A 167,820-nucleotide genomic window follows, 5' to 3' on the forward strand; every position below is an offset into this window, starting at 1 on the left:
TCGCGGCCCCTGTGGTGGTGGGTCTCGGGGAGGGGTGTCGTCGCGGGGGGGGGGTGGGGGTGGGGGGGGGGGGGGGGGGCCCCCCCGCCCCCCCCCCCTCCCCGGCTCCGTTCGGCCGCACTAGCCGAACTGCTTCTCCAGGTCCTTGAGCTTGCGCTCCAGGGAGTCGAGTCGCGGCAGTGCCATGGTGTCGTCCTCGGCGGTGAGGTCGACGGTCACCGGCTCAACTCCTTTGCGAGCGGGCTGCAGGGAGGGACGCGAGCGGACGGGCAGCGGCTCCGGCGCGGATATGGCAGGCTCCGCGGAGACCTGCGAGGAGCCGCGCTCCACCTGCACCTCCAGCTGCCGGCCGCCGCCCCGGCCGAAGTGGCCGCGGTGACCGCGGCTGATCGCCTTCAGCTGGGCCCGCTCCACACGCTGCTGGTCGCGGCGCCGCTGCCGGGCCTCGTCCTTCTTGCGCTTGTCGTCGCGCACCTCGTCGACCGCCTCGTCGAGGCTGCGCACGCCCTCCAGGAGCATCAGCGACCAGGCGCTGTACGTCTCCCGGGGGGCCCGCAGCCAGCGCACGATACGGATCTGCGGCAGCGGGCGCGGCACCAGGCCCTGCTCCCGCAGGGCGGCGCGGCGGGTCTGCTTCAGAGCGCGGTCGAAGAGCACCGCCGCCGAAAGGGACATGCCCGCGAAGAAGTGGGGAGCCCCCGCGTGGCCGATGCCCCGGGGCGCGTGCACCCAGTTGAACCAGGCCGCGGCGAAGGCGAACGTCCAGACCAGTATCCGGGAGCCGAGGGCGGCGTCACCGTGGCTGGCCTCGCGCACCGCGAGCACGGAGCAGAACATCGCGGCGCCGTCCAGGCCGAACGGGACGAGGTACTGCCAGCCGCCGCTGAGGCCGAGGTTCTGCTCGCCGAAGCCGACCAGGCCGTGGAAGGAGAGCGCGGCGGCGACGGCCGCGCAGCAGAAGAGGAGGACGTAGGAGACGGTGCCGTAGAGGGCCTCCTTGCGTCTGCGGCGTTCCTCGCTGCGCTCCCAGGAATCGTCCGCGCTCGTGTCCTTGACCGAGGAGCGCTTGCCGCGCGCGAGAACCGCTATCGCCGCCAGCATGCCCAGGAGAAGCACGGCGCCCGGAAGCAGCCAGTTCAGCGATATGTCGGTCAGTTTCATCTGGGGGTCCCTTGCATTGGGATAGGGCGTAACGCCCGCCATAGTGGCCCAATCCCAACGGCCCTCAGGGGGTTTCGGGGCAAGAGGCCGCCAAGGAAGTGCAAGGGAATGTTCAGGGCGGCGTTCTGCTCGAACTGCCGCGTGAGGGGCGGGAGTTGAGTTCGAACAAGACTACCCGTACGGGTGGTTCTCCGGGAACTTGCTGCGAGTTTCCGCGATGATCCTACGGGAGGAGCCGGCTATTCCTGAGTGTGTCTCAACTGGCCGTGGCCAGCAGCTTGGTGACCCGGTCGGCGTCGCAGGTGCGCGGGCAGGTGGCGCAGGTGTCCTGCGGGCGCAGCGTGTAGAACATGCAGCAGCTCGCGCGGTCCCGGGTGCGCAGCGGCTCGCCGCCGGGGCCGGTCAGCTCCCGGAAGGCCGCCGTGCCCACGTACGGCTTCGTCGCGCCCGGCAGGAGCAGCTCCAGCTCGCGCATCGCGCGCCGTTCCTCCATCTCGCCGAACAGCTGGGCGATGTACCAGAGCCCCTCGACGATCTCGTCGGTCGCCATGCCCCACAAGGCCCGGCCGCGACGCCGCATCCGGGGTCCGAAACCGGTCAGGACCGGCTCCAGGTGCTCGGCGACCGCCGACCGTACCTCGGCGCGCAGTGCCTCCTCGTCCGGGACGACCCGGGCACCGGGCAGCGTGGCGGCCTCGTCGTCGGGCAGACAGGCGAAGCCGGCCGGGCGGACCGCCATGCGGCCGATGGGGTGGCCGGGGGCGGTGCGGTCGTACGAGACGTGCGTCACGGGGTAGCGGGGCACGCGGCGGTTCAGGAACCAGGGGACGGTGATCAGCAGGCAGGCGGGCCAGGCGTACCGGTGCAGGCCGAAGCTGGCGACCACGTCGGGCCGGGCCCGCTGGTCGTAGTCCCGTCGTATCTGGTCCTCGTCCCAGGACAGGAAGGCGTCGAGGGCGGGGCCGGCGGCCGCGAGGTCGGTGGCCGCGGCCCAGCCGCCGCCCTGCGGGGTCGCGTCCTCGGGGTCCAGTTCGGTGACGGCGAGCCCCGGGAGGACCTCGGCCAGGCGGGCGTAGGCGCCGGAGACGGCCGAACGAGGCACGGGCATGCGATCACCGATCCATTCAGAGGTAAGCCTAACCTAACCCAAGATCGCTGGGATTTGAACTGGCGCTCGAGGCGCTTAAGGTGCTTGACGGACGAGTAACAACCCGCCGTAATGACCCCAAGTACCGACACGTCCGGAGGAGGACCCGTGAAGCAGGGCGCGCAGGGCTCCGCCGGGACGGAGGAGCCCTGGTCGGCTGTGCCGGACGGGCAGGCGCGGGTGCCGCGGCAGGCCGGGGCGGTGAGCGCCGAGGGGGCGGTGCGGGGTGAGGGGGCGGTGCGGGGTGAGCACACGCACGGTGAGCCGCCTCTCCCGCGGCCCAGGCCCGTCGTCCAGCGGTCCTCCGTGCGCGGGCAGATCGTGGACGCGCTGCGGGCCGCGCTGGTGGCGGGGGATCTGCGGCCCGGTGAGGTGTACTCGGCGCCGGTGCTGGGCGAGCGGTTCGGGGTGTCGGCGACGCCGGTGCGGGAGGCGATGCAGCAGCTGGCCATCGAGGGTGCCGTCGAGGTCGTGCCGAACCGTGGGTTCCGGGTGGTCGAGCGGGGGGCGCGGGAGCTGGCGGAACTGGCCGAGGTCCGGTCGCTGATCGAGGTCCCGGTGATGCTGCGGCTGGCCCGTACGGTTCCCGCCGAACGCTGGGCCGAGCTGCGGCCTCTCGCCGAGGCGACGGTCCGCGCGGCGTCCTCCGGCTGCCGCGCGACCTATGCGGAGTCCGACCGGGTGTTCCACCGGGCGGTGCTGGACCTCTCCGGCAACGGGCAGCTGGTCCAGATCGCGGAGGACCTGCACCGGCGGGCGCAGTGGCCGCTGGTCGGGGGCCGGCCGGGCGGTCGGGGGCGGGCCGACCTGGTGGCGGACGCGCATGAACACACGGCGCTGCTGGACGCGTTGATCGCCCGGGATCTGGATGTGGTGCGGGTGCTGGTGGGGGAGCACTTCACGGGTGCGGGCTGAGGGTGTGTGTCGCGCCTACGCGGTGGTGGTGGGTCGGGGCCGCGCCGGGGGGTGTCCGTCCTCGGAACGGCGCGATGGGGTTGCGTACCGACTAACCGTCCGTTGACGCGCCAACCGCTGCGGGCGGACACCCCCCGACACGTCCCCTTCTCGCCGTACGCGGGTGCGGGCGCGTCCCGGCTGAGCTGCGGGTATGCGTGCCGCTGGGGGCGGCACCCCGCTACGCCGGGCCGCGGACCCACCCGGCTTTCGCGTCACGCCGTCGCCGCTCCCGCCGCCGGGGGCAACGGGGCCAACTGCCGGGCCAGCCAGGTCGGTACGCCCCCGAGGAGCCGGAACAGCCGCCGGGCCTCCTCCCGTAGCCGGGACGCCTCCGGCTCGGTCTCCGTGTCGGCCAGGGACACCAGCGCGGGGGCCGTACCGACGAGATACCCCAGCTCCTCCCGGATCCGCAGGGACTCGGTGAAACCGTGGCGGGCCTCCGCCAACTCCCCTTCCCGCAGGGCGAGTCCGGCCAGATGGCGCCATGTGAACGACAGCAACAGCGGGTTGGCATGCGCCGTCGCCCCCGCGTGCGCACGGCGATACGCGGCCCGGGCCGCCTGCGGGGAGCTCGTCAGGTTCTCCGCCGCAAGACCGCGACGGAAGTCCAGCAGGGCCCGCTGCGGAGCCCCCGGAGGGATGAGCGCCGCCGCCCGCCCCAGCGCGGCCCGCGCCTCGTCGGCCCGGTCCCGCACCGCGAGCAGCGTCGAGGCGTAGGCCAAGTAACCGCGTTCACAAGCGGCCGCGCCCCGCTCGTCGTCGCTGTGGGCCAGCGCCTCGGCCGTGCGCAGCGCGTCCTCGGCCTCCTCCCAGCCCTGCTCGGTGTACAGACACCGTTCCACCAGCAACGACGCCCGCTGGAGCGCAGCCGGGGGCGTATCCGGCAGCAGCAGGGCGGCCGCGTCGGACCAGCACCCGCGTGAGCGCAGCCGCCATACCGCGGTCTGGAGGGGATCGTCACCAGCGGTCGTTCCGTTACCAGACATGGCGGTATGCGCCACGTTGCCCTCCCCGAGCACGCCATCGAGCTGTTGAGTGGTGGCGGCATCTCAGCACGAATCGCGGGGTCGGGCCAAGGGGGTGGGTGAAGGATTTCACAAAGTCGTGGGACTCAGGGGCGTCCCGTGTTTGCGACGGGACACCCCGTGTCTCAGCTCATGCGCAGGGCCAGGAAGAAATCCAGCTTGTCCTCGAGCCGCGACAGATCACGGCCCGTCAACTGCTCGATCCGTCCGACCCGGTAGCGCAGCGTGTTGACGTGCAGGTGGAGGCGGCCGGCGCAGCGGGTCCAGGAGCCGTCGCAGTCCAGGAACGCCTCCAGGGTGGGGATCAGCTCGGCCCGGTGGCGGCGGTCGTAGTCCCGGAGGGGGTCCAGGAGGCGGGCCGTGAAGGCGCGGCGGACGTCGTCCGGGACGAACGGCAGCAGGAGGACGTGCGACGCCAGTTCCTGGTGGCCCGCCGCGCAGACCCGGCCCGGGCGGGCCGCCGCCACCCGGCGGGCGTGGCGGGCCTCCTCCAGGGCGCCCCGCAGCCCCTCCGCCGAGTGCACGGCCGCGCTGACGCCGAGGGTGAGGTGCCCGTCGCCGTCGAGACCCGCCGTGAGGGGGTCCCGTACGGACTCCAGGAGCGCGTCCGCGAGGACGCCGGTCTCGGAGCCGTCGTGCTCCGCCGTGACGGCGGGGAGGGGGACCAGGGCGATGGCCTCGTCGCCGGTGTGGGCGACGGCGATGCGGTCGGAGTGCTCCGGGCCCGCCGACAGGGGGTCGACGAGGATCTCCTCCAGCAGGGCCTGGGCCACCGGGCCGCCCTCGATCTCGTCCCCGTCCCAGTCGACGCGGGCCACGACCACCTGCCAGTGCGGCGCGGCTCCGAGGCCCGGCAGCAGCACCGGCGCGGCCACCCGCAGGCGGGCGGCGATCTCGGCCGGGGCCGCGCCGGTCTGGACCAGTTCCAGCACCTCCTGGGCGAGACGGCGGCGGACCGTGCGGGCCGCGTCGCGGCGGTCCCGCTCGACCGCGATCAGCTGGGTGACGCCGTGCAGCAGGTCGAGACGCTCCTCGGCCCAGTCCCCGGCGTCCGCCTCGACGGCCAGCAGCCAGTCGGACAGCAGGCTCTCGCGGACGTCCCGGGCGGTCCCCGGGGAGCGGCCCGCCGAACGGATCGGGAACAGGGAGTAGGTGGTGCCGCCCAGCAGGACGCGGTGCGGGGCACGGCGGCCCGTACGGGTGGCGGTCAGGTGTTCCGCCGCCAGGCGCCCGCAGGTCTCGGCGGGCAGGGCGGCGGGGCCCGCCGCCTTCGAGCCCGCGATCAGCCGGCCGGTGGGGGCGAGGACCCAGGCCCGCAGGTCCAGATCCGAGCCGAGCAGGTCCAGGACCACGTCCGGGCCGCCGCCCGCCGGGCCCGAGGTCATCATCCGGCGGTGGCGGTCGACCACCGCCGCGAGGTCGCCGGCGCGCTCGCCGGAGACCTGCCGTACGACGTGCTCGGTGATCGTCGCGAACGCCACCGACTCGTGCACCGCGAAGAGGGGGAGCCGGTGCCGGGCACAGGCCGTGACCAGGTCGTCCGGGACGTCTCCGAGCTCGGCCTCGCCCGCGGCGAGGGCCGTCACGCCCTGCTGCGCCAGGATCCGGACGAACGGCTCCGAGTCCTCGGCGTCCCGGCGCCAGGCCAGGCCCGTGAGCACCAGCTCGCCGCCCGAGAGATAGCGGCTGGGGTCGCGGAGGTCGGTGGTCATCACGCCGCGCACCGTGCGGTCCAGTTCCTCCTCGCCGCCGAGCAGCTTGAGGCCCAGCGCGTCGGTGTCCAGCAGTGCGCGCAGCCGCATTCTCGTCGCCGCCGTTCTTTGTCTCGAAATCAATGGTGGATCTTGGTGGGGTGCAGGGTGAACGCCTGTTCGTCGGCCTGGTGAGCGATACTCCCCGGCCCCGAACCGTGTCCCGGCTGTGTCCCAGGTCACGCGGCTGTGTCGCGCGTTTCCACAGGAGAACGAGGAGGTTTCTGATGGCCTCCGTTCATACGAATCTACAAGATGCCCGTCCTGGCCAGCCAACTCCTTCATGGTTTCCGTGACTGACCCCGTCGGAGTACCGGGCTGTGTACTGAGGCCACTACGCGTTAACAGCACATGAACGAGCCGGGACCGCCGCACACGTATTGGCTCAATCTGAACGCCCCACGAGAAGACGGAGAAGAGAGCCGGTCATGGACTTCCTTCGCCCCGCCAGCTGGGAGGAGGCGCTCGCCGCGAAAGCCGAGCACCCCACAGCTGTGCCGATTGCGGGTGGCACCGACGTGATGGTCGAGATCAACTTCGACCACCGCCGGCCCGAGTACCTCATGGACCTGAACCGCGTCGGCGATCTCTCCGAGTGGGAGGTCGGCGAGGAGAGCGTACGTCTGGGTGCCTCCGTGCCGTACACGAGGATCATGGAGAATCTGCGCGCCGAACTGCCGGGTCTTGCCCTCGCCTCGCACACGGTCGCCTCCCCGCAGATCCGCAACCGCGGCGGTGTCGGCGGCAACCTCGGCACCGCCTCCCCGGCCGGCGACGCCCACCCCGCCCTGCTCGCCGCGGGCGCCGAGGTGGAGGTCGAGTCGGTGCGCGGGTCGCGCCGGATCCCGATCGACGAGTTCTACAAGGGCGTGAAGCGCAACGCGCTGGCGGCCGATGAGCTGATCCGGGCCGTGCACGTGAAGAAGGCCGACGGGCCGCAGCAGTTCTCCAAGGTGGGGACCAGGAACGCCATGGTCATCGCCGTGTGCGCGTTCGGGCTCGCGCTGCATCCCGGGACGCGGACCGTGCGGACCGGGATCGGCTCGGCCGCCCCGACCCCCATTCGGGCCAAGGCCGCCGAGGAATTTCTGAACGCGGCTCTGGAAGAGGGCGGTTTCTGGGACAACGGGAAGATCGTCACCCCGTCGGTCGCCAAGCAGTTCGCCGACCTGTGCTCTGCCGCCTGCAACCCGATCGACGACGTCCGGGGCACCGCGAGCTACCGCCGCCACGCCGTCGGCGTCATGGCACGCCGCACGCTGACCTGGACCTGGGAGTCCTACCGCGGCACCCGCCGCCTCACCGAGGGAGCTGCGTGATGCGCGTCAACTTCACGGTCAACGGCCGTCCGCAGGAAGCCGACGACGTGTGGGAGGGCGAGTCCCTGCTGTACGTGCTGCGGGAGCGCATGGGCCTTCCCGGGTCCAAGAACGCCTGTGAGCAGGGCGAATGCGGGTCCTGCACGGTCCGGCTCGACGGGGTGCCGGTGTGCTCGTGCCTGGTGGCCGCCGGGCAGGCGGAGGGCCGCGAGGTCGTCACCGTCGAGGGGCTCGCGGACTTCGCCAAGCAGCGTGCCGAGCACGGCGGCTGCGCCACCGGCGCCTGCGGTACGTCGCTGCAGAACGCTCAGGAGTGGCAGGCCAAGGGCACCGACTCGCAGACCGGCGAGGGCACCGAACTCTCCCCGATCCAGCAGGCGTTCATCGACGCCGGCGCCGTCCAGTGCGGCTTCTGCACGCCCGGTCTGCTGGTCGCCGCCGACGAGATGCTGGAGCGGAACCCCAACCCGAGCGACGCGGACATCCGCGAGGCGCTGTCGGGCAACCTCTGCCGCTGCACCGGCTACGAGAAGATCATGGACGCGGTCCGCCTGGCGGCCGCCCGGCAGGGAGAGGCGGTCTGAGCATGCCCACCAATGGCGCACCCACGAAGATCACCCAGGGCTCCCGGACCAAGGGCGGCATCGGCGAGTCCACGCTCCGCCCGGACGGCACCCTCAAGGTCACCGGCGAGTTCGCGTACTCGTCCGACATGTGGCACGAGGACATGCTGTGGGGGCAGATCCTCCGGTCGACCGTCGCGCACGCCGAGATCGTGTCCATCGACACGAGCGAGGCGCTGGCCATGGCGGGTGTCTACGCCGTCATGACGTACGACGACCTGCCCACCGAAGTGAAGAACTACGGGCTGGAGATCCAGGACACCCCGGTCCTCGCCCACGGCAAGGTCCGCCATCACGGCGAGCCGGTCGCGATCGTCGCCGCCGATCATCCGGAGACGGCCCGGCGCGCCGCCGCGAAGATCAAGGTCGACTACCGCGAACTGCCCGTCATCACCGACGAGGCCTCCGCGACCGCGCCGGACGCGATCCTCGTCCACGAGGGCCGCGACGACCACCACGCCGGGCACGTCCCGCACCCGAACATCGTCCACCGCCAGCCGATCATCCGCGGTGACGTCGAAGCCGCACGGCAGCGGGCCGATGTCATCGTCGAGGGCGAGTACACCTTCGGCATGCAGGACCAGGCCTTCCTCGGCCCCGAGTCCGGCCTCGCCGTCCCCGAGGAGGACGGCGGCGTCCACCTCTACATCGCCACCCAGTGGCTGCACAGCGACCTGCGCCAGATCGCGCCCGTGCTCGGCCTGCCCGAGGACAAGGTGCGGATGACGCTGTCCGGCGTCGGCGGCGCGTTCGGCGGCCGCGAGGACCTGTCGATGCAGATCCACGCCTGCCTGCTGGCGCTGCGCACAGGCAAGCCCGTCAAGATCGTCTACAACCGGTTCGAGTCCTTCTTCGGGCACGTCCACCGCCACCCGGCGAAGCTCTATTACGAGCACGGGGCCACGCGCGACGGCAAGCTGACCCACATGAAGTGCCGGATCGTCCTGGACGGCGGCGCCTACGCCTCCGCCTCCCCGGCGGTCGTCGGCAACGCCTCCTCCCTTTCCGTCGGCCCGTACGTGATCGAGGACGTGGACATCGAGGCCATCGCCCTCTACACCAACAACCCGCCCTGCGGCGCCATGCGCGGCTTCGGCGCGGTCCAGGCGTGCTTCGCCTACGAGGCGCAGATGGACAAGGTGGCGCACAGGCTCGGCATGGACCCGGTGGAGTTCCGGCAGCTCAACGCCATGGAACAGGGCACGCTCCTGCCGACCGGCCAGCCGGTCGACTCCCCGGCTCCCGTCGCCGAACTCCTGCGCCGCGTCAAGGCCATGCCGATGCCGCCGGAGCGCCAGTGGGAGTCCAGCGAGGGCGCCGACGTACGGCAGCTGCCGGGCGGCCTGTCCAACACCACGCACGGCGAAGGCGTCGTACGAGGCGTCGGCTACGCGGTCGGCATCAAGAACGTGGGCTTCTCCGAGGGGTTCGACGACTACTCGACCGCGAAGGTGCGGATGGAGGTCGTGGCCGGCGAGCCCGTCGTCACCGTCCACACGGCCATGGCCGAGGTGGGCCAGGGCGGTGTCACCGTCCACGCGCAGATCGCCCGGACCGAGCTGGGCGTCGCGCAGGTGACCATCAACCCGGCCGACACCCGGGTGGGCAGCGCCGGTTCGACCTCCGCCTCCCGGCAGACCTACGTCACCGGCGGCGCCGTGAAGAACGCCTGCGAGATCGTCCGCGAGAAGGTCCTGGAGATCGGGCGCCGCAAGTTCGGCTCCTACCACCCGGCCTGGGCCACGGCCGAGCTGCTGCTGGAGGGCGGCAAGGTCGTCACGGACGGCGGTGAGGTCCTCGGCGCCCTGGCCGATGTCCTGGAGGGCGAGACCGTCGAGGTCGAGGAGGAGTGGCGGCACCGGCCGACCGAGGCCTTCGACCTGCGCACCGGGCAGGGCAACGGACACGTCCAGTACTCCTTCGCCGCGCACCGCGCCGTCGTCGAGGTCGACACCGAGCTCGGGCTGGTGAAGGTCATCGAGCTGGGCTGCGCCCAGGACGTCGGCAAGGCGCTCAACCCGCTGTCCGTGCTCGGCCAGATCCAGGGCGGCACGACACAGGGCCTGGGCGTGGCGGTCATGGAGGAGATCGTCGTCGACCCGAAGACGGCGAAGGTGCGGAACCCCTCCTTCACCGACTACCTGATCCCGACCATCCTCGACACGCCGACCATCCCGGTCGACGTCCTCGAACTCGCCGACGAGCACGCCCCGTACGGGCTGCGCGGCATCGGCGAAGCACCCACCCTGTCGTCGACGCCGGCGGTCCTCGCGGCCATCCGGAACGCGACCGGGCTCGAGCTGAATCGGACTCCGGTACGGCCCGAGCACCTCACGGGTACGTCACTCTCCGAGGCCTGAACAGGAGAGTCCCGTCCGGGGGACCGTGTTCCCGTGTCCCCCGGACCCCTTTCGTTCGTCTCGGGCCGTCCCCCGGGTCGTGCATCCCAACCCCCTTTGAAACTTGGGAGTAGGCCCACATGACCCAGCAGTCAGTAGAGCCGAGGACCACAGCCGAGGACGCGGGCGAAGGCACCCGCGTCCCGGCCGGACGGTCCTGGCTCGACCGGTACTTCCACATATCCGGCAGAGGATCGACGGTCGCGCGTGAGGTGCGCGGAGGCGTCACCACCTTCATGGCGATGGCGTACATCCTCCTGCTCAACCCCCTGATCCTGTCCGGCAAGGACGTGGCGGGGGACACCCTCGCGCAGAAGGGCGTGATCACTGCGACCGCGTTCGCGGCGGCCCTCACCACGCTGCTGATGGGGTTCGTCGGCAAGGTGCCGCTCGCCCTCGCCGCGGGCCTGTCCGTCTCCGGAGTCCTCGCCTCCCAGGTCGCGCCCGAGATGACCTGGCCGCAGGCGATGGGCATGTGCGTGATGTACGGCGTGATCATCATGCTGCTGGTCGTCACCGGCCTGCGTGAGATGATCATGAACGCGATCCCGCTCGCGCTCAAGCACGGCATCACCATGGGCATCGGCCTGTTCATCGCCCTCATCGGCTTCTACAAGTCCGGCTTCGTGCACCAGGGCAAGGCGACCCCCGTCACGCTCGGCCCGGCGGGCGACCTGGCCGGCTGGCCGGTCCTGCTCTTCGCGGGCACCCTGCTGCTGATCTTCATGCTCCAGGCCCGGAACATCCCGGGCGCCATCCTCATCGGCATCACCGGCGGCACGATCGTCGCCGCGATCCTGAACGCCGCCGGCGTCGTCGACCCCAAGCAGTGGGCGGCCGGGGCACCCGAACTGCACGGCAGCGCGGTGTCCATGCCCGACTTCTCGCTCTTCGGGAACGTGGAGTTCGGCGGCTGGGGCGAGGTCGGCGCGATGACCGTCGGCATGATCGTCTTCACGCTGGTGCTGGCCGGGTTCTTCGACGCGATGGCGACCATCATCGGCGTCGGCACCGAGGCCAAGCTCGCCGACGACAAGGGCCGGATGCCGGGCCTGTCCAAGGCGCTGTTCATCGACGGGGCCGGCGGCGCGATCGGAGGCGTGTCCGGCGGCTCGGGCCAGACGGTGTTCATCGAGTCGGCGACGGGTGTCGGGGAGGGCGCGCGCACGGGCCTCGCCTCGGTCGTCACCGGTGCGTTCTTCGCCGCCTGTCTGTTCTTCACGCCGCTCACGGCGATCGTGCCGCAGGAGGTCGCGTCCGCCGCCCTCGTCGTCATCGGCGCGATGATGCTGATGAACGCCCGGCACGTGGACTGGGCCGACCGGGCCACCGCCATCCCGGTGTTCCTGACGGTCGTCCTGATGCCGTTCACGTACACCATCACCACCGGTGTCGCCGCGGGCGTCATCTCCTACGTCGCCATCAAGACCGCCCAGGGCAAGGTGCGCGAGATCGGCGCCTTCATGTGGATCCTGACGGCGGTGTTCCTCGTGTACTTCGCCCTCAACCCGATCGAGAGCTGGCTCGGCGTCCACTGACGCCCGGCGTGCCGGCCCCGCAGCCTTAAGGAGACCGAGACAGATGCTGGACATCGCCGAGGAGCTGAACCGGTGGGTCGGGCAGGGCCGTGACTTCGCCGTGGCCACCGTGGTGGCCGTCGGCGGCAGCGCGCCCCGGCAGCCCGGCGCCGCGCTCGCGGTGGACGCCGAGGGCACGGCGATCGGCTCGGTCTCCGGCGGCTGTGTGGAGGGCGCGGTCTACGAGCTGTGCCAACAGGCGCTGCGGGACGGCGAGTCCGTCCTGGAACGCTTCGGCTACAGCGACGACGACGCCTTCGCCGTGGGTCTGACCTGCGGCGGCGTCATCGACATCCTGGTCACCCCGGTACGGGCCGCCGATCCGGTCCGGCCGGTGGTCGCGGCCGCGCTCACCGCCGCCGCTCAAGGGGAGGCCGCGGCGGTGGCGCGGATCGTGTCGGGCCCGCCCGAACTGACGGGCCGGGCCCTGCTGGTCCGCCCCGACGGGTCCCGCGACGGCGGCTTCGGCGCCCATCCGGAACTGGACCGCACGATCGCCGCCGAGGCGGGCGCCTTCCTGGACGCCGGCCGTACCGGCACCCTGGAGATCGGAGAGCAGGGCTCACGCTGCGGAGCACCGCTCACGGTCCTGGTCGAGTCCTCGGTCCCGGCGCCCCGCATGATCGTCTTCGGCGCGATCGACTTCGCGTCGGCCCTGGTCCGCATGGGCAAGTTCCTCGGCTACCACGTCACGGTGTGCGACGCACGGCCCGTCTTCGCGACGAGGACGCGTTTCCCCGACGCCGACGAGATCGTCGTCGAGTGGCCCCACCGCTACCTGGAGGGCACGGACGTCGACGCCCGTACGGTCCTGTGCGTGCTGACCCACGACGCCAAGTTCGACGTGCCCCTGCTGCGACTGGCGCTGCGGCTGCCGGTGGCGTACGTCGGTGCCATGGGCTCCCGGCGCACCCACCTGGACCGCAACGCCCGCCTGCGGGAAGTCGGCGTCACCGAGCTGGAGTTGAGCCGCCTGCACTCGCCGATCGGCCTGGACCTCGGGGCCCGTACGCCCGAGGAGACGGCCCTGTCCATCGCCTCGGAGATCGTCGCCGGCCGGCGCGGAGGCAGCGGGGTGTCGCTGACCGGGGCCCACACCCCGATCCACCACGAGCCGGAGCCCGGTGCGGTGGGGCGGATCGGGACGGTGGCCTGAGGCCCCGGAACTAGCCTGCCGCGGCCTCCAGGAGCGAGAACGGTTCGGCCTCCGGCAGTGGGGTGACCGCGACCAGGGACAGCCCGGCGGCGTGGCACAGCTCCTCGAAGTCCTCGCGGGTGCGTTCCCTGCCGCCCACGTTCACCAGCATGTTGAGGTCGCTGAGATATGTGCCCCCGTCACCGTCGGTCCCGACGGCCTCGGGCAGCACGGGTTCCAGGATCAGCACGCGTCCGCCGGGCGGCAGCGCCGCGCGGCAGTGGCGCAGGACGGTGACCGCCTGCTCGTCCGGCCAGTCATGCAGGATGCTCTTCATCAGACAGAGGTCCGAGCCCTCGGGAACCGAGCGGAAGAAATCCCCGGCGGCCAGGGAGCAGCGGTCCGTGAGCCCGTGGCGGCGCAGGGTCTCCGGCGCCTGCGCCAGCCCCTCGGCCGTGTCGTACACGACACCGTCGAGGCCCGGGAACGCCGTGAGCACGGCGGCCAGGAGCGTGCCGTCCCCGCCGCCGACGTCCGTGACCGAACCGAACCGGCCGAAGTCGAAGGCGCCCGGCAGCGCGGCGGCGGTCTCCGCGGTGGCCTGGCTCATCGCCGCGTTGAACATCGAGGACAGCTCTGGCCGCTGGGCGAGGTGGCTGAAGAAGTCCGTGCCGAAGACCGTGTCGAACGCGACATCGCCGGTGCGGACGCTGTCGTCCAGGTGCTCCCAGGCGCGGATGATCTCCGGCTCGGTGAACATCTGTACGAAGGAGGTCAGCGAGCCGGGGCGGTTCGAGTCGAGGAGGGCACCCGCGGGGGTCACCGCGAAGGTGCCGGGGGCGTGTTCCGCCAGCAGTCCGAGGCCGGCCAGGGCGCGCAGCAGCCGGGTCATGGGCTGGGGCGCGGTTCCGGCGTCGGCGGCCACATCGGCGGCCGGGCGCGGGGTGCCGCCGATCAGCTCGACGATCCTCAGCCGGACGGCCGCGCGGACGGTCTGGGCCGCCATGCTGCCGAAGACGAGCCGTACGAGCCGGTCGCGGTCGTTCATGTCGGGCGCGAGAACGTGCGTGTTCGCCACGGGTCTTTCCTCCTGCGTGAGTTGAGGTCCGGTCAGCCGGCGGATGTCGCGCGGCCGGCCAGGGCGGTGGGCGTGCAGCCGGCGAAGGCCAGTACGTCGCGGTGGAGATGGGGCTGGTCGGCATAGCCGCACGCCAGGGCGACGTCGGCGGTGTCGGCACCGGCGCCGAGTGCCCGGGCGGCGTGGTCGAAGCGGACCAGCATGGCGGCGCGCTTCGGGGTGAGGCCGATCTGGTCGCCGAACCGGGACCACAGCCGCTTGCGGCTCCAGCCGCAGGAGGCCGCGAGGTCACCGACCCGCACCCGGCCCCGCCGGGCGACGATGGTCTCCCAGGCGGCGGCGACCTCGGGCGCCATCGCCGGTGCCCGCGCGGCCCGCCCGGCGAGGAACTCGTCCACGAGCGCGAGACGGTGTTCCCAGTCGGGGGTGCCGGCCGTCCGCTCCCGCAGCCGGCGTCCGTCCCGCCCCCAGAGGTCTTCGAGCCCGGTGACGGATCCGTCCAGCTCACGCGGCGAGACGCCCAGCAGCGCATAGGCGGTCCGCGGTGACAGGCGCATCTCGACGCACTCGACACCCGCACCGCGGATCCGGGCCGGGCCCGGCGACAGGCCGGCGACGAGGCTCCGCAAGGGCCGGTGCCCGGTGGCACCCTCGACGGCGAACGGCTCGTCCCCGAGGCCGATGACGACGATCACCGCCGGCTGGGGCAGCACCCGCAAGTCCAGCCCACCGGCGGTCCGCTCACGGAACCCGGCCATCCGGACACCACCGAGCGAGAGATCACCGCGGGGGAGGACGACGTCCCAGCCGGGCTCGGCCTCCGCTTCGTAGCTGCGCATGCCTCCACGGTCGCCGGCTTCCCGGCGTCTGTCTTGGACGAAAGTTCCGTGCGGAAGTCTTCCCGGCCCCCGTCACGCCTGTCTCAGCAGGCGGTTCAACGCCCGGCCGAACACATACCGTGCCGAGCGGTGCACCAGCCCGTCGAAGAGCGAGGGCAGCAGCCGGATCCGGATCTCCTCCCGCCACAGCACGCGGGTGCGGCCGCCGGGTCCCGGCCGCACCTCCAGTTCCGCCCAGCCCAGGATCACCCGGCCCCGCTTCTCCAGACGGCACATCCCCGGGACCCCCTCCTCCGGCGGCTCCCACACCGTGACCTCCATCGGGTCGTCGAAGGACAGCGGCCCGACACCCGTGCGGGCCACGACGAGAGTGCCGACGCGGGTCGGCCCGGGCGGGACCGGACCGACCCGCGTCAAGGGCACCCCCTCACCGTGCCGCTGCCACAGCGTGATCCGCCGCCACGCCTCGTCGAGGGGGAGCGGGACGGTCCGTTCGAGCAGGATGTTCGCCACGTCCCGATCGTAGGGAACCCACGCTGCTCGGCGGCCCGCTCGGGTACGGCTCACCCACTCGGCCCAGAGCCGTCCGAGGGTTTGTGCGCTACCGGTACACCTTCCCGGGCTCAGCCTTCCCCGGTGCCAGCAGCTGTGGCACGGTCACGAACACGTACCCCCGTTCCTTTTCGCGGCAGATCTCGTGCACGGTGTCGTCGGTGCGGCCCTGGGGAGGGCGCATCAGGGTCGGGCGCCGTCCGGTGAGGCGTTCTATCTCCCGGTTGGGGCGTTCCAGCTCCTCGCGTATCTCCTCGGGTCTCAGCCGGGTCAGGATCTTGTGGTTCCAGGTGTGGCTGGCCACCTCATGGCCCTCGTCGGCCATGCGCCGCACCAGCTCCGGGTACTTCTCGATGTGCCGTTCACCGAGGAGGAAGAACGTCGCCGGGACCTGTCTCTCCTTCAGGATGTCCAGCAGGCGCGTGGAGTGCTCGCTGGGCCCCGCGTCGAAGGTGAGGGCGATGCACTTCGCCTCACGGCAGTCGACGGTGCCGTAGCGGGCCGCCTGGATGTCCGTCGCCGCCCGGGCGCGGTGTCAGAGAAGGCATGCGGGGACTATGCATAGCATGTATACGCACCATGTATAGTCCCTGGGGCGTTTGAGGCGGCCGTACCGCGGCACTCGCCAGCACCGAAGGCGGGCGATCGTCGCAGGGAGGACCGCCGCATGACCTCGTACGCCGTCGTGATCCCGACCGTCGTCCGGGACACCCTCGCCGACTGTCTCGCGGCGCTCGCCGCCGCGACCGGGCCCCGCCCCGGCGAGATCGTCCTCGTCGACGACCGGACGGACCCCGGCCCCGGGCAGCTGGAACACCCGCTGAGCGTCCTCGGCGATCTGCGGGGGCGCACCACAGTGCTGGGCGGCGGCGGTCGTGGGCCCGCCGCCGCCCGCAACACCGGGCTGCGCGCCGTGACGGCGCCGTGGACCGTGTTCCTCGACGACGACGTCCAGGTCGGGCCTCACTGGTGCGATCAGCTGGCCGAGGACCTCGCCGAGGCGTCACCCGACATCGCCGGCGTCCAGGGCGTCATCGCCGTCCCGCTGCCCGGCGAACGCCGCCCCACCGACTGGGAACGCGGCACGGCGGGACTCGCCCGCGCCCACTGGATCACCTCCGACATGGCGTACCGCACGGAGGCGCTCAAGCAGGTCGGCGGCTTCGACGAACGCTTCGAGCGTGCCTTCCGCGAGGACGCCGATCTCGCGCTGCGCGTGCTCGACTCGGGCTGGCGCATCCGGCAGGGCCGCCGCACCACACGGCACCCAGTGCACCCCGCCTCCCGCTGGGTGTCGGTGCGCCAGCAGCGCGGCAACGCCGACGACGCCCTCATGCGGCATCTGCACGGGTCCGACTGGTGGGACAAGGCGGTCGCGCCGCGCGGCCGGATCCGCTCCCACGCGGCGATCACGACCGCGGGCGTCGCGGCGTGCGCCCTCGCCGCCGCCGGGCACGGACGGGCAGCGACGGCCTGTGCGCTCGGCTGGGCGGCCGGCACGGCGGAGTTCGCCCGGGCCCGGATCGCGCTCGGCCCGCGCACCCGCCACGAAGTGACGACCATGGTGGCGACCAGCGTGCTCATCCCGCCGGCCGCGACCTGGCACCGCCTGACCGGCGCCTGGCGCCACCGCCACGCCCCCGCCTGGCAGGACGAGGTGACCTCGTGAGGCGTCCGGTGACCGCCGTGCTGCTGGACCGCGACGGAGCGCTCGTCGAGGACGTCCCCGGGAACGCCGATCCCGACCGCGTACGCCCCGTCGAAGGCGCCCGGGAGGCGCTCGTCCTGCTGCGCGAGCGCGGCATCCGCACCGGTGTCCTCACCCACCAGCCCGGCGTCGCGCGCGGGCAGCTCACCGACGCCGACGTGCGCCGGGTCAACCACCGCGTGGACGAACTCCTCGGCCCCTTCGACGTGTTCGCCGTCTGCCCGCACGGCCCCGACGACGGCTGCCACTGCCGTACCCCCCGGCCCGGCCTGGTGCTCTGGGCGGCCGGGCGGATCTGCGCCCGGCCCGCCGACCTCGTCGTCATCGGCGACACCTGCGCCGACGCGGAGGCCGCACACCGGGCGGGGTGTCACGGCATCCTCGTCCCGACCGGGCGGACCCGCCCCGAGGAGACCGCGCGCGCTGACCACGTCGCCCCGGACCTGCTGACCGCCGCCCGCGCGCTCCTCGACGGGCCGCCCAAGGGTCGTGTCCTCGCCGACGAACGCCCCATCCGTCAGGCCTTCACGGCCGATCCCGGTTAGGGGCGGCGGACGCTCAGGTCCCGCACCACCGGCACATCAACCGGAACGTCGCGTACAGCGTCAGCGGGCATATCGCGGCGAACGCCCAGATCACCCCGGGCTCGGAGGTGACGATCCCGGCCGCCAGCAGCCCGGCCGACACCGCGAACAGGACCACCACGGTCCAGACACGGGGACGGTAGGCGGCCAGGCGGGCCAGGACACGGGCGGGGTCGGGGCGACGGCGCACCCGCAGGGTGCGCAGCCGGCGGTCGAGGCGGCGGTCGCGGCGCAGGACGCGTTCCATCTCGTCGAGGATGCGCTGCTCGTGATCGGGAAGTCGGCCGATGGACACGCTCTCTCCTTCGGGTCGGCCGGACCGTCTCTCCTGCCGGGGGGACGTGCGGCGGGGGAAGCGGGGAAATACAGCGGGGAACGTAGATGCGGATGCCCCGTGAGGTCATGGAGCTAACCGGCGACCGGCCGTGCCAGCGCCTCGACGAGCCGGTCCGCGCTGTCCGGCACGGTGCCCTCGCGGAATCCGTCGCGGATCTGCCGTGCGGTCACCCGGCCGCCGGTCAGGCACCAGTCCCACCAGCGGTCCAACTGCCGCACGTCCAGCCGCTCGGCGGCCACCAGCGCGGGCCAGCCGCAGGCGCGGGCCTGCGCGGTCAGCTTGGAGCCGCCCGCGACCGGGTCGACGGCCAGCACCGGCGTGCCGACCCGCAGCGCGATCACCAGCCCGTGCAGCCGGTCGGTGACGACGAGGTCCATCCGGGCCAGCACGGACTGGAGCTGCGCCGGTGTCGCACTCAGATGCCAGTCGTGCGCGTCGAGCCGCGTCTCCAGTTCCAGCCTGCCGCAGTCCTTCCCGGCCAGCCACCGCGTCACCTCCTCGGCGACCTGCCCGTGCCGCCGCAGCCGCCCGTACTCGTGCTGCCCGTGCGCGAGGATCACGCCGACGACGGGCCGGGCGGGCACGTCCGGGGCGCGGGCCGCCAGATCCTCCACCGGCTCGCGGTCAGGAGCGTCCCGCGGCAGCACCCGGTGGAAGCCGGTCACGGCCGTGCTGGCGGGGTCGATCACCGAGGTGCCCACGGCGATCCGCACACAGTGCGCGAACCGCCGGTGCAGCTCCTCGACCTGCGGCCCGTGCAAGGGGCCGCACACGAACACCAGGTGGGTGTAGTCCTCGGGCCACAGCCGCTCCAGATGCAGGGCCTCCGGACGGAAGCCCGGACTCCAGGCGACGTCGTAGGGGATGCCCGTCCCCCGCAGCACGTCCTCGACCCGGCGCAGGGCCAGGACGTCCCCGGCGGTCGCCTCCCTGTCCCGGAAGCTGAACCAGCCAGTCAGCAGAACCCTGCGCGGTCGCTTGCCGTCTTGTGTGTGCACATGCCCTGAGTGCCCAGCCCACCGGGAACACAATCAGGGCATTACACGCATTTAACCTGCCGTCACTGCGCGTAGAAGGTGGCGTCCGCCCGGTCGGTCGCCGTGCTCACCGTCTGCACGTTCAGCAGGTACTCCCAGTGGCGGACGTATCGCCCCGGGTAGTTGTACGACTCGTACGACACCCCCGCCGAGTCGGCGAGCCCGGCACGCCGGTGGAAGGTGGCGTCGGACGCGAACCGCGCGGTGCCGTCGTTCTTCTCCAGCCACACCTCGAAGTTCCTGTGCCGCAGGTAGTGGCCGGGGAAGTTGGCCGACTCCAGCGAGATGGTGCCGCTGCCGGCCAGGCCGCTCACCGCGCGGAACTGCGAGTCCGCGAGCGGGGAGACGCCGGCCTCGATGCGGGCGCGGTACTCCCAGTGCCGGACGAAGCGGTCCGCGAAGTTGTACGACGACAAGCGCTGCGGAGTGACCCCGTCGGCCACCGGGATGCCGAAGTCCGGCGTGCCGTCGGCCTTCCAGTACACCTTCTGCACGCGGGTGCGGCGGTTGGGGTCGTTCAGCGGGTCGCCGCTGATGTCCTTGTAGCCGCGGTCGTGGTAGACGAGGACGTCGCTCTTCCCGTCCTCGGAGACGGTGAACGAGTTGTGGCCCGGGCCGTACTGGCTGGTCGCGGCGCTGCTCGCGAACACCGGGGCGGGGCTCTTGCTCCAGGACGCCTGGCTGAGCAGGTTCGCGCCCGCGGAGGCGGTGAGCATGCCCAGGCAGTAGTTGCTGTCGGTGGCGCTGGCGGAGTACGTCATGAAGACCCTGCCGCCGCGCTGGATGACCGCCGGGCCCTCGTTGACCTTGTAGCCGACGGTCTCCCAGGAGTAGGTGGGCCGCGACAGCATCACCGGAGTGCCGGTGATCGTCCAGGGGTTGGCCATCCTCGCCAGGTAGATGTCGGTGTTGTTGTTCACTGACGGGTCGCGCTGCGCCCAGGCCAGGTAGCGCACGCCGTTCACGACGAAGGTGGTGGCGTCCAGGGAGAAGCTCTCCCACTGGGTCCTGATCTGCCCCTTCTCCGTCCAGGTGGCGGTGAGCGGGTTGGCGCCCGTGCCCTCCAGGACGTACATCCGGATCGCCCACACGTCATGGGTGGCGCCCGCCGCGAAGTACACGTACCACTTGCCGTCGATGAAGTGGATCTCCGGCGCCCAGATGTGGGCCCCCATCACACCGCCGGCGTGCTTGGTCCAGATGGTGGTCTCGGGGGCCGTCCTCAGCCCCTGGACGGTGGTCGCCCGGCGCAGCACGATGCGGTCGTACTCGGGGACGGTCGCGGTGAAGTAGTAGTAGCCGTCGGTGTGTCTGAAGATGTGCGGGTCGGCCCGCTTCTCCGCGATCGGGTTGGTGTACGTGACGGCGGGGGAGTCGGGGACGGCGGCGTGGGCGGGCGCGCCCGCGAGGCAGGTCGCGAGGGCGACGAGGACGGCCATGAGCAGCCTTGCGGCCATGCGTCTCAAGGGAGTTCTCCGGATCAGAGGGGGAGTGATCAGGTCGTGGGGACGAGGCGCCACTGCTGGCAGTTGTTGTTCAGCCACGTCCACTGCCGTACGTCGGCGCCGTCCGCGGTACCGCAGTTCGCCACGTCGGCGACCTTGCCGGTGGCCTCGTTGACGATCCGGACGTGGTCGCCGCTCGCGGTGAAGACCAGGCGGTAGCGCTGGCACTTGTTGTTCAGCCAGGACCACTGCCGCAGATCGGCGCCGTCGGCGGCGGAGCAGTCGGCGGTGTCCAGCACCTTGCCGGTGGCCACATTGACCAGCCGGCTGGTGTCGTCACCCAGGTCCTCGATCCGCCACTTCTGGTTGGCGCCGCCGGTGCAGCTCCACTGGAGGGCATCGGTGCCGTCGGCGGTGTTCCCGCCGTTCACGTCCAGGCACTTGCCGCTGTTGCGGTTGACGAGGGCGTACGACGTCGGGGTCGCCGCCGTTTCGCCCGACGGGCCGGGGCGCGTGCCGCCGAGGGCGAGCGGTGTGCCGAAGTTCGGTGTGCCGTCGGCGTTCCAGGTGAACTTCTGGGCGCGGGTGGTCCGTCCGTTGCCGCAGCCGCCGTTGGACGCGGAGTTGGCGTGGTAGACGATCCAGTTCTCGGTGCCGTCGGGCGAGGTGAAGAAGCCGTTGTGTCCGGGGCCGTACACGCTGTTCGCGTCGCTGCGCTGGAAGACGGGGGTCTGCTTCTTCGTCCAGGACGCCGGGTTGAGCGGGTCGGTGCCGGTCAGCTCCAGTTGGCCGAGCTTGTAGTCGGCGGTCTGGCAGGAGCTCGCGGAGTAGGTCAGGAAGGTGCGGCCGTCGCGGTAGAGCGGCTCGGGGCCCTCGTTGACCGGACTGCCGGAGCGCTCCCAGTCCAGAGTCGGGCTGGAGATGATCGAGAAGGTGTTGCCGGCGAGGGTGTACGGGTTGCTCAGCGGCGCGATGACCAGGCTCTGTGTACTGCCGTTGATGAACCCGCTGCCCACCAGATACAGCCTGTTGTTCGCCTGGAGCACGCTCGCGTCGATCAGCCAGCCGCCCGGGGTGAGGTTGGACCCGGTGAGCGAACCCTTGTAGGTGTACGGCCCCATCGGGTCGGTGCCGGCGCTCTCCAGTACATGGGTGCGCTGGGAGTCGCAGCAGGCGACGCCGCTCTGCCCGGCCGAGTAGTACACGTACCAGTGGCCGTTGAAGAGGTGCATCTCCGGCGCCCAGAAGTTGGTGTTGCGTGTGGACGTGGTGTCCGAGTACACCTGCACGTTGGGCGCGGTGGCGAGGCCCGCGAGGGTCGGCGACTTGCGGATGCCGAGGATGCCGGTGAACGTCGTGGTGATCAGGTAGTAGTTGCCGTCGTGGTACTGGAGCCAGGGGTCGGCGCCCTTGAACGACTTCAGCGGGTTGGTGTACGGCCGCCCCTCCACCGCGGACGCCGGCTGAGCCGCCGTCACGAGGGCGAGGAGCAGGGCGAGCACGCAGACGAGCAGGGGACTGCGGCGCCTGGCCGCAGGGGGAGTCCGAAGCATACGAGCCGCCTCTGTCGATCCAATGTCCGTGGTTTCGAACGTGGTTCGTGAATTCGGCCATGAATTCCGTCAGAAGATAAGCGGGGCCCTTACCTCCGTCAACGGTTCGGACAGCCGTGACGCGCGGGGCGGGGGCGACGGCCGGGTACTCGGCAAATCGGGTACTCGGCAAAGGGGCCATGCCGCCCGTTTCATTGCAGATCGCTGACTTCGCCTTTGCTCAACCACCGAGGGGCCGCCCCTACGCTCACATCCGCCCCCCGCTCTCCCCCGCGGCGCACACGTGTGCCCGCAGGCACCAGTACGGACGGTCATGAACAACAGACGCAGACAGCAGGTCCTCGCAGCGGTCACCCCTCTGCTCGCCCAGGGGGAGCAGGTCGAGCTCATCTCGCTCGCCAAGGTCGGATCCGTCTCGGTCAAGCGGCGGGTCCTCACCTCCGCACTGGTCGGGGCGCTGACCGCCGGGACCGTCATCGCCACGGTTCAGCCGCGCCCCCTGTACTGGGCGCTCACCGACCGGCGTCTGCTCTTCTTCGAACCCGGCTCCGTCACCGGCCGGCCGGGCAAGCCCGTCATGGTCCTGCCCCGTGAGCTGGTCGCCGCCTCCCCGGCCCGCAAGGCGCTGCTCGGACTCGGCGCCCAGACCGTGCTGACCGTCCAGGGCGAGGAGAAGGGCCTGAAGCTGACCTTCCCACCGGCCTTCAAGGCCGCGGGCCGCGACCTGGCCGCACGCCTCACGGCCACGGCCACGGCCTGACCCGGCCCGGGGCCGACTCCGCCGGAGGGCCCGGTGTCGTACCCCGGCCGTAGTCTGGACGCATGGCTCGTACGGCCGAGGAAACGGCCGCGGAAACGTTCGAGGAAACGGCCGCGGAAACAGCTCTCTCGCTCACCGTCCGGCCGTCGGCGGCCGCGCTCGGGCCGCTGATCGGCGCGCTGGGGTATGTCGAGGGGCGGTTCGCGCACGGCGCCGAGCTGGCCCTGCCGACGGGCGGGGCGCAGCTGCTGGTGAACCTCGACGGGGACGCCTTCTCCTCGTCACCGCTGAGGGGCGCCGACCGCCGTACCCGGGGCGCGGCCCTGCAGGGGCCGTACACGGAGCCGGCCCTGATCGACCCGGCGCAGCAGCGCGCCGTCGTGTGGGTGGCGTTCCGTCCGGCGGGGGCGTACCCGTTCCTCCCCGCCCCGGTCTCCGCGGTCCGTGACGAGCTGGTCGGACTGGACGAGCTGTGGGGCACCGACGGCGCGGTACTGCGTGAGCGGCTGCTTCAGGCCGTGGCCGCCGGTGGCCCTCAGGCGGGGCTGCGGGAGCTGGAGACGGCCCTGCTGGGGCGGGCGGAGCGTCCGCTGGAGCCCGACCCGGCGGTCCGCCTCGCCGCCGTACTGCTCGATCGCGGCACACCCGTCGGCGAGGTCGCCGACCGGCTCGGCTGGACCTCCCGGCGGCTGGCCCGCAGCTGCGCCGAACAGCTGGGACTCGCGCCCAAGCGGTATGCGCGGGTACGGCGCTTCCAGCGGCTGCTGCGGCGCGTGAACTCCGGGGCCGGGGCGCCGGACTGGGCGGTCCTCGCCGCTGACTGCGGCTACCACGACCAGGCGCATCTGATCCATGAGTTCCGCGCGCTCGCGGGCATCACACCGACCGCGTACGCACCGCGCTCGCCGCTGGAGCGCAACCACGTACCGCTCGGCGGGTGACACACCCCGCCCGGCCGGCCGTTTTCTACAATCCACGGCCCCCGGGACCCGCGATCGTGAAGGCATGACGAACACACCCGACACCCCACCCGGCACCTCACCCGACGCCCCCGCCGTCACCCGGCTCTACGCCCGGCTCGTGGTCTCCGACGGACCCCGGGCGATCGACTTCTACCGGTCCGCGCTCGGCGCCGAGGAGATCGAGCGGTACACCGACCCCGAGGGCAGGATCGTGCACGCCATGCTGCGTCTCGGCGGCGCGGTGATCGCGGTCAAGGACGCAGACGACGGCGACCCGGCACCGTCCTCCCTCGGCGGCTCCCCGGTGATCATGGCGCTCGACGTGTCCGACGCCGACGCCGTCGCCGAGGCCATGCTGCGGGGCGGCGCGACGGTGGTGTACCCCGTCGCCGACCAGCACTACGGGCAGCGCGGCGGCCGTCTCGCCGACCCGTTCGGCCACCTCTGGATGATCTCCCAGCCGATCGAGGAGCTGACGCCGGAGGAGATCCAGGCGCGTACGACCGACCTGTTCACCTGACGAGCCCGCCGCCGTACGGTCGTGAGGCACCGTCACCGCTTCTGCGCGACCTGCTCCTCCACCGCCGCGTTCGTGGCCGGCCGCCCGCCCGGGTGGCGCAGGGCGCAGAGGTAGCCGACGCCCAGGGCGATGGCCATGCCGTAGAACACCCACTGGTTGGCCTCGGCGAAGTCCATGCGGATGGCGCCCATCGCGTCCCGGGTGGCCTCGGCGGCGGGGCTCGTGCCGGAGGGTGGCTGGGAGTCGCCGCTGCCCGTGATCGACTCGGTGATGTCACGGGCCACGGTGTTCGCGTCGTCCGTGGACATGCCCCGGGACTCCAGGGTCCGCACCACCTTGTCGGTCGTGACGTGCGTCAGGATCGTGCCGTAGACGGCCAGGCCCACGCTCGCCGCGTAGTTGCGCACCGTCTGGGTGATGCCGGTGACCTCGCCGTACGAGGCACCGATGGCCCGGTTGACGGCGTCCGTCGAGGCCGGCGCGAGGATGAAGCCGATGCCGGCCCCGGCGAGGGCCGCGTACGGCCACTGGTCGTGCATGGACAGGTCGGTGAGCTTGTTCGCCCACAGGGCGAACCCGACACAGCCCACCGCCGAGCCCAGCTTCAGGGCCGGGCGTGCCCCTTGCTTGTCGAGGATCCGGCCGCCCCACTGCGAGGCGATCGCGAAGCCCACGAAGAAGTACAGCAGGAACAGGGCAGCCTGGTTCGGCGAGGCGCTCAGGGACACCTGGGCGTAGACCGAGGTGAAGAAGAACAGCGGGACGAAGGCGAGCATCGAGAAGAACAGCACCGCCGCGTCCACGGTGAACGCCCTGTCGCGGAAGACCCGCAGGTCGATCAGCGGATGCTGCACGTCGCGCTCGAACCGGACGAACGCGTAGAGCACCGCGAGGCCGCCCGCGATGCACACCCAGGTCGCCCAGCTGTCCCAGCCCCAGGACCAGGCCTGCTGGAAGCCGAGGACGCTCAGGCCCATGCCGATCGCGATCAGCGCGGCGCCACGGACGTCCAGGGTGCCGGACCGTCGCCGGTCGGCGATGTGCGCCAGCGCGGTGAGGGCCAGCGCCACGATCGCCACGGGGACGTTGACCCAGAAGACGGCGCGCCAGGTCCAGTTCGTCAGCCAGCCGCCCAGCAGCGGGCCCAGGGCGGTCAGCGCGCCGGAGACGCCGAAGAACAGGGCGAGGGCGCGACCGCGTCTCTCCACCGGGAACACCGCGACCACCACGGCCAGAGCCGCCGGGAAGAGCAGTGCCGCCCCGAACCCCTGGGTGGCGCGGAACACGATAAGCCAGGTCTGCGCCGCGCTGCCCTCGGGGACACAGCCGCACAGCACCGACGACACGACGAACACCAGCGTGCCGATCACGACGACACGGCGTGGTCCGTAGAGGTCCGCGAGGCGCCCGCCGAGGGCGAAGAACGCCGCGAGGGCCAGCAGATAGGCGTTCACCACCCACTGCATGCCGGAGGACGACAGGTTCAGCTCACGAACGATGTCCGGAGCCGCGATCGACACGATGGTCTGGTCGATGAAGGTCATGGCGACGGCGAACATCATCGCCGCCAGTGCCACAGTCTGCTGCTGCGGCGCCGGTCGGGAGGGGGGCGATCCCTCGCCGCGCCCCGGGCGCGTGCTGCTCACGCACTCAGTCTGCGCCCGGCCGTTTCATGTCGCATCACAAGACCACTCCGGCCCCGTGCGCCACACTGATACCCCCAAACGCGTCCCGCGGCAACCCCTGGGCGGTGTGAGGACGACCTCCTCGGCCATGTGACCACGGTCCGCCACAGTTGCCGCGTCGAAGGTGCAGGATGCGGGCACCAAGGAGGACAGGCAGACAGGCAGTAGAACGACGAGAGAGGCAGACGATGGCCCCAGCGGAACCGGAACCCCAGCGGATCGGCGTACCCGCCGAGTCCACTGCGGGCGAGACCAGGGTGGCGGCGACGCCGGCCACCGTGGGGAGACTTGTCGCGCTCGGATACGACGTGGTGGTCGAACCGGGAGCGGGAGCCTCGTCCCGCTTCTTCGACACGGCCTACGAGGAGGCGGGAGCCCGCCTCGGCGACCCGTGGTCGGCGGAGATCGTACTGAAGGTCAACGGCCCCTCGAGCGAGGAGATCGGCCGGCTGCGCGACGGGGCGACCCTGATCGCGCTCATCAGTCCCGCGCTCAACCCCGACCTGGTCGAGGAGCTGACGCGGCGGCCGATCACGGTGCTCGCCATGGACGCCGTGCCGCGGATCTCGCGCGCCCAGTCCCTGGACGTGCTCAGCTCGATGGCGAACATCGCCGGATACCGGGCCGTGGTCGAGGCCGCGCACGCCTTCGGACGCTTCTTCACCGGCCAGGTGACCGCCGCCGGCAAGGTACCGCCCGCCAAGGTGCTGGTGGCCGGCGCCGGTGTGGCCGGACTCGCGGCGGTCGGCGCCGCCCGCAGCCTCGGCGCCGTGGTCCGCGCCACCGACCCCCGGCCCGAGGTCGCCGAGCAGGTCCACTCGCTGGGCGGCGAGTTCCTGACGGTGAGTGCCGAGCAGGAGGTGAGCACCGACGGCTACGCCAAGGCCACCTCCGACGACTACAACCGGCTCGCCGCGCAGCTCTACGCCGAGCAGGCCGCCGACGTCGACATCATCATCACCACCGCGCTCATCCCGGGCCGCCCGGCGCCCCGGCTGGTCACGGCCGAGGACGTCGCGCGCATGAAGCCCGGCAGCGTCATCGTCGACATGGCCGCGGCCCAGGGCGGCAACGTCGAGGGCACGGTCGCCGGGAAGGCCGTCGTCACCGACAACGACGTGACGATCATCGGCTACACCGACCTGCCCGGCCGGCTCCCCGCCCAGGCCTCGCAGCTGTACGGCACCAACATCGTCAACCTGATGAAGCTGCTCACGCCCGGCAAGGACGGTCAACTCGTCCTCGACTTCGACGACGTGGTGCAGCGCGCCATGACCGTGGTCCGCGAGGGCGAGAAGACCTGGCCCCCGCCTCCGGTCCAGGTGTCCGCCGCGCCCGCCCCGGCCGGGGCCCCGGAACCCGTGGCCGTGCCCTCGGAGACCCCGGCGAAGCCCGCCCGGCCGGCTTGGGCGCCGTACGCCCTCGTCGGTGCCGGGGCGCTCGCGCTGTTCCTGGTGACCGCCTTCTCGCCGAGCGAACTCATCGGCCACTTCACGGTGTTCGTCCTGGCGATCGTCATCGGCTTCTACGTCATCGGCCATGTGCACCACGCGCTGCACACTCCGCTGATGTCGGTCACCAACGCCATCTCCGGGATCGTCGTGGTCGGCGCGCTGCTGCAGATCGGGCAGGGGAACACCGCCGTCACCGTGCTGTCGTTCGCCGCGATCCTGCTGGCGAGCATCAACATCTTCGGCGGATTCGCCGTCACCCGCCGCATGCTCGGCATGTTCTCGAAGGGCTGATCCCGGATGACCACAGTCACGGCCGCAGAGGCCGCCTACGTCGTCGCCGCGCTGCTGTTCATCCTCAGCCTGGCCGGCCTCTCGCAGCACCGGACCTCCCGCTCGGGAGTCGTCTGGGGCATCGCGGGCATGGTCATCGCCCTGGCCGCCACCGTCGGTCTCGCCTCCCGGAGCATCACCGCCACCGGTCTCGTGCTGATCGCCGTCGCCACGGCCGTCGGCGCCGGCATCGGACTGTGGCGCGCCCGGGTCGTCGAGATGACCGGCATGCCCGAGCTGATCGCCATCATGCACAGCCTCGTCGGCCTCGCCGCCACCTTCGTCGGCTGGAACGGCTACCTCGATGTCGATCCCGGGCTCAGCGGTTCGCTGCTGGGCATCCATCACGCCGAGGTGTTCATCGGGGTGTTCATCGGCGCCGTCACCTTCACCGGCTCGGTCGTCGCGTATCTGAAGCTGTCCGCGCGCATCAAGTCGAACCCGCTGACGCTGCCCGGCAAGCACATCCTCAACGTGGGCGCCCTGGTCGCCTTCGTCGCGCTCACCGTCGCGTTCGTGGCCCGGCCGAACATCGGCCTGCTCATCGCCGTCACCGTGGTCGCGCTCGCCCTCGGCGCGCACCTGGTCGCCTCCATCGGCGGCGGTGACATGCCGGTGGTCGTCTCCATGCTCAACAGCTACTCCGGCTGGGCGGCGGCTGCCTCGGGCTTCCTGCTCGCCAACAACCTGCTGATCGTCACCGGCGCACTGGTCGGCTCCTCCGGTGCCTACCTGTCGTACATCATGTGCAAGGCGATGAACCGCTCCTTCATCTCGGTGATCGCGGGCGGCTTCGGAACCCCGGCGGCGGCCGCCGACGACGGCGAGCAGGGGGAGCACCGGGAGATCAACGCCGAGGAGACCGCGGAACTCCTGCGCGACGCCTCCTCGGTGATCATCACCCCGGGTTACGGCATGGCGGTCGCCCAGGCCCAGTACCCGGTCGCCGAGCTGGCGCGCAAGCTGCGCGAGCGGGGCGTCGAGGTGCGCTTCGGCATCCACCCCGTCGCCGGCCGGCTGCCCGGGCACATGAACGTGCTGCTCGCCGAGGCGAATGTGCCGTACGACGTCGTCCTCGAAATGGACGAGATCAACGACGACTTCGCCGCCACCTCGGTCGTCCTGGTCATCGGCGCCAACGACACCGTCAACCCGGCCGCCACCGACAACCCGGCCAGCCCCATCGCAGGCATGCCGGTGCTGCACGTGTGGGAGGCGGCCAACGTGGTCGTCTTCAAGCGGTCGATGGCCGCCGGGTACGCCGGTGTGCAGAATCCGCTGTTCTTCCGGGAGAACACGCAGATGCTCTTCGGCGACGCCAAGCAGCGGGTGGAGGACATCCTGCGCGGACTGGACGCCCTCGACGCGCCGGTCCCGGAGATGGCCGGCACGTCGCGCTGAGCCGTGCTCAGTCCTCGGGGACACCGTTGCCGCCGATGGCGGGGACGGTGTCCTCGACGCGTGCCAGGGAGCGGGCGGCGAGCCGGAACTGCCCGAGCTTGTCGACGATCGTCCGGCCCATCGGGGTGTGCCCCCAGATACTGATGCCCTGGTGGGTGCTCGGCTCCCAGGTGGACTCGTCGACGACGACCGGGTTCCAGCCGACCTCCCACTCGAAGCCCGAGGGCGTGCGGGCGTAGTAGGACAGCTCCTTGTCGTTGGTGTGCTGACCGACGGACAGGGCCATGTCGAAGCCGAGTTCGTGCACGCGCTGATAGCTCCGGGCCAGGTCGTCCAGGGTGGCCGTCTGGATGTTGAGGTGCTGGACACGGGTGCGCACCGGGTCGATCGGCAGGCCCCGGACGGCGGCCACGGCGATGGAGTGATGGCGTTCGTTGACGCGCAGGAAGCGGATCTTCAGCTTGACTCCGCTGATCGTCTCGTCGATGCGGTCGGTCAGCCGGGCGTCGAAGACGGTGTCGAAGTAGCCGCGCAGCCGCGCCGGTCTGGTGGACGTGATCGCGACATGCCCCATGCCCGCCTCGCCGGTGACGAAGCCCGAGGAGAGCATCCGCAACGGCTCGGCCGACCGCACCGGGGTCGTGTAGATCTCCTGCGTGATGCCCTTGGGCCCGGGGAAGCGCAGCAGGCGTTCGACACCGCGCAGCGCCGCCTCTTCGGCCGTGCCCTCCTGCAACGGCACACCATGGGCGCGGATCCGGGCCTCGATCCGCTCGAACGCGGTGTGGCCGTCGATGTGCCAGCCGGTCGCGACGACGTCCTCGGCGGGACCACGCCGCAGCAGGAACCGGCACTCCTGGTCGTCGAGCCGGAACCGCGTCACATCGCGGGAGAGATCGTCGCGGTGCATGCCGATGGCGTCGCCGCCGAAACGGCGCCAGTCGGCGAAGCGCTCGGTCTCGACGACGAGGTAGCCGAGGTGGACCGAGCCGAAGACCGACGTACTGGCGGAGGTGTTCCCGGGCCGGTTCATCGGCGGCCCGCCAGGAAGCCGGCGCACAGCCGGTTGAAGAGGTCCGCGCGCTCGAACTGCACCCAGTGGCCGGTGTTGGCGACCAGGTACAGATCGCAGTCGGGCATGCGCTCGGCAAGCATCGCCCCGCCGGACGGCCGGTTGACCCGGTCGGCGGCGCCCCACAGCACCAGCGTGGGCACGGGCAGACGGGCGAGCCGCCGGTCGCGGGTGAAGTCCATCCTCCACAGGGTGCGCAGGGCGTTCGGCCCCGAGGGGCGGCGCAGCGGCGGGGCGGCCACCACCTCGGGGTCGATGCTCGCCTCGTAGCGCGCGTCGATCACCGCGTCAGTGACGTCGGCGGCGTTGAAGACGAGGTACTGGCGGATGAACTTCTCCAGCTTCGCCCGTGACGGCCCGTCCCCGTTGTAGTAGTTCAGCAGGCTGGTGAGGCCCGGTGTGGGCAGGCCGCGAGTGGTGCCGATGCCGCCGGGGCCCATCAGCACCATGCGGTCGACCCGGTCGGGGGTGTCCAGGGCCAGCCGCAGCGCACAGGCACCGCCGTAGGAGTTGCCGACCAAGTGGGCTTTCTCCAAGCCGAGTTCGTCCAGCAGGCCCCGGATGCCGTCGGCGAGGTGTCCGAAGGGGTCGGCGGTGTCGACGCCCTTGGTGCTGCGGCCGTAGCCGGGCAGGTCGGGGACGATGACCCGGTACTCCTTCGCCAGCGCTGCGATGTTGCGCGTGTAGTTGGAGACGCCGGAGGCGCCGGGGCCGCCGCCGTGCAGCAGCAGGACGGGCGGGCCCTCGCCGGTCTCCGCGACGAAGATCTTCTTTCCGGCCACGTCGAGCAGACGCTCTCGCATCGACGGGGGCGACGGCAGTTCGGTCGGTGCGCTCATGGTGGTCCTCACAGGGTCGTCGAGGCGGACTCGTGCGGAAGCGGGGCGAACCCCGCCGGGGGAGCGGGGAGCCGGGCTCCCGCGCGGGCGGCGGCGTAGACGTAGGCGTCCGGACGCAGGGCGACGGTGGCCGCGCGGTGCCGGTCCAGCCAGGGCAGCAGCACCCCGTCGCTGTCGACGAGGGTGCCCTCGCCCGGCGGGGAACCGGCGGGGGTGACGACAAGCGAGGGGACCCGCCAGGCCGGCTGGGCGGTCTCGGTGCGGGCGTGCAGCAGCAGCCAGCGGCCGCCGAGCGCCTCGTCGAGCCGCACTCGTGTGCCGTCGGGCCCGGTCACCCGGGGCTGGGGGAGCTGGCTGCCGGAGGCCTTGGCGCGTGGGCGGGCCTGGAACCCCTCGGCGTAGCGGGCGACGGGTATCCACTGGGAGTCCTGCAACCAGGAGCTGAAGCCCGGTACCCGGTTCAGGACGGGCAGCACGGCGTCGCGGACCCGGGTGACCGGACGGCGCCGTTCGGTGATGATCCGCCCGACGAACACCGCCCGCTTCGTCACCTCCCTGACGTGCGGCATACGTTCGGCCTCGTAGCTGTCGAGCAGTGCCTCGGGCAGCTCGCCCCGCAGCACGGCCGCCAGCTTCCAGCACAGGTTGGCCGCGTCGCGCACACCGGCGGCCATGCCCTGGCCGATCCACGGCGGCATGGCGTGCGCCGCGTCCCCGGCCAGGAAGACCCGGCCCACCCGGAAGCGGGTCGCGAAGCGGACGTGGTGGCTGTAGACGGTGGCGCGCAGGACCTTGACGCTGTCCCTGCCGATGCCGTACCGGGCCACCAGCTCGTGCACCGCGTCGTCCGTGGTCAGATACGTCTCGTCGTCGCCCGGCAGGATCGGGAACTCCCAGCGGTGGTGCCCGAGCGGGGTCGGGCAGTCCACGGCGGGCCGGTCCGGGTCGCAGCGGAAGCGCAGCCGGTCGTGGTCCGGCCAGGGCTTGAGCATCTCGGTGTCGATGACCACCCAGCGGTCCTCGTAGGTCCGGCCCTCGTAGCCGATGTTCAGCTGGGCCCGGGTGAGGCTGGACCCGCCGTCGGCGGCGATCACGTACGCGGCGCGCAGCCGCCGTACGGAGTCGTCGGCGGTGCCCGCCACCGTCAGCTCCACGCCGTCGGCGTCCTGCCGCAGCCGCAGGCACTCGTGCCGCAGCAGCACCTCGACGTTCGGGTAGCGGCCGGCCCCGTCGCGCAGCACCCGTTCCACCGCAGGCTGGTAGAGGAACAGCTGCGGCGGATGGCCGTGGCCGTGCGGGGCCGGGCGTGCGCTGAGGAAGGTCCGGCCTCGCGCGTCGACGAAGTCGCAGGGCCGCTCGGCCAGCATGTCCCGCTTGAGCCGCTCGTCCAGACCGGCGCGCTGCCAGATCCGCATGACCTCCTCGTCCGTGGAGATCGCCCGGGCACGGGAGAAGATCTCGGCGTCGCGTTCCAGCACGACGACCCGCAGGCCCATCGCCCCGAGCAGGTTCGCCGCCGTGACCCCCGTGGGCCCGTAGCCGATCACCGCCACGTCGTAGGCCGTCTCTCCCGGTCTGATCCCGCCCACCGGGCCACCTCGCTCTCGTCCTTGTCGGGGGTGTCGCAGATTCGTTGCTGTAGTGTTTACTCCAATTGGAATGACCGCTACGGTAAGCAGGGTGAGGGAGAGGGTCAAGTGCCACGCAGGAAGCGTGCGAACGGGGTGGAGTCGCGTCAGCGGATCCTCGACGCGGCGGTGGAGATCGCCGGCGAACGGGGCTACGAGGGCACCTCCATCGCCGCCGTCAGCGCCAAATGCGGACTGCCCGCCAGCTCCATCTACTGGCACTTCAAGGACAAGGACGACCTCATCGCCGCCGTCATCGAGCGCAGCTTCGAGACCTGGCTGACGGCCGTAGAACTGCCCGGCGAGGACACCGGCACACCCCTGGAACGCGTCACCACCATGGCCGCGAACATCGCCACATCCCTCGTCGACGCACCCGACTTCCTGCGCCTGGGCCTGATGCTCGCCCTGGAACGACGCCCCGTCGAACCCCGCGGCCGCACGGCGTTCCTCCAGGTCCGTGAGATCGCCGCCCGACGCATCGCGGAGACCGTCAGAGGGCTGTATCCCGAGCTGGACGAGGACGCGGCCCGCACCCTCACCACCTACGCCGTCGCGGGCGCCGACGGCCTGTTCGTGCACCGGGAGATCCATGGCGATGCCGTCGACCTGGTGGCGATGTTCGAGATCCACGCCCGGCTGGTCCACGACGCGGCGAGCCGCCTGGCAGCGAGGAGCAAGGCATGACCCTGACCGCCCCCCAGCGCGCACGAGCCCGCCGGCTGCTGCGCGAGGCCGAGCGCCGCGCGACGCCGATCGACCCGCTGACGGAGCTGCTGCCGGGCCTGGACACGGCCGACGCGTACGCCGTCCAGCAGGGCAACATCGCCGAACGGCTGGCCGCCGGTGCCACGATCGTCGGGCACAAGGTCGGACTGACCTCGGCCGCGATGCAGCGGCTTCTCGGCGTCGCCGAGCCGGACTTCGGGCATCTGCTGGACGACATGGTCCACCGCGACGGTGGCGCCGTACGCGCGGGGCGGTACTGCGCCCCGCGCATCGAGCCGGAGATCTGCTTCCGTCTTGCCGCGCCCCTGCGCGGCCCCGGCGTCACCGTCGCGGACGTCCTCGCGGCGACCGAGGCGGTCGCGCCCGCGCTGGAGATCGTCGACAGCCGGATCCGCGACTGGAAGATCACCCTGGCCGACACGGTCGCGGACAACGCCAGCTCGGCCGGCCTGGTCGTCGGCGCGTGGACGCCCCTCGCCGAGGTGCCCGACCTCCCCGCCGTCCTGGTCGACCTGCTCGTCGACGGCGAGCACGTCGCCTCGGGCAGCGGCCGGGAGGTGCTCGGGCATCCGGCCGCCGCGGTCGCCTGGCTGGCCGACACGCTGTCCGCCTTCGACATCACGCTGGAACCGGGCCATGTGGTGTTGCCCGGCGCCATGACCACCGCCCCGTTCGTCACCGCAGGCCAGAAGGTGGAGGCCCGGTTCAGCGGCCTCGGGCCGGTGTCGGTGAGCTTCGTCTGATCAGCTGCCCCAGGAGACCTCCATGCCCCCTGCCCCCTGGCCGGTCGCCGTCATCGGCTCCGGCAACATCGGCACCGACCTGATGATCAAGATCATGCGCGGCTCCGGCGCGCTCACGATGAGCGCGATGGCCGGGATCGACCCCGCCTCCGACGGTCTCGCCCGGGCCCGACGGCTGGGTGTCGTCACCACCGCCGACGGTGTCGACGGACTGCTGGCGCTGCCCGGGTTCCGGGACATCAGGCTGGTCTTCGACGCCACCTCGGCCACCGCGCACCAGGCCAACTGGGCCAAGCTGGAGCCCACCGGTGTCCGGGTCCTCGACCTCACGCCCGCCGCGATCGGCCCGTACTGCGTGCCCGTGGTCAATCTCGACGCCCATCTCGACGCCTCGAACCTGAACATGGTCACCTGCGGTGGCCAGGCCACCGTGCCCATCGCGGCCGCCGTCGCGCAGGTCGCCCCCGTCGCCTACGCCGAGATCGTCTCCTCCATCGCCGCGAGGTCCGCCGGCCCCGGCACCCGCGCCAACATCGACGAGTTCACCGAGACCACCACCCGCGCCCTGCGCGAGGTCGCCGGCGCCCGCCGCGGCAAGGCCGTCATGATCCTCAACCCGGCCGACCCGCCCCTGCTGATGCGCAACACCGTGTACTGCCTGGTCGAGGGCGACTGCGACCACGCCGCCCTCGAGAACAGCATCCTGGCGACGGCCGAGAAGGTCCGGGCGTACGTGCCCGGCTACCGCCTCAAGCAGAGCGTCCAGTTCGACCGGCTCGACTCCCCGCACATCCCCGGCGTCGGCCCGTTCACCGGCACCAAGGTCACCGTCATGCTCGAAGTCACCGGCGCCGCCGACCACCTCCCGGCCTACGCCGGCAACCTGGACATCATGACCTCCGCGGCCGTCGCCGCCGCCGAACGCATCGCCCTGCGCACACCCGTGGCGGTGGCCCGATGAACCGCCTGTACATCAGCGACGTCACCCTCCGGGACGGCATGCACGCCGTCCGGCACCAGTACACGACCGCCCAGGCGGCCGCCATCGCCGCCGCCCTGGACGCCGCCGGAGCCGACTCCATCGAGGTCGCCCACGGCGACGGACTCGCGGGCTCCTCCTGCGTGTACGGCTTCGGAGCCCACACCGACCTGGAGTGGATCGAGGCCGTCGCCTCGGTGGTCACCCGGGCCCGGGTCGCCACCCTCCTGCTCCCCGGCATCGGCACGGTCCACGACCTGCGCGACGCCCACGCCGCCGGCGCGTCCGTCGTCCGCGTGGCCACCCACTGCACCGAGGCCGACATCTCGGCCCAGCACATCGCCGCGGCACGCGAACTCGGCATGGACACCGCCGGCTTCCTGATGATGAGCCATATGACGGACCCCGCGACACTGGCCCGCCAGGCGCGACTGATGGAGAGCTACGGCGCCACCTGCGTCTACGTCGTCGACTCCGGCGGCGCGCTGACGACCCGGGGCGTCGCCGCACGCGTCGACGCCCTCCGGCAGGCACTCGACCCGGCCACCGAGATCGGCATCCACGCCCACCACAACCTCTCCCTCGGTGTGGCCAACTCGCTCACCGCCGTCGAGCACGGCGCCCACCGCGTCGACGCCTCGCTGGCCGGTATGGGCGCCGGAGCAGGGAACGCGCCCCTGGAGGTGTTCATCGCCGCCGCCGACAAGCTCCGGCTCCCGCACGGCTGCGACCTGTTCGCGCTCCAGGACGCCGCCGACGACCTCGTACGGCCGTTGCAGGACCGCCCCGTCCAGGTCGACCGCGAGACCCTCACCCTCGGCTACGCCGGCGTCTACTCCAGCTTCCTGCGCCATGCCGAGGCCGCCGCGGCCCGCTACGGCGTCGACGCCCGCAGCCTGCTCGTCGAGGTCGGCCGGCGCGGGATGGTCGGCGGCCAGGAGGACATGATCACCGACGTGGCGCTCGACCTGCTCGGCGGAGAGGACAGCACGTCATGACGGGCCGTATCGACGTCCACCAGCACAGCGTGCCGCCCTTCTACCGCGACCTGCTCGCCAAGGCCGGAATCGCCGAGGCGGGCGGTCGCGCCCTGCCCGACTGGAGCCCCGGGGCCGCGCTGGAGCTTATGGACCTGCTGGGCATCACCACGGCCCTCCTGTCGGTCTCCACCCCCGGCACCGGATTCCTCACCGACCCGGCCGAGGCGGCGGCCCTGGCCCGCCGGCTCAACGACCACGGCGCGACCCTCACCGCCGAACACCCGGGCCGCTTCGGCCACTTCGCCACCCTGCCGATGCCCGGCCTCACGGCATCCGCCGATGAGGCCCGGCGGGCCCTGGACGAGCTGGGGGCCGACGGCGTCACCCTGCTCGCCAACAACCAGGGCACCTACCTGGGCGCGGACGGCCAGGACCCGCTGTGGCGGACCCTGGACGAGCGCGGCGCTGTCGTCCTCGTCCATCCGGCCGAGCTGCCCGCACCGGCCGTCGAGCACATCCCGCCGTTCGCCGCCGACTTCCTCCTCGACACCACGCGGGCCGCCTACCTCCTCGTCCGCAACGGTGTCGTCCGTACGTACCCGAACATCCGGTTCATCCTCAGCCACGCGGGAGGGTTCGTCCCCTACGCCTCCCACCGCATGGCCGTCGCCCTCGCCGCCGAGACCGGGCGCAGTCCCCTGGACGTCCTGGACGACTTCCGGAGCTTCTACTTCGACACCGCCCTTTCCTCCAGCCCGGCGGCCCTGCCCACCCTGCTCGCCTTCGCCCGCCCCGAACGCGTCCTGTTCGGCAGCGACTGGCCCTTCGCGCCCGCCGTGGCCGGGCAGTACTTCGCGACCGGCCTGGACACCGGCCTCGACCCGTCGACCGTCACGGCCGTCAACCGCGCCAACGCCGCGGCGCTCTTTCCCCGCCTGGCCGCCGCACCCACCCCGGCACCGGCCCGCCCGCTCCCGTACCGCCTGCGCCGCTCCGCCCGACGGACAGCCGCCCGGCTGCTGTTCCGGCTCGTGCAGCCCGGCGACGGCTGATGCCCTGCCTCAGAGCTCGGCCGCCATGCGGCTCGCCGCCTCGTACACCACCTTGGCGTGCAGTTCGAGCATCGCCACCAGGTCGACGGCCTCGCCGTGGATCTCTCGGTGCACGAAGAGACCGTCGGCACCGGCGACGGCGTAGGTGGTGAGGGTGCGGACGGCTTCCTCCTCCAGGTCGGGGAAGAGGGTCTCGACGGTCTCCGCGATGCGTCGGGCGGCGGTTTCGCGGACCTGGAGGAAGACGGTGCGGCCGCGGGGTTCGACGGGGCGTCGTTCCAGGGCGAGCATCAGGCCCAGGCGCAGGAAGTCGGGTGCGTCGACGAGGGATGTGGCGATGTTGGCGGCCATGGTGGTGACGCGTTCCAGGGGGGTGCCGGTGTCCTCGCCGGGTAGTTCGACGGCCGTCAGCCAGGTCTCGAAGCTGCGCTCGATGACGGCGGCGATGAGGTCGTCCTTGTCCTTGAAGTGCCAGTAGATGGAGCTGGCGGGCAGTCCGCATTTGGCGCTGACGGCGGCGATGGAGGTGCCCTCGTAGCCCCGTTCGCCGGCGATCTCCACCGCCGCGTCGAGGATCCGCTGACGCGACTCCACCCCGTTCGCACGCTTCCTGCGTACCGTCTGCGGCCTGGTCATGTGCCCGCCTCTCCCGCTCGTGCCGGGCCCGTGATCTCGAAGGCCCCCTTGCGCGGCTCCACTCTAAAGTCACCTGTACGTCATGTTTCTTCAGGAAGTACGGGTGACGAACTGCACCAGGCCGAACCCGGCGACGAGCCCCCAGGGCACCGCGGAAGGGCTGGTCAGCCGGGCAACCGGTGTCAGTTCTCCCTGATGAAGCAGTCGGAGACGTAACCCTCGACTCCGGTCCGGTTGTTGTGGACGTACGTCCAGTGGTCCTTCACCGAGCCGTCCGGGCAGGGCACGCTCTCCGCGTTGGCCTGCCCGCCCAGCTGCGTGTAGCCGTCGCCGGGATTGCCGTGCCCTCGCACGGAGGACGTCGTGCTGTAGCCGCTGTGAATCTTCACGCCTCTGGCCGTGAAGTCCCCCTGGGGCGGCGCCGCGGCGATCGCCGTCGCGGAGAACAGAGTCCCCAGCAGCGTGAGTAGCGCCGTGGTCGTCACGGTGGTGTGCCTGATGCTCATGAGGCTGTCTCCTGTCGCTGTGTAATCGATCGGTCACAGCCTGGCACGAGGGTGTGACAGTCGAGGCCGCTGCCGCGGTGGCGCGGGGGGCACAGGCGGGGCGCGTGGAAGTCATGCCGCGGGGCGGCCGCGGCTTCTCGCCTCGTCAGTCCGCCGTCTGAGCCGGGTTCGCCGTCACCCTGCGCAGCAGCGGCCTGCTGCCCCCGATCGCGGCGAGCATCGCCAGCGCGCCGACGCTCACGCAGACGGCGAGCCGGAGCGCGCCGGAGCTGTCGACGGTGGCTCCGGCCGCCTGGTTGAGCTGGTAGCCGCCGAAGACGCCCATCGCGGTGGTGCCTCCGGCCAGGACGAGCAGGGGCAGGACCGTCTCACGGACCCGGGCCCGGTCCAGCACCCGCAGCGGAGCGCCGGACAGCCGCAGCAGACCGTAGACGCGGCGCCGGTCCAGGACGCTCGCGGCGGCGGTCAGTCCCGCGGAGGCCGTCGCCACGAGGAAGCTCAGGAGCAGCGTGGCGGTGCTGACCGTGGCGACACGGTCGGTGATGGTCTCGTCCGGGGCGGACACATAGTCCTGAGAGACCGGGAAGCGGCCCCGCCCGACGGGTGTCAGGGCGGTGACCGCCGCGTCGATCCGCTCGGGCCCGCCGGGGACCCGGGCGACCACACCGGTGTTGCCGAGCAGCACGGTGTCGAAGCCGCCGTCGTCCACCGTGCCGACGGTCGCCTCGACGCCCGCCCGGTCCAGCAGCGCACGGGCCTCGGCCGCCGTGTGCCGGGCGTCGGCGCCGCCGTCGGTCAGTACCGCGACCTGGTCGGGATGCTCGGGGAAGCCGATGTCCAGCTGGCTCACGGAGAAGAACCCGGCGACGAAGCCCGCCAGGACCAGGCCGCTGACGGTGCGCCAGGCGCCGCGCGGGTCGTCGCTGAGCCTGCGGGCGGCCAGCAGGGTGGCGGGGCGGCGGGCGAAACGGCCCGCGACCCGTCCCAGCCGGTCCACGACCCACGGGCCGAACAGCCAGAACGCCCCGTAGAAGAGGGCCAGCAGCACGATCATCTGCCGGCTCGTCAGCCGGCCGCCGGTGCTCTGCAGGATGTAGACGAGAGCCGCGGCGAACAGCACGAGCCGGATCACGCGGGTGCGGCGCGGGTCGGCCTGCTGGGCCACGCCCAGGGGCGAGGTGGCCACCTGGCGCAGCATCGTCACCGCGCTGACCGTGAGGAGGACGGTGACCCCCAGCACCACCGCCATGAGCCACGGCAGACCGACCCACAACTCGCCCGTGTACCAGGTGCCGACGCCGTAGGGGATCCCGGCGAGGGCGGGCAGCAGCGCCACGTAGGCGAGGGCGCCCGCGAGGGCACCGGCGGCGCCCACGGCCGCCGCCTCGGCGGCGGTCATCGCGAGGATCTGGCGCGGGGTGGCCCCGGCCAGCCGCAGCGCGGCGAGCCGCTGTTCGCGCCGGGCCGCCCCGAGCCGTCCGGCCGCTGCGGCCAGCACCACGACGGGCACCACCAGCAGCACCGCGCCCAGCAGAGCCGTCTGCCGGTCGGCGCCGGTGAACAGGGTCGGCTCGGCGCCGGTGAACCCGGTGATCCGGGCCCGGGCCGTCTGCCCGTCGTCGTACCAGCCGCCTCCCTCCGCCGACTTGGAGACCGCCGGGTCGCCGGGTGCGCGTCCGACGACGGCGACCAGTTCGTCCGGGGAGGCGAGTCCGGCGGCGCCGATCGCACCGTAGGACCGCGGCTTCGGGAAGCGGTCGGCGAGCTGCCGCGCGGGCAGTTCGCGGATCAGCTCGGCCAGGGCGGGGGAGACGTACACCTCGCCCTTCTCCGGGAACGCGCGCAGACCGGGCGGCGCCGGGGTGGGGCCCCGGTCCGGTAGCCGGGCGAGGCTGACGACGGTGACGGGCCGGTGGCGTACGTAGGTCGTGGTCATGGCCTGGACGGCGGTCGCCGACCGGGCGGGAGCCGCGTCGGGCAGGCGCCAGGCGGTGCGGTCGGCTCGGGTGCCGGAGCCGAGGCAGGCGGCGATCATCACCAGCAGCACGAAGGCGCCGACGGCGGCGGCCGCGGCGGCGAGTACCTGGCTCTGCAGGCCGCGGCGGCCGGAGGACCGGGCGAGGTGCCAGGTCAGGGGCAGGACGGGGGAAGGCATCGGGGTCTCCGGTGGCGTGCGCTGGGGGTCAGGCGACCGTGTACTGGTGGTGGCCGCTGATCCGGCCGTCGCGGACCTGGAGGATCCGGGCGCAGTGGGCGGCGACGTCGGAGTCATGGGTGACCATGACGAGGGCGGCGCCCTGCTCGCGGGTGACGGAGGTGAGGAGCCGTACGACTTCCTCGCTGGTGTTCTGGTCCAGCGCGCCGGTGGGTTCGTCGGCGAAGACGACGTCCGGTTCGCCCACCAGGGCACGGGCGATCGCGACCCGCTGGGCCTGTCCGCCCGAGAGCTGTCCGGGGCGGCGCTTCTCCAGGCCGTCCAGGCCGAGCGGAGCGAACCAGCGGCGGGCGCGGGCGACGGCCTGCCGGCGTGGGACGCCCTCCAGCATCAGCGGCAGGGCGACGTTCTCCTCGGCGGGCAGCTCCGGCAGCAGCTGGCCGGACTGGAAGACGAACCCGAACCGCTTCCGGCGCAGCGCGCTCAGCCTGTTCTCGCCGAGGTTGTCGAAGCGCTCGCCCCGCAGCAGGACCTGGCCGTCGTCGGGCCTGATGATCCCGGCCAGCGTGTGCAGAAGGGTGGACTTGCCCGAGCCGGACGGGCCCATGATGGCCAGCGAGTCGCGCTCGGCGACCTCGACGTCCACGCCGGCCAGTGCGGTGGTGGGGCCGTACTTCTTGATGAGGCCGTGACCGGCCAGGACGATGCTCATGACGCGGTGTGCTCCCGGGTGGGTGTCAGCGCTCGAACCGCCAGGTGACCCGCGGGGTCGCGGGGTCTCCCTCCACCTTGATCACACGCACGGGAATCGAGACCCGCCCGCCGTCGGACCGGGCCGTGCACGTCTCGGTCGCACCGGCCACCGCCTTCAGATGGTCCGGGCAGGACACGTCGTGGATGTCCTCCCCGACCCACGGCAGCGGGTGGTACCAGCCGTCGATACGCGCCTCGAGGATGGTCCTCTCCACCGCGAGGTGGCCGTCCACCTTCACGTAGAAGGCACGGGGGATGGTGTCGATCGTGGTGTGCTGGACGTCCTTCGAGGCCAGCAGCCAGGTGACGAGACCGCCCACGGCGGCCACGGCGGTCACACCGCCGACGGCACCGACGAGGAAACCGCGCTGCATCTCGTACTCCTGAGGGGGTGGTTCGAGCAGATGAAGTGGCTCCACTCTCACCCGGGAACACGGCCGCGCGCCTCGGCCGTTCGGCCGGACCCCCGGGAGCGCCGCCGCGCCGGCCCTCGGCCGTTCGGCCGACCCCGCGCGGCTACCCCTCCCGCCGCTCGTCCATCTCCGCCATGAGCGCCTGGTGGCTGCGGCGGACGTGCTCGCGCATCACGCGCTCCGCGCCGTCGCCGTCCTTGGCGAGGATCAGGTCGAGCACGCGGTGGTGTTCGGTGTCGGACTGGGTGAGACGGCCCGGCCGGGTCAGGGAGGTGCGGACCAGACGCCCGTAGGCCAGCTGGTTCATGAGCGAGCGGTAGTACGCGTCGAGCTTGGTGTTGTCCGCGCCGATGACGATCAGGTCGTGGAACTCGTGGACCAGCTCCGCGTAGCGCTCCGCGTCGCCCGCGCGGACGGCCTCGTCGGCCTCGCGCATATTGGTCCGCAGCCGCTCCACCTCGGGCACGTTCCCGCGGAACGCCAGCAGCCGGGCCGCTGCGCCCTCCAGCAGCTCCTTCATCTGGAACAGCTCGGTGATCTCCCGCCGCGAGGGCACCGCGACGAACGTGCCGACCCGTGGCCGCACCTCCACCAGGCCCTCGGTCTGTAGTTGCTTGAGGGCTTCGCGAATGGGGGTGCGGCTGACGCCGAACGTCTCCGAGAGGGCCATCTCGGACAGGCCGGAGCGAGGCGGCAGCTCACCGCTGATGATCATCTGCCGCAGCTCTTCGGCGACCCTGGCCTGCATGCTGGTCTGCTGCAACGGCTTCCTCGCTCGACCCGTGGGTTCTTGCATGGCACGTGAACCTACGGTGAGGCCCCGGGGGAGTCAACGCCGTGCTCGAGCCCGAACCGCTGATCACGGCCCCGGGAAACGCGAAGGCCGGCTCGACGGTGTCGAGCCGGCCTTCGCGTTGCTGTCGGGGGCCGGTCAGTCCGTGCCGGACTCCATCGCCGCGCGGTCCAGCCAAGCGTCCTCTTCGGAGACCTCGCCGCGGGAGGCGATGACCTCGGCGCCGCCCTCGGGCAGCTCCGGCATGGTGCCGATGAGGCCGGTCGCGGCCGCCTGCGAGGCGCCGATCGTGGGGCTGCCGGTGCCGATCAGGCCGATGCCGGCGTACTGCTCCAGCTTGGCGCGCGAGTCGGCGATGTCGAGGTTGCGCATGGTGAGCTGGCCGATCCGGTCCACCGGGCCGAACGCCGAGTCCTCGGTGCGCTCCATGGACAGCTTGTCCGGGTGGTAGCTGAACGCCGGGCCGGTCGTGTCGAGGATCGAGTAGTCCTCACCGCGCCGCAGCCGCAGCGTCACCTCGCCGGTGACGGCCGCGCCCACCCAGCGCTGCAGCGACTCGCGGATCATCAGCGCCTGCGGGTCCAGCCAGCGGCCCTCGTACATCAGCCGGCCGAGCCGCCGCCCCTCGGCGTGGTACTGGGCGAGGGTGTCCTCGTTGTGGATCGCGTTGACCAGCCGCTCGTAGGCCGTGTACAGCAGCGCCATGCCGGGCGCCTCGTAGATGCCGCGGCTCTTGGCCTCGATGATCCGGTTCTCGATCTGGTCCGACATGCCCAGGCCGTGCCGGCCGCCGATGGCGTTGGCCTCCATGACCAGGTCGACGGGGGAGGCGAACTCCTTGCCGTTGATCGTCACCGGGCGGCCCTGGTCGAAGCCGATCGTCACGTCCTCGGCGGCGATCTCGACCTCGGGGTCCCAGAACCGGACGCCCATGATGGGCTCGACGGTCTCGACGCCGGTGTCCAGGTGCTCCAGGGTCTTGGCCTCGTGGGTGGCGCCCCAGATGTTGGCGTCGGTGGAGTACGCCTTCTCCGTCGAGTCCCGGTAGGGCAGCCCGTGGGCGAGCAGCCACTCCGACATCTCCTTGCGGCCGCCCAGCTCGGTCACGAAGGCCGCGTCCAGCCAGGGCTTGTAGATCCTGAGGTGCGGGTTGGCGAGCAGGCCGTAGCGGTAGAACCGCTCGATGTCGTTGCCCTTGAAGGTCGAGCCGTCGCCCCAGATCTGGACGTTGTCCTCGAGCATCGCCCGGACCAGGAGCGTGCCGGTGACGGCACGGCCGAGCGGCGTGGTGTTGAAGTACGCCCGCCCGCCCGAGCGGATGTGGAACGCGCCGCAGGTCAGCGCGGCCAGGCCCTCCTCGACCAGCGCCGCACGGCAGTCGACCAGACGCGCGATCTCGGCACCGTAGGTCTTGGCACGGCCGGGCACCGAGGCGATGTCGGGCTCGTCGTACTGGCCGATGTCGGCGGTGTAGGTGCACGGGACGGCACCCTTGTCGCGCATCCACGCGACCGCGACGGAGGTGTCGAGACCGCCCGAGAAGGCGATGCCGACGCGCTCGCCGGCGGGCAGGGAGGTGAGGACCTTGGACATAGGAAGAGTATGTATCATCACGCATAATCATGCAAGTGGGGTGCATGGATTCCGGCTGGGGGGCCAAGACTCGCCCCGCTCCGGCCGGAATCAGCCAGGAATCAGCTCAGAGAATGTCCTGCTCGGAGCCCCCGAGCGCCCCGAGGATCCGCTCGGCGGCCAGGGTCGGTGTCAACTCGCCGTCCCTGACCCGCTGCTCGAGGCCGGGCGCCAGTGCCCGTACCGCCGGGTCGGCCTTCAGACGGCCGAGGAGTTCGTCGCGGACCATGGTCCAGGTCCAGTCGACCTGCTGGTCACGGCGCTTGGCGGTGAGGCGGCCGGTCGAGTCCAGCAGGGTGCGGTGCTGCTCCAGGCGTTCCCACACGGTGTCCAGACCGGCCGACTCGCGGGCGCTGCAGCTGAGCACGGGCGGGGTCCAGGCCGCGTCCTTGCCGTGCATCAGGCGCAGGGCGCCCGCCAGCTCGCGTGCGGCGGCGCGGGCGTCGCGCTCGTGCGGACCGTCCGCCTTGTTGACGGCGATCACATCGGCCAGTTCCAGGACGCCTTTCTTGATGCCCTGGAGCTGATCGCCGGTGCGGGCGAGGGTGAGGAGCAGGAAGGAGTCGACCATGTTCGCGACCGCGGTCTCGGACTGGCCGACGCCGACCGTCTCCACCAGGATCACGTCGTAGCCGGCCGCCTCCATCACCACGATCGACTCACGGGTCGCCTTCGCCACTCCGCCCAGCGTGCCCGCCGTGGGGGAGGGGCGGACGAACGCGGCCGGATCCACGGCCAGGCGCTCCATGCGGGTCTTGTCGCCGAGGATCGAGCCGCCGGTGCGGCTGGAGGAGGGGTCGACGGCGAGGACGGCCACCCGGTGCCCGAGCGAGGTCAGCAGCGTGCCGAACGCGTCGATGAACGTCGACTTGCCCACGCCCGGCACCCCGCTGACGCCGATCCGCCGGGCCCGCCCGCTGTGCGGCAGCAGCTCTGTCAGCAACTCCTGGGCCAGCGCCCGGTGCTGGGGCCGGGTCGACTCGACGAGCGTGATGGCGCGGGCGATGATCGCCCGCTTCCCGTCGAGTACGCCCTTCGCATACGCGTCGACATCGATCACAGCTCGTGCCCGAGGTCGGTCGCCAGCCCCTTCACCAGGTCGTACGCCGCGTCCGGGATCACCGTCCCGGGCGGGAAGACGGCCGCCGCGCCCATCTCCAGCAGCGTGGGCACGTCCTGCGGCGGGATCACCCCGCCGACCACGATCATGATGTCCTCGCGCCCCTCCTCGGCCAGCGCCTCGCGGAGCGCCGGTACGAGGGTGAGGTGACCGGCCGCCAGCGACGAGACCCCGACGATGTGCACATCGGCCTCGACGGCCTGCCGGGCCACCTCGGCGGGGGTCTGGAACAGCGGGCCGACGTCCACGTCGAAGCCGAGGTCGGCGAAGGCGGTGGCGATCACCTTCTGGCCGCGGTCGTGGCCGTCCTGGCCCATCTTGGCGACCAGGATGCGCGGACGGCGGCCCTCGGCCTCCTCGAAGTCGGACACGAGAGTGCGGGTGCGGTCCACGGACGGGGACTCTCCGGCTTCGTTGCGGTACACGCCGGTGATGGTACGGATCTGGCTCGCGTGCCGCCCGTACACCTTCTCCAGGGCGTCGGAGATCTCCCCGACGGTGGCCTTGGCGCGGGCGGCGTTCACCGCCAGCTCCAGCAGGTTGCCCTCGCCGCCGGCGGCCCGGGTCAGCGCGTCCAGTGCGTCCCGGCAGGCGGTCTCGTCCCGCTCCTCGCGCAGCCGCCGCAGCTTCTCGACCTGCTGGGCCCGCACCGAGGAGTTGTCGACCTTGAGCACGTCGATCTGCTCGTCGCTGTCGACCCGGTACTTGTTGACGCCGATGACCGGCTGCCGCCCGGAGTCGATCCGGGCCTGGGTGCGGGCCGCGGCCTCCTCGATGCGCAGCTTGGGAATGCCCGCGTCGATGGCCTTGGCCATGCCGCCGGCGGCCTCGACCTCCTGGATGTGCTGCCAGGCGCGCCGCGCCAGGTCGTACGTCAGCTTCTCCACGTACGCGCTGCCGCCCCACGGGTCGATCACGCGGGTGGTGCCGGACTCCTGCTGGAGCAGCAGCTGCGTGTTGCGGGCGATGCGCGCCGAGAAGTCGGTGGGCAGGGCCAGCGCCTCGTCGAGGGCGTTGGTGTGCAGCGACTGCGTGTGTCCCTGGGTCGCCGCCATGGCCTCGACGCAGGTGCGCGTCACGTTGTTGAACACGTCCTGCGCGGTCAGCGACCAGCCCGAGGTCTGCGAATGGGTGCGCAGGGAGAGGGACTTGGAGTTCTGCGGATCGAACTGCTTCACCAGCTTCGCCCACAGCAGGCGCGCCGCCCGCAGCTTGGCGACCTCCATGAAGAAGTTCATGCCGATCGCCCAGAAGAACGACAGCCGGGGCGCGAACGCGTCCACGTCCAGGCCGGCTTCACGGCCCGCGCGGATGTACTCCACGCCGTCCGCGAGTGTGTACGCCAGCTCCAGGTCGGCCGTCGCACCGGCCTCCTGGATGTGGTAGCCGGAGATGGAGATGGAGTTGTAGCGCGGCATCCGCTGCGAGGTGTACGCGAAGATGTCGGAGATGATCCGCATCGACGGCGACGGCGGATAGATGTAGGTGTTGCGGACCATGAACTCCTTGAGGATGTCGTTCTGGATGGTCCCGGCCAGCTTCTCGGGCGGTACGCCCTGTTCCTCCGCCGCCACGATGTACAGCGCCAGCACCGGCAGCACGGCGCCGTTCATCGTCATCGACACGGTCATCTTGTCCAGCGGGATGCCGTCGAACAACTGGCGCATGTCGTAGATGGAGTCGATGGCCACGCCCGCCATGCCGACGTCACCGGTCACCCGCGGGTGGTCGCTGTCGTAGCCGCGGTGCGTGGGCAGGTCGAAGGCGATCGACAGGCCCTTCTGCCCGGCCGCGAGGTTGCGCCGGTAGAAGGCGTTCGACTCCTGGGCCGTGGAGAAACCGGCGTACTGGCGGATCGTCCAGGGCTGGTTGACGTACATCGTCGGGTACGGGCCGCGCAGATACGGCGCCTGGCCCGGGCGCGTGTCCAGGAAGTCCAGGCCCTCCAGGTCACGGCCGGTGTACAGCGGCTTGACGGCGATGCCCTCCGGGGTCTCCCAGAGCAGGTCGTCCCCGCCGGACGCGTTCTTGACCGCCGTACGCCACTCGTCGGGCCCGCCGTCGGCGGCCGGGGTGCCCAGTTCGATCCCGGAGAAGTCGGGGATTCCCATCAGGACACTCCCATGCGGTCGAGGGTGGCGGACAGCACGGCGACGGCGTCACAGCCCGCGAAGACGTACGAGTCGACACCGGGGTGGTTCCCCGGCCGCCCGGCGAGGAACACCTGCGCGGCGCCGGCGGCCTTGAGCCGCCCTGCCACCGCCTCGGCCCGCTCCTCGTACAGGGCGTCACTGGAGCACAGCACGGCCTCGCTCGCGCCGCTCTCCTCGAAGGTGCCCTCCGTGACGGGCTCGATGCCGCCCGCCTGGAAGAGGTTCGAGGCGAAGGTCAGGCGTGCGGTGTGGGCCGCGGCCGGGCCGATCGCGGCCAGGAAGATCCGGGGCCGGGAGCCGGTCGCCACGAGGTGGGCGTCGGAGCGGGCGCGCAGCGCCTCGTACGCCTCGTCGCGACGCACCCGCGGCAGCCCGCCGGACCGCGGCTCGGGAGCGGGCTTCCGGACGACCGGCTTCTCGGCGATGTGGGGGAACTCGCTGACGCCGGTGATGGGTTCGCGCCGCTTGGCGAGCTTGCCGCTGCGGGCCGCCCAGGTGTCGGCGAGGTCCTGGCCTAGGTCGCCCGACCGCAGGGCGGCCGCCTGGCCGCCGAGCCGTTCGATCCGCCGGAAGAACTCCCAGCCCGCGTGGGCGAGTTCGTCGGTGAGGCGCTCCACGTACCAGGAGCCGCCCGCCGGGTCGATCACCCGGGACAGATGCGACTCCTCGATGAGGATCGTGGAGGTGTTGCGGGCGATACGGCGGGCGAACGCGTCCGGCAGGCCGAGCGCGTGGTCGAAGGGCAGCACGGTGACCGAGTCGGCCCCGCCCGCCCCCGCGGCCAGCGTCGCGATGGTCGTGCGCAGCATGTTCACCCACGGGTCGCGGCGCGTCATCATCACCGGTGAGGTGACGACGTGCTGGAGCTGGGCGCCGGCGCGCGGGGCCCCGCAGGCCTCGGCGACCCTCGCCCAGAGCCGGCGCGCGGCCCGCAGCTTGGCGATCGTCAGGAACTGGTCGGCGGTCGCCGCGTACCGGAACTCCATCTGCGCACACGCCTGCTCGACGCTCAGCCCGGCCTCGGTCAGCTCCCGCAGATACGCCACCGCCGTGGCCAGCGAGCAGCCCAGCTCCTGGGCGGCCGAACCGCCGGCCTCGTGGTACGGCAGCGCGTCCACGGTCAGCGCCCGCAGCCCCGGGTACTCCCCGGCGCACAGCCGCGCGAGATCCGCCACCGGCGCGACGTCGTACCCCTGTCCGGTACGGGCCTCGTGACCGAGCGGGTCCGCGCCCAGGTTGCCGCGCGCCGCGTCCCGGGCGACGCCCCGCTCCCCGTACAGCCGCAGCAACTCCCGTGCGGCGGGCTCGGTCTCGCGTCCCGCGTCGAGGACGACGGGTGCCAGGTCGAGATAGACGCCGTCGAGGACCTTGCCGAGGGACGGCACCGGAATGCCGTCCTCGCCCGCGGTCAGCCACAGGGAGGTGACGCCGTTCTCCAGGTCCGCGAGCACCGTTGCGTTGTCGGCCACCGCGTGCCGCTGCCGTACGTCCCAGCCGCCGACCGTGTTCCCCTCGGCACGGCCGCCGCGCACAAAGGGCGCGAACCCGGGGAGACCAGGCTCGGGCGCGGCGTCACGGGCGGTGTATAGGGGCCGGGTGCGCAACCCGTCCTCGAGGGCGGTGGACAGGGCTTCCTCGGCCTCGGCTCCCTCGACGTCCTTGCCCGACTTGCGCAGCACGCCCGCCACAAGGCGCTGCCACTGCTCATGGGGCACATCAGGGAACTCGCCGGCCAGCTCAAGCCCGTCGTCAGGCAGGACCGTCATGCTCGGATGTTAGGCCACGTTAACGAAAGAGCAGCAGTGGGCACGGCTGTGACCTTGCCCTCTCCCTGACTGTGGCCCCGGTCTCCCCTGCCCCGGACAGCGTTCACGCCGGTGTCGTGACCTGGTCCCCGGACCCGCGCAACGCCTGGTACACGGACCACACCACGGCCACCAGCGGTACCGCCACCACGGCACCGATCACGCCCGCCGCCACCGCTCCGCCGACGACCGCCAGGGCCACCACCACCGGGTGCAGCCGGACGGCCCAGCTCATCACGATGGGGTGCAGGAGGTGGCCCTCGATCTGCCCGATGATCACGATCAGGGCCACCACCACCAGGGCGATGAGCGGCCCCTTCGTCGCCAGCGCGACGACGGCCGCGACCGCCAGGGCGATCGGCGAGCCGATCAAGGGGATGAAGGCGGCCAGGAACTCCAGCAGCGCCAGCGGCACGGCGAGCGGCACCCCGAGGGCGAACAGGGCGATGCCCACGAGGACCGCGTTGGTCGCCGCCACCAGCAGGATGCCGTGCGTGTAGCCGGTGAAGGTCCGCCAGGCGGCCCGGCCCGCGACCGTGACCTGCCGCCGCGCCCCGTCGGGGAGCTGGTCGCACACCCACCGCCACTGCCGCTCGCCCGAGTGTGTGAAGAAGACCGCGCAGAACAGGGCCAGGGCCAGCACGGTCAGCACCTCCAGCAGCCGGCTCGCGCCGCTGAGCGCCGTACTGATGAGGGTGGAGCGATGGCTCGACAGGAGCTTGCCGATCCGGGACTGGAGATCGGCGAAGGCGTCCGCGGGCAGCCGGAACGGCGGCTCCTCCAGCTGCCGCTCGATCCGGTCGATCCCCGCCACGAACTCCCGCTCCAGTCCGCGGCGCTGATCCGCCACGGTCTCGCCCACCAGGGCCAGCGCCCCGAGGACGAGGACGATGCCGCCGACGATCGCGATGCCGACCGCGAGCGGCCTGGGCATGAACCGGGCCAGCAGAGCGGCCGCGGGGCGCAGCACGGCGGCGATGACGAGACCGAGGAAGACGGCGACGGCGATCCGGTGGAACTGCCCGAGCACGGAGAAGGCGACCCGGACGACGATGCCGACGGCGATGATCCGCCAGGCGTACGCGGCAGCGGTCCGCAGCAGGGCCGGGACGCGCGGCTCCTCGCCGCCCGGTCGTCCGGGCGGCGAGGCGGGCGGTTCGGCAGACGCGGCCATCTCATGCCCGTACCACCCACCGCCCGCCGGACCGCGGTGAGTCCACGGAATTCCCCCGAAGGCCGGTACGTGGGTGCGGCGTCGGGGGAAAAGGACGGGGAAACCGGACAAGGACCAGCCGTCCGACAAGGAGCGTCCACGCCATGGGTACCGCCGTCCACGTCCCCCAGACCCGGGACATGATCGGAGACGAGCTCTCCGGAGACGAGGCGTTCACCGCCCTGCGCCACTACGGGGGACTGCGGCTGCTGACCGACTCCTTCGCACGGTTCCGCTACGCGGACGGCTTCAGCAACGCGCGGGCCCTCGCCTTCCAGGTGGTGCTCGGACTGGTTCCGTGCACCGTGGCGCTCGTCGGGCTGGCCACCTCGGTGCACACCGAGGGCGTGGGCCGGATCATCGAGCTCACGCTCGGCCGGATCGTGCCGGGTGCCAGCGCCCAGATCGTCGAGGACGCCTTCGAGGGGACGCGGCGCACCGCCCACGGCGACGTCTGGAGCACGCTCGCCCTGTGGCTCGGCCTGGGATTCGCGCTGTTGAACCTCGCCTCCGCCATGGGCCAGATCGAGCGCGGCGCCAACCGTATCTACGGCATCGAGCGCGACCGTCCCTTCCCGCGTAAGTACGCGCGGGGGATCGTTCTCGCGCTCGCCGCCGGTCTGCCCCTGGTGCTGGGGTTCGTCGCCCTGGTCGCCGGCGAGGCCGTGGGCGACGCGGTGGCGAAGTCCGCGGGATGGGAGGGCAGCGGGCCGCAGTGGTGGAGTGTGCTCGACATCCCCGTGGGGCTCGCGCTGGCCTGGATGGCCTCCGCCGTGATCTTCCGCTGGTCGCCCCGCCGCGTCCAGCCCGGCTACACCTGGCTGGCCTTCGGCTCGGCCGTGCACCTCCTGCTGTGGGTGTCGGCCACCTGGCTGCTCGCGCTGTACGTCGAGGAGAGCGGTGCCTTCGGCGCCGTGTACGGGCCGCTCACCGCCTTCATCGCCCTGCTGCTGTGGGCCAACCTCACCGCCGTCGCGCTCTTCCTCGGCATCGCGTTCGCCGCCCAGCTGGAGGCGGCCCGCGCCGGCATCACATCACCGGTCCGCCCGGACCCCGGACCCGGCGCGTGACGACACCGGGGCGGCCGCCGCGACGTCAGCGGCTCGCCGCCGCGGTCACCGTCGCGGGGTCCACCCCGGTCAGTTCGACGACGCGGTGCGGTGCCACACCGGCGGCCAGCGCGCGGGCGATCAGGCCGTCCCGGCCGTCCGCGCAGTCGCGGAAGGCGAGCAGTTCCTCCTCGATCCGGGCGAGCGACTGCGGTGCGTTCAGGTGGCGGACCCGGTTCAACTCCTCGTCGCCCAGGGGGACCGGCAGCCGTTCCGCTCCCTCGGGGATCGCCGCCGTCTCCTCCGGCGGCAGCAGACGCAGCCGCGGCGAGGCCGGTGTGCTTCCCTGCGCGTCCAGCCACGCGCGTACCGCGGGAGTCTCCATGCACGCGAGATCCCCGACCGCGGCGGGGGTGACGCCGAGGGGCGCGGACGGGTCGTCCAGCAGGAACAGGTAGGCGTCGTCGGTCATCCTCGGCTCCTTCTCGACGGGGGCTGATCGACTCCCTTTACCCCGCCGCGCCCGGATTACCACCGGCTCCGGGACTCACGGCCGTCGCGGACAGAACCTGTCCGCAAGCCCGGCTACGGTGCCCCCATGGCGAACACCCAGCGGAGCGTCCTCGGTACCCGTGCCCTCAACCGCGCCACCCTCGACCGGCAACTGCTGCTGCGCCCCGCCCGGATGTCCGCCGTCGCGGCCGTCGAACATCTGGTCGGTCTCCAGGCGCAGAACGTCAAGCCGCCGTACTACGCGCTCGCCGCCCGCCTCGACGGGTTCGACCCCGAGGCGCTGGCGAAGCCGATGGCCGACCGCGAGGTCGTGCGTATCGTCACGATGCGCTCCACCATCCACACCCACACCGCGGACGACTGCCTCACCCTGAGACCGCTGGTGCAGCCCGCCCGGGACCGGGAGCTGGTCCAGTTCCGCAAGGGACTCGCCGGTGTCGACCTGGACCGGCTCGCGGCTCTCGCCCGGGACCTCGTCGAGGCCGGGCCCCGCACGATGAAACAGTTGCGCGAGGCCCTGCTCCAGGAGTGGCCCGACGCCGATCCGCAGGCCCTGGCCGTCGCCGCCCGGTGCCGGCTGCCGCTCGTGCAGGTGACCCCGCGCGGTCTGTGGGGCCGCAGCGGGCAGGTCAGTCTCACCACCGCCGAGCACTGGCTCGGCCGCCCCGCCCAACCCGCCCCCGCCCCCGACGCGGTCGTCCTGCGCTACCTCGCCGCCTTCGGCCCGGCCTCGGTGAAGGACATGCAGACCTGGGCCGGACTGACCCGTCTGCGGGACGCCTTCGAACGACTCCGCCCGCGACTCGTCACCTTCCAGGACGAGGGCGGCGCCGAGCTCTTCGACCTCCCGGACGCCCCCCGCCCCGACCCGGACACCCCGGCCCCGCCGCGCTTCCTGCCCGAGTTCGACAACCTGCTCCTGTCCCACGCCGACCGGACCCGCGTCGTCCCCCAGGAGCACCGGGGCCGCTCCTGGCAGGGCAACATCGCCTACCCCACGCTCCTCGTCGACGGCTTCCTCGCGGGCCTGTGGCGACTGGAGGACGACGCCCTCGTGATCGAGCCCTTCGACCGGCTCACCAGGGACCGGCGGGACGAGGTCACCGCCGAGGGCGAGCGGATGCTGCGCGTGATGCACCCGGGGACGTCGTACGACATCGGCTTCGGCACCGTACGGAGATGACGCACCGCACATGGAGAGGGGGCGTTGCGGGCCGCTCGTGGAGGCCCGCAACGCCCCCTGGTCTTTCACCTGAGGGGTACTCAGGAGCTCTGATCGGTTACGAGTTGACCTGCGTCGTGACCAGGTTGGAGAAGGTGGTCAGCCGGGTGTAGACACCCGGGTAACCGGCCTGGGCGCAGCCTTCGCCCCAGGAAGTGATGCCTGCCAGGACGCCCCCGATGAGCAGGGGACCGCCGCTGTCGCCCTGGCAGGTGTCCACGCCGCCGGTGGTCTTGCCGGCGCACACCATGTCGCTCTGCACGAAGTCGGAGCCGTAGGAGCTCGCGCAACTGGAGTCGGACACGGTCGGTACGGTCGCGGTGCGCAGCTGGTTGGAGGAGCTGCCGCCCGCGGAGGTGGTGCCCCAGCCGAGGATGCGGGCGGTGGCGCCGGCCGCGTACACCGAGGTCTGGGACGAGGAGACGTACTTCGCCGTCGTGTACGGCATCGACGTCGACAGCGTCAGCACGGCCACGTCGTCGCCGTTGGTGGCGTCGGTGTAACTCGGGTGGATCCATATCTTGCTGACTCTGCTGACCGTGCCGTTGGTGCCGTTGAGGTAGGTGCGGCCACCGACCACCCGCACGCTACTGGTGGACTCACCGACCATGCAGTGCGCGGCGGTGACGACCTTGGTGGGCGAGACCAGCGTGCCGCCGCAGAACTGGTTCTGCGAGGCGTCCGTGATCTGCATGACGAACGGGTACGCGGTCGTGGTGGTCGTGGTACCGCCGACGATGGGCTGGGGCGCGGCGACGGCGGCGGGAGCGGTGAGCAGCGCGGTCGCGGCGGCGGCAGCGGCAGCCGCGGTGACGGCGGCGGCCTTCTTGGCACGGTTGAACCCGAACATGGGTCTCCTTGGGGGGAGTTGCCGGTGGGGGGTCGCGCGGGTGGGTGTGAAGCACGGGGACCCTGACGCCGTTGTTCGGATCTCCGTGTGCCCGGCGAGCGGCACGCCCCCAAGCTAGAGCCCGGCACAGGGGGCTCCCAATGAGGGAACCCCCTAAGGGAGTTGGACAGGGAAAACCCTCGGTCGCGCCCCGTAAACCCAGGTGGGGGTCAGGTCGTGCGGCGGCCGGCGGCGAGGCGGACGATGTCCACCCTCGAACGGATCCCCAGCTTCCGGTAGACCCGGGTCAGCGTCGCCTCGACGGTCTTGACACTGATGAACAGACGGGCCGCGATCTCCCGGTTGGTCGCGCCCTCCATCACGAGCGAGGCGACCTGACGCTCCATCGATGCCAGGCCCTCCAGCGCGTCCAGCGCCACGGGCGACGCGACGGAGGCCGGCTGTCCCACTGCCGTGGAACCGGCCGCGACGGCCGCGTCGACCTGCCGCAGCCAGGGCAGCGCTCGGCAGCGCCGGAACAGCCGGGCGGCCTCGTCGTACGACGCCGAACCGGGCAGGGGAGTGCTCCCGGTGCGGGGCAGGGCGGCGGCCTGGGCGCGCAGCCGGGCCAGCGCGAACGCGGCCCGCGCCTCCTCCAGGCCGTAGCCCAGCCTGCCGAGCCGGTCCCGCACGGACGCCAACCGGACCAGCGCTGCCTCGTGTTCGCCGCGTGCCGCCCGCACCAGCGCCTCGGCCCGGTCCAGCACGGCCAGCACACTCTCCCGGCCCAGCCGCAGCGCGTGCGCGCGCGTGGTGTCGATGACGTCCTGGGCCTCGCCCGGCTCGCCGATGCGGACCAGCGCCTCGGCGAGGTCGCCGTGCCAGCGGCCGCGCGCCGGGTCGTTGATGCCGAGGCCGTGCTCCAGCTCCCGCACCCGGCGCAGCGACCGGACCGTCGCCGCCGGGTCCCCGGCCACCAACTGGGCGTAGCCCAGGGCCGCCAGAGCCCGGGACAGATACATCTGGTCGCCGTCGACCTCGGCGTGGTCGGCCGCCTCACGCGCGAGCGCCAGCGCCCGGTCCACGTCCCCGGCGGAGGCCTCGGCGAGGGAGGCGAGCATCGCCGAGGCGCCCTCGCCGATCCCGGCGTCCCGGGCCAGCCGCAGACTCTCCCGGGCCAGGTCCAGGGCCCGGCCGCAGTGCCCGGTGCGCAGCTCGGTGTCGGCGAGGAAGCGCAGGAAGTGCACCTCGCTCTCGACCATGCCGCGCCGCCGCACCTCGCGCAGCAGCGCGGTGATCGTCGACCGCGCCTCGGGCAGCTGGTCGCTCATGATCAGCCAGCGGAACCGGGCCGACCCGGCGCCGTTGTGGTGGCACGCCACATACGGGTCCTGGGGTTCCCGCAGCGCCCGCTTCACGGTCGCGGGCGCGCCCGGATGGCCCATCAGGGTCTCGGTGGAGGCCTGGAAGGACAGCGCCATCAGCTCGGTGCGCCGGTCCCCGCCCCGGGCGGCCAGCTCCGCCGCGTGCTCGGCCTCCTGCCGGGCCTCGGCGAAGTCGCCCTCCACGACCAGGCCGCGCCAGGCCAGCTGGTAGTGGACCAGGGCGAGCAGCCGAGGGTCGTCGCCCGCGTCGGCCAGGACCTGCGGGAAGACGGCGTCGACCTCGCCGAGCGCCTGGCCGGCCGCCTCGATGACCACCATCCAGGCCCGCACCCGCTCGGCGGGCACGGTGGCACGCGTCAGTACGTCACGGGCGATGTCCCGGGCGAGATCGGCCTCGCCGGCGGTGATCGCGTCCTCCGCCGCCTGCAGCCGCCGCTCGTCCGGGCCCGGGGCGCTGTCCGCCGGGGTGTGCCGGGCCGCGAGCAGCCCGAGCGAGGCGGCCATGGACGGCGCCCCGCGGTCCCGGGCCAGCGCGGCGGCCTCGGCGAGCCGGGCCGCCACCTCCGGGTCGGTGCCGGTGGTCGCCAGGGCCAGGTGCCGGGCCCGCTCGATCGGGTCGGAGGCCGCCGTGGACAGCGCCGCGTGCACGGCCCGCCGCTCCAGGGCCGGGGCCTCCGCGTACAGCGCGGCCGAGATCAGCGGATGCGCGAACCGTACGGCGGGCCCCTCCGCCTCGGTCGCCAGCAGCCCGAGCGCCGCCGCCTGGGCCGTCTCGGCCTCGGCATGCTCCCGGCCTGCCGCGTGCAGCAGCGCCAGTGTGGGCCGGGCACCGGCGCTGGCCACCAGGAGGGTGCGGCGCGCCTCGTCCGACAGCATCTCCAGCCGGCTCAGCACCAGGGCCCGCAGCGAGGTGGGCACGGGCAGCGGCTCGCCGGGCCGGGGCCGGGCGGGACTCTCGGCCAGGGCGCGGCCCAGTTCCAGCGCGAACAGGGGGTTGCCGCCGCTGGTGCGGTGGATGTCGCGGATCGTGGAGCGGGACAGCGGGGTGTAGCCGCGGTGGTCGAGCAGCGCTGAGACCTGAGTACGGGACAGCGGGCCCAGCCGGACGGCGAGCGTGTCGGGCGGGGACGCGCGTAGATGGCGGTCGTACTCCTGGCCCTCGGTCCGCACCGCGCACAGCATCTGCACGGGCGTGTCGCCCAGCCGGCGGGCGGCGAAGCCGAGCAGTTCGGCGCTGGCGGCGTCCAGCCACTGGAGATCGTCGGCGACGACCAGCACCGGGCCCCCGGCGGCGAGGGCGCGCAGCGCCGACAGCACGGCCAGACGCAGCGCGAGCCCGTCGCTCTGGAGGGTGGACTCGCCGCGGCCGGTGAGCGCCGACTCCAGGGCGGTGCGCTGGGCGGCGGGCAGCTGTCCCGAGACCTCGTCCAGGACCAGGCCGAACAGGTCGGCCAGCGCCAGGAAGGGCAGATGGGATTCGGACTCGGTGGCCGAGCAGCGCAACACGGTCCGGGCCGAGCCGCCGTAATCCGCGGCCAGCGCCCGCAGGACGGTCGACTTTCCTATTCCCGCGGGGCCGTGGAGCAGCACACTTCCGCCTCGGCCCAGCTGTTCACGCGCCGACGTGAACAGGTCCTCCCGGCCGATGACCAGGTCGGGGCGGCTCCTGGGAGGCTCCTGGAAGTCCCGTGGCACGGTCACCGCTCCCCTCCGTGTGTCGTGTCCTGGCCAATATTAGGCAACAGCTCTTTGAATTTCGGACGGACGGCGAGGTGAGGGAAATAACAACCGACGCCGACGGGTGAATTCATTGGGCTCCCGAATGCGACCGAAGACGCTGGCGACGCCCCGTCGGGAACCCTTCGGCATATCGAACGGACCGGCACGACAGAAACCATCACAAACCTACGGCAACCATCCCGCCCGCCGCGCGGCCACCACGGCCTCGCCCCGCGTCCGGGCCCGCAGCTTCCGCATGGCCGACCGCAGATACCCCTTGACGGTCTCGGGCGTCACCCCCAGCCGCCCGGCGGCGACCGCGTTGGTGGCCCCGGCGGCGACACACGCCAGCACGTCCACCTCGCGCGGCGCCAGCCGGACCCGGGCCGGCGAGGCGGTCCCGGCCGTCAGCAGCGCACACGCCCCCAGCAGCTCGTCCCGCAGCTCCGGGTCCGCGATCCTCGGAGCCATCGCCCGCAGCGCCGCGTGCGCCTCCCGCACCTGCTCCCACCCCGCGCCCGTCCCGCCCCCGGCGGCGAGCGTCCGCGCCTCGTCCCGCACGACCAGGGCCCGCTCCACGTCCCGCGCCGCCTCGACGGCCGCGTCCAGCATGCGCCCGCCCAGCGGCAGGGCCGTCCGCAGCGCCCCGTACAGCACCCCGCGCACCCCGTGCCGTACGACCACCGGCACGGCCAGCACCGAGCACAGCCCCTCCACTGCCACCGGGGCGTCGTACTCGTGACTGATCTGCCGCGACGCCGAGTAGTCCGTCACCACGCACGGCCGGGCGAGGACCACCGTCTTGCCGCCCAGCCCGTTCCCGGACGTCACCGCGAGGGAACGCAGGGCGTCCGTCGCCGTGCCGCTCAGCTCGCTGATGCGCATCTGCCGCCCGGCCTCCATCAGGCCGCCGAAGGCGATCGGGAGGCCGGTGGCGCGCCGCAGACGCAGCAGCGCGTTCCGTATCTCGACGGCGTCGGACGCGTCTGCTGTCACCTGTTCGCCCCTTCACTACGGCTCCTGTGCGGGCGCACCCCCCGTTCGGGGGTAGTGAGACCTGCATCACGGATTACACGATGGTTCGGAGCCGCCCGGCAATGGTCCGGTACTCAGGAGGACAGATGACATCGGCGACGGAGATGTTCCGCGGGGCGCGGGACTTCCTGCTGGAACACCGCGAGGACTACGCCACGGCCTACGACGGCTTTCGCTGGCCCCGTCCCGAGTACTTCAACTGGGCGCTCGACTGGTTCGACGAGATCGCTCATGGCAACGCCCGCACCGCCCTGCACATCGTCGAGGAGGACGGCCGCGAGACCCGGCTGTCCTTCGGGGAGATGTCCGTACGCTCGGCACAGTTCGCCAACTGGCTGCGCGCCCGGGGCGTGCGCGCCGAGGACCGGATCCTCGTCATGCTCGGCAACCAGGCCGAACTGTGGATCACCGCGCTCGCCGCGATGAAGCTGCGCGCGGTCGTCATCCCGGCCACCCCGCTGCTCGGCCCCGCCGACCTGCGCGACCGTGTCGACCGCGGCCGGGTCCGGCATGTCATCGCGCGCCCGGAGGACACCGGCAAGTTCGCCGAGGTCCCCGGCGCCTACACGCGCATCGCCGCCGGTGCCGCCCCCGAGGGCTGGCTGTCGCTGGAGGACGCCCACGAGGCTCCCGCCGACTTCACGCCCGACGCCCCGACCCGGTCCGACGACCCGCTGATGCTCTACTTCACCTCGGGCACCACCGCCCGGCCCAAACTCGTCGAGCACACCCACACGTCGTACCCGATCGGGCATCTGTCGACCATGTACTGGATCGGCCTGAAGCCGGGCGACGTGCATCTGAACATCTCGTCCCCGGGCTGGGCCAAGCACGCCTGGTCCAACCTCTTCGCCCCCTGGAACGCCGAGGCGACCGTCTTCCTGTACAACTACACGCGCTTCGACGCGGCCCGCCTCATGGCGGAGATGGACCGGGCCGGTGTCACCACCTTCTGCGCCCCGCCGACCGTCTGGCGCATGCTCATCCAGGCCGACCTGACCCAGCTGCGCACCCGCCCGCGCGAGGTCGTCGCCGCCGGGGAGCCGCTCAACCCGGAGGTCATCGAGCAGGTCCGCCGGTCCTGGGGCGTCACCATCCGGGACGGCTTCGGCCAGACCGAGACCGCCGTACAGGTCGCCAACAGCCCCGGCCAGCCGCTCAAGACGGGCTCGATGGGCCGGCCGAGCCCCGGCTACCGCGTCGAACTGCTGGACCCCGTCTCGGGCGCCCCGGGCGCGAGCGAGGGGGAGATCGCCCTCGACCTGTCGGGCCGCCCCGTCGGCCTGATGACCGGCTACCACGGCGACGCGGACCGGACGGCGGAGTCGATGGCCGGCGGCTACTACCGCACCGGCGACATCGGCGCGAGGGACGAGGACGGCTACATCACCTACGTCGGCCGCGCGGACGACGTCTTCAAGGCCAGTGACTACAAGATCTCGCCCTTCGAGCTGGAGAGCGCGCTGCTGGAGCACGAGGCGGTGGCGGAGGCGGCGGTCGTCCCCGCCCCGGACGAGCTGCGCCTCGCCGTGCCGAAGGCGTACATCGTCCTCGCCGACGGCTGGGAGCCCGGCCCCGACACCGCGAAGGTGCTGTTCGAGCACTCCAGGGAGGTCCTGGCCCCCTACAAGCGCATCCGGCGTCTGGAGTTCGGCGACCTGCCCAAGACGGTCTCCGGCAAGATCCGCCGCATCGAGCTGCGCGAGGCCACGGCGGCCGGCTCGGACGCCGAGTACCGCGAGGAGGACTTCCGATGAGCTCGTACAGCCATGGAACCGGCGGGACGGCTCTGCTGGGCGACACGATCGGGGCCAACCTGGACCGTGCGGTGGCCGCCTGGCCGGAGCGCGAGGCGCTGGTCGACGTCCCGTCCGGGCGGCGCTGGACGTACGCGCGGTTCGGCGCCGCGGTGGACGAGCTGGCGTCGGCCCTGATGGCGTCCGGTGTCGCCAAGGGCGACCGGGTGGGCATCTGGGCGGTCAACTGCCCCGAGTGGGTGCTCGTCCAGTACGCCACCGCCCGTATCGGCGCGATCATGGTCAACATCAACCCGGCCTACCGCACCCATGAGGTCGAGTACGTCCTCAACCAGGCCGGGGTGTCCCTGCTGTTCGCCTCCGTCGGCCACAAGGCGAGCGACTACCGGGCGATGGTCGAGCAAGTGCGGGGCAGCTGCGCCGAGTTGCGCGAGGTCGTGTACATCGGCGACCCGAGCTGGGAGGCGCTGCTGGGCCGGGCCACCCCCGACGCCCGGTCCCGGTACCCGGAGCTGTCCTGCGACGACCCGATCAACATCCAGTACACGTCGGGCACGACGGGCTTCCCCAAGGGCGCGACCCTCTCGCACCACAACATCCTCAACAACGGGTACTTCGTGGGCGAGTCGATCGCCTACAGCGAGCAGGACCGGGTGTGCGTCCCCGTGCCCTTCTACCACTGCTTCGGCATGGTGATGGGCAACCTGGCCGCCACCTCGCACGGCGCGTGCGTCGTCATCCCCGCCCCGTCCTTCGACCCGAAGGCCACCCTGGACGCGGTCCAGCAGGAGCGCTGCACCTCGCTCTACGGCGTCCCGACCATGTTCATCGCGGAGCTCAACCTCCCCGGCTTCGCGGCGTACGACCTCTCCTCCCTGCGCACCGGCATCATGGCGGGCTCGCCCTGCCCGGTCGAGGTGATGAAGCGGGTGGTCGCCGAGATGCACATGGCGGAGGTCTCCATCTGCTACGGCATGACCGAGACCTCCCCGGTGTCCCTCCAGACCCGCCGGGACGACGACCTGGAGCACCGCACCGGCACGGTCGGCCGGGTCCTGCCGCACATCGAGGTCAAGATCGTCGATCCGGCGACGGGCGTCACGCAACCGCGGGGCACGGCAGGCGAGTTGTGCACCCGCGGCTACAGCGTGATGCTCGGCTACTGGAACGAGCCGGAGAAGACCGCCGAGGCCATCGACGCCGGCCGCTGGATGCACACCGGCGACCTCGCCGTGATGCGCGAGGACGGCTATGTCGAGATCGTCGGCCGCATCAAGGACATGATCATCCGGGGCGGCGAGAACATCTACCCCCGCGAGATCGAGGAGTTCCTCTACGCCCACCCCGGCATCCAGGACGTCCAGGTCGTGGGCGTCCCGCACGACCACTACGGCGAGGAGGTCCTGGCCTGCGTCATCCCCCGCGACCCGGCCACCCCGCCGACCCTGGAGGACCTACGGGCCTTCTGCGACGGGCAGTTGGCGCACTACAAGATCCCGAGCAGGATTCAGGTCCTCGACTCCTTCCCGATGACGGTGTCCGGGAAGGTCCGCAAGGTGGAGCTGAGGGAGAGGTTCTCGCAGGGGCAGGGGTAGGTCACAGCGGTGCGCGCATGCACACCCGTGGCCAGCGGTCCAGGCCGTGTTCGGCCTCCGTCGCGCGGATGGCGCGCAGGCCGGGGGTGAGGTCCGGCTCGGGCAGGGTGCGGAAGCCGAGGCGGGCGTAGTAGGGGGCGTTCCACGGGACCTCCCCGAAGGTGGTCAGGGTCAGGGCGGTCAGGCCCTCCTCGCGGGCGTGGCCGGCGGCGTGTGCCAGGAGGTCTTGGCCCACGCCGCGGCGCGCGGCACGCGGGTGGACCGAGACCTGCTCGATGTGCAGCGCCCCGTCCACGGGCTCGGCCAGCAGATACGCCACCGGACGGTCCCGCTCGTCCACCGCGACCCAGCAGCGGCCGGCCCGGCGGTAGCGCTCCAGTACGTCGAGCCCCGGCGGCTCGTCGTCGGCGATCTCCGGCATGCCGAGGTCGCGGAAGGGGGCGCCGGCGGCACGTTCGATGTCCTGGAGGGCGGGGAGTTCGGCGGCGGTCGCGGGGCGGATGCGGGTGCGCATGCCGTGAGTATGGGGCGCGCCGGTGTGGTCAGGGTGCCGATTTTCTGGTGCCGCCGGTGTCCAGCGCCTCGGCCGGGGCGTTCACCGGGCGCGGTGTGCCCGTGAGATCGAGGACGAACAGGGGGACGGCCAGGGCGTCGGCGCGGGCCCGGGCGTCGTCCGCGTAGCCGGTGAGGGAGAAGTAGAGGCAGTCGGCGGACTCCGTCATGGCCGTCAGCCACAGGCACTCCACGTCCCGCAGCGTCGCGGGGCGCACGGCCGGGTCGACCTGTGCGAGGACGCCGCGGGCGGCGAGGCCGATGCCGGACGGGGGGCGCTGGTCCGCCCTGCGTACGTCCGGGTAGCCGAGCCAGCGCAGATACAGCGCGGCGGCCGTGACGGCGTCGCGCGCGGTTTGGATGGTGACGGACCGGAAGGGAGGCCTAGCGGCAGGGGCAGCGGCGGCGGCGCCCGCGATGGCGGTGGCGGCCGCGGCGTCGCGTGTGTCCGGCGTGGACCGCTGCCGGGCGGCATCCGCATCCTGGTCCGTCCCGTCGTCCGGGCCGGCCGGCCCCCGCCCCTCCGCCACCGGCACCCGCAGTACCGTCCCGCACGCGCACCCCAGCTCCGGGCGCGGCCACTCCCCGCTCCGGCCGCAGGACGCGCAGCGCACCGTCACCCAGTCGTCCTGCCAGACGCGATGCGAGACGGGCGTCGCCGCGCTGTGCCGGTCCAGGGGCGGGCCGACCGGCGCGCCGCACACGCAGGGGTACACCGGCGCCGTGTAGCGGTGCTCGCGGTGGCAGGCCGGGCAGCGCACCGGGACGGTCTCGGCCATGTCCACTCCAGAACCGCGTCGCGTCGGGACAGCGGATCCATCGTGCTCCTCCGGGCCCTTGCCTGTCCGCCCCTTGCCATCTCTTGACGGCCTTCGTCCACCCCACTTACATTAATTCCAGATCGTAGAAGAAGTTTTCCATGATACGGAAGAGCTCACCGCGGGGCGCGACGGGAGTGCGAATCCGACAGCCGAAGCAGGAGTACTCGATGGCTCGAATGACCGCTGCCCGAGCGGCAGTTGAGATCCTCAAGCGCGAGGGCGTGACCGACGCGTTCGGTGTCCCGGGCGCGGCGATCAACCCCTTCTACGCGGCGCTCAAGGCCTCCGGCGGCATCGCCCACACCCTCGCCCGGCACGTCGAGGGCGCCTCGCACATGGCCGAGGGCTACACCCGCACCCAGCCGGGCAACATCGGCGTCTGTATCGGCACCTCCGGCCCGGCCGGCACCGACATGATCACGGGCCTGTACTCCGCGACCGGCGACTCCATCCCGATCCTGTGCATCACCGGCCAGGCCCCGACCGCCGTGATCCACAAGGAGGACTTCCAGGCCGTCGACATCGCCTCGATCGCCAAGCCGGTCACGAAAATGGCCGTGACCGTCCTGGAGGCGGCCCAGGTCCCCGGCGTCTTCCAGCAGGCCTTCCATCTGATGCGCTCCAGCCGCCCGGGCCCGGTCCTCATCGACCTGCCGATCGACGTCCAGCTCACGGAGATCGAGTTCGACCCGGAGACGTACGAGCCGCTCCCGGTCTACAAGCCGGCCGCGACCCGGGCCCAGATCGAGAAGGCGATCACGCTCCTCAACGAGTCCGAGCGGCCGCTGATCGTGGCCGGCGGCGGTGTCATCAACGCCGATGCCGCGGAACTGCTCGTGGAATTCGCCGAGTTGACCGGCACCCCGGTCGTGCCGACCCTGATGGGCTGGGGCCTCCTCCCCGACGACCACGAGCTGAACGCCGGCATGGTCGGCCTCCAGACCTCGCACCGCTACGGCAACGCGACCTTCCTGGAGTCCGACTTCGTCCTCGGCATCGGCAACCGCTGGGCCAACCGCCACACCGGCAAGCTCGACGTCTACACGGCCGGGCGGAAGTTCGTCCACGTCGACATCGAGCCCACCCAGATCGGCAAGATCTTCGCCCCGGACTACGGCATCGCCTCCGACGCCAAGGCCGCGCTGGAGCTGTTCGTCGAGGTGGCTCGGGAGCTGAAGACGGCGGGCAGGCTGCCCGACCGCACGGAGTGGGCCGCCGCCGCGCAGGAGCGGAAGGCCACGCTCCAGCGCCGTACGCACTTCGACGACATCCCGATCAAGCCCCAGCGCGTCTACGAGGAGATGAACAAGGCCTTCGGCCCGGAGACCCGCTATGTCTCCACCATCGGCCTCTCGCAGATCGCGGGCGCCCAGATGCTGCACGTCTACCGGCCCCGCCACTGGATCAACTGCGGCCAGGCAGGCCCGCTCGGCTGGACCGTCCCGGCCGCGCTCGGCGTCGCCAAGGCCGACCCGGAGGCGTCCGTCGTGGCGCTCTCCGGCGACTACGACTTCCAGTTCATGCTCGAGGAACTGGCCGTCGGCGCGCAGCACAAGATCCCGTACGTCCATGTCCTCGTCAACAACTCCTACCTGGGCCTGATCCGCCAGGCGCAGCGGGCGTTCGACATCGACTTCCAGGTCAACCTGGAGTTTGAGAACATCAACGCCCCGGAGCTCGGCGTCTACGGCGTCGACCACGTCAGGGTCGCCGAGGGCCTCGGCTGCAAGGCGATCCGCGTCACCGACCCCGCCGAGCTGGGCGCCGCCTTCGAGCAGGCCAAGAAGCTCGCCGCGGAGCACCGGGTCCCGGTCGTCGTCGAGGCGATCCTGGAGCGGGTCACCAACATCTCCATGTCGACCACCAACGACATCGGCAACGTCGTGGAGTTCGAGGAGCTCGCCACCGAGCCCGGGCACGCGCCGACGTCGATCAAGACGCTGAAGGTCTGACGCGCGGGAGAACGTACGAGCAGAGGGGCGGCCCGTCCATTCGGACGGGCCGCCCCTTGTACGTTCCGGTCAGCTTCCACCGCCTCCACATCCGCCCCCGCCGCCACCCCCACCGCAGTAGTGGTAGCCCCCGCCACCGCCGCCCCTGCCGCGCGGTGAGTTCTTGAGGAGGCTCTTGCCGCCCACCTCGGCCCGGCGGACCAGCCCCGCCCGCAGGGCGAAGCGCGGCACCAGCAGGTGGAGGGCCGGCTCGCCGTGCAGCGCGACGGCCAGCAGCCTCTCGTCGTCGGTGAGGCCGCGCCTGCTCGCGGGCAGCGGGTGGCTCTGCCGCAGCTCCCGCACCTGGCGGCGGGCGGCGCGCGTCGGGCCGAGCAGCGGGTAGCGCAGCAGGCCCGCACCCGCGAGGGGGATGCGCATCAGCGCCACCGCGATCCGGATGTCCGGGTCCTTCACCAGTGTCCGGAGCCCGGCGGGCTCGCGCAGGGACGTGTGCACCGCCTGCGCCAGGGGGGACGGCGGCCGCTCCACGGGCACGACGTCCGCGATGCCCTTCCGTATCGTCCCGGGCCGGTCGGCCTCCACCAGCCCTCGCAGGTACAGGTCCACCACGGCGACGGTGACGGCGGCCCGCGGGCCTTCCCCCAGCAGTGCGATCTCGTGCGGCTCCAGCCGGACCGCCGTACCGTCGCTCATGGCTTCACCCCCGTGACGGGGTCCGCCGCCCCCGTGCCGACGGGCCCCCGTGTGACGAGAATGTGCCCGGCCCCGGGGGCTGTTGAAGCCCCCGGGGCCGGGTTCAGAGGTTCCTTTGAGGGTTCCGTACGGAGCCTACGACCGGTGCCGTAGGCGTGTTCAGGCGTCGTGGTGCTCCGAGAGCCCCGGCCAGTCGTCCGGGCCGCCGCCCTGCCATTCGACGAGGTCGTTCTCCGCGACATCGGTGACGTACAGGTCGGCCAGCCGCAGGATCTCGGCGACGTCGTCGGCGTGGGTGGCGACGCCCAGGGGTTCCTCGCCCAGGGTGACCCGGCGGGATCCGTCCAGGGCGGGGGAGTGGACCACGACATGCGGATGCTCGGTGGGATGTGCCATGCCTTCAGGCTCCTGCGGACGCAGCTGTTCCGCACCCTGAAGGGGCTGGCCGCCCGACGGCGCGAGGCTGGGCGCGACAGGACATTCGCGCCGCCGGACGGGGTCTGTGAGGGGAGGGAGGAGAGAGGTGCACAGAGAGGTGCTGGGACCGCGGCGGTGCGACGGGGCCCGGAACGGTCTTCCCTCGGGTCGAGAAGCCCGCTCCCGGTCCTTCACCACCGCACTGGCTCGCAGCCGCCGCGGTCCACACCCTGCCCGCGTCCGTGCCCGGGGCGACCACCCCTCATCCGGGTCGCCCCGCGCGGTCGGACGCGGTCAGGGAGTTCAGTCCTCGCGCAGAGCGCGGACCGCCTCCTCCACGCGCCGCCCGTACTCGGGGTCGGCGGCGTGGAAGTGCGCGAGGTTCTTCTCGATCACGTCGTCGCGGGAGACCTGGGAGAGGCCGCCGGCGATGTTCGCGATCAGCCGGGACTTCTCCTCGGCGGACATCAGCCGGTACAGCTCGCCGGCCTGGAAGAAGTCGTCGTCCTTGGTGTGCTGGGGCGCCGCGTGGGTGCCCGTGTGGCCGCCGACCGCCAGCGGGGCCGACAGCGGGCGGCCGGTCTCGGCCGGGCCGTCGTAAGAGTTCGGCTCGTAGTTCTTCGCTCCGCGGCCCTGGGCGTTGGCCGCCATGAGGCCGTCACGGCCGTAGTTCCGCGCGGTCGTCGCCTTCGGGGCGTTCACGGCCAGCAGGGTGTGGTTGACGCCCAGGCGGTAGCGGTGGGCGTCCGCGTAGGCGAACAGGCGGCCCTGGAGCATCTTGTCGGGGGAGGGGCCGATGCCCGGCACGAAGTTGTTCGGGGAGAACGCGGCCTGCTCGACCTCGGCGAAGACGTTGTCCGGGTTGCGGTCCAGCACCAGCCGGCCCACCCGCCGCAGCGGGTAGTCCTGGTGCGGCCAGACCTTGGTCACGTCGAACGGGTTGAAGCGGTAGCCGTCCGCCTCGGCCGCCGGCATGAGCTGGACGTAGAGGGTCCAGGACGGGCGCACGCCCCGCTCGATGGCCTGGAGCAGGTCCGTCTGGTGGGAGTTCGCGTCCCTGCCGACGGTCTCCGCGGCCTGCTCGGCGCTGAGGGAGCGGATGCCCTGGTTGGTCTTGAAGTGGTACTTGACGAAGAAGGCCTCGCCCGCGCTGTTCGTCCACTGGTAGGTGTGCGAGCCGTAGCCGTTCATGTGCCGGTACGAGGCCGGGATGCCGCGGTCGCCCATCAGCCAGGTCACCTGGTGCGTCGCCTCGGGGGAGTGCGCCCAGAAGTCCCAGACGTTGTCCGGCTCCTGACGGCCCGTGAACGGGTCGCGCTTCTGCGAGTGGATGAAGTCCGGGAACTTGATCGGGTCCTTGATGAAGAACACCGGGGTGTTGTTCCCGACGAGGTCGTAATTGCCTTCCTCCGTATAGAACTTGACCGCAAAGCCCCGCGGGTCGCGCACCGCGTCCGCGCCGCCGAGCGAGTCGGCCACGGTGGAGAAGCGCACGAACACCTCGGTGCGCCGGCCGACGGTGCTCAGGAAGTCGGCGTACGTGAACTCCGTGACGTCGTCGGTCACTTCGAAGTGGCCGTAGGCGCCCGAGCCGCGGGCGTGCACCACGCGCTCCGGGATGCGCTCGCGGTTGAAGCGCGCCAGCTTCTCCAGCAGGTGCTGGTCCTGGAGCAGGAGAGGGCCGCCGGTGCCGGCGGTGGCGGAGTTCTGGTTGTCGGCGACGGGGGCGCCGGACTCGGTGGTGAGCACGCGCTGCGACATCGTGACCTTCCGATACGAGAGGGCAGCGGAAAAGTGTTTCCGCTTCGTGGAGCCTAGGGTCGGGGCGAAGTGGGCGTCAACAGTTTGTTGAAGTGGTGGGTAAGGCTGAGCCGGGCGGCGCCGCCCCTTTGGGCGCGACAGGACAGATGTCAGCGGCGGCACCGCCCGGGGTCTGGGGACCCCCGGGGCTACGAGGGCCGGGAGGGGGTCAGAGCTGTGCGCCGGACAGGCGCTCCACGGCCCGCAGCAGCGCCGAGTGGTCCAGGCCGCCGTCGCCCTGCGCGCGCAGGCTCGCGACCAGCTGGGCGACCACGGCGCCGACGGGCAGGGCCGCGCCGACGGTGCGGGCGGCGTCCGTGACGATGCCCATGTCCTTGTGGTGCAGGTCGATACGGAAGCCCGGCTTGAAGTCCCGGCCGAGGAAGTTGTCCTTCTTGCGGGTCAGCACGGTCGAGCCGGCGAGCCCGCCGTTCAGGACGTCCAGGGCCGCCTTGAGGTCCACGCCGGACTTCTCCAGGAAGACCACGGCCTCGGCGCACGCCTGGATGTTCACGGCGACGATCAGCTGGTTGGCGGCCTTCACGGTCTGGCCGGAGCCGTGCGGGCCGCACAGCACGATGGTCTTGCCGAGCGCCTCGAGGATCGGCTTCGCGGTGTCGAAGTCGGTCTGGTCGCCGCCGACCATGATGGACAGCACGGCCTCGATGGCGCCGGCCTCGCCGCCGGACACCGGGGCGTCCAGGACGCGGATGCCCTTGTCCTTCGCTGCCTTCGCCAGGTCGATCGAGGTCTGCGGCGTGATCGAGGACATGTCGATCAGCAGGGCGCCGGACTTCGCGTTCTCCAGGATGCCGTCGGGGCCGTAGGAGATGGCCTCGACCTGCGGGGAGGCCGGGACCATCGTGATGACGACGTCGGCATCCTTCACGGCCTCGGCGATGGAGGGGGCGGCGGTGCCGCCCGCCGCCGCGAGACGGTCCAGCTTGTCCTGCTCCAGGGTGAAGCCGGTGACCTGGTAACCCGCCTTGATCAGGTTCTCGGACATCGGGGAGCCCATGATGCCGAGCCCGATCCAGGCGATCTTGGGGAGATTGGTGCTCATGATGGGGTGCCTTTCGGTGCGGGGGTCAGCGGGGCAGCCAGCCGAAGGCCTCGGCGCTCGGGCGGTCGCCCGGCTTGTACTCGAGGCCGACCCAGCCGTCGTAGCCCGCCTTCCGCAGCTGGTCGAGGAGGTCTTCGAGGGGCAGTGAGCCCGTCCCGGGGGCGCCGCGGCCGGGGTTGTCGGCGATCTGGACGTGACCGGTCTTCGCGGCGTACCGCTCGATCACCGACGGGAGGTCCTCGCCGTTCATGGACAGGTGGTAGAGGTCCATGAGGAACCGCGCGTTGCCCAGGCCGGTCGCCTCGTTGACCTTGTCGACCACGTCCACGGCCGCCGGGGCGGAGACCAGCGGGCAGAGCGGTGACTCGGGCTGGTTCAGCGCCTCGATCAGCAGGATCGCGCCGATCCGGTCCGCGGCGCGGGCCGCCAGGGTCAGGTTCTCCAGCGCGAGCGCGTCCTGCTCGGCCGGGTCCACGCCCTCGACGCGGTTGCCGTACAGGGCGTTGAGGGCCGTGCAGCCCAGGGAGGCGGCGAAGTCGGCGGCCACGTCGATGTTGGCGCGGAACCGCTCCGACTCCTCGCCCGGGATCGACAGGGCGCCGCGGTCCGGGCCCGGGAGCTGCCCGGCGTAGAAGTTCAGGCCGGTGAGCCGGACGCCCGCGTCCTCGATCGCCCGCTTCAGGGCGTCGAGCTCGGACCGCTCCGGGACGGGCGAATCGACCCAGGGCCACCACAGCTCGATGGCGGTGAAGCCGGCCGCGGCGGCGGCAGCGGGGCGCTCCAGGAGGGGGAGCTCCGTGAAGAGGATCGACAGGTTGACGTTGAAGCGCTGGTCTGCGAATCCCATGGGGCTCGGCGCTCCCTTCCCTAGTGGCTGGATATTCCGTATTGTGGAAGTCGAATTCTGCTTAATGGAAGATTGCCTGGGGCGGGGAGAGCTGTCAAGAGTGGACGCGCAAAAGTGCCCCCGCGCGGATGCGCGGGGGCAGGCTGCGGGGGCTGATCAGAGTGCGTCGACGGCGCTCACCTTCCAGCCGTCCGCGGTGTGGTTCATCGTCATACGCACCCGGTTCAGATCCAGGCGCGAGCCCGACACCTGGGTGCTCGCCGTGACCTGGTTCACGAAGAGCAGCACCCTGACCTTGTCGGGCGAGGCCGACACGACGGAGGCCGTGGCGACGGTCGCCCTGACCACCGCGTGGTACTTCTTCGCGGCCGGTCCGACCACGCCGGCCGTGGTCTTCCGGTACTGGCCACTGAACTTTCCGGTCAGCAGGCCGCGGGCCCGGCCGAAGTCGCGGTCCAGACTCCGGTAGTCGTACGACAGCACGACCGGGGCCGCCTTCCGCGCGGCCGCGAGCGCTTCGCCCCTGGCCTCCTGGGCCTGCCGGCCCTCCTGGTACTGCCATCCCAGTACGCCGAGCGCGACCAGCCCCGCCACCAGCAGGACACCCAGCAGCGCCACGAGCGGCCGGGGTGGCCGTCGTACGGCCGGGCTCTGCTCCTCGTCGTCCAGGTCCGGTTCGACCGAAGGCTCGGGCGGGTCCTCCCAACCGTCCTTGGGGGCCTCGACGAGCACCGTGCGCCCGGAGGGCCGTTCCTCGGTGCGCTCGGCGGCCGCGTCGACGGAGCCGGTGGCGCGCTCCGCGCGCTTGGCCGCCGCGCGGGCGGCCGCGGTCAGGGCCCGGCGGCCGGTGGGGCCGGCGGTGCGGGTCCGGGTGGTCGGGTTCGTCATGGTCGTACTCCTCACTGGCGGTGCGTGTCAGCCGACGAACTCGACGTCCGAGGTCAGCCAGCGGCCGCCGCGGTGCACCAGGTCGAGCTGCAGCCGGTAGGTGCGCGCCTCGCCCTTGGGCACGGCGGTGTTGGTCACCTCGCTGTCGGCGACCACCAGGACGCGGGCCGAGCGCTCGTCGGAACGGACGATGCCCGCCTCCAGGACCTGCCCCTCGGAGACCGACTTGTTCCGGCCGACCAGTTCGGTCAGCTGCTCGGTCTGCGCGGCGAACTGCTTCTTGAAGTCGCCGGTGGCACCTTCGAGCACGTTGGCGCTGTCCCGGCCGTAGTGCCGGTAGTCGAGCGAGGTGAAGTTGAGCGCCGACCGGCGGGCGGCGGCGAGGATTTCCTGGCGCCGCTGCTCCGCCTCGCGCTGCCCGGCGAGCGCGAAACCCAGCCAGATCGCCGACGCGGTGGTGAGGACGGTCGCCACGACGAGTGCCGCCGCCACCGCCCGGGAGTGCCTCATGCCAGAGGTCCGACGAGCAGCCATTGCCACGACTCCTTTCCGAACACGGCCTGCTGGCCGCCCGTCGAGCCGATCTCGACGTTCCTTCCGTCCGGGCCGGTGGTCGTGCCGGTCTCCGGGTCGTACGGCGTGACGTACGCCGACTGGTTCGCGCCACCGGACGTGGCTGGTGCCCCCGGGGCGTTCTGCGCTCCCCGCACCGACGACTGACTGCCGCGCGGGAGCGTGCAGCGTGCGTCGGTGTCGGCCGCGCGCCTGCTGGTGTCGGCGGGGTCGCGGCGTGCGGTGCCGTACCCCTGGGTGCAGGCGGGCGGGTCGTCGGCGTTCACCACCAGGCCGAAGTGGGTGGTGCCGTCGCCGGGGACGACCGTGTGGCTGCCCGCGACCATCACCGGGAACGTGACCAGGGTCTGCTCCACGCCGGGCAGCCGGGCCAGAGTGACCTGGCCGCCGCTGATCAGGTTGGCGAGCAGGACCGACAGCCGCGGCGAGAGGCCCTTCAGCAGCGAGTTGACCTCCTGGGCGGCCGGAGTGGCGTTGCCGATCACCTTGCGGAGGTCACCGTCGCTCGCCTTCAGCTGTGCGGTGAGTGCCGCCAGATCGTGCGCGAACGACTTGATGGACGAGCCATGGTCGGCCTGCGTCTTGAGGACCTTGCGGGAGTCCTCGATCAGGCCGATCGTCTCGGGCAGTGCGCCGGACGCCGACTCCACGAGCGCGTTGCCCGAGTCCACCAGACGGCTCAGATGCGGGCCGGTACCGGCGAAGGCCTCGCCCAACTCGTCGACGGTGACCCGCAGATCGCCCTTGTCGACGGAGTTCACCAGCCGGTCCAGGCTGAGGACGAGATCCGTCGTGGGCAGGGGCACGCGCGTGTGCTCGCGCGGGATGGCGCCGCCGTCCAGGAGGTACGGGCCGCGGGTGGTGCGGGGCTGCAGGTCGACGTACTGCTCGCCGATCGCGGAACGGTTCCCCACCACCGCGAGGGTGTCGGTGGGGATGCGCGGCGCCCCGTCGTCGATGTCGAGGGCGACCGAGACGCCCCCGGAGCCGGTGAGCCGCAGGGTGCCGACCCGGCCCACCGGCACCCCGCGGTAGGTGACCTCGGCGCCGGGGAAGATGCCCCCGGAGCCTGCGAAGTCGGCCCGCACGGTGTAGCCGCGGTCCAGGACCTCGTCCACCAGGCCGGTGTACTCGGCGCCGACGTACGACACCCCGACGGCGGTGACGGTGGCGAACGCGATCAGCTGGGCCTTGACCGTACGGGTGATCACGGCTGCACCCCCTTCAGCATCAGCTCGGCGAGACCGAGGTCGATACCGTGCGGCCGGTCATCCTCGGTGGTGTGGCCGGCGGTGCACACCGGCGGGCACAGCAGGTCACCGCCGTCGGAGGGGGCCGAGGGCGCGCCGCTCGGGGTGCCCGGCAGCGCGGTGGGCGTGGGGATGTCCGGGACGTCCGGCACCTCGGGCACATCCGGCAGGTCGGGGGTATCGGGGATGCCCGGCTTCCCGGGCTTCCCGCCGCCGGAGTCGCCGGGCCGGTCCGTCAGGTTGCCGTAGAGGCCCGCGAAGTCGAGATCGGCGGTCAGATGGAGGTTGACGTAGTCCCCCTTGATGGCGTCCACGGCGTTGCGCGGGAACGGATAAGTGGTCAGCAGCTCAAGGGAGTCGGGCAGGTCGCTGCCCGCCTTGTTGAGCTGCCGGAGGATCGGCCGTAGTTGTTCGAGGTTCGCGACCGTGTCGTCGTGCGAGGCGTTGACCACCTTCGTGCCCGTCCTGCCCAGCCTGGACAGGGCGGTGAGCATCCGCGTCAGATCGCGGCGCTGGTCGGCCAGGACCTTCAGGGCGGGCGGCGTCTCGTCGACGGCCTCGGCGATGGTCTTCTTCTCCTTGCCGAGCCGCTCGGCGAGCCGGTCGACGGCCTTGAGGGCGCGGACGATGTCCGCGCGCTGGTCGTCCAGGCCGCCGAGGAAGGTGTTCAGCTCCTTCAGCAGGGACCTGACCCGGTTCTCCCGGCCCTTCAGAGCCTTGTTCAGCTCCACGGTGATCGTCTTGAGATGGGCCACTCCGCCGCCGTTGAGGAGTGCGGACAGCGCGGACAGCACCTCCTCGATCTCCGGGTTGCGGCCGCTGCGGGACAGCGGGACGAGACCGCCGTCGCCGAGCCGGCCCACGGGGGCGATGCCGGGCGGGGCGGACAGGGAGACGTACTTCTCGCCGAGCATGCTGGTCTGCCGCAGTTCCGCGACGGCGTTGGCGGGCAGTTTCACCGAGTCGGCGACGCGCAGCCGCACGCGCGCGTGCCAGCCGTCCAGCTCGACCTTCTCGACCGCGCCGACGGTGACGTCGTTGACCTTCACGGCCGACTGCGGCACCAGATCGAGGACGTCACGGAACTCGACGGTGACGTGATAGGCGTGGCCGTCCGCGGCGGCTCCGCCGGGCAGCCGGACGTCGTACCAGCCGTTGAACTCGCAGCCGGACAGCAGCAGCGAGCCGACGGCGGCCCAGGCGAGCGCCCCGCCCTTGCGTGTCCGGCTCATGCGCTCGCCTCCAGGATGCCGCCGAGGGTCCGGTCGACCGTGCCGGTCACCGCGGTGCCCCGCGGCACTTCGGGCAGGGAGGCGAAGAGCTTCCTCAGCTCCGCGCAGTCGGGGCTCTTGCCGCCCTCGTCGCCCGTCGTCCGCAGCAGTGAGCACAGCATCGACGCCGGGTCCTGGGCCTGGTCGGCGTTGTTGCGGGTGTCGAGGGTGCCGGAGCCCGGGTTGTAGGCGTTGTTCAGGTTCGACATGCCCGTGGGCGCGACCTCCAGCAGCTCCTCCAGAGCGGCCCGTTGGGTGACGAGCACCTTGGTGACCTTGCTCAGGCCCTCAACGTTCGAGGTCAGGGACTTCTTGTTCCGCTGCACGAAGGCGGACACGTCGCCGAGCGCCGTCCCGAGACTCTTCAGCGCCGCCGCGAGGTCCTTCCGCTCACCCGCGAGCTGCTCGGCGACCTTGGCGAGGCTGGTGTTGAACGACCGCACGCTCTTGTCGTCGGCGGCCAGCGCCGCCGTGAACACCTGGAGGTTGCGCACCGTGCCGAACAGGTCCGTACGGCCGTCGGACAGGGTGGTCACCGCCTCCGACAGGTCCTCGACGGTCTGGTTGAGGTTCTTGCCCTGGCCATGGAGATTGTCCGCGCTCACCCCGAGCAGCCGGGACAGGGCGCCGTCCTTGCCGGCGCCGTCGGGGCCGAGCGCCTCGGCGGTGGTGTGCAGGCTGTCGAAGATCCGGTCCAGTTCGACCGGTACGGCCGTGCGCGACTCGGGGATGACGTCCCCGTCCCGCAGCGCCGGGCCTTCGCGGTACACCGGCAGCAGTTGCACATAACGGTCGCTGACCACCGAGGAGTTGATGATCGCGGCCTGTGCGTACGCCGGAACCCTGCGTCCGGAGTCGTACTCCAGCTCCACCCGCACCCGCTTCCCCTCCGGCGTGATCTTCTTGACCTCGCCGATGCGCACGCCGAGGACGCGGACGTCCGAGCCGGGGTAGACGCCGATCGTGCGCGGGAAGTACGCGGTGACGCGCACGGGTTCGGGTCGCGGCCACAGCGCACAGGTGAGGGCGGCGACGGCGGCCAGGGCGGTGAGCAGGGCCGCCCCCTTCTTCCACCGGTTGTTCACTGCGCACCTCCCGTCCGCGGCACCACCGGAGCGGCGACGAGGTTCTGCACGTAGGAGTCGAACCAGCGGCCGTTGCCGAGGGTGTTGGTGAAGAGCCGGACGTACGGAGCGAGCAGCTTCACGCTGCGGTCCAGGCTGGACTGGTTGCGTTCGAGCATCTCCACCACACGGTTCAGGCCCTTGAGGGCGGGCCCGATCTCCTTCTCGTTGTCCTCGACCAGGCCGGAGAGTTCGACGCCGAGCGCGGCCGAACTCTTCAGCAGGTTGTGAATGGCCGTACGGCGCTTGCTGATCTCCTTGAACAGCTTGTCGCCGTCCTTCACCAGGGCGGTGAAGTCCTCGGAGCGCTCGGCCAGGACACCGGTGACGCCGTTCGCGTGGTCCAGCAGCTCTTTGAGCGCCTTGTCGCGCGAGGCCACCGTCCGGGAGATCTTCGACAGGCCCTTGATGGACGCCCGGACCTCGGAGGGCGAGTCCTCGAAGGTGCCGGAGATGGTGTCCAGCGCCTTCGCCAGCCGGTCGGTGTCGACCTTCTCGGTGGTGGTGGTGAGGTCGCTGAACGCCTGCACGACGTCGTACGCCGGCACCGTGCGCTTCAGCGGGATCTCGCTGCCCGCCTGCAACTGGCCCGGCCCCTTGGGGTGCAGCGCGAGGTACTTCGCGCCGAGGATCGTCTTGACCCGGATCGACGCGCCGGTCTCGGAGCCGAACCGCGGCTCGCCCTTGATCTTGAAGGTGGCCTTGACGTGGTCGCCGTCCAGGTCGACCTCCTCGACCTTGCCGACCTTCACGCCGGCGATCCGCACCTCGTCGCCGGGCTTGAGACCGCCGGCCTCCGAGAAGGCGGCGCTGTACGTCTCGCCGTCGCCGATCACCGGCAGGCGGTCGGCGTTGAACGCGGCCACCGCCAGCAGCGCGAGCACGGTGAGGCCGATCGCGCCGATGACGACGGCGTTGCGCTCACGGAACGGGATCATTCGCGGGCGACGGAGCCGGAGGCGGGGGAGCCGGATCCGGGGCGGCTCGATACGCACCTTGATCAGCGGCTGCGGGCGGCGCGGGCGGGGCTTCCGGCGTGGCAGGGGCCCGATCCTCGGCAGCCTCGGCGGTTCGATACGCACCTTGATCAGCGGCTGCGGGCGGTGCTTACGGCTCATGACCCGCACCTCGCCCTCGCCACATGCAGCTCGGGGGAGAGCACCTGCTTCGTCTTCGGCAGCACGATCCGGCCGTCGAAGTCGCACAGGTAGAAGTTGAACCAGGAGCCGTAGGACGCCGTCCCGGTCAGCTCGTCGAGCTTGTTCGGCAGCCGCTTCAGGACGCCCTCCACGGTCTTCTCGTTGTCGTTCAGCGTTCCGGTGAGATCGGTCAGCTCGGCGATGTCGTCCTTCAGCGGCGGCCGGGCGTCCTTCAGCAGCCCCGATGTGGCCTTCGTCAGGCCGCCGATGTTCACCAGCGACTGCCCGATCGGCTTGCGGTCGGCGGACAGCCCCGAGATCACCCGGCGCAGCTGCTTGAGCAGCCCGGAGAAACGGCCACCGCGCTTGTCCAGCTGGGCCAGCACGGTGTTGAGGTTGTCGATCACCGAGCCGATCAGCTTGTCCCGCCCGGCCAGCGTCGTGGTGAGTGAAGCGGTGTGCACGAGGAGGCTGTTGACGGTGCCGCCCTCGCCCTGGAGCGTCTTGATGATCTCGGTGGCGAGCTGGTTGACGTCCTGCGGGCTCAGCGCGGCGAACAGCGGCTTGAAGCCGTTCAGCAGCGCGTTGAGGTCCAGCGCCGGCTGGGTGCGGGACAGCGGGATCGTCGCGCCGGGCCGCAGCGGGGTGCCGTCGCCCGTGCCCTCGGTCAGCGCGACGTACCGCTGCCCGACCAGGTTGCGGTAGCGGATGACCGCGCCCGTGCCGGACAGCAGCGGCCGGGCCCTGCTCACCGTGAAGGTGACCTCGGCCAGCGTCCGGTCCTTGATCCGGACCCCCTCGACCTCGCCGACCCGCACCCCGGCCACGCGGATGTCGTCGCCCTCCTCCAGGCCGGTGACATCGCTGAACACCGCGCGGTAGGTGTCCTTCGGGGTGAAGGAGATGTTCACGATGGTGGCGGCGAGCAGGGCCGTCGCCAGGATCGTGACCAGCGCGAAGAGGCTGAACTTGAGGAGGGGAGCGGCGGTCTGGCGGGCGCCCTGGGCCTTCGTACGGCTCATGCGACGCTCACCGCCGTCCCGCGCGCCATCGGCCCGAACAGCAGCGTCGCGACCGGTGGCACCTCGTCGGCGGGCACGCCGAGCACGGGCGCCACGAGCGAGCCGACGGCCCGCTGCTCGGCCCGCGTGGCGGAGACACCGAGCGGACCCGTGGACGAACCCGCCGAACCCGCTTTCCTGGAGCCGTCGTCCAGATGGGCGCCGGGCGCAGGCACCGGAGGATGCGGCAGATCACGGCAGTGGGGCCCCGACCGCTCGCCGTAGTGGGGCTCCTCGCCGGGCTCGTACGCCCCTCGCGGCCGTACGACCTCCAGCGTGATGTGCATCTTGCCGCCCCGGAACGCCTGCTCGGAGGCTTCCTCCTGGCGGACCAGGCCGGCCAGCAGGCACGGATACTCGGGGGAGTAGCGGGCGAACAGCTCCAGCGTCGGGCGGGAGACCCGGCCGAGGGTGATCAGCCGGTCCCCGTTGGTGTCGAGGAAGTCCTCCGTGGTGCCCGCGACGGTGGCCGTGGACTTCAGCGCCGCCGCCAACCGGTCCTCCTGTTCGACGATCGTGCGGCTGGTGGTGACGGAGTTGCGCAGGATGTCCATCAGGTCGGGCGCCGCGTCACCGTAGATCTCGGCGACCTCGGCGAAGCGGGCGATGTCCTCCGTGAGGGACGGCAGATGAGGGTTGAGGCGGCGCAGGTAGTCCTCCAGGCGCGTGAGGTTGTCGCCTATCCGGTCGCCGCGGCCTTCGAGGGCGGTGGCGAAGGCGGAGAGGGTGGCGTTGAGCTCGGCGGGCTGCACGGTGCGCAGCAGGGGCAGCAGATCGTTCATCAGCTGCTGGAGCTCGATGCCGACGCGGGTGCGGTCCTGGGAGATCACGTCCCCGGCGCGGATCGGGCGAGCCGAGGAGCGCGCCGGTGCGACCAGGTCGACGTACTTCTCGCCGAACAGCGTCTTCGGCAACAGCAGCGCGTGCACGTCGGAGGGGATGGATTCCACGTACTCCGGCTTGAGCGCGATGTCGAGCCGAGCCTTCCCGCCGTCCGCGTGCACGTCGCGCACCTCGCCGACCAGCAGCCCGCGCAGCTTGACGTCGGCCCGCGGATCGAGCTGGTTGCCCAGGCTGTCGGCCTCCAGCGTGATCCGCACGACCGGCGTGAACGCCTGCCGGTAGACGGCGACGGACAGCGCCAGCAGAGTTGTGAGCACGGCGAGGAACACCACGCCGTACAACCGGAGTCTCAGCACCCTCATACGGTTCACCCCGCGATCCGAACGGTCGTGTTGGCGCCCCAGATCGCGAGCGACAGGAAGAAGTCCAGGACGTTGATCGCCACGATCGAGGTGCGTACCGCACGCCCCACCGCGACGCCGACGCCCGCCGGGCCGCCGCTCGCGTAGTAGCCGTAGAAGCAGTGCACCAGGATGATCAGGACGGCGAAGACGAGCACCTTGCCGAAGGACCACAGCACGTCGACCGGAGGCAGGTACTGCTGGAAGTAGTGGTCGTAGGTGCCCGCCGACTGGCCGTAATAGCCGGTGGTGATGGTGCGGGCGGCCAGGTAGGAGGAGAGCAGGCCGACCACGTACAGCGGGATCACGGCCACGAACCCGGCGATCATCCGGGTGGTCACCAGGAAGGGCAGCGAGGGCACGCCCATGACCTCGAGGGCGTCGGTCTCCTCGCTGATCCGCATCGCGCCGAGCTGGGCCGTGAACCCGGCGCCGACGGTCGCGGACAGCGCGAGGCCGGCCACCAGTGGGGCGATCTCCCGGGTGTTGAAGTAGGCCGAGAGGAACGCCACGAAGTTGGAGGTGCCCAGCTGGTTGAGCGCGGCGTAGCCCTGGAGGCCCACCTCCGTGCCGGTGAAGAACGACAGGAAGGCGATGATGCCGACCGTGCCGCCCAGGACGGCGAGGGCGCCGCGGCCGAAGCTCACCTCGGCGAGCAGCCGCAGGATCTCCTTCTTGTAGCGGCGCACGGTGCGGCCGGTCCACGCGAGCGAGCGGCCGTAGAAGGAGAGCTGGGTGCCCAGCGCCTCCAGGGAGCGCAGGGGTCTGTCGAGAAGTCTCATCGGCTAACCCCTCTGCGGGACGACCTGGAAGTACACCGCGGTCATCACGAAGTTCGTCACGAACAGCAACATGAAGGTGATCACCACCGACTGGTTCACGGCGTCGCCCACCCCCTTCGGGCCGCCCTTCGCGGTGAGTCCCTTGTAGGAGGCGACGATCGCGGCGATCGCCCCGAAGACGAGCGCCTTGATCTCGGCCGCCCACAGGTCGGAGAGCTGGGCGAGCGTGGTGAAGGAGGCGAGGTAGGCACCCGGAGTGCCGTTCTGCAGCACGACGTTGAAGAAGTAGCCGCCCGCCACGCCGACCACCGACACCAGACCGTTGAGCAGCACCGCGACCAGCATCGACGCGAGCACACGGGGGACGACCAGCCGGTGGATCGGGTCGATGCCGAGCACCTGCATCGCGTCGATCTCCTCGCGGATCTTCCGCGCCCCGAGATCCGCGCAGATCGCCGTGCCGCCGGCGCCCGCGATCAGCAGCGCGGTGACGATCGGCGAGGCCTCCCGCAGCACGGCGAGCACGGACGCGGCCCCGGAGAAGGACTGCGCGCCGAGCTGCCGGGTCAGGCTGCCGATCTGCAGGGCGATGACCGCGCCGAAGGGGATGGACACCAGGGCGGTCGGCATGATGGTGACGCTCGCGACGAACCATGCCTGCTGGATGAACTCCCGTGCCTGGAACGGCCGTCGGGGGATCGTCCGCACCACGTCCAGCGTCATCGCGAACAGCGCCCCGGAGTGCCGCAGCGCCCCGGTCGGTGACAGGCTCATACGTCCGCCACCGCCTTCCGGCGCCGCAGCTCCGCCTCCCGGCCCGCGATCGCGTCCCAGCGGGGTGGCCGCAGGATGCCCGGACCCGGCAGCAGGCGGGGAGTCAGAGCCTGACCGCCGGGAGTCCGTGCGCGCCCGCCGTCGTCGAGGGCGGCGAGCTCCTGCTCGACCTGCGCCGCGTCCTTCTCCTCCGCCATGCCGATCGGGCCCTGCATACGGCCGTTCAGGAATTGCCGTACGACGGGCTCGTCGCTGGTCAGCAGCTCCTCTCGGGGCCCGAACATCACCAGCTCGCGGCGGAACAGCAGCCCGATGTTGTCCGGCACCTGGCGGGCCGAGGCGATGTCGTGGGTGACGATCAGGAAGGTCGCGTCGATCTGCGCGTTGAGGTCGACGATGAGCTGGTTGAGGTAGGCCACGCGGACCGGGTCGAGACCGGAGTCCGGCTCGTCGAAGAGGATGACCTCCGGGTCGAGGACCAGGGCGCGGGCGAGACCGGCCCGTTTGCGCATGCCGCCCGAGATCTCGCCGGGCAGCTTCTCCTCGGCGCCGAGCAGCCCGACCATCTCCATCTTCTCCCGCACGACGCGCCGGATCTCGCTCTCGGACTTACGGGTGTGCTCGCGCAGCGGGAAGGCGATGTTGTCGTAGAGGTTCATGGAGCCGAACAGGGCGCCGTCCTGGAACAGCACGCCGAAGAGCTTGCGCACCTCGTACAGCTCGTGCTCCCGGAGCTTCGTGATGTCCCGGCCCTGGATCGTGATCGAGCCGCGCTCCGGTTTCAGCAGGCCCACGAGCGTCTTGAGGAAGACCGACTTGCCCGTGCCCGAGGGACCGAGCATGACCGACACCTCGCCGGCGGGCAGCGTCAGCGAGACGTCCCGCCAGATGACCTGGTGACCGAAGGACTTGGTCAGCCCTTCCACACAGATCTCGACACCCATCCGGTCCACCCTTCAGCCCGCGGAGCTGCTTCGACATCTGCTCTACGGGGAGGGGCGGGGCGTCCGTCGCCGCTGTGGCAAATTTTTTTCGGACGGGTTTCCGGGGTGTTCGGGAGGGAGGTCGCGGTCGCCTACGGGAGGGCGGTGGGGGTGGCGACCGGAAGGGAGGCGGACGGTACGACGGTGACGTCCGGCGGCGTCGGAGCGGCGGACTCGACGGGCGGGTCAGGGGTCTCCGGGGTCTCCGGCAGTTCGGGGACGCCGGTCACCCGCGGCACCTCGGGGGCCGACAGCGGGGGCACCGCCGACACCGGGATCTTCGGGACTTCCGGGACCTTCGGGACTTCAGGGAGCTTCGTGGCTTCCGGGAGTGACGGGACGGACAGCGGCAGGACCGATTCGCCCGCCGGGGACTCTCCTGTCCTCCGGCCGGCCGTGTCATCCGTGGGCCGGACGCCCTGAGCCGCGGCGCCCCCGCCGCTCCCGTCGGGCCGCAGCGTCTCAGCGCCCGCGCCGGGCGAGGCGACTGCGGGCCGCGGGGCCGTACCGTCCTCGCTCCCGCCCCCGTCGAGGGCGTACGGCAGCACGAATCCGGCCGCCATCAGGGTCGCCGCCGTCGACGCCGCCGCCATGGCGTGGGCCTTGCCGAGCGGCCGGGGGCGGCCCCACCCGATCAGGAACAGGGCGAAGCCGAGGGTCGCGGCCAGCGTGTGGCGCATGGTCCGCCGGGCCCGGGCCAGCAGCGACTCCACGGTCCGGTAGCTCAGCCCCATCCGCACGGCGACCTGGCCGACGTCGAGGTCCTCCGACTTCAGCCGGAGCGCCTCGGCCTGGCGTGCGGGAAGCTCGCCGCTGCGCACGGCCAGCCACTTCGCCTCGGCCCGGTCGCACACCGCCTCCTCGACGGGGACCGGGCCGGGGGCGATCAGCGTCGGGCTGGTGCGGACCTCGGCCTCCCGGTTCACCTGCCGGTAGCGGTCGACACACAGCCGCATCGTCACGGTCGTCAGCCATGCCGCGAGCCGCTCGTCGTCCAGACCGGGACGTTCGGCGGCCCGCAGCATCGCCTCGTGCACCGCGTCCTCGGCGTCCTCCGCGCTCATCGACCTGCGCCGGGCCACCTTGAGCAGCTGCTCCCGGTGACTCCACATGCGCTGCCAACGCTCGTCGGCCGTGTCCGCCTCCGCGGGCATCTCTGTCGCCATTGAGGGCCCCTTCGCACTCATCCCACCGGGTGTCGCCGTCCGGCGGGGGGCGACATTACCGCCGAGTATCGGAGGTTGTGGAGGGGGCGGAGGTCATCGAGTCCGCGCCGTTATTGACCGGGCGGAGGCGTGCCGTGGCGGGTCGGGAGCGCCCCCAAGGGGCGCGGGGAACTGCGCGACGAGCCACAACGACGCCGCAGGCGCACGACGGCAGAAACTGCACCTCCATCGCGAGTCTCCGAGCGGAGCGCCTGGGTTAGGTTGACCCCGTGCGATTGAGAGTGGAGTTCACGACCGAGCCCTTCGACCTGGACGAGGCACCCGCGCACGCGCTGGTGGCCCGCGAGGTCGTGGAGGCCGCCGAGCTGGACGCGGTGGACGTCGGTCCGTTCGGCAACACCGCCGAGGGCGGTGCCGACGCGGTGCTCACGGCCGTGGACGCCCTGCTCCGCAAGGCCCTGGAGGCCGGCGCCACCCGGATCTCGCTCCAGGTCAACGTGGCCGAGGAGGGCGAGGCATGAGCGGCGCGGGGGACGAGCCGTTCATCGCGGCCGTGAAGCCCTTGGTGGACGCCATGGGCGGCGAGATGATCCCGCCCGACGAGGCGGGCCCCGACGATGTCGTCCTGACCTGGGAGGGCAGCGACGCCGTGGCGGTACGGCTGCCGCAGCTCGCCGACTCCCTCGATCACATCCTCGCCGCGATGGAGCGCCGCAAAGGCCCGCTGGCCGATCTGGACCGCAAGGCGAAGCAGGAGGTCGTACGGATACTCGAGGCGCGCGGCGCCTTCTCCGTACGGCACGGCGTGGAGACCGTGGCGAGCGCCCTCGGCGTCAGCCGCTTCACCGTCTACAACTACCTCAACCGCGAGAAGGGGGCCTGACCGGCCTCCCTGTCCGCGTCCGCATCCGCCTCCGTATCCGCGTAGCGAATTTTCAACAAACTGTTGACGTGTCGTCGCGGGAGGGCGTTAGCTATCGGCACGCCCGTTCAGCACGAAGGCCGTATCCGGCCACGGAGGCTCCCGTGACTTCCACTTCCACGCCGCCGGGCCTGGCCCGGTTCAACACCCTCGAGGAGCACGCGGCCCTCACCGCGCTCCACGAGGCGTGCGCCTCCACGGCGTGGGCGAAGCGGCTGCTCGCCGCCCGCCCCTACGCCACCCCCGAGGACCTGTACGCCGGCAGCGACGCCGCGATGGCGGAGCTGACGGTCGCGGACCTGGAGGAGGCGATGGCCGGCCACCCGCCCATCGGGCGCCCCAAGGCCGGCGACCCCACCTCGGCCCGGGAGCAGCGCGGCATGTCCGGCGCCTCCGACGCACTCAAGGCGGAGATGCTCGAACTGAACCTCGCCTACCAGGAGAGGTTCGGCCATGTCTTCCTGATCTGCGCCACCGGCCGGACCGGCGAGCAGATGCGCGACGCGGTCAGGGAACGGATCGGCAACCCGCCGGAGCGGGAGCGGGAGATCGTCCGCACCGAACTGGGGAAGATCAACCGCATCCGTCTGGCCCGACTCGTCGAAGAGGACTGACAGCACCATGAGCACCTCCGCCACCGCGTCCGTGTCCACCCACATCCTGGACACCAGCGTCGGCCGCCCCGCCGAGGGCGTCGCCGTCCACCTGTCCGCCCGCTCGGGGCGTGAGGCCGACTGGCAGGCGCTCGGTGGCTCCGCGACGGACGCGGACGGCCGCTGCAAGGACCTCCCGGCCCTGCCGGAGGGCACCACCCACGTACGGCTCGACTTCGCGGTGGAGCCGTACTTCGAAGAATCTGCGAAGAAGCAAGCCGATGCGCAGCAGGACGCCCCCGCGAATCGGGACAGCGGCGCCGGTGTGTTCTTCCCGGAGGTGGCGATCACTTTCGCCGTCGTACCGGGCGAGCACTACCACGTACCGCTGCTGCTCAACCCGTTCGGCTACTCCGTATACCGAGGGAGCTAGCTAGATGCCCACCATCCTGGGACAGAACCAGTACGGCAAGGCCGAGAACCGAGTCGTCAAGATCACGCGGGACGGCGCCACGCACCACATCAAGGACCTGAACGTGTCCGTGTCGCTGAGCGGCGACATGGAGGAGGTCCACTACTCCGGCTCCAACGCCAACGTCCTCCCCACCGACACCACCAAGAACACGGTGTACGCGTTCGCCAAGGAGCACGGCATAGAGTCGGCCGAGCAGTTCGGCATCCACCTCGCCCGGCACTTCGTCACCTCGCAGGAGCCGATCAAGACGGCCCGTATCCGCATCGAGGAGTACGCCTGGGAGCGGATCGAGGCCGCCGACGCCAACTCGCGGTTCATCGGCGCCGACGAGGTCAAGCACTCCTTCGTCCGCCAGGGCCAGGAGACACGGCTCACCCAGATCACCTACGACGGTGAGACGTGGGAGGTCGTCTCCGGCCTCAAGGACCTCGTCGTGATGAACTCGACCAACTCCGAGTTCTGGGGCTACGTCAAGGACAAGTACACGACGCTGAAGGAGGCCTACGACCGCATCCTGGCCACCCAGGTCTCCGCCCGCTGGCGCTTCAACTGGACCGACGACGACCAGCGCATGCCCAACTGGGAGAAGTCCTACGAGCAGACCAGGAAGCACATGCTCCAGGCCTTCGCCGAGACGTACTCGCTGTCGCTCCAGCAGACCCTGTACCAGATGGGTTCGCGGATCATCGAGAACCGCGGCGAGATCGACGAGGTCCGCTTCTCCCTGCCGAACAAGCACCACTTCCTGGTCGACCTGGAGCCGTTCGGGCTGAAGAACGACAACGAGGTGTACTTCGCCGCCGACCGCCCCTACGGCCTGATCGAGGCGACGATCCTGCGGGACGGCTGCGAGCCGCGCATCCCCGTGGACCTCACCAATCTCTGACGCTCCCTCTTTCGGCACCCGTGGCCGGGGAACCCGTCTCTCCGGCCACGGCACTCAAACATCCGGGGTCCTGCCGTGCCCACTCCACATCAGCGCAAAGGACGAACCATGGCAGCAGACCGGCGCATCGTCATCGAGAACTGCGCGATCGCGACCGTCGACGCGAACGACACCGAGTACGCCTCCGGGTACGTCGTCCTCGCCGGCAACCGCATCGAGTCGCTCGGCGCGGGCACGGCCCCCGAGGGCCTGGAGAACGTCGTACGCCGTATCGACGCCTCCGGTCACCTAGTGACCCCGGGCCTGATCAACACCCACCACCACTTCTACCAGTGGATCACCCGGGGTCTGGCGACGGACCACAACCTCTTCGACTGGCTGGTCGCGCTGTACCCGGTCTGGGCGCGCATCGACGAGCCGATGGTGCGCGCGGCGGCCCAGGGCTCGCTCGCGGTGATGGCCCGCGGCGGTGTCACCACCGCCATGGACCACCACTACGTCTTCCCGCGGGGCTCCGGCGATCTGTCCGGCGCGATCATCGGCGCCGCCCGCGACATGGGCGTCCGCTTCACCCTCGCGCGCGGCTCCATGGACCGCAGCGAGAAGGACGGCGGCCTGCCCCCGGACTTCGCCGTCGAGACCCTGGACGGCGCGCTGGCCGCGACCGAGGAGACCGTCCGGCGGCACCACGACTCCTCCTTCGACGCCATGACCCAGGTCGCCGTCGCGCCCTGCTCGCCCTTCTCCGTCTCCACCGAACTGCTGCGGGACGGCGCCCAGCTCGCCCGCCGCCTCGGCGTACGGCTCCACACCCACGGTTCGGAGACCGTGGAGGAGGAGAAGTTCTGCCACGAACTGTTCGGCATGGGCCCGACCGACTACTTCGAGTCCACCGGCTGGCTCGGCGAGGACGTGTGGATGGCGCACTGCGTCCACATGAACGACTCCGACATCGCCGCCTTCGCCCGGACGAAGACGGGCGTCGCGCACTGCCCGTCGTCCAACGCCCGCCTCGCGGCCGGTATCGCCCGCGTCCCGGACATGCTCGCCGCCGGCGTCCCGGTCGGCCTCGGCGTGGACGGCACCGCCTCTAACGAGTCGGGTGAGCTGCACACCGAGCTGCGCAACGCCCTCCTCATCAACCGCCTCGGCCCGCGCAAGGAGGCCGCCCTGAACGCCCGCCAGGCCCTGCGCCTCGGCACCCATGGCGGCGCCCAGGTCCTGGGCCGGGCGGCGGAGACCGGCTCCCTGGAGCCGGGCAAGCTCGCCGACCTGGTCCTGTGGAAGCTGGACACGGTCGCCCACGCCTCCATCGCCGACCCCGTGACCGCCCTGGTCTTCGGCGCTGCGGCCCCGGTCACCGCCTCCTTCGTCGACGGCCGGCAGATCGTCGAGGACGGGCGGCTGCTCACGGCCGACGAGGACGCCATCGCCCGCTCCACGCGGGACGAGGCCCAGCGGCTGGCGAGGATCGCCGCGCAGGGCTGAACACCCCGATGACTCCGGCCGGGAGGGACGGCTCCCGGCCGGTGGCCGTGGACCCGAGCGGGGACCACGGCGCCGTCTCCGGGGCGCGCGGATGCGTGCGCCCCGGAACGGTCCCCCGTCACCCGCATGTCCGGTCCCGCACGACCACCCGCACCACCTCCTTGACACCCACGGCAGCCATCGACGCGGCCGTGTACCCGACCGGAGGGACGCCGCCGTGGCCGACCACCCCGTTGACGAAAAACTCCCCGCGCTCAAGATGGCGACGACCGGCCTCCAGCATGTGGCCGCCATGTACGCCGGAGTCGTCGCCCCACCCCTGATCGTCGGCGCGGCCATCGGCCTGACCGCCAACGACCTGACCTTCCTCACCGGTGCATGCCTGTTCACCGCGGGCCTTGCCACGTTCCTGCAGACCCTGGGCATCTGGAAGATCGGCGCCCGGCTGCCCTTCGTCAACGGCGTCACCTTCGCCGGTGTCGCCCCCATGACCGCGATCGTCGCCTCCACCGAGGACAAGTCCGACGCCCTGCCGATCATCTTCGGCGCGGTCATCGTCGCCGGACTCCTGGGCTTCATAGCCGCCCCCTTCTTCAGCAAGGCGGTGCGCTTCTTCCCGCCGGTGGTCACGGGGACGGTCATCACCCTCATCGGCATCTCCCTCCTCCCGGTCGCCTTCGGCTGGGCGCAGGGACCCGACCCGGCGGCGAAGGGCTACGGCTCGGCGACCAACCTGGGACTGGCCGCCGTCACCCTGCTGATCGTGCTGCTCCTGCGCCGCTTCACCACCGGCTTCGTCAAGCAGATCGCGGTGCTGCTCGGCCTGGTCGCCGGCACGCTGATCGCGATCCCGTTCGGCGCCACGGACTTCGCTCCGGTCGCGGACGCGGCCGTCATCGGCTTCCCGACCCCGTTCCACTTCGGTGCCCCGCAGTTCCAGCTGGCCGCGATCATCTCGCTGTGCGTGGTGATGGTGGTCTCGATGACCGAATCGACCGCCGACATGCTGGCGTTGGGCGAGATCGTCGACCGCCCGGCCGACGAGAAGACCATCGCGGCCGGCCTGCGCGCCGACACCCTCGGCTCGGCGATCAGCCCGCTCTTCAACGGCTTCATGTGCAGCGCCTTCGCGCAGAACATCGGCCTGGTCGCGATGACGAGGATCCGCAGCCGCTACGTCGTCGCCACCGGCGGCGGTTTCCTGGTGCTGATGGGCCTGTGTCCCATGGCCGCCTCGCTGATCGCCGTCGTACCGCGCCCGGTGCTGGGCGGCGCGGGCGTGGTCCTGTTCGGCTCGGTCGCCGCCAGCGGCATCCAGACCCTGGTCAGGGCCGGCCTGGACAAGGACAACAACGTCCTGATCGTGGCCGTCTCCCTGGCCGTCGGCATCATCCCCATCACGGCGCCGGAGTTCTACCACGCCTTCCCGGAGACGGCGCGGATCGTCCTGGACTCGGGCATCTCCACGGGGTGTGTGGCGGCGGTCCTGCTGAACCTGGTCTTCAACCACCTGGGCAACAAGGACGCCCAGGACGTCACCCACCCCATGGAGGCGGGCGAGGAGATCACCGGCGCGAGCCGGTCCCCGGTCACGCCATGAGATCGGCGAGCACAGCCCCGCGCTCCGCTTAGGCTTCTGCCTCGGTCAACTCCACGTTGACCAAGGGGATCAGGGGGTCAGGGGATGAGGGGGAGTGGGCCGATGGACCACGCGACCGAGGTGTTCCAGCCACTCCAGGCGGACGATCCGCCCGTCGTGGCCGGTTACCGTCTGGCCGCCCGGCTCGGAGCGGGTGGCATGGGCCGGGTCTACCTGTCACACACGCAGGGCGGCCGCCCGGTCGCGATCAAGGTGGTGCGCCCGGAACTGGCCGACGACCCGGCCTTCCGGCGGCGTTTCCGCCGGGAGGTGGAGGCGGCCCGGCGGGTCCGGGGCGCCTACACCGCCGAGCTGATCGACGCCGACGCGGGCGGCGTACCGCCCTGGGCGGCCACGCTGTACGTGCCCGGCCCTTCCCTCACGGAGGCCGTCGCCCGGCGCGGACCGCTGCCGGTGCCCGCGGTGCTGTGGCTGATCGCGGGGGTGGCCGAGGCGCTCCAGGCCATCCACGCCGCGGGGATCGTGCACCGGGACCTCAAGCCGTCGAACGTGCTGCTGGCCGCCGACGGGCCGCGCGTGATCGACTTCGGCATCTCGCTGGCGGCGGACTTCACCTCGCACACCGCCACGGGTGCCACCGTCGGCACGCCCCACTTCATGGCGCCCGAGCAGGCCTCAGCGGGTGCGGTCACGACGGCGACCGACATCTTCGCCCTCGGCCAGACGGCGGCGTTCGCGGCGCTGGGCCGGCCGCTGTACGGGGAGGGCTCCGCGGTCGGCGTGCTGTACCGGATCGTGCACGACGAACCGGATCTGTCCCTGCTGCCCGAGCAACTCCATCCGCTGTTCGCCCGCTGCCTGGCCGCCGACCCGGAGGAACGGGCCACCCCCGGCGGAGATCGTCGCGTGGTGCCGGCAGCGACTGGGCACGGACGCCGACGCGGGCGCGGGCCCGGCCGTCTGGCGGGACGTCATGGGGCCGGAGGTGACGGTCCCGTCCCCCGTCCCCGGCTCCACCCGCGTTCTGCACACGCAGCCGCTCGTCGTCACCCAGCCCCAACCGCAGCCGATGAGTCCGAAGGAGCGCCGGGCGCGAAGACGCCGGAGCGCACTGATCACGACCGCGGCCGTCACGGCGGGGATCCTGGGGCTCGGGGGCCTGCTGTGGACCGTCCAGGACGCGGGGAACAGGTTCCACGACTGGGTGGCGGGCGCGCCGTCGACACCCGGCGCCGAGGAGTCCGGCCGGTCGTCCCGGTCGGAGTCACCCTCGCCATCCGGTCCCGCGGCCGAGGCCGGTGGCGGGACACCGCAAGCGTCAAAGCCCTCCCCGACCGCGTCCGAGCCGCCGCGCCCCATCCCGAACCCCCTCCAGTGGCTGGACGCGAAGAGTTCGCTGAGCTTCCGGAAGCCCTACCAGCGCGACGACCGCAAGGGCGATATCCGCTTGGACTGCGAGGAGACCTGTGCGCTGGAGAGCGACACCAGCGTGTTCCTCCAGATGTTCACCGACCAGGGGGTCTCCCTCGACGAGTGCCGGCTCATGCTCGCCGGCGCCGAGCGGCAGCGCTGGCCGCTGGCCTCGGCCGCGGCCGGCTCCCAGATCTGCGTCAAGCACTCCAACGGCGACATCGCCCTGCTCGTGCTGCAGACGAAGTCGACCGCGCTGCCGGAACTCGCCTTCCTCCAGACGGACATGACCATCTGGCGGGACGCCGCCTGATGGTGGAGTCGACGTTGATGTTCCAGTCGATGCCGCCTTCGGTGTCGGCGGCGGACTGAACGTGCCGCAAGAGCCTCTCCCAGGCCCCACGGTCCGCCTGCTCGCAGTGATACGGCTATTCGATGACCGCGGTGGCCTCGACCTCGACCAGGAGGTCGGGTTCCCCCAGCGCCGCAACGCCCAGCAGGGTGATCGGCTTGACCGGATCGATGCCCAGCTTCGCTGCCGCCCGGCCCACGCCCTCACCCAGCAGCGGCATCTTCTCGGGACTCCAGTCGACGACATAGACGGTCAGCTTCGCCACGTCATCGAAGGAGCCGCCGATCCCGGCCAGAGCGGTGCCGATATTGAGATAGCACTGCTCGACCTGGGCAGCGAAGTCTCCCTCGCCCACGGGGCGGCCGTCGGCATCACGGGCGACCTGACCCGCAAGGAACACCAGCTTCGATCCGGTGGCGACCGACAACTGCCGGTAGACCTCGGGCTTCGGCAGCCCCTCGGGATTGACCAGCGTCACGGACATGAACGGCCTCTTCCTCTTGGCGTCAGGAGCAGCAAGATCAGCACTCCATGAAAGCATAGCGACGCTATGTATTGTGAGGCCATGGCGAGGACGAAAGATCCAGCGGTCCGCTCTCTGCTGCTCGACCGGGCCGCACAGATGCTGCGGACGAGGCAACCGGTCACACTCCGCACCCTGGTCGCCGGAACCGGCGTGTCAACGATGGCCGTCTACACCTACTTCGGCGGCATGGACGGCCTGTGGAAAGCGTTGCGACAGGAAGGCTTCACACGCCTGGCCGCCCGACTCGCGGCCGTCAAGATGTCCTCGGACCCGGTACGAGACCTCTCCGCACTGGGGGCCGCCTACCTGGCCAATGCCATGGAGAACCCCGATCTCTACCGCGTTATGTTCGACGCGGGCTTCGACCTCGAAGACACCGGCGCCGCGGACGAAACACTGCACCGCCTCGTCCGCGCCATCGACCGGGCCAAGACCAACAGCCGCTTCCGCGACGAGGTCGACCCGCTGGAGCTGGCGACACAGAGCTGGCTCATCGGCCACGGCCTTGCCTCACTCGTCGCCACAGGCCCCCTGCCGCACCAGGCACTCGCCCACGGAGCGCCCATGCTGACCGCACTGTTCACCAGCGCAGGAGACGAACCTGACCGATGCCGCCAGTCGGTCGAACGCGGCTGGGGCCGGCCGGATGCCCCCGGCCGGGCTCGGCTCTCGTGACCGGGAGACAGGCCCTAGAGCCCGAACAGCCCCGGGTCCGTGGCCAGTTCCTTGAAGACCTTCGCGGGGTCGGCGACCAGCCTGCGTTCCTTGAGATCCAGGATGCCGCCGACCGCCGTGATCTCGGCCGCCACCGTGCCGTCGGTCTTGCGGACGGTCTGCTCGATACGGAACGTCTTGCCGCTGCCCCAGTCGAAGGCGCACGTCACCTCGACCTCGTCGCCCGCGAGCAGCTCCCGTTTGTAGCGGATGGTCGTCTCCAGGGCCACCGGGCCCACGCCGGTGCCCGTGAGCGCGGACTGGCTGATCCCCGCGGCGTGCAGCAACGACCAGCGGGCGTGCTCCGCGTAGTTCAGGTACACGCTCTGGTTGAGGTGGCCCTGCACATCGGTCTCGTAACCACGGACGGTCACAGGGACGGAAAACGGCTCGCTCACGGCATTCCCCTCTCGCACCGGACTCTCTCGCACCGGACTCTGATGCATCGCACATCGATCCACTGATCTTGGCATGTTCATCACGCTCTGCGCGGCGAAGCCAGGAGATACCGGGTTCCGGTTCGCGGTTCGCGGTGGTCGCTCACCTGCCAGCCTGCCCCCTCCAGGGTCGCCGCGCAGGCGCGCAGTGCCTCGCCGTCCGGCTCGTGCACGGCCACGGCCTCCGGCTGCGGAGTCGTCCGCACCCGGTACCCCGAGGCGCCCGGCCCCGGCCCGGCCGGAGGGTGCCCGGCCGCCTCCAGGGCGAGCGCGGCGGCCTCCGCCAGATGCGCACGCTCCCAGCCGCACGGCCGGTCCGTGGCCCCGTCCGGGTTGGTCATCCGGCGCAGCTCCAGCAGGCCCTGCCAGGCGCTGTGCACCTCACGGCGCCGGACCGGCCGCCCGGTTTCCGGCGCCGCCTCCTCACCCCCGAGGCGCGCAGCGAAGACGCCCGCCGACGCGGGGGCCTCACCGGCCGGCTCGGGCGTCCCCGTCACGCCCTGCCGTACCCGATGCCCCTCCGGCGTCAGAAAGTGATCGTGCGGCGGCCGGGGGTGCCGGAAGGCCAGCCCCCGCTTCACCAGCGCCGCGAGCTGCGCCTCCGTACCCCGGAGCCGCCCGGTCACCGGGTCGGCGGCGTCGATGACACGCCGCTGCGCGGCGGTCGGCGGTCGGGTCACGGCGCGCTCCTCTCCGGCGCAGGCCTCGGGGCACTCGCCCCATCTGCTCGAAGGCTACGACCCGCCACTGACATTCCCCGCCGGGACAGCTCCCCGCCCAGGGCGTCCGTGTCAGACGAGGTCCCGGCGGCGGCCCACGGGCACCGCGAGCAGATACAGCGGCGGCAGGAGCGCGGCCGCGCACACCATCCACAGGGTCGCGTGCGTCCCCGCGTACGTGGCGAGCAGGCCGGCGCTGAGGGCGCCGAGGGGCTGGGCGCCCCAGGAGACGAAGCGGACGGTGGCCATGACGCGGGAGAGAAGCTCGGGCGGCGACTCGGTCTGGCGGTGGGTGCGGGTGGTGATCGACCCGATGGCGACGCCGCAGGCGAAGCCGGCGTTGCCCAGGGCGAACCAGTACGCGTCGGCGGCGGATGTGGTCAGCGGGACCAGCAGGGCGGCACCGCCCCCGGCCAGCGCCGCACCGACGAGGCCCCGGGCCGTGCCGAACCGCCGGGTGAGCCGAACCGCCACGGCGGCTCCCGCGAGCGCGCCGACTCCGTCCAGGGCGAGCACCAAGCCGAGTTCTCCGGGCGTCAGTCCGGCCTCCCTGACCAGATACAAGGGAGTGAGGGCGACCAGGGCGGCGCAGACGAAGTTCGTCGCGGTGGCCCAGAGCATGCAGGGCAGCATCACCGGGTGCCGCGTCACATACGTCCAGCCCTCGCGGATCAGCCGGAGGGCGCCGTCGCCGGAGCGGGGAGCGGGACGGCGCTCGGGGAGCGTACGCAGCAGCACGGCGGAGAGCAGATAGCTGGCCGAGTCCACGAGCAGTGCCCCGACCGGGCCCGCGGCCTGCACGAGGAGGCCGCCCCCGGAAGGCCCTCCGGTCTCGGTGACGGCGTGTGTGCCGGACATCAGGCTGTTGCGGGCGGCGAGCTGCCGGTCCGGGACGATGGCGGGCAGAAAGGTCGAGTTGCCGATGTCGAAGAGCACGGTCGCGGCGCCGGTGACCAGAGCGGCGAGCAACAGGTGCGGGTAGGTGAGCCGGTCGAGCCACCAGGCGAGCGGGAGGGATCCGACGGCGGCGAACCGTACGAGATCGAGGGTGACCTGGAGGCGGCGGAGCGGGACGCGCTGGGCGATCACTCCGGCCGGGAGGCTGAGCAGCAGCCAGGAGATCTGTCCGGCGGCGGCGAGCAGGGCAGCCTGGAGCGCGGTGGCGTCGAGGACTGTGAGGGCGACCAGGGGGAGGGCGAGGGCGGTCACGGCCGTGCCCGCGTTGCTGACGGTGGCAGCGGCCCAATAGCGCCAGAAGACGGCCGGAGGCGTGGTCGCGTGGTGAGTGCGGTGGAGATCGCGCTCCGGGACCGTCGGCGTCTCGCTCATGCGATGCCCTTCAGTGAGTCTCTTTTGGGAACTTACCTGACTTCGAATCAGTTCCTATCCGGAACTGACCCCATGGCGCAAGATGGTTTCGAAGCCCGGATGTTGGATCCGCGAGACAGGAGGCTCATGGTCAGGTCAGTGCCCCAGCGGGACGCCGCCTGTGCGATCGCGCAGGCGGCGGCGGTGGTCGGGGACTGGTGGAGCCTGCTGCTGGTCAGGGAGACCGCACGCGGGCACCACCGGTTCGACGTGCTTCAGGGGGAGTTGGGGATCTCCCGGAAGGTGCTGACCGAGCGCCTTGCGCACCTGGTGGAGGCGGAGGTCCTGGAGAGGGTTCCGTACCAGACCGGCCCGGTGCGGTACGAGTACCGGCTCACCGAGAGCGGGCGGGGGCTGCTGCCCGTGCTGCTCTCGATGCAGGACTGGGCGGACCGCTGGCTGCTCGGCGACGGCTCACTGAGCGGCACGGCCGACGCGGACAGTGCGGAGGCCCTGCGGGTGGCGGGCCTGGTGGGCGAGCGGCTGCCGATCCTCGAACTGCCGGGGCACCGGGACGGTGAGCCGCTGGACCCGGTGGCGGAGGCCGCTGCCACCGTGCTGTTCTGCTACCCCGCGACCGGTCGCCCGGCTCCGTTGCCGGACGGGTGGGCCGACATTCCGGGTGCCATCGGCTGCACGCTGGAGAACCGGTTGTTCCGGGACGCGTACGACGACTTCCGCGCGGCGGGCGCCGAAGTGCGCGGTGTGAGTACGCAACGCCCGGACGAGCAGCGGCTGTTCGCGGCCGAGGAGGGCATCCCCTTCACCTTGCTCTCGGACGTCGATCTGCGCCTCGCCGCCGCTCTGCGGCTTCCGGTGTTCCGTGCCGGGCAGGCCCTGCGGGTGAAGCGGGCGGTGCTGGTGGTGGACCGCCAACGCGTGGTGCGCCAGGCGCACTTCCCGGTGACGGACATCCCGGGGGCGGTGCGCGAGGCGCTGGCGGTGGTACGGGCGGTGGCGGCGGGGAGCTGAACGTGTCGACGCCCCGGGCCGGTACGGAACCGGACGCGGGGCGTCGGTGGGCGTACTTCAGCCTGTTCTTGCGAGGAACCCCAGGGCTTCAGCCCTGGGAGGAATCGCATCCTCGTGCTCGCGGCGCGCAGCGCCGCGGTATCGCTGCCTGTACCCGGCCGCGGAGCGGGCGGGTGTCGTCTGTCGCGGAGCCGGAGGGTGTGCGGTGACGCATTCACCCTGTCGGGTGATCAAGCGGGAACGTGCGGTTGGTGGTCGTACGTGTGTGTACGTTGGGTGATCGTGAAGCTGACCATGCAGGTGAGACTGCTGCCGACGCCCCAGCAGGCGGCGGCACTTGAGGCGACTCTGCGCGCCTGCAACGAGGCAGCCACCTGGGCCAGCGGTGTGGCCTTCGAGAAGGACGTGAAGCGGAACTTCGCGCTGCGTGAGCACACCTACGGCGAGATCAAGACGCGGTGGGGGCTGGGGGCGCAGGCCGCCCAGCACGTGATCAAGAAGACGTGCGACGCGTACGCCACGCTGAAGGCGAACCTGACGGCGGGGAACCTGGGCAGGCCCGGCTCGAAGCGGTACCAAAAGGCCACCGAGAAGCCGATCGTCTTCCGGCCGGAAGGGGCGCAGCCGTATGACGACCGGATGTTGTCCTGGCAGATGGCAGGGCGGCGGGTCTCGGTCTGGACCGTGGCCGGGCGCATCAAGGACGTGGCCTTCACCGCCTCTGCGGAGCAGCTGGCCACGCTGGCCCTGTACCGCAAGGGCGAGTCGGACTTGCTGTGCCGGGACGGCAAGTGGTTTCTGCTGGCGACCTGCGAGGTCCCCGAGCCCGAGCCGAACACCGATCCGCACGACTTCCTCGGCGTCGACCTGGGCATCGTCAACATCGCCACCACCTCCGACGGCGAGATCATGGCCGGACGCGAGATCAACCGCGCCCGCACCCGGGAACGGACACTGCGCACCAAACTCCAGAAGAAGAACACTCCCTCCGCCAAGCGCCGCCTGAAGAAGCGCAGGCGCAAGGAGGCGCGGCGGGCGAAGGACATCAACCACAAGATCGCGAAACACGTGGTGGCCGAGGCAGAACGCACCGGTCGCGGGATCGCCCTGGAAGAGCTGACGGGCATCCGCGAACGGGTACGGCTCCGCAAGCCCCAACGGGCCACCCACTCCAGCTGGTCCTTTGCCCAGCTGGGGCAGTTCATCGCGTACAAGGCCCGCCGGGCGGGAGTGCCGGTGGTGTACGTCGACCCGGCGTACACCTCCCGCACCTGCGCCGAATGCGGCCACATCGACAGGGCGAACCGGGTCTCCCAGGACCGGTTCGCGTGCCGGTCCTGCGGATTCGTTGATCACGCAGACCGCAATGGCTCCCGCAACATTCGCGCTCGTGCGTGGGAGTTGTGGCGACGCGGGGCCTCGTCAACGGCCCCCGCCCCACCACCGCGTCAGCGGGAGGGGGCTGGACGCGAACGCAGCATCACCGCCAGTGGTGCCCGTTGCGCAAGCCCGGCGCTTTAGCGCCGGTAGTTGACTGATCTGCGGCGTACGAGACGAAGGCGGCCCACTGCTGAGCCCCGAAAGCGAGTTGCGCGCCCTGTACGCGCTTCGAGTCCCGTATGTGAATGCTCTGGGGCGCGAAGGCGACCTCCACGCACTCCGGGCCGTCAGCGGTGCTGTAGCTGCTCTTGAACCACTCCAGCGCGGAACCGTTGCCCGACGTGGGGTTGGTCATCATGTCTCTCCCAATACTTTCTCAATGAAGGCCAGCGACTCGCGGGGCGTGAGAGCTTGGGCCCGGATGATGCCATAGCGGACCTCGAAGACCTTCTGAAGGCGCAGCAACTGAAGCGATCCGTCCAGACCGGCGTGGTCCTCACGATTCGTGGGCATCACCTGGATCTCCACGTTTCGCCGCCGGCCGACCTCCAACAGGCGTTCGAGCTGCCTCCGCATCACCATTCTGCCCCCGAGCGGGCGGCGCAGCGTCACCTCTTCCAGGACGAAACTGAAGACGGGACTGGGCTGCCGGTCGAAGATCTCCTGCCGCGCCAGGCGTGCAGCGACGAGCCGTTCGACCTCGTCCTCAGCGAAGGGCGGACGCCGCATCCCGTACAACGCTCCCGCGTACTCCGGCGTCTGGAGCAGGCCATGGACGACGGAGTTGGCGTAGGCGCACAGTTCGACCGCCTCCGCCTCCAGCTTCGCCAGATCCCGTACCTTCTTCGGATACCGGGCCTCCTCCACGTCCCTCCGCAGCCCGACGATCAGGCCTCCGGCGTCCAGCACCTGATCGGCCGCCTCCAGAAACGTCGGGCTCGGTGCCCGCCGCCCCCGCTCCACCGAGGACACCTGCTCCTCGCTGTACCCGATGGCCGTCCCCAACTCGGCCTGCCGGAGCCCTTTCCGTTCGCGGCAGGTTTTGATGACCCTGCCGACCGTCCGCAGTACTCCTGCCGACTCCTCGTCGTCGGCACCGTACGGCTCCATCCCGTCCCCGTTCTGCGACCCCTGCACCGTCACGCCCACACCCGGACACCTCCACCTGCCGCCCGAACCCAACTCCGCACCACCGCACCGCGTAACGCCGCGCCGCCCGGACAGAGCCGGACAGCGACCGGACAGTGACGCTGCGTACCGTCGTCGTTGCTGGTCAGCGTAGAGACATCCGACCACGCTGAGTGACATGAACGCCGATACTGCCCACTCGACGGCCCTCGGCCTTGAGCCCGCCCGACCCGGCGGTCCCACCGGCCACTTCGCGATCCGTCTCTCGGCCACCCCCAGAGGCGCCCGCCTTGCCCGTCGCCTCGCGGCAGAGCAACTCCACAGCTGGGGCCGGTCGTACGACAGTGAGCCCAACCGCACGACCTCACTCCTCGTGGCCGAACTCGCCACGAACGCCATCCGGCACGGTCGCGTGCGAGGGCGTGACTTCCGACTGCGACTGACCCTCTACTCGGCGGACCCCGCCCTCCGTATCGAAGTCACGGACCCGCGTCCCGACCGCCGCCCACCCGCACCCGGCACCCTTCCCGTGTCCGACCTGATCTCCGGACGGGGCCTCCTCCTAGTCGAAGCCCTGTCCACCCACTGGGGAACGACCTGTGGCGACCCCTACACCAAGACCGTCTGGTGCGAAGTCGCCCTGGGGTGACCGTCGGCCGGCCGCTACTGTCGATACCCGCCGAGGAATCGCCCGATCCGCCCGATCGCCGCTTCCAGGTCGTCCGCGTGCGGCAGGGTCAGGATCCGGAAGTGATCCGGGGTGGGCCAGTTGAAGCCGGTGCCCTGGACGACCTGGATCTTCTCGCGCAGCAGGAGGTCGAGGACGAACTTCTCGTCGTCGTGGATCTTGTGCACCTGTGGGTCGATGCGCGGGAAGGCGTACAGCGCGCCCTTCGGCTTCACGCAGGTCACGCCCGGGATCTCGTTGAGTTTCTGCCAGGCCACGTCCCGCTGCTCCAGCAGTCGCCCGCCCGGCCTGGTGAGGTCACCGATGGACTGCCGCCCGCCGAGCGCGGCCTGGATGGCGTACTGGGCGGGCGCGTTGGCGCACAGCCGCATGGAGGCCAGCATGGTGAGGCCCTCCAGATAGTCCTTGGCGTGCTGCCTCGGGCCCGTGACCACCAGCCAGCCGGAGCGGAAGCCCGCCACGCGGTAGGTCTTCGACAGCCCGCAGAAGGTGAGGACGACCAGGTCGGGGGCGAGAGCGGCGGCCGAGTGGTGCACGGCGTCGTCGTAGAGGATCTGGTCGTAGATCTCGTCGGCGAACACCATCAGGCCGTGCCGCCGGGCGAGGTCGAGGATGCCCTCGACGATCTCCTTCGGGTAGACCGCGCCGGTGGGGTTGTTCGGGTTGATGATCACGACCGCCTTGGTCCGGTCCGTGATCTTCGAGGCCATGTCGTCCAGGTCGGGGTACCAGTCGGCCTGCTCGTCGCACAGGTAGTGGACCGCCTTGCCGCCCGCGAGGGTCGTCACCGCCGTCCAGAGAGGGAAGTCCGGGGCGGGGATCAGGACCTCGTCGCCGTCCTCGAGCAGCGCCTGTACGGCCATGGAGACCAGCTCGGACACGCCGTTGCCGAGGAAGACGTCGTCGACGCCGACCTCCAGGCCCAGCGTCTGGTAGCGCTGGGCCACCGCCCGGCGGGCGGAGAGCACACCGCGCGAGTCGGTGTAGCCGTGCGCCTGCGGCAGCATCCGGATCATGTCCTGGAGGATCTCCTCCGGCGCCTCGAACCCGAAGAGCGCGGGGTTGCCGGTGTTCAGGCGCAGCACACTGTGGCCCGCCTCCTCCAGCGCGTTGGCGTGTTCTATCACCGGGCCGCGGATCTCGTAACAGACCTCGCTGAGCTTGCTCGACTGCCGGAACTCCATGCGCGCGCTTCCCCTCGGCTATCTGGTGTTGCTTGGTTTTACCAAGTAGCCGCTTGGAAAGTCCAACAACTTGTCTAGACTGCGTCGCATGCCACCTCGCCGAAGCTACGACCAGTACTGTTCCGCCGCCCGCGCGCTCGACCTGGTCGGCGACCGCTGGACCCTGCTGATCGTCCGGGAGCTCCTCGCCGGTCCCCGCCGCTACACCGACCTGCACGCGGACCTGCCCGGCGTCAGCACGGACGTACTCGCCTCCCGGCTCAGGGACATGGAGCGCGACGGCCTCGCGACCCGGCGCCGGCTGCCACCGCCCGGTGCGGCCTCGGTGTACGAACTCACCGGCCGAGGGCGGGAGTTGCTGCCGGTACTCCAGGCGCTGGGGGAGTGGGGGCAGGCGGAACTGGGGGAGCGGCGGCCGACTGACGCGGTACGGGCGCACTGGTTCGCCCTGCCCCTGCTGCGTCGGCTGGACGGGGAGGGGCTCGTCGAAGTCCGCCTGGAAGAAGGGCACTTCCATCTCCACGCCGGTGCCGAGGACGGACCCGTGTACGGCGACGGGCCCGCCCCCGGGGAGCCGGACGCCCGGCTGGTGCTGGACACCGGCACCTGTACGGCCATCGGCCGGGGCGAGCTGAGCCTGGTCCAGGCAGTCAGGGAGGGCCGCGTCGAGGTGAGCGGCGAGGGCACGCTCGCCAAGGCACTGCGCGACACATGACAGAAGGCCCGCACGAAGCGGGCCTTCCGAGTCCGAGTCCGAGTCCGGTTCAGGTCAGGCAGCGGGCGGCACACCCGACGGCCGCCCCGAGCCGCGCGTCAGCGCGTATCCGGCGACCCCCGCCAGCGCGGCCAGCACGCCGCCCACCGCGGTCCACACCCACCGGTCCGACCACCAGCCGGATGCCCAGCCGTCCTCGGGTTCAAGCCCGGCCAGCACCGCCGAGGACTCCTCCTCGTCCCCGGACCCGGACCCGGACCGCGTCGCGATCCCCGGCACCAGCGGCTCGGCCAGCGAGCCGTCCACCGCCGCGGATCCGCCGATGTCCTTGGAGTCGACCCGCACTTCGGAGTCGACCGGGAGGCCCAGGTCGGAGGCGGCGACGCCGGTGACCGTCAGCCGGACGTAGTACGTGCCCGGCAGCGGGTCGTTCGCCCACGGCTCCGACCAGGCGCGGACCGTGCGCAGTGCGCAGGCCAGTTCGACGGAGGCGGCGTCCGCGGCGGCGGTGCGTGTCTGCGCCTCGTACTGGCATGCCTGGCGGCGGCGCAGACCGTCGTACACGTCGATCTGCCAGGTCTGCGGCGCGTGGGTGTCCGGCAGCTTCACCTTCGCCGTGACCGTGGGGCGCTGCCCGGTGTCGGCGGGGAACGACCAGTACAGGTAGTCGCCGGTGGAGCCGCTCGCGGTGGCGCGCTGCCCCTGCTCGAACTCCGTCGCGGTACGGAAGGAGGTGCCCGCCCGGGTGGGTGCCGCCGAGGTGTCCTGCGACGGGCTCGGCGAGGCGTCGGCCGCGGCAGGAGCGGCCCCGAGCCCCAGGGTCAGCAACGCGGCGCTCAACGCACGTATCACTCGCATCAGTTGGTCCTCCAGACCGCGACCCGCCAGCGCGACAGCCAGCCCCAGACGAGACCGGCGAGGAAGCCGGTGAGGATCAGCGCGCCGAGCAGCCACCAGCCGCGGCCTAGGCCGAAGGAGGCCACGTCGCCCGCCTGGCTCGGCCCGTCCACGACGTCGACGGTCAGCTCCAGCGGCAGCCCGGGCGTGGTCTTCACGCCGGAAGCCGCCGAGAAGGAGTGGGTGACCGCCAGGCACACGGCCTCCGCGGCCGGCTTGTCACCGTCGGCGTCGGCGTCGTCGCGCTCGGGCTCGGGGTATCTGAGCCCCGTCGAGATCACGTCCGTACGGCCGTTGCCCGCCGCCTCGCCGCGCACGATCTCCCGGCCCTTGAGCGTCACGGCCCGCAGCAGCACGCCGTAGGCCGGGTTCACTGCCCGGTCCGCCGCCACGCTCACCGAGGCGCGCAGCTCCTGCCCCGGCAGGACGTCCACCCGGTACCAGCGCTGCTGCCCGAACTCCTCCCGGTCGCTGTACAGGCCCGACTTCAGCGTCGGTGCCTCCGAGCACCGGGACGCGCCCTCGGCCGCCACCGGCGTCACCACCGGATCGGCCGCCCGGTCCACCAACTGGTTGACCTTGTCGGTGAGTTCGTCCTGGTGCTCCACCGAGGTGTAGGTACCGCCGGTGGCCTCGGCGATGCAGCTCAGCTGCCTGCTCAGCTTGGCGGTCGGCACCAGGCCCAGTGTGTCGATGGTCAGGCCGATGCCCTCCGCCGCGATCTCGCGGGCCACCTCGCACGGGTCGAGCGGGGCACAGGTGTCCTCGCCGTCGCTGATCAGCACGATGCGCTTGGACCCGTCGCCGCCGTCCAGGTCGTCGGCCGCCTTCAGCAGGGCCGGGCCGATCGGCGTCCAGCCCGTCGGGGTGAGCGTGGCGACGGCCGTCTTGGCCTCGGTGCGGTCCAGCGGGCCGACCGGGTAGAGCTGCGCGGTGTCCTTGCAGCCCGTCTTCCGGTCGTCCCCGGGGTAGTCGGCGCCGAGGGTGCGGATGCCGAGTTCGACCTCCTCGGGCGTCGCGTCGAGCACCTCGTTGAACGCCTGCTTCGCGGCGGCCATCCGCGACTGTCCGTCGATGTCCCGCGCCCGCATCGAGCCGCTCACATCGAGGACGAGGTCGACCTTGGGGGCGGCCTGGCCCGTGGGTTCGCCGGCGGCCGCTCCGGCCGGGAAGGCGATCCCGGCCGTCAGCGCGACGAGCAGGGCGCAGACGCCCGCCGCCAGCCGTTTTCTTGTGATCATCGGCGGATCTTATTGATCTCCGGGGTCGTGCTCCAAAAGCCGGGCTCCAAGGCGGGTTTCACGCAAGGGGATTGGGCAGTTCCGCCCATTGGTCCCCGGGCATCTGCGGCGAGAGCCGCATCAGTGTCAGCGCCTTGGTGGGCAGGGGTTCCGTGCGGAGTGCCGCGAGGTCCGGGGTGCGCGGAAGGTCGTCCACGGCCGTCTCCAGTGCCGCCGTCAGCGCCGCTCCCGACCCCGCCGTACCGGCCAGCGCGCCCGCCACCAGCGAGCCGAACAGCTTGCGGCGCAGCGTGCGTTCGTCGTCCGTGACCATCCGGGCGGGCAGGTCGGGCACCGTGATGCCGTGCCGGGCCAGGCGGGCCGGGCTGACGCGGATGTCGGCCAGGTCGCGGTAGACAAGCCGCAGCGGGTCGCCCTCCGGCGAGAGGACCACCAGGAGGTTCTGGCCGTGCGCCTCCAGGGCCACGCCCAGCTCCAGCAGCCGCAGCCCGACGGTGAGGGCGAGGCGCGCGAAGCCGGCCAGCCAGGCGGGGGAGCGGGGGAGGGCGCTGGTCGCGAGCGCCGCCACCGGCAGGACCCGTTCACCGCTCCCGGCGTATGTCTGCGGCGACTCCCGCAGCACGGCCGCGAAGTCGGGGGAACCGGCCGCCGCGGCGCCCAGGGTGCGGGTCACGTGCAGCAGGCCGTCCGTGCGGGCGGCGGGAGTCTCGGCGAAGTCCGACAGCGCCGCGGACGCGGCGACCGAGGGCAGCGAGATGTCCCGCACCGACGACGTCAGCCGGGCGCTGAGCGAGGTCTTGACATGCGGCCCGCCGGGCAGGGCGAGCGTCCGCAGGGACATCAGCGGATGCCCGGCGCGCCGCTCCTCGCACGCCCGCTTCAGCACATGCGCCGCCTGCCAGGGGTGCACCGGCAGCACCACGCGCCGCCCGTCCCGCAGGTCCCGCGGCCAGGCCCCCGTCACCAGGCACTCCTCCGACCGCACCGGCACCAGTCCCAGCTCCACGACCGGCCGGTGCTCGGGCCCGTAGGCGAGTTGCTCGGCGACCGAGAAACCCGGCCGGGACCGGCAGGTGGGGTGGAACGGATGCCCGTCGACGATCCGCTGCTCCCACTCCCAGTCGTTCCCCGGCCACTCGTCCGCCGAGTGCCCCTCCTGCCCCGCTCTCGACAGCGCCAACGAGGCGACACTGTGCCCGAGTTCGGCGGCGAAGGAGGCGGAGTGCGGGACGGCGAGGTCCGTCACCAGCCGCGCCGGATCGTCGTACTCCGCCCCGTCGAGCCCGACGACGGTGACGTGGTCGCCGGTGGCGTACGGATCCGGCGGCGGGCCGTGCAGCCGGCGGCCGTCGGACAGCAACAGGGTCAGCCCGTCCCGGCCCGGCTCCCTGCGGGCCACCCAGGGCAGCGGATCATGGGCGAGCCCGCGCCACAGACGGGACAGCACGGCCGCCCGGGCGCCGGGCAGTTCGGCCTCGTACCGCGGCAACAGGCCGGGCCGTACGACGGCCAGTTCGTCGGCGACCTCGGCCTCGGCGGTGGGGAAACGGTGCACGGGCGGGCTCCTCGGGTACGAATAGGGCGTCACGGCGCGATGACGGCGACCGGCATACTGATCATCTCCGCCTGGAAGTCCGGAAGTCCCGGAAGGGCCGCTGGGAACGTGGAGAACACAAGGAACGCAGGGAAACGAGTGGATCGCGTGGACCTCATGCCCCCGCCCGCCGACGCGTACGCCGCCGTACCGCTGCTGAACTGCCTGCTGCGGGAAGTGGCCCGGCCGGTGCGCCGGACCGGCGAGCACCGGATCTACCGCCTGCCCGGCGGAGACCGTCTGCTGCGGGTGCGCGGGACGCGGCGGCCCGCCGAGCCCGAGGTCGAGGGGCCGGACGGCTGGCAGCGCGTCGGCCACACCGAACTGGTCAAACTCGTCGCCGAGGAACTGCGCCGGCACACCGGCCTGTCCAACCACGAACTGCCCGCCGAGATGATCGACAGCAGGGACGCCGTGGCCGCCCTGCTGGAGGCCCGCGACCGCGCGACCCCGCCCGACGATCCCTATCTGCGCTCCGAGCAGTGCCTCCTCACCGGCCACACCCACCACCCGGCCCCCAAGGCGCGCGGCGGCGGTCCGGCCGCGGGCTGGCTGCCGTACGCGCCCGAGGCGTACGCCCGTTTCCCGCTGAACCTGCTCGGGCTGCGCGAGGACAGCGTCGTCGAGGAGGGCGACACCTCCCCCCTCGACGCCCTCGGCACCGCCCCGCCCGGCTACCGGCTGCTCCCGGCCCACCCCTGGCAGCTCGACCTGGCGAGCGCGGAGCTCGCCGACGCCTTCGCGGACGGCAGACTGGTCCGGCTCGGCACGACCGCCTTCGACACCTGGCCCACGGCGGCGATCCGCACGCTCTACGCACCCGGGCACGACCTCTTCCTGAAGTTCAGCCTCGACGTGCGCATCACCAACGACATCCGCCGGCTGTGGCGCCACGACCTGCTCGCCCTGCGCCGCACCGACGCGGCCGTGTGCGCGGCCTTCGACGACTTCGGAACGCTCGACGGCCCCCCGGCCTGGCTCGGCGACCGCGGGTACCGCACCGCGGACTTCGCCTTCGAGGCCCTGGCCGTCCTCGTCCGCGACGGCTTCGCCGGCCGGCTCCTGCCCGGCGCGACCCCGCTGCTCGCCGCCGGACTCGTCGAGGGCTTCGACGGCAGCCCGCTCGACCGCGCTGCCGACCCCGGGGCGTGGTGGGCGGCGTACCTGGCGCAGGTGGTGCCCCCGGCCCTGGAGGCCTTCGCCCGGCACGGCGTCGTCATCGAGGCGCATCTGCAGAACACCCTGGTCGCCGTGGACGCCGACGGCATGCCCGTGCAGGCGCTGTACCGGGACGCCGAGGGCGTGAAACTGCTCCCGGACGTCTCCCGGGAGGCCGGCTGGGAGCGGCTCGTGTACTGCCTGGTCGTCAACCACCTCACCGAGATCGCCGGCGCCCTCGCCGAACGCCGGCCCGGCTTCGACCCCTGGCCCGCCGCCCGCCGCGAACTCGCCCGCCACGACCTGCCCGAGATCTCCGGCCTGCTCACCTCACCCACCCTCCCCGCCAAGACGAACCTCCTGCTGCGCTGGACGGGCGCGAACGGTGCCGACGCCCGCTACCTGCCGCTGCCCAACCCGCTCAGGGAAGGAACGTGACGTCGCGGTCACCAGGGCGTGCCCGCCCGCCCCGCACGCCCCACGAGACGGACTGAACCGGTGCTCCGGCCGCATGGAATGATGGCCGGCGACATGGCGACGGCGGAACGAGGAAGCCGGTGTGAATCCGGCGCGGTCCCGCCACTGTGACCGGCCTCGGCCGGGAGCCAGGAGACTCACGCGGTCGCCTCCTCGACGAACCACCGGGGCGGATCTCCCCGGAGAGAGGAAGGGTGCGGCATGTCCGCAACCCCGGCCGGAGGGGTTCCGTGCCGCGTCGTCGTGTGCCGGGACTGCTGCTGCGGCAGTCGCAAGGTGACCGGCGTCGACCACGCGGCCCAGACCGAGCGGCTGCGCGAGGCGGCGCCCGTGCGGGTCTCCGAGTGCCTCGACGTCTGCGACCAGGCCAACGTCATCGTCGTACAGCCGTCGGCGGCCGGCCGGGCCGCCGGGGCCCGGCCGGTGTGGTTCGGTCTGGTCAACGACCCGGCCGCGACCGAGGACATCGTCACCTGGGTCCGCGAGGGCGGCCCCGGTGTCGCGCCCCTGCCCGACATCCTCGACCTGTACGCCTTCAGCCCGCTCGCGAAACGACGCGCGGGCAGTTCCTGACCACGGCCGGGGGCCTCAGGACTCCTCGGCCGGTACGCACAGGACGGGGATGTTCGAGAGGTGCAGCAGTTTGTGGGGGGTCGAGCCCAGCAGGGCGCCGCGCACCGGGCTCTCGCCCCAGGTGCCCACCACGATCACCCTGCCGTCATGGCGTGCCGCGGCGTCGATGAGCGCCTGCGCGGGCCGCTGGTCGATGAGTTCGACGGTGCTCGGCACGCCGGCTTCGTCGGCGACCCGGACGGCGTGACCGAGCACGGTGGTCCCGGCCTCGCGGACGGCATCGTAGTGAGCGCCGTACTCCTCGCCCGTGACGCCCGGGGCCGCGGCGCCGTAGACGATCACCAGCGGTTCGCCGTACGCGGCCGCCACCTCGATCGCGACCCGCAGCGCGCTCCGGGCGCCCGGGGACTCGTCGTAGCCGAGGACCACCGACATCTCAGGACTCCTTGCCGTGCTTGCCGGGGACGAGGCCGGGGTCGACCACGCTGGGGTGTTCCGACCAGAACACGGGGGTGATCAGCCGCCACACGACCATGAGGATCACGCCCGTGACGATGATGCCGATACCGATGACCAGCGGGGGACCGAGGCCGAACCACGAGACACCGCTGTAGGAGTTGGCGGGGTCGGACATGTCCGCCACGGACTCCACCAGCAGCCAGGCCAGCAGCCCGGCACCGACCAGGGGGCCGAGCCCGATCAGGAGGAAGTCGCGGGCACTGCGGGTCAGCTGGCGCCGGTAGTAGACCGCACAGGCGACACCCGTGAGCGCGTAGTAGAACGCGATCAGCAGGGACAGCGCGGTCAGCGAGTCGAACAGGGCGTTCTCGCTGATGTGGTAGAGGACGAGGTACCAGACGATGGCGATGCCGGCGACCCACCAGGTGCTCACGTCGGGGGTGCGGAACCGCGGGTTGATACGGCCGAAGTGCGCGGGCAGCGCATGCCGGCGGGCCATCGACAGACCGGTGCGCGACGCCGGGATGATCGTCGTCTGCGTCGACGCGAGCGCGGACGTCGAGACCGCCAGCAGCACCACCCAGTCCCAGCCGCCCATCGCCTCTTCGGCGAGCAGCGCGAAGATGAACTCCTCCTCCGCCGCGTTCTCGGCCAGATAGGCCGTTCCCGCGTACCCCACGACCGCGAACGCGACCGCGAGGTAGGTCACCAGGAGCAGCACCGTCGACCACACGGCCGCCTTGCCGGGGGCGGTGGCGGAGTCCTCGGTCTCCTCGGTGAGGTTGACCGCCGACTCCCACCCCCAGTAGATGAACACGCCCAGCAGCAGGGCGGCGGTCAGGGACGCCCCGCCCGCTCCGAAGGGATCGAGCCAGCTGAACTCCGGTTCGATGGCGTCGAGGGTGCCGGTGCCGGCGTAGACGCGGTAGAGCGCCACCACGGCGAAGACCAGCAGACAGGCGACCTGCGCCAGGATGAGGACGTTCTGCACCTTGGCCGACACGTCGATGCCGATCACGCAGACGGCCGTCATCACCAGGACGAGCAGCACGGTCAGCACCTGGCGGACGACGTCGTTGTCCGCCCAGCTGTCCAGACCGACCGCGAGCAGGAAGAAGGTCACGGCGACGTCCGCCAGCGACCCGACGACCAGAACACCCGTCATGGCGATGGCCCAGCCGCCGAGCCAGCCCGCCCACGGCCCCATGGCCCGGGTGACCCACGAGAAGGTCGTGCCGCAGTCCTGGTCGACCTTGTTGAGGTAGTAGAAGGCCGACGCGATCAGCAGCATCGGCACGAACGACGCGATCATCACCCCGGGGGCGTAGATGCCCACCAGCGCCACGACCGGGCCGATGACCGCCGCCACCGAGTACGCCGGTGAGGTCGCGTTGAGCCCGATGACCAGAGCGTCGAGGAACCCGATCGCATTGGGCTTCAGGCTCGCGGACGGTGGCGGGCCCGCGTCCGTGATGTCCTCGGCCATGCTCCCTCACTCCCGTTGTGCGTGGATCCATACAACAGGCAGGTGTGGGGCATTTTGGTCATTGATGGCCCTTCGGGGGGCTTATGTCGCCTTTCGGCTGCGTACCAGCAGACGCAGGAAGTACGGCGTGCCGATCACCGCCGTCATCAGTCCGGCGCCCAGCTGGGCGGGGGCGATGACGGTCCGGCCGAGCAGATCGGCCGTGCAGACGAGCGCCGCGCCGAGCAGCACGGCGACCGGCACCACCCGCACATGCCGCCGGCCCACGAGGGCACGTGCCGCGTGCGGCGCCACGAGACCCACGAAGCCGATGGTGCCGGCCGAGGCGACCGCGGTCGCGGCGAGCAGGACACCCACCACCAGGAACCCGAGCCTGGCCCGGGGCAGTCCGAGGCCGAGCAGCCGTGGGGTGTCCTCGTCCAGGGAGACGAGATCCAGCTCGGTGCGCCGCGCGACCGCGACGGCCAGGCCCAGCACCAGCACGAGCGCGACGGGTACGACGTCCGGCATGGTCCGCCCGTACGTCGAACCGGACAGCCAGGTCAGCGCCTTCGTGGCGTTGAACGGGTCGGTGAGCACGATGAGCAGACTGATCAGGGCCGTGGAGCCGGCGGCCATGCCGATCCCGACGAGGACCAGCCGGTTCTGCCGGTAGCCGCCCCGGGCCGCGAGCCCGAAGACGATGGCGGAGGCCAGTGCGGCGCCCCCGAACGCGGCACCCGCGATCCCCCAGGATCCGGCGGCGGGCACGGTCGTCACCAGGAGCACGGCACCCAGCGCGGCGCCGCCGGAGACGCCCAGAACGCCCGGCTCCGCGAGCGGGTTGCGGGTCACGGCCTGCACGAGCGTGCCGGCCAGGGCGAGCGACGCGCCCGCGCACAGGGCCGCGAGCACCCGCGGCACCCGCGTGTCCAGCACGAAGGAGACGGCCTGACCGGCCCGCCCCTGCGCCCAGTTCGCGACATCGCCGAGCAGGAGTTTGCTGTCGCCGAGCAGGACGCCGGCCAGCGTGACACCGACGACCACGGCGGCCAGGACGCCCACCGTGACCAGGAACGCCGTCCGGCTCGGGATGCGCAGCCGGTCCGGTGCGTCGGCGCCGGCCGTGTCCCGCAGCCGCAGGGCCGTCACCACCAGGAACACGGCACCGACCAGGCTGGTGACGATGCCGGTGGGCACGGCGACCGCCGTGTCCGCGGGGACGAGGGCCCGCAGCAGCACGTCCGACCCGAGCACCAGCGCGGCACCGGCGAGCCCGGCCACGGGCAGGGCCGCCCGGGCGCGGACGAAGCCCCGGAACCTGCGGGCGAGCGGACGCACCAGTGCGGGGGCGCAGAGCCCGACGTAGCCGATGGGCCCGGCGAGCGTGACGGCCGCCGCCGACAGCAGCGCCGCCAGCACGACCACCGTGACGCGGGTGGCGTGGACCGGGACGCCCAGCCCGCGTGCGGCGTCGTCCCCGAGGGCGAGCGCGTCGACCCGCCGGGCGACGAGCAGCAGCCCGGCGAGCCCCGCCAGGGCGACGGGCAGCATCTGCAGGACGCCGTCGAAGCCGTTCTGGCCGATGCTCCCCTGGTTCCACTGGTAGAGGCCCTCCGTCTGCTGCGGGAACAGCAGGAGCAGCCCCTCCGTCACGGAGTTCAGGCCGAGCGCGAGCGCCGTGCCGGCCAGGACCAGCCGTACGGTGCCCGTGCCGAGTCCGGACAGGGCGAGCACGACGGCCGCCGCCACCAGCCCGCCCGCGAAGGCGACGCCCGAGGAGGCCAGCAGGGGCAGGGAGAGGCCGGTCGCGCCGACCAGCCCGAGTGCCAGGTACGAACCGGCGTTCACCGCGAGGGTGTCGGGCGAGGCGAGCACATTGCGGCTGACGGCCTGGAGGACGGCGCCCGCGATGCCGAGCACGACGCCGACCAGGAGGCCGGCGGCCATCCGCGGCAGCCGGGAGGCGATGACCACGGACGCGTCGCCCGGATCGGCCTGCCCGGTCAGGGCCTTGAACACCTGCGCCGGACCGACGGCGGCGGTGCCCTGGGTGATGTCGACGACCGCGAGAGCGGCGACGAGGAGGACGAGCCCGGCCGTCACCGCGGCCGCGCCCGTACGGGACGCGGCCGCCTGCGGGCGGGTGGTGCTGGGGGGTGCTTCGGTGACGGCCATGGCTCCGGTGCTTCTGCTTCGTCCGCGCTACTGCTTCGTCAGCTCGCCTGCTGCGTCGGCTGGTCTACTTCGTCAGAGCGTCGACGAGGGCGTCGATGTACGCCTCCATCGACTGGGGACCGCCGAACATCCAGATGCCGTCGGGCAGCCGGTGCACCTTGTCCGCCTTGACGAACGGCAGGGACGTCCACACGGCGTTCTTCTTGAGCTGGCCGGAGAACGGGTTGCTGGACTTGTCGTCGTCGTTGCCTATGTAGGCGAACCGCACGTCCTTCGGCAGGGCGGTGAGGCCCTCGACGTCGGTGGTGCCGAGGCCGTAGGCCGGGTCGCCCTTGACCTTCCAGGCGTTCTTCAGGCCGAGCTGCTTGTTGACCGACCCGATGAGGGAGCCGTCGGTGTACGGGCGCAGGGAGACCTGGTTGGCGGTGACGTAGCCGTCGGCGAAGGCGATGTCCGAGCCGTCGAGCTTGGCGTCGGTGAGGGCCTTCTTGCCCTCGGCGACCTTGGCCTCGAAGTCCGTCCGGGCGGCCTTCGCCTTGTCGGTGGTGCCGGTCGCCTTGGCGATGAGGTCCAGGTTGGTGAACATCTGCCCGATCTGGTCGGACGCGTCGGCGGACTTGATCTCCAGCACCGGGGCGATCTTCCGCAGCTGCTTCACGGCCGCGTCGGGCAGGTCGGAGCTGGCCACGATGAGGTCGGGGGAGAGCGAGGCGACGGTGTCCATGCTGGGCTCGCCGCGGGTGCCGATGTCCTTCGGCTCGTTCTTCAGCGGGACGGCGGTGTCCCAGGTCTTGTAGCCCTTGACGTCGGCGACGCCGACGGGGTCGACACCGAGGGTGATGAGACTCTCGACCTCGTTCCACTCGGTGGCGACGACCTTCTTGGCGGGGCCGTCGAGCTCCACCTTCGCGCCGGTGGAGTCGGTGAGGGTGATGGCCTCGGAGGTCTTCTTCGACTTGTCCGCGGCGGGCTCGGTGGTGCCGCAGGCGGCGAGGGTGAGCGCCGCGGCCGTGGTGGTGGCGGCGGTGAGCAGGAGACGTCTCATGAGGTGGTGCCGAGCCTTTCGCTTCGGGTGGTACGGGTGTGGTGCCGGCCGATCGGACGGGTCCGCGGTCGGCCGGTGTGGGGGTCTGTGTCGACGTCGATCCGGATGCCGTAGACGGCGGTCAGCCGTTCCGGGGTCAGGACCTCCTCGGGCCGGCCCTCGGCGACGATCCGGCCCGCTTCGAGCAGCGTGATCCGGTCGGCGATGGCCGCCGCCTGGTCGAGGTCGTGCAGCACGACCCCGACGGCGATCCCGTGGTCGTCCGCCAGATCGCGGACGAGGTCGAGGAGTTCGATCTGGTAGCGCAGGTCGAGATAGGTCGTCGGCTCGTCCAGCAGCAGCACACCGGTCTCCTGGGCGAGGCAGCTCGCGAGCCAGACCCGCTGCAACTGCCCGCCGGAGAGGTGGTCGGCGCCGCGCTCGGCGAGGTCCGTGACCCCGGTCAGCGCCAGCGCCCGCTCGACCGCGGCCGAGGCGTCCGGGTCCGGGCGGCCGAAGCGGCCCCGGTAGGGGTAGCGGCCGAACTCGACGAGGTCCCGCACGGTCAGCCCGCTGGGCGTGGGCCGGCCCTGGGTCAGCAGGGCCACGTACCGTGCGAACTCCCGGGCGGTCAGGGCGAGGCCGTCGGTGCCGGCGTCGATCCTGAGCGCGGCCTCACGGGCCCGCTGCAGCCGGGCGATCGTCCGCAGCAGCGTCGACTTCCCGCTGCCGTTGGGGCCGACCAGGACGGTCACCTCACCGGGCCGGAGCGTGATCGCCGCGTCGTGCACGACATCCACGCCGTCGTACGACACGGTCACACCCGTGGCCGAAAGTTGATGCCCGCGCAGACGCTGTCCGCCGGCCGCTTCTTCACCAGATCTCACGCGGCGAAGGTTAGCCTAACCTTAGTAAATGCCGGGAGGGGGGTGTCGGAACCGTGATCTCAGCCCGTCTGCCACGAGGCCGGATTCCATACCCCCGAGCGGCGCAGCGACTGCGGGCAGTGCAGATAGATCTCGTCGATGTCGAGCACGAGGGCGAGGGTGGGGCGCTTGCCGTCCTGTGTCGTCATGGCGTCGAAGAACGGGGCGTCGGTGAGGATCCGGGCCCGGCCGTTGACCCGCAGGACCTCCTTGCCGCCGGGTATCAGATACAGCAGTCCGGCGTGCGGGTTGTCGAGGATGTTGTGGAAGCTGTCGCCGCGCCGGTTCCCCGGCCGGTCGGGCAGGGCGAGGGTGCCGGAGTCCACGACGTGGGTGAACCCTGCGGCGTCCCCGCGCGGGGAGACGTCGCAGTTGCCCTGCGCGTCGGAGGTGGCCAGCAGACAGAAGGGGGAGCGGGCGAGGATGTCCCGGTCCTGCTCGGTGAGCCGGTCGTGGACCTTCTCGATCACCACGGGCCAGGGCTCGCCCAGCAGTTCGCGCAACTCGGCGCCCGATCCCAGCTGGACCCAGCCCTCCTCGCGCGCGGCGACGGTGTCGGTCGTGTGCGGCAAGGCGGGCTCCCGGGGTGTGCGCGTCCGTTGATCTGCCCGCACAGCCTAGCGAAAGTGAGGCAAGGCTAGCCTTACCGGGGATTCCGGGGCGGGCAGAACTCGGCCGAGACGACGTTCTTGCCGCCGCCGACCCAGTCCCCGTTGAAGTTCAGGGTGATCATGTGGCGGCCGTCCCTGGAGCCGAAGGACTGGGTCGAGGAGCCGTGGATCCCGCCCGAGTGGCCCCAGACCGGGACCCCGCAGCTCGTCTCGTACTCGATGAGGCCCAGGCCGTAGCGCTGGCCCGGCAGATTGCCCTCCGTCGACACCGTCCTCGTCATCTGCCGGAGCTGGGCGGGACGCAGCAGCCTGCCGCCGAACAGCGCGCTGAAGAAGCGGTTGAGGTCGGCGGAGTTGCTGATCATCTCGCCCGCCGCCCAGGCCCAGGACGGGTTGAGCTCGGTCACGTCGTAGGTCTTGCCCGGGTCCTCGGTGAAGGTGGAGTAGTGCCGGGTGGGCGCGGGCACGTGCGGGTCGGTTCCGGGGAAGCGTGTGGCGCGCATCCCCAGCGGGCCGGTGACGCGCCGTTCGATCTCCTCGGCGTAGGGCCGGCCGGTCAGCTTCTCGACGATCAGCCCGAGCAGCAGGTAGTTGGTGTTGGAGTACTTCCACGAGGTGCCGGGCTCGAACTGGGGCGGGTTCTCCAGGGCGAGGGCGATGACCTGCTGCGGAGTCCAGTCGTCGTAGCGGGACTCCAGGAAGTCGATGCCGAGCACCTTCTTCGCGAACGTGGCGTCGTCGGTGAAGTTGAAGATGCCGCTGGTGTGGTTCATCAGCTGACGCACCGTGATCTTCGTGCCGTCGTGGCCGTTCCCCCGCACCAGTCCGGGCAGGTAGTGGTCGACCGTGGCATCGAGGTCGACCCTGCCCTCCGCCTGGAGCTGGAGCATGACGGTGGCCACCAGTGTCTTGGTGACGCTTCCCGCGCGGAACCGGTCGCCGTGGCCGCGCGGCTGCTCCGTGGTGAGGTCGGCGACGCCCGAGGTGCCCTTCCACACCCCACGGGTGTCGCGCACCTCCGCCACGACACCGGGCACACCCGCGGCGACGGCGGCGTCCATGGCGGCCTGGGTGGCGCCGTGCCCGGGCCCTCGTGTCTCCGCCGCGGCCGCGGGCGCGGACAGCAGGGCCGTACTCGTCGCCGCGATCGCCGTCACGCAGACCAGCGTCGTCCGTATCGGGCGTGTCGACATGTGCACCGACCTCTCTCGGCTCGTGGGAAGGGCATCGTCCCGGCCGGTCCTAACAGGCCCTCCACGCGCCGCTAACAGCGATGTGTGACGCTCTTCGAGCAGGGGCCGATGCCGAACACGGGGGAGTGCTGGTGAAGTTCGCGGTACTGGGAGCACTGACGACGGCCGACGACGACGGCGTGGCCTTCGTCGTCCGGGGAGCGAAGCCCCGTGCGCTGCTCGCCGTCCTGCTGCTGGAACCGAACCGCACCGTGCCGCCGGACACGGTGACGGCGGCGCTGTGGGGCGAGGACCCGCCGCCGACCGCCACCGCCTCGCTGCACAACCACGTCGCCCGGCTGCGCCGCGACCTCCGCGACACCGGCGGCACCCGGCTGCGCACCATGCCCCACGGGCTCGAACTGCGGGTCGGCGCGGACGAGTTGGACCGCGAGGCGTTCGAGGGGCGGGTGCGCCGGGCGGTGGAGGCCCGCAGCCGGGAGGACTGGGAGGCGGCGGAGCGCGCGGCGGGCGAGGCGCTCGCCCTGTGGCGCGGCACCCCCTTCGCGGACGTGCCCGCCCTCGCCGGGCACCCCGTCGTCACGTTCCTCCGGGAACAGCGGCTCCAGGCGCTGGAATGCCGCTTCGAGGCCCTGCTGCGACTCGGCCGTCCGGAAGGGCTCGCAGCCGACCTGGGCCTCCTCGTCGAGGAGCATCCGTTCCGGGAGGCGCTGCACCGCCAGCTGATCCTCGCCCTCGGCCGCACCGGCCGCCGAGCCGAGGCACTGGCCCGCTTCCGGTCCCTGCGCCGGACCCTGGTCGAGGAACTCGGCGTCGAGCCCGGCCCGGCCCTCCAGGACGCCCACCAGGAGGTGCTCCGCAGCGCCACCCACCGGCAGGCCTCTGAACCGCCCGCCCCCGCCGCCCCGTTAACCGCCCCTGAGTCCGATCCCCCGGCCGTGCCCGGGCCGACGCCCCCGCGGCCGGAGCAACTCCCCGCGCCGCCCGGCGGGTTCGTCGGCCGTGCCGAGCACATCGCCGAGATCCGTGCCGCGCTGGAGTCGGACCGCGCCGGCACCGCGTGCGCGGTGATCAGCGGCATGCCGGGCGTCGGCAAGACCGGCCTCGCCCTGCACATCGCGGAACAGCTCAGGCCCGCTTTCCCGGACGGCCGTCTCTACCTCAACCTGCACGGCGCCACACCCGGCATCACCCCCCTCACACCCGCCGACGCCCTCGCCGCCCTTCTGCACGGCCTGGGGGTGGACACCCGGCGGATCCCCGGCGACGAGGCGGCCGGCTCCGCCCTGCTGCGTTCCGCGCTGGCCGCCACCCGCACCCTCCTCGTCCTCGACGACGCGGCATCGGTGAGCCAGGTGCGTCCCCTGCTCCCGGCAGGCGCCGGCTGCGCCGTACTGCTGACCAGCAGACAGCCGCTGGCCACCCTCGGAGCCGCCACGCACGTCCGGCTCGAACCGCTCCCGCCGCGGGACGGCGCCCTTCTGCTGGAGCGGGCCGCGGGCCGCACCTGGGCCGCGGCCGACGCCCGGGCGGTCGCCCGGCTGGCGGACCTGTGCGGCCACCTGCCCCTGGCGCTGCGCATCTGCGCGGCCCGCCTCAGGAGCCGGACGGCGCTGTCGGTGGAGAAACTGGCGGAACGCCTGGCCCGGCTGGAGGACCGCCTGGACCACCTCGAACTGGAGGACCTCAGCGTCCGCCGCTCCCTGACGGCGGCCCACGAGGCACTCACCGGCTCGGGCGACCCCCGCGACCGGGACGCCGCCACGGCCCTCGCCCTCGTCGGCGCACTGGACCTGCCCGAGTACGGCGCACCGCTGATGGCCGTCGCGACGGGCTACTCCGAACGCCGCGCCGAACAGGCCCTGGACCGCCTGGCGGAGGTGGCGCTGCTCCAGGAGACGCGCTGGGGCCGCTACGTCCCGCACGACCTGGTCCGCGACTTCGCCCGGGAACTGGCCGGCCGGCCGGACGCCCGGGCCGGGAACACCGACGCCGTCGAACGGGCCCTGCGCTGGTACCGGCAGCGGCTCGCCCGATGCGCCGCCGCCCTCCGGCCGGGGCCCGGCCGAGCGCCCGAACAGCCCGGGGACGCCCCGGCCTTCGCCGACGCGGCGGCGGCACTCGCCTGGGGCGACACGGAGGCGGCGAACCTGCTCTCCCTGGCCGACTCCGGCGCTGACGGACGCCTGGGACCCGGCCGCACCCTGGAACTGATCAACTCCCTGTTCCCCTATCTGCACGACCGCGGCCGGGCGCGGGACCTCGAACGCCTGACGCGGCACGCCATCGCCCTCGCCAGATCGGGCGGCGACGCCGCGGCCGAGGCACGGGCCCTCGGCCAGCTCGCCTCCGCGCACTACTCGGCCGGACGCGTCCGCCAGGCACTGCTCCTGCTGGACGAAGCCGTGGAGCTCAGCGGGCACCTCGCCGACGACGCGGCCCGGATGCGGCACCTCGGCAACCGCGCCGCGCTGCTGCGGGAACTCGGCCGCGGCGCCGAGGCCCGGGCGACGCTCGCACGGTGTCTCGCCCTGCGTCCCGACACCCTCGCGCCGGGCGAGGAGGCGACGCTCGTCGGCCACCAGGGGAACGTCGCCGAACTCGGCGACCCGCGAACGGCCCTCTCGTTTCACCTGCGCAGCCGGGACCTCGCCCGGCAGGGCGGCAATGCCGTGCTCGAACAGGTCGCCCTGTGCAACGCGGGCCGCGCCCACCTGGCCCTCGGCGATCCCGCCCAGGCCCTGCGGAGCTTCGACGAGGCGCTGAGCGTCACGTCCGCCGGCGCCGGCCACTGGAACGCCGAGCGGGAGACCCGCCTGGGCCGCTCACAGGCCCTGCGGGCGCTCGGCCGCCCCGGACCCGCCCGGGAGGAGTGCGAGGAACTGATCCGGGAAGTCGCCGCACGCGGCGACTCCTACGGGCGGGGCCTCGCCGAGTACGAGCTGGGCCACGTCCTGAGGGAGCTCGGGGACGAGCGGGCGGCCCTGACCCGATGGCGCGGCGCGCTGACCGCCCTGGACGGCACGGACGCCCCGGTACTCGCCGACCTGCGCACCCGCACGGGGGCGATCACTTCCTACAATGCTCAGGTCATCCCAGAGGCCGGAAGCGAGGGGCGCACATGCTGAGAGAGGTCACCGCCACGCGCTACGTCGCACCCCTGCACTCCGGCGGCTCCGTACCCGGCGTCGTCGAGGCGGACGACCTGGGCACCTACGTCGTCAAGTTCACCGGCTCCGCGCAGGGCCGCAAGGCGCTGGTCGCCGAGGTGATCGTGGGCGAACTGGCCCGCGCCCTCGGGCTGCGGTTCCCCGAGCTGGTGCTGGTGCACTTCGACCCGGCGGTAGCGGACGACGAGCCCCACCAGGAGGTGCGGGAGCTGCACGCGGCCAGCGCGGGCGTCAATCTCGGCATGGACTATCTTCCGGGCGCCCGGGACTTCACCCCGGAGATCGCCCGGGTCTTCCCCGTCGATCCCCTGGAGGCGGGCAGGATCGTCTGGCTCGACGCACTGACCGTGAACGTCGACCGCACGGTCCACAGCTCCAACCTGATGGTCTGGCCCACCCTGGGCGTCGCACCCCCGCGCCTGTGGCTGATCGACCATGGTGCCGCCCTCGTCTTCCACCACCGCTGGGACGGCGCCGACCCGGCCAAGGCCTACGACTTCAGGCACCACGCCCTCGGCCACTACGGGCCCGATGTGCGGGCCGCCGACGCCGAGTTGGCCCCCCGGGTGACCGAGGAGCTGCTGCGCCGCATCCTCGCGGAGGTTCCCGACGCCTGGCTCGCGGACGAGCCCGGCTTCGCCGGCCCGGACGAGGCACGTGAGGCGTATGTGACGTACCTCCACGCGCGCGTGCGGTCCTCCGGGGCCTGGCTGCCCACCGGCTTCCCCACCCGGGAGGAACTCGCCGCCGAGGAGGCCGCCCGGGCGGCCAGAACCCAGCAAGGACGACCCGCGTGGCTCAAGCAGGTCCCGGACCTGCACGGCAAACCCGCGGCCCAACAGGATTGGTCGGTGCACCTCGGATGAGTGGCCGTGTGGAGATCGAGTACTGCACCCAGTGCCGCTGGCTGCCCCGGGCGGCATGGCTGGCGCAGGAACTGCTCACGACCTTCGAGGCGGAGCTGACGGAACTGGCGCTGAAGCCGGGCAAGGGCGGCGTGTTCGTCGTCCGCGTCGGCGACGAGGTCGTCTGGGACCGGCGCGAGCAGGGCTTCCCCGAACCGACCGCCGTGAAGAAGGCCGTACGCGACCGAGTGGCCCCGGGAAAGACCCTGGGCCACTCGGAGCGGTGACTGTTCAGCCCTTGAGCTGCTCGTACGCCGGCAGCGTGAGGAAGTCGGCGTAGTCCTCGTCGAGGGAGACCGTCAGCAGCAGGTCGTGCGCCCGCTGCCAGTTGCCGGCCGCGAAGGCCTCGTCGCCGATCTCGGCGCGGATGTTCGCGAGTTCCTCGGCGGCGACCTTGCGGGCCAGCTCGGCGGTGACCTGCTCGCCGTTGTCGAGGACGACCTCCGCGTTGATCCACTGCCAGATCTGCGAGCGGGAGATCTCGGCGGTGGCCGCGTCCTCCATCAGGTTGAAGATCGCGACCGCGCCGAGCCCGCGCAGCCAGGCCTCGATGTACCGGATGCCGACCTGCACGGCGTTCACCAGGCCCGCGTAGGAGGGCTTGGCGTCGAGGGAGTCGACGGCGATCAGGTCGGCCGCCTTGACGTCGACGTCCTCGCGCAGCCGGTCCTTCTGGTTGGGCTTCTCGCCGAGGACCTTGTCGAAGGACTCCATGGCGATCGGCACCAGGTCGGGGTGGGCGACCCAGGAGCCGTCGAAACCGTCGTTCGCCTCGCGGTCCTTGTCGGCGCGGACCTTCTCGAAGGCGACCTTGTTGACCTCCGCGTCCCGGCGGGACGGGATGAAGGCCGCCATGCCGCCGATCGCGTGCGCGCCGCGCTTGTGGCAGGTGCGGACGAGGAGTTCGGTGTAGGCGCGCATGAACGGGGCCGTCATCGTCACCGCGTTGCGGTCCGGCAGGACGAACTTGGCGCCGCCGTCCCGGAAGTTCTTGACGATGGAGAAGAGGTAGTCCCAGCGGCCGGCGTTCAGCCCGGAGGCGTGGTCGCGCAGCTCGTAGAGGATCTCCTCCATCTCGTACGCCGCCGTGATCGTCTCGATCAGGACGGTCGCGCGGACGGTGCCCTGCGGGATGCCGACGTACTCCTGCGCGAAGACGAAGACCTCGTTCCAGAGGCGGGCCTCCAGGTGCGACTCCGTCTTGGGGAGGTAGAAGTACGGGCCCTTGCCGAGGCCCAGCAGGCGCTTGGCGTTGTGGAAGAAGTACAGGCCGAAGTCGACCAGCGCGCCGGGCACCGGGGTGCCGTCGGCGTCGACGAGGTGACGCTCGTTCAGGTGCCAGCCGCGCGGGCGCATGACGACCGTGGCGAGTTCTTCGTTCGCCTTCAGGGCGTACGACTTGCCGGACTTGGCGTCCGTGAAGTCGATGTTCCGGGTGTAGGCGTCGCTCAGGTTGAGCTGGCCGAGGACCACGTTCTCCCAGGTGGGCGCGGAGGCGTCCTCGAAGTCCGCGAGCCACACCTTGGCGCCCGAGTTGAGGGCGTTGATGGTCATCTTGCGGTCGGTGGGGCCGGTGATCTCGACCCGGCGGTCGTTCAGCGCGTCCGGGGCCGGGGCGACCTTCCAGGAGTCGTCGGCGCGGATCGCGGCGGTCTCCGGGAGGAAGTCGAGGGTGGAGGTGCGGGCGATCTCGGCGCGGCGCTCGGCGCGGCGGGCGAGGAGTTCGTCACGCCGGGGCGTGAACCGCCGGTGCAGCTCGGCCACGAAGGCCAGTGCCGCTTCGGTGAGGACCTCCTCCTGCCGGGGCAGGGGCTCGGCGTCGACGATGGCCAGCGGTGACGGCGCTGGTGCGGACATGAACGGTCACTTCCTTCAGCGAGCTACGAAGACGAGGCGGCGGTTCGGCACCGGGTGCCAGTCTTCCCGGATACGGCGTTCGGCACCCGCGGAGCCCTCGGGCGCTTCTGAACTGTGGATACTAGTTTCCTCATAGTGGAAGTTCAATCGTGTGTTGACGTCGAGACTCTTCGGATCGAGGAAAGGTGGCGCTCCGTGCCACCCCGTTCACTCAAGGTGCGCCAGATCGGCCTCGGTGTCGATGTCGAAGGGCCGGGCCACGTCCCCGCACTCGACGAGCTCGATCGCCGGCTCGTGTTCCTTCAGATAGGCGCGTGCCCCGCGGTCCCCGGTGGCGGTCGCGGCGATGCCCGCCCAGTGGGCGGCACCGAACAGGACCGGATGGCCCCGCACCCCGGCGTACGCGGCCGACACCAGCGATTCCTCGCCCTTGTACGCCCCGAGGACCCGGGCCACGGCCTCCGCGCCGATGCCGGGCTGGTCGACCAGCGAGACCAGGGCGGCCCGGGCGCCCGTGCCGGCGAGCGAGTCGAGCCCGGCCCGCAGGGACGTGCCCATGCCCTGCTCCCAGTCGGGGTTGTCGACGAGGACGCAGTCCGGCAGGGCGGTCCGTTCGCGCACCTCTTCGGACCGGGCGCCCAGTACCACATGGACCCGTGAGCAGCCGCCCTCCCGCAGCACCCGCACCGCGTGTTCCACGAGCGGCCGCCCCCGATGGAGAAGCAGTGCTTTGGGTCGCCCTCCGAGTCGTCGCCCGCCCCCGCCGGCGAGCAGTAGCCCGGCAACCTCCTGGGCCTCTTCCGGCGTCTTCCGTGTCGTCATGGATCCTGCATACCGCACGATCCGGGCCGAGAAGTCACGCAGCGGAGCAAGTCGATGACGCAATGGACTGGCGCCTGGTGGGCCCTGTCGTTTAATCTCGCCCGCACCGACCGTCCGGGCGTCCGATCGCTGCCCGGTGTGGGGGACTTCGCGTCGGAATGGCACGCGCACGACGAGGTGCGAGGGGGAGGACTGTGTTGCGGAGCGTGGAGCAGAAGCGGCAGGGGCCTGTGACCAGCGGCGACGAGGACCCGCGCGTGACGGAGCTACGCTCCGCTGTGTCCGGGCTGCGTCGCCGGCTCGCCGCCCATCCCGGCGATTTCGCCGACCGGACCATCGCCGAGGAGGAACTGGCCGCGCTGGACGCGATGGCCGTCGCCGGCATGCCCGAGATCCCGCGGCTGCGCCGCTCCCTGCTGCTGATCGCCGGCGCGATCGGCTCGGTGAGCGCGCTGTCGCCCGGCCTGTCGGAGGTCCGCCGGGCCGTGGACCTCTTCGGAGGGCCGGTGCGCGGGGAGGGCTGAGAGTGCTGTCGGGGCCCGAGCCGGTCAGTGTGCCGTCATGATGCGGGGCTCTGGCTGGCGAGGGCCTCCGACAGTTCCGCGGCGACCTGCTGGAGCACCGGCACGATCTTGTCCGTCGCCGCCTCCGTGACCCGGCCCGCCGGGCCGGAGATGGAGATGGCCGCGGCGGTGGGGGAGTCGGGCACCGAGACCGCCAGGCAGCGGACCCCGATCTCCTGCTCGTTGTCGTCGATCGCGTAGCCCTGCCGGCGTACGTCCTCCAGTGCGGCGATGAACCCGTCCGGCGTCGTGATCGTCTTCTCCGTCGCGGCGGGCATGCCCGTGCGGTGGAGCAGGGCGCGCACCTCCTCCGCCGGGAAGCTCGCGAGCAGGGCCTTGCCCACGCCCGTGGAATGCGGCAGGACGCGCCGGCCGACCTCCGTGAACATGCGCATCGAGTGCTTCGACGGCACCTGCGCCACGTACACGATCTCGTCCCCGTCCAGCAGCGCCATGTTCGCCGTCTCGCCGGTCTCCTCGACCAGCCGGGCGAGGTAGGGCCGGGCCCAGGTGCCCAGCAGCCGGGAGGCCGACTCGCCGAGTCGGATCAGGCGGGGGCCGAGCGCGTACCGCCGGTTCGGCTGCTGACGGACGTATCCACAGGCCACCAGTGTGCGCATCAGACGGTGGATGGTCGGCAGGGGCAGCCCGCTGCTCGCGGACAGCTCGCTCAGGCCGACCTCGCCACCCGCGTCCGCCATCCGTTCGAGCAGGTCGAAGGCGCGCTCCAGGGACTGTACGCCGCCGTTGGCGGAGGACCGGGCGGAGTCGGTGGTGCTGGCGCTGGACGTCGGCACGGCGCGTTCCTTTCGGGGCTGGCGGCGGAAGGGCAGAAGCCTACCCGGCAGTCGGTTGACTCCCCGCTCGTACGTAGCTACGTTCTGCGTGCTGGAAGTTTAATTCCGCTTTGTGGAAACGTCCAGGAGTAGCCATGTGAAAGGCGCCGAGGTCCAGTGTGCCCTTGACTGGCACGGGAGAGGGAGTGAGACTCCTTCAACAGAAAGTTGAATTCCGGTAGGTGGAAGTAAGGGGTTCGGGTGTCCGACGCTGAACTGGTGCTCCGCTCGACGCGTGTCATCACTCCCGAGGGGACGCGCGCCGCCTCGGTCGCCGTCGCCGACGGCACGATCACGGCCGTCCTCCCGTACGACGCGCCCGTACCCGAGGGCGCCCGCCTGGAGGACCTGGGCGACCACGTTCTGCTGCCCGGCCTGGTCGACACCCATGTGCATGTGAACGACCCCGGCCGCACCGAGTGGGAGGGCTTCTGGACCGCCACCCGCGCCGCGGCGGCCGGCGGCATCACGACCCTCGTCGACATGCCCCTCAACTCCCTCCCGCCGACCACGACCGTCGCGCACCTCCGTACGAAGCAGCGGGTCGCCGCCGACAAGGCGCACATCGACGTCGGCTTCTGGGGCGGCGCCCTGCCCGACAACATCAAGGACCTGCGCCCGCTGCACGAGGCCGGCGTCTTCGGCTTCAAGGCGTTCCTGTCGCCGTCCGGCGTGGACGAGTTCCCGCACCTCGACCGCGACCCGCTCGCCCGCTCCATGGCCGAGATCGCCGCCCTGGACGGACTGCTCATCGTGCACGCCGAGGACCCCCACCTCCTCGCCTCCGCCCCGCAGCGGCCCGGCCCCCGCTACGCCGACTTCCTCGCCTCACGCCCCCGGGACGCCGAGGACACCGCCATCGCCCAGCTCATCCGCGAGGCCAAGGCCCTCCACGCACGCGTGCACATCCTGCACCTGTCCTCCAGCGACGCCCTGCCGATGATCGCCGAGGCGAAGGCGGAGGGCGTCCGCATCACCGTGGAGACCTGCCCCCACTACCTGACCCTCACCGCCGAGGAAGTCCCCGACGGCGCCAGCGAGTTCAAGTGCTGCCCGCCCATCCGCGAGTCCGCCAACCAGGACCTGCTCTGGCAGGCGCTGGCCGACGGCACCGTCGACTGCGTCGTCACCGACCACTCCCCGTCCACCGCCGACCTGAAGACGGACGACTTCGCGACCGCGTGGGGCGGCATCTCCGGACTCCAGCTGAGCCTGGCGGCGGTGTGGACAGCGGCCCGCGAGCGCGGGCACGGCCTGGAGGACGTGGTCCGCTGGATGTCCGCGCGGACCTCCGAACTGGTCGGGCTCGACACCCGCAAGGGCGCCATCGCGGCCGGCCGTGACGCCGACTTCGCCGTCCTCGCACCCGACGAGACCTTCACCGTCGACCCGGTGGCCCTCCAGCACCGCAACCGCGTCACGGCGTACTCGGGCAAGACCCTGTACGGCGTCGTGAAGTCCACCTGGCTGCGCGGGCAGCGCATCGTCGCGGACGGCGAGTTCACCGAACCGAAGGGGCGACTCCTCACCCGGCAGCCGTAGACCTCCCCGCACCCGTATCCCACCGGCCGACTCCCGAAAGGCACCCATCCCGTGACGGCGATTCCCAGCTTCACCGGCGACGCGAACCCCTACGGAGGAGGCGACCCGTACGCGGACTACCGCACCGCCGACTTCCCCTTCACCCAGTACGCCGACCTCGCCGACCGGCGCCTCGGGGCCGGTGTCCTCGCCGCCAACGACGAGTTCTTCGCCCAGCGCGAGAACCTGCTGGTGCCCGGGCCCGCCGAGTTCGACCCCGAGCACTTCGGGCACAAGGGCAAGATCATGGACGGCTGGGAGACGCGGCGGCGGCGCGGCGCCTCCGCCGGGCACCCGTGGCCGACGGCCGAGGACCACGACTGGGCACTGGTGCGTCTCGGCGCCCCCGGCGTGATCCGCGGGATCGTCGTCGACACGGCCCACTTCCGCGGCAACTACCCCCAGGCGGTGTCCGTCGAGGGCGCCTCCGTACCGGGCTCCCCGTCGCCGGAGGAACTCCTCGGGGACGACGTGAAGTGGACGACCCTGGTCCCGCGCACCCCGGTCGGCGGCCACGCGGCGAACGGTTTCTCCGTCGCGGCCGAGCAGCGCTTCACCCACCTGCGGGTGAACCAGCACCCCGACGGCGGCATCGCCCGCCTGCGCGTGTACGGCGAGGTCGTCCCGGACCCCGAGTGGCTTCGGGCGCTGGGCACCTTCGACGTCGTCGCCCTGGAGAACGGCGGGCAGGCGGAGGACGCCTCCAACCTCTTCTACTCGCCCGCCTCCAACACCATCCAGCCGGGCCGCTCCCGCAAGATGGACGACGGCTGGGAGACCCGGCGCCGCCGCGACCAGGGCCACGACTGGATCCGCTACCGGCTGGCCGCCCAGGCGCGGATCCGCGCCCTGGAGATCGACACCGCCTACCTCAAGGGCAACAGCGCCGGCTGGGCGTCCGTGTCGGTCCAGGACGGCGAGGACGGCGAGTGGCGCGAGATCCTGCCCCGCACCCGCCTCCAGCCCGACACCAACCACCGCTTCGTCCTCCCGGAGCCGGCCGTCGGCACGCACGCGCGCGTGGACATCTTCCCGGACGGCGGCATCTCCCGGCTGCGCCTGTTCGGCTCCCTGACCGAGGACGGCGCGAGGCGTCTCGCGGCGCGTCACCAGGAGCTGGGCGGCTGAGCCGACCCCGACCCATGGGGCGCACCGGCCTGACAGCACCGGTGCGCCCCATGTACGTCACGTGCGCCCCATGTGCATCACGTGCACCCTACTTACGTCACGTGCGCCCTATGGGCCTCACGCCGCGTGACCGCCGTCCACCGAGAACTCCGCACCGGTCACATACGTCGCTCCCGCGAGATAGGCGACCATCGACGCCACCTCGTCCGCCGTCCCGTACCGCCCCAGCGCGGTCATCGCCGCCTGGCCTTCCGCGTGCGGACCGTCCGCCGGATTCATGTCCGTGTCGATCGGGCCGGGGAGGACCAGGTTCGCCGTGATCCCGCGCCCGCCCAGCTCCCTGGCCAGGGCCTTCGTCAGACCGGCCAGGGCGGCCTTGCTCATCGCGTAAAGCGTCCCGCCGGGCCCCGGCACGCGTTGTGCCATGCAACTGCCGATCGTGATGATCCGCCCGCCCTCGGGCAGCCACGCGGCGGCTGCCCGGGACGTCAGGAAGACACCTCGTACATTGATGTCGAGGACCCGGTCGACGTCCTCGAGGGACAGCGTCTCCAGCGGCCCGAGAACCCCCACGCCCGCGTTGTTCACCAGGACGTCGAGCCTCCCCAGCGCCTCGGCCGCCGCGTCCACCACTTCGGCCGCGTCGGTGGCGTCCCCGGCGTCCGCCCGCAGCGCCACCGACCGGCGCCCCAGCGCCTCCACGGCCCGTACGACCTCCTCGGCCGCCTCCTTGCCGTTCACATAGCCGACGGCCACGTCCGCGCCCTCCTGGGCCAGCCGCAGGGCCGTCGCCGCGCCGATGCCCCGGCTCCCGCCGGTCACGAGAGCCACCTTGCCGTGCAGGGTTTCCTGAGAAGCCGTCTGAGAAGCCGTCTGAGGAGTCGCTGGAGAAGTTCCTTGTGAAGTCATGCCTCCATCTCAGCGGCCGCCCGACGACGACGCTGGCGGCCAACGGACATCGACGTCCCGGCGAGACGCGCGCGTGGCGTACGGCCCAGCGATGAGTTGCGGGTGCCGGCGGGGTCTGAACCCATGACAACGGACCCTCTTCGTTCCGGAAAGGCAGGCACCCGCCATGGGCAAGCTCGTCTCCACCCTCTTCGTCACCCTCGACGGCGTCTACCAGGCCCCCGGCGGGCCCAAGGAGGACACCCGCGGGGGCTTCACCCACGGCGGCTGGAGCTTCTGGTACGCCGACGAGGACTTCGGCCGGTTCGTCAACGACGTCTTCGCGCGCCCGGCCGCCTTCCTGCTCGGGCGCCGTACGTACGACATCTTCTCCTCGTACTGGCCGAAGGTGACCGACCCGGCCGATCCGGTCGCCTCGAAGCTCAACTCACTGCCGAAGTACGTCCCTTCCTCGACCCTGAAGGACCCCGGCTGGGCGGGCACCACCGTGCTCTCCGATGACCTCGGCAAGGAGGTCAGCGCCCTGAAGGAGCGCACCGACGGCGAGCTCCAGGTGCACGGCAGCGGCGCCCTCGTCCGCTCCCTGCTGTCGCTCGACCTCGTCGACACGCTCCACCTGCTGACCTTCCCGGTCGTGCTCGGCACCGGGTTCCGGTTGTTCCCGGAGGGCGCCGTACCGACCGCGTTCCGGCACACGGGAGGGAGCGTCAGCGGCGCGGGCGTCTCGATGCAGACGTACGACCTGGCGGGCCGCCCGGAGTACGGCGAGTACAAACTGCCGGAGGACGCGTAGCCGCCCGGGTTAACTTCCCGCAAACTCATCGGACTTGACGGGAAAATCTCTGCGCTTGACATTGACATGCCACTGTCTACGCGCGTCATCATGAGCGCATGAATTTCCCCCCACGCGCCTCGCGGCTCGGCGCAGCAGCCGCCCTTGTGTCCGCTCTCCTCATCGGCGGGACCGTCTCCGCCACCACGGCCGACGCGGCCCCCACCGCCGTCGGTGACATCTGCTACAGCAAACTGCCGTCCCAGGCCCATGACACGCTCGACCTGATCGAGCAGGGCGGCCCCTACCCGTTCGAGCAGGACGGCACCGTCTTCCAGAACCGGGAGCGCATCCTGCCCCAGCAGTCGACCGGCTACTACCACGAGTACACGGTCATCACCCCCGGCTCCTCCAACCGCGGTGCGCGGCGCATCGTCACCGGTGAGGAGAACCAGGAGGACTACTACACGGCCGACCACTACGAGTCGTTCGACCTGGTCGACTACGGCTGCTGAGCCGGGCCCGCAAGGGTGGTGCCGGAGGTCCGTCCGCTGCTCAGACGGACTTCCGGCTCCCGGCCGCCGCGAACAGGGCGACGCCCAGCACGAGCAGGGTGACGCTCGCGTAGATCTCGTAGCCGTCGAGGAACCCCAGTCGTTGCACGAGCCCCCAGTTCCAGTCGGTGAACTCGTGCACCAGGCCCGCCACGCCCTGGACCAGGGCGAGGAAGCCGAGAATCTCCAGTACCTGCTTCATGCCATGAGCCTCGCCCCGCGGACCCCGCGAGCACATCTGCCGCGGGGCGGGCATCCGGAGACGGAAGTCCCCGTTCGGGCTCGGCCGGCCGCGTCGAAAGTCTCCGGTGTGACGACTTTGGTCGACGATCCCGCCCGGGAGGCGGTGGAGCGGGCCCGGGCTGCGTAGATTTGTCGACCGTGAGTGGTGAGAACGCGGGGCAGGCCGCCCTGGTGCCGGCGGGGGAGACGCCCTCGTTGTTCACCGGGCGCAGATGGTTCATCCCGTCCGCCCTGCTGCAGGAACTCGACCCCGACGCCGAACGGGACGGGCGTCGGCCCCGGCGCACCGCGCGCGACTGGGCCGTCGACTTCTGCTGCTTCCTGCTGGCCGTGCTGGTGGGGGCGGTCGCCCTGGAGGCCCTCGTCAAGAACCCTCATGTCCCGGAAGGGCTGGCCGTCGTCGACCAGGTCATCGGCGCGCTGGCCTGCGCGACGGTCTGGCTGCGCCGCCGCTGGCCCCTGGGGCTTGCCGTGGCGCTGACTCCCGTCACCCTCGTCTCGGACACCGCGGGCGGTACGGCCGTGATCGCCCTGTTCACCCTCGCGGTGCACCGCCCCTTCCGGTACGTGGCCTGGGTGGGCGGCGTCAACGTCGCCCTGATCCCGCTGTTCTACTGGCTGCGCCCTGACGGGGACATCGCCTACCTGGTGAGTGTGCTCTTCGCCGTGCTGCTCACGGTGGCGATCGTCGGCTGGGGCATGTTCGTACGGGCCAATCGGCAGTTGCTGGTGAGCCTCAGGGACCGTGCCCGGCGGGCCGAGACGGAGGCGCGGCTGCGGGCCGAGCAGGCGCAGCGGCTCGCCCGCGAGGCCATCGCGCGGGAGATGCACGACGTACTCGCCCACCGGCTGACGCTGCTGAGCGTGCACGCGGGGGGTTTGGAGTTCCGGCCCGACGCGCCCCCGGCCCAGACCGCGAGGGCGGCGGGTGTGATCCGGGAGAGCGCGCACGAGGCCCTCCAGGACCTGCGGGAGATCATCGGCGTGCTGCGGGCGGGCGAGCCGGACGACACGGGCAGGCCGGTGCCGACCCTCGGGGCACTGGACACGCTGGTCGCCGAGTCCCGCCAGGCCGGCATGAAGGTCTCCCTGGACCAGCGTGTCGGCGACCCCGCCGCCGTCCCGTCCTCCGTCGGCCGCACCGCCTACCGCATCGCCCAGGAGGGCCTCACCAACGCCCGCAAGCACGCGCCCGGCACGGAGGTCACGGTGTCCGTCACCGGCGCACCGGGCGACGGCCTCACCGTCTCCGTGCACAACCCGGCCCCCGAGGGCGAGGTGCCCCCCGTACCCGGCTCCGGCCAGGGCCTGATCGGTCTGACGGAACGGGCGACCCTGGCGGGCGGCCGCCTGGAGCACGGGCACACGCCGGAGGGCGGGTTCGAGGTGCGGGCGTGGCTGCCGTGGACGTGAAGGACCGCCCCGGCTGACCGGGACGGCCCTCGCGGCTCCTCGGTCTTACGGCCTTATGGCTCCACGGCCTTACGGCCTTATGGCTCCACGGCCTTACGGCCTTATGGCTCCACGGCCTTACGGCCTCACGGCTCCACGGCTCCACGGCTCCACGGCCTTACGGCCTTACGGCTCCACAAATCCACGGCCCACGGCCCCCACTGACCCACGGCCCTTGTGGCCGGTGAGGCGCGCGGCGGATCATGGGCATATGTCGTCTGGTGCACCGCAGTTCGAGGTCGCGTCCGTGTTGAGGGAGGTGAAGACGGTCCGGGTCGAGGGCCTGGTCCGGATCCGGGAGCTCGATGTGCCGCTGCTCCGCCGGGCCGCCGCCGCGCACTCCGCCGCCGTGACCGACGCCTGGCCCGTCGAGGTGGAGAACCTGCTGCGCACGGCCGTGTCCCGGCTCGGCGGCGGTGACCTGGAGCAGGCGGCCGGCTACTCGCTCGGCCTGGCGCCCGGCCTGCGCGACCGCCCGGCGGCGGACCGGCGACGGCTCGCCGCCCAGGTGTACAGCGTCAGCGTCGAGCGCTTCCGCAAGAGCCAGGAGGAAATGGTCCTGGCCCAGATCGCCGAACAGGTGTGCTGGCTGGCGGGCATCGCCCCGCGGCGTGCGGCCACACCCCAACCGCCTCTCCTCGCACCGCACTTGCAGCACCGCTCCCTCCGCGTCGGATCCCGCGACGTACTGCTGCACGTCCACCCCGTCGAACTCCTCCGGAACGTCGACGTGATCGTCTCCCCGACCAACACGCACCTCTCCCTGCCCGCGATGTTCAAGGCCTCCGTGTCCGCGTCCCTGCGCCGCGCGGGCGCCGTGCGCGGCACGGCCGGGGACGTCACCGCCGACCCGGTGCACGACGCGCTGCTCGCCTGGCGCACGGCACACGGGCTGCTGGGCCGCCCCGCACTGCCCGGCACCGTCGCCCCCACCGAGCCGGGCGCCCTCGCGGCCCGGGGCGTCCGCCGTCTCTACCACGCCGCCGTCGCCGTCCCGAGGCCCGGCACCAACGACTACGACGTCGCCGCCCAGGACGTCGTCACGGCCGCGGCCCGCGCCCTGGCCCTGCTGTCCGAGGAACGCGCCGCCTTCACACCGCCGTTGCGGTCGATCTGCTTCCCCCTGCTCGGCGCGGGCCGCGGCGGACTGCCCCCGCAGACCGGCGTCAGTGCCCTGTGGGCCGCGCTGGACGCCGGCACCGACACGGACACGGACCTCCACCTCGTCGTCCGCCGCCCCCTGGTCGCCGACCTGCTGGCCGAGACGCTGGGCGCGCGCGAACGGCCCCCGGCCGCACACGCGTCAGCCGACACCGAGGAGAAAGGGCACAGGTGCGGGTGAACCCCTCAATGGTGCTCGCGGCCGCCGCGGCCGACTGGCAGAGACTGTCCGGCCTGCTCGAACCGGGCACACGCCGGACGCTGAGCGAGCGGCTGTCCCGACTGCGAGCCGGGGCGGACGCCTCGGACCCGGCCGCCGTCCTGGCCGCCGCCCAGACCCTCCTCGACACCCTCCCCGCCGACGAGTCCGCCCGGCTCCGACAGCACGGCGACACCGGGCGGTTCACGGCGCAGCCCCCGGCCCAGCAGCTGTACGAGGGATACGCGGCGGCCGACCTGTGCATGCTCGTCCTCGACGGCAACCCCATGGTCGGACCCGTCCTGGGCCCCGTCCGCGAACGCCTGCTGAGCGAGCCGTCCACGCCCTGGACCGAGAGCGCCGACCCACGGCTGATCGTCCTCTCCGGCCCGGACGGCCGCAGACGGCTGCCCCTCTTCCAGTTCGAGGCCGGGGCCATGCCCTGGCGGATCGTCCTGGACGTCAACTCCGTCCTGCGCGCCGCCACCGACCCCTGGGGCGCCGCCGACTGGTGGCTGTCCCGTACGACATGGTGGGACGGCACCCCCGCGGCCCTGCTGGGCCGTGGCCGCGACGCCGAACTGCTCGGCGCGGCCCGGGAACTGGCCGGTCCCGAGGGGGAGGAGTAGCCCATGGGCAAGTACCCGCCGCCCGAGGCCCTGCCGGGCGAACCGACCCGCGCCGTCCTGCGCGCCGGCACACCGGTGTACCGCGTGCACTCCACCCACCGCCCGCCGATCGCGTACAACGCCCGCCCCTCGCACGCGTTCTACTACGGCGGCCGTTTCGACAGCACCCCCTACGACCGCTACGGCTACCTCTATGTCGGCTTCGGCGTCGGTGCCGCCGTCTGCGAGGTGCTGCTGCGTTCACTGCCGTTCGACTCCGACGCGGGCCACCGGCTGCTGCCCCGTGTGGCGTTCGAACGCCGCAGCCTGTCCTTCCTGCGACTGGCCGCCGATATCGAGGTCGTCTCGCTGATGTCCGGCGCGGATCTCGCGGCGGTGGCGCAGGACGCCTGGCTGGTGCACACCGAGGGCGCGGACTACCCGCAGACCCGCGACTGGGGCCACTGGATCCGCCGGCACACCGAGCCCTGGGCACAGGGCTTCGTCTGGCCGTCCAAGCGCGAGCCCGCCGACCGGGTCGCGATCCTCTTCGACGACCGGGGCGGGCCGCCGGTGCTGGAACCCACGGGCGCGCCCGGCGTCGACTTCGGGACCGAGGAGGGGGAACGCTGGCTCAACGGGGTGCTGGCGCCGTACCGGACACGGACCGCGCCGCGGCCCGTGGGAGCGGGGGATGTGAGATGACGACTCCGTACGACCTCCAGGCGCTGCGCTGGGAGATCGAGCAGCGGATCGAGGGCGTCGTGAACGGCCGGGAGCTGGCCGGCATGACCCAACTGGTACTGGACCGGCTGGGCTGTGCGACGGCGCGGCAGGCGTACGACCGGTTGATCGAGGACTGGGCCGCGCTGCCCCGGGGCACCGTCATGTCCGGCCTGCGCGCGGGACATGTGCTGAGCGTGCTGCCGATCCTGCGGCTCGAACAACCGCTCTTCGACCCCGCGCGCGAGGAGGAACTCTGGCAGGAGGTGCGCGACCACGGGCCGGCGGACGAGATCTGGCAGGCCGACGTCGTGGTCAAGAACAGCGCGTTCGGCCTGCGGCACCTCACCGACCCCGCCGACATCGAGCGTGCCATCGCCCGGATCGAACGGGCCCGGGCCGCGGTTCCGTCCGGCACCCGGACCCGCGAGAACCTCGACTTCGCCCATGCCATCCTGCGGACCTATCTGGCCCAACTGGGCGGCGGAGAGGATGACTTCGACACCGCCGTGGACGACATGGCGCGCATCGTCGGGACCGCGGCACTGCGACCGGACGAGCGTCTGGCCCTGAACGCGCAGATCGCCCTCTTCCGTGTGCACCAGGCGGCCCGCAGCGCCGACGAGAAGGCCCTGGCCGAGCAGATCCGCGTGCTCGAACGGGCCTTGGAGGAACTGCCGGCCGAACACATCGACATGCTCGCGTTCGAATCGAACCTGGAAAGCGCCCGGAGCCACCTGGGCCTCCTGCGGGCGCAGCGCACCGGACGCTTCGAACCCGCTGCCGAAGGGGCGGGCGCCGCCACACCCGCACACGAGATCCGCCGCCGGATCGCGGGGCTGCCGCGCAACGCCCAGGCCGACAAACTGGCCGAGGCCGCCTTCGCCATCGGGGCACGCGCCCTGCCGGCGATGGACCACCAGGGAATGCTGGAGGCCATGGAGCTGCAGGAAGCCACACTGGAGCTGCTCGAACCGGACGACGAGCGATGGATCCGGACCACGGGCTCGCTGGGAGTCGCTCACTGCACCATGGCCGGCCTCCCCATGGGACCTCCGGCCGACCGCCTCGACCACCTGGACCAGGGCATCGCCTGGCTGCGGCACACCCTCAAGCTCGCCGGTGGCCCGCACCACCCCCTGTGGGGCGGCACCGGCATGTCGCTGGCCAGGGCCTACCGCCTGCGCGGCGACGAGTACACGCACGACGCACGCACGAGACGCCTGAACTACGACGCCTCCCGCCGCGTCGGCCTCGACTGCCTGCGCGCGGCGGCCTGGAGTTCCCTGCTCCAGTCCGGTACGGCCCATGCCGCGCAGACCGCCCGGCTGGCGGGCGCCCAGGCCCTCGACGTGGCGCGCTGGTGTCTGGCCGACGGCGCCCACGGCGACGCCGTACAGGCCCTGGACGCGGGGCGCGGCCTCGTCCTGCACGCGGCGACCGTGGTCACCACCGTGCCCGAGCTGCTGAGGGAGCTGGGCCGGACGGAACTCGCGCGGGAATGGCAGGCGGCGGGCAGTGTGCCCGCGCTGGGTGAGGAGATGCTGATGGCCGCTCAGGCCGCGGTCGCGGGGCCCTCCAGCCGACTGCGCCGACGGGTCCTGGAGGCCCTGGCCGACTCCCCCCGGCGACACGGCCTGCTGGATGTGCCCTCACCCGGGGACATCGGCTCGGCGCTGGGCGCGATGGGCGCGACCGCGCTGGTCTACCTGGTGCCCGGCGAGGAGGAGGTGCCCGGACTCCTCGGCCCCCGGCACGGCTCCGGCGCCGCCGTCATCGTCAAGGCCGACGGCACCACGGACGCCCTCGACCTGCCCCGCCTCACCCTCGACGCACCCCCGCTCACCGCCTACCGGGCCACCGGCACCCCCGGCCGCGACGCCGGCGGCCCGCCCGAGGACGACACCCCGCCCGGGCCGGTCCCGAGCCCCGCCACGAGCCGCGCCGCCCTTGAACAGGTGTGCGCCTGGGCCGGTACGGCGGTCATGGAACCGCTGCTGAACCGGCTTCCGCGCGGCTACGGCCGGGTGCCCACCCTCGTGCTCGTCCCCATGGGCGCCCTGGGCGTCGTGCCCTGGCACGCCGCACGCGTGCCTGGCCGGCGCCGGTCGCACGGGTACGCCTGCGAGGAGGTGGACATCTCCTACCTGCCCTCCGCCCGGCTGCTGTGCGACCTGGCCGCCCGGCCCGCCGCCGGCACCCGCCGGACCCTGGTCGTCGGCAACCCGACCCGCGATCTGCACCACGCCGGCGAAGAGGCCGACGCCGTCCACAGCGTCTTCCACCCGGACGGCGACCTGCTCGGCCCCGGTGCCGCCACGCCCGCCGCCGTCACCGACTGGCTGCGCCGGCAGCAGGGCGGACTGCTGCACCTCGCCTGCCACGGAGTGGTGCGCCAGGGCGAGCGGCACAGCGCCTATCTCGCCCTGTCCGGAGGGCGGTTGGCCGCCGAGGAACTGACCGAGGGCGCGACCCGTTACCGGCCTGGACCTGGTCGTGCTCGCGGCCTGCCGTACCAACGTCTCCGGGCACGGCTACGACGAGGCGTACAGCCTGTCCACCGCGTTCCTCGTCGCGGGCGCCCGCTCGGTCATCGGCTCCCTGTGGCCCGTGCCCGACGAGGCGACGTCCCTGCTGATGTACATGACCCACCACTTCATGAGCCAGGAAGGCATGCCGCCCGGAGCGGCGCTGCGCAGCGCCCAGTCGTGGATGCTGAACGAACGCCGCGAGGCGCCGCCCGGCATGCCGGACCGGCTGCGGGCACGGGTACGGCACATCGACGGCGCCGATCTGACCGCGTGGGCGGGCTTCACCCACCTCGGCTGGTGACGGCTCCTCACACCTGGGTGCGTACGACCACCTGTGCCGTCCCCCAGCGGGCCGCCCCGAGGGCCGGACCGCCCGCGTCCCGGCCGTCCTTGACGCCCGCCCCGATCACCCGCAGCAGGCCGCCTCCACCCGCCGGGGCCGGGCTGAGGCGTGCACCCGAGGGGGCGGCGGAGGACCAGGCGGGCAGCCGGAAGGGCGCGAGGTTCAGCTCCTCCTCCGCGACGATCACCTTCAGCCAGTCCAGGGTGGAGGCACCCCGCGCCTTCGAACGCCCCGGCGGCAGCCGCATCCACACGGGCTGCCCGCGCCGGGCCCACCCGGCCCGGCCGTCCCCGATGAACTCACCCTCGAACAGGTGCGGGGACGAGCCGTAGCCGTCCGTCAGATCGAGGAGCACCGCCCACAGGTCACGTCCGGAGAAGTTGTGGATCCCGACCCGCACCTGCGGTTCACGGCCGTCGGGTGTGTAGGCGCAGACGATCTCGCCGTCCGCCGAGTGACACAGACTGCCCACCGGCGTCTCCTCGACGGTGATCCGCACCAGCGACGACAGGAGCGGATCGGGATTGGCCAGGTCCCGGATGTGGTGCCAGCGGGCGATGTGGGCGAGGCAGTCGGTGACGCCGGCCGCGTCCGCGGGGGACTCCAGCGGCAGTTCGGGCACGGGATACCCGGCGCCGCCCGACACCCGGGCCCTGCCGTCCCCGGCCGCCACGTGCAGGCGCAGCACCCCTTCCGCCGCGGGCGGCCCGTCCGGCTCCAGGGCCAGCGCGGGGACCGCCGCGACGGCCTCCGCGACCAGACGTACGGCGACCGGCTCACCGGACAGCGTCACGACCGCCGGGGGGAACGCCATGGCCGACGGGGTGACGGCGTGCGCCACCTGCTCGTCCTCGGGAGCCGGCTGCCAGTCGACCGGGTCCACCAGGGCCGACTCGGCCCGCACCTCCCGGACCACGACCGTGCGCTCCACGGCGCCCCCGGCCAGGGTGAACTCGGCGCCCGCCGACCGCAGCCCGTGCGCCGCGCCGCAGTTGACCTCCCAGCCCCACGCCGTGTGCCGCAACAGGAACGGCGAGGCCGGTACCGGGTCGCCCGACAGGAAGCCACCGTCCTCCGGACCGCGCAGCTCGGGATGCTGGAGGTGGCCCCGGACCCGCACGCGCGCGTGGGCGAGCGCGTGCAGCTCCCCGTACGTGGTCGCGGGACCGAGACCGGCGAGCGCGCTCAGCAGCGCATGACTGAACAGGCCCCGGGTCCGCCCGTCGATGACCTGCTCGTGCGCGAGCTCCTGCGGACGGCACGCGGCCAGCAGGACATGCCGACCCCGCTCGGGTCCCGGCCCGCCGCCCTCGCGCGACCCCATGTGCCACCACGACTGCCAGGGCACGCCCCGGACCGCCGCACCGGCCGGACCCCCTGCGTCCTCCCGTGTCGCCCCGCCCGAGTGGCAGCAGTCCAGCACCGCGACGACATGGGTGCCGCGGGCGGCGACGCGGTCCAGGAGCGCCCCCAGCTCGGTGTCCCGCAGCACCGGCTGCCCGCCCGGGACGAGGCTGTCGTGGCACACCAGCGCCTGGGACCAGCCGGTGGCCTCGCCCGGGTCGGTGGTCGGGCTCTGGCTGCCGTGCCCGCTGAACCACAGCAGCGCGGTGTCGCCGGGGCCGCTGCGCCCCAGGTGCTCCTCCAGGCCCGCGAGCACGGCCGCCCGGGTCGCCCGGGCGTCGTACAGCGTCTGGACGCGGGGTTCCGGACCGGTTCTGCCGCGCAGCCAGTTCTCCGCCGCCCGTACGTCGTTGACGCAGCCGCGCAGCGGCGCGCCGGGGTAGTCGTCGATGCCCACGAACAGGGCGTACACGGTGCGCATACGGTGATCCTTCCAGGTCCGCCGGGCGCGGGCAGGGCGTTTCCGGGGCGCATGCCGGGCGCCCGCGCGCAACCCCATGCCCCCGCGCGCCGAAGCCAGTTGACTTGACTGCGGAGATGGCTGATGTTTGTGCCGCCTTCAGCACCGCGAGTAACGGAAGGAACACCACGTGAGTTTCGGGGGACCCGCCAATCCGTACCAGCCGCCCGGTCCGCCGGCCGGGGGACCGTACCCGCCGCCTCCGGCCACGGGCCCCTATGTACCCCCGCAGCCGGGCCCGGCCCCGTACGGCTACCCGCCGCAGCCACAGCCGTATCCGTATCCCCATCCCTATCCGCCGCAGCCTCACCCAGGGCCGGGGCAGGGCGGTCCGCGCATCGGCGAATGGCCTTCGCTGCGCCAGCTGCTGCGGCAGGGGCGGTCGAACACCTCCGGCTGTGTGTGGCTGTTGCTGCTCGCCCCGTGCACCTGGTTCACGTTCCTGCCGCTCGTGGTCGGCTACTCGTTCGCACGCTCGGCCCGCAACCGGGCCCACCGGCTCTTCCCGCGGCACGGGCACCGGGCCGTCGACGACCGGCACGTCACGCGCGTGCAGAAGGTGCGGGCCTGGACCGCGGCGGCCATGTCCCTGCTGCTGCTCGCCGTCTACGGCAAACCGGAGGACGTCGCCGAGGCCCAGGAGCAGTACATGATGCGGCTGGCGGTCACCCCGCCGCTGCTGCTGCTCAGCGCGCCCGTCGTGATCGCGGTGCTCTTCCGCTGGGCGTCGGCGGAGCGGCGGTCGGACATGCGCGCCAGCGTGCGGGCCGCCCTGCGGTCGGCCGGGTGGTACGTCGGTGCCGTGACGGCCCTTCCGCTGCTCGGCGGGGCGATCGTCCTGCTCGGCCGGAACACGTCGTCCTCCGCTGCGGCGACGGACCCCGCCCCCTGGCTGATCACCGCGGCGGCCCTGCCCCTGGTCTGGCTCCTGTTCTTCATCGGGTTCGCCACCGGCCCTGCCATCCGCACCGGATTCAACACCTCGGCCGTGCACGCGGCGCTCCCCGCCCTGCTGACCGGCACCCTGGTGTGGGAATTCGCGGTCATCAGCATGGTCGCGGGCGGTCTGCCGCCCGGCCCGCCGGTGATCCAGGGCCTCGCCGTCGTCGGCGGCCCCGCCTCGGTGACGGCGGTGGTCTGGTGGGAGATCCGCCGCCTGCGCACCCTGTACGGAGTGACGCTGCGCGCGTGACCGCGGCCGTGATTACGTAACTCCCATGACTGCGATCAGACTTCTCCTCGTCGACGACGATCCGCTGGTGCGGGCCGGACTGTCCTTCATGATGGGCGGCGCCGACGACATCGAGATCGTCGGGGAGGCCGCCGACGGCGGCGAGGTGGAGGCGCTCGTCGACCGCACCCGCCCGGACATCGTGCTCATGGACATCCGGATGCCGACGGTGGACGGCCTCACGGCCACGGAGCGGCTGCGCGCACGCACGGACGCCCCGCAGGTGGTGGTGCTCACCACCTTCCACGCCGACGAACAGGTGCTGCGGGCGCTGCGCGTGGGCGCCGCCGGCTTCGTCCTCAAGGACACCCCGCCCGCCGAGATCCTCGCGGCGGTGCGCCGGGTCGCGGCCGGCGACCCGGTCCTGTCGCCCACCGTCACCCGTCAGCTGATGCGGCACGCGGTCGGCACCGCCGCCGACACGCGCCGCGCACGCGCGCGTGCCCGCATGGCCGTCCTCAACGACCGCGAGCGCGAGGTCGCCGTGGCGGTCGGCCGGGGCCTCGCCAACGCCGAGATCGCCACCGGCCTCTTCATGAGCGTCGCCACCGTCAAGACACACGTCTCACGCATCCTGGCCAAGCTGGACCTCAACAACCGGGTGCAGATCGCGCTGCTGGCCTACGACGCGGGACTCCTGGACGAGGAGCACACGGAGCAGGAGGAACCGGAGGGGCACTGACCCGGAGCCGGCCGCCGTCACGCGAACGTCTGGGCGGCCCCGCCGGGGATCTCCGCCAGCCGCACCGCCCTGCGCTCCCGGCGCGACAGCTCGCACGCCTCGGCGATGCGCAGCGCCTGCAGCGCCTCGCGCCCGTCACAGGGGTTGGCCCGCTCGCCCCGGACGACCTCGACGAACGCGTTCAGCTCCGCCTCGTAGGCCGGGCCGAAGCGCTCCAGGAAGCCCGTCCAGGGCTTGTCCGCGGCCGGCGGCCCGGTCGGTTCGGTGGACGCGATCGGCGTACGGTCGTCCAGACCGACCACGATCTGGTCGCGCTCCCCGGCCAGCTCCATGCGTACGTCGTAGCCGGCCCCGTTCATCCGGGAGCCGGTGATCGTGGCGAGCATGCCGTCGTCGAGGGTGAGGAGCACGGCGGCGGTGTCGACGTCGCCGGCCTCGCGGAACATCGCGGGCCCCGCGTCGGAACCGGCCGCGTACACATCGGCCACCTCCCGGCCCGTCACCCAGCGCAGTACGTCGAAGTCGTGGATCAGCGTGTCCCGGTACAGCCCGCCGGACAGCGGCAGCCACGCGGGGGACGGCGGCGACTGGTCGCTGGTCAGCGCCCGGACGGTGTGCAGCCGCCCCAGCCTGCCCGACCGCACGGCCTCGCGGGCGCCCGTGTAGCCGGTGTCGAAGCGGCGCTGGAAGCCCATCTGGAGGACCGTCCCGACCGTCTCGACCTCGGCGATCGCGCTCAGGGTCCCCGGCAGATCCAGCGCGATGGGCTTCTCGCAGAACACCGGCAGACCCGAGCGTGCTGCCCGACCGATCAGTTCGGCGTGGGCGGAGGTGTTCGTCGTGATCACCACGGCGTCGACTCCCCAGCGGAAGATCTCCTCCACGCCGGGCGCCGCCGTCTCACCCAGCCGGTGCGCCAGATCCTGGGCCCGCGTGGGGTCCGCGTCCGTGAGGATCAAGGACCCGACGTCGCGGTGCCGGCTGAGCGTGTTCGCGTGGATCGTGCCGATGCGGCCCGTACCGATGACCCCGATGCGCATGAGAACAAAGTGCGTGCACAGCTCGCCCCTGTCAATCTGTTTGTCCGGACAATCTGACTACACAACTTCCCGTCAACACGGCACGGAGCTACGCTCGGCCCGTGCCGAAACCAGAAGTGGACCCGACCGTGCAGCTCGAGCTGAGCGTGGACCGCAGCTCTCCCGTGCCGTTGTACTTCCAGCTGTCCCAGCAGCTGGAGGCCGCGATCGAGCACGGCACGCTGACCCCCGGCAGCCTGCTGGGCAACGAGATCGAGCTCGCGGCCCGGCTCGGCCTGTCCCGGCCGACCGTCCGCCAGGCCATCCAGTCACTCGTCGACAAGGGCCTCCTCGTACGCCGCCGCGGCGTGGGCACCCAGGTCGTGCACAGCCAGGTCAAGCGCCCCCTGGAGCTCAGCAGCCTCTACGACGACCTGGAGGCGGCGGGCCAGCGCCCGGCCACGAAGGTCCTGGTCAACACGGTCGAGCCCGCCTCCGCCGAGGTCGCCGCAGCGCTCGGCATCGCCGAGGGCAGCGACGTGCACCGCGTGGAACGCCTCCGCCTCGCCCACGGCGAGCCCATGGCCTACCTCTGCAACTTCCTGCCCCCCGGCCTCATCGACCTCGACACCGACCAGCTGGAGACCACCGGCCTCTACCGCCTGATGCGAGCGGCCGGCATCACCCTCCACAGCGCCCGCCAGTCCATCGGCGCCCGAGCGGCGACACCACCGGAGGCGGAGCGACTGGCCGAGGCGGCAGGGGCCCCGCTCCTGACCATGCAACGCGTCACGTTCGACGACACGGGCCGGGCAGTGGAATACGGCACACACACGTACCGCCCGACGCGCTATTCGTTCGAGTTCCAGCTTCTTGTGAGGACTTGAGGGGGGCGCGTTTCTTGGGGGCGCGGGGAACCGCGCGAGCAACCAACCACTCACCCGCACCCGGCAATGATCCGCACCACCCCGCCCCTGCCCCGCTCCGCACACACCCCCACGGTGAGGCAGAATCGGGCCCGATGAGCACCTACCGCGACTTCACCGCCCCCATCGGCTCCCGCCGTGCCACCGTGCTCCGCACCGTCGGCACCCGGGAGCGCCGCTCACACCTGACGGCACCCCGCGTGCCGACGGTCGGCATCGACATCGGCGGTACGAAGGTGATGGCGGGCGTCGTGGACGCCGACGGCAACATCCTGGAGAAGCTCCGCACGGAGACCCCGGACAAGTCCAAGAGCCCCAAGGTCGTCGAGGACACCATCGCCGAACTGGTCCTGGACCTCTCCGACCGGCACGACGTGCACGCCGTCGGCATCGGCGCGGCCGGCTGGGTCGACGCCGACCGCAACCGCGTGCTGTTCGCCCCCCACCTGTCCTGGCGCAACGAACCGCTCCGCGACCGCCTGGCCGAGCGGCTCGCCGTGCCCGTCCTGGTCGACAACGACGCCAACAGCGCCGCGTGGGCCGAGTGGCGCTTCGGCGCAGGCCGCGGCGAGGACCACCTCGTCATGATCACGCTGGGCACCGGCATCGGCGGCGCGATCCTGGAGGACGGCCAGGTCAAGCGCGGCAAGTACGGCGTCGCCGGCGAGTTCGGCCATATGCAGGTCGTGCCCGGCGGTCACCGCTGCCCCTGCGGCAACCGCGGCTGCTGGGAGCAGTACAGCTCCGGGAACGCCCTGGTCCGCGAGGCACGCGAGCTGGCCGCCGCCGATTCGCCGGTGGCGTACGGGATCATCGAGCACGTCAAGGGCAACATCTCCGAGATCAGCGGCCCGATGATCACCGAGCTGGCCCGCGACGGCGACGCCATGTGCATCGAGCTGCTCCAGGACATCGGCCAGTGGCTCGGCGTCGGCATCGCCAACCTCGCGGCCGCCCTCGACCCCTCCTGCTTCGTGATCGGCGGCGGTGTCTCGGCCGCCGACGACCTGCTGATCGGCCCCGCGCGGGACGCCTTCCGCCGGCATCTGACGGGCCGCGGCTACCGCCCCGAGGCCCGCATCACCCGGGCCCAGCTCGGCCCCGAGGCCGGCATGGTCGGCGCCGCCGATCTGGCCCGGCTGGTCGCCCGCCGCTTCCGCCGCGCCAAGCGCCGCCGGGTGGAGCGGTACGAGCGCTACGAGCGGTACGCACAGTCCCGCCGCAGTACCCAGGAGACGCTGTGACCGCTTCGCTGCCCCACCAGGGCCCCTGGCCCGACGAGCCGGAGCGCCCGGTCGAGAACCGCGGCCACATGATCCGCCGCAGGGCCCTCACCCTGCTGATCATCGTGCTGCTCATCGGCATCCCGGCCGGCTACCTGGTGATCTCCGCGAACCAGAGCCGGGACAGCGGCAAGGACAAGGAGGCGAAGTACTCGGCGACCGGCCTCACCGAGGGCTGGCCCTCCAAGCTCCAGCGCCGGATCTACCAGGTGCCCGTCCCGCACCCGGCCTGGCACGTGGCGTACTACGAGACCAACAACTGGAAGACCAGCCGCCTGTACGCCCAGTTCGAGACCAACGCGGCAGGTCTGGACGCGTATCTGACGGGCCTCGGCCTGACCCGGGACGACCTGAAGAAGGGCAAGGTCACCGTCGGCGCCCGCGACCGGAAGGTGACCGGCTGGAAGTTCGCCGACAACGGCCTGTGGTCGGGTGTCGTGCACCGGCAGAAGAATCCGGCCCCCACGCACGACGTGGTCGTGGATCTGTCCAACCCGGCGTACCCCTGGGTGTTCGTGGTATCCCGGACCGTGCCCTGACCCGAAGCCCGGCGGGCCGGTGCGGCCGCCGGGGCCGATTGTCAGACCCCGCCCGTAGAGTCGGAGACAACTGATCCGACACGCGGGACGGGAGGTGGCAGGACGTATGGGCGACACGGCCGTGGTGGCCGCGCGGGTGGGGGAGCCGGCGGTCCCGGTCCGGCTCCCGGCCGTCTTCCTGCCCGCGCCCCTCCCGCGCGAGGGGCGGATCGCCTTCTGGGACCCCGAGGGCGAGCCCCTGCGCACCGAGGGCACGGAGGAGTCCGAGGAGGCCCCGGCCACCGAGCTGACCGTCGTACGACGGCACGGCGCCGGTGTGCGGCGGCGGACCACCCCGGCGCTTTCGCTCCCGCTGGACGCGGCCCTGCCGCTCCTGGTGCGCGCCCGGCACGACCCCGCCGCGCACCCCGCCACCGCGTGCTGGGGCGCCGCCGCCCTGCACGCCCTGCGGCTCACCGCGCGCGGCCGGCTGCTGCCCGGCCTCACCGCCACGGGGCACGACGCGTGGCGCGCCGGCCCCCTCGACCCGGACGACATCGCGCACCTGCGCGCGGTGGCCGCCGCCCTGCCGTACGAGGGGCACGCCGTCCCGCTGCCCGGCCCGGGCCCGATCCGTCTGCCGGAACCGGAAGCGCTGGTGCGTGCCTTCCTGGACGCGGTCGCCGACACCCTGCCCCGCACCCCTGCCGCGCCCCACACCTCCGGCAGGCCCTTCGCGGCCCGGGAGGCCCAGCGCCTGCCCGACGCCCACGACTGGGCCGCCGAGGTCGCCGCCGGGATGGACGCCGGGGTGCGGATCTCGCTCCGCCTTGACCTGTCGGCGTACGACCTGTTCGACGACGTCTCCGACGGCGGTGTACGCCGTGCCGGCGCGGCGATCGTCCAGGTGCACAGCCTCGCCGACCCGACCCTCGTGGCCGACGCGGCGGCCCTCTGGGCGGGCGGGGCCGACGACGCCTTCGGTCCCCGCGCACGCGTGGACGCGGCCCTCGCGGTCCGCCGCGCGGCCCGGGTCTGGCCCCCGCTCGACCGGCTCTCCGACCAGGACGTGCCCGACGTGCTGGCGCTGACCGAGGAGGAGCTGAACGACCTGCTCGGAGTCGCGGCCACCCGGCTCGCCGCGGCCGGGGTCGCCGTGCACTGGCCCAGGGACCTGGCCCAGGACCTGTCCGCCACGGCGGTGGTCCGCCCGGCCCCCGGCTCGGCGAAGGACGGCACCGGCTTCTTCGAGAGCGAGGACCTGCTCCGCTTCAGCTGGCAGCTGGCGATCGGCGGCGACCCGCTCACCGACACCGAGATGGACGCCCTCGCCGAGGCCCATCGCCCGGTCGTCCGGCTGCGCGACCAGTGGGTGCTGGTCGACCCGGCCCTCGTCCGCAAGGCCCGCAAGCGGGACCTGGGCCTGCTCGACCCGGTGGACGCGCTGTCCGTCGCCCTCACGGGCACGGCCGACGTGGACGGCGAGACGGTCGAGGCCGTCCCGGTCGGCGCGCTGGCCGGCCTGCGCGACCGCCTGACCGCGGGTATCCGCCCGGCCGAGCCGCCGCCGGACCTGCACGCCACCCTGCGCGACTACCAGCTCCGGGGCCTGGCCTGGCTCGAGCTGATGACCTCCCTCGGTCTCGGCGGCTGCCTCGCCGACGACATGGGCCTCGGCAAGACCGTCACCCTCATCGCCCTGCACCTGAAGCGGGCCCGCTCCGAGCCGACCCTGGTGGTCTGCCCGGCCTCGCTGCTGGGCAACTGGCAGCGGGAGATCACCCGCTTCGCGCCCGGCGTCCCCGTCCGCCGCTTCCACGGCCCGGACCGCAGCCTGGCCGGCCTGGACGGCGGTTTCGTCCTCACCACCTACGGCACGATGCGCTCGGCGGCCCCCACCCTGGCCGAGCGGACCTGGGGCATGGTCGTCGCCGACGAGGCGCAGCACGTCAAGAACCCCTACTCGGCGACGGCCAAGGCGCTGCGCACGATCCCGTCCCCCGCGCGGGTCGCCCTGACCGGCACACCCGTCGAGAACAACCTGTCGGAGCTGTGGGCGCTGCTCGACTGGACGACACCGGGCCTCCTCGGCCCGCTGAAGTCCTTCCGCGCCCGGCACGCCCGGGCCGTCGAGACCGGTGAGGACGAGCAGGCGGTGGAGCGCCTGGCCCGCCTGGTCCGCCCCTTCCTGCTGCGCCGGAAGAAGTCCGACCCGGGCATCGTCCCCGAGCTGCCGCCCAAGACGGAGACCGACCACCCGGTCCCGCTCACCCGCGAACAGGCCGCGCTGTACGAGGCGGTGGTCCGCGAGTCGATGCTCGCCATCGAGACCTCCGAGGGCATGGCCCGCCGGGGCCTGGTGCTGAAGCTCCTCACCTCGCTGAAGCAGATCTGCAACCACCCCGCGCTGTATCTGAAGGAGGACGCCGCGCCGGAGCACGCCCGGCCCGGCGGCGACCGGTTCGCCAACCGGTCCGGCAAACTCGCCCTGCTGGACGAGCTGTTGGACACGCTGCTCGCCGAGGACGGCTCCGCACTCGTCTTCACCCAGTACGTGGGGATGGCCCGGCTGATCACCACGCACCTGGCCACCCGGGCCGTCCCGGTCGACCTCCTCCACGGCGGCACACCGGTCCCGGAGCGGGAGCGCATGGTGGACCGTTTCCAGGCCGGCTCGACCCCCGTCCTCGTCCTGTCCCTGAAGGCCGCGGGCACCGGCCTCAACCTCACCCGCGCGGGCCATGTCGTCCACTTCGACCGCTGGTGGAACCCGGCCGTCGAGGAACAGGCCACCGACCGCGCCTACCGCATCGGCCAGACCCAGCCCGTCCAGGTCCACCGCCTCATCACCGAGGGCACGGTCGAGGACCGTATCGCCGAGATGCTCCAGGCCAAGCGCGCCCTGGCCGACGCCATCCTCGGCTCCGGCGAGTCGGCCCTCACCGAACTGACGGACCGCGAGCTGTCCGACCTGGTCTCCCTGCGGAGGACGTCATGACCCACAGCGGGGCCGACGAGGCCCGCCGGGCGTTGCGCGCCGCCCGGGAGCAGGCGACCCGGGACCCGGACCCGGCATCCGCTCCCCGTCCGGCGCTTTCCCCGGCCCCGTCACCCGCCGGCCAGGAGACCGCCCGACCGGGGGACGCGGCCCGCGAGGCACTGCGCCGGGCGGTGTCCGAGCGGCGTGGGGCCGACGGGGGTGAGGCGGACTCGGACTCCCCTGAGGACGCGCCTGCGACCGAGAACGCCCATGACGCGGTGACCGGGGTGCCGGGTGGCTCGTCGAGCCACGGTGGCGGCAGCGGGGCCGTCGGCAGAAGCACCGAGGGCGACGGCGGCGGCAGCAGGCCGGGGGCGGCTCCGGCCGGCGGGCCGTCCGAGGACGAAGGCACGAGCGCGGCCGCCGATGTGCCGGGAGGCGCCCTCGCCGATGCTTCCGGCGGTGTCACCGAGCACCCGGGTCCGCGCGCGGGGGACGTCGCGCGTGAGGCGCTGCGCGCGGCTCGGGACGACGCGCGGCGGGCACGGGAAGAGACCGCACGCGAAGGGGCCGGGCGCAGGCGCCGGGCTGCCCGGCAGTCCGCCGCGCACCAGAGGCCGGGGCTTGAGCGGCGGGCGGGCGAGCACGCCGTCGGCAGGGGAGCGCGTGATGTACGGCAGTTGCTGGGCGACCTCTTCCGGATGCCTCCGGAGGCGGACGAGCCGGACGCGGAGCCCGAGGGCGCCGGCGAAACGGGCCAGGGGCACTCGCCCGACCTCGGGGCCGATGCCCCGCACAGCCCCGCGGCCCCCGGCACACCACCTTCCGCTCCTACGACCTCCAACCCCTGGCCCACCCCGCCCACAGCCCCCCGAGCAGCGGTCCCCCCTCACGCCACTCCCCGGAAGCCCCGCTCCATGGCCGCCCCCGGCAGAGACAGCGAGCTCCGCCGTACCTTCCCGGCCTTTCCGCCCCGGGAGGCCGACGGCAAGGGATTCGCCGAGAGCTGGTGGGGGAACGCGTGGGTCGCCGCGCTGGAACAGGGCGCGCTGGACGCCAAGCGGCTGGAGCGCGGGCGGGGTTACGCGGGGCAGGGGCATGTCGACGCGATCACCGTGACGCCCGGACTGGTGCTGGCCTACGTACAGGGCAGCCGCCCGCGCCCGTACCGCGTGCAGGTGCGGCTGCGCACGCTGGACGACGCCGACTGGGAGCGGTTCCTGGACGCCGCCGTCGACCGGCCCGGGCATATCGCGGCCCTCCTCGACAAGGAGATGCCCCAGTCCCTCGCGGACTGCGGCGTGCCTCTGCTGCCGGGTCCCGGCGACCTGGAACCGCGGTGCAGCTGCCCCGACCGGGGCCACCCCTGCAAGCACGCCGCCGCCCTCTGCTACCAGACCGCCCGGCTGCTCGACGCCGACCCCTTCGTCCTGCTCCTGCTGCGCGGCCGGGGTGAACGGGAGCTGCTCGACGCGCTGTCCCGGCTGAGCGCCACCCGCGCGGCGCGTGCCGCCCAGGACAAGGAACCGGAGCCGCTCCCCGGCGTACGGGCCGGTGACGCCCTCGCCCCGCGCACCCTCCCGCCCCTGCCGACGCCGCTGCCCACGCCCGCCCACCCCGAGCAGCCCCCGGCCTACCCGGCGTCCCCCGGCGGCCCCGACCCCTTCGCGCTGGACCAACTGGCCACGGACGCCGCCGCCCGGGCGCACGCCCTGCTCGCCACCGGCCGTGACCCGGTAGGGCAGTTGACCCTCTGGCAGGACGCGGTCCGCCTGGCCTCGGCCCGCCCCGGATCGGGACTCACCGCGGGCACCCGGGCGCTCTACTCCTCCCTCGCCTCCGCGGCGGGCCGTACGCCGTCCGAGCTGGCCCGCGCGGTCGCCGCCTGGCGCCAGGGCGGACTGGAGGGCCTCGCCGTACTGGAGGAGCCGTGGGACCCGCCGGCCGGCCGGTTCGACCGGGCCCGCCCGCTCCTCCTCGCCGCTGACCTGCCCGCCTTCCGCCCCCGGCGCAACCACCTCACCCACCCCCGGGGGCACGTCCAGCTCCGCCTGGGCCGCGACGGCCTGTGGTACGCCTACGAGTCCGAGCCGGGCCACGACGACTGGTGGCCGAGAGGCACCCCCGACCTGGACCCCGTCGGCGCCCTCACGGGCCTCGGTCTGCCGGAGCATGCCGGCATGGGATTTTCCGCGGAGGCTTAATAACCTGGCGCCTCTGTGGAGAGTTCCTGAAGTATCTTCCTGGGCTCATGCGACTTCAACGGTGGTGAAATCCAAGAGGGCTGCCGGAGAACGTATGGGTGTCCCGGTGCAATGACGCCGGCTGAGCGTCCCGCAGCATCTCAGCGACCAGGAACGCGAGGTCCAGGGACTGGCTGTGGTTCAGACGCGGATCGCAAGCCGACGTGTAGTCGCGCGGCAGGTCCCCGACACCCATGGCCCGGCCGCCGCCCAGGCACTCCGTCACATCGTCCCCGGTGAGCTCCAGATGCAGCCCGCCGGGGCGGCTGCCCAGCGCCCGGTGCACCTCGAAGAAGCCGCGCACCTCGTCCAGTACGTCGTCGAAGCGGCGCGTCTTGCGCCCGCCGGCGGCGAACGTGTTGCCGTGCATCGGGTCCGTCAGCCAGCAGGCCCTGACCTCGTTGCCGGCGGCCTTCTCCATCAGGACGGGCAACAGGTCGCGGACCCGGTCCCGGCCCATCCGCACGACGAACGACAGACGGCCCGCGGTCCGGTCCGGGTCGAGCCGGTCGGCGTACGCCATCAGCTCGTCCGGTGTGGTGGACGGGCCCAGCTTGACCGCGACGGGGTTGGCGATCCGGGAGAAGAACTCCACGTGCGCGCCCGCCGGGTCACGGGTGCGCTCGCCGATCCACAGCAGATGGGCCCCGGCCGAGTACACCCGGCCGGATTCCCGCTCCACCCGGGTCAGCGCCGCCTCGTAGTCCAGCAGCAGCCCCTCGTGACTGGTGAAGAACTCCGTCGTGCGCAGCTGCCGGGGGTCCACCCCACAGGCGCGCATGAAGGCCAGTGTCCGGTCGATCTCGCCGGCCAGCCGCTCGTACCGGGCGGCCGCGGGCGTGTCCGTCAGGAACCCGCGGTTCCAGCTCTGGACCTGGTGCAGGTCCGCCGAGCCGCCCTGGGCGAAGGCACGGACCAGGTTGAGTGTGGCCGCGGACGTCTCGTAGGCGGTGCGCAGCCGTGCCGGGTCGGGACGGCGCGACTCCGGCGCGAACTCGATGCCGTTGACCGCGTCGCCGAAGTACGACGGCAGCGTGACGGCGTCCCGCGTCTCGGTGCGGCTGGACCGGGGCTTGGCGAACTGCCCGGCCATCCGGCCGACCTTGACGACCGGGACCGCAGCCCCGTGGGTGAGGACCAGCGCCATCTGCAGCATCGTCCTCAGCGTGCCCTGCACGGCATCGGCGGTGGACCCGGCGAAGGTCTCCGCGCAGTCGCCGCCCTGGAGCACGAACGCCTCCCCGCGTGCGGCCGCCCCGAGCAGCTCCCGCAGCCGGTCGCACTCCTCGACCAGCACGAGAGGGGAAGCGGCGGCGAGTTCCTCGGTGATCCGGCGGAGCGCTTTCCGGTCGGGCCATTCCGGCTGCTGGGCGGCGGGCAGACCACGCCAGTCGTCCACGACGTGTGAATGCGTCGGATACATGGGGCTCCCATTCCAGTGCGTGGGGGATGGCCGCCATACAAGACTCGCTTTCACAAAAGGGTCAAGCGGCGCAGTGAATGGACCGCACGCATTCCACGGAATTGGTCTGGTCGCCGCCGGTCCAGAACTGCTTGTCTCATGACGCCGATTCAGCAGTTCACGACGGATGGGGCCGGAATGCCAGCGAGGACAGGAACACCGGCGGACGCACTTCTCCCGCAGGAACGACCACGGGCGCGGCGCCTCGACGTCCGGGTCACGACGGCCGAGCTGCCGCCGCACGCCCCGTTCGACCTGTACGCGCTGCTGCGGCAGGAGGCGGGCGAGCAGGACGTGTTCCTCACAGAGAGCCCCGTCGGCCCGGAACAGGACCGCAGACCCGCCGTCGTCGGCTGCGGCCGGCTCGCCGAGGTACGGGTGTACGCGCACCGCATCGAGGTGGACGGGCTCCCCGAGCTCCGCGCGGCCCTCCTCGCCGCCGCCGACACGGCAGGCATGACCGGCGACGGCGTGCCGGGGCGCCGCGCGTTCCACACCTCCGCCCAGGTGTGGGACCTCCTCGAGCGGGCGCGGACGCTGTTCCGGCTGGACACGGACGTGTCCGCGACGACGTACGCCTTCGGTTTCCTCGCCACGTTCTCCTACGAGGCGGCCTGGCACATGGAGGAACTCCCCCCGCGCGCCGAGTCCGCCACACCGGACGTCACGCTCACGCTCTTCCGTGACACCGTCTGGTACGACCGCGACACCGGCGCGGTCCAGCTGCGGCGCGCGCACGGCCCCGGCTTCGACCGGGTACCGGCACACGTCACGCCCGCCCTGGCGCACCGCGCGCAGGCGTCGCCGGCCGTAGGTCACCCCGAGGCGCCGGAACCTCGCTCGGTGCGCGACAGCGTCGACCGGGCGACCTTCCTCGGCTGGGCCGCGACCTGCCTGGAGCACATCCGCGTCGGCGACATCTACCAGATCCAGATCGGCCACCGGATCGACGTCGAGACCGACCTCACGCCCGTCGACGTCTACCGGCGGCTGCGCGGCCGCAACCCGTCGCCGTACATGTACCTCGTACCGCGTGCCGGGAGCGTCCTGATCGGGGCCAGTCCGGAGCTGTACCTGCGGATCGAGGGGGACCGCATCCTCATGCGGCCCATCGCCGGGACGACCCGCCGCGGTCCGGACGCCGCCGCCGACGAGCGGAACATCGCCCGCATGGTGAACAGCCGCAAGGAGCGCGCCGAACACATCATGCTGGTCGACCTGTGCCGCAACGACATCGGCCGGGTCAGCGAACCGGGCACACTGCCCGTCGACCGGCTGATGTCGGTGGAGAGCTTCTCCCATGTGTTCCACCTGGTGTCCACGGTGTCCGGGCGGCTCCGGCCGCAGGCGGGACCCTGGGACGCGATCCGCGCGACCTTCCCGGCGGGCACCATGAGCGGCGCCCCCAAGATCCGCGCCATGGAGATCATCGACGGACTGGAGGAGGAGCCGCGCGGCGCCTACGCCGGCGCGGTCGGTCTCGTCGATGTGCGCGGCTGGAGCGAACTCGCCCTGTGCATCCGGTCCGTCGTGCACGACGGGCGCACCTACGCCACGCAGAGCTCCGCCGGCATGGTCGCCGACTCCGACCCCGCCGCGGAATGGGCGGAGACACTGGCGAAGACGGCCGCCACCTACTGGGCGCTGACCGGCCGCGAACTCCACGACACCCAGGGACGGGAGGACCGGCCGTGAAGGTGCTGCTCGTGGACGCCTACGACAGCTTCGTCCACATCATCGACCGGTATCTGCGCTCCCTGGGAGCCACCACCGAGGTGGTGCGCTCCGGCACCCGCTCCCCGTGGGAGCTGGCGGAGCTCGCCCCGGACGCCGTGGTGCTCGGCCCCGGTCCCGGCCACCCCGTCGACAGCGGCCACGTAGAGCTGGTGCACACCTTCGCGGGACGTGTGCCGCTGCTCGGCGTCTGTCTCGGTCATCAGGCCGTCGCGCTCGCCTTCGGCGGACGCGTGACGGTCGCGGAGCACCTGATGCACGGGCGCACCAGCACCCTCCGCCACGACGGGGCCGGCGTGTTCCGGGGCGCCCCCGACGAACCGGTGGTCACCCGCTACCACTCCCTCGTCGTACCCGAACCCCTCCCGGATGTCCTCGAGGTCACCGCTCGCTCCACGGACGACGGCTACGTCATGGGACTGCGCCACCGGACCCTGCCCGTCGAGGGCGTGCAGTTCCACCCCGAGTCCGTCGAGACCCACGACGGACTCGCCATGCTGGACAACTTCCTGGACCTGGCCACCGACCGTCACGCGATCCGCGCCGGTGCGGGCGCCGCCCGGCCCGCCACCTCCGCGTAGGCCGCGCCGAGCGCCCCGACCGCCTCCGTCAGACCCGACCGGGGCAGCGCCGTGTACCCCAGCACCAGCGCGGGGCCCGTGCCCGGCGGGCGGCCGTGGAAGTCCCGCCCGCCGCGCACCAGCACCGACCGGCGTAGCGCCGCCGCCACCAGAGCGGTCTCGTCGGTGCCGCGCGGCAGCCGCAGATACGTGTGCAGACCGGCGGCCGGACCGCCGAGCCGGGCCTGCGGCAGAAAGCGCCGCACGGCCTCCACCAGGGTGTCCCGGCGCAGCCGGTAGCGCCCCCGCAGCCGGCGCATGTGCCGGTCGTAGGCGCCCGAGCCGAGCAGCTCGGCGAAGGCGAACTGCGTGAGGCTGTCGGAACCCAGGTCGCGGCGGGCCCGCACGCGTTCCAACGGAGTCAGCAGCGGGTCCGGCACCGCCAGCCAGCCCAGCCGCAGCCCCGGCACGAGCGTCTTGGAGGCCGTGCCCGCGTAGACCACCCGGTCCTGGGCATGCCGCTGCAGCGCCAGCGGCCGGCTGCGGCGCTCGAACCAGAAGTCGCCGTCGTAGTCGTCCTCGATGACGTAGCCGTCCACATCCCGGGCCCAGCGCACCAGCGCGGCACGCCGCTCGGCGGAGAGCGCCACCCCGGTGGGGAACTGGTGGAACGGCGTCACCAGCACGGCCCGTGCCCCGGTGCGGGCCAGCGCGTCCACGTCCAGGCCGTCGGCGTCCACCGGCACACCCCGCGGGCGCATCCCCGCCTCCAGCACGAACTCCCGCTGCCGCAGCAGCCCCGGCTCCTCCATGGCCAGCTCGCCGATGCCGAGGCCGGGCAGCGCCGCGCACAGCAACCCCAGCCCGTGCGCGAACCCGGACACCACCATGACCTGGCCCGGTGCCGTCCGCACACCCCGCACCCGGCCCAGGTGGCGGGCCAACTCCTCACGCAGCCGGGGCACTCCGGACAGCGGCGGATAGTCGAGATCACTCTGCCGGGCCGTCTGCAGGACGCGCTGGTATCCCGCCAGCCACTCGCGGTACGGGAAGTGCGACACATTGGCCCGGCCGGAGCGCAGATCCCAGCGCACGGCCGGTACCCGGCCCTCGTCCAGCAGCGTGGGCACGACCGCCGCCGAGGGCGTCGCCAGATGGCGCGCCACCCGCGTCTGCGAACCCTGCACGGCCTCCAGATAGCCCTCGGCGATCAACTGCCCGTAGGCCTCGACGACCACGCTGCGCGACACGTCGAGGTCGTCGGCGAGCCGGCGGCTCGGCGGCAGACGCGTCCCGGGATGCAGCACCCCCTCGGTGATCTCCCGCTTCAGCACCCGCTGGATCTGCGCGGTCAGGGACTCGTCCGCGGCGCGGGACACCTCGATCGACGGCAGCCAGCTCATGTTCCACCCTCCTGTGGTGATTGGACCGCAAGGGACCACTCCGAATGGTCTGGTGGACGGTTCACCGCCCTGCGAAGACTGGGACCGGACGCACCGCCGGCCCCATTCCGCCCGCGCCCGCGCGGCGAACCGACCCCAGGGAGAACCGACGTGACCCGAAGCACGCACGAACCCGGCTGGCCCGCCCTGCTGACCACGCTGCTGGACCGGTGCGACCTGTCCGCCGACGAGACCGCGTGGGCCATGGACGAGACGATGAGCGGCACCGTGACCCCCGCCCGCATGGCGGCGTTCCTGGTCGCCCTGCGGGCCAAGGGCGAGACGGTCGAGGAGATCGGCGGCCTGGTGCGGTCGCTGACCGCGCATGCGCACACCGTGGACGTGCCGGGCCCCACGCTCGACATCGTCGGCACCGGCGGCGACGGCGCGCACACCGTCAACGTGTCCACCATGGCGGCCGTCGTCGCGGCCGGCGCCGGCGCACGCGTCGTCAAGCACGGCAACCGGTCCGCGTCCTCGGCGTGCGGCTCCGCCGACGTACTCGAGGAACTGGGCATTCCGCTCGACCTGCCGGCGCACCACGCCGCGGAGACCGTCGCCCGGGCCGGCATCACGTTCTGTTTCGCCCCGCTCTTCCACCCGTCGATGCGGCACGCCTCCGCCGTCCGGCGCGAACTCGGCGTGCCCACCGTCTTCAACGTCCTCGGGCCGCTGTCCAACCCCGCCGCGCCCACCGCCCAGGCCGTCGGCGTGGCCGACCGCCGCATGGCTCCGCTGATCGCCGGGGTGCTGGCCGCGCGCGGCACACGGGCTCTGGTGTTCCGCGGCGACGACGGACTCGACGAACTGACCGTCACCACCACCTCCACCGTCTGGTCGGTCCAGGACGGCGAGGTCCACGAGAGCCGATTCGACCCGCTGGACATCGGCGTCCCCCGCGCCCCGCTCGATGCGCTGCGCGGCGGCGACCGGGCCCACAACGCCCGCGTCGCCCGCCGGGTGCTGGACGGCGAACCCGGCCCGGTGCGGGACGCCGTGCTGCTGGCGGCCGCTGCCGGCCTGGCCGCACTGGAACCCGGCGGACGGACCGTCACCGAACGGCTCGCCGCGGGATGGGACCGGGCGGCCGAGGCGGTCGACTCCGGTACGGCGGCGCAGGTCCTGGACGACTGGATCACCGTGACCGCCAAACTGGCCGCCGCCGGGTGAACCGGTCCTCCCCGTGTCCCGGTCACGGCCCGCCGAGCCCCGACAGCCGCAGGATCAGCCGCTTGACCTCGGTGGCCCGGAAGCGGGGGCGCTCCGCAGAGGGGTCGGAGCACAGCAGCAGCGGCCCGTCGTCGTCGGTATCGGGCAGCCGGCCGTGACTGCCCCGCACCAGGGACGCGTCGAGCGGCACCACCGTCATCGGGGCTCGCAGGCCTAGCCTCTTGCGCAGCACCGTCAGCCCGGCGCGCAGCCGGACCGCGGGCCGGCCGGGATCGAAGAACAGCTCCGCCGGGTCGTAGCCGGGCTTGCGGTGGATCTCCACGCCCCGCGCGAAGTCCGGCGCGCGTGCGTCGTCGAGCCAGTAGTAGTACGTGAACCACGCGTCCGGTTCCGCGACCGCGACGAGCTCCCCGGACCGCGGGTGGTCCACGGCCAGCCGCGCCTGCCCCGGCCGGTCGAGCACCTGTTCCACGCCCGGCAGCCCCGCCACGACGGCCCGCACACGCGGCACGTCCGCCGGATCCCGCACATAGACGTGCGCGACCTGGTGGTCGGCGACGGCGAACGCCCGCGAGATGTGCGGGTCGAGGTACTCCATGCCGCGCTGGGTGTGCACGGCGAGCAGCCCTTCGCGGCGCAGGGCCCGGTTGATGTCGACGGGGCGGGAGACCGGGCGGATGCCGTACTCGCTCAGGGCCAGAACCGTCGCTCCCCGCTCGTCCAGTTCGGCGAGCAGCGGGGCCAGCGCCGCGTCCGCCCGGCGGGCCGCGCGGATCGCCTCGGGCCCGTCGGGGCCGTACCGCTGGAGGTCGTAGTCGAGGTGCGGGACGTAGACGAACGACAGGTCCGGGGCCGCGGTGCCGAGGATCAGGCGGGCCGCGTCGATCACCCACCGGGTGGAGGTGATGTCGGCCGCCGGGCCCCAGTAGCGGAACAGCGGGAACGGGCCCAGGGTGTGCGTGAGGACGTCGCGCAGCCCGGGCGGGTGGGTGTAGCAGTCGGGTTCCTTGCGGCCGTCGTAGCGGTAGACCGGCCGGGGCGTGACAAGGGTGTCCACGTCGGCGCCCATCGCGAACCACCAGCACAGGTAGGCCGTACGGTGCCGGTCGTCCAGGGCACGGGCGGCCTGCCACACCTTCTCGCCGGCGACCAGACCGGCGTGCTGTCCCCAGAACCGGATCTCCGCGCGGTCGCGGTCGAACCAGCCGTTGGCGACGGCCCCGTGGTCGCGCGGCGCGCGGCCGGTGACCAGGGACGCCTGCACCGTCGAGGTCACGGCGGGGAACACGGTGTCGAGCGGGGCGCTGAAGCCCCGTTCCCCGACGGCCCGCAGGTGTGGCATGTGGGCGAGCAGCCGACGGGTCACGCCCACCGTGCAGAGCACGACCACCTGGCGCCGGCTCATCCGGACACCTCCTTCAGACCGAGGCCGGTGAGGTGGCGGCGGGCCCAGTCGAGCTCCGCGGCGATCCCGTCGACGAGGCCGTCCGGCCCGTCGGGCCGCTGCTCCGGCGGCAGGACCGACCAGGTGTACGTCTCCACCTCGACGTGATCGGTCAGCGCCCGTTCCCCGGCGAACAGCGCTGACAAGGCGGACTCCAGCACCGGGCGGGTGCTGCGCAGCGGCGGGGCGGGGGAGGTGTGCAGGGGCACATGGAAATGGATCCGCCACGGCCCGCGGCCGGGCAGGGCGCCGGGCCGCAGCGCCTCGTCCAGGTCGTCGCAGCCGACGCGCCCGGAGTCCGGTACGGCCTCCCTGGTCTGGTGCAGGAACCGGGGTTCCACGAACGAGGCGAGCGCCGCGGCGGTTGCCGGGTCGGACGGATCGTCGGCGTGCAGGGCGCACGACGCCTGGACCTTCACCACGGGCAGCCCCGCGCCGGCCCAGGTGGCGAGGGTGTCCGCCGGTTCCTCGAAGGCCACCGCGAGATGACAGGTGTCGAAGCAGACGCCGTACGTCTGCGGGTCCAGCCCGGAGAGATGGGTGACCGCCTCGTCGGCGCCCTCCACGACACAGCCCGGCTCCGGCTCGAAACCGACGCGCACCGGGCGGCCGTACGTCCGGGCCAGCGCGGTCAGTTCGCGGCCGAGCTCGTCGAAGTGGGCCAGGGCCCGCTCCCGACGGTCCGGCGACCAGAAGGCACGCCAGCCCAGCGGCAGGGTCGAGACGCTGCCGCGTGCCGCGTCGTCCGGCAGCAGCCGGGAGAGGACGGCCGCGAGATCGCGGGTGTAGCCGAGGCGGGCCGGATGCGACCAGTCGGGCAGGTAGACGTCGCGCTTGACCACGGGGGCGTGGAAGTGCCGGTAGGGGAAGCCGTTGAGCGTGACGACCTCCAAGCCGCGGGCCGTCAGCTCCGCGCGCAGCCGGTCCACGTCCGAGGGGTCCATGGCGAGCGCCGTGGCGGCCGGCTCGGGCAGCCACAGGCCCAGCCCGAGCCGGTCCGCGCCCAGCCGCTCACGTACCGGCGTGGCGTACCGGTCCAGGAGCGCGACGACGTCGTCGAGGTCGTCGGCGTCGTGGACGTTGGTCCCGTACGACAGGTGGACGGTGGTGCCGTCGGCGTGCCGGAATCTCATCGACGCCTCCTCAGCGCGGTCCGCGCAGGATCGAGTTGCCCTCGTGCTCGGCGGGCGCAGTGCCGTCGGGCTCGTCGAGCAGCGGGCGGAGCCGTCCGCTCTGCCCGTAGAACCGCACCGGATTGCGCCACAGGACCTGGTCCACGTCGTCCTCCGTGAATCCCGCGGCGAGCATGGCGTCGCCGGTGGCCCGGGTCAGCAGCGGATCGCTGTGCCCCCAGTCGGCGGCGGAGTTCACCAGCACGCGCTCGGTGCCGTACTCACGCAGGATGCGCACCACGCGGACAGGGTCCATCTTCGTGTCGGGGTAGACGGAGAAACCCATCCAGCAGCCGGTGCCGGCGACCAGCCCGACGGTGACCTCGTTGAGGTGGTCCAGCACGACCGTGCCCGGGTCGATCCCGGACGCCGCGACCAGCTCCAGGGAAGCGGACGTGCCGGCCACCTTGTCGCGGTGCGGGGTGTGCACCAGGGCGGGGAGCCCTTCGGCGACGGCCAGTTCGAGCTGGGCGGTGAACGCCTTCGCCTCGGCCTCCGTCATCGAGTCGAAGCCGATCTCGCCGACGGCGACCACGGAGTCCTTGGCCAGATAGCGGGGCAGGATGTCCAGCACCCCGGCGCACCGTGGGTCGTTGGCCTCTTTCGGGTTGAGCGCCACCGCGCAGTGGTGCGCGATGCCGAACCGCGCGGCCCGGAACGGCTCCCAGCCGACCAGGGACGCGAAGTAGTCGGCGAAGCTGCCGACGGACGTACGGGGCTGGCCGAGCCAGAACGAGGGCTCGACCACGCACCGCACCCCAGCCGCGCGCATGGCGCGGTAGTCGTCCGTGGTGCGGGACGTCATATGGATGTGCGGATCGAGGATGCGCATCGGGCTCATCTCCTGGCGAAGTGTTCCAGCAGGGGCGGAATCTCGGGTGGCACGGGACGCCCGGCGGCCCGCCGCTCCCGCGCCAGGTCGTGCAGCATGCGGACCAGTTCCGCGTCCAGCCGCCGTTCGAGGTCCGCGACGGCGGTCAGCGGCACTCCGGTGAACAGGCACGTGAGCACGGCGTGCCGCCACGGCCCCGGGGACAGCCGGCGGGCGGCGTAGGGTCCGACCGCCGCTGCGACGAGCCGGGTGTCGTGGGACCGCAGGGCGTCCTCGACGAGAGCGAGGCCGCCGTCGCCGGCGTCCAGCAGGGGCAGGGCCCTGAGCACGGCCCTCCGCTCCTCGGCGTCCCCGTCGTGATAGCAGGAAGCGGCCTCGGGCGGCAGGCCCGCGTCGTGGGGCGGCAGCGCGAGCAGCAGAACGGTCCGCGCGGCGTCCTCCGTCAGCCAGTCGGGCAGCGTGGTGAGCACGCCGCGCCCGCAGCGGCGCCCCACGGCGGGGAACAGCCCGGCGAGCGCGGCCGGTTCGGCGGCCACCCGGGCCCGGGACTCCCGCAGCCAGTGGAGGGCCGGCGGGGCGAGGTCCTGGTCGAGCGCCGCGCGCAACCGGGTCGCGTCCGCGAGCCCGGCCGGGAGAGCCACCCTCTCCGGCCCGCCGGGGGCGTTCATGTGACGGACACCCGCCGGCTCAGGCGCCGGGCCAGCGGCAGGAGGGCGGAGACGGAAGCCGCGGCGGCGACCGCTCCGGCGCGGGCCGTCAACGAGGCCTGGAGCGGCACCATCGCGTGGATGCCGCCCCGCACCGCCAGCTGGACCCGGTCGGGGCGCGGATCCCGTACCGCCGCGTACTGGGCGGCGCCGGCGACCACGCCGTACAGCCCGGCCAGCACCGTGGACGCGCAGTGGGCCGGGGTGTCGAAGAGGGGGTGGCGGGCGGCGCGGGGCGGGTGCGCGGCCGGGGTGGCGGCGTTGCGGGCATCGGTGTGCGGCGGTGCGGCTCGGGGGGCGGCGGCCGCGGCGGTGACGGCGGCGGTGACGGCGAGTGCGGCGGCGGGCAGTGCCGGGTGCGCGCCTTCGACCTCGCTCCGGCTGAGCACCGTGACGGCACCGGTGTGCGCGGCCATGAGCGCCGCGGGCCGCAGCGCCCGGCGCAGTGCCGCCTCCGTCCCGGGGCCGCCGGGCGCGGTGGCCCCCAGCAGGACGTCCAGAGCCCGTGCGCCGGCCATGGCGGCGGGCCCGAACGGCGTGGACTTCAGCGACAGGTCGTACGCCCAGACCAGGGCGGCCAGCGGCACGGCGGCGCACAGCGAGCGGCGTCCGCCGGACAGGGCGGCCAGCCCCAGCCCGCCCGCGGTGCCGGCAGCCGCCAGGGCCAGGGCCGTGCCCGGCCGCACCCTCCCGGACGGGACGGGCCGGTGCGACCGCTCGCGGGCGTCGGTCTCCCGGTCGGCATAGTCGTTGAGGGCCATCCCGGCCCAGTACAGGCACGTGGACGCGGCGGCGAGCCCCACGATGTGACGGCCCAGCGGCCGGCGGGCCGACACCGCACCGGCGATCACGTCGCCCGGGACCGTCAACGCGGCCGGGGCACGGACGAGTTCCGCCCAGGCCGCGAGGCCGACGGAGCCGGTCTGGGGGAAGGGTGAGCGGGGCAAGGGCTCCTCCACTTCGGTAGGGCGCTGTCCTCTGCGGGCGATCATGCGTCCTGGAGCTATGCGCGGTGCATCCGGCGGTTATCGGGTGGACAACTCGGCTTGCCGACCTCCGCGTTGACGCCGCCATAGTCGCTCGATAAAGCGCGCATATCCGGGTTCCGCAAACTGAGACGGCGCGGGTGACTCCGCGTGCCTTTTGCCCGCCTGGCTCATATGAGCCGTTCCCTGTCTCCCGGAGGTGTCCGGCATGCTTCGTCAGATGCGTCTTTCGGCCGGTGCGGCTGTGGCCGCGGTGGCCGCCGCACTTCTCACCGCCGCCCCCGCACAGGCCGCTCCGGCCGACAAACCGGAAGTCTTGTCCAGATGGACACAGACCAGTGCCACCAGCTATCAGTCGTGGTATTCCGCACAGCAGAATCAGGCGGCCTGGGCGGCGTACGGATTCGACTGGTCCACCGACCACTGCACCACGTCCCCGGACAATCCCTACGGGTATCCGTTCGCGCTGTCCTGCGCCCGGCACGACTTCGGTTATCGGAACTACAAGGCGGCCGGCCAGTTCGCCGCGAACAAGGACCGTCTGGACAGCGCCTTCTACGCGGATCTGAAGCGGGTGTGCGCCGCCTACAGCGGTGAGCGCCGCACCGAGTGCGACAGCCTCGCGGCGGTGTACTACGAAGCGGTCCGGATCCTCGGGCTGCAGGAGGCGGACACCGTCGAGGCCGCCTGACGGCGACTCGACCGACGCTTCGGCAAAAGCCTGTACCACACCGGTCGCACACAGACCGGACCGTCCCGGGGGAGTAACGGACAGTGCAGAGAATCCACTTCACGGCAGAAGACCTGGCACGGACCCGGCTGAGCCCCACACTCGGCCAGGTCGCGGAGACGGTCTTCGCACTGGGGCTGCTCGGACGCCCGGGCAACGCCGCGCACCTGCGCTGGCGTCACCGGCTGGCCCAGCACCTGCGCCAGCGCACCGCGCTCGCCGCGCTGGTCGCCTCGCCCCAAGGCCGGTTGAGGGCGCCCGGTGATCTGCTCTGCCTGGTCGACGCGGCCCCCGACGAGGGCGACCGTGCGCTGCGGGCCCTCGGCCTGGGCCGTGACGAGGCCCTGGCCGCCGTAGGGGACGTGTGGCGATACGCCCTCGCCCCGTACTGGAACCGGGTGCTGAACCAGCTGGAGCACGAGTGCAACGCCCGCGGCCGCATCACCATGACCGGCGGGATCGACCGGCTCCTCGAGACCCTGCACTCCAGGATCCAATGGCAGAGCCCGGTCCTGGAGCTGCCGGGACCCGACCGGGACGTCCACCTGGACGGACGGGGACTGGTCCTGGTGCCGTCCCTGTTCCTGGTGCACCAGCCCGCCGTGCTGATCCGCTCCCTGCCGGAAAGCGGCGGGGCCGCCCTGGTGTTCGCCGTGTCGCCGGACTTCCCGCAGGCCGCCGGATTGTGGGACGAGCCCGACAACACCGGGCAGGCGCTCGGCGCGCTGGTGGGCCGGACCCGGGCGGCGGCCCTGCGCGCCCTCACCGCCTCGCACACCACCTCCGAACTCGCCGAGGCGCTCGGCATCTCCTCCGCGGGTGCCAGCCAGCACACCGCGGTTCTCCGGGAGTCCGGACTCATCACCACGCACCGCAATCGAAATACCGTCCTGCACACCGTTACCCCCCTCGGAATGGCCCTGCTGGGCATGCGCGCCCGGGAATCCGGACGCGGCTCCGGGAATGGTGAACAGCGCATTACAGGTGAGCTCCGTCAGCCCGCGGCATGAAACCGCTCCGCATCCCGCCCGAACCGGCCGCCACAGTCATTCAGGCGGGAGTGAAACACCCTGCTGGCCGTCGCGGAGACTGCTGAAGTCCAGGCTTAAAAACCCTGCATGAAGCCCTACCGGGAACTCTCGGAAAACAGCGGGTACGACACCCGCCCGAGATCCCTTTCCTTGACGCCTACTTCGCGGGCCGACTAGCGTCGCAGCCCGTCGATGATCGTGCATCAATTCCTGACCGCAGAATCGAGGAATCGACGGTCATGTCGGAAGTCAGTACCGCTGCCAATGCCACAGAACTCCTTCGGTATTGGGCCGCCGAACGCCCCGCACAGGACGCGCTCATATGGGTGCGCGATCCGGAGCGGCGGGATGCCGTGCATCTCACTCACGCAGAACTCGACACGCGCGCCCGGCAGCTCGCCGTGCGGCTCCGGAGCCTTTTTCCTGCCGGGTCCCGCATTCTGCTGCTCTGCGCGCCCGCGGAATTCATCGTCCCGTTCGTCGGCTGTCTGTACGCCGGGATGGTCGCCGTACCGGCCCCCCTGCCCGGCCGCTTCCCGCACGAGCGCAGGCGGGTCAAGGCGATCGCCGCCGACTCGCGGGCGGCCGCCGTCCTCACCGACACCGCAGGCCTGCCCGCCGTCCGGGCCTGGGCGCACCAGGAGGACCTGGGCGAGCTGCCCCTGCTCGTCGCCGACGACGCCGACCTGCCGGCCCCCGACGGCTGGAAGCCGCCGGCCGCCGACCGCGGGACGCTGGCCCTCCTCCAGTACACGTCCGGGTCGACGGGCACCCCCAAGGGGGTGATGATCAGCCACGGCAACCTGCTCACCAACGCGGCCACCCTCTGCTCCACCCTCGAGGTCCCGCAGGGCGCCCGGTTCGGCGGCTGGGCCCCGCAGTTTCACGACATGGGCCTGATGGCGCAGACGCTGCCCGCCCTCTTTCACGGCAGCACCTGCGTCCTGATGGACCCGACGGCCTTCCTCAAGCGCCCCCACCACTGGCTGCGCATGATCGACATGTACGACGTGGTGTGGTCCGCCGCGCCCAACTTCGGCTACGACTACTGCTGCCGCAAGGTGACCGACGAGCAGATCCAAGGCCTGGACCTGTCCCGCTGGCGCTACGCCGTGAACGGCTCCGAACCCGTACAGGCGGGCACGACGACCGAGTTCGCCAAGCGGTTCGCCGCGGCGGGCTTCCGTCCCGAGGCGGCCGCACCCTGCTACGGCCTGGCCGAGTCGACGGTGTTCGTCTCGGGAGCCCCGCCCCGCGAGCCCGTCGTCACCACGGTCGACGGCGACGCACTGGCGCGGCGGGAGTTCCGGCCGGTGCCCACCGCCGCGGGTGGCCGCGATCTGCCGAGCAACGGCACGGCCCACGGGTTCGACGTGGCCGTCGTCGACCCGGAGACCCGTCGGCGCCTGCCCGCCGGCCGGATCGGGGAACTGTGGCTGCGCGGTCCCAACATCGCCCAGGGCTACTGGGGAGACACGGACGCCACCGAGGTCACCTTCCGCGCGACCACCGCCGACGGCGACACCGGCTACCTGCGCACCGGCGACCTCGGCACCGTCCACGACGGAGAGCTCTACGTGACCGGCCGCATCAAGGACGTGATGATCTTCCGCGGCCGCAATCTGTACCCCCAGGACATCGAACACGAACTGCGCACCTCCCATCCGGAACTCGCGAACGTGGGCGCCGTGTTCGCCGCGCCCGTCCACCCGAGCGACCCCCGTGACCCCGAGGAGGCCCTCGTCGTCACGCACGAGGTGCGCGCCGGACTCGACGAGCCCCGCCTCGCGGCGCTCGCCGCCGCCCTCCGGCAGACCGTCGCCCGCGACTTCGGCGTCGTCCCGGCCGCGGTGCTGCTGCTGCGCCGCGGTGCCGTCCGCCGCACCACCAGCGGCAAGATCGAACGGGCCGCGATGCGCGACCTGTTCACCACCGGACGCCTGGACAGCGAGTACGCCGCCGTCATCACCCCGGGGGAGCCGCGATGACCGCGCACGCGCACACCGTGTCCGAGAGCGTCGTACGCCACTGGCTCGCCGAACGCATCGGCATCCTCCTCGACCGGGCCGGCCACGAGATCCAGCCGGACGTCCTGATGGCCGAGTACGGCCTCGACTCCCTCCAGGCGGTCGCCCTGGCGGGGGAGGCCGAGGACCGCTGGGGTCTGCCCGTGGACCCCGACGTCGCCTGGGAGTACCCCACCGTCGCGCTCCTCGCGGCCCACCTCGCCGCACGGATCGCCGACGGCGACTGACCCGTACCACCGCAGCGCCCGCCCGGGGACGACGGCACGTCCCGGGCACCGGCGCGCACGTCCCGAACGAGCCGGAGAAAGGGCGGAAGTGAGCATGTCCAAGGGCGGAGCCCCGCGTTACCGTGCATCATCGGCGCAGCTGGGCATCTGGGTCGCACAGCAGCTGCAGCCCGGCAGCCCGCTGTACAACTGCGGCGTGTTCTTCGACATCGACGCGCCGGTGGACTCCGGACTGCTCGACCGAGCCGTCGTCCGCGCCGTCGAGGACACCGCGGCGCTGCGCGTCCGCTTCGCCGAGGACGACGAGGGCCTGTGGCTGTGGACCGTGCCCGACGCGGCGCGCCCGCGCCACGTCGACCTCAGCGGCGAAGCGGACCCGTACGCCGCCGCCGTCGCCTGGATGCGGGACGATATGGCCACCCCCGTCGACCCGGCCCGGGATGCCCTCTACGGGCACGCACTGCTGAGTCTCGCCCCGGACCGCCACATCCTCGCCTTCCGCTACCACCACATCGCCCTCGACGGCTGGGGGCAGATCCTCCACTGCCGCCGGATCGCCGAGCTGTACACGGCGTTCGCCAAGGACGCCGACCCGCCTGCCACCCCGTTCGGCACCCTGCACGACCTCCTGGCGGACGACGCCGCCTACCTCGGCTCCCCGGCCCACGCCCGGGACGGGGCGTACTGGCGCGACGCTCTCGCCGACCCGCCGGAGCCGCCCCGGCTCGCGGCCGGTTCCGCGCAGCCCGCCCACAGCGAACTGCGCGCCGGGGCGCGGCTGTCCGAGCCGCGGGTCGCCGCACTCCTCGCGGCCGCCGGCACGGGCCGCACCCGCTGGACCGTCGTCCTGGTCGCCGCCGTCGCCGCCTACCTCCACCGCCTCACCTCGGTACGGGACGTCGTCCTCGGCTTCCCCGTCGCCGCCCGCACCAGCCGTGCCGCCCTCACCACCCCGGGCATGCTCGCCAACGAAGTGCCGCTGCGGCTGCACGTGCACCCCGCCGCCACCCTGCGGGACCTCGTCGTCCAGGCCGACCGGCAGGTGCGCGACGCGGTCCGGCACCAGCGCTACCGCGGCGAGGACCTCCACCGGGACTTCGGCCGCACCGCGGCGAACCCGCTCACCGGACCGGTGGTCAACCTCGTCGCCCAGGACCTGTCCATCGACCTCGCGGGCCGCACCGTCACCGCCCGCCAGCTCTCCACCGGACGCGTCAGGGACCTCTCCGTGCACATCAGCGGGGTCCCCGACGGCACCGGCGGCATCCACGTCGACTTCGACGCGCACCCCGACCTGTACGAGGACTCCGCGCCGCTCGCCCACCGCGACCGGTTCCTCGGCTTCCTCACCGGGCTGCTGGAGGGCCCCGACCTGCCCATCGGATGTGCCGATGTCCTGGACGCCGAGGACACGCACCGCGCCCTCGTCGAGTGGAACGACACCGCCCGCGACGTGCCCGGGACCACCCTGCCCGCCCTGTTCGCCGAGCAGGTGCGCCGCACCCCCGCCCGGCCCGCCCTCGATGTCGACGGCACCGTGGTGACCTACGCCGAACTGGACGCCCGCGCGGAGCGTCTCGCCCGACGGCTGCGCCGGGCGGGGGCCCGCCCGGAGACCTTCGTCGCGGTGGTGCTGCCCCGCTCCGCCGACCTGGTGGTCGCTCTGCTCGCCGTGCTGCGGACCGGTGCCGCCTATGTGCCGGTCGACCCCACCTATCCCGCGGACCGCATCCAGTACGTGCTGCGGGACTGCGACCCCGCTCTCGTCGTGACGGACAGCCGACTCACCGACCGGGTCCCGGCGCCCGCCTCGCGGCGCCTCCTCGTCGACGACCCCGACACGGCAGCCGGCCCGCGGGACTCCGCCGACCAGCCCGCACAGGGTCCGCTGCCGCGACACCCGGCCTACGTCATCTACACGTCGGGCTCGACGGGCCGGCCCAAGGGCGTGGTGGTCGAGCACCGTTCGCTCGCCGCCTACCTCCAGCGCGCGCGGCACGAGTACCCGGCCGCCGCCGGGACCTCCCTTCTGCACTCGCCGGTCGCCTTCGACCTGACCGTCACGGCGCTGTACACACCGCTCGTCAGCGGCGGCACCGTCCGCGTCGCCGAACTGGGCGATGACACCGCGCACACCGGCGAACAGCCCACGTTCATGAAGGTCACCCCCAGCCACCTGGAGCTCCTCGACGCCCTGCCCCGCGCCGCGTCGCCGAGCGACACCCTCGTCATCGGCGGCGAGGCCCTGCACGGCGCCGTCCTCGACGGCTGGCGCCGCCGCCACCCCGACGCCGTCGTCTACAACGCGTACGGACCCACCGAGGCCACCGTCAACTGCCTCGACCACCGACTGGAACCGGGCACCCCCGGCGACGACGGCCCTGTGCCCATAGGCCGGCCCTTCGCCAACACGCGCGCCTACGTCCTCGACGGCGCCCTGCGCCCGGTGCCCCCGGGCGTCGCCGGCGAGCTCTACATCGCCGGCACCGGCCTGGCCCGCGGCTACTGGAAACGCCCCGGCCTCACCGCCGAACGCTTCGTCGCCGACCCCCACGCAGGCCTCCACAGAGATGCGGGCGCCCGCATGTACCGCACCGGCGACCTCGTCCGCAGGCGCGACGACGGCACCCTCGTCTTCGTCGGCCGGGCCGACGGCCAGGTCAAGATCCGCGGCCACCGCATCGAACTCGGCGAGGTGCAGAACCGGCTGGCCCGGCTGCCCGAGGTCGCCCAGGCCGCGGTCATCGCCCGCGAGGACCGGCCCGGTGACCCGCGGCTCGTCGGCTACGCCGTCCCGTCCGGCGGTGCCCACCCCGACTCGCTGCTCGAGCAACTGGCCGACACGCTCCCGGAGTACATGGTCCCGGCCGCGATCGTGCTGCTGGACGCCCTGCCGCTCACCCCGAACGGCAAGCTCGACCGGAAGGCGCTGCCCGCCCCCGAATACGCCGACGACACCCCCGCCCGCGCCCCCCGGACTCCGCACGAGGAGCTTCTCTGCGAGCTGTTCGCGCGCGTCCTCGGGCTGCCCCAGGTCGGCCCCGACAGCGACTTCTTCGCCCTCGGCGGGCACTCCCTGCTGGCCACCCGCCTGGCCGCCCGGATCCGCGCCGCCTTCCGGGCGGACGTGTCCGTCCGTCAGCTGTTCGACACCCCCACCCCGGCCGGCCTGGCCCGCCACCTCGCGTCGGCGGACGCCGGCGGCGCCGACGACGCCCGGCCCGTCCCGGTCCGCAACCGCCCCGAACGCGTCCCCGCCTCCTACGGGCAGCGCCGCTGGTGGTTCCTGGACCGCCTGGAGGCCCAGGACTCGGCCACCCACAACATCCCCGCCGCCCTCCGGCTCGCCGGCGACCTCGACCGGGACGCTCTGCACGCCGCCCTCGCCGACGTCGTGGCCCGGCACGAGCCGCTGCGCACCCTCCTCACCGAGGACACCGAGGGCCTGCGCCAGACCGTACTGCCCGCCGACGCGTCACACCCCGTGCTGCCGGTGCTGCCGGTCGCTCCCGACGAGCTCGGCACCGCCCTCGCCCGGGCCGCCCGGGAACGTTTCGACCTGGCCGCCGAACCGCCGCTGCGTGCACGGCTGTTCACGATGTCCGACACCGAACACGTCCTGCTGCTCGTCGTCCACCATGTCGCCGCCGACGGCTGGTCCATGGAACGCCTCGTCCGCGACCTGGCCACCGCGTACGCCGGCCGCCGGCAGGGCCACGCCCCCGACTGGGCATCCCTGCCGCTCCAGTACGCCGACTACGCCCTGTGGCAGCACGCCCTCCTGGGCGAGCCCGGCGACCCCGACAGCCTCGGTGACCGCCAACTCGCCCACTGGAGGCAGGCCCTGGCGGACCTGCCCGACGAACTGCCGATGCCCGGCGACCGCCCTCGCCCCGCCGTGTCCACCGGCGCGGGCGCCCACTACGCTTTCGACGTCCCCGCCGGACTCCACGCACGGGTCGCCGCCGTCGCCAGGGCCCATGACGTGAGCGTCTTCATGGTGATGCAGGCCGCCCTGGCCGCCCTGCTGTCCCGGCTCGGCGCCGGGGACGACATCCCGATCGGCTCCCCGATAGCCGGACGCGTCCACGAGGACTTCGAAGAGCTCGTCGGCGTGTTCGTCAACACGCTGGTGCTGCGCACAGACCTGTCCGGCGACCCCACGTTCGCCGAACTGCTGACCCGCGTCCGGGAGACCGACCTGGCCGCCTACGCGCACCAGGACGTGCCCTTCGAACGGCTCGTCGGCGAACTCAACCCGTCCCGGTCGCTGTCCCGCAGCCCCCTGTTCCAGGTGATGCTGGCCTTCCAGAACACCTACCGGCACGACGGCATCGGCGCCCTGCGCCGCCTGTCCGGACTCGACGCCGAGTTGTTGCCAAGCCACACCGGCACCGCCGAGTTCGACCTGTCCTTCGACTTCGGCGAGCGCTTCACCGCCGACGGTTCACCCGCCGGCATGTACGGCGGCCTCGAGTACAGCACCGACCTCTTCAGCCCCGACACCGCCCACGTGCTCGCCGACCGGCTCCTGCGCGTCATCGACCAGGCGTGCGCCGACCCCGCACGCCCGGTCAGCGCCCTCGCCGTGCTGTCGGTGGGTGAGCGGCGGCGGGTGGTGGAGGAGTGGAATGCGACGGGGCGGGTGGTGCCGTCGGTGTCGTTGGCGGATTTGTTCGTGGAGCGGGTGCGGCGGTCGCCGGGGGCGACGGCGGTGGTGTTCGAGGGTGTGTCGGTCTCGTATGCGGAGCTTGATGCGCGTGCGTGTGCGTTGGCGGGGTGGTTGGCGGGGCGTGGTGTGGGTGTGGGTGACCGGGTGGGTGTGATGGTGCCCCGGTCGGTGGAGCTGGTGGTGGCGTTGCTGGCGGTGCACAAGGCCGGGGCGGCGTATGTGCCGGTGGATGTGGGTTATCCGCTGGAGCGGGTTCGGTATGTGCTGGAGGATGCGGCCCCTTCGGTGGTGCTGACGGTGGCGGAGGGTGTGTCGCGGGTGCCGGTGGGGGTGCCGGTGCTGTGTGTGGATGAACCGCTTCCGGATGGTGGGGATTTCGAACCGCGTGCTGTGCCTGAGGGGCCTGCGTATGTGATGTACACGTCGGGTTCGACGGGGCGTCCGAAGGGTGTGGTCGTCCCGCACCAGGGCATCGTCAACCGCCTCCTGTGGATGCAGCACACCTACGCCCTCACCCCCGACGACCGCGTCCTGCAGAAGACGCCCGCCGGCTTCGACGTCTCCGTCTGGGAGTTCTTCTGGCCGCTGATCACCGGCGCCACACTCGTCGTCGCACGGCCGGACGGCCATCGCGATCCCGCCTACCTGGCGGAACTCATTCAGCACGAGCGCATCACGACCGCGCACTTCGTGCCGTCGATGCTGGGCGTCTTCCTGTCCGAGCCGGCCGCCGCCCGGTGCACCACCCTCACCCGGGTGATCTGCAGCGGCGAGGCCCTGCCCGGTGAGCTGCGCGACCGGTTCACCGACACCCTCGACGCGGAACTGCACAACCTCTACGGCCCCACCGAGGCGTCCGTGGACGTCACCTACCACCCCTGCGCGCCCGCCGAGCGAGGCACCCAGGCCGTCGCCATCGGCCGTCCGGTGTGGAACACGTCGGTGTTCGTGCTGGACGGGGGCTTGCGGCCGGTGGCTGCGGGTGTGGTGGGTGAGTTGTATCTGGCGGGTGTGCAGTTGGCGCACGGCTATTGGGGTCGGGCGGGGTTGTCGGCGGAGCGGTTTGTGGCGTGTCCGTTGGGGGCGTCGGGGTCGCGGATGTATCGCACGGGTGACCTGGTGCG

General features: G+C 72.3%; 145 protein-coding genes, 3 pseudogenes and 1 riboswitch. Of the genes and pseudogenes, 67 read left to right on the plus strand and 81 right to left on the minus strand.

The window, feature by feature from the left end:
- Nucleotides 1-120: 120 nt before the first annotated feature.
- Nucleotides 121-1,161 carry a DUF2637 domain-containing protein gene (locus ACFT32_RS32520; protein WP_382496437.1) on the minus strand — a complete coding sequence of 347 codons (1,041 nt, stop codon included), beginning with the start codon at nucleotides 1,159-1,161 and terminating at the stop codon, nucleotides 121-123.
- A 256-nt stretch (nucleotides 1,162-1,417) separates the two neighbouring features.
- A complete protein-coding gene (locus ACFT32_RS32525; protein WP_382496439.1) occupies nucleotides 1,418-2,269 on the minus strand; it encodes a (2Fe-2S)-binding protein in 852 nt (283 codons plus the stop codon).
- Nucleotides 2,270-2,416: 147 nt separating this feature from the next.
- Between ACFT32_RS32525 and ACFT32_RS32530 the strand changes: the two genes are divergently transcribed.
- Nucleotides 2,417-3,223, plus strand: a complete 807-nt coding sequence (locus ACFT32_RS32530; RefSeq protein ID WP_382496441.1) for a GntR family transcriptional regulator — start codon at nucleotides 2,417-2,419, stop codon at nucleotides 3,221-3,223.
- A gap of 254 nt (nucleotides 3,224-3,477) precedes the next feature.
- On the opposite strand, the gene ACFT32_RS32535 is transcribed toward ACFT32_RS32530, so the two are convergent.
- Both ACFT32_RS32535 and ACFT32_RS32540 read right to left on the minus strand, forming a co-directional pair.
- Entirely contained in the window at nucleotides 3,478-4,251 is a 774-nt protein-coding gene (locus ACFT32_RS32535) for a hypothetical protein (protein WP_382496443.1), read from the minus strand.
- A gap of 164 nt (nucleotides 4,252-4,415) precedes the next feature.
- Nucleotides 4,416-6,092: a PucR family transcriptional regulator gene (locus ACFT32_RS32540; RefSeq protein ID WP_382496445.1), complete on the minus strand. Its 1,677-nt coding sequence runs from the start codon at nucleotides 6,090-6,092 to the stop codon at nucleotides 4,416-4,418.
- A gap of 377 nt (nucleotides 6,093-6,469) precedes the next feature.
- On the opposite strand from ACFT32_RS32540, the gene ACFT32_RS32545 reads away from it, so the two are divergent.
- The 5 genes from ACFT32_RS32545 to ACFT32_RS32565 all read left to right on the plus strand — a co-directional run bounded on the left by ACFT32_RS32545 (nucleotide 6,470) and on the right by ACFT32_RS32565 (nucleotide 13,115).
- Nucleotides 6,470-7,360, plus strand: coding sequence for an FAD binding domain-containing protein (locus ACFT32_RS32545; protein WP_382496447.1), 891 nt, complete (start codon nucleotides 6,470-6,472; stop codon nucleotides 7,358-7,360).
- The gene (locus ACFT32_RS32550; RefSeq protein ID WP_382496448.1) at nucleotides 7,360-7,944 is read left to right on the plus strand and encodes a (2Fe-2S)-binding protein; all 585 of its coding nucleotides are present in this window, start codon (nucleotides 7,360-7,362) and stop codon (nucleotides 7,942-7,944) included. The genes ACFT32_RS32545 and ACFT32_RS32550 overlap by 1 nt, the downstream gene beginning before the upstream one ends.
- A 2-nt stretch (nucleotides 7,945-7,946) precedes the next feature.
- Nucleotides 7,947-10,343 (plus strand): xanthine dehydrogenase family protein molybdopterin-binding subunit, encoded by a 2,397-nt coding sequence (locus ACFT32_RS32555; protein ID WP_382496450.1) that lies wholly within the window; start codon nucleotides 7,947-7,949, stop codon nucleotides 10,341-10,343.
- A gap of 119 nt (nucleotides 10,344-10,462) precedes the next feature.
- Nucleotides 10,463-11,920, plus strand: a complete 1,458-nt coding sequence (locus ACFT32_RS32560; RefSeq protein ID WP_382496451.1) for an NCS2 family permease — start codon at nucleotides 10,463-10,465, stop codon at nucleotides 11,918-11,920.
- Between the two features lie 43 nt (nucleotides 11,921-11,963).
- The gene (locus tag ACFT32_RS32565; protein WP_382496453.1) at nucleotides 11,964-13,115 is read left to right on the plus strand and encodes an XdhC family protein; all 1,152 of its coding nucleotides are present in this window, start codon (nucleotides 11,964-11,966) and stop codon (nucleotides 13,113-13,115) included.
- A gap of 10 nt (nucleotides 13,116-13,125) precedes the next feature.
- Here ACFT32_RS32565 and ACFT32_RS32570 read toward each other — a convergent pair whose 3' ends face one another.
- The 4 genes and pseudogenes from ACFT32_RS32570 to ACFT32_RS32585 form a co-directional block, all read right to left on the minus strand.
- Nucleotides 13,126-14,142, minus strand: a complete 1,017-nt coding sequence (locus ACFT32_RS32570) for a methyltransferase (RefSeq protein WP_382496693.1) — start codon at nucleotides 14,140-14,142, stop codon at nucleotides 13,126-13,128.
- Nucleotides 14,143-14,204: 62 nt separating this feature from the next.
- The gene (locus ACFT32_RS32575; protein WP_382496455.1) at nucleotides 14,205-15,011 is read right to left on the minus strand and encodes a helix-turn-helix domain-containing protein; all 807 of its coding nucleotides are present in this window, start codon (nucleotides 15,009-15,011) and stop codon (nucleotides 14,205-14,207) included.
- 72 nt (nucleotides 15,012-15,083) lie between these two features.
- Nucleotides 15,084-15,524, minus strand: a complete 441-nt coding sequence (locus ACFT32_RS32580; RefSeq protein ID WP_382496457.1) for an SRPBCC family protein — start codon at nucleotides 15,522-15,524, stop codon at nucleotides 15,084-15,086.
- 88 nt (nucleotides 15,525-15,612) lie between these two features.
- Nucleotides 15,613-16,095, minus strand: a pseudogene (locus ACFT32_RS32585) (polysaccharide deacetylase family protein); the annotation flags it as partial.
- Between the two features lie 135 nt (nucleotides 16,096-16,230).
- On the opposite strand from ACFT32_RS32585, the gene ACFT32_RS32590 reads away from it, so the two are divergent.
- Together ACFT32_RS32590 and ACFT32_RS32595 are read left to right on the plus strand one after the other, a co-directional pair.
- Nucleotides 16,231-17,232 (plus strand): glycosyltransferase family 2 protein, encoded by a 1,002-nt coding sequence (locus tag ACFT32_RS32590; protein ID WP_382496459.1) that lies wholly within the window; start codon nucleotides 16,231-16,233, stop codon nucleotides 17,230-17,232.
- Nucleotides 17,229-17,816: a D-glycero-alpha-D-manno-heptose-1,7-bisphosphate 7-phosphatase gene (locus ACFT32_RS32595; RefSeq protein WP_382496460.1), complete on the plus strand. Its 588-nt coding sequence runs from the start codon at nucleotides 17,229-17,231 to the stop codon at nucleotides 17,814-17,816. Before ACFT32_RS32590 ends, ACFT32_RS32595 begins: the two co-directional genes overlap by 4 nt.
- A gap of 13 nt (nucleotides 17,817-17,829) precedes the next feature.
- Here ACFT32_RS32595 and ACFT32_RS32600 read toward each other — a convergent pair whose 3' ends face one another.
- From ACFT32_RS32600 to ACFT32_RS32615, 4 genes are all read right to left on the minus strand, one after another.
- Nucleotides 17,830-18,150: a hypothetical protein gene (locus ACFT32_RS32600; RefSeq protein WP_382496462.1), complete on the minus strand. Its 321-nt coding sequence runs from the start codon at nucleotides 18,148-18,150 to the stop codon at nucleotides 17,830-17,832.
- A 113-nt stretch (nucleotides 18,151-18,263) separates the two neighbouring features.
- Nucleotides 18,264-19,190 (minus strand): polysaccharide pyruvyl transferase family protein, encoded by a 927-nt coding sequence (locus tag ACFT32_RS32605; protein WP_382496464.1) that lies wholly within the window; start codon nucleotides 19,188-19,190, stop codon nucleotides 18,264-18,266.
- Between the two features lie 62 nt (nucleotides 19,191-19,252).
- A complete protein-coding gene (locus ACFT32_RS32610) occupies nucleotides 19,253-20,686 on the minus strand; it encodes a family 43 glycosylhydrolase (RefSeq protein WP_382496466.1) in 1,434 nt (477 codons plus the stop codon).
- 38 nt (nucleotides 20,687-20,724) lie between these two features.
- Nucleotides 20,725-22,227 (minus strand): family 43 glycosylhydrolase, encoded by a 1,503-nt coding sequence (locus ACFT32_RS32615; RefSeq protein WP_382496468.1) that lies wholly within the window; start codon nucleotides 22,225-22,227, stop codon nucleotides 20,725-20,727.
- A gap of 313 nt (nucleotides 22,228-22,540) precedes the next feature.
- Here ACFT32_RS32615 and ACFT32_RS32620 point away from each other — a divergent pair, with 313 nt between their 5' ends.
- The 3 genes from ACFT32_RS32620 to ACFT32_RS32630 all read left to right on the plus strand — a co-directional run bounded on the left by ACFT32_RS32620 (nucleotide 22,541) and on the right by ACFT32_RS32630 (nucleotide 24,469).
- Nucleotides 22,541-22,987, plus strand: a complete 447-nt coding sequence (locus ACFT32_RS32620; protein WP_382496470.1) for a hypothetical protein — start codon at nucleotides 22,541-22,543, stop codon at nucleotides 22,985-22,987.
- 62 nt (nucleotides 22,988-23,049) lie between these two features.
- A complete protein-coding gene (locus ACFT32_RS32625; RefSeq protein WP_382496472.1) occupies nucleotides 23,050-23,928 on the plus strand; it encodes a helix-turn-helix domain-containing protein in 879 nt (292 codons plus the stop codon).
- A gap of 64 nt (nucleotides 23,929-23,992) precedes the next feature.
- Entirely contained in the window at nucleotides 23,993-24,469 is a 477-nt protein-coding gene (locus tag ACFT32_RS32630) for a VOC family protein (protein WP_382496474.1), read from the plus strand.
- 32 nt (nucleotides 24,470-24,501) lie between these two features.
- Here the strand turns inward: ACFT32_RS32630 and ACFT32_RS32635 are convergent, their stop codons facing one another.
- The gene (locus ACFT32_RS32635; protein ID WP_382496695.1) at nucleotides 24,502-26,031 is read right to left on the minus strand and encodes an MFS transporter; all 1,530 of its coding nucleotides are present in this window, start codon (nucleotides 26,029-26,031) and stop codon (nucleotides 24,502-24,504) included.
- 311 nt (nucleotides 26,032-26,342) lie between these two features.
- Here ACFT32_RS32635 and ACFT32_RS32640 point away from each other — a divergent pair, with 311 nt between their 5' ends.
- Both ACFT32_RS32640 and pntB read left to right on the plus strand, forming a co-directional pair.
- Entirely contained in the window at nucleotides 26,343-27,899 is a 1,557-nt protein-coding gene (locus tag ACFT32_RS32640) for a Re/Si-specific NAD(P)(+) transhydrogenase subunit alpha (protein ID WP_382496476.1), read from the plus strand.
- 6 nt (nucleotides 27,900-27,905) lie between these two features.
- Nucleotides 27,906-29,339: a Re/Si-specific NAD(P)(+) transhydrogenase subunit beta gene (pntB, locus tag ACFT32_RS32645; RefSeq protein WP_382496478.1), complete on the plus strand. Its 1,434-nt coding sequence runs from the start codon at nucleotides 27,906-27,908 to the stop codon at nucleotides 29,337-29,339.
- A 7-nt stretch (nucleotides 29,340-29,346) separates the two neighbouring features.
- Here pntB and ACFT32_RS32650 read toward each other — a convergent pair whose 3' ends face one another.
- From ACFT32_RS32650 to ACFT32_RS32660, 3 genes are read right to left on the minus strand one after another with little or no spacing between them, the layout of a single operon-like run.
- A complete protein-coding gene (locus tag ACFT32_RS32650) occupies nucleotides 29,347-30,372 on the minus strand; it encodes a VOC family protein (protein WP_382496480.1) in 1,026 nt (341 codons plus the stop codon).
- Nucleotides 30,369-31,250, minus strand: a complete 882-nt coding sequence (locus ACFT32_RS32655) for an alpha/beta fold hydrolase (RefSeq protein ID WP_382496482.1) — start codon at nucleotides 31,248-31,250, stop codon at nucleotides 30,369-30,371. The genes ACFT32_RS32650 and ACFT32_RS32655 overlap by 4 nt, the downstream gene beginning before the upstream one ends.
- Nucleotides 31,251-31,258: 8 nt before the next feature.
- Complete coding sequence (locus ACFT32_RS32660) at nucleotides 31,259-32,839, minus strand: bifunctional 3-(3-hydroxy-phenyl)propionate/3-hydroxycinnamic acid hydroxylase (protein WP_382496483.1); 1,581 nt, start codon at nucleotides 32,837-32,839, stop codon at nucleotides 31,259-31,261.
- A gap of 108 nt (nucleotides 32,840-32,947) precedes the next feature.
- Between ACFT32_RS32660 and ACFT32_RS32665 the strand changes: the two genes are divergently transcribed.
- Genes ACFT32_RS32665 through ACFT32_RS32685 form a run of 5 tightly spaced genes read left to right on the plus strand, consistent with a single transcriptional unit; the run spans nucleotide 32,948 to nucleotide 37,361 of the window.
- Nucleotides 32,948-33,565, plus strand: coding sequence for a TetR family transcriptional regulator (locus tag ACFT32_RS32665; protein WP_382496485.1), 618 nt, complete (start codon nucleotides 32,948-32,950; stop codon nucleotides 33,563-33,565).
- On the plus strand, nucleotides 33,562-34,350 hold the full coding sequence (locus ACFT32_RS32670; protein ID WP_382496487.1) for a 2-keto-4-pentenoate hydratase: 789 nt from the start codon (nucleotides 33,562-33,564) through the stop codon (nucleotides 34,348-34,350). The genes ACFT32_RS32665 and ACFT32_RS32670 overlap by 4 nt, the downstream gene beginning before the upstream one ends.
- Before the next feature lie 22 nt (nucleotides 34,351-34,372).
- Nucleotides 34,373-35,311 (plus strand): acetaldehyde dehydrogenase (acetylating), encoded by a 939-nt coding sequence (locus ACFT32_RS32675; protein ID WP_382496489.1) that lies wholly within the window; start codon nucleotides 34,373-34,375, stop codon nucleotides 35,309-35,311.
- A complete protein-coding gene (dmpG, locus tag ACFT32_RS32680; RefSeq protein WP_382496491.1) occupies nucleotides 35,308-36,327 on the plus strand; it encodes a 4-hydroxy-2-oxovalerate aldolase in 1,020 nt (339 codons plus the stop codon). The genes ACFT32_RS32675 and dmpG overlap by 4 nt, the downstream gene beginning before the upstream one ends.
- A complete protein-coding gene (locus tag ACFT32_RS32685) occupies nucleotides 36,324-37,361 on the plus strand; it encodes an amidohydrolase family protein (protein ID WP_382496492.1) in 1,038 nt (345 codons plus the stop codon). Before dmpG ends, ACFT32_RS32685 begins: the two co-directional genes overlap by 4 nt.
- A 9-nt stretch (nucleotides 37,362-37,370) precedes the next feature.
- Here ACFT32_RS32685 and ACFT32_RS32690 read toward each other — a convergent pair whose 3' ends face one another.
- The 11 genes from ACFT32_RS32690 to ACFT32_RS32740 form a co-directional block, all read right to left on the minus strand.
- Nucleotides 37,371-37,997 (minus strand): TetR family transcriptional regulator, encoded by a 627-nt coding sequence (locus ACFT32_RS32690; RefSeq protein ID WP_382496494.1) that lies wholly within the window; start codon nucleotides 37,995-37,997, stop codon nucleotides 37,371-37,373.
- Nucleotides 37,998-38,179: 182 nt separating this feature from the next.
- Nucleotides 38,180-38,503 carry a hypothetical protein gene (locus tag ACFT32_RS32695; RefSeq protein WP_382496496.1) on the minus strand — a complete coding sequence of 108 codons (324 nt, stop codon included), beginning with the start codon at nucleotides 38,501-38,503 and terminating at the stop codon, nucleotides 38,180-38,182.
- Between the two features lie 145 nt (nucleotides 38,504-38,648).
- A complete protein-coding gene (locus ACFT32_RS32700; protein WP_382496497.1) occupies nucleotides 38,649-40,658 on the minus strand; it encodes an FtsX-like permease family protein in 2,010 nt (669 codons plus the stop codon).
- Nucleotides 40,659-40,686: 28 nt separating this feature from the next.
- Entirely contained in the window at nucleotides 40,687-41,370 is a 684-nt protein-coding gene (locus tag ACFT32_RS32705) for an ABC transporter ATP-binding protein (protein ID WP_382496499.1), read from the minus strand.
- 25 nt (nucleotides 41,371-41,395) lie between these two features.
- A complete protein-coding gene (locus tag ACFT32_RS32710; RefSeq protein ID WP_382496500.1) occupies nucleotides 41,396-41,830 on the minus strand; it encodes a DUF4333 domain-containing protein in 435 nt (144 codons plus the stop codon).
- Nucleotides 41,831-41,927: 97 nt separating this feature from the next.
- Complete coding sequence (locus tag ACFT32_RS32715; RefSeq protein ID WP_382496502.1) at nucleotides 41,928-42,587, minus strand: GntR family transcriptional regulator; 660 nt, start codon at nucleotides 42,585-42,587, stop codon at nucleotides 41,928-41,930.
- A 168-nt stretch (nucleotides 42,588-42,755) separates the two neighbouring features.
- A complete protein-coding gene (gene argG, locus ACFT32_RS32720; RefSeq protein WP_382496504.1) occupies nucleotides 42,756-44,210 on the minus strand; it encodes an argininosuccinate synthase in 1,455 nt (484 codons plus the stop codon).
- 106 nt (nucleotides 44,211-44,316) lie between these two features.
- Complete coding sequence (gene meaB, locus ACFT32_RS32725) at nucleotides 44,317-45,309, minus strand: methylmalonyl Co-A mutase-associated GTPase MeaB (protein ID WP_382496506.1); 993 nt, start codon at nucleotides 45,307-45,309, stop codon at nucleotides 44,317-44,319.
- On the minus strand, nucleotides 45,306-47,480 hold the full coding sequence (scpA, locus tag ACFT32_RS32730; RefSeq protein WP_382496508.1) for a methylmalonyl-CoA mutase: 2,175 nt from the start codon (nucleotides 47,478-47,480) through the stop codon (nucleotides 45,306-45,308). The genes meaB and scpA overlap by 4 nt, the downstream gene beginning before the upstream one ends.
- A complete protein-coding gene (locus tag ACFT32_RS32735; protein WP_382496510.1) occupies nucleotides 47,480-49,288 on the minus strand; it encodes a methylmalonyl-CoA mutase family protein in 1,809 nt (602 codons plus the stop codon). The genes scpA and ACFT32_RS32735 overlap by 1 nt, the downstream gene beginning before the upstream one ends.
- A gap of 103 nt (nucleotides 49,289-49,391) precedes the next feature.
- Entirely contained in the window at nucleotides 49,392-50,501 is a 1,110-nt protein-coding gene (locus ACFT32_RS32740; protein ID WP_382496512.1) for an AI-2E family transporter, read from the minus strand.
- Nucleotides 50,502-50,644: 143 nt separating this feature from the next.
- Between ACFT32_RS32740 and ACFT32_RS32745 the strand changes: the two genes are divergently transcribed.
- Nucleotides 50,645-51,610, plus strand: coding sequence for a YihY/virulence factor BrkB family protein (locus ACFT32_RS32745; protein ID WP_382496514.1), 966 nt, complete (start codon nucleotides 50,645-50,647; stop codon nucleotides 51,608-51,610).
- A 25-nt stretch (nucleotides 51,611-51,635) separates the two neighbouring features.
- Here ACFT32_RS32745 and ACFT32_RS32750 read toward each other — a convergent pair whose 3' ends face one another.
- Entirely contained in the window at nucleotides 51,636-52,061 is a 426-nt protein-coding gene (locus ACFT32_RS32750; RefSeq protein ID WP_382496515.1) for a DUF6003 family protein, read from the minus strand.
- A gap of 126 nt (nucleotides 52,062-52,187) precedes the next feature.
- On the opposite strand from ACFT32_RS32750, the gene ACFT32_RS32755 reads away from it, so the two are divergent.
- Nucleotides 52,188-53,285 (plus strand): winged helix DNA-binding domain-containing protein, encoded by a 1,098-nt coding sequence (locus ACFT32_RS32755; protein ID WP_382496517.1) that lies wholly within the window; start codon nucleotides 52,188-52,190, stop codon nucleotides 53,283-53,285.
- A 97-nt stretch (nucleotides 53,286-53,382) separates the two neighbouring features.
- Here ACFT32_RS32755 and ACFT32_RS32760 read toward each other — a convergent pair whose 3' ends face one another.
- The 3 genes from ACFT32_RS32760 to ACFT32_RS32770 form a co-directional block, all read right to left on the minus strand.
- Nucleotides 53,383-54,174: a S1 family peptidase gene (locus ACFT32_RS32760; RefSeq protein WP_382496519.1), complete on the minus strand. Its 792-nt coding sequence runs from the start codon at nucleotides 54,172-54,174 to the stop codon at nucleotides 53,383-53,385.
- Between the two features lie 209 nt (nucleotides 54,175-54,383).
- Entirely contained in the window at nucleotides 54,384-57,239 is a 2,856-nt protein-coding gene (locus ACFT32_RS32765) for an AAA family ATPase (protein WP_382496520.1), read from the minus strand.
- 204 nt (nucleotides 57,240-57,443) lie between these two features.
- Complete coding sequence (locus ACFT32_RS32770; RefSeq protein ID WP_382496522.1) at nucleotides 57,444-58,253, minus strand: LuxR C-terminal-related transcriptional regulator; 810 nt, start codon at nucleotides 58,251-58,253, stop codon at nucleotides 57,444-57,446.
- A 125-nt stretch (nucleotides 58,254-58,378) separates the two neighbouring features.
- Here ACFT32_RS32770 and ACFT32_RS32775 point away from each other — a divergent pair, with 125 nt between their 5' ends.
- Together ACFT32_RS32775 and ACFT32_RS32780 are read left to right on the plus strand one after the other, a co-directional pair.
- A complete protein-coding gene (locus tag ACFT32_RS32775; RefSeq protein ID WP_382496524.1) occupies nucleotides 58,379-60,049 on the plus strand; it encodes an AMP-binding protein in 1,671 nt (556 codons plus the stop codon).
- Entirely contained in the window at nucleotides 60,046-61,644 is a 1,599-nt protein-coding gene (locus ACFT32_RS32780) for an AMP-binding protein (RefSeq protein WP_382496526.1), read from the plus strand. Before ACFT32_RS32775 ends, ACFT32_RS32780 begins: the two co-directional genes overlap by 4 nt.
- Before the next feature lies 1 nt (nucleotide 61,645).
- Here the strand turns inward: ACFT32_RS32780 and ACFT32_RS32785 are convergent, their stop codons facing one another.
- Nucleotides 61,646-62,158 (minus strand): GNAT family N-acetyltransferase, encoded by a 513-nt coding sequence (locus ACFT32_RS32785; protein ID WP_382496527.1) that lies wholly within the window; start codon nucleotides 62,156-62,158, stop codon nucleotides 61,646-61,648.
- Between the two features lie 28 nt (nucleotides 62,159-62,186).
- Nucleotides 62,187-62,975 carry a hypothetical protein gene (locus ACFT32_RS32790; protein ID WP_382496529.1) on the minus strand — a complete coding sequence of 263 codons (789 nt, stop codon included), beginning with the start codon at nucleotides 62,973-62,975 and terminating at the stop codon, nucleotides 62,187-62,189.
- Between the two features lie 209 nt (nucleotides 62,976-63,184).
- Between ACFT32_RS32790 and gcl the strand changes: the two genes are divergently transcribed.
- Nucleotides 63,185-64,969 carry a glyoxylate carboligase gene (gene gcl, locus ACFT32_RS32795; RefSeq protein WP_382496531.1) on the plus strand — a complete coding sequence of 595 codons (1,785 nt, stop codon included), beginning with the start codon at nucleotides 63,185-63,187 and terminating at the stop codon, nucleotides 64,967-64,969.
- 69 nt (nucleotides 64,970-65,038) lie between these two features.
- Here the strand turns inward: gcl and ACFT32_RS32800 are convergent, their stop codons facing one another.
- From ACFT32_RS32800 to ACFT32_RS32880, 17 genes are all read right to left on the minus strand, one after another.
- Complete coding sequence (locus ACFT32_RS32800) at nucleotides 65,039-65,662, minus strand: TIGR04222 domain-containing membrane protein (protein ID WP_382496533.1); 624 nt, start codon at nucleotides 65,660-65,662, stop codon at nucleotides 65,039-65,041.
- Between the two features lie 159 nt (nucleotides 65,663-65,821).
- Nucleotides 65,822-66,058 carry a hypothetical protein gene (locus tag ACFT32_RS32805; protein ID WP_382496535.1) on the minus strand — a complete coding sequence of 79 codons (237 nt, stop codon included), beginning with the start codon at nucleotides 66,056-66,058 and terminating at the stop codon, nucleotides 65,822-65,824.
- 324 nt (nucleotides 66,059-66,382) lie between these two features.
- Entirely contained in the window at nucleotides 66,383-67,840 is a 1,458-nt protein-coding gene (locus ACFT32_RS32810) for a catalase (RefSeq protein ID WP_382496536.1), read from the minus strand.
- 208 nt (nucleotides 67,841-68,048) lie between these two features.
- Nucleotides 68,049-68,942, minus strand: a complete 894-nt coding sequence (locus ACFT32_RS32815; RefSeq protein WP_382496538.1) for a 2-hydroxy-3-oxopropionate reductase — start codon at nucleotides 68,940-68,942, stop codon at nucleotides 68,049-68,051.
- Between the two features lie 25 nt (nucleotides 68,943-68,967).
- Nucleotides 68,968-69,789 (minus strand): TIM barrel protein, encoded by an 822-nt coding sequence (locus tag ACFT32_RS32820; protein WP_382496540.1) that lies wholly within the window; start codon nucleotides 69,787-69,789, stop codon nucleotides 68,968-68,970.
- A gap of 156 nt (nucleotides 69,790-69,945) precedes the next feature.
- Nucleotides 69,946-70,677, minus strand: coding sequence for a hypothetical protein (locus ACFT32_RS32825; RefSeq protein WP_382496542.1), 732 nt, complete (start codon nucleotides 70,675-70,677; stop codon nucleotides 69,946-69,948).
- Nucleotides 70,678-70,704: 27 nt separating this feature from the next.
- Nucleotides 70,705-71,187 (minus strand): hypothetical protein, encoded by a 483-nt coding sequence (locus tag ACFT32_RS32830; protein ID WP_382496544.1) that lies wholly within the window; start codon nucleotides 71,185-71,187, stop codon nucleotides 70,705-70,707.
- Entirely contained in the window at nucleotides 71,184-72,461 is a 1,278-nt protein-coding gene (locus ACFT32_RS32835; RefSeq protein WP_382496546.1) for an MCE family protein, read from the minus strand. Before ACFT32_RS32835 ends, ACFT32_RS32830 begins: the two co-directional genes overlap by 4 nt.
- On the minus strand, nucleotides 72,458-73,732 hold the full coding sequence (locus tag ACFT32_RS32840; RefSeq protein WP_382496548.1) for an MCE family protein: 1,275 nt from the start codon (nucleotides 73,730-73,732) through the stop codon (nucleotides 72,458-72,460). The genes ACFT32_RS32835 and ACFT32_RS32840 overlap by 4 nt, the downstream gene beginning before the upstream one ends.
- Complete coding sequence (locus ACFT32_RS32845) at nucleotides 73,729-74,856, minus strand: MCE family protein (RefSeq protein ID WP_382496550.1); 1,128 nt, start codon at nucleotides 74,854-74,856, stop codon at nucleotides 73,729-73,731. The genes ACFT32_RS32840 and ACFT32_RS32845 overlap by 4 nt, the downstream gene beginning before the upstream one ends.
- The gene (locus ACFT32_RS32850) at nucleotides 74,853-75,833 is read right to left on the minus strand and encodes an MCE family protein (protein ID WP_382496697.1); all 981 of its coding nucleotides are present in this window, start codon (nucleotides 75,831-75,833) and stop codon (nucleotides 74,853-74,855) included. Before ACFT32_RS32850 ends, ACFT32_RS32845 begins: the two co-directional genes overlap by 4 nt.
- Before the next feature lie 176 nt (nucleotides 75,834-76,009).
- The gene (locus tag ACFT32_RS32855) at nucleotides 76,010-77,056 is read right to left on the minus strand and encodes an MCE family protein (RefSeq protein WP_382496552.1); all 1,047 of its coding nucleotides are present in this window, start codon (nucleotides 77,054-77,056) and stop codon (nucleotides 76,010-76,012) included.
- Nucleotides 77,053-78,300, minus strand: coding sequence for an MCE family protein (locus ACFT32_RS32860; RefSeq protein WP_382496553.1), 1,248 nt, complete (start codon nucleotides 78,298-78,300; stop codon nucleotides 77,053-77,055). Before ACFT32_RS32860 ends, ACFT32_RS32855 begins: the two co-directional genes overlap by 4 nt.
- Nucleotides 78,301-78,305: 5 nt before the next feature.
- Nucleotides 78,306-79,121 (minus strand): MlaE family ABC transporter permease, encoded by an 816-nt coding sequence (locus ACFT32_RS32865; RefSeq protein ID WP_382496555.1) that lies wholly within the window; start codon nucleotides 79,119-79,121, stop codon nucleotides 78,306-78,308.
- A gap of 3 nt (nucleotides 79,122-79,124) precedes the next feature.
- On the minus strand, nucleotides 79,125-79,895 hold the full coding sequence (locus ACFT32_RS32870) for an MlaE family ABC transporter permease (protein ID WP_382496557.1): 771 nt from the start codon (nucleotides 79,893-79,895) through the stop codon (nucleotides 79,125-79,127).
- A complete protein-coding gene (locus ACFT32_RS32875) occupies nucleotides 79,892-80,839 on the minus strand; it encodes an ABC transporter ATP-binding protein (protein ID WP_382496559.1) in 948 nt (315 codons plus the stop codon). Before ACFT32_RS32875 ends, ACFT32_RS32870 begins: the two co-directional genes overlap by 4 nt.
- Nucleotides 80,840-80,970: 131 nt before the next feature.
- Entirely contained in the window at nucleotides 80,971-82,044 is a 1,074-nt protein-coding gene (locus ACFT32_RS32880) for a sigma-70 family RNA polymerase sigma factor (RefSeq protein WP_382496561.1), read from the minus strand.
- Nucleotides 82,045-82,313: 269 nt separating this feature from the next.
- Here ACFT32_RS32880 and ACFT32_RS32885 point away from each other — a divergent pair, with 269 nt between their 5' ends.
- The 8 genes and pseudogenes from ACFT32_RS32885 (at nucleotide 82,314) to ACFT32_RS32920 (ending at nucleotide 89,731) form a co-directional block, all read left to right on the plus strand.
- Nucleotides 82,314-82,565: a hypothetical protein gene (locus ACFT32_RS32885; protein ID WP_184588829.1), complete on the plus strand. Its 252-nt coding sequence runs from the start codon at nucleotides 82,314-82,316 to the stop codon at nucleotides 82,563-82,565.
- On the plus strand, nucleotides 82,562-82,927 hold the full coding sequence (locus ACFT32_RS32890; protein WP_382496563.1) for a helix-turn-helix domain-containing protein: 366 nt from the start codon (nucleotides 82,562-82,564) through the stop codon (nucleotides 82,925-82,927). Before ACFT32_RS32885 ends, ACFT32_RS32890 begins: the two co-directional genes overlap by 4 nt.
- A gap of 143 nt (nucleotides 82,928-83,070) precedes the next feature.
- Nucleotides 83,071-83,580, plus strand: a complete 510-nt coding sequence (gene uraD / locus ACFT32_RS32895) for a 2-oxo-4-hydroxy-4-carboxy-5-ureidoimidazoline decarboxylase (RefSeq protein ID WP_382496565.1) — start codon at nucleotides 83,071-83,073, stop codon at nucleotides 83,578-83,580.
- A gap of 7 nt (nucleotides 83,581-83,587) precedes the next feature.
- Entirely contained in the window at nucleotides 83,588-83,992 is a 405-nt protein-coding gene (gene uraH / locus ACFT32_RS32900; protein WP_382496567.1) for a hydroxyisourate hydrolase, read from the plus strand.
- 4 nt (nucleotides 83,993-83,996) lie between these two features.
- Complete coding sequence (gene pucL, locus ACFT32_RS32905; RefSeq protein WP_382496569.1) at nucleotides 83,997-84,920, plus strand: factor-independent urate hydroxylase; 924 nt, start codon at nucleotides 83,997-83,999, stop codon at nucleotides 84,918-84,920.
- 108 nt (nucleotides 84,921-85,028) lie between these two features.
- Nucleotides 85,029-86,408: an 8-oxoguanine deaminase gene (locus ACFT32_RS32910; protein WP_382496571.1), complete on the plus strand. Its 1,380-nt coding sequence runs from the start codon at nucleotides 85,029-85,031 to the stop codon at nucleotides 86,406-86,408.
- Between the two features lie 217 nt (nucleotides 86,409-86,625).
- Nucleotides 86,626-88,008, plus strand: a complete 1,383-nt coding sequence (locus tag ACFT32_RS32915) for a nucleobase:cation symporter-2 family protein (protein WP_382496573.1) — start codon at nucleotides 86,626-86,628, stop codon at nucleotides 88,006-88,008.
- 102 nt (nucleotides 88,009-88,110) lie between these two features.
- Nucleotides 88,111-89,731, plus strand: a pseudogene (locus ACFT32_RS32920) (serine/threonine-protein kinase).
- A gap of 115 nt (nucleotides 89,732-89,846) precedes the next feature.
- On the opposite strand, the gene ACFT32_RS32925 reads toward ACFT32_RS32920, so the two are convergent.
- Nucleotides 89,847-90,254, minus strand: a complete 408-nt coding sequence (locus ACFT32_RS32925) for a RidA family protein (RefSeq protein WP_345598203.1) — start codon at nucleotides 90,252-90,254, stop codon at nucleotides 89,847-89,849.
- An 81-nt stretch (nucleotides 90,255-90,335) separates the two neighbouring features.
- On the opposite strand from ACFT32_RS32925, the gene ACFT32_RS32930 reads away from it, so the two are divergent.
- Nucleotides 90,336-90,971 carry a TetR/AcrR family transcriptional regulator gene (locus tag ACFT32_RS32930; RefSeq protein ID WP_382496575.1) on the plus strand — a complete coding sequence of 212 codons (636 nt, stop codon included), beginning with the start codon at nucleotides 90,336-90,338 and terminating at the stop codon, nucleotides 90,969-90,971.
- Nucleotides 90,972-90,985: 14 nt separating this feature from the next.
- On the opposite strand, the gene ACFT32_RS32935 is transcribed toward ACFT32_RS32930, so the two are convergent.
- From ACFT32_RS32935 to ACFT32_RS32945, 3 genes are all read right to left on the minus strand, one after another.
- Nucleotides 90,986-91,408, minus strand: a complete 423-nt coding sequence (locus tag ACFT32_RS32935) for a thioesterase family protein (protein ID WP_189721349.1) — start codon at nucleotides 91,406-91,408, stop codon at nucleotides 90,986-90,988.
- 80 nt (nucleotides 91,409-91,488) lie between these two features.
- Nucleotides 91,489-92,127, minus strand: a complete 639-nt coding sequence (locus ACFT32_RS32940; RefSeq protein WP_382496577.1) for a hypothetical protein — start codon at nucleotides 92,125-92,127, stop codon at nucleotides 91,489-91,491.
- Nucleotides 92,128-92,238: 111 nt separating this feature from the next.
- Nucleotides 92,239-93,495: an MFS transporter gene (locus tag ACFT32_RS32945; protein WP_382496579.1), complete on the minus strand. Its 1,257-nt coding sequence runs from the start codon at nucleotides 93,493-93,495 to the stop codon at nucleotides 92,239-92,241.
- Nucleotides 93,496-93,621: 126 nt separating this feature from the next.
- Here ACFT32_RS32945 and ACFT32_RS32950 point away from each other — a divergent pair, with 126 nt between their 5' ends.
- Complete coding sequence (locus ACFT32_RS32950; protein WP_382496581.1) at nucleotides 93,622-94,506, plus strand: winged helix-turn-helix transcriptional regulator; 885 nt, start codon at nucleotides 93,622-93,624, stop codon at nucleotides 94,504-94,506.
- A 282-nt stretch (nucleotides 94,507-94,788) separates the two neighbouring features.
- Nucleotides 94,789-96,027 (plus strand): RNA-guided endonuclease InsQ/TnpB family protein, encoded by a 1,239-nt coding sequence (locus ACFT32_RS32955; protein ID WP_382496583.1) that lies wholly within the window; start codon nucleotides 94,789-94,791, stop codon nucleotides 96,025-96,027.
- Here ACFT32_RS32955 and ACFT32_RS32960 read toward each other — a convergent pair.
- Together ACFT32_RS32960 and ACFT32_RS32965 are read right to left on the minus strand one after the other, a co-directional pair.
- Nucleotides 95,987-96,244, minus strand: a complete 258-nt coding sequence (locus ACFT32_RS32960) for a DUF397 domain-containing protein (RefSeq protein WP_382496584.1) — start codon at nucleotides 96,242-96,244, stop codon at nucleotides 95,987-95,989. The genes ACFT32_RS32955 and ACFT32_RS32960 overlap by 41 nt on opposite strands.
- Nucleotides 96,241-96,996, minus strand: coding sequence for a helix-turn-helix domain-containing protein (locus ACFT32_RS32965; RefSeq protein ID WP_382496698.1), 756 nt, complete (start codon nucleotides 96,994-96,996; stop codon nucleotides 96,241-96,243). Before ACFT32_RS32965 ends, ACFT32_RS32960 begins: the two co-directional genes overlap by 4 nt.
- A gap of 196 nt (nucleotides 96,997-97,192) precedes the next feature.
- Between ACFT32_RS32965 and ACFT32_RS32970 the strand changes: the two genes are divergently transcribed.
- A complete protein-coding gene (locus ACFT32_RS32970) occupies nucleotides 97,193-97,663 on the plus strand; it encodes an ATP-binding protein (protein WP_382496585.1) in 471 nt (156 codons plus the stop codon).
- A gap of 14 nt (nucleotides 97,664-97,677) precedes the next feature.
- Here the strand turns inward: ACFT32_RS32970 and ACFT32_RS32975 are convergent, their stop codons facing one another.
- The gene (locus tag ACFT32_RS32975; protein WP_382496587.1) at nucleotides 97,678-98,886 is read right to left on the minus strand and encodes a pyridoxal phosphate-dependent aminotransferase; all 1,209 of its coding nucleotides are present in this window, start codon (nucleotides 98,884-98,886) and stop codon (nucleotides 97,678-97,680) included.
- Between the two features lie 88 nt (nucleotides 98,887-98,974).
- On the opposite strand from ACFT32_RS32975, the gene ACFT32_RS32980 reads away from it, so the two are divergent.
- Nucleotides 98,975-99,601: a winged helix-turn-helix transcriptional regulator gene (locus tag ACFT32_RS32980; protein ID WP_382496589.1), complete on the plus strand. Its 627-nt coding sequence runs from the start codon at nucleotides 98,975-98,977 to the stop codon at nucleotides 99,599-99,601.
- Between the two features lie 54 nt (nucleotides 99,602-99,655).
- Here ACFT32_RS32980 and ACFT32_RS32985 read toward each other — a convergent pair whose 3' ends face one another.
- The 3 genes from ACFT32_RS32985 to ACFT32_RS32995 are packed head-to-tail and all read right to left on the minus strand — an operon-like array spanning nucleotide 99,656 to nucleotide 103,294.
- Complete coding sequence (locus ACFT32_RS32985) at nucleotides 99,656-100,459, minus strand: hypothetical protein (RefSeq protein ID WP_382496591.1); 804 nt, start codon at nucleotides 100,457-100,459, stop codon at nucleotides 99,656-99,658.
- Complete coding sequence (locus ACFT32_RS32990; protein ID WP_382496593.1) at nucleotides 100,459-101,739, minus strand: VWA domain-containing protein; 1,281 nt, start codon at nucleotides 101,737-101,739, stop codon at nucleotides 100,459-100,461. Before ACFT32_RS32990 ends, ACFT32_RS32985 begins: the two co-directional genes overlap by 1 nt.
- A 58-nt stretch (nucleotides 101,740-101,797) precedes the next feature.
- Nucleotides 101,798-103,294 carry an IucA/IucC family protein gene (locus ACFT32_RS32995; RefSeq protein ID WP_382496594.1) on the minus strand — a complete coding sequence of 499 codons (1,497 nt, stop codon included), beginning with the start codon at nucleotides 103,292-103,294 and terminating at the stop codon, nucleotides 101,798-101,800.
- A 156-nt stretch (nucleotides 103,295-103,450) separates the two neighbouring features.
- Here ACFT32_RS32995 and ACFT32_RS33000 point away from each other — a divergent pair, with 156 nt between their 5' ends.
- Together ACFT32_RS33000 and ACFT32_RS33005 are read left to right on the plus strand one after the other, a co-directional pair.
- Complete coding sequence (locus ACFT32_RS33000) at nucleotides 103,451-104,929, plus strand: IucA/IucC family protein (RefSeq protein ID WP_382496699.1); 1,479 nt, start codon at nucleotides 103,451-103,453, stop codon at nucleotides 104,927-104,929.
- Between the two features lie 105 nt (nucleotides 104,930-105,034).
- Nucleotides 105,035-105,107: riboswitch (cobalamin riboswitch) on the plus strand.
- Between the two features lie 62 nt (nucleotides 105,108-105,169).
- Nucleotides 105,170-105,541: a (2Fe-2S) ferredoxin domain-containing protein gene (locus ACFT32_RS33005; RefSeq protein ID WP_382496596.1), complete on the plus strand. Its 372-nt coding sequence runs from the start codon at nucleotides 105,170-105,172 to the stop codon at nucleotides 105,539-105,541.
- Between the two features lie 15 nt (nucleotides 105,542-105,556).
- Here the strand turns inward: ACFT32_RS33005 and ACFT32_RS33010 are convergent, their stop codons facing one another.
- From ACFT32_RS33010 to ACFT32_RS33040, 7 genes are all read right to left on the minus strand, one after another.
- On the minus strand, nucleotides 105,557-105,976 hold the full coding sequence (locus ACFT32_RS33010; RefSeq protein WP_382496598.1) for a universal stress protein: 420 nt from the start codon (nucleotides 105,974-105,976) through the stop codon (nucleotides 105,557-105,559).
- A 1-nt stretch (nucleotide 105,977) separates the two neighbouring features.
- Nucleotides 105,978-107,486, minus strand: coding sequence for an APC family permease (locus ACFT32_RS33015; protein WP_382496600.1), 1,509 nt, complete (start codon nucleotides 107,484-107,486; stop codon nucleotides 105,978-105,980).
- A gap of 81 nt (nucleotides 107,487-107,567) precedes the next feature.
- Nucleotides 107,568-109,643 (minus strand): iron ABC transporter permease, encoded by a 2,076-nt coding sequence (locus ACFT32_RS33020; RefSeq protein ID WP_382496602.1) that lies wholly within the window; start codon nucleotides 109,641-109,643, stop codon nucleotides 107,568-107,570.
- A 64-nt stretch (nucleotides 109,644-109,707) separates the two neighbouring features.
- Entirely contained in the window at nucleotides 109,708-110,688 is a 981-nt protein-coding gene (locus ACFT32_RS33025) for an ABC transporter substrate-binding protein (protein ID WP_382496604.1), read from the minus strand.
- On the minus strand, nucleotides 110,685-111,554 hold the full coding sequence (locus ACFT32_RS33030) for an ABC transporter ATP-binding protein (RefSeq protein ID WP_382496605.1): 870 nt from the start codon (nucleotides 111,552-111,554) through the stop codon (nucleotides 110,685-110,687). Before ACFT32_RS33030 ends, ACFT32_RS33025 begins: the two co-directional genes overlap by 4 nt.
- A 59-nt stretch (nucleotides 111,555-111,613) precedes the next feature.
- Complete coding sequence (locus ACFT32_RS33035) at nucleotides 111,614-112,165, minus strand: MSMEG_1061 family FMN-dependent PPOX-type flavoprotein (protein WP_382496607.1); 552 nt, start codon at nucleotides 112,163-112,165, stop codon at nucleotides 111,614-111,616.
- A gap of 71 nt (nucleotides 112,166-112,236) precedes the next feature.
- A complete protein-coding gene (locus tag ACFT32_RS33040; RefSeq protein ID WP_382496608.1) occupies nucleotides 112,237-113,397 on the minus strand; it encodes a serine hydrolase domain-containing protein in 1,161 nt (386 codons plus the stop codon).
- 131 nt (nucleotides 113,398-113,528) lie between these two features.
- Here ACFT32_RS33040 and ACFT32_RS33045 point away from each other — a divergent pair, with 131 nt between their 5' ends.
- The 3 genes from ACFT32_RS33045 to ACFT32_RS33055 are packed head-to-tail and all read left to right on the plus strand — an operon-like array spanning nucleotide 113,529 to nucleotide 117,699.
- Nucleotides 113,529-116,525 (plus strand): BTAD domain-containing putative transcriptional regulator, encoded by a 2,997-nt coding sequence (locus ACFT32_RS33045; protein ID WP_382496609.1) that lies wholly within the window; start codon nucleotides 113,529-113,531, stop codon nucleotides 116,523-116,525.
- The gene (locus tag ACFT32_RS33050) at nucleotides 116,519-117,433 is read left to right on the plus strand and encodes a HipA family kinase (RefSeq protein WP_382496611.1); all 915 of its coding nucleotides are present in this window, start codon (nucleotides 116,519-116,521) and stop codon (nucleotides 117,431-117,433) included. Before ACFT32_RS33045 ends, ACFT32_RS33050 begins: the two co-directional genes overlap by 7 nt.
- The gene (locus ACFT32_RS33055; protein ID WP_184588795.1) at nucleotides 117,430-117,699 is read left to right on the plus strand and encodes a SelT/SelW/SelH family protein; all 270 of its coding nucleotides are present in this window, start codon (nucleotides 117,430-117,432) and stop codon (nucleotides 117,697-117,699) included. Before ACFT32_RS33050 ends, ACFT32_RS33055 begins: the two co-directional genes overlap by 4 nt.
- A gap of 4 nt (nucleotides 117,700-117,703) precedes the next feature.
- Here ACFT32_RS33055 and aceB read toward each other — a convergent pair whose 3' ends face one another.
- Together aceB and ACFT32_RS33065 are read right to left on the minus strand one after the other, a co-directional pair.
- Nucleotides 117,704-119,329, minus strand: coding sequence for a malate synthase A (gene aceB, locus ACFT32_RS33060; protein WP_382496613.1), 1,626 nt, complete (start codon nucleotides 119,327-119,329; stop codon nucleotides 117,704-117,706).
- A 207-nt stretch (nucleotides 119,330-119,536) separates the two neighbouring features.
- Complete coding sequence (locus tag ACFT32_RS33065) at nucleotides 119,537-120,151, minus strand: NTP transferase domain-containing protein (RefSeq protein ID WP_382496615.1); 615 nt, start codon at nucleotides 120,149-120,151, stop codon at nucleotides 119,537-119,539.
- Nucleotides 120,152-120,381: 230 nt separating this feature from the next.
- On the opposite strand from ACFT32_RS33065, the gene ACFT32_RS33070 reads away from it, so the two are divergent.
- Complete coding sequence (locus ACFT32_RS33070) at nucleotides 120,382-120,675, plus strand: DUF5955 family protein (protein ID WP_382496700.1); 294 nt, start codon at nucleotides 120,382-120,384, stop codon at nucleotides 120,673-120,675.
- Between the two features lie 35 nt (nucleotides 120,676-120,710).
- Here the strand turns inward: ACFT32_RS33070 and allR are convergent, their stop codons facing one another.
- The gene (gene allR / locus ACFT32_RS33075) at nucleotides 120,711-121,511 is read right to left on the minus strand and encodes an allantoin degradation transcriptional regulator AllR (RefSeq protein ID WP_184588787.1); all 801 of its coding nucleotides are present in this window, start codon (nucleotides 121,509-121,511) and stop codon (nucleotides 120,711-120,713) included.
- A 240-nt stretch (nucleotides 121,512-121,751) separates the two neighbouring features.
- On the opposite strand from allR, the gene allB reads away from it, so the two are divergent.
- Nucleotides 121,752-123,092 (plus strand): allantoinase AllB, encoded by a 1,341-nt coding sequence (gene allB / locus ACFT32_RS33080; RefSeq protein ID WP_382496617.1) that lies wholly within the window; start codon nucleotides 121,752-121,754, stop codon nucleotides 123,090-123,092.
- A gap of 51 nt (nucleotides 123,093-123,143) precedes the next feature.
- On the plus strand, nucleotides 123,144-124,259 hold the full coding sequence (gene alc, locus ACFT32_RS33085) for an allantoicase (protein WP_382496619.1): 1,116 nt from the start codon (nucleotides 123,144-123,146) through the stop codon (nucleotides 124,257-124,259).
- Between the two features lie 117 nt (nucleotides 124,260-124,376).
- On the opposite strand, the gene ACFT32_RS33090 is transcribed toward alc, so the two are convergent.
- The gene (locus ACFT32_RS33090; protein WP_382496621.1) at nucleotides 124,377-125,081 is read right to left on the minus strand and encodes an SDR family oxidoreductase; all 705 of its coding nucleotides are present in this window, start codon (nucleotides 125,079-125,081) and stop codon (nucleotides 124,377-124,379) included.
- A gap of 253 nt (nucleotides 125,082-125,334) precedes the next feature.
- Here ACFT32_RS33090 and ACFT32_RS33095 point away from each other — a divergent pair, with 253 nt between their 5' ends.
- Nucleotides 125,335-125,961, plus strand: a complete 627-nt coding sequence (locus tag ACFT32_RS33095) for a dihydrofolate reductase family protein (RefSeq protein ID WP_382496623.1) — start codon at nucleotides 125,335-125,337, stop codon at nucleotides 125,959-125,961.
- Nucleotides 125,962-126,059: 98 nt separating this feature from the next.
- Nucleotides 126,060-126,455: a ribonuclease domain-containing protein gene (locus tag ACFT32_RS33100; protein ID WP_193476842.1), complete on the plus strand. Its 396-nt coding sequence runs from the start codon at nucleotides 126,060-126,062 to the stop codon at nucleotides 126,453-126,455.
- Between the two features lie 40 nt (nucleotides 126,456-126,495).
- Here ACFT32_RS33100 and ACFT32_RS33105 read toward each other — a convergent pair whose 3' ends face one another.
- The gene (locus tag ACFT32_RS33105; RefSeq protein ID WP_184588775.1) at nucleotides 126,496-126,696 is read right to left on the minus strand and encodes a hypothetical protein; all 201 of its coding nucleotides are present in this window, start codon (nucleotides 126,694-126,696) and stop codon (nucleotides 126,496-126,498) included.
- Nucleotides 126,697-126,875: 179 nt separating this feature from the next.
- On the opposite strand from ACFT32_RS33105, the gene ACFT32_RS33110 reads away from it, so the two are divergent.
- From ACFT32_RS33110 to ACFT32_RS33135, 6 genes and pseudogenes are all read left to right on the plus strand, one after another.
- A complete protein-coding gene (locus ACFT32_RS33110) occupies nucleotides 126,876-128,150 on the plus strand; it encodes a histidine kinase (protein ID WP_382496625.1) in 1,275 nt (424 codons plus the stop codon).
- Between the two features lie 250 nt (nucleotides 128,151-128,400).
- The gene (locus tag ACFT32_RS33115) at nucleotides 128,401-129,531 is read left to right on the plus strand and encodes a hypothetical protein (protein WP_382496626.1); all 1,131 of its coding nucleotides are present in this window, start codon (nucleotides 128,401-128,403) and stop codon (nucleotides 129,529-129,531) included.
- Nucleotides 129,522-130,178, plus strand: coding sequence for a hypothetical protein (locus ACFT32_RS33120; RefSeq protein ID WP_382496628.1), 657 nt, complete (start codon nucleotides 129,522-129,524; stop codon nucleotides 130,176-130,178). The genes ACFT32_RS33115 and ACFT32_RS33120 overlap by 10 nt, the downstream gene beginning before the upstream one ends.
- A 3-nt stretch (nucleotides 130,179-130,181) precedes the next feature.
- Nucleotides 130,182-130,862 carry an RES family NAD+ phosphorylase gene (locus tag ACFT32_RS33125; RefSeq protein ID WP_382496630.1) on the plus strand — a complete coding sequence of 227 codons (681 nt, stop codon included), beginning with the start codon at nucleotides 130,182-130,184 and terminating at the stop codon, nucleotides 130,860-130,862.
- A 2,003-nt stretch (nucleotides 130,863-132,865) separates the two neighbouring features.
- A pseudogene (locus tag ACFT32_RS33130) lies at nucleotides 132,866-133,285 on the plus strand (CHAT domain-containing protein); the annotation flags it as partial.
- A gap of 91 nt (nucleotides 133,286-133,376) precedes the next feature.
- The gene (locus ACFT32_RS33135) at nucleotides 133,377-133,712 is read left to right on the plus strand and encodes a CHAT domain-containing protein (RefSeq protein WP_382496702.1); all 336 of its coding nucleotides are present in this window, start codon (nucleotides 133,377-133,379) and stop codon (nucleotides 133,710-133,712) included.
- Between the two features lie 7 nt (nucleotides 133,713-133,719).
- On the opposite strand, the gene ACFT32_RS33140 is transcribed toward ACFT32_RS33135, so the two are convergent.
- On the minus strand, nucleotides 133,720-135,579 hold the full coding sequence (locus ACFT32_RS33140; protein ID WP_382496632.1) for a caspase domain-containing protein: 1,860 nt from the start codon (nucleotides 135,577-135,579) through the stop codon (nucleotides 133,720-133,722).
- A 169-nt stretch (nucleotides 135,580-135,748) separates the two neighbouring features.
- On the opposite strand from ACFT32_RS33140, the gene ACFT32_RS33145 reads away from it, so the two are divergent.
- The gene (locus ACFT32_RS33145; RefSeq protein ID WP_382496633.1) at nucleotides 135,749-136,810 is read left to right on the plus strand and encodes a hypothetical protein; all 1,062 of its coding nucleotides are present in this window, start codon (nucleotides 135,749-135,751) and stop codon (nucleotides 136,808-136,810) included.
- 25 nt (nucleotides 136,811-136,835) lie between these two features.
- Complete coding sequence (locus ACFT32_RS33150; protein ID WP_382496635.1) at nucleotides 136,836-137,531, plus strand: response regulator; 696 nt, start codon at nucleotides 136,836-136,838, stop codon at nucleotides 137,529-137,531.
- A gap of 17 nt (nucleotides 137,532-137,548) precedes the next feature.
- Here the strand turns inward: ACFT32_RS33150 and ACFT32_RS33155 are convergent, their stop codons facing one another.
- Nucleotides 137,549-138,571, minus strand: a complete 1,023-nt coding sequence (locus ACFT32_RS33155) for a Gfo/Idh/MocA family oxidoreductase (protein ID WP_382496637.1) — start codon at nucleotides 138,569-138,571, stop codon at nucleotides 137,549-137,551.
- A gap of 128 nt (nucleotides 138,572-138,699) precedes the next feature.
- On the opposite strand from ACFT32_RS33155, the gene ACFT32_RS33160 reads away from it, so the two are divergent.
- The 5 genes from ACFT32_RS33160 to ACFT32_RS33180 all read left to right on the plus strand — a co-directional run bounded on the left by ACFT32_RS33160 (nucleotide 138,700) and on the right by ACFT32_RS33180 (nucleotide 146,461).
- Nucleotides 138,700-139,437: a GntR family transcriptional regulator gene (locus ACFT32_RS33160; protein ID WP_382496704.1), complete on the plus strand. Its 738-nt coding sequence runs from the start codon at nucleotides 138,700-138,702 to the stop codon at nucleotides 139,435-139,437.
- Between the two features lie 134 nt (nucleotides 139,438-139,571).
- Nucleotides 139,572-140,720: an ROK family glucokinase gene (locus tag ACFT32_RS33165; protein ID WP_382496638.1), complete on the plus strand. Its 1,149-nt coding sequence runs from the start codon at nucleotides 139,572-139,574 to the stop codon at nucleotides 140,718-140,720.
- Nucleotides 140,717-141,298: a sugar kinase gene (locus ACFT32_RS33170; RefSeq protein WP_382496640.1), complete on the plus strand. Its 582-nt coding sequence runs from the start codon at nucleotides 140,717-140,719 to the stop codon at nucleotides 141,296-141,298. Before ACFT32_RS33165 ends, ACFT32_RS33170 begins: the two co-directional genes overlap by 4 nt.
- A 106-nt stretch (nucleotides 141,299-141,404) precedes the next feature.
- Nucleotides 141,405-144,275, plus strand: coding sequence for an SNF2-related protein (locus ACFT32_RS33175; protein ID WP_382496642.1), 2,871 nt, complete (start codon nucleotides 141,405-141,407; stop codon nucleotides 144,273-144,275).
- Nucleotides 144,272-146,461, plus strand: a complete 2,190-nt coding sequence (locus ACFT32_RS33180; protein ID WP_382496644.1) for an SWIM zinc finger family protein — start codon at nucleotides 144,272-144,274, stop codon at nucleotides 146,459-146,461. The genes ACFT32_RS33175 and ACFT32_RS33180 overlap by 4 nt, the downstream gene beginning before the upstream one ends.
- 55 nt (nucleotides 146,462-146,516) lie before the next feature.
- Here ACFT32_RS33180 and ACFT32_RS33185 read toward each other — a convergent pair whose 3' ends face one another.
- Nucleotides 146,517-147,923, minus strand: a complete 1,407-nt coding sequence (locus ACFT32_RS33185) for a class II 3-deoxy-7-phosphoheptulonate synthase (RefSeq protein ID WP_382496645.1) — start codon at nucleotides 147,921-147,923, stop codon at nucleotides 146,517-146,519.
- Between the two features lie 177 nt (nucleotides 147,924-148,100).
- Between ACFT32_RS33185 and ACFT32_RS33190 the strand changes: the two genes are divergently transcribed.
- Together ACFT32_RS33190 and ACFT32_RS33195 are read left to right on the plus strand one after the other, a co-directional pair.
- Nucleotides 148,101-149,657: an anthranilate synthase component I family protein gene (locus ACFT32_RS33190; RefSeq protein WP_382496646.1), complete on the plus strand. Its 1,557-nt coding sequence runs from the start codon at nucleotides 148,101-148,103 to the stop codon at nucleotides 149,655-149,657.
- A complete protein-coding gene (locus ACFT32_RS33195; RefSeq protein WP_382496648.1) occupies nucleotides 149,654-150,277 on the plus strand; it encodes an anthranilate synthase component II in 624 nt (207 codons plus the stop codon). Before ACFT32_RS33190 ends, ACFT32_RS33195 begins: the two co-directional genes overlap by 4 nt.
- Here the strand turns inward: ACFT32_RS33195 and ACFT32_RS33200 are convergent.
- Nucleotides 150,226-151,659 (minus strand): PLP-dependent aminotransferase family protein, encoded by a 1,434-nt coding sequence (locus ACFT32_RS33200; RefSeq protein WP_382496650.1) that lies wholly within the window; start codon nucleotides 151,657-151,659, stop codon nucleotides 150,226-150,228. The genes ACFT32_RS33195 and ACFT32_RS33200 overlap by 52 nt on opposite strands.
- 150 nt (nucleotides 151,660-151,809) lie before the next feature.
- Between ACFT32_RS33200 and trpD the strand changes: the two genes are divergently transcribed.
- Nucleotides 151,810-152,868 (plus strand): anthranilate phosphoribosyltransferase, encoded by a 1,059-nt coding sequence (trpD, locus tag ACFT32_RS33205; protein ID WP_382496652.1) that lies wholly within the window; start codon nucleotides 151,810-151,812, stop codon nucleotides 152,866-152,868.
- A gap of 22 nt (nucleotides 152,869-152,890) precedes the next feature.
- On the opposite strand, the gene ACFT32_RS33210 is transcribed toward trpD, so the two are convergent.
- From ACFT32_RS33210 to ACFT32_RS33230, 5 genes are read right to left on the minus strand one after another with little or no spacing between them, the layout of a single operon-like run.
- Entirely contained in the window at nucleotides 152,891-154,273 is a 1,383-nt protein-coding gene (locus ACFT32_RS33210; RefSeq protein WP_382496654.1) for an alkaline phosphatase family protein, read from the minus strand.
- Nucleotides 154,270-155,445, minus strand: a complete 1,176-nt coding sequence (gene eboE / locus ACFT32_RS33215) for a metabolite traffic protein EboE (RefSeq protein WP_382496656.1) — start codon at nucleotides 155,443-155,445, stop codon at nucleotides 154,270-154,272. The genes ACFT32_RS33210 and eboE overlap by 4 nt, the downstream gene beginning before the upstream one ends.
- Before the next feature lie 10 nt (nucleotides 155,446-155,455).
- The gene (locus ACFT32_RS33220; protein WP_382496658.1) at nucleotides 155,456-156,316 is read right to left on the minus strand and encodes a TatD family hydrolase; all 861 of its coding nucleotides are present in this window, start codon (nucleotides 156,314-156,316) and stop codon (nucleotides 155,456-155,458) included.
- A 5-nt stretch (nucleotides 156,317-156,321) separates the two neighbouring features.
- The gene (locus ACFT32_RS33225) at nucleotides 156,322-156,984 is read right to left on the minus strand and encodes an EboA domain-containing protein (protein ID WP_382496660.1); all 663 of its coding nucleotides are present in this window, start codon (nucleotides 156,982-156,984) and stop codon (nucleotides 156,322-156,324) included.
- On the minus strand, nucleotides 156,981-157,970 hold the full coding sequence (locus ACFT32_RS33230; protein WP_382496662.1) for an SCO3242 family prenyltransferase: 990 nt from the start codon (nucleotides 157,968-157,970) through the stop codon (nucleotides 156,981-156,983). The genes ACFT32_RS33225 and ACFT32_RS33230 overlap by 4 nt, the downstream gene beginning before the upstream one ends.
- Before the next feature lie 247 nt (nucleotides 157,971-158,217).
- Between ACFT32_RS33230 and ACFT32_RS33235 the strand changes: the two genes are divergently transcribed.
- The 5 genes from ACFT32_RS33235 to ACFT32_RS33255 form a co-directional block, all read left to right on the plus strand.
- A complete protein-coding gene (locus ACFT32_RS33235) occupies nucleotides 158,218-158,700 on the plus strand; it encodes a phospholipase (protein WP_382496664.1) in 483 nt (160 codons plus the stop codon).
- Between the two features lie 83 nt (nucleotides 158,701-158,783).
- Nucleotides 158,784-159,749 (plus strand): ArsR/SmtB family transcription factor, encoded by a 966-nt coding sequence (locus ACFT32_RS33240; protein ID WP_382496665.1) that lies wholly within the window; start codon nucleotides 158,784-158,786, stop codon nucleotides 159,747-159,749.
- Nucleotides 159,750-160,009: 260 nt separating this feature from the next.
- Entirely contained in the window at nucleotides 160,010-161,758 is a 1,749-nt protein-coding gene (locus ACFT32_RS33245; RefSeq protein ID WP_382496667.1) for a fatty acyl-AMP ligase, read from the plus strand.
- Entirely contained in the window at nucleotides 161,755-162,024 is a 270-nt protein-coding gene (locus tag ACFT32_RS33250) for an acyl carrier protein (RefSeq protein ID WP_382496669.1), read from the plus strand. Before ACFT32_RS33245 ends, ACFT32_RS33250 begins: the two co-directional genes overlap by 4 nt.
- Before the next feature lie 94 nt (nucleotides 162,025-162,118).
- On the plus strand, nucleotides 162,119-167,820 hold a 5,702-nt coding region (locus ACFT32_RS33255; protein ID WP_382496671.1), incomplete at its 3' end, for an amino acid adenylation domain-containing protein.

The sequence above is a fragment of the Streptomyces sp. NPDC057002 genome (assembly GCF_042673825.1).
Taxonomy (GTDB): domain Bacteria; phylum Actinomycetota; class Actinomycetes; order Streptomycetales; family Streptomycetaceae; genus Streptomyces.

Bases quoted from the DNA above. Each gene is read 5' to 3' on its own strand.
- ACFT32_RS32520 (WP_382496437.1), bottom strand. From the start codon at position 1,161: ATGAAACTGACCGACATATCGCTGAACTGGCTGCTTCCGGGCGCCGTG.
- ACFT32_RS32525 (WP_382496439.1), bottom strand. From the start codon at position 2,269: ATGCCCGTGCCTCGTTCGGCCGTCTCCGGCGCCTACGCCCGCCTGGCC.
- ACFT32_RS32535 (WP_382496443.1), bottom strand. From the start codon at position 4,251: ATGTCTGGTAACGGAACGACCGCTGGTGACGATCCCCTCCAGACCGCG.
- ACFT32_RS32540 (WP_382496445.1), bottom strand. From the start codon at position 6,092: ATGCGGCTGCGCGCACTGCTGGACACCGACGCGCTGGGCCTCAAGCTG.
- ACFT32_RS32545 (WP_382496447.1), top strand. From the start codon at position 6,470: ATGGACTTCCTTCGCCCCGCCAGCTGGGAGGAGGCGCTCGCCGCGAAA.
- ACFT32_RS32550 (WP_382496448.1), top strand. From the start codon at position 7,360: ATGCGCGTCAACTTCACGGTCAACGGCCGTCCGCAGGAAGCCGACGAC.
- ACFT32_RS32555 (WP_382496450.1), top strand. From the start codon at position 7,947: ATGCCCACCAATGGCGCACCCACGAAGATCACCCAGGGCTCCCGGACC.
- ACFT32_RS32560 (WP_382496451.1), top strand. From the start codon at position 10,463: ATGACCCAGCAGTCAGTAGAGCCGAGGACCACAGCCGAGGACGCGGGC.
- ACFT32_RS32565 (WP_382496453.1), top strand. From the start codon at position 11,964: ATGCTGGACATCGCCGAGGAGCTGAACCGGTGGGTCGGGCAGGGCCGT.
- ACFT32_RS32570 (WP_382496693.1), bottom strand. From the start codon at position 14,142: ATGAACGACCGCGACCGGCTCGTACGGCTCGTCTTCGGCAGCATGGCG.
- ACFT32_RS32575 (WP_382496455.1), bottom strand. From the start codon at position 15,011: ATGCGCAGCTACGAAGCGGAGGCCGAGCCCGGCTGGGACGTCGTCCTC.
- ACFT32_RS32590 (WP_382496459.1), top strand. From the start codon at position 16,231: ATGACCTCGTACGCCGTCGTGATCCCGACCGTCGTCCGGGACACCCTC.
- ACFT32_RS32610 (WP_382496466.1), bottom strand. From the start codon at position 20,686: ATGGCCGCAAGGCTGCTCATGGCCGTCCTCGTCGCCCTCGCGACCTGC.
- ACFT32_RS32615 (WP_382496468.1), bottom strand. From the start codon at position 22,227: ATGCTTCGGACTCCCCCTGCGGCCAGGCGCCGCAGTCCCCTGCTCGTC.
- ACFT32_RS32620 (WP_382496470.1), top strand. From the start codon at position 22,541: ATGAACAACAGACGCAGACAGCAGGTCCTCGCAGCGGTCACCCCTCTG.
- ACFT32_RS32625 (WP_382496472.1), top strand. From the start codon at position 23,050: ATGGCTCGTACGGCCGAGGAAACGGCCGCGGAAACGTTCGAGGAAACG.
- ACFT32_RS32630 (WP_382496474.1), top strand. From the start codon at position 23,993: ATGACGAACACACCCGACACCCCACCCGGCACCTCACCCGACGCCCCC.
- ACFT32_RS32635 (WP_382496695.1), bottom strand. From the start codon at position 26,031: ATGATGTTCGCCGTCGCCATGACCTTCATCGACCAGACCATCGTGTCG.
- ACFT32_RS32640 (WP_382496476.1), top strand. From the start codon at position 26,343: ATGGCCCCAGCGGAACCGGAACCCCAGCGGATCGGCGTACCCGCCGAG.
- pntB (WP_382496478.1), top strand. From the start codon at position 27,906: ATGACCACAGTCACGGCCGCAGAGGCCGCCTACGTCGTCGCCGCGCTG.
- ACFT32_RS32650 (WP_382496480.1), bottom strand. From the start codon at position 30,372: ATGAACCGGCCCGGGAACACCTCCGCCAGTACGTCGGTCTTCGGCTCG.
- ACFT32_RS32655 (WP_382496482.1), bottom strand. From the start codon at position 31,250: ATGAGCGCACCGACCGAACTGCCGTCGCCCCCGTCGATGCGAGAGCGT.
- ACFT32_RS32670 (WP_382496487.1), top strand. From the start codon at position 33,562: ATGACCCTGACCGCCCCCCAGCGCGCACGAGCCCGCCGGCTGCTGCGC.
- ACFT32_RS32675 (WP_382496489.1), top strand. From the start codon at position 34,373: ATGCCCCCTGCCCCCTGGCCGGTCGCCGTCATCGGCTCCGGCAACATC.
- dmpG (WP_382496491.1), top strand. From the start codon at position 35,308: ATGAACCGCCTGTACATCAGCGACGTCACCCTCCGGGACGGCATGCAC.
- ACFT32_RS32685 (WP_382496492.1), top strand. From the start codon at position 36,324: ATGACGGGCCGTATCGACGTCCACCAGCACAGCGTGCCGCCCTTCTAC.
- ACFT32_RS32690 (WP_382496494.1), bottom strand. From the start codon at position 37,997: ATGACCAGGCCGCAGACGGTACGCAGGAAGCGTGCGAACGGGGTGGAG.
- ACFT32_RS32695 (WP_382496496.1), bottom strand. From the start codon at position 38,503: ATGAGCATCAGGCACACCACCGTGACGACCACGGCGCTACTCACGCTG.
- ACFT32_RS32700 (WP_382496497.1), bottom strand. From the start codon at position 40,658: ATGCCTTCCCCCGTCCTGCCCCTGACCTGGCACCTCGCCCGGTCCTCC.
- ACFT32_RS32705 (WP_382496499.1), bottom strand. From the start codon at position 41,370: ATGAGCATCGTCCTGGCCGGTCACGGCCTCATCAAGAAGTACGGCCCC.
- argG (WP_382496504.1), bottom strand. From the start codon at position 44,210: ATGTCCAAGGTCCTCACCTCCCTGCCCGCCGGCGAGCGCGTCGGCATC.
- scpA (WP_382496508.1), bottom strand. From the start codon at position 47,480: ATGGGAATCCCCGACTTCTCCGGGATCGAACTGGGCACCCCGGCCGCC.
- ACFT32_RS32735 (WP_382496510.1), bottom strand. From the start codon at position 49,288: ATGACGGTCCTGCCTGACGACGGGCTTGAGCTGGCCGGCGAGTTCCCT.
- ACFT32_RS32740 (WP_382496512.1), bottom strand. From the start codon at position 50,501: ATGGCCGCGTCTGCCGAACCGCCCGCCTCGCCGCCCGGACGACCGGGC.
- ACFT32_RS32745 (WP_382496514.1), top strand. From the start codon at position 50,645: ATGGGTACCGCCGTCCACGTCCCCCAGACCCGGGACATGATCGGAGAC.
- ACFT32_RS32750 (WP_382496515.1), bottom strand. From the start codon at position 52,061: ATGACCGACGACGCCTACCTGTTCCTGCTGGACGACCCGTCCGCGCCC.
- ACFT32_RS32755 (WP_382496517.1), top strand. From the start codon at position 52,188: ATGGCGAACACCCAGCGGAGCGTCCTCGGTACCCGTGCCCTCAACCGC.
- ACFT32_RS32760 (WP_382496519.1), bottom strand. From the start codon at position 54,174: ATGTTCGGGTTCAACCGTGCCAAGAAGGCCGCCGCCGTCACCGCGGCT.
- ACFT32_RS32775 (WP_382496524.1), top strand. From the start codon at position 58,379: ATGACATCGGCGACGGAGATGTTCCGCGGGGCGCGGGACTTCCTGCTG.
- ACFT32_RS32780 (WP_382496526.1), top strand. From the start codon at position 60,046: ATGAGCTCGTACAGCCATGGAACCGGCGGGACGGCTCTGCTGGGCGAC.
- ACFT32_RS32785 (WP_382496527.1), bottom strand. From the start codon at position 62,158: ATGCGCACCCGCATCCGCCCCGCGACCGCCGCCGAACTCCCCGCCCTC.
- ACFT32_RS32790 (WP_382496529.1), bottom strand. From the start codon at position 62,975: ATGGCCGAGACCGTCCCGGTGCGCTGCCCGGCCTGCCACCGCGAGCAC.
- gcl (WP_382496531.1), top strand. From the start codon at position 63,185: ATGGCTCGAATGACCGCTGCCCGAGCGGCAGTTGAGATCCTCAAGCGC.
- ACFT32_RS32800 (WP_382496533.1), bottom strand. From the start codon at position 65,662: ATGAGCGACGGTACGGCGGTCCGGCTGGAGCCGCACGAGATCGCACTG.
- ACFT32_RS32805 (WP_382496535.1), bottom strand. From the start codon at position 66,058: ATGGCACATCCCACCGAGCATCCGCATGTCGTGGTCCACTCCCCCGCC.
- ACFT32_RS32810 (WP_382496536.1), bottom strand. From the start codon at position 67,840: ATGTCGCAGCGCGTGCTCACCACCGAGTCCGGCGCCCCCGTCGCCGAC.
- ACFT32_RS32815 (WP_382496538.1), bottom strand. From the start codon at position 68,942: ATGAGCACCAATCTCCCCAAGATCGCCTGGATCGGGCTCGGCATCATG.
- ACFT32_RS32820 (WP_382496540.1), bottom strand. From the start codon at position 69,789: ATGGGATTCGCAGACCAGCGCTTCAACGTCAACCTGTCGATCCTCTTC.
- ACFT32_RS32825 (WP_382496542.1), bottom strand. From the start codon at position 70,677: ATGACGAACCCGACCACCCGGACCCGCACCGCCGGCCCCACCGGCCGC.
- ACFT32_RS32830 (WP_382496544.1), bottom strand. From the start codon at position 71,187: ATGAGGCACTCCCGGGCGGTGGCGGCGGCACTCGTCGTGGCGACCGTC.
- ACFT32_RS32840 (WP_382496548.1), bottom strand. From the start codon at position 73,732: ATGAGCCGGACACGCAAGGGCGGGGCGCTCGCCTGGGCCGCCGTCGGC.
- ACFT32_RS32850 (WP_382496697.1), bottom strand. From the start codon at position 75,833: ATGATCCCGTTCCGTGAGCGCAACGCCGTCGTCATCGGCGCGATCGGC.
- ACFT32_RS32855 (WP_382496552.1), bottom strand. From the start codon at position 77,056: ATGAGCCGTACGAAGGCCCAGGGCGCCCGCCAGACCGCCGCTCCCCTC.
- ACFT32_RS32860 (WP_382496553.1), bottom strand. From the start codon at position 78,300: ATGAGGGTGCTGAGACTCCGGTTGTACGGCGTGGTGTTCCTCGCCGTG.
- ACFT32_RS32865 (WP_382496555.1), bottom strand. From the start codon at position 79,121: ATGAGACTTCTCGACAGACCCCTGCGCTCCCTGGAGGCGCTGGGCACC.
- ACFT32_RS32870 (WP_382496557.1), bottom strand. From the start codon at position 79,895: ATGAGCCTGTCACCGACCGGGGCGCTGCGGCACTCCGGGGCGCTGTTC.
- ACFT32_RS32875 (WP_382496559.1), bottom strand. From the start codon at position 80,839: ATGGGTGTCGAGATCTGTGTGGAAGGGCTGACCAAGTCCTTCGGTCAC.
- ACFT32_RS32880 (WP_382496561.1), bottom strand. From the start codon at position 82,044: ATGGCGACAGAGATGCCCGCGGAGGCGGACACGGCCGACGAGCGTTGG.
- ACFT32_RS32890 (WP_382496563.1), top strand. From the start codon at position 82,562: ATGAGCGGCGCGGGGGACGAGCCGTTCATCGCGGCCGTGAAGCCCTTG.
- uraH (WP_382496567.1), top strand. From the start codon at position 83,588: ATGAGCACCTCCGCCACCGCGTCCGTGTCCACCCACATCCTGGACACC.
- pucL (WP_382496569.1), top strand. From the start codon at position 83,997: ATGCCCACCATCCTGGGACAGAACCAGTACGGCAAGGCCGAGAACCGA.
- ACFT32_RS32910 (WP_382496571.1), top strand. From the start codon at position 85,029: ATGGCAGCAGACCGGCGCATCGTCATCGAGAACTGCGCGATCGCGACC.
- ACFT32_RS32925 (WP_345598203.1), bottom strand. From the start codon at position 90,254: ATGTCCGTGACGCTGGTCAATCCCGAGGGGCTGCCGAAGCCCGAGGTC.
- ACFT32_RS32930 (WP_382496575.1), top strand. From the start codon at position 90,336: ATGGCGAGGACGAAAGATCCAGCGGTCCGCTCTCTGCTGCTCGACCGG.
- ACFT32_RS32945 (WP_382496579.1), bottom strand. From the start codon at position 93,495: ATGAGCGAGACGCCGACGGTCCCGGAGCGCGATCTCCACCGCACTCAC.
- ACFT32_RS32950 (WP_382496581.1), top strand. From the start codon at position 93,622: ATGGTCAGGTCAGTGCCCCAGCGGGACGCCGCCTGTGCGATCGCGCAG.
- ACFT32_RS32960 (WP_382496584.1), bottom strand. From the start codon at position 96,244: ATGATGACCAACCCCACGTCGGGCAACGGTTCCGCGCTGGAGTGGTTC.
- ACFT32_RS32965 (WP_382496698.1), bottom strand. From the start codon at position 96,996: ATGGAGCCGTACGGTGCCGACGACGAGGAGTCGGCAGGAGTACTGCGG.
- ACFT32_RS32970 (WP_382496585.1), top strand. From the start codon at position 97,193: ATGAACGCCGATACTGCCCACTCGACGGCCCTCGGCCTTGAGCCCGCC.
- ACFT32_RS32975 (WP_382496587.1), bottom strand. From the start codon at position 98,886: ATGGAGTTCCGGCAGTCGAGCAAGCTCAGCGAGGTCTGTTACGAGATC.
- ACFT32_RS32980 (WP_382496589.1), top strand. From the start codon at position 98,975: ATGCCACCTCGCCGAAGCTACGACCAGTACTGTTCCGCCGCCCGCGCG.
- ACFT32_RS32985 (WP_382496591.1), bottom strand. From the start codon at position 100,459: ATGCGAGTGATACGTGCGTTGAGCGCCGCGTTGCTGACCCTGGGGCTC.
- ACFT32_RS32990 (WP_382496593.1), bottom strand. From the start codon at position 101,739: ATGATCACAAGAAAACGGCTGGCGGCGGGCGTCTGCGCCCTGCTCGTC.
- ACFT32_RS33000 (WP_382496699.1), top strand. From the start codon at position 103,451: ATGCCCCCGCCCGCCGACGCGTACGCCGCCGTACCGCTGCTGAACTGC.
- ACFT32_RS33005 (WP_382496596.1), top strand. From the start codon at position 105,170: ATGTCCGCAACCCCGGCCGGAGGGGTTCCGTGCCGCGTCGTCGTGTGC.
- ACFT32_RS33010 (WP_382496598.1), bottom strand. From the start codon at position 105,976: ATGTCGGTGGTCCTCGGCTACGACGAGTCCCCGGGCGCCCGGAGCGCG.
- ACFT32_RS33015 (WP_382496600.1), bottom strand. From the start codon at position 107,486: ATGGCCGAGGACATCACGGACGCGGGCCCGCCACCGTCCGCGAGCCTG.
- ACFT32_RS33020 (WP_382496602.1), bottom strand. From the start codon at position 109,643: ATGGCCGTCACCGAAGCACCCCCCAGCACCACCCGCCCGCAGGCGGCC.
- ACFT32_RS33025 (WP_382496604.1), bottom strand. From the start codon at position 110,688: ATGAGACGTCTCCTGCTCACCGCCGCCACCACCACGGCCGCGGCGCTC.
- ACFT32_RS33040 (WP_382496608.1), bottom strand. From the start codon at position 113,397: ATGTCGACACGCCCGATACGGACGACGCTGGTCTGCGTGACGGCGATC.
- ACFT32_RS33050 (WP_382496611.1), top strand. From the start codon at position 116,519: ATGCTGAGAGAGGTCACCGCCACGCGCTACGTCGCACCCCTGCACTCC.
- ACFT32_RS33055 (WP_184588795.1), top strand. From the start codon at position 117,430: ATGAGTGGCCGTGTGGAGATCGAGTACTGCACCCAGTGCCGCTGGCTG.
- aceB (WP_382496613.1), bottom strand. From the start codon at position 119,329: ATGTCCGCACCAGCGCCGTCACCGCTGGCCATCGTCGACGCCGAGCCC.
- ACFT32_RS33065 (WP_382496615.1), bottom strand. From the start codon at position 120,151: ATGACGACACGGAAGACGCCGGAAGAGGCCCAGGAGGTTGCCGGGCTA.
- ACFT32_RS33095 (WP_382496623.1), top strand. From the start codon at position 125,335: ATGGGCAAGCTCGTCTCCACCCTCTTCGTCACCCTCGACGGCGTCTAC.
- ACFT32_RS33100 (WP_193476842.1), top strand. From the start codon at position 126,060: ATGAATTTCCCCCCACGCGCCTCGCGGCTCGGCGCAGCAGCCGCCCTT.
- ACFT32_RS33105 (WP_184588775.1), bottom strand. From the start codon at position 126,696: ATGAAGCAGGTACTGGAGATTCTCGGCTTCCTCGCCCTGGTCCAGGGC.
- ACFT32_RS33115 (WP_382496626.1), top strand. From the start codon at position 128,401: ATGTCGTCTGGTGCACCGCAGTTCGAGGTCGCGTCCGTGTTGAGGGAG.
- ACFT32_RS33125 (WP_382496630.1), top strand. From the start codon at position 130,182: ATGGGCAAGTACCCGCCGCCCGAGGCCCTGCCGGGCGAACCGACCCGC.
- ACFT32_RS33140 (WP_382496632.1), bottom strand. From the start codon at position 135,579: ATGCGCACCGTGTACGCCCTGTTCGTGGGCATCGACGACTACCCCGGC.
- ACFT32_RS33150 (WP_382496635.1), top strand. From the start codon at position 136,836: ATGACTGCGATCAGACTTCTCCTCGTCGACGACGATCCGCTGGTGCGG.
- ACFT32_RS33155 (WP_382496637.1), bottom strand. From the start codon at position 138,571: ATGCGCATCGGGGTCATCGGTACGGGCCGCATCGGCACGATCCACGCG.
- ACFT32_RS33165 (WP_382496638.1), top strand. From the start codon at position 139,572: ATGAGCACCTACCGCGACTTCACCGCCCCCATCGGCTCCCGCCGTGCC.
- ACFT32_RS33175 (WP_382496642.1), top strand. From the start codon at position 141,405: ATGGGCGACACGGCCGTGGTGGCCGCGCGGGTGGGGGAGCCGGCGGTC.
- ACFT32_RS33180 (WP_382496644.1), top strand. From the start codon at position 144,272: ATGACCCACAGCGGGGCCGACGAGGCCCGCCGGGCGTTGCGCGCCGCC.
- ACFT32_RS33185 (WP_382496645.1), bottom strand. From the start codon at position 147,923: ATGTATCCGACGCATTCACACGTCGTGGACGACTGGCGTGGTCTGCCC.
- ACFT32_RS33190 (WP_382496646.1), top strand. From the start codon at position 148,101: ATGCCAGCGAGGACAGGAACACCGGCGGACGCACTTCTCCCGCAGGAA.
- ACFT32_RS33200 (WP_382496650.1), bottom strand. From the start codon at position 151,659: ATGAGCTGGCTGCCGTCGATCGAGGTGTCCCGCGCCGCGGACGAGTCC.
- ACFT32_RS33210 (WP_382496654.1), bottom strand. From the start codon at position 154,273: ATGAGCCGGCGCCAGGTGGTCGTGCTCTGCACGGTGGGCGTGACCCGT.
- eboE (WP_382496656.1), bottom strand. From the start codon at position 155,445: ATGAGATTCCGGCACGCCGACGGCACCACCGTCCACCTGTCGTACGGG.
- ACFT32_RS33220 (WP_382496658.1), bottom strand. From the start codon at position 156,316: ATGCGCATCCTCGATCCGCACATCCATATGACGTCCCGCACCACGGAC.
- ACFT32_RS33225 (WP_382496660.1), bottom strand. From the start codon at position 156,984: ATGAACGCCCCCGGCGGGCCGGAGAGGGTGGCTCTCCCGGCCGGGCTC.
- ACFT32_RS33235 (WP_382496664.1), top strand. From the start codon at position 158,218: ATGCTTCGTCAGATGCGTCTTTCGGCCGGTGCGGCTGTGGCCGCGGTG.
- ACFT32_RS33245 (WP_382496667.1), top strand. From the start codon at position 160,010: ATGTCGGAAGTCAGTACCGCTGCCAATGCCACAGAACTCCTTCGGTAT.
- ACFT32_RS33250 (WP_382496669.1), top strand. From the start codon at position 161,755: ATGACCGCGCACGCGCACACCGTGTCCGAGAGCGTCGTACGCCACTGG.